This is a genomic window from Streptococcus oralis ATCC 35037, assembly GCF_900637025.1.
GTDB lineage: Bacteria > Bacillota > Bacilli > Lactobacillales > Streptococcaceae > Streptococcus > Streptococcus oralis.
Genome location: NZ_LR134336.1, coordinates 947,401 through 1,178,086 on the forward strand (window position 1 = coordinate 947,401; position 230,686 = coordinate 1,178,086).

At 40.3% G+C, this 230,686-nt stretch carries 216 protein-coding genes, 3 tRNA genes, 3 pseudogenes and 1 other annotated feature (2 of these 223 running past the window's edge); of the genes and pseudogenes, 56 read left to right on the plus strand and 166 right to left on the minus strand.

Annotated features, from left to right (window positions below):
• Window positions 1–790 carry the 3' portion of a hypothetical protein gene (locus tag EL140_RS04830; RefSeq protein WP_000174746.1) on the plus strand. Its footprint begins 389 nt before the window's first position, so the window shows 790 of its 1,179 coding nt (coding positions 390–1,179); its start codon lies off the left edge, out of view; the stop codon is at window positions 788–790.
• Between the two features lie 33 nt (window positions 791–823).
• On the opposite strand, the gene EL140_RS04835 is transcribed toward EL140_RS04830, so the two are convergent.
• Entirely contained in the window at window positions 824–1,180 is a 357-nt protein-coding gene (locus tag EL140_RS04835) for a type II toxin-antitoxin system PemK/MazF family toxin (protein ID WP_000560800.1), read from the minus strand.
• Entirely contained in the window at window positions 1,164–1,379 is a 216-nt protein-coding gene (gene mazE, locus EL140_RS04840) for a type II toxin-antitoxin system PemI/MazE family antitoxin (protein WP_001098942.1), read from the minus strand. Before mazE ends, EL140_RS04835 begins: the two co-directional genes overlap by 17 nt.
• A gap of 216 nt (window positions 1,380–1,595) precedes the next feature.
• On the opposite strand from mazE, the gene ylqF reads away from it, so the two are divergent.
• The 16 genes from ylqF to xerS all read left to right on the plus strand — a co-directional run bounded on the left by ylqF (window position 1,596) and on the right by xerS (window position 12,102).
• Entirely contained in the window at window positions 1,596–2,447 is an 852-nt protein-coding gene (gene ylqF, locus EL140_RS04845) for a ribosome biogenesis GTPase YlqF (RefSeq protein ID WP_000201310.1), read from the plus strand.
• Window positions 2,434–3,213 (plus strand): ribonuclease HII, encoded by a 780-nt coding sequence (locus EL140_RS04850; protein ID WP_000207522.1) that lies wholly within the window; start codon window positions 2,434–2,436, stop codon window positions 3,211–3,213. The genes ylqF and EL140_RS04850 overlap by 14 nt, the downstream gene beginning before the upstream one ends.
• Window positions 3,214–3,225: 12 nt before the next feature.
• A complete protein-coding gene (locus tag EL140_RS04855; RefSeq protein ID WP_000392580.1) occupies window positions 3,226–4,776 on the plus strand; it encodes a ClC family H(+)/Cl(-) exchange transporter in 1,551 nt (516 codons plus the stop codon).
• 51 nt (window positions 4,777–4,827) lie between these two features.
• Complete coding sequence (locus tag EL140_RS04860; RefSeq protein WP_000827854.1) at window positions 4,828–5,574, plus strand: CPBP family intramembrane glutamic endopeptidase; 747 nt, start codon at window positions 4,828–4,830, stop codon at window positions 5,572–5,574.
• Between the two features lie 150 nt (window positions 5,575–5,724).
• Window positions 5,725–6,147, plus strand: a complete 423-nt coding sequence (locus EL140_RS04865; protein ID WP_001065610.1) for a hypothetical protein — start codon at window positions 5,725–5,727, stop codon at window positions 6,145–6,147.
• Window positions 6,148–6,241: 94 nt separating this feature from the next.
• Window positions 6,242–6,685: a hypothetical protein gene (locus EL140_RS04870; protein ID WP_000606019.1), complete on the plus strand. Its 444-nt coding sequence runs from the start codon at window positions 6,242–6,244 to the stop codon at window positions 6,683–6,685.
• Window positions 6,685–7,050: a hypothetical protein gene (locus EL140_RS04875; RefSeq protein WP_000231744.1), complete on the plus strand. Its 366-nt coding sequence runs from the start codon at window positions 6,685–6,687 to the stop codon at window positions 7,048–7,050. Before EL140_RS04870 ends, EL140_RS04875 begins: the two co-directional genes overlap by 1 nt.
• A 41-nt stretch (window positions 7,051–7,091) precedes the next feature.
• On the plus strand, window positions 7,092–7,526 hold the full coding sequence (locus tag EL140_RS04880; protein ID WP_001065611.1) for a hypothetical protein: 435 nt from the start codon (window positions 7,092–7,094) through the stop codon (window positions 7,524–7,526).
• Entirely contained in the window at window positions 7,526–7,750 is a 225-nt protein-coding gene (locus tag EL140_RS04885; protein ID WP_001046261.1) for a hypothetical protein, read from the plus strand. Before EL140_RS04880 ends, EL140_RS04885 begins: the two co-directional genes overlap by 1 nt.
• Window positions 7,751–8,194 carry a hypothetical protein gene (locus tag EL140_RS04890; RefSeq protein ID WP_001065543.1) on the plus strand — a complete coding sequence of 148 codons (444 nt, stop codon included), beginning with the start codon at window positions 7,751–7,753 and terminating at the stop codon, window positions 8,192–8,194.
• Between the two features lie 126 nt (window positions 8,195–8,320).
• Window positions 8,321–8,530, plus strand: a complete 210-nt coding sequence (locus EL140_RS09740) for a hypothetical protein (protein WP_232007600.1) — start codon at window positions 8,321–8,323, stop codon at window positions 8,528–8,530.
• A 41-nt stretch (window positions 8,531–8,571) separates the two neighbouring features.
• Window positions 8,572–8,994, plus strand: a complete 423-nt coding sequence (locus EL140_RS04900) for a hypothetical protein (protein WP_001065607.1) — start codon at window positions 8,572–8,574, stop codon at window positions 8,992–8,994.
• The gene (locus EL140_RS04905; RefSeq protein WP_000144639.1) at window positions 8,994–10,247 is read left to right on the plus strand and encodes a type II toxin-antitoxin system RelE family toxin; all 1,254 of its coding nucleotides are present in this window, start codon (window positions 8,994–8,996) and stop codon (window positions 10,245–10,247) included. The genes EL140_RS04900 and EL140_RS04905 overlap by 1 nt, the downstream gene beginning before the upstream one ends.
• Window positions 10,229–10,621 (plus strand): coiled-coil domain-containing protein, encoded by a 393-nt coding sequence (locus tag EL140_RS04910; RefSeq protein WP_000439964.1) that lies wholly within the window; start codon window positions 10,229–10,231, stop codon window positions 10,619–10,621. Before EL140_RS04905 ends, EL140_RS04910 begins: the two co-directional genes overlap by 19 nt.
• Complete coding sequence (locus EL140_RS04915) at window positions 10,602–10,892, plus strand: hypothetical protein (protein WP_001148764.1); 291 nt, start codon at window positions 10,602–10,604, stop codon at window positions 10,890–10,892. Before EL140_RS04910 ends, EL140_RS04915 begins: the two co-directional genes overlap by 20 nt.
• A 139-nt stretch (window positions 10,893–11,031) precedes the next feature.
• Complete coding sequence (xerS, locus tag EL140_RS04920) at window positions 11,032–12,102, plus strand: tyrosine recombinase XerS (RefSeq protein ID WP_000817856.1); 1,071 nt, start codon at window positions 11,032–11,034, stop codon at window positions 12,100–12,102.
• A gap of 78 nt (window positions 12,103–12,180) precedes the next feature.
• Here xerS and EL140_RS04925 read toward each other — a convergent pair whose 3' ends face one another.
• The 20 genes from EL140_RS04925 to eno all read right to left on the minus strand — a co-directional run bounded on the left by EL140_RS04925 (window position 12,181) and on the right by eno (window position 32,944).
• Entirely contained in the window at window positions 12,181–12,822 is a 642-nt protein-coding gene (locus EL140_RS04925) for a hypothetical protein (RefSeq protein WP_000890071.1), read from the minus strand.
• Between the two features lie 104 nt (window positions 12,823–12,926).
• Window positions 12,927–13,916 (minus strand): lipoate--protein ligase, encoded by a 990-nt coding sequence (locus EL140_RS04930; RefSeq protein WP_000874011.1) that lies wholly within the window; start codon window positions 13,914–13,916, stop codon window positions 12,927–12,929.
• Window positions 13,917–14,108: 192 nt separating this feature from the next.
• Window positions 14,109–15,815 carry a dihydrolipoyl dehydrogenase gene (gene lpdA / locus EL140_RS04935; protein WP_001162885.1) on the minus strand — a complete coding sequence of 569 codons (1,707 nt, stop codon included), beginning with the start codon at window positions 15,813–15,815 and terminating at the stop codon, window positions 14,109–14,111.
• A 44-nt stretch (window positions 15,816–15,859) separates the two neighbouring features.
• Window positions 15,860–16,903 (minus strand): dihydrolipoamide acetyltransferase, encoded by a 1,044-nt coding sequence (locus tag EL140_RS04940; RefSeq protein ID WP_000752719.1) that lies wholly within the window; start codon window positions 16,901–16,903, stop codon window positions 15,860–15,862.
• 448 nt (window positions 16,904–17,351) lie between these two features.
• On the minus strand, window positions 17,352–18,344 hold the full coding sequence (locus EL140_RS04945) for an alpha-ketoacid dehydrogenase subunit beta (RefSeq protein ID WP_000448714.1): 993 nt from the start codon (window positions 18,342–18,344) through the stop codon (window positions 17,352–17,354).
• A gap of 16 nt (window positions 18,345–18,360) precedes the next feature.
• Entirely contained in the window at window positions 18,361–19,329 is a 969-nt protein-coding gene (locus EL140_RS04950; protein ID WP_000105349.1) for a thiamine pyrophosphate-dependent dehydrogenase E1 component subunit alpha, read from the minus strand.
• A gap of 179 nt (window positions 19,330–19,508) precedes the next feature.
• Window positions 19,509–20,849 carry an MATE family efflux transporter gene (locus EL140_RS04955; RefSeq protein ID WP_000283624.1) on the minus strand — a complete coding sequence of 447 codons (1,341 nt, stop codon included), beginning with the start codon at window positions 20,847–20,849 and terminating at the stop codon, window positions 19,509–19,511.
• 41 nt (window positions 20,850–20,890) lie between these two features.
• A complete protein-coding gene (locus tag EL140_RS04960; protein WP_000924511.1) occupies window positions 20,891–22,159 on the minus strand; it encodes a dihydroorotase in 1,269 nt (422 codons plus the stop codon).
• A 12-nt stretch (window positions 22,160–22,171) separates the two neighbouring features.
• The gene (locus EL140_RS04965) at window positions 22,172–22,636 is read right to left on the minus strand and encodes an NUDIX hydrolase (protein WP_001135768.1); all 465 of its coding nucleotides are present in this window, start codon (window positions 22,634–22,636) and stop codon (window positions 22,172–22,174) included.
• 9 nt (window positions 22,637–22,645) lie between these two features.
• Complete coding sequence (locus EL140_RS04970; protein WP_001164853.1) at window positions 22,646–23,299, minus strand: uracil-DNA glycosylase; 654 nt, start codon at window positions 23,297–23,299, stop codon at window positions 22,646–22,648.
• Window positions 23,300–23,360: 61 nt separating this feature from the next.
• Window positions 23,361–24,053, minus strand: a complete 693-nt coding sequence (gene pynA / locus EL140_RS04975) for a pyrimidine 5'-nucleotidase PynA (protein WP_001146400.1) — start codon at window positions 24,051–24,053, stop codon at window positions 23,361–23,363.
• Between the two features lie 131 nt (window positions 24,054–24,184).
• Complete coding sequence (locus EL140_RS04980) at window positions 24,185–25,279, minus strand: AI-2E family transporter (RefSeq protein ID WP_001055022.1); 1,095 nt, start codon at window positions 25,277–25,279, stop codon at window positions 24,185–24,187.
• Between the two features lie 9 nt (window positions 25,280–25,288).
• Window positions 25,289–26,578, minus strand: coding sequence for a hypothetical protein (locus tag EL140_RS04985; RefSeq protein ID WP_000411457.1), 1,290 nt, complete (start codon window positions 26,576–26,578; stop codon window positions 25,289–25,291).
• Window positions 26,579–26,918: 340 nt separating this feature from the next.
• Window positions 26,919–27,335, minus strand: a complete 417-nt coding sequence (locus tag EL140_RS04990; protein WP_000110627.1) for an Imm70 family immunity protein — start codon at window positions 27,333–27,335, stop codon at window positions 26,919–26,921.
• 86 nt (window positions 27,336–27,421) lie between these two features.
• Window positions 27,422–27,925 (minus strand): hypothetical protein, encoded by a 504-nt coding sequence (locus tag EL140_RS04995; protein ID WP_002874596.1) that lies wholly within the window; start codon window positions 27,923–27,925, stop codon window positions 27,422–27,424.
• Between the two features lie 284 nt (window positions 27,926–28,209).
• Complete coding sequence (locus tag EL140_RS05000; RefSeq protein WP_001137898.1) at window positions 28,210–28,752, minus strand: ClbS/DfsB family four-helix bundle protein; 543 nt, start codon at window positions 28,750–28,752, stop codon at window positions 28,210–28,212.
• 126 nt (window positions 28,753–28,878) lie between these two features.
• Entirely contained in the window at window positions 28,879–29,793 is a 915-nt protein-coding gene (locus tag EL140_RS05005; RefSeq protein ID WP_001178522.1) for a hypothetical protein, read from the minus strand.
• Between the two features lie 184 nt (window positions 29,794–29,977).
• Window positions 29,978–30,814, minus strand: coding sequence for an AraC family transcriptional regulator (locus tag EL140_RS05010; RefSeq protein ID WP_002874597.1), 837 nt, complete (start codon window positions 30,812–30,814; stop codon window positions 29,978–29,980).
• A gap of 202 nt (window positions 30,815–31,016) precedes the next feature.
• Window positions 31,017–31,511: a YkgJ family cysteine cluster protein gene (locus tag EL140_RS05015; RefSeq protein ID WP_000031468.1), complete on the minus strand. Its 495-nt coding sequence runs from the start codon at window positions 31,509–31,511 to the stop codon at window positions 31,017–31,019.
• 128 nt (window positions 31,512–31,639) lie between these two features.
• Complete coding sequence (gene eno / locus EL140_RS05020) at window positions 31,640–32,944, minus strand: surface-displayed alpha-enolase (RefSeq protein ID WP_000022821.1); 1,305 nt, start codon at window positions 32,942–32,944, stop codon at window positions 31,640–31,642.
• A gap of 162 nt (window positions 32,945–33,106) precedes the next feature.
• Here eno and EL140_RS05025 point away from each other — a divergent pair, with 162 nt between their 5' ends.
• A complete protein-coding gene (locus EL140_RS05025) occupies window positions 33,107–33,553 on the plus strand; it encodes a DUF1694 domain-containing protein (RefSeq protein WP_000131097.1) in 447 nt (148 codons plus the stop codon).
• Here EL140_RS05025 and EL140_RS05030 read toward each other — a convergent pair.
• The 13 genes and pseudogenes from EL140_RS05030 to EL140_RS05090 all read right to left on the minus strand — a co-directional run bounded on the left by EL140_RS05030 (window position 33,550) and on the right by EL140_RS05090 (window position 52,771).
• Complete coding sequence (locus EL140_RS05030; protein WP_000706404.1) at window positions 33,550–34,665, minus strand: glycerate kinase; 1,116 nt, start codon at window positions 34,663–34,665, stop codon at window positions 33,550–33,552. The genes EL140_RS05025 and EL140_RS05030 overlap by 4 nt on opposite strands.
• Window positions 34,666–34,674: 9 nt before the next feature.
• Window positions 34,675–35,319, minus strand: a complete 645-nt coding sequence (gene serB, locus EL140_RS05035; RefSeq protein WP_000084493.1) for a phosphoserine phosphatase SerB — start codon at window positions 35,317–35,319, stop codon at window positions 34,675–34,677.
• A 58-nt stretch (window positions 35,320–35,377) separates the two neighbouring features.
• The gene (gene glgA, locus EL140_RS05040; RefSeq protein ID WP_000697277.1) at window positions 35,378–36,811 is read right to left on the minus strand and encodes a glycogen synthase GlgA; all 1,434 of its coding nucleotides are present in this window, start codon (window positions 36,809–36,811) and stop codon (window positions 35,378–35,380) included.
• Window positions 36,808–37,947, minus strand: a complete 1,140-nt coding sequence (gene glgD / locus EL140_RS05045) for a glucose-1-phosphate adenylyltransferase subunit GlgD (RefSeq protein WP_000687050.1) — start codon at window positions 37,945–37,947, stop codon at window positions 36,808–36,810. Before glgD ends, glgA begins: the two co-directional genes overlap by 4 nt.
• On the minus strand, window positions 37,937–39,079 hold the full coding sequence (locus tag EL140_RS05050) for a glucose-1-phosphate adenylyltransferase (RefSeq protein WP_000787250.1): 1,143 nt from the start codon (window positions 39,077–39,079) through the stop codon (window positions 37,937–37,939). Before EL140_RS05050 ends, glgD begins: the two co-directional genes overlap by 11 nt.
• A 157-nt stretch (window positions 39,080–39,236) precedes the next feature.
• Entirely contained in the window at window positions 39,237–41,132 is a 1,896-nt protein-coding gene (gene glgB, locus EL140_RS05055; RefSeq protein ID WP_001064528.1) for a 1,4-alpha-glucan branching protein GlgB, read from the minus strand.
• 272 nt (window positions 41,133–41,404) lie between these two features.
• A complete protein-coding gene (locus tag EL140_RS05060; RefSeq protein WP_002875523.1) occupies window positions 41,405–42,829 on the minus strand; it encodes an NADP-dependent glyceraldehyde-3-phosphate dehydrogenase in 1,425 nt (474 codons plus the stop codon).
• A 196-nt stretch (window positions 42,830–43,025) separates the two neighbouring features.
• A complete protein-coding gene (gene pulA, locus EL140_RS05065; RefSeq protein WP_000286535.1) occupies window positions 43,026–45,311 on the minus strand; it encodes a type I pullulanase in 2,286 nt (761 codons plus the stop codon).
• Between the two features lie 151 nt (window positions 45,312–45,462).
• Window positions 45,463–47,421, minus strand: coding sequence for an NAD-dependent DNA ligase LigA (gene ligA, locus EL140_RS05070; RefSeq protein ID WP_001005747.1), 1,959 nt, complete (start codon window positions 47,419–47,421; stop codon window positions 45,463–45,465).
• An 89-nt stretch (window positions 47,422–47,510) separates the two neighbouring features.
• Window positions 47,511–48,689, minus strand: coding sequence for an MFS transporter (locus EL140_RS05075; RefSeq protein WP_001079427.1), 1,179 nt, complete (start codon window positions 48,687–48,689; stop codon window positions 47,511–47,513).
• A gap of 80 nt (window positions 48,690–48,769) precedes the next feature.
• Window positions 48,770–49,633 (minus strand): annotated as a pseudogene (locus EL140_RS05080) (Rgg family transcriptional regulator).
• 3 nt (window positions 49,634–49,636) lie between these two features.
• Window positions 49,637–51,538 (minus strand): ABC-F family ATP-binding cassette domain-containing protein, encoded by a 1,902-nt coding sequence (locus EL140_RS05085; protein ID WP_000584906.1) that lies wholly within the window; start codon window positions 51,536–51,538, stop codon window positions 49,637–49,639.
• Window positions 51,539–51,616: 78 nt separating this feature from the next.
• Complete coding sequence (locus EL140_RS05090) at window positions 51,617–52,771, minus strand: DUF5105 domain-containing protein (RefSeq protein ID WP_000722096.1); 1,155 nt, start codon at window positions 52,769–52,771, stop codon at window positions 51,617–51,619.
• A gap of 408 nt (window positions 52,772–53,179) precedes the next feature.
• Here EL140_RS05090 and EL140_RS05095 point away from each other — a divergent pair, with 408 nt between their 5' ends.
• Together EL140_RS05095 and EL140_RS05100 are read left to right on the plus strand one after the other, a co-directional pair.
• Complete coding sequence (locus tag EL140_RS05095; RefSeq protein WP_000222139.1) at window positions 53,180–54,898, plus strand: phospho-sugar mutase; 1,719 nt, start codon at window positions 53,180–53,182, stop codon at window positions 54,896–54,898.
• A gap of 111 nt (window positions 54,899–55,009) precedes the next feature.
• On the plus strand, window positions 55,010–55,357 hold the full coding sequence (locus tag EL140_RS05100; protein WP_000434660.1) for a thioredoxin: 348 nt from the start codon (window positions 55,010–55,012) through the stop codon (window positions 55,355–55,357).
• A 34-nt stretch (window positions 55,358–55,391) separates the two neighbouring features.
• On the opposite strand, the gene EL140_RS05105 is transcribed toward EL140_RS05100, so the two are convergent.
• The 10 genes from EL140_RS05105 to yjbM all read right to left on the minus strand — a co-directional run bounded on the left by EL140_RS05105 (window position 55,392) and on the right by yjbM (window position 68,184).
• Complete coding sequence (locus EL140_RS05105) at window positions 55,392–58,646, minus strand: DEAD/DEAH box helicase family protein (protein ID WP_025169038.1); 3,255 nt, start codon at window positions 58,644–58,646, stop codon at window positions 55,392–55,394.
• Window positions 58,643–60,514, minus strand: a complete 1,872-nt coding sequence (locus tag EL140_RS05110) for an Eco57I restriction-modification methylase domain-containing protein (protein ID WP_000150976.1) — start codon at window positions 60,512–60,514, stop codon at window positions 58,643–58,645. The genes EL140_RS05105 and EL140_RS05110 overlap by 4 nt, the downstream gene beginning before the upstream one ends.
• Window positions 60,515–60,621: 107 nt before the next feature.
• On the minus strand, window positions 60,622–61,431 hold the full coding sequence (locus EL140_RS05115) for an MBL fold metallo-hydrolase (protein ID WP_001290610.1): 810 nt from the start codon (window positions 61,429–61,431) through the stop codon (window positions 60,622–60,624).
• Window position 61,432: 1 nt separating this feature from the next.
• Entirely contained in the window at window positions 61,433–62,782 is a 1,350-nt protein-coding gene (vicK, locus tag EL140_RS05120; RefSeq protein WP_000568721.1) for a cell wall metabolism sensor histidine kinase VicK, read from the minus strand.
• Complete coding sequence (yycF, locus tag EL140_RS05125) at window positions 62,775–63,482, minus strand: response regulator YycF (protein WP_000722058.1); 708 nt, start codon at window positions 63,480–63,482, stop codon at window positions 62,775–62,777. The genes vicK and yycF overlap by 8 nt, the downstream gene beginning before the upstream one ends.
• Before the next feature lie 56 nt (window positions 63,483–63,538).
• Window positions 63,539–64,717 (minus strand): A/G-specific adenine glycosylase, encoded by a 1,179-nt coding sequence (gene mutY, locus EL140_RS05130; protein WP_000886126.1) that lies wholly within the window; start codon window positions 64,715–64,717, stop codon window positions 63,539–63,541.
• Window positions 64,718–64,799: 82 nt separating this feature from the next.
• The gene (gene pta, locus EL140_RS05135) at window positions 64,800–65,774 is read right to left on the minus strand and encodes a phosphate acetyltransferase (RefSeq protein ID WP_000451577.1); all 975 of its coding nucleotides are present in this window, start codon (window positions 65,772–65,774) and stop codon (window positions 64,800–64,802) included.
• A 43-nt stretch (window positions 65,775–65,817) separates the two neighbouring features.
• The gene (locus EL140_RS05140; protein ID WP_001210025.1) at window positions 65,818–66,714 is read right to left on the minus strand and encodes an RluA family pseudouridine synthase; all 897 of its coding nucleotides are present in this window, start codon (window positions 66,712–66,714) and stop codon (window positions 65,818–65,820) included.
• Window positions 66,711–67,529 carry an NAD kinase gene (locus EL140_RS05145; RefSeq protein WP_000799063.1) on the minus strand — a complete coding sequence of 273 codons (819 nt, stop codon included), beginning with the start codon at window positions 67,527–67,529 and terminating at the stop codon, window positions 66,711–66,713. The genes EL140_RS05140 and EL140_RS05145 overlap by 4 nt, the downstream gene beginning before the upstream one ends.
• Window positions 67,513–68,184 carry a GTP diphosphokinase gene (yjbM, locus tag EL140_RS05150; protein ID WP_000151561.1) on the minus strand — a complete coding sequence of 224 codons (672 nt, stop codon included), beginning with the start codon at window positions 68,182–68,184 and terminating at the stop codon, window positions 67,513–67,515. Before yjbM ends, EL140_RS05145 begins: the two co-directional genes overlap by 17 nt.
• Window positions 68,185–68,312: 128 nt before the next feature.
• On the opposite strand from yjbM, the gene EL140_RS05155 reads away from it, so the two are divergent.
• From EL140_RS05155 to EL140_RS05185, 7 genes are all read left to right on the plus strand, one after another.
• Window positions 68,313–68,882, plus strand: coding sequence for a CYTH domain-containing protein (locus EL140_RS05155; RefSeq protein ID WP_000681305.1), 570 nt, complete (start codon window positions 68,313–68,315; stop codon window positions 68,880–68,882).
• A gap of 111 nt (window positions 68,883–68,993) precedes the next feature.
• On the plus strand, window positions 68,994–69,953 hold the full coding sequence (locus EL140_RS05160; RefSeq protein WP_001283843.1) for a ribose-phosphate diphosphokinase: 960 nt from the start codon (window positions 68,994–68,996) through the stop codon (window positions 69,951–69,953).
• A gap of 9 nt (window positions 69,954–69,962) precedes the next feature.
• A complete protein-coding gene (locus EL140_RS05165; protein ID WP_000639676.1) occupies window positions 69,963–71,078 on the plus strand; it encodes a cysteine desulfurase family protein in 1,116 nt (371 codons plus the stop codon).
• 4 nt (window positions 71,079–71,082) lie between these two features.
• Window positions 71,083–71,430, plus strand: coding sequence for a DUF1831 domain-containing protein (locus tag EL140_RS05170; protein ID WP_000863526.1), 348 nt, complete (start codon window positions 71,083–71,085; stop codon window positions 71,428–71,430).
• 6 nt (window positions 71,431–71,436) lie between these two features.
• Window positions 71,437–71,652: a DUF4649 family protein gene (locus EL140_RS05175; protein ID WP_000286093.1), complete on the plus strand. Its 216-nt coding sequence runs from the start codon at window positions 71,437–71,439 to the stop codon at window positions 71,650–71,652.
• A gap of 82 nt (window positions 71,653–71,734) precedes the next feature.
• A complete protein-coding gene (locus tag EL140_RS05180; RefSeq protein WP_000653409.1) occupies window positions 71,735–72,376 on the plus strand; it encodes a redox-sensing transcriptional repressor Rex in 642 nt (213 codons plus the stop codon).
• Between the two features lie 15 nt (window positions 72,377–72,391).
• Window positions 72,392–73,081, plus strand: a complete 690-nt coding sequence (locus EL140_RS05185) for a gamma-glutamyl-gamma-aminobutyrate hydrolase family protein (RefSeq protein ID WP_000743311.1) — start codon at window positions 72,392–72,394, stop codon at window positions 73,079–73,081.
• Here EL140_RS05185 and radC read toward each other — a convergent pair.
• The 3 genes from radC to EL140_RS05200 form a co-directional block, all read right to left on the minus strand.
• Window positions 73,078–73,758 (minus strand): RadC family protein, encoded by a 681-nt coding sequence (gene radC / locus EL140_RS05190; protein WP_000286942.1) that lies wholly within the window; start codon window positions 73,756–73,758, stop codon window positions 73,078–73,080. The genes EL140_RS05185 and radC overlap by 4 nt on opposite strands.
• Window positions 73,759–73,800: 42 nt before the next feature.
• The gene (gene pcrA, locus EL140_RS05195) at window positions 73,801–76,092 is read right to left on the minus strand and encodes a DNA helicase PcrA (protein WP_000992893.1); all 2,292 of its coding nucleotides are present in this window, start codon (window positions 76,090–76,092) and stop codon (window positions 73,801–73,803) included.
• A 183-nt stretch (window positions 76,093–76,275) separates the two neighbouring features.
• Window positions 76,276–77,946: a formate--tetrahydrofolate ligase gene (locus EL140_RS05200; RefSeq protein WP_000845249.1), complete on the minus strand. Its 1,671-nt coding sequence runs from the start codon at window positions 77,944–77,946 to the stop codon at window positions 76,276–76,278.
• Between the two features lie 228 nt (window positions 77,947–78,174).
• Here EL140_RS05200 and coaB point away from each other — a divergent pair, with 228 nt between their 5' ends.
• Genes coaB through EL140_RS05215 form a run of 3 tightly spaced genes read left to right on the plus strand, consistent with a single transcriptional unit; the run spans window position 78,175 to window position 79,974 of the window.
• Entirely contained in the window at window positions 78,175–78,864 is a 690-nt protein-coding gene (gene coaB, locus EL140_RS05205; protein WP_000699508.1) for a phosphopantothenate--cysteine ligase, read from the plus strand.
• Between the two features lie 11 nt (window positions 78,865–78,875).
• The gene (coaC, locus tag EL140_RS05210) at window positions 78,876–79,427 is read left to right on the plus strand and encodes a phosphopantothenoylcysteine decarboxylase (RefSeq protein ID WP_001274065.1); all 552 of its coding nucleotides are present in this window, start codon (window positions 78,876–78,878) and stop codon (window positions 79,425–79,427) included.
• Complete coding sequence (locus tag EL140_RS05215) at window positions 79,411–79,974, plus strand: ECF transporter S component (RefSeq protein ID WP_001042722.1); 564 nt, start codon at window positions 79,411–79,413, stop codon at window positions 79,972–79,974. The genes coaC and EL140_RS05215 overlap by 17 nt, the downstream gene beginning before the upstream one ends.
• A gap of 38 nt (window positions 79,975–80,012) precedes the next feature.
• Here the strand turns inward: EL140_RS05215 and EL140_RS05220 are convergent, their stop codons facing one another.
• Window positions 80,013–80,372, minus strand: a complete 360-nt coding sequence (locus EL140_RS05220) for a hypothetical protein (protein ID WP_000600204.1) — start codon at window positions 80,370–80,372, stop codon at window positions 80,013–80,015.
• A gap of 135 nt (window positions 80,373–80,507) precedes the next feature.
• Here EL140_RS05220 and EL140_RS05225 point away from each other — a divergent pair, with 135 nt between their 5' ends.
• Together EL140_RS05225 and EL140_RS05230 are read left to right on the plus strand one after the other, a co-directional pair.
• Window positions 80,508–81,035 (plus strand): ECF transporter S component, encoded by a 528-nt coding sequence (locus tag EL140_RS05225; protein ID WP_000354643.1) that lies wholly within the window; start codon window positions 80,508–80,510, stop codon window positions 81,033–81,035.
• 11 nt (window positions 81,036–81,046) lie between these two features.
• Window positions 81,047–81,562, plus strand: coding sequence for a transcription repressor NadR (locus tag EL140_RS05230; RefSeq protein ID WP_000159158.1), 516 nt, complete (start codon window positions 81,047–81,049; stop codon window positions 81,560–81,562).
• On the opposite strand, the gene EL140_RS05235 is transcribed toward EL140_RS05230, so the two are convergent.
• From EL140_RS05235 to uvrB, 6 genes are all read right to left on the minus strand, one after another.
• Entirely contained in the window at window positions 81,559–82,026 is a 468-nt protein-coding gene (locus EL140_RS05235) for an 8-oxo-dGTP diphosphatase (protein ID WP_000085295.1), read from the minus strand. The genes EL140_RS05230 and EL140_RS05235 overlap by 4 nt on opposite strands.
• A 23-nt stretch (window positions 82,027–82,049) precedes the next feature.
• On the minus strand, window positions 82,050–82,493 hold the full coding sequence (locus EL140_RS05240; protein ID WP_000159687.1) for a hypothetical protein: 444 nt from the start codon (window positions 82,491–82,493) through the stop codon (window positions 82,050–82,052).
• A gap of 147 nt (window positions 82,494–82,640) precedes the next feature.
• Window positions 82,641–83,027: a hypothetical protein gene (locus tag EL140_RS05245; RefSeq protein ID WP_002875537.1), complete on the minus strand. Its 387-nt coding sequence runs from the start codon at window positions 83,025–83,027 to the stop codon at window positions 82,641–82,643.
• 495 nt (window positions 83,028–83,522) lie between these two features.
• Window positions 83,523–84,026 (minus strand): hypothetical protein, encoded by a 504-nt coding sequence (locus EL140_RS05255; RefSeq protein WP_000768099.1) that lies wholly within the window; start codon window positions 84,024–84,026, stop codon window positions 83,523–83,525.
• 89 nt (window positions 84,027–84,115) lie between these two features.
• A complete protein-coding gene (locus EL140_RS05260; RefSeq protein WP_001054583.1) occupies window positions 84,116–84,619 on the minus strand; it encodes a GNAT family N-acetyltransferase in 504 nt (167 codons plus the stop codon).
• A gap of 16 nt (window positions 84,620–84,635) precedes the next feature.
• Window positions 84,636–86,624: an excinuclease ABC subunit UvrB gene (gene uvrB, locus EL140_RS05265; RefSeq protein ID WP_000610406.1), complete on the minus strand. Its 1,989-nt coding sequence runs from the start codon at window positions 86,622–86,624 to the stop codon at window positions 84,636–84,638.
• Window positions 86,625–86,804: 180 nt separating this feature from the next.
• Here uvrB and EL140_RS05270 point away from each other — a divergent pair, with 180 nt between their 5' ends.
• The 3 genes from EL140_RS05270 (at window position 86,805) to zwf (ending at window position 91,347) form a co-directional block, all read left to right on the plus strand.
• Window positions 86,805–88,970, plus strand: coding sequence for an ABC transporter substrate-binding protein/permease (locus EL140_RS05270; RefSeq protein ID WP_000726963.1), 2,166 nt, complete (start codon window positions 86,805–86,807; stop codon window positions 88,968–88,970).
• On the plus strand, window positions 88,970–89,710 hold the full coding sequence (locus EL140_RS05275; protein WP_001096337.1) for an amino acid ABC transporter ATP-binding protein: 741 nt from the start codon (window positions 88,970–88,972) through the stop codon (window positions 89,708–89,710). The genes EL140_RS05270 and EL140_RS05275 overlap by 1 nt, the downstream gene beginning before the upstream one ends.
• A gap of 149 nt (window positions 89,711–89,859) precedes the next feature.
• A complete protein-coding gene (gene zwf, locus EL140_RS05280; RefSeq protein WP_000096118.1) occupies window positions 89,860–91,347 on the plus strand; it encodes a glucose-6-phosphate dehydrogenase in 1,488 nt (495 codons plus the stop codon).
• 44 nt (window positions 91,348–91,391) lie between these two features.
• On the opposite strand, the gene ftsY is transcribed toward zwf, so the two are convergent.
• From ftsY to EL140_RS05295, 3 genes are read right to left on the minus strand one after another with little or no spacing between them, the layout of a single operon-like run.
• Entirely contained in the window at window positions 91,392–92,693 is a 1,302-nt protein-coding gene (gene ftsY, locus EL140_RS05285; protein ID WP_000522279.1) for a signal recognition particle-docking protein FtsY, read from the minus strand.
• Between the two features lie 3 nt (window positions 92,694–92,696).
• Complete coding sequence (locus EL140_RS05290) at window positions 92,697–93,515, minus strand: Cof-type HAD-IIB family hydrolase (protein ID WP_000763414.1); 819 nt, start codon at window positions 93,513–93,515, stop codon at window positions 92,697–92,699.
• A complete protein-coding gene (locus tag EL140_RS05295; protein ID WP_002875539.1) occupies window positions 93,515–94,306 on the minus strand; it encodes a Cof-type HAD-IIB family hydrolase in 792 nt (263 codons plus the stop codon). Before EL140_RS05295 ends, EL140_RS05290 begins: the two co-directional genes overlap by 1 nt.
• A 205-nt stretch (window positions 94,307–94,511) precedes the next feature.
• Between EL140_RS05295 and EL140_RS05300 the strand changes: the two genes are divergently transcribed.
• Window positions 94,512–95,207 (plus strand): VIT1/CCC1 transporter family protein, encoded by a 696-nt coding sequence (locus EL140_RS05300; protein WP_000136035.1) that lies wholly within the window; start codon window positions 94,512–94,514, stop codon window positions 95,205–95,207.
• Window positions 95,208–95,246: 39 nt separating this feature from the next.
• Here EL140_RS05300 and EL140_RS05305 read toward each other — a convergent pair whose 3' ends face one another.
• The 8 genes from EL140_RS05305 to EL140_RS05340 all read right to left on the minus strand — a co-directional run bounded on the left by EL140_RS05305 (window position 95,247) and on the right by EL140_RS05340 (window position 104,930).
• Entirely contained in the window at window positions 95,247–97,235 is a 1,989-nt protein-coding gene (locus tag EL140_RS05305) for an FtsX-like permease family protein (protein WP_000489342.1), read from the minus strand.
• A gap of 1 nt (window position 97,236) precedes the next feature.
• Window positions 97,237–97,995, minus strand: a complete 759-nt coding sequence (locus EL140_RS05310; RefSeq protein WP_000173369.1) for an ABC transporter ATP-binding protein — start codon at window positions 97,993–97,995, stop codon at window positions 97,237–97,239.
• Between the two features lie 414 nt (window positions 97,996–98,409).
• Window positions 98,410–99,501, minus strand: coding sequence for an AAA family ATPase (locus tag EL140_RS05315; protein ID WP_000218781.1), 1,092 nt, complete (start codon window positions 99,499–99,501; stop codon window positions 98,410–98,412).
• Window positions 99,502–99,504: 3 nt separating this feature from the next.
• Window positions 99,505–100,227, minus strand: coding sequence for a coiled-coil domain-containing protein (locus tag EL140_RS05320; RefSeq protein WP_000434517.1), 723 nt, complete (start codon window positions 100,225–100,227; stop codon window positions 99,505–99,507).
• A 10-nt stretch (window positions 100,228–100,237) separates the two neighbouring features.
• Window positions 100,238–101,929: an AI-2E family transporter gene (locus tag EL140_RS05325; RefSeq protein ID WP_001262749.1), complete on the minus strand. Its 1,692-nt coding sequence runs from the start codon at window positions 101,927–101,929 to the stop codon at window positions 100,238–100,240.
• Window positions 101,930–102,038: 109 nt separating this feature from the next.
• Window positions 102,039–102,311: a PspC domain-containing protein gene (locus EL140_RS05330; RefSeq protein ID WP_001092797.1), complete on the minus strand. Its 273-nt coding sequence runs from the start codon at window positions 102,309–102,311 to the stop codon at window positions 102,039–102,041.
• 59 nt (window positions 102,312–102,370) lie between these two features.
• On the minus strand, window positions 102,371–102,814 hold the full coding sequence (locus EL140_RS05335; protein WP_000778611.1) for a SprT family protein: 444 nt from the start codon (window positions 102,812–102,814) through the stop codon (window positions 102,371–102,373).
• Window positions 102,801–104,930 (minus strand): Tex family protein, encoded by a 2,130-nt coding sequence (locus tag EL140_RS05340; RefSeq protein WP_000359163.1) that lies wholly within the window; start codon window positions 104,928–104,930, stop codon window positions 102,801–102,803. Before EL140_RS05340 ends, EL140_RS05335 begins: the two co-directional genes overlap by 14 nt.
• Window positions 104,931–105,060: 130 nt before the next feature.
• On the opposite strand from EL140_RS05340, the gene EL140_RS09770 reads away from it, so the two are divergent.
• The 3 genes from EL140_RS09770 to EL140_RS05355 are packed head-to-tail and all read left to right on the plus strand — an operon-like array spanning window position 105,061 to window position 106,910.
• Window positions 105,061–105,192 carry an SPJ_0845 family protein gene (locus tag EL140_RS09770; RefSeq protein ID WP_000290781.1) on the plus strand — a complete coding sequence of 44 codons (132 nt, stop codon included), beginning with the start codon at window positions 105,061–105,063 and terminating at the stop codon, window positions 105,190–105,192.
• Window positions 105,193–106,098 carry a permease gene (locus EL140_RS05350; protein WP_000151878.1) on the plus strand — a complete coding sequence of 302 codons (906 nt, stop codon included), beginning with the start codon at window positions 105,193–105,195 and terminating at the stop codon, window positions 106,096–106,098. It abuts the gene before it with no gap.
• Window positions 106,095–106,910, plus strand: coding sequence for a TIGR03943 family putative permease subunit (locus EL140_RS05355; RefSeq protein ID WP_000984355.1), 816 nt, complete (start codon window positions 106,095–106,097; stop codon window positions 106,908–106,910). The genes EL140_RS05350 and EL140_RS05355 overlap by 4 nt, the downstream gene beginning before the upstream one ends.
• A 151-nt stretch (window positions 106,911–107,061) precedes the next feature.
• On the opposite strand, the gene EL140_RS05360 is transcribed toward EL140_RS05355, so the two are convergent.
• From EL140_RS05360 to gyrA, 36 genes are all read right to left on the minus strand, one after another.
• Window positions 107,062–108,114, minus strand: coding sequence for a hypothetical protein (locus EL140_RS05360; protein ID WP_000521315.1), 1,053 nt, complete (start codon window positions 108,112–108,114; stop codon window positions 107,062–107,064).
• A gap of 8 nt (window positions 108,115–108,122) precedes the next feature.
• Entirely contained in the window at window positions 108,123–108,896 is a 774-nt protein-coding gene (locus EL140_RS05365) for a nucleotidyltransferase domain-containing protein (protein ID WP_001194456.1), read from the minus strand.
• Between the two features lie 135 nt (window positions 108,897–109,031).
• Complete coding sequence (locus EL140_RS05370; RefSeq protein WP_000633641.1) at window positions 109,032–109,982, minus strand: bifunctional riboflavin kinase/FAD synthetase; 951 nt, start codon at window positions 109,980–109,982, stop codon at window positions 109,032–109,034.
• 143 nt (window positions 109,983–110,125) lie between these two features.
• A complete protein-coding gene (gene smc, locus EL140_RS05375) occupies window positions 110,126–113,665 on the minus strand; it encodes a chromosome segregation protein SMC (protein WP_000280902.1) in 3,540 nt (1,179 codons plus the stop codon).
• Complete coding sequence (rnc, locus tag EL140_RS05380; protein WP_000661472.1) at window positions 113,656–114,354, minus strand: ribonuclease III; 699 nt, start codon at window positions 114,352–114,354, stop codon at window positions 113,656–113,658. Before rnc ends, smc begins: the two co-directional genes overlap by 10 nt.
• A gap of 183 nt (window positions 114,355–114,537) precedes the next feature.
• Window positions 114,538–114,609: transfer RNA gene (locus EL140_RS05385), tRNA-Arg, on the minus strand.
• 67 nt (window positions 114,610–114,676) lie between these two features.
• Window positions 114,677–115,663, minus strand: coding sequence for a GMP reductase (locus EL140_RS05390; RefSeq protein ID WP_000931144.1), 987 nt, complete (start codon window positions 115,661–115,663; stop codon window positions 114,677–114,679).
• 173 nt (window positions 115,664–115,836) lie between these two features.
• Window positions 115,837–117,141, minus strand: coding sequence for an McrC family protein (locus tag EL140_RS05395; protein ID WP_001223082.1), 1,305 nt, complete (start codon window positions 117,139–117,141; stop codon window positions 115,837–115,839).
• Window positions 117,128–118,843 (minus strand): McrB family protein, encoded by a 1,716-nt coding sequence (locus EL140_RS05400; protein ID WP_001083683.1) that lies wholly within the window; start codon window positions 118,841–118,843, stop codon window positions 117,128–117,130. Before EL140_RS05400 ends, EL140_RS05395 begins: the two co-directional genes overlap by 14 nt.
• 155 nt (window positions 118,844–118,998) lie before the next feature.
• On the minus strand, window positions 118,999–119,778 hold the full coding sequence (locus EL140_RS05405) for an L-threonylcarbamoyladenylate synthase (protein ID WP_000160519.1): 780 nt from the start codon (window positions 119,776–119,778) through the stop codon (window positions 118,999–119,001).
• Between the two features lie 24 nt (window positions 119,779–119,802).
• Complete coding sequence (gene leuD / locus EL140_RS05410) at window positions 119,803–120,396, minus strand: 3-isopropylmalate dehydratase small subunit (protein WP_000410645.1); 594 nt, start codon at window positions 120,394–120,396, stop codon at window positions 119,803–119,805.
• Between the two features lie 9 nt (window positions 120,397–120,405).
• The gene (gene leuC, locus EL140_RS05415) at window positions 120,406–121,788 is read right to left on the minus strand and encodes a 3-isopropylmalate dehydratase large subunit (protein ID WP_000907570.1); all 1,383 of its coding nucleotides are present in this window, start codon (window positions 121,786–121,788) and stop codon (window positions 120,406–120,408) included.
• A gap of 3 nt (window positions 121,789–121,791) precedes the next feature.
• A complete protein-coding gene (locus EL140_RS05420) occupies window positions 121,792–122,061 on the minus strand; it encodes a DUF1294 domain-containing protein (RefSeq protein ID WP_002874634.1) in 270 nt (89 codons plus the stop codon).
• Window positions 122,058–123,095, minus strand: a complete 1,038-nt coding sequence (gene leuB / locus EL140_RS05425) for a 3-isopropylmalate dehydrogenase (protein WP_000162510.1) — start codon at window positions 123,093–123,095, stop codon at window positions 122,058–122,060. The genes EL140_RS05420 and leuB overlap by 4 nt, the downstream gene beginning before the upstream one ends.
• Window positions 123,096–123,106: 11 nt before the next feature.
• Entirely contained in the window at window positions 123,107–124,669 is a 1,563-nt protein-coding gene (locus tag EL140_RS05430) for a 2-isopropylmalate synthase (protein ID WP_001233216.1), read from the minus strand.
• A 314-nt stretch (window positions 124,670–124,983) separates the two neighbouring features.
• On the minus strand, window positions 124,984–125,640 hold the full coding sequence (locus EL140_RS05435; RefSeq protein WP_000461558.1) for an MmcQ/YjbR family DNA-binding protein: 657 nt from the start codon (window positions 125,638–125,640) through the stop codon (window positions 124,984–124,986).
• Window positions 125,641–125,683: 43 nt separating this feature from the next.
• Window positions 125,684–126,316: a copper homeostasis protein CutC gene (locus tag EL140_RS05440; protein WP_000638807.1), complete on the minus strand. Its 633-nt coding sequence runs from the start codon at window positions 126,314–126,316 to the stop codon at window positions 125,684–125,686.
• Window positions 126,317–126,409: 93 nt separating this feature from the next.
• Window positions 126,410–126,769 (minus strand): YbaN family protein, encoded by a 360-nt coding sequence (locus EL140_RS05445; RefSeq protein WP_001220358.1) that lies wholly within the window; start codon window positions 126,767–126,769, stop codon window positions 126,410–126,412.
• Window positions 126,770–126,875: 106 nt separating this feature from the next.
• Window positions 126,876–128,963 carry a type I DNA topoisomerase gene (gene topA, locus EL140_RS05450; protein WP_000179670.1) on the minus strand — a complete coding sequence of 696 codons (2,088 nt, stop codon included), beginning with the start codon at window positions 128,961–128,963 and terminating at the stop codon, window positions 126,876–126,878.
• 117 nt (window positions 128,964–129,080) lie between these two features.
• Window positions 129,081–129,929, minus strand: a complete 849-nt coding sequence (gene dprA / locus EL140_RS05455; RefSeq protein WP_000705328.1) for a DNA-processing protein DprA — start codon at window positions 129,927–129,929, stop codon at window positions 129,081–129,083.
• An 80-nt stretch (window positions 129,930–130,009) separates the two neighbouring features.
• Window positions 130,010–130,633: a hypothetical protein gene (locus tag EL140_RS05460; RefSeq protein WP_000734769.1), complete on the minus strand. Its 624-nt coding sequence runs from the start codon at window positions 130,631–130,633 to the stop codon at window positions 130,010–130,012.
• Between the two features lie 140 nt (window positions 130,634–130,773).
• Window positions 130,774–132,597: a translation elongation factor 4 gene (gene lepA, locus EL140_RS05465; protein ID WP_001047193.1), complete on the minus strand. Its 1,824-nt coding sequence runs from the start codon at window positions 132,595–132,597 to the stop codon at window positions 130,774–130,776.
• Between the two features lie 78 nt (window positions 132,598–132,675).
• Window positions 132,676–133,404: a metallophosphoesterase family protein gene (locus EL140_RS05470; protein ID WP_000133347.1), complete on the minus strand. Its 729-nt coding sequence runs from the start codon at window positions 133,402–133,404 to the stop codon at window positions 132,676–132,678.
• Complete coding sequence (gene recN / locus EL140_RS05475) at window positions 133,405–135,072, minus strand: DNA repair protein RecN (protein ID WP_000923549.1); 1,668 nt, start codon at window positions 135,070–135,072, stop codon at window positions 133,405–133,407. It lies immediately after the preceding gene.
• 6 nt (window positions 135,073–135,078) lie between these two features.
• The gene (locus EL140_RS05480) at window positions 135,079–135,510 is read right to left on the minus strand and encodes an arginine repressor (protein ID WP_001034390.1); all 432 of its coding nucleotides are present in this window, start codon (window positions 135,508–135,510) and stop codon (window positions 135,079–135,081) included.
• Window positions 135,503–136,318 (minus strand): TlyA family RNA methyltransferase, encoded by an 816-nt coding sequence (locus EL140_RS05485; protein WP_001041090.1) that lies wholly within the window; start codon window positions 136,316–136,318, stop codon window positions 135,503–135,505. The genes EL140_RS05480 and EL140_RS05485 overlap by 8 nt, the downstream gene beginning before the upstream one ends.
• Window positions 136,311–137,186 carry a polyprenyl synthetase family protein gene (locus tag EL140_RS05490; protein WP_000743828.1) on the minus strand — a complete coding sequence of 292 codons (876 nt, stop codon included), beginning with the start codon at window positions 137,184–137,186 and terminating at the stop codon, window positions 136,311–136,313. The genes EL140_RS05485 and EL140_RS05490 overlap by 8 nt, the downstream gene beginning before the upstream one ends.
• Window positions 137,183–137,395, minus strand: coding sequence for an exodeoxyribonuclease VII small subunit (locus EL140_RS05495; protein ID WP_000043222.1), 213 nt, complete (start codon window positions 137,393–137,395; stop codon window positions 137,183–137,185). The genes EL140_RS05490 and EL140_RS05495 overlap by 4 nt, the downstream gene beginning before the upstream one ends.
• Window positions 137,373–138,713 carry an exodeoxyribonuclease VII large subunit gene (gene xseA, locus EL140_RS05500; protein ID WP_000417475.1) on the minus strand — a complete coding sequence of 447 codons (1,341 nt, stop codon included), beginning with the start codon at window positions 138,711–138,713 and terminating at the stop codon, window positions 137,373–137,375. The genes EL140_RS05495 and xseA overlap by 23 nt, the downstream gene beginning before the upstream one ends.
• A gap of 128 nt (window positions 138,714–138,841) precedes the next feature.
• The gene (gene udk / locus EL140_RS05505; protein ID WP_001181370.1) at window positions 138,842–139,480 is read right to left on the minus strand and encodes a uridine kinase; all 639 of its coding nucleotides are present in this window, start codon (window positions 139,478–139,480) and stop codon (window positions 138,842–138,844) included.
• A gap of 112 nt (window positions 139,481–139,592) precedes the next feature.
• On the minus strand, window positions 139,593–140,471 hold the full coding sequence (gene truB / locus EL140_RS05510; RefSeq protein ID WP_001013272.1) for a tRNA pseudouridine(55) synthase TruB: 879 nt from the start codon (window positions 140,469–140,471) through the stop codon (window positions 139,593–139,595).
• An 11-nt stretch (window positions 140,472–140,482) separates the two neighbouring features.
• Entirely contained in the window at window positions 140,483–141,757 is a 1,275-nt protein-coding gene (locus EL140_RS05515) for a DUF2130 domain-containing protein (RefSeq protein ID WP_001002651.1), read from the minus strand.
• A gap of 94 nt (window positions 141,758–141,851) precedes the next feature.
• The gene (locus EL140_RS05520; RefSeq protein ID WP_000196321.1) at window positions 141,852–143,132 is read right to left on the minus strand and encodes an O-acetylhomoserine aminocarboxypropyltransferase/cysteine synthase family protein; all 1,281 of its coding nucleotides are present in this window, start codon (window positions 143,130–143,132) and stop codon (window positions 141,852–141,854) included.
• A gap of 150 nt (window positions 143,133–143,282) precedes the next feature.
• Complete coding sequence (locus EL140_RS05525; RefSeq protein ID WP_000254787.1) at window positions 143,283–144,080, minus strand: formate/nitrite transporter family protein; 798 nt, start codon at window positions 144,078–144,080, stop codon at window positions 143,283–143,285.
• Between the two features lie 199 nt (window positions 144,081–144,279).
• Complete coding sequence (locus EL140_RS05530) at window positions 144,280–145,035, minus strand: class A sortase (protein WP_000018508.1); 756 nt, start codon at window positions 145,033–145,035, stop codon at window positions 144,280–144,282.
• On the minus strand, window positions 145,035–147,503 hold the full coding sequence (gene gyrA / locus EL140_RS05535) for a DNA gyrase subunit A (RefSeq protein ID WP_001154052.1): 2,469 nt from the start codon (window positions 147,501–147,503) through the stop codon (window positions 145,035–145,037). The genes EL140_RS05530 and gyrA overlap by 1 nt, the downstream gene beginning before the upstream one ends.
• Window positions 147,504–147,696: 193 nt before the next feature.
• Here gyrA and EL140_RS05540 point away from each other — a divergent pair, with 193 nt between their 5' ends.
• Window positions 147,697–148,683 (plus strand): L-lactate dehydrogenase, encoded by a 987-nt coding sequence (locus EL140_RS05540; protein ID WP_000204719.1) that lies wholly within the window; start codon window positions 147,697–147,699, stop codon window positions 148,681–148,683.
• A gap of 129 nt (window positions 148,684–148,812) precedes the next feature.
• On the opposite strand, the gene EL140_RS05545 is transcribed toward EL140_RS05540, so the two are convergent.
• Together EL140_RS05545 and EL140_RS05550 are read right to left on the minus strand one after the other, a co-directional pair.
• Window positions 148,813–149,088, minus strand: a complete 276-nt coding sequence (locus EL140_RS05545; RefSeq protein WP_001284636.1) for an HU family DNA-binding protein — start codon at window positions 149,086–149,088, stop codon at window positions 148,813–148,815.
• A gap of 107 nt (window positions 149,089–149,195) precedes the next feature.
• Window positions 149,196–150,032: a DegV family protein gene (locus tag EL140_RS05550; protein WP_000195456.1), complete on the minus strand. Its 837-nt coding sequence runs from the start codon at window positions 150,030–150,032 to the stop codon at window positions 149,196–149,198.
• Window positions 150,033–150,173: 141 nt separating this feature from the next.
• Here EL140_RS05550 and EL140_RS05555 point away from each other — a divergent pair, with 141 nt between their 5' ends.
• Window positions 150,174–151,022 carry a YitT family protein gene (locus EL140_RS05555; RefSeq protein WP_000619786.1) on the plus strand — a complete coding sequence of 283 codons (849 nt, stop codon included), beginning with the start codon at window positions 150,174–150,176 and terminating at the stop codon, window positions 151,020–151,022.
• Between the two features lie 22 nt (window positions 151,023–151,044).
• On the opposite strand, the pseudogene EL140_RS05560 reads toward EL140_RS05555, so the two are convergent.
• The 19 genes and pseudogenes from EL140_RS05560 to parE form a co-directional block, all read right to left on the minus strand.
• Window positions 151,045–152,442: pseudogene (locus tag EL140_RS05560) on the minus strand (APC family permease).
• A gap of 210 nt (window positions 152,443–152,652) precedes the next feature.
• Window positions 152,653–153,192: a hypothetical protein gene (locus tag EL140_RS05565; RefSeq protein WP_232007603.1), complete on the minus strand. Its 540-nt coding sequence runs from the start codon at window positions 153,190–153,192 to the stop codon at window positions 152,653–152,655.
• A 49-nt stretch (window positions 153,193–153,241) separates the two neighbouring features.
• On the minus strand, window positions 153,242–154,654 hold the full coding sequence (gene sufB / locus EL140_RS05570) for a Fe-S cluster assembly protein SufB (RefSeq protein ID WP_000797056.1): 1,413 nt from the start codon (window positions 154,652–154,654) through the stop codon (window positions 153,242–153,244).
• Window positions 154,655–154,711: 57 nt separating this feature from the next.
• Window positions 154,712–155,152 (minus strand): Fe-S cluster assembly sulfur transfer protein SufU, encoded by a 441-nt coding sequence (gene sufU / locus EL140_RS05575; RefSeq protein ID WP_001218478.1) that lies wholly within the window; start codon window positions 155,150–155,152, stop codon window positions 154,712–154,714.
• Entirely contained in the window at window positions 155,139–156,365 is a 1,227-nt protein-coding gene (locus EL140_RS05580; protein WP_000887702.1) for a cysteine desulfurase, read from the minus strand. Before EL140_RS05580 ends, sufU begins: the two co-directional genes overlap by 14 nt.
• Before the next feature lie 10 nt (window positions 156,366–156,375).
• On the minus strand, window positions 156,376–157,638 hold the full coding sequence (sufD, locus tag EL140_RS05585; protein ID WP_000159652.1) for a Fe-S cluster assembly protein SufD: 1,263 nt from the start codon (window positions 157,636–157,638) through the stop codon (window positions 156,376–156,378).
• A gap of 27 nt (window positions 157,639–157,665) precedes the next feature.
• Window positions 157,666–158,436, minus strand: a complete 771-nt coding sequence (gene sufC / locus EL140_RS05590; RefSeq protein WP_000114486.1) for a Fe-S cluster assembly ATPase SufC — start codon at window positions 158,434–158,436, stop codon at window positions 157,666–157,668.
• Window positions 158,437–158,587: 151 nt separating this feature from the next.
• Window positions 158,588–158,782 carry a DUF3272 family protein gene (locus EL140_RS05595; protein WP_000198269.1) on the minus strand — a complete coding sequence of 65 codons (195 nt, stop codon included), beginning with the start codon at window positions 158,780–158,782 and terminating at the stop codon, window positions 158,588–158,590.
• Window positions 158,783–158,809: 27 nt separating this feature from the next.
• Entirely contained in the window at window positions 158,810–160,468 is a 1,659-nt protein-coding gene (gene dnaX / locus EL140_RS05600) for a DNA polymerase III subunit gamma/tau (protein WP_000283843.1), read from the minus strand.
• Complete coding sequence (locus EL140_RS05605; RefSeq protein WP_000887144.1) at window positions 160,468–160,965, minus strand: GAF domain-containing protein; 498 nt, start codon at window positions 160,963–160,965, stop codon at window positions 160,468–160,470. The genes dnaX and EL140_RS05605 overlap by 1 nt, the downstream gene beginning before the upstream one ends.
• A gap of 82 nt (window positions 160,966–161,047) precedes the next feature.
• Window positions 161,048–162,250, minus strand: a complete 1,203-nt coding sequence (gene rpsA / locus EL140_RS05610; protein ID WP_001001617.1) for a 30S ribosomal protein S1 — start codon at window positions 162,248–162,250, stop codon at window positions 161,048–161,050.
• Between the two features lie 165 nt (window positions 162,251–162,415).
• A tRNA-Gln gene (locus EL140_RS05615) sits at window positions 162,416–162,487 on the minus strand.
• Window positions 162,488–162,495: 8 nt separating this feature from the next.
• Window positions 162,496–162,576: transfer RNA gene (locus tag EL140_RS05620), tRNA-Tyr, on the minus strand.
• Window positions 162,577–162,625: 49 nt separating this feature from the next.
• On the minus strand, window positions 162,626–162,856 hold the full coding sequence (locus EL140_RS05625; RefSeq protein WP_000037107.1) for a DUF2969 domain-containing protein: 231 nt from the start codon (window positions 162,854–162,856) through the stop codon (window positions 162,626–162,628).
• A gap of 112 nt (window positions 162,857–162,968) precedes the next feature.
• Complete coding sequence (locus tag EL140_RS05630; protein ID WP_282644647.1) at window positions 162,969–164,006, minus strand: branched-chain amino acid aminotransferase; 1,038 nt, start codon at window positions 164,004–164,006, stop codon at window positions 162,969–162,971.
• Between the two features lie 115 nt (window positions 164,007–164,121).
• Window positions 164,122–166,602 (minus strand): DNA topoisomerase IV subunit A, encoded by a 2,481-nt coding sequence (gene parC, locus EL140_RS05635; RefSeq protein ID WP_002874660.1) that lies wholly within the window; start codon window positions 166,600–166,602, stop codon window positions 164,122–164,124.
• Between the two features lie 214 nt (window positions 166,603–166,816).
• Window positions 166,817–167,701: an aminoglycoside 6-adenylyltransferase gene (locus tag EL140_RS05640; RefSeq protein WP_000794838.1), complete on the minus strand. Its 885-nt coding sequence runs from the start codon at window positions 167,699–167,701 to the stop codon at window positions 166,817–166,819.
• Window positions 167,691–168,203 carry a hypothetical protein gene (locus EL140_RS05645; protein ID WP_000936536.1) on the minus strand — a complete coding sequence of 171 codons (513 nt, stop codon included), beginning with the start codon at window positions 168,201–168,203 and terminating at the stop codon, window positions 167,691–167,693. Before EL140_RS05645 ends, EL140_RS05640 begins: the two co-directional genes overlap by 11 nt.
• An 862-nt stretch (window positions 168,204–169,065) precedes the next feature.
• Window positions 169,066–171,009, minus strand: coding sequence for a DNA topoisomerase IV subunit B (parE, locus tag EL140_RS05660; protein WP_000037293.1), 1,944 nt, complete (start codon window positions 171,007–171,009; stop codon window positions 169,066–169,068).
• A 135-nt stretch (window positions 171,010–171,144) separates the two neighbouring features.
• On the opposite strand from parE, the gene plsY reads away from it, so the two are divergent.
• Window positions 171,145–171,786 (plus strand): glycerol-3-phosphate 1-O-acyltransferase PlsY, encoded by a 642-nt coding sequence (gene plsY, locus EL140_RS05665; RefSeq protein ID WP_000988206.1) that lies wholly within the window; start codon window positions 171,145–171,147, stop codon window positions 171,784–171,786.
• 34 nt (window positions 171,787–171,820) lie between these two features.
• On the opposite strand, the gene EL140_RS05670 is transcribed toward plsY, so the two are convergent.
• The 9 genes from EL140_RS05670 to EL140_RS05710 form a co-directional block, all read right to left on the minus strand.
• Window positions 171,821–172,777: an ABC transporter permease gene (locus EL140_RS05670; protein WP_000029130.1), complete on the minus strand. Its 957-nt coding sequence runs from the start codon at window positions 172,775–172,777 to the stop codon at window positions 171,821–171,823.
• A gap of 2 nt (window positions 172,778–172,779) precedes the next feature.
• Window positions 172,780–173,838: an ABC transporter permease gene (locus EL140_RS05675; RefSeq protein WP_000038688.1), complete on the minus strand. Its 1,059-nt coding sequence runs from the start codon at window positions 173,836–173,838 to the stop codon at window positions 172,780–172,782.
• Window positions 173,831–175,366: an ABC transporter ATP-binding protein gene (locus EL140_RS05680; protein WP_000929833.1), complete on the minus strand. Its 1,536-nt coding sequence runs from the start codon at window positions 175,364–175,366 to the stop codon at window positions 173,831–173,833. Before EL140_RS05680 ends, EL140_RS05675 begins: the two co-directional genes overlap by 8 nt.
• A gap of 136 nt (window positions 175,367–175,502) precedes the next feature.
• Complete coding sequence (locus EL140_RS05685) at window positions 175,503–176,558, minus strand: BMP family lipoprotein (protein WP_001036150.1); 1,056 nt, start codon at window positions 176,556–176,558, stop codon at window positions 175,503–175,505.
• Window positions 176,559–176,648: 90 nt separating this feature from the next.
• Complete coding sequence (locus tag EL140_RS05690; RefSeq protein WP_000246111.1) at window positions 176,649–177,038, minus strand: cytidine deaminase; 390 nt, start codon at window positions 177,036–177,038, stop codon at window positions 176,649–176,651.
• A complete protein-coding gene (gene deoC / locus EL140_RS05695) occupies window positions 177,025–177,687 on the minus strand; it encodes a deoxyribose-phosphate aldolase (protein WP_000773706.1) in 663 nt (220 codons plus the stop codon). Before deoC ends, EL140_RS05690 begins: the two co-directional genes overlap by 14 nt.
• Before the next feature lie 19 nt (window positions 177,688–177,706).
• On the minus strand, window positions 177,707–178,984 hold the full coding sequence (locus tag EL140_RS05700; protein ID WP_001202930.1) for a pyrimidine-nucleoside phosphorylase: 1,278 nt from the start codon (window positions 178,982–178,984) through the stop codon (window positions 177,707–177,709).
• Window positions 178,981–179,571: a class I SAM-dependent methyltransferase gene (locus tag EL140_RS05705; RefSeq protein WP_002874668.1), complete on the minus strand. Its 591-nt coding sequence runs from the start codon at window positions 179,569–179,571 to the stop codon at window positions 178,981–178,983. Before EL140_RS05705 ends, EL140_RS05700 begins: the two co-directional genes overlap by 4 nt.
• A gap of 203 nt (window positions 179,572–179,774) precedes the next feature.
• Entirely contained in the window at window positions 179,775–180,179 is a 405-nt protein-coding gene (locus tag EL140_RS05710) for a hypothetical protein (protein ID WP_000698103.1), read from the minus strand.
• Window positions 180,180–180,380: 201 nt separating this feature from the next.
• Between EL140_RS05710 and coaA the strand changes: the two genes are divergently transcribed.
• From coaA to tnpA, 5 genes and pseudogenes are all read left to right on the plus strand, one after another.
• Window positions 180,381–181,301 (plus strand): type I pantothenate kinase, encoded by a 921-nt coding sequence (gene coaA / locus EL140_RS05715; protein ID WP_000180523.1) that lies wholly within the window; start codon window positions 180,381–180,383, stop codon window positions 181,299–181,301.
• A 67-nt stretch (window positions 181,302–181,368) separates the two neighbouring features.
• Window positions 181,369–181,605, plus strand: a complete 237-nt coding sequence (gene rpsT / locus EL140_RS05720; protein WP_001274000.1) for a 30S ribosomal protein S20 — start codon at window positions 181,369–181,371, stop codon at window positions 181,603–181,605.
• A gap of 52 nt (window positions 181,606–181,657) precedes the next feature.
• Window positions 181,658–182,191: a DNA topology modulation protein gene (locus tag EL140_RS05725; RefSeq protein ID WP_000684210.1), complete on the plus strand. Its 534-nt coding sequence runs from the start codon at window positions 181,658–181,660 to the stop codon at window positions 182,189–182,191.
• A 75-nt stretch (window positions 182,192–182,266) separates the two neighbouring features.
• A pseudogene (locus EL140_RS05730) lies at window positions 182,267–183,402 on the plus strand (IS3 family transposase).
• Between the two features lie 284 nt (window positions 183,403–183,686).
• Window positions 183,687–184,151 carry an IS200/IS605 family transposase gene (tnpA, locus tag EL140_RS05735; RefSeq protein ID WP_000057437.1) on the plus strand — a complete coding sequence of 155 codons (465 nt, stop codon included), beginning with the start codon at window positions 183,687–183,689 and terminating at the stop codon, window positions 184,149–184,151.
• Between the two features lie 469 nt (window positions 184,152–184,620).
• Here tnpA and EL140_RS05745 read toward each other — a convergent pair whose 3' ends face one another.
• The 6 genes from EL140_RS05745 to EL140_RS05770 all read right to left on the minus strand — a co-directional run bounded on the left by EL140_RS05745 (window position 184,621) and on the right by EL140_RS05770 (window position 191,741).
• Window positions 184,621–185,334: a GTP pyrophosphokinase gene (locus EL140_RS05745; RefSeq protein ID WP_002874674.1), complete on the minus strand. Its 714-nt coding sequence runs from the start codon at window positions 185,332–185,334 to the stop codon at window positions 184,621–184,623.
• On the minus strand, window positions 185,331–186,443 hold the full coding sequence (locus EL140_RS05750) for a ParA family protein (RefSeq protein ID WP_000692021.1): 1,113 nt from the start codon (window positions 186,441–186,443) through the stop codon (window positions 185,331–185,333). Before EL140_RS05750 ends, EL140_RS05745 begins: the two co-directional genes overlap by 4 nt.
• 37 nt (window positions 186,444–186,480) lie before the next feature.
• Window positions 186,481–188,478: a methionine--tRNA ligase gene (gene metG / locus EL140_RS05755; RefSeq protein WP_001291350.1), complete on the minus strand. Its 1,998-nt coding sequence runs from the start codon at window positions 188,476–188,478 to the stop codon at window positions 186,481–186,483.
• 135 nt (window positions 188,479–188,613) lie between these two features.
• Window positions 188,614–189,873, minus strand: a complete 1,260-nt coding sequence (locus tag EL140_RS05760; protein ID WP_001180398.1) for an ABC transporter permease — start codon at window positions 189,871–189,873, stop codon at window positions 188,614–188,616.
• Between the two features lies 1 nt (window position 189,874).
• On the minus strand, window positions 189,875–190,573 hold the full coding sequence (locus EL140_RS05765) for an ABC transporter ATP-binding protein (protein ID WP_000733785.1): 699 nt from the start codon (window positions 190,571–190,573) through the stop codon (window positions 189,875–189,877).
• Entirely contained in the window at window positions 190,557–191,741 is a 1,185-nt protein-coding gene (locus tag EL140_RS05770; RefSeq protein ID WP_000827878.1) for an efflux RND transporter periplasmic adaptor subunit, read from the minus strand. Before EL140_RS05770 ends, EL140_RS05765 begins: the two co-directional genes overlap by 17 nt.
• Before the next feature lie 266 nt (window positions 191,742–192,007).
• Between EL140_RS05770 and gor the strand changes: the two genes are divergently transcribed.
• Complete coding sequence (gor, locus tag EL140_RS05775; RefSeq protein WP_001209552.1) at window positions 192,008–193,354, plus strand: glutathione-disulfide reductase; 1,347 nt, start codon at window positions 192,008–192,010, stop codon at window positions 193,352–193,354.
• A 143-nt stretch (window positions 193,355–193,497) separates the two neighbouring features.
• Window positions 193,498–194,034: a biotin transporter BioY gene (locus EL140_RS05780; RefSeq protein WP_000709019.1), complete on the plus strand. Its 537-nt coding sequence runs from the start codon at window positions 193,498–193,500 to the stop codon at window positions 194,032–194,034.
• 86 nt (window positions 194,035–194,120) lie between these two features.
• Here EL140_RS05780 and EL140_RS05785 read toward each other — a convergent pair whose 3' ends face one another.
• A complete protein-coding gene (locus tag EL140_RS05785; RefSeq protein ID WP_001237375.1) occupies window positions 194,121–198,530 on the minus strand; it encodes a Cna B-type domain-containing protein in 4,410 nt (1,469 codons plus the stop codon).
• Window positions 198,531–199,107: 577 nt separating this feature from the next.
• Here EL140_RS05785 and EL140_RS05790 point away from each other — a divergent pair.
• Entirely contained in the window at window positions 199,108–199,665 is a 558-nt protein-coding gene (locus EL140_RS05790) for a TetR/AcrR family transcriptional regulator (protein ID WP_001125699.1), read from the plus strand.
• Between the two features lie 33 nt (window positions 199,666–199,698).
• Here EL140_RS05790 and EL140_RS05795 read toward each other — a convergent pair whose 3' ends face one another.
• Window positions 199,699–199,917: a YdbC family protein gene (locus EL140_RS05795; protein ID WP_000807417.1), complete on the minus strand. Its 219-nt coding sequence runs from the start codon at window positions 199,915–199,917 to the stop codon at window positions 199,699–199,701.
• A gap of 103 nt (window positions 199,918–200,020) precedes the next feature.
• Here EL140_RS05795 and EL140_RS05800 point away from each other — a divergent pair, with 103 nt between their 5' ends.
• Complete coding sequence (locus EL140_RS05800; protein ID WP_001250031.1) at window positions 200,021–200,341, plus strand: eukaryotic translation initiation factor 4 gamma; 321 nt, start codon at window positions 200,021–200,023, stop codon at window positions 200,339–200,341.
• Between the two features lie 27 nt (window positions 200,342–200,368).
• Here EL140_RS05800 and EL140_RS05805 read toward each other — a convergent pair whose 3' ends face one another.
• The 7 genes from EL140_RS05805 to rpsP form a co-directional block, all read right to left on the minus strand.
• Window positions 200,369–200,707, minus strand: coding sequence for an ATP cone domain-containing protein (locus tag EL140_RS05805; RefSeq protein WP_001196045.1), 339 nt, complete (start codon window positions 200,705–200,707; stop codon window positions 200,369–200,371).
• Between the two features lie 11 nt (window positions 200,708–200,718).
• Window positions 200,719–201,438: a tRNA (guanosine(37)-N1)-methyltransferase TrmD gene (gene trmD / locus EL140_RS05810; RefSeq protein WP_000686934.1), complete on the minus strand. Its 720-nt coding sequence runs from the start codon at window positions 201,436–201,438 to the stop codon at window positions 200,719–200,721.
• Window positions 201,428–201,946, minus strand: coding sequence for a ribosome maturation factor RimM (rimM, locus tag EL140_RS05815; RefSeq protein WP_001105896.1), 519 nt, complete (start codon window positions 201,944–201,946; stop codon window positions 201,428–201,430). Before rimM ends, trmD begins: the two co-directional genes overlap by 11 nt.
• 73 nt (window positions 201,947–202,019) lie before the next feature.
• Window positions 202,020–202,571, minus strand: a complete 552-nt coding sequence (locus EL140_RS05820) for a hypothetical protein (protein WP_001090812.1) — start codon at window positions 202,569–202,571, stop codon at window positions 202,020–202,022.
• A complete protein-coding gene (locus EL140_RS05825) occupies window positions 202,561–202,905 on the minus strand; it encodes a MazG nucleotide pyrophosphohydrolase domain-containing protein (protein ID WP_000654124.1) in 345 nt (114 codons plus the stop codon). Before EL140_RS05825 ends, EL140_RS05820 begins: the two co-directional genes overlap by 11 nt.
• Before the next feature lie 42 nt (window positions 202,906–202,947).
• Window positions 202,948–203,187 carry an RNA-binding protein KphA gene (gene kphA / locus EL140_RS05830; protein ID WP_000379625.1) on the minus strand — a complete coding sequence of 80 codons (240 nt, stop codon included), beginning with the start codon at window positions 203,185–203,187 and terminating at the stop codon, window positions 202,948–202,950.
• Window positions 203,188–203,206: 19 nt separating this feature from the next.
• Window positions 203,207–203,479: a 30S ribosomal protein S16 gene (rpsP, locus tag EL140_RS05835; protein ID WP_000268760.1), complete on the minus strand. Its 273-nt coding sequence runs from the start codon at window positions 203,477–203,479 to the stop codon at window positions 203,207–203,209.
• A gap of 217 nt (window positions 203,480–203,696) precedes the next feature.
• Between rpsP and EL140_RS05840 the strand changes: the two genes are divergently transcribed.
• Together EL140_RS05840 and EL140_RS05845 are read left to right on the plus strand one after the other, a co-directional pair.
• Entirely contained in the window at window positions 203,697–204,503 is an 807-nt protein-coding gene (locus EL140_RS05840) for a peptidylprolyl isomerase (protein WP_000731937.1), read from the plus strand.
• A 27-nt stretch (window positions 204,504–204,530) separates the two neighbouring features.
• Entirely contained in the window at window positions 204,531–204,770 is a 240-nt protein-coding gene (locus EL140_RS05845; RefSeq protein WP_000600214.1) for a zinc-ribbon domain-containing protein, read from the plus strand.
• Between the two features lie 42 nt (window positions 204,771–204,812).
• On the opposite strand, the gene EL140_RS05850 is transcribed toward EL140_RS05845, so the two are convergent.
• The 7 genes from EL140_RS05850 to EL140_RS05880 form a co-directional block, all read right to left on the minus strand.
• The gene (locus EL140_RS05850; RefSeq protein WP_000025359.1) at window positions 204,813–206,354 is read right to left on the minus strand and encodes an ABC-F family ATP-binding cassette domain-containing protein; all 1,542 of its coding nucleotides are present in this window, start codon (window positions 206,352–206,354) and stop codon (window positions 204,813–204,815) included.
• Between the two features lies 1 nt (window position 206,355).
• Window positions 206,356–206,835, minus strand: a complete 480-nt coding sequence (locus EL140_RS05855) for a VanZ family protein (RefSeq protein ID WP_002874685.1) — start codon at window positions 206,833–206,835, stop codon at window positions 206,356–206,358.
• A 1-nt stretch (window position 206,836) separates the two neighbouring features.
• Complete coding sequence (rlmN, locus tag EL140_RS05860) at window positions 206,837–207,922, minus strand: dual-specificity RNA methyltransferase RlmN (protein WP_000804762.1); 1,086 nt, start codon at window positions 207,920–207,922, stop codon at window positions 206,837–206,839.
• A gap of 20 nt (window positions 207,923–207,942) precedes the next feature.
• A complete protein-coding gene (locus EL140_RS05865) occupies window positions 207,943–208,473 on the minus strand; it encodes a YutD family protein (protein WP_001224366.1) in 531 nt (176 codons plus the stop codon).
• Window positions 208,474–208,628: 155 nt separating this feature from the next.
• The gene (sodA, locus tag EL140_RS05870; RefSeq protein WP_000974724.1) at window positions 208,629–209,234 is read right to left on the minus strand and encodes a superoxide dismutase SodA; all 606 of its coding nucleotides are present in this window, start codon (window positions 209,232–209,234) and stop codon (window positions 208,629–208,631) included.
• Between the two features lie 69 nt (window positions 209,235–209,303).
• The gene (gene holA, locus EL140_RS05875; protein ID WP_000879619.1) at window positions 209,304–210,341 is read right to left on the minus strand and encodes a DNA polymerase III subunit delta; all 1,038 of its coding nucleotides are present in this window, start codon (window positions 210,339–210,341) and stop codon (window positions 209,304–209,306) included.
• A gap of 32 nt (window positions 210,342–210,373) precedes the next feature.
• A complete protein-coding gene (locus tag EL140_RS05880) occupies window positions 210,374–211,309 on the minus strand; it encodes a dihydroorotate oxidase (RefSeq protein WP_000255179.1) in 936 nt (311 codons plus the stop codon).
• Window positions 211,310–211,514: 205 nt separating this feature from the next.
• Between EL140_RS05880 and gdhA the strand changes: the two genes are divergently transcribed.
• Window positions 211,515–212,861 carry an NADP-specific glutamate dehydrogenase gene (gene gdhA, locus EL140_RS05885; RefSeq protein WP_000199519.1) on the plus strand — a complete coding sequence of 449 codons (1,347 nt, stop codon included), beginning with the start codon at window positions 211,515–211,517 and terminating at the stop codon, window positions 212,859–212,861.
• A gap of 31 nt (window positions 212,862–212,892) precedes the next feature.
• A complete protein-coding gene (locus tag EL140_RS05890; RefSeq protein ID WP_001053566.1) occupies window positions 212,893–213,378 on the plus strand; it encodes a GNAT family N-acetyltransferase in 486 nt (161 codons plus the stop codon).
• Between the two features lie 160 nt (window positions 213,379–213,538).
• On the opposite strand, the gene EL140_RS05895 is transcribed toward EL140_RS05890, so the two are convergent.
• The 12 genes from EL140_RS05895 to mecA all read right to left on the minus strand — a co-directional run bounded on the left by EL140_RS05895 (window position 213,539) and on the right by mecA (window position 229,283).
• A complete protein-coding gene (locus tag EL140_RS05895) occupies window positions 213,539–213,907 on the minus strand; it encodes an EXLDI protein (protein WP_000559018.1) in 369 nt (122 codons plus the stop codon).
• Between the two features lie 62 nt (window positions 213,908–213,969).
• The gene (locus EL140_RS05900; RefSeq protein WP_001166701.1) at window positions 213,970–214,872 is read right to left on the minus strand and encodes a DUF2268 domain-containing putative Zn-dependent protease; all 903 of its coding nucleotides are present in this window, start codon (window positions 214,870–214,872) and stop codon (window positions 213,970–213,972) included.
• A gap of 253 nt (window positions 214,873–215,125) precedes the next feature.
• Window positions 215,126–218,707: a P-loop NTPase family protein gene (locus tag EL140_RS05905; RefSeq protein WP_025169040.1), complete on the minus strand. Its 3,582-nt coding sequence runs from the start codon at window positions 218,705–218,707 to the stop codon at window positions 215,126–215,128.
• Window positions 218,708–218,969: 262 nt separating this feature from the next.
• Window positions 218,970–219,338, minus strand: a complete 369-nt coding sequence (gene rplL / locus EL140_RS05910) for a 50S ribosomal protein L7/L12 (RefSeq protein WP_001196964.1) — start codon at window positions 219,336–219,338, stop codon at window positions 218,970–218,972.
• A 74-nt stretch (window positions 219,339–219,412) separates the two neighbouring features.
• Window positions 219,413–219,913 (minus strand): 50S ribosomal protein L10, encoded by a 501-nt coding sequence (gene rplJ, locus EL140_RS05915; protein WP_001287274.1) that lies wholly within the window; start codon window positions 219,911–219,913, stop codon window positions 219,413–219,415.
• A gap of 38 nt (window positions 219,914–219,951) precedes the next feature.
• Window positions 219,952–220,087 (minus strand) — a sequence feature (ribosomal protein L10 leader region).
• Between the two features lie 61 nt (window positions 220,088–220,148).
• Complete coding sequence (locus tag EL140_RS05925) at window positions 220,149–221,408, minus strand: TRZ/ATZ family protein (RefSeq protein ID WP_000870419.1); 1,260 nt, start codon at window positions 221,406–221,408, stop codon at window positions 220,149–220,151.
• A gap of 99 nt (window positions 221,409–221,507) precedes the next feature.
• Window positions 221,508–223,256 carry an ABC transporter ATP-binding protein gene (locus EL140_RS05930; protein WP_000828808.1) on the minus strand — a complete coding sequence of 583 codons (1,749 nt, stop codon included), beginning with the start codon at window positions 223,254–223,256 and terminating at the stop codon, window positions 221,508–221,510.
• A 1-nt stretch (window position 223,257) separates the two neighbouring features.
• Entirely contained in the window at window positions 223,258–224,982 is a 1,725-nt protein-coding gene (locus EL140_RS05935; RefSeq protein WP_000681721.1) for an ABC transporter ATP-binding protein, read from the minus strand.
• A 59-nt stretch (window positions 224,983–225,041) separates the two neighbouring features.
• Window positions 225,042–225,980 (minus strand): peptide-methionine (R)-S-oxide reductase MsrB, encoded by a 939-nt coding sequence (msrB, locus tag EL140_RS05940; protein ID WP_000818175.1) that lies wholly within the window; start codon window positions 225,978–225,980, stop codon window positions 225,042–225,044.
• Window positions 225,981–226,238: 258 nt separating this feature from the next.
• Entirely contained in the window at window positions 226,239–227,108 is an 870-nt protein-coding gene (gene thrB / locus EL140_RS05950; protein ID WP_000692412.1) for a homoserine kinase, read from the minus strand.
• 1 nt (window position 227,109) lies between these two features.
• Window positions 227,110–228,396, minus strand: a complete 1,287-nt coding sequence (locus EL140_RS05955) for a homoserine dehydrogenase (RefSeq protein ID WP_000216360.1) — start codon at window positions 228,394–228,396, stop codon at window positions 227,110–227,112.
• A gap of 146 nt (window positions 228,397–228,542) precedes the next feature.
• A complete protein-coding gene (gene mecA / locus EL140_RS05960; RefSeq protein WP_000782697.1) occupies window positions 228,543–229,283 on the minus strand; it encodes an adaptor protein MecA in 741 nt (246 codons plus the stop codon).
• 122 nt (window positions 229,284–229,405) lie between these two features.
• Here mecA and EL140_RS05965 point away from each other — a divergent pair, with 122 nt between their 5' ends.
• On the plus strand, window positions 229,406–230,686 hold the 5' portion of the coding sequence (locus EL140_RS05965; protein ID WP_000789703.1) for an oligosaccharide flippase family protein. It continues 198 nt past the right edge of the window; only the first 1,281 of its 1,479 coding nucleotides appear in the window; the start codon lies at window positions 229,406–229,408; its stop codon lies beyond the right edge, outside the window.

Below are 230,686 nucleotides of genomic sequence, written 5' to 3' on the forward strand. Positions count from 1 at the left end.
AGCCAATCGTGGCAATCATTTTGCGCCTGAGAGAGACTATCAGCTCTTCCTAGAGGTCTTTCAAGGCGGAAGTTGGACCAAGGCAGAGCCAAAGAAGAAGGCTCGTATGGAAGAAGTGCTGGAAAAGTGTATCAAACCTTTTCTACTTGGTAAGACCGATGAACAACTCTACCTTGTCAAACTAGGCAAGGAGAAAATCGACTACGAGCAGCATCTACGGATTCAAGCAGAGAAAGAACGCAAGAAAAGAGATAAAATCGCCAAGCAATACGCTGACAACCTCATTCTTGCCATGGGACCTGCAGAACGAGCCTATCAAGATTACTTTGGCTTTACAGAAACCTTGACCCAAGAAGAACGAAAATGGGAAAAAATCCTCTTTGGAAAAAATAGAGACGAACGGGCTATCAAGGCTAAGCAAAACCAAAAGGAGCTGGAAAAGGATCAGCGGATTGCAGGTCAGGATCCGATTGAACGAAAGCAGAAGCAGACTTGGCTTCTTAATTCTTATTTTCGGGATTTGCCTGATGAAAAAGCTAGATTTTCTCGGCTTCTATTAGAATATCGAAAAAGTGGAGAAGTACTCTTTTCAGATGAATACTTATCTGAGCATCTCATCGATTTTTTCTACAAGATGAAAGCCTTTGAGTTTGAAATTGCACCAGAACAAGTCCGCGATTTTCTAAAAGAATGCCTTCAAGCAGAGCATCTATCATCAGCACAAGAAAGCTGGATTAGAGGGATTCTCCTCAATTGTCTTCATCCGTTCTTAAATAGGTTACTCATATAGAAAAAATCCTACCTTGTCTATGCATGGTAGGATTTAAGTATCTCCAAATATGTACTGGTAAAGTTGGACGACTTTCTGAAAACACTGCGTGTCCATTCTTGTTATTTTTTGAGCATTACGCATCCGAAAATCAAAGGTATACAGTTGAAATGGATTGACAGCGCCATCTACCTTGTCCGAAGAGACAGGAACGAGCAAGCCTTTTTCTGCCAAACGACGTTGGCCGTGAGTGATAGGACAGACAGCCACAAAACCAGTTTGCAAGGCATATTCTCTCCTAGAAACGACCAAGGCAGGTCGCCGTTTCTGGATTTCTCGACCGACTGATGGATCAAAGTCCAGCCAAATGATATCCTGCTTTTCAGGAATATAGTCAGATTTCGCTATCAAGTGACCTTACCCCTTCAAAATCATTTGTCATTCTCAAATCAGTAATCCCATCAAAAGGATCTTTCAGTTTTGGAGCTAAGACAATGACTCCGTCAATCCCTTTGTAGACAACCATTTCTTGACCTTCTGTCATCCCCAAATTTTTAGGAATAGTCACAGTGAGAGAATTCCCTACCTTCCGAGTCTTTACTGTATTCATCGCTCTACCTCCACGAATTAGTATACACTAAGTATATACCTGTTAGCAAAAAAAGTCAAGTAAATCGTGACTGGCATCAAGGATGTTTCGTACCTATACTATTTGTCATTTATTGTGGTCAAAGCCTGTGCAAAAGTTCCTCATTTATGATAGAATAGGTAGTAAGAAAGAAAACGTTTTTACTACGTTTTTTTTAGTCGGAAGGGGAAAAATATTATGGCTACTATTCAATGGTTTCCGGGTCACATGTCTAAGGCTCGGCGGCAAGTTCAGGAGAATCTTAAGTTTGTTGATTTTGTGACGATTTTGGTGGATGCTCGGCTACCTTTATCTAGTCAAAATCCTATGTTAACCAAGATTGTGGGTGATAAACCTAAACTCTTGATCTTGAACAAGGCTGACCTAGCAGACCCAGCAATGACCAAAGAATGGCGTCAGTATTTTGAATCACAGGGAATCCAAACTCTGGCTATCAACTCCAAAGAGCAAGTAACTGTAAAAGTTGTGACAGATGCTGCTAAAAAGCTCATGGCTGATAAGATTGCACGCCAGAAAGAACGAGGTATCAAGATCGAAACCTTGCGGACCATGATTATCGGAATTCCAAATGCCGGTAAGTCAACTCTCATGAACCGTTTGGCTGGGAAAAAGATTGCAGTTGTCGGCAATAAACCAGGTGTTACCAAGGGGCAACAGTGGCTCAAAACCAACAAAGACCTTGAAATTTTAGACACACCAGGGATTCTCTGGCCTAAATTTGAAGACGAAACCGTTGCTTTGAAACTAGCCTTGACTGGAGCAATTAAAGATCAACTACTCCCAATGGATGAAGTGACCATTTTTGGTCTCAATTATTTCAAAAAACATTATCCAGAAAAGCTAGCTGAACGCTTCAAACAAATGAAGATAGAAGAAGAAGCACCTGTTATCATCATGGATATGACCCGTGCTCTCGGTTTCCGAGATGATTACGACCGCTTTTACAGCCTCTTCGTCAAGGAAGTCCGTGATGGAAAGCTCGGTAACTACACCTTAGATACATTGGACGACATCGATGACGACGATTAAAGAAATCAAAGAACTTCTTGCCACTGTCAAAGAATTAGACAATCCCCTTTTTCTTGAACTGGAAAAGGATCCTCGTTCTGGGGTTCAAAAGGAAATCAGCAAACGTAAAAAAGCCATTCAGGCTGAACTGGATGAAGACCTTCGCCTGGAAACTATGCTTTCTTATGAAAAAGAACTTTATAAGCAAGGATTGACTCTAATTGCAGGTGTTGACGAGGTTGGCCGTGGTCCTCTTGCTGGACCTGTAGTCGCTGCAGCCGTTATCTTGCCGAAAAATTGTAAGATTAGAGGCCTCAACGATAGCAAGAAGATCCCCAAAAAGAAACATTTGGAAATTTATCATGCTGTTCAAGATCAAGCCTTGGCAATCGGTATTGGTATCATGGATAATCAGGTCATCGACCAAGTCAATATCTATGAAGCAACCAAGCTGGCCATGAAGGAAGCAATTTCCCAGGTCAGTCCGAAACCTGAGCACCTCTTGATAGACGCCATGAAACTGGAGTTGTCGATTCCCCAAACAGCAATCATCAAAGGAGATGCCAACTCTCTCTCAATCGCAGCTGCATCTATAGTAGCCAAGGTGACACGGGATGAATTGATGAAGGAATATGATCAGCAATATCCTGGATATGATTTTACAGCTAATGCAGGTTATGGAACAGCTAAACACCTAGAAGGACTGGAAAAACTAGGTGTCACCCCAATTCACCGAACCAGTTTTGAACCAGTCAAAACACTGGTTTCAATTAAGAAAGACAAGTAAGAGGAAATGATTATGGAGGAACAGTCAGAAACACTCAGTTCCAAGAAAGAATTTGCCTTTGCCTCAAGTACCATATTATCCCAAGTTGGACGAGGAATCATTGTTGGTCTCGTCGTCGGTCTAATCGTCGGATCCTTTCGTTTCTTAATCGAAAAGGGCTTCCACCTGCTACAAGGACTCTATCAAGATCAAGCGCACCTAGTGCGCAATCTTTTTATCATTGGCCTATTTTATGTATTCGTTTGCTGGCTTAGTGCGAAACTAACTCGGTCAGAAAAAGATATCAAGGGTTCAGGAATTCCTCAAGTCGAAGCCGAACTAAAGGGACTGATGACTCTTAACTGGTGGAGTGTCCTCTGGAAGAAATATGTATTAGGTATTCTTGCTATTGCCAGTGGCCTTATGCTAGGTCGAGAAGGGCCAAGTATTCAACTTGGAGCGGTCGGTGGTAAAGGCATTGCCAATTGGCTCAAATCCAGCCCAGTAGAGGAACGTTCCCTGATCGCCAGTGGAGCTGCTGCAGGTTTAGCCGCTGCCTTTAATGCACCGATTGCAGGTCTCCTCTTTGTTGTGGAGGAAGTCTATCACCATTTTTCACGATTTTTCTGGGTCTCAACTCTAGCAGCCAGTCTCGTAGCAAACTTTGTTTCTCTGCTCATATTTGGCTTAACACCCGTACTGGATATGCCAGACAACATTCCTCTCATGAACCTAGACCAGTATTGGATTTACCTCCTTATGGGAGTTTTTCTCGGACTTTCTGGTTTTTTCTATGAGAAAGCTGTACTCAATGTTGGTCGAGTTTATGAGTGGATTGGTCAAAAAATCCATTTGGATAAAGCTTATTATCCAATCCTAGCCTTTATCCTTATCATACCAGTCGGGATTTTCTTGCCACAAATCCTTGGTGGTGGAAATCAGCTTGTTCTTTCCCTAACTGAGCAAAATTTTAGTTTTCAAGTTCTATTAGCTTACTTTTTGATTCGCTTTGTTTGGAGCATGATTAGCTATGGAAGTGGCCTCCCAGGAGGAATCTTCCTACCAATTTTGGCGCTTGGTTCCTTACTTGGTGCCCTAGTTGGTGTCATTTGTGTCAATCTTGGACTTGTCAGTCAGGAGCAATTCCCTATATTTGTCATTCTGGGAATGAGTGGCTACTTTGGAGCAATATCTAAAGCTCCCTTAACCGCTATGATTCTGGTAACCGAAATGGTAGGTGACATTCGCAATCTCATGCCACTTGGATTGGTAACCCTAGTTGCCTATATCATCATGGATTTACTTAAAGGTGCGCCAGTCTATGAGGCCATGCTAGAAAAAATGCTACCAGAAGAAGCAACAGACGAGGGAGAAGTCACCCTCATAGAAATCCCTGTGTCTGACAAAATCGCTGGAAAACAGGTTCACGAGCTCAACTTGCCACATAACGTACTCATTACCACCCAAGTCCATAATGGCAAGAGCCAAACAGTTAACGGCTCAACTAGAATGTATCTGGGTGATATGATTCACCTGGTGATTCCAAAAAGTGAAATTGGAAAAGTCAAAGATTTGTTGTTATAAGTTCTGTTTACATAATTTATTTTACGTAAAATATCATTGAAAGGATTCTCTATGAAAAGAAATAAGGCAATTGCAGTATATTTGCTGGGCACTTTTAGCCAAATAATATCAGCTTGTCTCCTTTTCTTTCTCTTGAATCATTTTTCTGTTCATTCCAATCTATTAACTATTTTAGGAATCATTGTTGGTGGGATTTCCTCAGCTCTTTGGGGAATAATTGTTGCAAATCACTATTTTCATATTCCTTATAAGAAGATCGTTAACGATTTTTTTAACATTCATACCAGTTACAAACATTATTTATTATCTTTTTTCCTTATTGTCCTTGATTTTTCTTTTCTAATGTTTGGTGGGCAAATAGTAGAATTTAGCTGGTATCTCCCATTTTTGATGTTCTTCAAATTTATTGTCTTTGGCGGTATAGAAGAGATTGGATGGCGATATGTTTTTCAACCAATCTTACAAGAGAAGCTACCATATTTTTACTCAACAATCCTAACCTTTTTCAGCTGGGCAATTTGGCATCTGTTGTTCTTTTACATAGATGGTTCCCTAGCAACTCTGCAAATTCTACCGTTTTTATTTGGATTGCTGACGAATTCTTTCATACTCTCAGCTCTTTATATCAAAACAAAGAATCTCTGGATTTGCGTTATGACACATTCGATCATTAATGTCTTGTCTCAGCTAACCATAGATACTAATCGATACGAAACCTACCTAATCAAAATTTTCGTCATATTGGTATCCTGCTATATGGTAATACATAAAAAAGATGAGTATAATCGGTATAAATAAAATTAATATAAATCTTCAAAACCAAATCAAAAAAGATTTGGTTTTTTAAGAATTAGAAATCTATTTTTCAGTATATAGTATGATTTTTACCCCCTACTTTGTAAAGAATGATTAGAATATTGTATAATAAGAAAAAGGAGAAAAGCATAAATGAATAATTCTGGAATTAAAAAAAGTCATACAAGAATACTAATCATTTTGTTACTCGCAACCACCACAGCAGGAGCTATTTTTATGTTTAGGTTGTTTGGGAAATCTCAAGAAGAACGTCGAAATAGAGAATATGAAGTCAGTTTGGTAAACGCCTTAAAGAATTCCTATGAAGGGATAGAAGAAATCAAAATTTCCAATCCAACATATACGAACCCTCCTGGTGACTGGTCTTGTAAGGTTGATATTTTGTTTGAAGATGGGGAAAAAATATTCTATGGAATTCCACATAACCTAGATGAGATAGAAAATTACAATGGTCGTATGACTTATGGACAGCGAGATTTTCTTAACCGAAGAAAAGGAATAACAACTAATACAGTTACGGTTACATACTCTAACAAAGAAAGAGGGGAACAGTAATGGTATTTAATTATACAGAAAAACAACTTAATGAATTAAATCAAGGGAAAAATGTATACAGTGTCAATGATGAATATGCTGAGATAAAGAGGAAATGATAATGAGTAAAGACAGATTAAGAAAAAGCTATAAACCATTATTCATAGTTTTTCTACTCGCAACTGTCACAACAGGTGGTGTTTTTATGTTTAGTATGTTAGGAAAATCTCAAGAAGAGCGTCGAAATAGAGAGTATGAAGTTAGTTTGGTAAATGCCTTAAAGAATTCATATGAAGGGATTGAGGAGGTACATATAACAGACCCTTCATATGCATCAATTCCGTCTGATGCTTGGGGCGCAAAAGTTAAAATATTTTTCTCTGACAGCAAACAACTAAGTTATATAATCGCATTTAATAAACAAAATAACGAAATAAGAAGTAGAGATTTTCAAAATAGTTCTCGAAAAGATGATAATCAATATTTAACAAGCCATCATGGAATTACAGAAAACAATGTAAAAGTGATTTATTCAAATGGTGAAACAGGAGAACAGTAATGGTATTTAATTATACTGATAAACAACTTAATGAATTAAACCAAGGGAAGAATGTATACAGTGTCAATGCCGAATACGCTGAGAAAAATAAAAAGCCTTTGGTTACAGAAGCTCCTAATCCGAATCCTTCTTCATCTGATTTCGAAGAGACTAACACCATAACCACCTCCGATGGTCAAGAGTTTCGTGTTATTGCGACTAAGTCACGCCGAGGAACAGGTTTTGATGGTTTGGCAGTAGTTCCTATAGTCAACGGTGAACCCGATTATAAAAGTATAGCTGTGATCGCTGCTGGGACAGATCCTGATAGTCCTACTAAGATTGACAGATGTAAAACAACTTTTTCTTATTATAGTGTAATATAGACTAATCTTATAGTGTAATAAGAAAAAGGAGAACAACTTAAATGAATAATTCTGGCATCAAAAGGAGTTATAAAAGGTTACTAATTGTTTTGTCACTCGCAATTATTACAGCAGGAGGTATTTTTATGTTTAGCATGTTAGGGAAATCTCAAGAAGAACGTCGGAATAGAGAGTATGAAGTTAGTCTTGTCAATGCCTTAAAGAATTCCTATGAAGGGATTGAAGAGATAACAATTACGAATCCCTCGTACAGCTCAATTCCTTCAGATGCTTGGGGAGCTGATGTTAAACTAAAATTTTTTGATGGAACATCTAAGGAACATGTTTTAGCTTTTGATATAAAATCGAATAAAATTAGAATTGGTGTATATAATAACGATGATGAAGAATTTCAGCATTTTTTAAATTCTAGACGAGGTTCTACTAAGTCAAAAGTTAAAGTTAATTATTCGAATGGTTCAGAAGGGGAGCTATGATGAATAAATACATGTATACAGATAAACAACTTAATGAATTGAATCAAGGTCCGAATGTTTACAGTGTTAATACTGAGTTCGCACAGCGTAAAGAAAATCGAACAAATATTGTTACTGCTAAATCAGATAACGAGTTAAAAAAAGGTGAAACCAACACAATAACCACCTCCGATGGTCAAGAATTCCGTTCTTATAGTATAATAAGAAAAAGGAGAACAACTTAAATGAATAATTCTGACATTAATAAAAGTTATAAAAGACTACTAATCGTTTTGTCACTTGCAATCATCTCAGCAGGAGGTGTTTTTATGTTTACTATGTTAGGGAAATCTCAAGAAGAACGTCGAAATAGAGAGTATGAAGTTAGTCTTGTCAATGCCTTAAAGAATTCCTATGAAGGGATTGAAGAGATTAAGATTACGGAACCTTATTATAGTGAGAAGCCAGGATCATGGTCTTGTGATATTGAAATAAAGTTCAGTGATAATCAAATGATAACTTATGGAATTAATCACAGATTAACTTATAAAGAAAACCACGATGGCCTTATGAAAGGAAATACTGATGAAGAAATTAATCAACAGTGGTTGAAACTAAAAAAACACATTGGTAAAACAGAATCTACTGTATTAGTGCAATATTCAAATGGTGAAACAGGAGAACAGTAATGGTATTTAATTATACTGATAAACAATTGAATAATCTAAATCAAGATTTTGCTGTTTATAGTGTTAATAAAGAGTTTTCAGATAGAAATAAAAAGAAATTTGTGACAGATATTCCAAAAAATGAAAATGAAACCAACACTAGATGGTCAAGAATTCCGTGTTGTCGCGACTAAGTCACGCCGAGGAACAGGTTTTGATGGTTTGGCAGTAGTTCCTATAGTCAACGGTGAACCCGATTATAAAAGTATAGCTGTGATTGCTGCTGGCACGGACCCTGGGAATCCTACTAAGACTGACAGATGTAAAGCAACTTTTTCTTATTATAGTGTAATATAGACTAATCTTATAGTATAATAAGAAAAAGGAGGAAATCTTAAATGAATAATTCTGGCATCAAAAAGAGTCATAAAAGATTACTAATCGTTTTGTCACTCGCAATTATCACAGCAGGAGGTATGTTTATGTTTAGCATGTTAGGGAAATCCCAAGAAGAACGTCGAAATAGAGAGTATGAAGTTAGTCTGGTCAATGCCTTAAAAAATTCTTACCAAGGGATAGAAGAGATTAAAATTACAAATCCTGATTATACAAACCCACCGGGATCATGGTCTTGTGATGTCGAAATCAAATTTAATGATGAAAGAAAAACTAAGTATAGGATAGGCCATGGACTACATGATAAAAAGAATTATCAAGGATCATTGACCAATGAAAAAAGGCAATTCCTTAACAATTACAAAGGAGTGACCAACTTTAAAGTAATTGTTACATATTCAGATAATAGCACAGGAGAACAATGATGACATTTTCCTATACAGATGAGCAGTTAAACAATTTGAATAGAGATTATGCTGTATATAGTGTAAATCTTGAATTCGCTAAACGTAAAGGTAGAACTTATGTTAATTCAAATCTAATTGAAAATATATCTCCTGGCGATTTAGAAAAAACCAACACAATAACCACCTCAGATGGTCAAGAATTCCGTGTTGTTGCGACTAAGTCTGACCCAGGAACAGGTTTTGATGGACTAGCCGTTGCACCAATTGTCAATGGTGAACCCGATTATAAAAACGTAGCTGTGATTGCTGCAGGAACGGATCCTGATAGTCCTACTAAGATTGATGTCGCAACTGCGGTTGCAGAAAGAGAAACATCCTTATCTCCCCAATATTTTCTAGCAGACCGATTTGTAAAAGAAATTATGGAAGACCCTAGATATGAAGTCAGTCAACTATCTGGATATTCACAAGGGGCTTATATGCTAAAGGTAGGAGCTAAATACCGCATACCTACGACAACTTTCAACGCCTGGTTTTTTTATCCTTCACTTTCTAACGAGGAAAAAGCATTTATTGATAAAAATCCAGCTATGTTTATTGATTACCGTAAAAAACATGATGACGTAGTCCGTTGGAATGATTTCAATCACCCTGAATTATTTAATAAATCCTTTTTAAAAATGCCTGATACAATATACTGGCTTGATGGATCTAGCCATAAAATTGAGGACTGGGAGTTTGATCCTGTAACTGGTCAAGTTGTTGATGGTAAAGGTGGAAAACCCTTAATTAGTGGCGTTTATAGAGCTTATGCCAACAGTCTCCGAGGAATGGCTCACTACAAGGACTTGAAATCAAAATGGTCAAAGAATGGAATTAGTAGTTCTGAGGAAATATACTTAGATGCAGCTCAAGGTTCGATCTTATCATCATCAATGGCTACAGCAGCCAGAACTGGAGCTGATGAAGTGAGCGCCTTAGCAAAAAAAGCCAATCAAGAATTACAAGAAATTTGGTCCAAGATCGACTTTACAAGCTACACAGCTTTGGCTCCCTATGAGGTTGAGGCCATTTTTGCTAGCCAAGGTATCACTCAAGCACAGTTTATCGATACTTTTCAGGCAGAGACAACACAAACAGTCACTAAGATGAATGCTTCCGCTCAAGCATTTGAACAGTTAGACAAACAATTACAGGATGTCATTGAAAAAACAGTAGCAACAGACACACAATTTGCCAAGGAGTTCAGACAATGGAAAGAAAAGATGTGAAATGGGAGGAAATTAGAGAGAAAGAGAGAGAACTGTTTAATCTAGAAGAACAATATTATCAACAAAAGAAAGAACTCGATGATAAAGCCCTTGATCTAGACGAACGAAATGCAAATTTAGAAAAACTGATGTCTGATGAAGTTGATAAAATGTATCAAGTCTTGAGAAAATTTTCATCAACTGCTGATGATGTTAGAGACTACTTTACAGAAATAGAAAATCTGAGACACTTTTCGGAACAAGTATACCGAGAACATAGAATTAAACTCGAAAATGAGAGAGAAAAAAACGATAACGAGTTTCGCAAAAAAAGAAATGAATTAGAGGAAGAATTTCACAAACTAAGGAGAGATTATGCAAGCACCAATGAATGAATACTACACAGATGAAGAATATCAATATGCACTGAAACAAATGTATCGAATGATGGAAAGAAACCGAATCATTGCGGAAGCAAAGATAGCAATAACAGCAAAAAATAAATTAAAAGAAAACTTTAGTAAGACAGCTAAGAAAATTGCTACAGAAACCAAATCAACTATCACAAGCATAAACAGCCAAATGGACACTGCAATACGAGGAAAAGTTCGCAAGAGTCTTGAAGAAAAGATTCCTAATATGTTACTCAAGTATGATGAAATTTAATAAAATGGTTCAGAGTGAATGGGATAAAGTTAGATATTTTAAAAGTTTCTTATATCATCTTTCCGAAAAACTATAATTTTCTTGAAAAATATATGAGTCTATGCTATACTACTAGTAGACTTAATTATGGAGAAAATACATGAAACGTGAGATTTTACTGGAACGAATCGACAAACTAAAACAAATCATGCCCTGGTATGTTCTGGAATACTACCAATCCAAGCTTGCTGTGCCCTACAGTTTTACAACCTTGTACGAATATCTCAAGGAATACGATCGATTTTTCAGCTGGGTTTTAGAGTCTGGAATTTCAAATGCTGATAAAATGTCTGATATTCCTTTATCTGTCTTGGAAAATATGTCTAAGAAAGATATGGAAGCTTTTATCCTATATCTACGTGAACGTCCATTGCTGAATGCTAATACAACCAAGCAAGGTGTATCTCAGACGACCATCAATCGGACCTTATCAGCACTTTCTAGTCTTTACAAGTATCTAACAGAGGAGGTTGAAAACGACCTGGGAGAACCCTATTTCTATCGTAATGTAATGAAGAAAGTTTCAACCAAGAAAAAGAAAGAAACACTTGCTGCTAGAGCTGAAAACATCAAGCAAAAACTCTTTCTAGGTGATGAAACAGAAGGTTTTCTAACTTATATCGATCAGGAGTACCCACAACAGCTCTCAAATCGCGCTCTCTCATCATTTAATAAGAACAAAGAACGTGATTTAGCCATTATTGCCCTTCTCTTGGCGTCTGGTGTCCGCTTATCTGAAGCTGTTAATTTGGATCTAAGGGACCTTAATCTCAAAATGATGGTGATCGATGTCACTCGAAAAGGGGGGAAACGTGATTCTGTCAATGTCGCTGCTTTTGCTAAGCCTTACCTAGAGAATTATCTAGCCATTCGAAATCAACGCTATAAGACGGAAAAGACAGATACAGCTCTCTTTTTGACCTTATATCGAGGCGTTCCCAATCGTATTGATGCTTCTAGTGTTGAAAAGATGGTTGCTAAGTACTCTGAGGACTTCAAAGTCCGTGTAACTCCACACAAACTACGCCATACCCTGGCGACTAGGCTCTATGATGCTACTAAATCGCAAGTTTTGGTCAGCCATCAGCTAGGACATGCCAGTACACAAGTCACTGACCTCTATACCCATATCGTCAATGATGAACAAAAGAATGCTTTAGATAGTTTATGATTGTTACATATTATAAATTATGTAAAGCAACTATTGCTAAAAAACGAAAGACCAATTCCTTTATCTTTCGTTTTTTATTTATTTAAACTCAATCCAGTAGTTACGGTGAGGCTCTATAATTACTGGTTTACCCCAAAAGGCTTGCAGATAGGCTAGATTTGCTGGGCTTACTGGTTTTTTTGAATCATTGTACTGTTCAGCACTCTCTTTAGTTAGAAAACATTTTACTGCTTCATAAGAAGTACCATCAGCTGATTCTCTTTCGATTCCCATATACGAAATTTCGTCACCATTTTTAAGATCGTCAGTTAACAGTTTACCAATAAAGAATACTGTCTTATCTTTCATAAATTCATAAGCCTTACTATGTTCTAGTCGGTTATTCGCTGCAGCATACATAATACAAAAACTATCAACAATATCTTTCAAAGGCATTAAGTCTTCTTTGTTTACTTTGATTTCATCGGGCAGAAGACCGCCAATTATGAGATTTTGGAAATATGCTTGCTGGATTACATTATCTAAAGCCATTCCTAAAGGTATTTGAACAGCCTGGTATCCTAAAGGCTGAAGCTCTTTGTATTTCTTATCATAATGTTCTTGTGTGATGCTTATATTTAAACTTTCAGTTTGAGAAATTTCCTCATTTCTATAAAAAGCAGCAACATTGCGGTCTAACTGTTCAAATAGATTAAGACTTTCTACTGGAATTTCTAACATAATGAATAACTCCTTTTCATTTTTCATCACTATTATAATCTAATCAGCATGATTATTAAGTTTAACCCTAATAAAAGAATCCATCATAAATGGATTCTTTTTCCTTACCCCACTACTGCTTCAGCTATTTCTTCACGGCTTATACCAGCAAAGTAGCGTGTGATGTCAATAGTTTCTAGTGCTTTGAGGACATCTTCGCGTTCGTATTTCACACCACGAAGGACATCTTCTACAGCTGCAACGTCTTCGATACCAAAGAAGTCACCGTAAATCTTGATATCTTGGATTTTTGATTCAATGACGTTGGCAAAAACTTCAACCTTACCACTAGTGAATTTTGTTCCACGACGGACGTTAAATTCAGGTGATTTACCGTAGTTCCAGTCCCAAGTACCGAACTTGTTATCCTTGATACGATTGATTTCGGCCAATTCTTGCTCAGAAAAAACGTATTCAGTCATCTCTGGATACTCTTTTTTCATGTATTCCAATAGCAAATCGCGGAATTCTTCAACTGTGATTTTTTCTGGTAATTCATTGACAATATTTGTGACACGAGCACGGACGGATTTCACACCTTTTGATTCAAATTTATCTTTTGAAACCTTGAGGGCATTAGCAAGGACTGACAAATCAACGTCAAAGAGCAAGCAACCATGGTGCATGATACGCCCATTGATATAGGCTTGGGCATTGCCACAGAATTTTTTGCCATCAATCTCAAGGTCATTACGGCCTGTGAACTCAGCTTTAACGCCTAGTTGAGCCAAGGTATTGATAACTGGAGTTGAGAAGCTCTTGAAGTCAAAGGCCTTGTTTTCATCTTCTTTTGAAATGATGGTGTAGTTGAGATTGTTCAGATCGTGATAAACAGCTCCACCACCACTGATACGGCGGACTACCTCAATGCCATTTTCTCGAACATAATCACGGTTGATTTCTTCGATGGTGTTCTGATGACGACCAACAATGATAGAAGGTTTGTTAATCCAAAGAAGGAAGATTTGATCCTCACCTAGTAAGTGTTTAAACGCATATTCTTCCAAGGCGATATTAAATGCAGTGTCGTTTGAATGATTGATAATATATTTCATAGTATTTCCAAAAATTTAGTTTTTAAATTCTGTTCATAGCAATCCAATTTTCTAAAGTGGTAAAAAGAAATGTAACGTGTTATCGTTACATTTCTCGGAAAAATTGAGACAAGAGGCTCAACTTTTAGGCATGGAACTCTAATAGAGGTCGCTGCCGTCCCGTACTACTTTAAGAAAATTTAGTTGAAAATCTTATTTATTTTTCTTTGGTGAATGGATAGCCATTCCTAGAACATCCGCAAATGCTTCGTACATAACTTCAGAGTAGGTTGGGTGTCCGTGGATGGTCTTCAGCATTTCCTCAACAGTGATTTCCATTTCGATAATGCTTGATGCCTCGTTAATCAATTCTGCGGCTGCAGGACCAATGATGTGCACACCAAGGATTTCCCCGTATTTCTTATCAGCGATAACTTTTACGAAACCTTGAGCAGCATCAGATGCAATGGCACGACCGTTGGCTGCAAAGTTGAATTTACCGATGGCTACATCGTATTTCTCACGCGCTTGTTCTTCAGTCAAACCTACTGCTGCTACTTCAGGAAGAGTATAGATGGCTGCAGGAGTCAAGTTCAATTTGGCAACAGCATGATTTCCTTTGAGGGCATTTTCAGCAGCAACTTCACCCATGCGGAAGGCTGCGTGCGCCAACATCTTAGTACCGTTGATGTCACCTGGTGCGTAAATACCTGGAACAGAAGTTTCCATGTATTCGTTGACCTTGATACGTCCACGATCCAACTCAAACTCAACATCGCCAATTCCTTCGAGGTCTGGCACACGACCGATTGAAAGAAGAGCTTTGCTAGCGATGATGTCGTCTTTTCCTTCAATCTTGATACGAAGTTGACCATTTTCTTCGATGATTTCTTGCAATTTTGTACCTGTTAAGATAGTCATACCTTTGCGTTCCAAAATCAAGCGAAGATTCTTAGACACTTCCGCATCCATAGCTGGCACGATACGGTCCATCATTTCGATAACAGTTACTTTTGAACCAAATGTCATGAATGCTTGGCCGAGTTCGATACCGACAACCCCACCACCGATGATTACGAGGCTTTCTGGAACTTCGTTCATTTCAAGAATATCATCGCTGGTCATCACAAGTGGAGATTCCATACCAGGGACGTTAATCTTGCTGACTTTTGAACCACCAGCAAGGATAATTTTCTTGGTTTCAAGCAATTCAGAACCATCTACCAAGACATTCTTGTCTTTAGTGATTGTACCAACACCCTTATGAACAGTAACTCCGTAGCTACGAAGAAGACCCGCAACACCACCTACCAAGGTATTGACAACTTTAGATTTAGTTTCTAAAAGTTTATCCATATCTACAGTGAAGTTTGGATTTTCAATGACAATACCACGGTTTGCTGCATGACCGATGTTTTCGATGATTTCAGCGTTGTGAAGGTAGGTCTTAGTTGGGATACATCCACGGTTCAAGCAGGTTCCACCGAGTTCAGATTTCTCAACAAGGGCAACCTTACCACCGAGTTGAGCAGCTTTAATGGCTGCTACATATCCAGCAGGACCTCCACCAATCACAACGATATCAAAGGCATCATCGCTCTTGCCGTCGTCGTTTGAAGCACTAGCTGCAGGTACAGGTTTTGATTCTGGCGCAGCAGCTCCAGCTGTTGGGATATTTTCCCCTTCTTCACCAAGGTAACCGATAACTTCAGTCACTGGGACAGTTTCACCATCTCCTTTGAGGATGGCAATCAAGTACCCATCTTCTTCTGCTTCCAATTCCATGCTGACTTTGTCAGTCATGATTTCCAAAAGGATTTCTCCTTCTTTTACAAATTCACCGACTTTCTTATTCCATTGGACGATTTGTCCTTCTGTCATATCCACGCCGGCTTTTGGCATAATTACTTCTAAGGCCATGTCTTACTTCCTTTATCTAAAACTCTAAAATAACAATAGCTAACTTAAACCAACATTGAGATTGGGTTCTCAATTAAGGCTTTCAAGTCTTTCATAAACTTAGCACCAGCCATACCATCTACAACACGGTGGTCAATAGTTAAACCAAGGCTCATGATAGGACGAATAACAATTTCACCATTGACAACTACAGGTTTTTCAACTGTTGAGCTAACTCCGAGGATAGCTGAGTTTGGTTGGTTAATAATCGGACCAAAGGACTGAACGCCAAACATTCCCAAGTTACTAATTGTGAAGGTTGAATTTTGCAGTTCGCTTGGAGCCAATTTACCATCCAAGGTACGACCAATTACATCCTTAAAGGCAACAACCAACTCTGACAAGCTCATTTTTTCAGCATTATAGACAACAGGCGTCATCAATCCGTTATCCATCCCAACCGCCATCGCAAGGTTGACATAGTTATGAGTGATAATGGTCTTGCCGTCTTCTGTCAATGAAGCGTTGATGTATGGGTGTTTCATCAATGTTTTCACAACAGCGAGTGAAAGAAGGTCTGTTACAGTAGTCTTCTTACTAGTCGCTTCCATAATTGGCTCAAGAACCTTCTTACGAAGAGCCAACATTTCTGACATATCGACATCATAGTTGAGTGTGAAAGTTGGCGCAGTTAGGTAAGATTCAACCATACGTTGTGCGATAACCTTACGCATTGGTGTCATTGGAATACGCTCAATCTCACCATAAGGAGTGATAGTGTCTGGAACTTCTTCCACTTTTTCGATTTGAGCAGGAGACTTGATGGTGTCGTTTTCGATATTTTCAGGAAGTAAGGCCAAAACGTCCTTCTTCATGATTTTACCACGATGACCTGTTCCTTGGATTTCCTGCCAAGCAATGTTATGTTCGAGGGCAATTCGTTTTGCAAGTGGCGAAATGCGAACCACATTTGTGTCTTTATAAGTTTCCACGTCTTCTTTGTGGACACGACCGTTTGCACCTGAGCCAGAAACGTCGTAGAGGTTGATCCCTAGATCATCCGCTAACTTTCTAGCCGCAGGAGTCGCTCTTAGCTTGTCATCAGCCATGACCTCTCCAATTCTATACTAAGATATTAAGGACGAAGAGGGCAATGAAAAAATAGGAGATTGACGATGTGTTCGATGAACACAAGGAAATCTATATTTTTTTCACAGACCTCCGTCCGAATTCAATTACATGATGCAAAGGGCGTTTAAAAGCGACCGAAAAATAGGAAATCGACGCTGGCTTCGATGAAGCCAAGGAGATTTATCTTTTTTCCGAGCTTTTAGCCCGTGTTCAACTCTACAAGTAACTTGGACACGAAACGCGTCTCAAGTTACTACGGTTGCCGCTATTAGGCGGTCAACCTAGTAGACTTACTAAGTTTTTTGTCGAATATGATTGATTCGTCAAAAAACTGTCGCAACTTTATATACAACTTGGATACAAAACATAACTCAAGTTACTAAAGTTAAAAAAATTAAAATTTTACATAATTTAATTTATGTGATATCATTCTTTGTTATAAGTCTTACGGATTGCATCTTTGATGCTTTCAACTGTTGGAATCATTGCATTTTCAAGGTTTTGCGCGTAAGGCATTGGCACATCTTCTCCTGCACAACGGCGGATTGGTGCATCTAGATAGTCAAATGCTTCTGATTCTGAAATAATAGCTGAAATCTCTCCGATATAGCCACTTGTTTTGTGGGCGTCGTTGACCAGAACGACCTTACCAGTCTTCTTCACTGAGTTAATGATGATATCCTTATCAAGTGGAACGAGGGTACGTGGGTCCACAATTTCAACTGAAATTCCCTCTTCTGCTAATTCTTCAGCAGCTTGAACCACACGGCGAAGCATTTTACCATAAGTAACGACTGTTACATCTGTACCTTCACGTTTGATTTCACCAACTCCAAGTGGGATTGTGTAGTCTGGATCAACTGGCACTTCCCCTTTTTGGTTAAATTCTGACTTGTATTCAAGGATGATAACTGGGTTGTTATCACGGATAGAAGACTTGAGCAGTCCTTTCATGTCCGCAGGCGTACCTGGAGCTACAACCTTGAGACCAGGGATGTGTGTAAACCAAGACTCTAGAGATTGCGAGTGCTGGGCCGCAGAACCAACTCCGTTACCAGCTGCACAACGGACAGTCATTGGAACCTGACCTTTACCACCAAACATATAACGTGTTTTAGCAGCTTGGTTGACGATATTATCCATGGCAATAACCGAGAAGTCCATGAAGGTCATATCGACAATTGGACGAAGTCCTGTCATGGCTGCTCCTGCTGCTGCTCCCGAGATGGCAGCTTCAGAAATCGGACAGTCACGGACACGTTCTGGACCAAATTCTTCGAGCATTCCAACAGAAGTTCCGAAGTCTCCTCCGAAGACACCGACGTCTTCTCCCATCAAGAATACATTTTCATCGCGACGCATTTCCTCAGACATAGCAAGGATAATGGTGTCACGGAACGACATTGTTTTTGTTTCCATTTTTATCTCTTTCTCCTTAGTCTGCGTAAATATCTTCAAATGCTGATTCTAGTGGTGGGAATGGGCTTTCTTCTGCAAATTTAACAGAAGCTTCTACTGCTTCCTTGACTTGTGCTTGAATTTCTTCCAATTCTTCTGCACTTGCAATATTGTTTTCAATGAGGTATTTGCGAAGGTTTTCGATTGGGTCTTTTTGTTTCCACAATTCCACTTCTTCACGGGTACGATATTTACCAGGGTCAGATGATGAGTGACCAAGCCAGCGATAGGTTACACTTTCGATCAAGACTGGGCCATTGCCACCACGAACATGATCTACTGCTTTCTTAAATCCTTCATAGACATCGATGACATTGTTTCCATCTTCGATAAACATTCCAGGAATTCCGTAAGCAGCACTACGTTGATGGATGTGCTCTACATTGGTCATTTTCTTGATATCCGCAGAAATTCCATAACCGTTGTTAATGCAGTAGAAAATAACAGGAAGTTTCCAAATAGAAGCCATGTTCACTGCTTCGTGGAAAACACCTTCGTTGGTCGCGCCATCTCCAAAGAAGCAGACAACGATTTTACCAGTATGTTGCATTTGCTGACTGAGGGCTGCACCGACAGCGATTCCCATACCACCACCTACGATACCATTTGCACCGAGGTTCCCAGCATCTAGGTCGGCGATGTGCATAGAACCACCTTTTCCTTTACAGGTTCCAGTGTATTTTCCAAGGATTTCAGCCATCATTCCGTTAAGGTCAATCCCCTTAGCAATAGCTTGCCCGTGTCCACGGTGATTTGAGGTAATCAGATCATCTGGATTAAGAGCCAGCATTGCTCCGACGTTAGCAGCTTCCTCTCCGACAGAAAAGTGAGTCATACCGGGAACTTTCCCCTTTTTCACTAACTGAGCAATTTTTAAGTCCATGCGACGGATTTCTTCCATCTTACGGAACATCTCTAGCAAAAGATTCTTATCTAAAGTTGACATAATCTTGCCTTTCTAACTTTGTTCTTACCTTACTATTTTACCTTTTTTAGTATACACTGTCAAAGTATATGGCTAATAAAATTTCACAATATAAAAAAATAAATCCCTGTTAAAACAGGGATTCTCTCTAGTTAGAGCATTTTTTCACAAAGTTGTTTTTTCAGGATAATTTCTTAAAATTAGCTCAATCTTTTCATTACGGTTTTCAAACGCCATTGATACAAACAACCAGAAACAATCAAGCTGGCAATTAACCCAATCCAGTAAGCAAATGCCCCTAAGTCAATTACCTGATCTAGTAGGTATCCTAGAGGTATCGCTACTCCCCAATACCCGATTAGACCAAGATAGAAAGGAACGATAGTGTCCTTATACCCTCTTAAAATTCCTTGGAGCGGAGCCGCAAAGGTATCAGCTAGCTGGAAAAAGAGACTGTAGGTTAGAAATACAGCAGTTGTTTCAATGAACTGAGGGTCATTTCCATATAAACTTGCTACACGATCTCTAAAAATGTAGAGAAAAGACAGGGTAAGACCTGCAAAAATAAGGGCGGTTACTCTCCCTATACGAGCATAGATTTTTGCATCCTCAAAACGTTTAGCCCCCACCTCGTAAGACACAACAATCGCCATAGCAGAGGAAATACTCATGGGGAAAGCGTACATGAGGCTCGAAAAGTTCATAGCTGACTGGTGGCTAGCGATGATGAGTGATGAAAACTTAGCCATGATTAGTCCCACCACGGAGAAAATAGCCACTTCCGCAAATACGGTTCCTCCGATTGGTAGACCTAACCGAACACCTTCCTTGATTTTATCTATATTGAATGGAATCCGTTTTTCAAGATGTAACGTTTTTAATCTTTCCTGTTTGAACAAAACAAGCAGGGAAATACCCAATAAAACCCAATAGGCTAGTGAAGTTCCTAGCCCTGCTCCTGCGCCACCAAGCTCAGGGAAACCGAAAGCTCCATATATCAAAAGATAGTTAAAACCACTATTGAGCGGAAGTAATAGGAGCATGAGGTACATAGATAGCTTGGTCAATCCAAGAGAATCCAACAAAGAGCGAATGACACTGAACAGCAACAAGGGAATAATTCCAATAGACAGGTACCAAAGATAGGAAACTGCAACTGCCGCCACTTGAACTTCTAGTCCGATGTTGTTTAAGACAGGGGGGGCTAAAAATACTACCATTCCAAGCAAGACCAAAGACAGTCCGAAAGCTAAATAGATGAATTGGTAAAAGTCAGATGCCACTTCCTCCTTTTTGCCCCGTCCCAGATGATGGCCTATAATGGGAACCATGGCCGAAACAATCCCTGTTAAAAAAGTAAAGAAAGGGTTCCATAGACTCGTTGCAGTTGATACTCCTGCCAAGTCCATGGTATTGTACTGCCCAGTCATGGTTGTATCAACAAAAGAGGCAGAATAATTGGCAAATTGATAGATCAGAATAGGGAAAAATATCTTAAGAAATAAGACAAACTTGTCTTTAAATTGATGGGTTGGATACATATACGCTCTCTATTCTTATAGTTTCTAGAGCAGAATCCCATCTAGTTTTGGTAGACAATTTGTCCCTTGCAGATGGTATATTTAACCTGCCCTTTTAAAGTTTCACCGATAAATGGGGAATTAGCTGCTTTTGACGCAAAATGGGAGTCCACAAGGCGGTCAGCCTTAGCGTCAAAGATAGTGATATCCGCTGGACCATTCTCAGCCAAGTAACCTGCTTCAAAGTTGTAAAGCTTGGCTGGATTGACAGTCATTTTTTCTAGCAATTCCATCAAGCTCAACTCACCAGCTTCCACCAAATAAGTCAAACCAAGAGAAAGAGAGGTTTCCAAACCTGTCATACCAGATGGTGCTTTGGTGATATCTTCAACATTTTTCTCATCTGCATGGTGAGGCGCGTGGTCCGTTGCGATAACTGTGATAACACCTGACTTGAGACCTTCGATAACGGCACGACGGTCTGACTCCAAACGAAGTGGAGGATTCATTTTGGCATTGCTTCCTTGAGTTAAAAGAAGAGCTTCTGTCTTAGAGAAATGCTGTGGCGCTACTTCTGCTGTGACCTGCGCACCTAGTCCTTGAGCAAACTCCACCACCTTGACACTTTCTTCCTTAGACAAATGCTGAATGTGAACATGGGCCTTGGTTGCATAGGCAATCATAACATCGCGCGCAATCATAGCGTACTCAGCCACTCCTGTCGCTCCACAGATATGGAAATGTTCTTTAGCGATGTTTTCGTTAAAGCCAAGAATTCCATTCAAACCTGGATCTTCCTCATGAAGGCAGATAAAGGTATTGAGTTTTTTGGCTTCTACCATTGCTTCCTTAACCACTTTACTACTTTCAAGCGGAATTCCATCATCTGAAAAACCAACGGCTCCAGCTTCTAAAAGAGCCTTAAAGTCTGTCAAGTCTTGGCCATTAAAGTTCTTGGTAATAGTCGCAACTGTCTTGACGTTAATCTTTTCCTTGGCAGCAGACTGGAGAACTTCTTTCAAAGTCTCTACGTCCGAAATGGTTGGACTAGTATTAGCCATCATGACAACGGTTGTAAAGCCACCTGCAGCGGCTGCTAGGGCCCCAGTATGAATGTCTTCTTTATGAGTTTGACCAGGTTCACGGAAATGAACATGGATATCGACTAGTCCAGGCGCAACAACAAGGCCCGTAGCATCAATTAGCTCTGCTCCTTCTTCCTTGATTTCGGCAGCTATTTTGACAATTTTCCCATCTTGCACTAAAACATCACACACTTGATCCAAACCAGACTTGGGATCCATTACACGACCATTTTTGATTAGTAGCATCTGCTTTCTCCTTTATTCATAGAAATCAACTTGGGTATCCAACAATTTATCCCCATCATAAACAAACTTTGCTGAAAAGAAAGGTTTATCTTCTAAAAGCCACTCAACAAAGGTGTGATCACCCTCCCAAGTTGGCTTGCTTAAGACTTCATCATAGGGAACCCATTCTAAGGTCCCCTCATTGCAGTCAATCAAGTCACCCTCGAACTCTGTCACCTTAAAAACATAGGTGTACCAGTCTAAATCTGGCGTAAATTCAGGAAAAGTGATAACACCTTTAAGTACTGGCTTGGCTTTGAGCCCTGTTTCTTCGAGGATTTCACGCGCTGCACATTCCTGTGGAGTCTCACCTCGCTCTAGCTTTCCACCCACACCAATCCATTTGCCTTCATGGACATCGTTGGGCTTCTTATTGCGATGGAGCATGAGCAGTTCTTTTCCGTTATCAATGTAGCAAATCGTCGCTAACTGAGGCATATTCTCTCCTTATCTAAACCAATCGATTGGCACTTGTCCTGTCTCTTTTAAGAATGCATTGGCCTTGGAAAAAGGCTTGGAACCCCAAAATCCTCTATAAACCGATAAAGGACTAGGATGGGCTGATTCGATAACCAAGTGGTGAGGATTGGTAACCAAGGCCTTCTTCTTGCGTGCATAAGCACCCCAGAGTACAAAGACTACAGGTCTGTCTAGATTATTGACAACCCGAATCACAGCATCTGTAAATGGCTCCCATATCTGCCCAGCATGACCATTGGCCTGCCCAGCAGGAACCGTCAAGCAAGCATTGAGAAGCAAGACTCCCTGCTCAGCCCAAGACGTCAAATCATGAGATTTCTTAACGCCGATATCATCTGACAATTCTTTTAAAATGTTTTGCAAGGACGGCGGAGCTGGGATTGAGTCAGGTACAGAAAAACTCAAACCCTGCGCTTGACCTGGCCCGTGATAGGGGTCTTGCCCTAGAATCACCACCTTCACTTCTTCAAGCGGTGTAGTCAAGAGAGCCTGAAAAACTTTTTCCTTAGGTGGATAAACAGTTCCCTGAGCATAGACCTGTTCCATAAATTGATTGATTTTCCCAAAATAACCTTCAGGTAATTGCTCCTTAATCAAAGCATGCCATGATGAGTGTTGCATCGCCAACTCCTTCATTTTTACTGCCTCTATTATAGCAAAAAGTGGCTATCTAAACCACTTTTTACAGTTTATCTAAACAATCCAGCAAGTCTTGGTAAGAATGGACTTCATAAGTTGGCTGGACTTGTGTGTGATTTTCAAGGCGATGAGGGTTGTACCAGATAGTATCAATTCCAGCATTATTGCCACCTTGAATGTCGGCGGTTAGAGAATCTCCAATCATCAGGGCCTTTTCTTTATAAAATCCAGTAATCTGTTGACCAATTTTTTCATAGAATAGTGCATCAGGTTTTTGCGTTTGCAACTGCTCAGAGATAAAGACTTGGTTGAAATAGGGAGCCAGACCTGATTGAGCCAGACGACCCGTCTGGATGGCAGTAATCCCATTTGTCGCAGCATACAAATCATAATCACGTTCGATGAGGCTGTCCAAGAGTTCATGAGCACCCGAAAGAGTTTGTCCCTGTTGGGCTAAGTAAAATTGGTAACGCTGAGCAAGTAACCTACCGTCTTTTTCCTGTCCAAAATGCGCAAATAGACGAGAAAAGCGCGTGTTAACCAGCTCTTGTTTACTGATTTTCTTTTGCTCCAACTCCTTCCAGAGAGCCTTGTTCATAGGAACATAATAGTCTTTATAGGCTTGAATGTCCGCAACTCCTTCTTCCTTTAGAAGTTGCGTCAAAGCCACATCCTCAGCAGCATCAAAATCAAGCAAGGTGTGGTCAAGGTCGAAGAGTAGAAATTTGTAGGGCAATTTGAAGTTTTCCTTTCTAAGGAGATAAAATAGTCTCATGAACCTTCAAAACAGGAAAAGAGACAAAGTCCAAGTAATTATTTTATTTTCTTCTTTCACACAGATAATTTATTTAACAAGTCTCATTAAATTTATTTTTTATCTAGCTGATTTTCCTTTGCAACGACAAATTCCTTAACCAATCGATAGATAACAGCAAATATCGGTGTAAAGAATATCATCCCAAGTAAGCCAAAGAGATTGCCTCCGATACTAGCTGCTGCAAGTGTGAAAAGAGCTGGCAAACCAATAGACTGACCTACAACTCTAGGATAAATAAGGTTTCCTTCAATCAGCTGTATAACTTGATATAGAAGAATGGAAAGTAAGGCTTGAGTAGGACTCACTGTGAAGATAAAAATCGCTCCCACAACACAAGCAATCATAGGCCCTACATAAGGAATGAACGATAGCACTCCTGCAAAGATACCTGTCATTACCCCATAAGGTAGGCCAAATAGGCTATAGCCAACCGCTACCATAACTCCTATTATAACCGCTTCAATCAGCTGACTCATCAAAAATTGGTCATAAGTCTCTAGTGCTACTTGTCCAACGTAAGTCAACTTTATCACCACCTTCTCTGGAAGTAAAACTTTTAGAAGTCGACTCGTCATCTCAGCCAAATGTTCCTTACTAGATAAAAATGAAAATGTGAAGACTATAATCAGGAAAGCATTCATCAAACTTGAAAAAATATTGCCGATATTACTAGTCAGACCTGATAAAAAACCTATCAAAGCTTGGCTAATAGAACTAGATTCTCCCTGTATGCCTGATACGATAGTTGACAACATGTCTTTGGTTACAAATTCCGAGCTGTCTAGCAATTTCCCAAGTTTAGTGAGGACAGTTGAAAGGACTGTTCCCAGCTGACTAATAGTCTGAGATAGGGTTGGCAGTATCAAAACCAAAAGACCAATCACGATCAAGATAAGAGCTAGGAAAACAAGAACCATGGCAATAGGACGACACAACTCTGCCTTTACCTTCATTTTAACTAGGAACTGTTCAATTTTTTTCATAGGAACATTAAGCACAAAAGCAATAACAGCACCATAAATCAAGGTTGATGTTACATCAAAGAGAGAGATTGCTCCTGATATAAAGCTCGATGCATTCAGAATTACAAGAGCAACCAGCCCTATAAAAAGGATTAACGGGGTATATTTTTTAACTAAGTTCATAAATTCTCCTTAATAAACATGTTTAGATACGACTATACTATTTGGTTTTTCAAACTCTCGATCAAGGTAGGCTTGGTAAGTTCCTGGAGCGATAAATCCTTTGGGTGAGAGGATATCGGTGCCAGCCTGACCGACTATGGTATCAGCCAAGAGCACACAGTTTGTAGATAAGACAAAGTAGGATTTAAACTTAGATTTGATAAATTTATAAAGTTCCCCATCTGTCTCATGTCTGATTTTATAAGCGTAGGTGTAGTCTTCCTTACCATCACCTGTCATGATTTTATCTGCACTTGGCTCCCATGGAATCGTCAGTTGTTTCAATTCAGCCAACTTTTTCTGAACTGCTTTTTCCATTTCAGGCGTCAAATCTATCCCATAACCAAAAAGCGTTTTTTGACTCTCACGTTTACATAGGTCAATGTACTTGTCACGATCACAGAAATATAAGACACCATCTCCTACCATGCCAAATAAGATCTCAGAAGACGGATCATAGTTGCCATAAGAAATAACACGGCCTTGATAGCATATATCCACATGACCAATTGCCGAAAACAGAGAGGTCTCAGCTGTATGAACAAAAATTTCAAGCTCCGCTGTCTTACCAGACTTCACCATTCCAAGATGGATATCCTCTCTCTCATCAGCATTTTCCTGCATGAATTTATTGATTTTTGCTAAAGTACTTGCAGGGATGAGAGCGGCTAGGACAATAGGTAAGCTCATTCTTACACGACGTTTGAGATGGTTTTTCCCAATTTCCTCCTCAAACAAGAAACCGTCACGGATATTGGACACACCATAAAGGAAAAAATAAGCCCCTAATACAAAGAGTTGAAAGACAGAATTTCCTGTAGAGGACAAAAGACTAGTCCCACCAAGAAAAACTAGTACGAGTCCATCTAGTAAGAGACGAAAACGAGGTCGAATTTTGTTTTTGCGGTAGAGAACATAGGTGACAAGGTTGATAGTAGCATGAAAAATCTGATAAACTCCAATCACAAGAGCCAAAATATAAATCGGCACATCCGTCGCAAGATTCGAGCCTAGCAAATATCCCAGCACTAACAATTTAACCAGTGCAACTCCCAAGGTGTCCGTTGACTGACTTTTTTTGAAAATACGTAATACTAAATCTAAGACCGTTGCTATCCAAGCTAAAAACAGAACCAGTCGAATAACCGTTACTGGCAACCAAGTCCCCGTAACCATCAAGATAAGACCTAGCAGAACAAATAAGAAACCCTGAGCAAGTAATTTCCTACCTGTCAGACCTAAAGATAGAATTTTTTCCATAAAAGACCTTTCAAAAATAATAATTAAGCCATTTGAGAAAACTAACGATTATGTCAATCGTGGTAAAAACCAATCAATGCCATCAACTCATCATGACTAGCAAATCTGGTGAAGATCCTGACTTTCATCACAAAAATCAAATCAGTATTTTTAATGGTTGACTAGAGGTGAGTAATAACATAGAAAAGTAATTTTTCATTCATTTTTGCACATTCTCTATAACTATTTGATTTATTCCATTAAGTAATTTCGAAGAGTAGAAATTTATTGAACATTGAGCTTCCTTTCTGAGTTTCATTAAGAATATTATAGCATAAATGAATCTTTGATTTATTGAGTTTCAAATACTTTTTACACTCACATTTTGACCGTGCTCAAGTGAAAAGCTAAAACTAGTCAGCAAAACTTCTATTAAATCTTTTCCGGAACTCGTTATGAAATAATGCGATAAATTTGTTATATGCTCTGCGATATTATTTCCCCAAGGAGGAGTGAGTGACAAATCTTCAAAATCCCATATAACATCCTGAGGGAGAAATTTTTTCAACTCCTCTTGGATAGATAACAACTCCTCTATTCCTCTTTCAACAGATTCAAAAGGAACATCTCCCCAGTAAAGCTTATTCATTATTACTGGGTATCTACTTCCCCACTCATTATTTTCTAAGCGAACATAAATAGTCGAAAAGAATGAATTAAAAAGACTCCCTTCTCCTATAGTCCACCAATTATAACCAACCATTAACCCTACAGACATAGATATTCTCCTACTCATTTTTAATATTATTTAACGTCAACTAAAGTTTTATATTGATAGTATCTAAAACATACATTCATTCTCCCTTACCCCAACTCCTTGGCTATTCTACTCTTTTCAAGTTTTCCCTTAGTAATTCGTTTCCATAAAACAAGCGGGTTCAAACTATAAGATAGGCGTACAATGTAGTAATTAAGCCATTCGATAAGGGCAAAAAACTCTATCAACGTGGCTAAGACAGCCACTTGGACACTTTGCGTGTTCCAGACAATAAAAGTAAAGCCTGAAATAAGTAAAACAAGGTCTAGTATTCTGAAACCACTATATAGTTTGGGGACACTAGCGCTTCCGAACTGAGGTTTCGAGAGTCTTCTAATCAAAATCGCCCAATAGATTGAACCTTGAAGCAAAATAAATGTCAGTAAAGACAGAGGATAGAGAATGGTTACTAGACTATTCACATCACCAAGCCTATTTTTCAAAAGAAAAAAACAAAACCAAATAGATAGGACGGCTGTGAACTCTCCCAAACAGAGGGACACCAACTCTTTTTTAACTTTCTCTTTTTGTATGCTCATCATTTCCCCCATCTATCTATCATCCTATATCAGAAAAAAGCTATTCGAATCATTTTCTAGTTAACATTTCTCAGAATCAAGCTATTCTAAGCATCGAACAGTTCAATCCCTTTAATATCAATGTAATTCTAAGTTTAGAATTACATTAAAATAAATGTTTTAGACCTATTCTAAGTCTATGATAACCCTAAATTTTAATTTTAGAAGGATTCTAAAGCTAGAATAGCTCTAAAATTACGAGCACCAAGCTATTCGAAACTTAGAAAAACCTTTTCTAAACTTCATGAGCACTTCAATTAACGTTTCTTACAATTTTTCTGATGAGCTTTGAGTTTTTTCAGAGCCCAGTCATAGTGACTGGAGGTACTACTGACAAAGTAGGAACCTAGACTTGTCCCTCCCGTCCACTTATAGAAACCTTTGGTAAAGAGTTGGTCATTGCTGAAGCCTTCCATCAACTCTAAAACCTCTTCATGCGATTGCTCTAGTAGTTTAGTCGCTTCTTCTAAAGATGTTTTCTGGTGCTTCTTCCAAATAGCGACATTCATTTCTCCATAAGTTTTCCAATTATAAGGCTCAGGAAGAAAAGATCGTTCATGTCCCTTTTGATTAGAATAAACCCAGCTCAAAAGTAACTGATGCCATTCATAGAGATGGATCAGAACGTCCCGTAAATTTTTATCTCTTTTCCAGTGAGCTTCTTTTTTCTTTTGGTCTTTTGAAAAATCAAAAGGAGTCTGTAGCTCTTCTTCACTTAACTGAGAAATTAGGAGATTAAGTTTTTCATAGTTTTCCTTAGAGGCTAACACTAGCTCCTCTTTTGTTTTTGGTCTAGGCATAGGTTTTCTCCCTTCGTTTTCTAGTAGGTTAAGGTATTTTCTTACTTCATTATACCATAATCAAAAAGCAGTTCTTCGTTTTACGAAAAACCGCTTTTACGAACTATTTTTTTATGCTTATAGTCACTACTTTACATATAAATCTTTAAAGAGACCATCTACTTCTGCTATCTGATAGAGCAAGTTGGATAGTTCTTGGTAATCTTCTTTTAAACATGAAAGGTGGGCTTGGCCAAATAGAGTAGCCAATTCTTCTTTGAATCTTGCCCCTTTCGGATCATGATCTTTTAAGAACTTACTGAGATAGAGATTTCGAACAGCAGCAAGTTTGAAACTGAAATACTGATGCAATTGTTTTTGCTCGGTATTTAAGCCGTTTTCAGCAACTGCTTTTGCATAGCATTTCAAAACACCGTTTTGACCATTCAGATATCGGGACTTTATAATCTTTGCTGTTTCCTGATAGATTTCAGTCTGACTAGGACTCTTGATCTTCTTAAAATTTCCCCACATGGAGTAGACTCCGCGCTTATAGTCAATACCCTCTGCCTTCCAGGCTTCTAAGATGTCATTAAAAGCAACCTTCATGCAGGCAAAACCAGCTGGATCATGCAAATAGAGGTGCTGATGATCAATGCCATACACGGTTACGAAGTGATCCACACCATAAAGAATTGTGTGATTGGGATTGTAGATCAGATGGCCCATATCAAGAGGTCCCAGTACAACAGGACCATTGGACAGAAAGGTTTCTAACTTTCCTTTAACCTCTTCTAAATCTACTTTCACTCCATCTTTTAGATAGAAGTCCTCATAGTCAAACCCAAGTATTTTTAAAGAATGAGAGATTGAAAGATCTGGCATTCCATTGTCAAAGAATATTAGAGGGTGTCGTTCATCTTCCTTTACAATACTAGCGCCATTGCCCATCACCATAATTGCCTCTAAAAACTCTGCTTTAAAGTCATAACCATAGGCATCCAGTGCCATAGCCAATGAATAGCTATAGCAAAGCGACACATCTCCAAAATACATCTGCATATTCCTCTGCCTCCTTATCTTCTATGGGACTATTATACCGAGAAAACTATTCTCATACCCCATAAAATCCAAACAAAAATTATGGTATGTTTGTTTACAGACATGAATGTCAACAATTAAAAACTCTGTAGAGATTCTTTCTACAGAGTTCGGTTCGCATCTTTATAAAAAATCAGAAAATGATCTAGTCCCTGATGACTGGTATCCAGAGTTCCATTTGGTAGTCTGGGGACGACATATCTCCTTTGAAATAAACTTCAAAGTCTGGGGCTCCTGAATGGCGATAACCAGTTTCCGGGAAAAAGACTTCTAAGACGTATTTCCAAGCATGGTGGATGCTAGCTGGTATAGCCCCCTTGACTGGTACGATGGCATATTCAGCTTCTGGAATTTCTTTGATGGACAGACCTAGTTCTTCTGCTTTAGTTTTATCCGTCACATCATAAGCAGCCATATAGTTAATGATTTCGCCTTCTTTGACATCCGAGCAGACGCCAAAGGATTGGCCACTGCCTAAACTTTCTAGGCTTTCCAAGCTGTGATGGGCATAGAGATGCTCCCAAGCAGACGGGCATTTGCTATTGTCAATAGCTTCCAATAGGACGCCTGCCACGGTAAATGCAGGTTTCTTTTGAATCTTGATATCCATGTTCTTTCCTCCTGTAATTTTTAAGGATAATTGAAGTCTAGGAAAGACCCGATAAGGTTTTCCATTTCGAACTTCTGAGGGGGTTGCACCATGGAATTTCTTGAAGGCTGTGCTGAAGGCGTCAGCAGACTCATAGCCGTATTTCATTGCTATGTCAATGACTTTCTCAGAGCCTTCCCGCAAGTCTGTCACAGCTTCTGATAGCCTGCGATTGCGCAAATATTCTGCCAAGGTCATATCAGCCATGATGGAAAAGATTCTGCTAAAAAGAGGATAAGAATAGCCCGATAACTGCTGAAATCTTTTCATATCCACTTCTCCAGTCAGTTGCTGCTCCAAATAATCCATGGTTTGATTGAATTGATGCATCATATTCTTCTTTTCTTACCTCCACAAGATACAAAGGTCGTTAAAAGCAAAGTGAAAATTGGAAAATTAACGCTGGTTCTTCTGATTCTAGGTAATTTTTTCTTTTTCGCATAGCTTTTAGGCCGTGTTCAATTCTATCTATATTCTAACAAATACAAGATACTTCCACCCTAGAATCTTTGTACAAGATTTAAAGGTGTAAATTCTATAACTTATCTTTTAATTTCTCAACAAAGAGATAGGCTGCAGGGCAGGTCAAGGTATTCTTAATCGTCAAATGGTTGATTTGGTGGATCTTTTTACGGTCTGTATGGGGGAATTCACGACAGGCCTTGGGACGAACGTCATAGATGGAGCAGAGATTATCTCCTCCTAGAAAGGGGCAAGGCATGGATTTGAAAACCTTGTCCCCATCTTCATCCACCTGTAAAAACTCTGCTTCAAAGGCTGGTAATTTCATCTTAAAGTACTTAGCGATACGGGTGATGTCTGCCTCTTTAAAGTCTGGTCCCAAAGTCTTGCAACAGTTGGCACAGGCAGTACAATCAATCTCTGCAAAGACTTCTTGGTGAATCTGCTGCGCAATCTTATCTAATTTTTTAGGAGGTTTTTTCTTTAGATTAGCTAACACTTTGCGGTGCTCCTTCTGCTTTTGCAGTGCTAGTTGGTGGTAATACTCAATATCAATCTCTTTAGACATAATTTCTTCCTAATACAAGTGTTTTTGTCTATTATACCATAAACACTGCCCCCTTTTTGCCCCCTGAACAGAAAAAAAGCCCTTCGGAAAAAATCCGAGAGGCTTCAAACCTTGTTCACTGAACTAGATTATTTTTTAAGGTTGTAGAATGATTTCAATCCACGGTATTCAGCTACTTCACCAAGTTGGTCTTCGATACGAAGCAATTGGTTGTATTTAGCGATACGGTCTGTACGTGAAAGTGAACCAGTCTTGATTTGTCCTGCGTTAGTTGCAACTGCGATGTCAGCGATTGTTGAATCTTCAGTTTCACCTGAACGGTGTGATACAACGGCAGTGTAACCAGCTTCTTTCGCCATTTCGATAGCATCAAATGTTTCAGTAAGAGTACCGATTTGGTTAACTTTGATAAGGATTGAGTTAGCAGCACCTTCTGCAATACCTTTTTCAAGGTAAGAAGTGTTTGTTACGAAGAAGTCGTCACCAACCAATTGAACTTTACCACCAAGACGTTCAGTAAGAGCTTTCCAACCGTCCCAGTCGTTTTCGTCCATACCATCTTCGATAGTGATGATTGGGTATTTGTTTACCAATTCTTCAAGGTAGTCGATTTGTTCTGCAGCAGTACGTACAGCAGCTCCTTCACCTTCGAATTTAGTGTAGTCGTAAACTTTACGTTCTTTATCGTAGAATTCTGATGAAGCACAGTCAAATCCGATAAATACGTCTTTACCAGGAACATAACCAGCAGCTTCGATCGCAGCAAGGATAGTTTCAACACCGTCTTCAGTTCCTTCGAAACGAGGAGCGAATCCACCTTCGTCACCTACGGCTGTTTCAAGACCACGAGATTTAAGAATTTTCTTAAGAGCGTGGAAGATTTCAGCACCCCAACGAAGAGCTTCTTTGAATGATGGTGCACCAGCAGGTACGATCATGAATTCTTGGAAAGCGATTGGAGCGTCAGAGTGAGAACCACCGTTGATGATGTTCATCATTGGAGTTGGAAGAACTTTAGTGTTGAATCCACCAAGGTAGCTGTAAAGTGGGATTTCAAGGTAGTCAGCAGCAGCACGAGCTACAGCGATAGACACACCAAGAATTGCGTTTGCACCCAATTTACCTTTGTTAGGAGTACCGTCAAGTGCGATCATAGCACGGTCGATAGCTTGTTGGTCACGTACATCGTAGCCGATGATTGCTTCAGCGATGATGTTGTTTACGTTGTCAACAGCTTTTTGTGTACCAAGACCACCGTAACGAGATTTGTCACCGTCGCGAAGTTCAACTGCTTCGTGTTCACCAGTAGAAGCTCCTGAAGGAACCATACCACGTCCGAAAGCACCTGATTCAGTATAAACTTCTACTTCAAGTGTTGGGTTACCGCGTGAGTCTAGGACTTCGCGAGCGTAAACATCAGTAATAATTGACATTTTTTACTCTCCTTTGAGTTAAATTTTTTACACCTCTATGATACCTTAAAAATAAACGTTTTTCAAGAAAAAACGTTATCTTTGTGCAAATTTTCCTTAACTTTATAAAGTAATCGCTTTCTTTTGTCTGTTTTCTTGCGATTTTTGTGATATACTGTTTTTATGACAGATTTATCAAAACAACTACTAGAAAAAGCTCATGGTGGGCCCAAATTAAACCCTGACGAACAACGCCGCTATCTCGGCACTTTCGAGGAAAGAGTTCTTGGCTACGCGGATATCAGTACTGCCAATAGTCCTGAATTAGAACATGGATTTTTCTCTATTTTAGAGGGTTTTCAAGAAAAGGTAGAGGAACTTTTTGTGAAAATCTCACCAAATATCGAGTTTGACAAACAGGTCTTTTACTTAAAACAAGCAAAGGAAAGCAACTGTCAGGCGACTATTGTTTCAGACGATCACATCACCTCTCCTTTCGGTCTTGTCATTCATACAAATGAACCTGTTCAAGTAGACGAAAAGGACCTTAGACTTGCATTCTCAAGCCTCTGGGAAGAGAAAAAGGCAGAGCCACCTAAAAAATCCATCTGGAAAAAATGGTTTGGTTAATCCTTCCTCAAATTTAATAAACGACCAATATTAGTAGATGTGTGCTCCAAATAGAGTCTTGCATTTTTCAGACTGTCTTCCAAAGGTTCACTTTTTTCTAAAATAGAAAAGGCTGCTTGGATATTTTCGAATGGTAGGGAAGGTAAACCCTCGGAAAGACTACCACAAATAGCGATAACTGGAACTCCTTCAGGAGTTCTTTTTGCTACACCGATAGGAGCTTTTCCAACAAAGCTTTGACTGTCCAGTCTACCTTCTCCAACGATAACCAAGTAGGCCCCTGCAACCTTCTTGTCAAAGTCAATCAAATCTAAGCAAGTGTCAATCCCAGATACGATAGTGGCCTCAGCAAAGGCACAGAGCCCAGCCGCAATCCCACCGCCGGCTCCTGCTCCTTTAAGAGAGAGGGTTGATGGTGAAAATTTTTCATAGAACCGCTGTATAGCCAAATCTACTGTCTCAAACAAAGCAGGATCCAAGCCCTTTTGTTTTCCAAATGTATAGGTCGCTCCTTGAAGACCACATAGAGGGCTCACGACATCTGCTAAAATGCGGATTTTCACATCTTCAGGTATCCTATACAACTCGCTGTCTGAAACTAACTCGAATTCAAGCAAAGTCTGACCGCAAGCTGGCAATTCTTTTCCATTCTTATCATAAAAACGATAACCTAAACCAGCAGCAATGCCTATCCCACCGTCATTACTAGCCGTACCACCAACGCCGACATAGATATCTTTCATCCCTTGATCAACGAGATGACGAATCAACTCTCCGATACCTTTGGTTTGGATGTGAAGGGGATTTCGTTTCTCCCGCGGAATCTTCCCAAGACCAACCAAGTCAGCAACTTCGAAGAGCGCTATTTGATCTTTGTGAAAGTAGCGCATGGATTCTTTTAGCCCAAAAGGCCCTGTCACCTCTTGCCATTTTTCTTCGAGTTCAAGAGAATGTCGGATAGCGTCTACAGTTCCTTCCCCACCATCACCTACAGGGCAAAGCAGACATTCTACATCTGCTATCGATTTTTGGAATCCTCTTTTTATAGCTTGAGCAACCTCTTCTGCCGTCAAACTTTCTTTAAAAGAATCGGGTGCAATTACAATTTTCATAGTTCCCTCTCATTCTAAGAAATCAATCAAAGGTAGAACTTCTAAAAGCTCCCTCGTATCTACATGACAAGCTATCTCGGATTTTACGACTTCTTTGGCACAAAATGCAATACTACATCCTGCTGACTTTAACATCAAGAGGTCATTGGCACCATCACCGATGGCAATCGTTCTTTCTTTGGGAAGTTTCAGTTCTTTTTTCCATTTCTCAAGAGTAACTTGTTTTACTTGACCTGTCACAATTTCACCAACTAATTTTCCTGTTAAAAAACCGTCTTTGACTTCCAACTGGTTGGCGGAGAAATAGGAAATACCAAGGGATTTTGCTAATCTTTCAACTATTGGTGTAAAGCCACCAGACACTAGACCGACTAGAATGCCCTTCTTTTGAAGTATGGAGATAAATTCTTGAGCATTCTTGGACAGATGAATGGATTTGAAGACAGTATCAAAGACCGAAACCGGAAGGCCTTTTAACAAAGCTACCCTCGCTCGTAAACTTGTTTCAAAGTCCAGTTCACCTCGCATTGCCTGGCTTGTAATCTGCGATATTTCTTCTTCGCAACCTGCTTCTTTTCCTAAAAGATCAATCACTTCTTCTGCTATCAGGGTGCCGTCAACGTCCATGACACACAAGCCTTTTACTTGAGACATAAACTTTCCTTTCTAAACAGCCCAAAAATCGTATGAAAGAATCATACGATTTTATCTATTAGTTGACTAAACTATGGTACAAGTCAAGATAAGACTTACAAGCTGTATCCCATGAGAAATCGCATTCCATAGCTTGTTTTTGTAGATTTCTCCAAACTTCCGGCTGGTACTTATAAACATCCAAGGCTGTTTGGAAACTCCAGTTAAGCCAGTATGGTGTTAAATTATCAAAGCTAAATCCAGTTCCAGTTCCTTCGATTGGATTGAAGGATTGAACCGTATCACGCAAGCCACCCACTTCATGAACCAATGGTAGAGTTCCATAGCGCATCGCCATCATTTGAGACAAGCCACATGGTTCAAAACGACTTGGCATGAGGAAGAGATCACAAGCTGCGTAGATTTCTTGAGCGAGCTTGACGTCAAAAGTGATATTTGCTGATAGTTTGTCTGGATAGACTTGCGCAAACCAGGAGAAGGAATGTTCAAAAGCTGGGTCACCTGTTCCTAAAAGGACTATTTGAACGTCCTCCTGTAAGAAACGATGCAAGCTTTCTACAACAACATCAAAACCTTTTTGGCGCGTCAATCGAGAGACAATCCCAACTAGCGGAACATCTGCTCGCACAGGCAACCCAACTCTCTCTTGTAATTTTGCTTTGTTTTGAGCTTTTCCAGACAAATCTTCTTTATTAAAATGATAATCTAAAAGTGGGTCTGTTTGAGGATTATAAAGATCTGCGTCAATACCATTAACTATACCTGAAACCTTACCTGACTCCATCCGAAGAATCTGGTCCAAACCGCAACCAAACTGACTGGTCATAATCTCGTGCGCATAGCTAGGGGAAACGGTTGAGACACGATCCGCGTAGAGAATGCCTGCTTTCATCCAGTTGAGACAATCATTCCAGCGAAGGGTGCCATCAGCATAACGTTCAAAGCCAACACCGAACAAATCCCATAACATTCCTTCAGAAAATTGACCTTGAAATTCCAAATTGTGAATGGTTAAAACTGTTCTGATTCCTTGATATGCCTGAATCCAATGGTACTTTTCTTTTAACAAGAAGGGAATCATGGCTGTGTGGTAATCATGAACATGGAGAAGGTCAGGGATAAAGCCGATGCGTTCCATGGCTTCAAGAGCAGCCAGTTGGAAGAAGGCAAAGCGTTCACCATCGTCAAAATCACCGTACACATGACCACGGAAGAAATAATACTGATTATCAATGAAGTAGAAGGTTACCCCATTCAAGACCGTTTTCTTAATACCACAGTACTGTCTACGCCATCCTACACTAACTTCAAAGTGGAGAACATCCTCAATCTGGTCTCCAAACTTTGCTTCTACCATATCATAATAAGGTAAGAAAACTGCAACTTCGTGCCCCGCTTTTACAAGTGATTTGGGAAGTGCACCAATGACATCGCCCAAACCACCTGTTTTTGAAAAGGGTGCTCCTTCTGCCGCTACAAATAAAATTTTCATGAATAAATGTCCTCTGTTACTGTTTCACCCTTCTTCACTACAACTGGATGTTCTGCTGTGCCTCGAATGACAACACCGTCCGCAACCTCAACGCCCTTATCCAAGATAGCATATTCAACTTGGGCACCTTGTCCAATCACAACACGAGGGAACAGAACGCTGTTCTTCACAACACTATCTTTGTGAACATAAATATTACGAGATAGGACTGACTGAACTACTTCACCCTCAATGATACTACCAGAAGCAAACTGAGAAGTACTTACTTTTGAAGTATTCGCATAATAGGTTGGCTCTTCGTTCTTAACCTTGGTATAAATCTTTTGATTTGGTGAGAAGAGAGAATAGAACTTTTTAGATTCAAGCATATCAATATTTGCTTGATAATAGGACTGAACAGAGTGAATATTAGCTAAGTAGCCTGTGTATTCGTAAGCAAAAGCTCCTTCTTTTGCAGCTAAATCGCGGAGGACATAGCGCAACTTTTCAGGATATTCTTTCTGAGCCTCTTCTTCAAGTCGTTCAATCAACCAAGGAGTATCCACAACAAAGATATCTGTAGACATATTGAAGAGTTCATCTGTAGATTTATTATCAAAGAGTTTGTGCGAACGAACATGGTCAGTTTCATCGATTTCCAAAATAGCATTCACATCTGAAATGTCTTTCTTTGGAAGTTTCTTATATACAACTGTAATCGGACCTTTTGTTGTATTGTGTAGGTGGAAGACTTGATTCAAGTCAATATTCACCAGCACATCGCAGTTAATCGAAACGGTTTGGTTTGAACCTGAACGTCTCAAGTAGGTAAGAAGCTGTTGGTAATACTCTTTTCCAACTGTACTGCTTTCAACACGAGTATTGTAAATTCCTAGATAGTAGTGACTTAGAAGAGTTGACAAGCCCCACTCACGACCTGAACGGATATGGTCGAATACTGAGCTGATATTGTCTTGTTGGAAAATACCAAAGATACTACGAACACCTGCATTTGCAAGGCTGGAAAGAGGGAAGTCAATCAAACGGTATTTCCCACCGAAAGGCAAGCTAGCTACCGGACGGTGTTCTGTTAATGTTGACATGTCATGAAAACCAACTGTGTTTCCTAAAATGGCTGAATATTTATCAATCTTCATCTGTTGCTACCCCCACTACTTCATTGTATCCTACTACTTGTACTTCGTCCGTTCCGTCAATCTCTACGCCGTCTGCAATAATGGCACCCTCACCAATAATAGCACGAGTAATCTTTGCGCCATGGCCAATAATAGCTCCACTCATGATGACAGAATCAACGACCTCAGCACCTTCACGTACTTGTGCTTCTGTTGAAAGAATCGAACGTTTAACAGTTCCATCTACAAAACAGCCATCCACGACCAATGAATCTTCAACGTGTGCATGCGCACCAAAGTAGTTTGGTGGTGAAATCAAGTTTCTAGAGTAAATTTTCCACTGACGATTGCGACTATCCAAGGCGTTTTCTGGTGAAATGTACTCCATATTAGCTTCCCAAAGTGACTCAATCGTACCAACGTCTTTCCAGTAGCCATTAAATTCATAAGCATAGACACTTTCACCAGACTCGAGATAGTTAGGGATAACGTTCTTACCAAAGTCTGACATATCCACATTGCTCTTTTCAGCAGCAACAAGCATATTGCGAAGCCGTTTCCAGTCAAAAATATAAATTCCCATAGAAGCCTTTGTAGACTTAGGTTGAGCAGGTTTTTCCTCAAATTCAACGATACGGTTATTGGCATCTGTATTCATGATACCGAAACGGCTAGCTTCTTTGAGAGGTACGTCTAGGACAGCTACTGTCAAACTGGCATTGTTATCCTTATGGGACTGAAGCATATCATCGTAGTCCATCTTGTAGATGTGGTCACCAGAAAGAATCAAAACATACTCAGGATTAACACTGTCGATATAGTCAATGTTTTGGTAGATAGCGTGACTAGTCCCTTCAAACCAACGGTTTCCTTCGCTGGCTGAATAAGGTTGTAAAATAGAGACACCTGAATTGATACCATCCAATCCCCAGCTCGAACCATTTCCAATATGGTTGTTCAAAGCAAGAGGTTGGTACTGCGTAATCACACCAACATTATGGATTCCAGAGTTTGCACAGTTGGAAAGAGCAAAGTCAATGATACGGTAGCGCCCACCGAATTGCACTGCCGGTTTGGCAATGCTTTGAGTGAGTTTTCCGAGACGTGTTCCTTGCCCACCCGCAAGGATCAAAGCTAGCATTTCATTCTTCATTTTCTACTCCTTTATAAAGACATGTGAACGTTAAAATCGAAAGAAGGTCGGAAGTCAAACTTTTTATAAAAATAATAGGAAATCCATTTCTCTTGTGTTTCAAGTCCAATACAAGTACATCCGTTTTTAAAAACTAAAAAATATCATCAACAGCCCATTATTCTTTTTTCTTAGCTTGTTTCAAACGACGCTTGATCTTCCAGATGCTTGCTCCCATGGCAGGCAAGGTAAAGGTCAAAGTCTGCTCATAATCTTTCCATAAGCCTTCTTGAGTCTGAACTGTTTGATTGTGCTCTTTCCACACACCTCCCCATTCTTCTAATTCTGTATTCCAAACTTCTTCGTAAATACCTGCAACAGGTAAACCAATCGTAAAGTCCTTACGTTCAACTGGTGCCATGTTAAAGACACAGACTAACATTTCGTCCTTCTTGCCCTTACGAATAAAGGAAAGGACACTCTGATCTCTATTATCAGCATCGATAATCTCGATACCATCATAACTAGTATCAATTTCCCACAGACAACGATGCTCTTTATAGAATTGATTCAGTTGTGAAGTAAAATGCTTCATCTTGGCATTCATCGGATCTTCTAGATTAGACCACTCCAACTGCTCCTCGGACTTCCACTCGAGGAATTGTCCGTACTCACTACCCATGAACAAGAGTTTCTTACCTGGATGACAAATTTGATAGGTGTAGAGGTTGCGCAGACCAGCGAACTGATTGTAGCGATCTCCCCACATCTTATGCATCATACTCTTCTTACCATGAACTACTTCATCATGTGAGAAAGGCAGGAGATAGTTTTCATTGAAAACATACATAAAGCTGAAAGTCACAAGATTAAAGTCATACTTGCGATAAATCGGATCTTCCTCGTAGAAACGGAGAATGTCGTTCATCCAGCCCATATTCCATTTATAGTCAAACCCAAGGCCGCCCATTTCTTTCATGCCAGTAATCTTTGTTGCTGATGAACTTTCTTCTGCAATCATCATGATATCTGGATGAGCTAACTTAATCACTGTGTTCAACCGTTGAAGGAAATAATAACCCTCGTAGTTAAGATTTCCGCCGTCCTTATTTGGAGTCCAAGGAGCATTATCATAATCTAGATACAGCATATTGCTCACTGCATCGACCCGAATACCATCTAAGTGGTAAAAATCAATCCAAAATTTAATACTTGAAATCAGGAAAGATTGGACCTCATTTTTCCCGAGGTCAAAATTCAGAGCACCCCAACCATAGTTATGAGCCTTGTTGTGATCTTGGTATTCAAAAGTTGGTGTACCGTCATAATATGCCAAGGCATCATCATTAATAGTGAAATGACCTGGAACCCAGTCGACGATAACACCGATATTATTTATATGACACTCTTCAACGAAATCTTGAAACTCGTCAGGTGTACCATAGGAATGTTCAAAAGCAAAGTAACCCATAAGTTGATAGCCCCAGCTCAATCCAAGTGGGTGAGCCATTAAAGGCATGAACTCAATATGTGTATAGTTCATCTCAACTAAGTATGGAATCAACTCGTCTTTCAGTTGCGAAAAAGTATAGGGACTACCATCTGGATTTCTCTTCCAAGATCCTGCATGGGCTTCATATATATTAACTGGTCTCTCGAAAAATCCCAGACGTTTGCGACGTGCTAACCAAAGGCCATCTTTCCATTTCTTTTCACGGATATTGGTCAAAACAGCTCCTGTACCCGGTCTAGCTTCAAAATAAACTGCCAATGGATCGATCTTCATAATCTGGTGACCATTTGCACGCGTGATATGATATTTATAAATCTGACCATCCTGAGCTTGACTCGTAAAGACTTCCCAAACACCTGCTTCATTACGAACCATGGGAATCTGATTCTCAACCCAATCGGTAAAATCACCAACTAAATGAACTGCTTGTGCATTTGGGGCCCAAACCCTAAAGGTATAGCCTATTTCTCCGTTTTTCTCCTCTCTATGCGCTCCTAAATAATGCTGGAGGTGAAAGTTCTCACCTGTAGTAAAGGTTCTTAATGCTTCTTGATTATTCATTCAATCCCCTTTCTTTTGTAAGCGTTTTCTATAATTCTATTATACACTCTTTTAAGGTAACTTTCAAGTAATTTACGAAGGAAATCATATTTTTTTATGAAAGCCTTCAAAAAATTACCTAGCATTTTAAAAAAGATATCCAGAAAATAGAACACGAAACAATTTCCATATATTTTTTTATTATAATACCAGAATATTCGTTTTTTATCAATTTTAAACTGCATTTTTTTGAAAAAAATAAAATCAGGAAGTCGTTTTCCTGATTTTATAAATTATTTCACATCAAAAACAATGGATTTAACATTTGTCATCGCTTCGATACTATATTTAATTCCTTGTACTCCTGCACCAGAACCTTTTACACCAAGGAATGGGAAATTATCTGGTCCACGTTGTGTTTTATTATTAATATGAACGGTACCAACTTCAAGTTTTTCAGCAATTTCAAACGCCTTCTTAAAGTCATTTGTAAAGACTGAAGATTGAAGACCGAATTCTGATTCATTAGCAATTTCAAGTGCTTCATTGGCATCTGCAACTCGAATAATTGGGAGAACAGGTCCAAATGGTTCTTCCCAGGCTAATTTCATATCTCTTGTGACATAATCAAAAAGTCCTGGCCAAATGAGATTATTCTCACGTTTGATTGGGCTGAGCGCTTTGGCTCCTTTTTCCTGAGCATCTTCAATCAATCCCCAGATGAAATCAGCTGAAGCATTATCAATAACTGGCGTGATATCTGTATTGTCAAATGGATCACCGACTGTTAGCTTAGCAACTTCAGCTTGGAGCAATTCTGCCAATCTGTCTGCTACGCTTTCCACAACCAAAACACGTTTGATAGCGGTACAACGCTGACCAGAGTAGCTAAAGGCACCACCTACGATTTGCTTAGCTGCATTTTCTAAATCTGCATCTTCTAAGACAATTGCTGCATCTTTCCCACCAAGTTCAAGCATAATCGGGCGCATACCAGCTAAACGACCAATACGCTCACCAATCGGTGTTGAACCTGTAAAGTTAATGAAGTTCACTTCCTTGTGTTCGATGATGTAGTCTCCGATTTCAGAACCACGTCCAGTGATGGTGTTAAAGACACCTGCTGGGATTCCTGCTTCGTCAAATGCTTTAGCTAGCAAGAGGCCAGAAATAGATCCTTGTGTTGGGGGTTTGAACATAACGACATTTCCTGCAATCAAAGCCGGAGCAATCTTAGATCCAGAAAGGTTGACTGGATAGTTAAATGGTGCAATAGCTAAAACGACACCAACTGGTTCACGACGGACAACGGCTAGTTTATTTTTACTTGCAGCTTCAAAACCGCCACCTTCCATTGCTTGTCCAGTGATACGGAGACCTTCCTCGGCAGCAAAACGAATCAATTCTGCTGTACGTACTACTTCTCCAATGGCTGCTTTAATCCCTTTTGCAACCTCTTTAGCAAGAATGGTACCAATTTTTTCTTTGTCACGTTCCAAAATGTCTGCTGTCTTATGCAAATAGGCTGCACGCTCAACGGGTGCTAAATCACGCCATGCTGGGAGAGCTGCACGCGCAGCTTTCATCGCCTCATCTACTTCAGCCTGACTCATAGCAGGTACTGTACCCAACTTTTCTTGATTGATGGGAGAATAGATGGCAATTTCATTCTCTGATGATTTCCATTTTCCATTCACTAAATTCTGATAATGTGTCAAATTCTCTTCCTCCTGAAAATGATTAAAACTTATTTTATCAAATTTTCAGAAAATTACAACCCCTTTTTGGAAAATATTGATATTTTTTTCACAAACTTGATTCTTCAAATTATTTGAAATTTATTCCTATTAGATATTGGTTTTTCAATAAAAATAAAAAAGGTCTAGAGTTAACTAAACCTTTTTGTAGTATTTACTATGAAAGTACCTTCAAGACTGCAACGCTGATATCATCAATCACATTAGACTCTTGAGAACGACTGTTGGACACAAGCATTTCAAGATTTCCTGCATTTTCAAAGTAGAAGGAGGTTCCCTTGGCATTAAATACCACCAATAAATGCTCTGCAGCACCGTGAATTTCGTAAACAATCCACCCACTATTTTCAGCAGCTGTATGGACGAAGACATGACGATAAACTTCTTCATATGTAGGATAAGAGAAAGCACGCGTTTGTGTTTTTAGACGAATAATCTGACGGATAAATTCAATGCTCTCTTGTCTCTCATTGATTAAATCCCAGTTGACCTGGTTGACACTATCTGGAGCATTATAACTATTCATGGCGCGTTCTCTATCTGCCGGAGTCAGCTCACCATTTTCTCCAGTAGCAAGGAGTTTGGTGCGGCCAAATTCTTGACCCAACTCTATAAAGGACATCCCTTGCATAAGAACGCTCATCGCTGTTGCTGTCTCAACCTGACGCATAATCTTATCTGAACTGTAATCTGGATGAAGGGTTACTAACAAATCATGCAAGTTGTAATTATCATGGGCTTCCACATAGTTAAGAACTTGGTTTGGACTAAGATATGAGCCCAACTCTCGGCTACCAAGAATAGCTTTGGCTACAATCGGTTCTGTAGCTGCACCACTAACAAATCCTGCCTTGATTGAACCATAAACTTCTCCTCCTTTGATGGCATCACGCTGATCATCATTGAAGAATCCAATATTTGGCATCTGGTAGGCATTGTCCTTCTTGGCCTTATCATAAGGCGCAAGACCGATCCCCATATCCCAACCTTCTCCATAGGTGATAATACGTGGATCAACTTCATCAAGTGCCCAACGAATTGCCTGCATGGTTTTGACATCGTGAATTCCCATCAAGTCAAAACGGAAACCGTCAATATTGTATTCTTTCACCCAATAAAGGAGTGAGTCAATCATGTACTTACGGTACATTTCGTGTTCGCTTGCGGTTTCATTTCCAACACCTGTTCCGTTTTGAAAGGTTCCATCTGGATTCATACGATAGTAATAATCAGGAACAGTTGTTTGGAAAGGTGCATCGACCGTTGAGAAGGTATGGTTATAAACGACATCCATAATGACACCGATTCCTGCATCGTGATATGCCTGAATCATGGTCTTGAGGTCTCGAATAACCTGTCCAGGATCATCTGGGTTACTAGAGAAACTTGGTTCTGGGGCATTGTAGTTTTGAGGATCATAACCCCAGTTATAGGTTACATTTCCGTCCTCGTCGTATTCCTTATGGCGATCAAAGATTGGTTGGAGCTGAACATAATTACAGCCGAGTTCTTTGATATAGTCAAAGGCGGTTGCTTGGTCGAATTGGTTGGTCGTTCCTGTCTGGGCAGCACCAAGGAAGGTCCCTCGAAGATTTTCTGGAACTCCAGATGTTGGCGATTTTGTAAAATCACGAATGTGCATCTCACAGATAACCGCTTTACATGGGTTTTCCAAACGCCAAGGAGCGTCTGTCCCATGCTTGACTTTAAATCCTTCTACCTGTCTATCTTGCTGAGAGAGAATGACGGAACGTTTCCCGTCAGGGCTTGTAGCAATAGTGTAAGGATCTCGTGTCAAAGTCTGATGGTGTGGAAACTCAATCTGATACTGATAAGCTTTACCTGCAAGATTTTCGTCTAAATCTACACTCCAAACACCAATGGTATTGTACTTATGACTGTATGAATAGCTATTCCCACGCTCAAGATTAAAGGTTTTCCAAATCGGCGCGTCGTTACTTGTATTTTCATAAACGACCACTTGGACTGCTGTAGCGGTTGGAGCCCAGAGTTTAAAGCTTGTCTGGTAGTCAGAGATACTATACCCCAACTCTCCTTGGTATCCCCAATGGTGATCAAAACTTTCACTGTGAAAGGCTTTATCAAAAGCAAACGGGTTTCGATCTTTATAGCAAGAACTTGCAATGGCTGGATTTTCAGAATAATAAACCGTCTCATCACCATCCAAAATCCAAACCTCAGTCAACAGTGGATAATAGTTAAACCGTAGGAGATAATCTTTTGTCTTTCCATCTATTTCGACAGAAAAGGTCAGAGTATCGAGCCTTTCTGCACTTGTAACTGTAAAGGAGAATTTTGCTCCAAAATAGTCATTTTCATAATACAAATTTTCTTTAACATCTGCCTGTTTTCTACTGAATGAACAAGCATCATAATCCCCATTTTTTCGGTGAAAATGGATGACTACTGGGTATCTATACATTTCTTTTCCTAATTCCTAATTTCAATTTTTTTATGTAGTGCTGAAGAATTTAGCGGGAATTTCAGCACAATAGAGAATAGCATTAATAGATATAAAAACACATCAGGAGAGATAGTTTCAGACTATCTAACATCTAGTTTTCAACTATTCTTTACAAACTTTCTAGCCAAGCTTCATCTCGAACTTCGATACCAAGTTCTTGTGCTTTTTGGAGCTTGCTTCCTGCATCTGCTCCTGCTACGACAAGATTCGTTTTCTTAGATACACTGCCTGTAACTTTAGCACCAAGGATTTCGAGTTTATTTTTGGCTTCAGAACGTGTGAGACGTTCCAATTTTCCTGTTAATACAACTGTCAAACCTGACAAGGCTGCATCTGCTACTACTGTCTGCCCTTTGTAGTCCAGATTAACTCCAGCTTCTTTCAACTCGTCTAAAAGAATCTTCGATCCTTCTGTAGCAAAATAAGTCTGAAGGCTTTGGGCAATCACACTACCCAAGCTCTCGATACTTGCTACTTCCTCAGGATCTGCTTGGGCTAGATTTTCAATAGAGTGGAAATGTTGGAGCAAGAGTTGGCTAGCCTTACTTCCGACATGGCGAATTCCCAGACCAAACAAGAGTTTTTCAGCAGAGTTTTCCTTGGATGCTTGAATGGCCTGATATAGTTTAGAAGCAGACTTTTCCTTGACGCCTTCTAAAAGAAGGAAATCGTTTTCTTTCAAACGGTAAATATCTGCCACATCCTTAACCAGATTAGCAGCAAAAAGCTTTTCGACGATAGATGGACCAAGACCCGTAATATTCATAGCATCTCGAGAGGCAAAGTGAATCAAACCTTCCATGATTTGGGCAGGACAGCGTGGATTGATACAACGAAGAGCCACTTCATCTTCAAAATGAAGCAACTGACTGTCACAGCTCGGACAGTTAGTCGGAATATCTAGTTTTTCTTCAGAAACACGTTTAGACTCTACCACACGCAGAACAGCAGGGATGATATCTCCAGCCTTATAAACGATAACCGTATCATCTTTGCGGATATCCTTTTCAGCAATATAATCTACGTTGTGAAGAGTTGCACGGCTAACAGTTGTGCCAGCAAGCTGAACAGGTGTTAGATTGGCAGTCGGGGTCACAACACCCGTACGACCTACTGTCCAGTCAACTGAAAGGAGTTGAGCTTCTTTTTCCTCAGCAGGAAATTTATAAGCTACTGCCCACTTAGGTGCTTTAACGGTAAAACCGAGTTCTTCTTGACCTGCTAGGTCGTTAACCTTGATGACCACCCCATCGATATCGTAAGGCAGTTTCTCCCGTTCTTGTCCTACTTCTTGGATAAAATCCCATACCTCATCTATACTTTGAGCCAATATTCGTTTAGGATTAACTACAAAACCAAGCTGTTCAAGATGCTCCAAGACCTTTTCTTGACTATCACGAGTTGAAGGGCTGGCTTCTTGATAGAGGAAAGTAGCAAGATTACGCTTGGCCACTACTGCTGTATCCAACTGACGCAAGGTGCCTGCAGCTGCGTTACGAGGATTAGCAAATTCAGGCTCCCCATTTTCTTGGCGGGCTTGGTTGACCTGATCAAAGGAAGCGCGTGGCATGTAACACTCTCCACGAACGGTGATATCTAGTTCTTCTGGCAAGGTCAAAGGAATATCCTTGACGCGTTTGAGGTTTTCAGTGATATTCTCACCAATAGAACCATCACCACGAGTCGCCCCAGCGACCAAAATCCCATTTTCATAAGTAAGGGAAATAGATAAACCATCGATTTTCAATTCACAGATATAGGTGGGATGGGGAATCTCCTTGCGAACACGTGCGTCAAAAGCTTCTAACTCTTCACGTGAAAAAGCATCCTGCAAACTATAAAGAGGATACTGATGACTGAATTTTTCAAAACCATCTAAAACCTTACCACCAACACGATGGGTCGGACTGTCCGCTAAAACTTGATCTGGATAGGCAGCTTCCAATTCGACCAATTCTCGGTAGAGGCAATCATACTCACTATCTGAAACCGAGGGATTGTCACTCGTATAGTACTCGGTCGCATAGCGGTTAAGTAAGGCAACTAACTCATTCATTCTTTCATTCATAATCCCATTTTACCACAAAGCAAGCCCTCCTCACAATAGAGAAGGGCTGAAAAATGGTTTGTAGTGTAATATTTTCTTAAAAAGAGAAATTATAACTCTTTATCAAAATGACCTCGCACATAAACGAGGGAGAAACAAGACAGGACAATAACCCCGCTTCCAATTATCAGAAAAGAAGAGAGATGGACACTTAGTAGCACCGTCATAAAGCCTTTTGCAATCGGCATAAATAGGATGGCTAAGGTAAAAATGGTGCTTAGTACTCTTCCCAAGTATTCCCCCTCAACCTTGGTTTGCACCTGAGTAAAAAAGTGAATATTAAATATCGTCATAAACAGTTCACAAACTAAATTTCCAGAAAAGGAAAGAAAAGTTGGCAATGGTAACCCCATCATAAAAACTCCAACTCCAGTCAAGGCCAATAGAATCAAAAGATTATAAACACCTGCCTTTATTTTGTTAGCTAGAAGAGCTCCGATAATCGAACCAATAGCGCCCATAGTCAAAATAGTTGCATAAGCTCCTTCTACCCCGTAAAGTCTATTTGAAAAAGGGAGGAGAAATTCAAAAGCTGCAAAAAAGAAATTAACACTCGAAGCTACTACCAAAAGGAAAAAGATCTCTTTCTGGCGCCAAATATAGCGAATTCCTTCTTTCATATCAGCAAAAATATTTTTCCAGCTGAAAGTCTTTTTCTCTTGTTCCTGAGTCTCTTTTTGGGGGAGAAAAGCTACTAAAGTAAATGCAATGAAAAAGCTAATGGCATCTAAAACAAGCGTCATATGGAGACTGGCAAATTGTAAAACGAGGAAAGAAAGTATAGGGGAGCTAACACCTACAACCTGCAAAACTAACTCCAAGCGAGAGTTATAGGTCACTATCTCGTTTTTCTCTACAACCTCAGTTATAATGGCTTTGTTAGCTGTACGAGAAAATGCAAAGGCAATCGCCTGAACAATATTGGCAAAAATCAAGGCAGCAATCATCAAGCTATCATTTCTGATGAAAGAAATAGCTAAGCAAAGAAGGCCACAAATCAAGTCTGTCGTCATCAAAATTTTGCGACGCGAAAAGCGGTCTGAAATCACTCCGCCAAAGGGATTGACCAGAATCGATGTGACGAGTTCAGAAATTTGATAAATCCCAAGAACAGTCTGCCCTATCGTTCCCATTGATGCCAACCAAACACTGTTTCCATAATCATAGAGCATATTTCCTATTTTATTAATAGCACCACGACTAATCAACTGGATTACATGTCGATTCATATAAAAAGCTCCTCTCAAATTTTTAAACTATTGTATCAAAGCTGAAAGGAGTCTCTTTATTTTTCCCTTATTTGGGAAATTTAAGCATTTACAAATTTTTCATAATGTTCCTGATAGTAAGCCACTTGCTCTGGAAGTCCAAGCACATCAAAAATATGCATAGCCTCCTGCATCTGACTACAACCCTCTTCTTTCAAGTCTCTCTGGTAGAGGGCGAAACCTTTGAGATAATGGAAGATATTGCGCTCATAAAGCTTGATACCATTTCCAATCAACTTCTCTACATAGCCCTCAAAATAGTCCGCATCCGCAAAGGATCGATTTTCCAAACAATGCTGGTAACAGTTAAGAGCTAAGATCAAAACAAGTTTTCGATGACGACCAATTTCTTTGTAGTAGTCTTCCCTCTCCATCACTTCTCTGCCAATCCGAGCCACATAGTCCACATTGTAGAAAGTATAGAGATTACCGAAAAGAATCAACTCATACATGGTCCATTCTTCTGTTTGGAAAAGATAATCCGCCACCTTATCCAAATCACTCTGACTCATCGTGTAACGAGCATCTCTTTGACAAATCAGTCCTTGTAGCAGAATCCAATTCAGCTCAAAATAGAGGGGATTGGTCGAACTCTTTGCTTTCTCAAGCTATTCCATTTGAAGCTTTTGAAAACCAGCAATATCATTTGAGTAGTAAAGCGGAATAATCTGTGCCATCAAGGCAACATGTTCATGATTTTGAAAATCCCTAGCCTTGTCCATGAAATTTTCAATAGTCACATGAATATTATCCAGAATCTCAAAGAAACGGGAAACTGCTAAATCAGACTCACCAAGCTCAAAGCGAGATAACTGAGAGGTCGAGCAAGAATCGCCCGCTGCTTCCTTTAAAGAGTAGTTCCCACTGGTTCGAAATTCACGAAATACCTTTCCAAGATGTTCCATTTTTTACACCTGCTCCGATAATTCTTCCCACTCAAACATAGCTTCTTCCTGACGATGGCTGATTTTTTCCAGTTCAGCCTGCATCTCCATGAGTTTTTCAGCGTCATTGGTTTCCAACATTTGTTCAGAGATGGCTTGGCTTTTACTTTCTAGTTCTTCGATTTCAGATTCTAAACTTTCGATTTGTCGCATGAGTTTGCGGGCTTCTTTCTGACTTTCTTTCTGAGCCTGATAATCATTAACTGGACTTTCTTCTTTTTCTTGATTGCTAGTTGAAGCTTCCGCTGTCTGAATCGCTTCTACTTCTGCTTTCTTTTCAACATAGTAGTCGTAATCCCCAAGGTAGAGGGTTGAACCATTTTCGGACAATTCCAAAATATGAGTGGCTACACGATTGATAAAGTAACGGTCGTGACTGACGAAAAGAAGGGTCCCATCAAAGTCAATCAAGGCATTTTCTAGCACTTCCTTGCTATCAATATCCAAGTGGTTGGTCGGCTCGTCAAGAATTAAAAAGTTGTTGTTTTCCATAGAAAGTTTGGCAAGTAACAAACGAGCTTTCTCGCCACCTGACAGCATGCCAACTGATTTTTTAACATCATCTCCTGAGAAAAGGAAGGCACCTAGGCGGTTGCGGATTTCAACTTCTGGTGTCAGTTTAAAATCATTCCAAAGTTCATCCAGAACAGTATTACTTGGTGTCAACTTGCTTTGAGTCTGGTCATAGTAGCCAACCTCAACATTGGCACCAAAACGCTTCTCTCCCTTGATAAAAGGGATCTGGTCCACAATAGACTTGATAAAGGTTGACTTCCCAATGCCATTTGGTCCGACAATCGCAACAGCATTCATCTTACGAAGGTCTAGGTTGATAGGTTCTGACAATATTTCCCCATCATAGCCAATGGCCGCATTTTCAACGGTTAAAACGATATTACCTGATGTTTTTTCAGACTGGAAGGTCATATTGGCTGCTTTCTTACCAGCTTCCGGCTTGTCCAAACGCTCCATTTTTTCCAGTTGTTTACGGCGAGATTGGGCACGTTTGGTCGTTGAAGCACGGACTAGATTGCGATTGACAAAGTCTTCTAGAGCCGCGATTTCCTTCTGTTGCTTTTCATAGTTTTTTGCCTCAGTAGCTAACTTTTGCTCCTTTAACTCAACAAAACGAGAGTAATTGCCTACATAACGATCCAAGGAATGCTTAGTTAAATCGAGTGTAACCGTCGCAACCTTGTCCAAAAAGTAACGGTCGTGACTGACAATAATGAGGGCGCCGCTATAATTTACTAGGTAATTTTCCAACCAGGCAATGGTTTCGATATCCAAGTGGTTGGTTGGCTCGTCCAAGACCAAGAGATTTGGTTTTTCAAGGAGCATTTTGGCCAGAGCCAGACGAGTATTTTGACCACCTGAAAGCTCAGCAATTTTCATCTGCCACATAGACTCGTCAAACTTGAAACCATTCAAGATAGCGCGGATATCAGCTTCGTAGGTAAAGCCACCAGCCTGACGGAAATTCTCTGATAAACGATCATAATCCGCCATCAGTTTATCTAGATCTTCACCATACTTTTCACCCATCTCCAACTCCATCTGACGCAGTTGTGTCTCTGTCCGACGCAAGTCATCAAAGACATAGAGCATTTCATCATAAATGGTATTTTCAGACTCAAAACGGCTATCTTGGGCTAGGTAAGACAGAGAAATATCTTTTTTCTTATTGATTTCTCCACTAGTTGGCTCCTCTTCTCCAACCAAAATCTTTAAAAGAGTAGACTTACCTGCACCATTTTTCCCAATAAGAGCAATTCGGTCTCGTTCATCTACTTGCAGGTTGATATGTTCAAAGAGAACCTCACCAGCAAAAGATCGTTCAATTTTATTAGCTTGTAAAATAATCATATCTCTATTTTACTATCTTTTTCTCTTTTGCACAATTGCAAGGAAAAAAGTTCGAGTCATAAACCCGAACCTTTTATATTAGTATCCAATGCCTCCACGGAATGTGCGAGCCATATCTTTTAAGTCATAGTTTTTAGAAGAGGTATCGATGGTCCATTTTCCATCTTTCTTGGTCATTTTAATTTCATAACCCTCTTTCTTCATATTATCACTAGTGTCTAGTGGAGTTGAATCAAATTGACTTGGTGCATTTTCTAAAATGTACTTCTCACCAGCTTTCATAGCTTCTGAGTAGTTGCTATATTTACCTTTGTTTTCTTCGTAGAATTTACGACTCAATTCATGAACATTCAAGTTATCCAAGTCGATTGTTTCTGGTCTAACATAAACAACAGCATAATCAGGTAAGTATGTCTTCACCTTGTAATCAACTTTTGCTCTCTTAGCATTTGCTTTGATGTAGGCATCTGCGAATGTTCTAAGTTCTGAATCAGATGGTTTGTAGTTATAGAAGCCTTTTCCGAACGATTCTGTAAATTTCTTGATAAACTCTTCTTTATCAGCTTTCGCATCGTTTGTGAATTCAGCACTATTATCAGAAGATTTTTTATCATCAGCAAGCGCAACAACTTGCGACTTATTATCAGTAGCACTTAGGTTCGTTCCACCACCAGAACTTTCCCCATTGAGGTAAACAGCATCGACATATTTTTTCATTACATCTTTCGCTTCATCAATATGATCTTCGTACTGACTTGGATCCACCTTGATTGCTACATCGTTATTCTTTTTAGAATTTTCTTTGATGTCATCGTAAAAGCTAGGTGCGAAGTGGAGTTCATACTTAGCGTTCTTGTCGACTTCATATACTACATAACCAGCAACGCTCTTTCCTTTAGAAAGACTATCACCATATGACATAAATTTAGTTTTACTGTCGCTTTCGTAGATTTGAATTGGTTGTAATTTTTCATCTTTTTCATTATAAAGCGTAATATCTTGGCTAGTAAAACTAAACTGTTTATCACGATTGTTCTTGATTTCGACTTGAAGCGCAAGGTAGCTTGAAGATGAATCTTCATCTTTAGGCAATACAAACATACCGTCTTTTACTGAAACTTCAAAGTTTGAGTTCGAGGCAGTACCATTGTCGCTTGCTTTTTTTTGAGCTCCACAAGCAACAAGTGCTAAAGCTGATAAAAGCAAAGCAGAATGCTTAAGAATTTTTTTCATAATGGATTCTCCTTTAATGATTTACTATATTTTACCATACGCCCTATAAAATTCAAAACAGAAACCAGATATTTTCAAAATATCTTAAATTTATAGAGTTTTAACTTAAATTTTTCTATCTGTTCATTTGATACATTAAAGGATTCTTTATAAAAAGAATAGAATACAATATTGACGATTTACTTTATTTAATCATTCCACAAAAATACTATAAACTTTTAATATTTTAAAAAATTAGATAATTGATTTTCATCGCTAACTTAGTATAAGTAAGCACAGTACTCACCATTTAACCACAAAAAAGAAAAAGTAAATTTCCTACATTTTAAGTTATGCTAACGTTTTACTAAAATGTCAAATCGTGATATAATGAAAGCGATTAAAGCAAATAAACAAAGGAGACACTCTATGACTTACCAAGAAAATTATCAAAAATGGGTCGATTTTGCTAACCTTCCAGACTACCTTCGTCAAGATTTAGAAAATATGGACGAAAAAACTAAGGAAGATGCCTTTTATACCAATCTTGAATTTGGTACTGCTGGTATGCGTGGTTTGATCGGTGCTGGTACAAACCGCATCAACATCTACGTTGTTCGTCAAGCCACCGAAGGTTTGGCTCGTTTGATTGAGTCAAAAGGCGGAAATGAAAAAGAACGTGGTGTAGCAATTGCCTACGATAGCCGTCACTTCTCACCTGAGTTTGCCTTTGAATCTGCTGCAGTTCTTGCAAAACATGGTATCAAATCTTACGTATTTGAAAGCCTCCGTCCAACTCCAGAACTGTCATTTGCAGTTCGTTACCTCAACTGTTTCGCAGGTATCATGATTACTGCCAGTCACAACCCTGCTCCATTTAACGGTTACAAGGTTTATGGTGAAGACGGTGGACAAATGCCTCCACATGATGCAGATGCTTTGACAACTTACATTCGTGCAATCGAAAATCCATTCGCTGTGGAAGTTGCTGATGTCGAAGCTGAAAAAGCTTCTGGCTTGATTGAAGTTATCGGCGAAGCTGTTGATGTAGAATACCTTAAAGAAGTTAAAGACGTAAACATCAATCCAACCTTGATTGAAGAATTCGGTAAAGACATGAAGATTGTCTACACACCACTTCATGGTACGGGTGAAATGTTGGCTCGTCGTGCTCTTGCTCAAGCAGGATTTGACTCTGTTCAAGTTGTTGAAGCACAAGCAACTGCTGATCCTGACTTCTCAACTGTAAAATCTCCAAACCCAGAAAGCCAAGCAGCCTTCGCACTTGCTGAAGAACTTGGTCGTCAAGTTGGTGCAGATGTGCTTGTTGCAACTGACCCTGACGCTGACCGTGTTGGTGTTGAAGTTCTTCAAAAAGATGGAAGCTACCTCAACCTTTCAGGTAACCAAATCGGCGCTATCATGGCTAAATACATCTTGGAAGCCCACAAAAATGCTGGAACTCTTCCTGAAAATGCAGCCCTATGTAAATCTATCGTATCAACTGACTTGGTAACGAAGATTACTGAAAGCTACGGCGCAACTATGTTCAACGTTTTGACAGGTTTCAAATTTATCGCTGAAAAAATCCAAGAATTCGAAGAAAAACACAATCACACTTACATGATGGGATTTGAAGAAAGCTTCGGTTACTTGATCAAACCATTCGTACGTGATAAAGACGCCATCCAAGCCGTTCTTGTCGTTGCTGAGCTTGCTGCCTACTACCGTTCACGTGGTTTGACACTTGCTGACGGTATCGAAGAAATCTACAAAGAATACGGCTACTACGCTGAAAAGACCATCTCTGTTACCCTTTCTGGTGTTGATGGTGCTGAACAAATCAAATCGATTATGGCTAAGTTCCGTAACAATGCTCCAAAAGAATGGAACGCAACAGCTATCACTGTCGTAGAAGACTTCAAGGCTCAAACTGCTACTGCTGCTGACGGTACTGTTACAAACTTGACAACTCCTCCAAGTGATGTTTTGAAATACACTCTTGCGGATGGTTCTTGGATTGCAGTTCGCCCTTCAGGTACAGAACCAAAAATCAAGTTCTACATTGCCGTTGTGGGTGAAAGCAACGAAGATTCACAAGCTAAGATTGCCAACATCGAAGCAGAAATCAATGCGTTTGTTAAATAAGAAATTATAAAAGATGAGACCAACCAATCTCATCTTTTTTTCGTATCAAATCTAAGCATTTTTAGAAACTTTATGGCATACTAGACTTATCAATGAAAGCGAGGTAATCTCATGGAACAATTTTTAGAAAACATTAAAGACCTTGAAGTCACTACAGTTGCGCGTGCACAAGAAGCACTCGATAATAAAGAAACAGCAACCTTCTTTATTGGCCGTAAAACTTGCCCTTACTGCCGTAAATTTGCTGGCACATTGGCAGGTGTCGTAGCTGAAACTAAAGCCCACATCTACTTCATCAACAGTGAAGAACCAAGCCAACTCAATGAATTGCAAGAATTCCGCTCACGTTATGGAATCCCAACCGTACCAGGATTTGTTCACATTGCAGATGGCCAAATCAATGTCCGTTGCGACTCTTCCATGTCCGCACAAGAAATCAAGGACTTTGCTGGATTGTAAAAATATATAAAAAAGAAGGCACTCGCCTTCTTTTTTACTTATATTCAAAATATTTATCTACCAATTCTTGGATTTTCCCTTCTTTAGCTGCAGGGATTGTATCTTCTAGAACAAAGTTCTTTCTACTGATCCCTTGGGAGAGATTTCCAAAGATAAAGTTAGTGGAAATATTATAGATTATTTCTGAAGGTGCAAATCCATAAACTTGATTTTCTAGGATATGTTTTAAGCGTTCTTCAGGACTTGGAAATGCTTCTCGTAAACCATTGCTGTTATATAGCCGCTTAACAAGCTCTGCAATATAAAGGCCTGACTTCATGTACAAATCAATGAATGTCTTAGATGGATCATCAAAGATTCCTGGATTTTCTTTTTCAAGGTCATTCACCATTCTCTTCACCACACGTTTAGGAGTAAAAATCTGATTGGTTTTCTGTGGTGGAATATAGTCGAAAATATCTTCTTTCTGATCTCTAAAATAATCTGCCAACTCCTCTTTCTTGCGAAGAAATTCCTGGATGGCTTCATCAAATGTTGCTCGATCAAAGAGATGTCCTGCAAAATCCTGCCCACCATCTCTCAAATAACGAAATTGGTCAATCGTAATACCAGTCACTTCAAAGAAGACATGCTCAGGAACAAAGGTGTCAAAATTATCAAGTGTTAGAGATTGATCGCCGTAGGCCATGATGAAACTTGGAATTGTTCGTGCAAATCCTCGAAGATGGTCCCGAATCTCATCTTGAGCAGATTGTTTCAACTGTTCAACACGTTTGACCTCAACCTGCTCGATAAACTTCTCAGGCATTTTTTCCACTTCTTTTTTGAGTGTTTGTTCTAGTTTTTCTTTATGAATGAGATTATTTTCTTCTAAACGTTTTTCAAGAACTTCTTGAATCTTATCTTTTTGCTCTTTATCATTTTCTTCCTTGAGCTGTTGTTGCAACTCTTCCTTGATATGAGCTTCAGAAATTTTACGTTCTATCTCATTTTTTCGAACTTCGTTCTCAAATGTTGCTACAATTTGTTTCTTGATCTGGTCTGTTTCCCGAGTTTTCAGATCATATCCAGCCTTCAATTCTTCTACAATTACTGAAGAAACGGTCTTACTCAAGTCATTGACCAGCTGTTTTTGAGTTCTTTCTTCATCTTTTGTGACTAACTCAGCAACAGACTCACCAAGCCCATAAACTTTTTCACCAAAAAGTCGTGCTTGTTGATTGACCACGATTTCATGGTCAACCACTGCATTGCCCTCATCATCCACTTTAACACCTGAAAAGTCTAGTAAATCAGAAGGTGTTTGTAACTTGCCTTCCTTTTCAACTGGTAGTTCATTTAAGATGTCTAGAACGGTTTGACTGGCTTGGAAAATACCGCTGATATTATCAAATAGGAGGTTAGACATAAAGCCACGTTTGAGGACTTCCCTAGCTTTTATTTGACGCGGTATAGTCAGAACTGCCTTAGCATCAATTTCAACCATCTTACCTGCACGGTCTTCTGCTATGACAGGGAAGAAATTTAAGAGTTCTCTGATGTTCTCTTCACGAGTTGCGGAAGTTCCACCACCTCCTGCAGTCGCAAGTGATAAGTTGTTTGCAAACTCATCAAAGAGAATCAGGGTTCTTTCTGGCGCAAAGTCAAATACATAGGCTCTTTCTTTGCGGAAGTGATTTCCTTTGTTATCGGTCCATGAGTAAGGGTTTTGTGCACGGAAGGCAGCTTGCATATAAATGGCAGGTGATTTCAAGTTTGATAACATCAATACGCCTGTCCATTCAGGGATCGTCACACCTGTCGTCAATTGACCGACGGATAGGGTAATGGTTTTGTCATTCTCTGCTATCGCTTTTCTAACCAAGTCTAGGGATTTGAGTTTAACCTTATCATCTTCCTCAGACATACGCCCGTCACCAGCAGCTAACACAATCTCATAGTTTTCATAGATGGGATGTTCCTCTAGCAGTGCTTTTAAGGCTTTTGCTGAGGCTACACGTTCTAAGAGCCAAAAAGTATGCTTGAGTTCGTTCCGAAGTTCTTTGGTTGAAAATGGATATTTCTCATTGCTTGATAGAGTATCTAACCAATTTCTGACATCTTGCTCATAGATAAATTTCCCTTTATCATCTGTAGCGAAAAATTCACTCAAGTCAAAAGCATAGTCGATATTTTCGCCGTCTAGTTGAGCACCTTTTTCTAACTCCTCACCAATCATCTGAGACATTTGATAGGTAAAGAGATTTAACTGAGGCAAGCTCCCATATGGATTCTCCTCTTCTTGCTCAGGCGACCAAGTAGTTTTAGCTGCCTGCTCATCCGCATAAGACCAGTTGTAGATCTGCTCCTCGGTAAATTCTCCCTTGGCTAATGCCTTAAATGGAGTTCCTGATAGATGCAAGGTAAAGTTTCGACGAATCTTATTAAAGGCTTGGTCTGTCTTGAAGGTAGCAACTCCTTCGTGCGCTTCATCGATAACCAACAAATCCCAATGTAGATCAGTGACCCATTTGAGTTTATTGTGCTCTCCACCAAGATAAGCAGAGCCTTTCAAGTCTTGGAGACTGATAAAAGCTAGCTGTCTTACATCGTCATCTAAAATACCAACAAATTCTTTTCGTGACAAGGTTGGCCGATTTTTAAGACTGTCTGTTTCTGAAACAAACTTGTAAGTCGTTTGGCCTGCTATGAACTTTTCAAAATCATCGTACCATGAGTTGGCAATGGCAGGTCTGTTTGTTACAATCAGGACATTGACAGCATCCATCCGACGAGCTAAGTCATAGGTAGATAAGGTTTTACCAAAACGTGGCTTGGCATTCCAAAGGAACTTACCTCCTGGATGATTTTTGAAATAATCTAAGGTCTTAGCAACTGCTTCTTCTTGCTCTTGTCGCAAAGTATAGTCCTGTCCTTGGCCAGGCTGATAACCAGACAAATCATGTTGAACAAACTTATCGAAGAGATTTTTAGATTTCTCAGGTGTCCCATTAAAGTAAAACCATTCCGTCTTAGGACGACGCTCCACATCATGGAAAGAAAGGAAATGGTGGAAATCATGGTCCTTAAATGTCTTTCCCTTATCAGGTTCTTCCGTATAGGCTGCATCCCCAGTCCATAAGACATCTGTATCTATATGAGCAGTATGCGTTTGTTCTTTAATCCGTTGTGTAACATCACGCTCTGTATAACCAATCTTAATCCAGCCCTCATTGCTTGTTACCGTAGGGGTGGTGTAAGCATAGATTTTAGGATGAATCTCTTTAGAAGTTTTAATTTCTACCATCAATCCATCTCCCTTACATGCGTCTCAATAAAGGCAATTTCCTCAGGAGAAAGGTCATATTTTTGATAGAGCTGACGGTCAACATCAGCCACTGATTGTGTCCAATCAATGTCCGAATTGACCGTAAAATCTTGGAGTGGGACGTAATACCAAGTTTTTCGTGAGTTATGCTGAGTAACTTTCAAAACACCTAATAATACTCTAGCAAATTTAGTTTTAATAAATTTAATACAAGCATCGGCTTCAAATTTTGTTTTAAAATTACCAATAGATAAAAAAGTATCCGTATGCCCGATTAGGGGTTCCCCGATTAGGGGTGTTGATAAGACCTCACCTAAGGCACCGCTTCCATTAGCTTCTGGTACAAAAACATTGTAATTTTCAAATGTTTCCGGTAAATCTAAATATTTTTTATTAATATATCGATAGACACGTTCAGACCCGATTCTTCCAAGTAAAGCCACATGGTCTTTTTCTTCTACGTTTTTAAAAACGAAATCTAACTGAGTCAATGATTTCGAAACAATTTTATTTTTTGTCCCTTTTCCTTGCAACTTTTCAGCATTTGGATAATCAGAAAAAAGTTCATCTGAAAATCTATAAATACCTTGAGGATAAACTAGATCAGAAAATGTTTCAAAGTCTGGATGTTTTTCAATTTTTTTTACAATACTATTCAAGGCTTCAAAAATAGTAAATACTCCGATTGGTCCCAAAACTTTATCAGCATCACGATAAGTTATTGCTACTCCACCCTTGATATCCGTTCCTGTAAACACTTTACCGCTTTTAAGTTCATAGAATTGAACTTTTAAATGCTTGTCTTCAAGCATCTTTTCCATCCAATTTTTAGGAGTTTGACCAGCTTTAAATAAAAACCTTGCTGGGGTGATTAATATAGATTTATCTGCGATTTTAATAGCTTCATCAATAAAAAAGTGATAAATTGGTTCATCTCTAGCTTCTCCTGTTTCCTGATACGGCGGATTGCCTATCACGACATCAAATTTCATTTCACTTTCCTCACTAGATAGGCGCTCAAAACCTATCATCTTATTCTTTTTCCAATCTTTGATTTGAGTTTTAGATTCTTCTGCTTCTTGAACTTCTAGCTCATCTGAAAACAAGCTTAGCTGTTGAGATGGACTTTGTTTAGCTGAGTAAGGACTAGTTTTTTTCAGTCCATCCATCTGAAAGACATTGTAGGATATAATAGTCGCAATTTCTTTCTTTTGCTCTAAGGTCGGTTGATTGCCAGTCTTTGCAAGATAGTAGTCCTCAAATGTTGCTAAAAGATTTTCACGCGCCAAAAGCAGCGAATCTCCTTGATACTCATATCCATAAGAAGATCGATAAGCTTTTTTTACAAGCTTATAGAAGGTGGCTTCATCTGAGACCTCACGACTAATGCGTTGCAATTTTCTATCAAGAAAACCAACTCGCTCAGATAATGGAATTTCCTCACCAGTCACTGCATCATAGCGAGCAACCATATAAGGTGCTTCACCACAGGTTATTTCTAGCCAGCGCACTTGGATATAATCTTCAAGATCCAGAGATTCAAGTTCAGCTTCAACGTAGCCATTTTGTTTTTCAACTAAACAAGTTGGCGTAAAGACTTCGGCTCTAATCTTGGTTCGGTCTTTTTGCTCATACTTGGACTTTTCTGATCGGGGTTGAATCAAGTTTGCATAGGTTCCCGTCACCTTACTTGGAGTAATGCGGTCACTTGGAGCAAATCCCTTTCCCAACAATTCATAAGAATGCGTCGCCCAAACAATATTTTTCTTGGTCGTTCGATCTTTTAAAAGAATTTTTAATAAGTCAGCAGACTCCATAGCCAACTTTTCTTCACTAATATCTATCGTCATAAGGCAACCTTTCTCGTACTATAAACCTTATTATATCATATTTTAGATGGTGTTTGGAGTAGAAAATAATAGCTAAGCATAAGAAAAGAAGGCACTCGCCTTCTTTTTTATATATCTGTTAATGGTGTTGCAGTATCTGGTGAGGTATCATAAACTTTAAAGTCTACTCCGACTCCCAGATCCGCTTGGGCTAGCTGGTTGACCATAGTCATATGAGCCAGCTCCTTGATATTGTTCTCTTTGGATAAATGCCCAAGATAGATTTTCTTAGTCCGATTTCCCATTGTACGAATCATGGCCTCAGCACCGTCTTCGTTAGAAAGATGACCGAGATCCGATAGAATTCGCTGTTTGAGACGCCAAGCGTAAGATCCTGCTCGCAAAATCTCTACATCGTGGTTGGACTCGATGAGGTAACCGTCAGCATTTTCGACTATTCCAGCCATACGGTCACTTACATAACCTGTATCGGTCAACATGACAAAACTCTTGTCATCCTTCATAAAGCGGTAAAACTGTGGTGCTGCCGCATCATGGCTAACCCCAAAACTCTCAATGTCGATATCGCCAAAGGTTTTGGTTTTGCCCATTTCAAAGATATGCTTCTGCGAAGAGTCCACCTTACCGAGGTACTTGCTATTTTCCATAGCCTGCCAAGTCTTTTCATTGGCGTAAAGGTCCATGCCATATTTGCGAGCCAAGACACCGACTCCATGAATATGGTCTGAATGCTCATGCGTAATCAAAATCGCATCCAAATCTTCAGGTTTACGATTGATTTCACTCAAAAGACTTGTAATTTTCTTACCAGACAGGCCTGCATCTACTAGGATTTTCTTTTTTGGGGTTTCCAGATAAAAGGAATTTCCACTGGAACCTGATGCTAAAATACTGTATTTAAAGCCTTTTTCACTCATTCTAGTCTTCTATTTCGTCCTCCCATATTTCTTCTTTTACGGCATCCTTATCATAAGGGAGCACTATGGTAAAGGTTGAGCCCTTACCGTATTCACTTTTGGCCCATATAAAGCCATTGTGTTGTTTGATGATTTCTTTTGCGATCGCCAGACCTAGACCAGTTCCACCTTGAGCCCGGCTTCTTGCACGATCCACACGGTAGAAGCGGTCAAAAATCTTAGGCAAATCTTGCTTTGGAATACCTAGACCTTGGTCTTTGATGGATAAAATCATCTGGTCATCAGTAGTTTTCATGCTGACAGTGATTTTCCCACCATCTGGTGAGTACTTAATGGCATTGTTAAGAATATTATCAATCACCTGAGTCATCTTATCGGTATCAATCTCGATCCAAACTGAATTAATAGGGTAATCTCTGACAAGCTCATATTTTTTCTCGTCATCCTGACTTCTCATCTTATCAAAGCGGTTGAGAATAAAGGTGATGAATGCTGTAAAATTAATCAATTCCACATCTAGCTGACTTGTCGTATTATCAATACGAGAGAGATGCAAGAGATCTGTCACCATCCGCATCATACGGTTGGTTTCATCGAGTGAAACCTTGATAAAATCAGGAGCAACAGGATCATACAGGGCTCCCTCGTCCAAGGCTTCAAGATAAGATTTAACACTGGTCAAAGGAGTTCGCAACTCGTGACTCACGTTAGAAACAAAGAGTCTTCGCTCACGCTCTTCCTTCTCCTGTTCGGTCGTATCATGTAAAACGGCAACCAAACCAGAGATAAAACCTGACTCACGGCGAACCAGAGCAAAACGTACACGAAGGCTTAGATATTCACCATTCACATCCTGGGAGTCAATCGTCAACTCAGGAATCTGTGTAATCAGGTCACGCAACTCATACTCATCTTCTATCTTAAGCAATTCGAGGATGCTTTTATTCAGAACATCTTCTTTCTGCACACCGAGCTGTTTCTTGGCCATATCGTTGATCATAGTAATCTGGCCACGGCGATTGGTCGCAAGAACGCCATCTGTCATGTAAGAAAGAATACTGTTCAATCGTTTACTCTCTTGTTCCAGATTTTCTTGGGTCAAACGAATAACTTCTGACAAATCGTTCAGATTATTGGTGATATTGGTGATTTCTGTACTTCCTTGCAAGTCCAAAACTTGAGAATAATCACCTGCAATCAAGTCCTTAACCTTTTGATTTATCTCCTTTAGACGGATATTATCCCGACGATTTTCCAGTAACAGCAAGGTCACCACCAGGATAAAGCCAAGTAAAATCAAGATAAAGATAAAATCACTGGTCAGAATAGTTTGTCTAATATCTTCAATCATTATTTCTCATATAGTATCCAACACCACGACGTGTGAGAATGTACTCTGGACGACTTGGAGTGTCTTCTATTTTCTCACGCAAGCGTCTAATGGTCACGTCCACAGTACGAACATCACCAAAATAGTCATAACCCCATACAGTCTCAAGCAAATGTTCACGCGTAATCACTTGACCAATATGAGACGCCAAGTGATACAAGAGTTCAAACTCACGGTGGGTCAAATCTAATTCCTCACCATATTTCTTCGCCACGTAAGCATCTGGAACAATTTCCAAATCACCAATTTGTAAAGGTTGCGTCTTCTTCTCATCAGACTCTTGGCTATCCACAGAAACCAGGTCTGTACGACGAAGCAGGGCCTTGACACGAGCCTGCAATTCACGGTTTGAGAAAGGTTTTGTAACATAATCGTCTGCACCTAACTCTAAACCAATAACCTTGTCAAACTCGCTATCCTTAGCTGATAGCATGATAATCGGCACGCTACTAGTCTTACGAATAGCTTTAGCAACTTCTAAACCATCAATTTCAGGTAGCATCAAGTCGAGGATAATAATATCTGGTTGCTCTGCTTCAAATAGCTCGATTGCCTCACGACCATTGAAGGCTGTAACGACTTCATAACCTTCCTTGGCCATATTAAACTTAATAATATCTGAGATTGGTTTCTCATCATCTACAATTAATATTTTTTTCATTTTATCACCTTTTCTCTATCTATTATAACAAAAAAATGCAAAGAAGGCACAAATGGCTACTGTAGGCCTTTATCTCCAAAAGTTGTTTTATAAGCCTTCCAAATTTTTTGTTGAGGTTTCGCAAGTGGATAGTCAGAAAACTCCTGAGGAGAAACCCAACGAATTTCTCTGTCTGAAAACTGTTTTGTTTCTGTCACCTGACCAGCTAGGATTTGAATGTGCCATTTCCGATGACTAAATACATGCTTGACCTGGTCAAATACTTGCTGGGACCAATTCACTTCTAAATCATAATCCTGCTCAAAGTTTTCTTGAGGACTTGGTCCAAATGCTCTGCTTTCCTCTTTGACTTGAGAAAAGAGATCTATCTGATCGTCATCACTTGAGAAATCATCAACTTCAATCAATGGAAAATGCCAAAAACCGGCTAGTAGTTTCTCGCTTTCATTTTTCTCAAGTAGATATTGACCACGGTCATTGCGTACAACCAAAGCCTTGAGATAAATTGGGAGAGGCTTTTTCTTGGGTTCTTTAATCGGATATACATCCATGGTCCCATTCTGATAGGCTGCGCTAAATTCCTTAACAGGGCTTTCTTCTGGTCGAGGGTTAACTGGTGCCTCTATGTCAGAACCTAAATCCATCAGAGCTTGGTTAAAATCACCTGGTCGTTTCGGGTCAATCAAGATTTCCATCATAGCTTGGAAAATCTTTCGATTGCTGGGAACTCCGATATCATGATTAACCTCAAACAAACGTGCCAAAACTCGCATGACATTGCCATCGACCGCTGGCTCAGGCAAATTAAAAGCGATACTGGAAATAGCTCCCGCAGTATAAGGGCCAATCCCTTTTAAACTAGAAATTCCTTCATAGGTGTTTGGAAATTGACCACCAAAGTCAGCCATAATCTGCTGAGCTGCAGCCTGCATATTGCGTACTCGAGAATAATAGCCCAATCCCTCCCAAGCCTTCAACAAACGATCTTCAGGGGCATTGGCCAGACTTTCTACTGTTGGAAACCAGTCCAAGAATCGTTCGTAGTAGGGAATAACTGTATCCACCCTGGTCTGCTGGAGCATGATTTCAGATACCCAGATGCGATAAGGATTTTTACTTCTCCGCCAAGGCAAATCTCGCTTGTTTTCATCATACCAGTTGAGGAGTTTTTCACGAAAAGAAATGATCTTCTCCTCTGGCCACATGACGATATCGTATTCTTTCAAATCTAACATATATCTAGTATAACATAGAAGCTTCTAACTGTCCTTTTCTCAGTACTAAAAAGCCTCTTCCCATGGGAAAGAGGACTAAATCTTATTGATGAACTGCTTGAGCTGCTGTGATAAGGGTCAACTTGTACACATCATCTGCATTACATCCACGAGAAAGGTCGTTAACAGGTTTGTTCAAACCTTGTAAAACAGGTCCGACAGCCGCAAAACCACCAAGGCGCTCAGCCATCTTGTAACCGATATTTCCGGCTTCGATACCTGGGAAGATAAAGACATTTGCTTGACCAGCTACGTTACTTCCTGGAGCTTTAAGAGCTGCAGTTTCAGGAACAAAGGCAGCGTCAAATTGCAATTCACCATCAATCTCAAGGTCAGGGCGCAAGTCGTGAGCAATTTTTGTAGCTTCCACTACCTTATCAACACTTTCACCAAATCCTGAACCTTTAGTAGAATAGCTTAGCATAGCAATTTTAGGTTCAATACCAAACATCTTAGCTGTAATTGCTGAGTTGATCGCAATTTCAGCCAGGGCTTCTGCATCTGGATTGATGTTAATGGCACAGTCTCCAAATAGGTAACGTTCCGTACCACGTACCATGAGGAAGGCACCTGAAGTACGCGTTACATTTGGGCGAGTTTTGATAATTTGAAGGGCTGGGCGAACTGTTGAGGCAGTTGAGTGAATCGCACCAGATACCATACCGTCAACCAAGCCCAAGTAGACTAGCATCACACCAAAGTAGTTGACATCTTCAACCAAAACTTTGTGCGCTTCTTCTTCAGTCATTTTGCCCTTACGACGATCTACCAAGGCAGCAACCATTTCTTCAAATTGAGGATAATGTTGAGGGTCAATGACTTCATAACCATCCATGATCCCTTCGATTTCGAGATAAATTTTAATTTTTTCAGGGTTTCCAAGCAAAACAGGAATCACTTCTGTTTCTTTTACCAAGCGTTTTGTTGCTTGAAGAATACGAGGCTCTTCCCCTTCAGGGAGAACGATACGAGCATTTTTGCCAACCAGGTTGGCTTTGAGACTTTCAAAAACTTCCATGAGTTTTCTCCTTTAAGAAAATAAATTATACTCCAAATAGTTTTTAAAGAGTATTAGTTGATAACTGAGTAATAAGATTGCTGAAATCATCCGGTAAGGGGCTTTCTAGTTGCAAATCTTGCTCTAGAAAAGGATGATAAAAAGATAAATAATGGCAATGCAGAGCCTGACGTTGGATACCGTCATCCAGACTACCACCATACAAATCGTCTCCCAACAAAGGAAAGCCAATATGAGAAAAATGCACTCGAATCTGATGAGTTCGCCCAGTATGAAGACGAATATCGACTAGGTGAATATTTCCATAAGACGCGACAACTTTGTAAGATGTATGGGCGTATTTCCCACCTTTGGCAACCCGTCTTGTGATAATGGAGTCCACATCACGCGCAATCGGGGCGATAATCTCCCCTTCAGGCTCCAAGACACCAGCTCCTTTAACTAAAGCAAAGTAACGTTTTTCGATAGACTTTCGTTGCAGTTGCTTGTCTAAACGTGCATGAGCGTAGCCGTGCTTGGCAAAAAGCATCAAACCAGATGTATCTCTATCAAGCCTAGTCACGATGTGAACTTGCTGGTTTTCATATTCTTGTTTGACATAGTAGCCCTTAATAAAATTAGCAATGGTATTGGAATGATTAACACTGGGGATGGAAGCTACTCCATAAGGCTTATTCAAAACCAGAAAATGGTCATCCTCATATAAAATATCGAGTGGTCGATTAATAGCTTCAAGGCTCTCAAACCCTTCCTCTGCAGGAATGTCAATAGTTACTCTATCTCCAATATCTAAGAGATAAGTCGCATTTTGAGCTTGGCCATTAACCAGAATAGCCCCGCCTCGAAACTTAATCTTAGCCAAAAGTCCCTTGGAAACCTCATGTTTCTTGAGGAAAGTTTTGACTTTGACGTGCTCATCTGCGGTAAATTCGAACCTCATTCATCCACCTCGCCGATGAAGGCATCTTTGACACGATTCCAGAAACTAGTGTGGCTTGGAGTCGCTACGAAGTGAATCTTGTGATGGTCGATTTGATACTCTATCCGTTCGATATTACGGAATGAATAGACGCTGTTATCGACTGATATCGTATGGTAATCATTGCGTGTCGGCAAAAGTTCAATCTTATCTTTTTTGGGAATAATGATCGATGATCCCAAAGTACGATAAACTCGGTTGTTAAGACTCGCTATCTCCGTCAACTGCAAGGCTTCAATGGTAGGATGCAAGACAGCTCCACCCAAGGACTTGTTGTAGGCAGTACTTCCCGTCGGCGTTGAAACAGTCACTCCATCTCCACGAAATCTTTCGAACGGAACATGGTTAATGATGATATCCGCAACCATGGTGCGATCTGATCGACGGATGCTGGCTTCATTTAAGGCTCGGAAGATTTTCACTTCTCCATTTTCAAGCGTTACCTTGACATTCAAGACTGGATAGGAAACTTTGGCACCAGTATCTAGTAAAAGATTGGTCACCAACTGATCCAGCTCAAAATCACGATAATCTGTGTAAAATCCCAAATGCCCTGTATGAACACCTACAAATCGAACCTTGTCTAACTGATTCTCATACTTGTGAAAGGCAGACAAAAGCATTCCATCGCCACCAATGGAAATGACGATGTCGGGATTGGTATCGTTCAGTATAAAATGCTGTTTCTTTAGTTTTTCCCTCAGTTCATGCAAGACCTTCTGACTTTGTGGCTTTCTATTTGCTATGAGGTCAACTCGTTTACCTGTATTCTTCATCTGTATCGTCACTATTTCCTACACCATCGTTTAGTTTTCTGCTCAATGGATCAAAGAGAGCCTGCGCTTCCTGGATATCATCACGAATCTTACCCATTTCTTCATCCAGTTGATAGGCTATTTTCGCTGTGATTTCCAATCTTTTCCTGATTTCTTCTGGAAAATCGCCCTGATATTTATAATTGAGTGAGTGTTCAATCGTAGCCCAGAAATTCATTGCTAAAGTCCGTATTTGAATCTCGGCGAGAATGGTCTTAGCCCCATTTATCGTATCTACAGTATATTCGACAACAACGTGATAAGAACGATAGCCCGAAGCCTTACGATGAGTGATATAGTCTCGTTCCTGAACGACTCTCATATCTTGGCGTTTACGTAGAATCTCAACTACCTCTTTAACGTCATCAACAAACTGAACCATGACACGTAAACCAGCAATGTCTTGCAAGTCATTTTCTAAAGTTGCATAAGTAATTCCTCGACGAGCCATCTTTTCTTTGATACTTTCAATCGGTTTTACCCGACCCGTTACAAACTCAATCGGAGAATGCTTGTTTTGCTTACGATACTGTTTGCGAATTCCCCGAAGTTTAATCTTCAATTCACCAACAGCCTGAATGTAAGGATCTAAAAATTCTTCCCATTCTATGGTCATACTTTCTCCCTTGTAATGTTTGATTGCTCTGTCGAAAATCTTTGATTTTTTCAGTACATTCGTATACAATAAATACATTGTCCATTATACCATAAATCGCTTTCAAAGATATAGAAAAGGTTGAAAAAATGAAACATTTAGAAATAGAATTGAAAACACTTCTGAAAAAAGAGGAATATGATCATCTAAAAAAACAGTTTTCCCATATCCAACCCGTTCTTCAGAAGAACTACTACATTGACACACCAGATTTCCAATTGCGTGAAAAGAAGGTTGCCATGCGCATTCGCACTTTTGCAGATTGGGCGGAATTGACCTTAAAAGTGCCTCAAACTGTAGGAAATATGGAATACAACCAGAAACTAACTCTTCCAGAAGCTGAATCGTACCTAGAAAAACCAAAACTACCTCAGGGTCTCGTTCTAGAGAAGCTCTCTAAGATTGGCATCGAAAGCCATGACTGGCTTGTTCTAGGTTGCCTTTCCACCCTTCGTTATGAAATGAAAACTGAGATTGGCTTAATGGCCTTAGATGAAAGTCACTACTTTGACCAGACGGACTATGAACTCGAACTTGAAGTCACCGACCATGAAAAAGGGAAAGAAGATTTTCAGAGATTTTTAGATGAAAATCAGATAACCTATCAGAAAGCTCCTTCAAAATTAATTCGTTTTATTAAAAGCATGAAAAAAAGCTGAAATAATCTCCTTTTTTTGGTAAAATAGAAAAGATAAAAATAAAAGAATCTGGCTTTGAAAAACAAAACTTTCTCAAAGAAGATTCACAAAGTTTACAGAGGACGGTCTATAATGTCAGATAGAAACAACATGAAACTTTTCACCCTAAACTCTAACCATGAAATCGCTCAAAAGATTGCGGATACAGTTGGTGTACCTCTCGGGAAATTATCCTCTCGACAATTTTCTGACGGCGAAATCCAGGTCAACATTGAAGAAAGTGTCCGTGGTTACGACGTCTACATCATCCAGTCAACCAGCTACCCTGTTAGCAACCACTTGATGGAGTTGTTAATCATGGTTGATGCTTGTGTACGTGCAAGTGCTCATAGTATCAACGTTGTCCTTCCTTACTTTGGTTATGCGCGTCAGGATCGTATCGCTTCTTCTCGCGAACCCCTCACTGCGAAACTGGTTGCCAATATGCTTGTCAAAGCTGGTGTAAGCCGTGTTCTAACGCTTGACCTCCACGCTGTTCAGGTCCAAGGTTTCTTTGACATTCCTGTAGACAATCTTTATACTGTTCCTCTATTTGCTAAGCACTACTGTGATAAAGGGCTTCTTGGTTCTGATGTTGTTGTTGTCAGTCCAAAGAACTCTGGTGTTAAACGTGCACGTAGTTTGGCTGAATATCTTGATGCTCCTATCGCTATCATTGACTACGCCCAAGACGATTCTGATCGTAACGAAGGCTATATCATTGGGGATGTTGAAGGCAAAAAGGCTATCTTGATTGACGATATCCTAAATACTGGTCGTACTTTCTCTGAAGCAGCCAAAATCGTTGAACGTGAAGGCGCAACTGAGATTTATGCAGTATCTAGTCACGGTTTATTTGTTGAAGGGGCAGCAGACCTTCTTGACGCTACAAACATCAAAGAAATCCTTGTGACAGACTCAGTAGCGACCAAAGAAAGGACTCCAGAAAATGTATGTTACATTACTGCTAGCGAATTAATCGGAGATGCTATCGTCCGCATCCATGAAAGAAAACCAGTCAGCCCACTCTTTGCTTACAACAAAAAGAAATAAGGTGATTCTTTGATTTATTTGGACAATGCTGCTACAACTCCTATGTCAGCAGTAGCTATTTCTGAAATGACCAAGGTCATGCAAGAAACTCATGGTAATCCTTCTAGTATTCATAGTCATGGTCGGCAGGCTGGCAAACTCTTGCGAGAAGCTCGTCAAGACTTAGCCCACTTACTAGGAACCAAACCTCAACATATCTTTTTTACATCTGGCGGTACAGAAAGTAACAATACAGCCATTATCGGCTATTGTCTCCGTCATCAAGAACGTGGAAAACATATCATTACTACAGCTATTGAACACCATTCTGTGCTTGAGACTATCGATTATCTGGTTCAACATTTTGGTTTTGAAGCAACTATCATCCAACCAGTAAATCAAGAAATAACTGCCCAGCAAATTCAAGAAGCCTTACGTGACGATACCATCCTCGTTTCCACCATGTATGCTAATAATGAAACAGGTAGCCTCTTACCTATCGCTGAGATTGGACTTATTTTAAAAGATCATCCTGCTGCTTATCATGTAGATGCTGTTCAAGCTATCGGAAAAATTCCTATCCATCCCGAGGAATTAGGAATTGATTTCCTCAGCGCTTCTGCCCACAAATTCCATGGACCAAAAGGAGTGGGCTTTCTTTACGCATCTACTGGAGACTTTGATTCCTATCTTCACGGTGGGGACCAAGAACAAAAAAAACGGGCTGGAACAGAAAATCTCGCTGCCATTGTAGGCATGGTCGCTGCTCTCAAAGAGGATTTAAATGACCAAGTTGAGCATTACCAAAAACTAAGCGCACTTAAATCTACTTTTTTAGAAGAAATTGCAGGTCTCGACTACTATCTCAATGAAAGCAATCACCAACTACCTTATGTTGTCAACATTGGCTTTCCTGGTCAAAAAAATGATTTGCTCTTGCTACGGTTAGACCTTGAAGGAATTTCAATTTCTACCGGTTCAGCTTGTACTGCTGGTATTGTGCAAACCAGTCATGTGCTTGAAGCATTTTATGGACCAAATTCACATCGTTTGAAAGAATCTGTCCGTATCAGTCTCTCTCCTCTTAACACTGAGGTTGAACTGAAACAACTCGCACAAACCTTAAAAAATATTATTGGAGATTAATCTAATGGCATTCGAAAAAACCATTAAACTACAAAACTGCCGCTACGACTACACACTTAGCCCAACTGTCAAAAAATTTACATTAAAAGACAATACTTTCTTTGAAACAAAGGTAGGAAACTACGAACTAACTCGTCTACTTGAAAAAGTACCTAACAGTGGTGAAGGTTTCAAACTAAAAATCATCATCAATAAAGACCTTACAGGTGCTAAACTCAACATCACTGACAAGTCTGGCCTTCGTTTGGTCAATATCTTTAAATCAGAAGACCACCACATTCATCAGGAAAAATTCTACTTCCTCATGGACAGCCTTGTAGAACGCGGTATCTTCACTAAAGAAGAAAGATAATTGACTATGTATCGACTTACCTATCAAGATAACTATCACGTAGAACGTACACTTGAATATAAGGATTACGAAGAGCTCATGTTATCTCTATCTGGCTGTGTGACCCTACCTGATACTCTCCTAATCAGCTCCTTAACGCTGAATGATAAGGTGATTTATCAAGGATTGGTTGGCGATCTCTACCGTTTTCTATCGCAAGCTCATTTTTCAGATAAAAACTAAGAAATTTCTTAGTTTTTTCTTGTTTTTGTTGATTTTTTCACAATGTTTCTATAAAATAGAAGAATAGAAAGGTTGTGATTTTGTGAAAGATAAACAGTCTGCTATTCCAAAAGCAACAGCAAAAAGACTCTCTCTCTACTATCGAATTTTTAAGAGATTTCATGCAGAAAAAATCGAACGTGCCAACTCCAAGCAAATTGCAGAGGCTATCGGTATCGATTCTGCGACCGTTCGTCGGGATTTTTCCTATTTTGGTGAACTAGGTCGTCGTGGTTTTGGTTACGATGTCAAAAAATTGATGAATTTTTTTGCTGATCTCCTAAATGATAACTCCATTACTAATGTTATGTTGGTTGGGATTGGAAATATGGGCCATGCCCTTCTCCACTACCGCTTCCACGAGCGTAACAAGATGAAAATTATCATGGCCTTTGACCTAGATGACCATCCAGAAGTTGGAAGCCAAACACCTGATGGAATTCCAATCTATGGTATCTCACAGATTAAAGAAAAAATCAAAGAAGCAGATGTCAAAACTGCTATCCTAACAGTTCCAAGTGTTAAATCACAAGAAGTTGCCAATCTTTTGGTTGATGCAGGTATAAAAGGTATTCTCAGTTTTTCCCCTGTTCACCTTCACCTTCCAAAAGATGTGGTTGTTCAGTATGTTGATTTGACAAGCGAACTCCAAACCCTCCTCTATTTTATGCGTAAAGAGGATTAGAAAGCGAAAGCATGTATGAAAAAACCAGTTATTGGGATTACAGGAAATGAAAAAGCTCATCCAGATGATGACATCATGATGAGCTATGCAGCAAAAGGCTTTGTTGAAGGAGTCAAGGACGCTGGCGGAATTCCAATCATCCTACCGATTGGTGATCAAGAAATGGCTGCCTATTACATCAGTATCATTGATAAGCTCATCCTAACGGGGGGGCAAAATGTTGATCCAAAATACTATGGTGAACCAAAAGCTATTGATAGTGATGACTACCATCTTCAAAGAGATATTTTTGAACTAGCACTTATCAAAGAAGCGATTAAGCAAAAGAAACCAATTTTCTCTGTTTGTAGGGGTACTCAACTTTTCAATGTCGCTATGGGAGGCACGCTACACCAAGATATCGAGGATCATTGGCAGGACTGTTCAGCCGAATACACGACCCAACGCCTCGTAACGGAACCTGATACCATTCTACGAGAAATCTATGGAGAAATCTCTCACATCAACTCCTTCCATCACCAGAGTATTAAAGATCTAGCTTCAAATCTTAAGGTTGTAGCACATGATCCTAAAGATGGAATCATTGAGGCTGTGACAACTACGGACGGCTTTCCTTATCTTGGTGTTCAATGGCATCCTGAATTTCTCTTTGAAAACCGCCCCAAAGATAAAACGCTATTTGACTATGTTGTTAATGAACTCTAAATCAGGTCCGTCTTTTCACGGTAACTAAAGTAATCCGAGTGCGAGACAATCAGATGGTCCAAGAAAACAATTCCCATCAGTTCGCAGGCTTCCTTGACTAGTTTAGTGACATGGTCGTCGTTTCGACTTGGAGATACAGCACCGGATGGATGATTGTGAACGAGAATCACTGAGGTAGCCATATGCTTCAATGCATAGTGAAGAATTTCCCGTGGTTCAGCGATGCTGCGTGTCGCAGATCCGATAAAAATAGTTTGCTGATGAATGATTTGATTTTGAGTATTGAGATAGAGCGCCACTAGGTGCTCTTGTTTTTTGTCGCCAAGTTCCTGTTGCATTTTCTTGGCTAGCTTTTGACTGCTGAGAATACTTTCCATCTCAAGGGTTTCATGTTTGTGAATACGATGTCCCAGTTCAATCACCGCTTGTAATTCAATGGCCTTAATCCGTCCAATACCAGACAAACTCTGCAATTCCTGCAGGGTCATTTTTTTCAGATCAGTTAGACTGGTCAAACTATTCAAGACTTTCTGAGCGATTTCAAAAACATTGGCCTGACGCGTTCCCGTTCTGAGCAGAATAGCTAGTAATTCTTGATTGCTCAGCGCCTCTACTCCTTCTTTAACTAGTCTTTCTCTAGGCAAGAGTGAATCTTCTTGGAATGAAATGCTGTACATAAAAATCCTCCTCACTTTATTATTCGTGAGAAGGATGGAAAATTAGATTTTTTTCTCAATTGGAGCTACACTGGCTAAGAGTTTTTTCAGCCCCACTTCTGGGAAATTGATTTTCAACTCCTGAGTATCACCGCTACCAGAGACTTCCAGAACAGTTCCCTCTCCCCACTTCTTGTGGAGAGCAATATCCCCAATAGACCAGTTGGTATCGCTTGAATCTTTTTTATTTCCGGCTGCTAACTGTCCAAACGGAAGACCACTTGACTGGATAGAGCTTGGTGCAGCATTCCGTTTCCGTTCTTGAAGGGCCTGAGCTAGGCTCATACCTTGACCAAAGGCCACTCCACCACTGCTATAAGATGCCTTAAAGCTAGTATTCGCCGGACGAGCCAAGCCTTGATATTCAATCAAGTCCGAACTAATTTCATTGATAAAACGAGTTGGACGATTGTAGTTGGTACGCCCAAAAAGCAAGCGAGAGTTAGCATTGGTCAGATAAAGGATCTTTTCTGCGCGTGTAATACCGACATAGGCCAAACGGCGTTCTTCTTCCAGTTCATCAGGATCCTCAGCTGCACGGCTAAGTGGAAAGACATTTTCCTCCATCCCAATGATAAAGACAACTGGGAACTCAAGTCCCTTAGCTGCGTGCAAGGTCATCAAGGTCACTTCCGATGTTTCCTGACTACCAGAGTCCGTATCCGCAATCAGGGCAAGGTCATTCAAGAAACGACTGAGTTTGTCCAAACCTGTTTCCTCTTCTTGACTATCAGGATTGTCGTCAAAATTCTTGGTAACAGATAGAAATTCCTCGATATTTTCAACCCGAGCCTTGCTTTCTAAGGTCGCTTGGGCATTGAGAATATCGATATAACCTGTTTTTTCTAGAACAGCCTCAACCAGCTCGGTGATAGTTAATTGATCCAGTTTTTCTCGCAAATCCAAAATCATATTGGCAAAGTCCCAAATTGACTGTGCTGCCTTCCCCTTGATTCCTGATAACATGATATTGGCTGAAGCATCCAGCATAGACATGTCTTGCATATTAGCAAAGCCGCGAATTTTCTCAACGGTTCCTGGGCCAATTCCGCGTTTAGGCTCGTTGATAATGCGCTCAAAACTGATATTATCACTCAAATTGGCAATGAGGTTAAGATAAGCGATAATATCACGGATTTCCTTACGGCTGTAGAACTTGGTTCCTCCAACCATAGTATAAGGAATATTGGACTTGAGCAAGGCTTCCTCAATGGTACGGGATTGTGCATTAGTCCGATAAAGAACTGCAAAATCCTTATGAAGGAAGTTTTGACTGCGACCAAGTTCATCAATGGTTTTGGCTACAAAAACAGCCTCATCTTGTTCGTCATTTGCACGATAGTAAATAATCTGTTCCCCATCAGGATTCTGGGTCCAGAGATTCTTAGGACGACGATTTTTATTGTTTTTGATGACGTCATTGGCGGCTTGGAGAATGGTTTTGGTTGAACGGTAATTTTCTTCTAACAAAACAACCTTGGCGTTAGGATAATCTTTCTCAAAATCCAAGATATTCTGCATATCAGCCCCACGCCAACCGTAGATAGACTGGTCCGCATCACCGACCACGCAGATGTTTTTAAAGCGTGAAGCCAAGAGTTTGACCAATTGGTACTGGGCATGGTTGGTATCTTGGTACTCATCAACGTGAATGTACTGGAACTTCTGCTGATAGTAGGTCAAGACGTCAGGATTTTGATCAAAGAGACGCAGGGTCAGCATAATCAAATCATCAAAGTCAACGGACTCAGACTGACGAAGCTCCTTTTGATAGGCCGTATAACACTGAGCAACGATTTGCGTATACATATCACCAGCCTGGGTAGCATAAGCCACATCATCAATCAAGTCATTCTTAGCATTGGAAATAGTCCCTAAAATGCTCCGTTCATTCCATTTTTTAGGATCCAAGTTCAACTGCTTGAGAATGCGTTTCATGAGAGTTCGTTGCTCACCTGGATCTACAATAGTGAAATTTCGATTATAGCCAATATGATCCGCATCACGACGTAGAATACGAACACACATGGAGTGAAAGGTCGCAATCAGACAGTCCTGAGTAGCTGGATTGAGGCCATAGGCACGCTCCTTCATCTCACGCGCCGCCTTATTGGTAAAGGTAATGGCCAAGATATTCCAAGGATTGACCATCTTTTCATCAATCAAATAAGCAATACGGTGGGTCAAAACTCGGGTCTTCCCAGAACCAGCACCAGCCATGATCAATAATGGACCTTCTGTTGTTTGCACCGCCTCGGCTTGACGGTCATTCATTCCATTCAATAATGCGTTCATTTTCTCTTCCTTACTCTTGAAGTCAATATTTCTATTATATCAGAAATCAGGGAAAATATCTTTACCTAGACTGATTGCTTGTAGAAGACACCTCTCTCATCAGCTAAAGACAACTCCCATATCTAGACAAGAAAATGAGCTTGGAAAGCTTTTCCAAACTCATTTTAATTCAATTACAATATACTAGAACAAACCTAGAACAGTTCCGTCGCTTTCAACATCCATGTTGAGAGCTGCTGGTCGTTTTGGAAGACCTGGCATGGTCATGACATCACCTGTTAAGGCAACGATGAAGCCCGCACCTAATTTTGGTACCAATTCACGAATGGTAATTTCAAAGTTTTCTGGAGCTCCAAGTGCACTTGGGTTGTCAGAGAAACTGTACTGAGTTTTCGCCATACAGATTGGCAATTTGTCCCAACCATTCTGAACGATTTGAGCAATTTGCGTTTGAGCTTTCTTCTCAAAGTTCACTTTGCTACCACGATAGATCTCTGTAACAATCTTTTCAATCTTTTCTTGGACAGAAAGGTCATTGTCATAAAGACGTGTGTAGTTGGCTGGATTTTCAGAGATTGTCTTGACAAGCGTTTCAGCAAGTGCTACACCACCTTCTGCCCCATCAGCCCAGACACTTGCTAGTTCAACTGGCACATCAATAGAAGCACAAAGTTCTTTCAAGGCTGCAATTTCAGCTTCTGTATCAGTGACAAATTCATTAATCGCAACAACTGCTGGAATACCAAACTTACGAATATTTTCAACGTGGCGTTTCAAGTTAGCAAAGCCTGCACGAACTGCTTCTACATTTTCCTCTGTCAAAGCATCTTTAGCTACACCACCATTCATCTTAAGGGCACGAAGGGTTGCAACGATGACAACAGCATCTGGAGATGTTGGCAAGTTTGGTGTCTTGATATCAAGGAATTTCTCAGCACCAAGGTCTGCACCAAAACCAGCTTCAGTAACAGTATAATCCGCCAAGCGAAGGGCTGTGCTTGTTGCCAAAACAGAGTTACATCCGTGAGCGATATTGGCAAATGGACCACCATGTACAAAGGCAGGTGTACCGTAAATTGTCTGAACCAAGTTCGGTTTGATAGCATCTTTCAAAATCAATGCTAAAGCTCCCTCAACCTGTAAATCACCAACAGTAACTGGTGTACGGTCATAGCGATAGCCAATAACGATGCTAGCCAAGCGCTTTTTCAAATCTTCAATATCCGTAGCCAAGCAAAGAATGGCCATGATTTCTGAAGCAACTGTAATATCAAAGCCATCCTCACGAGGAATACCATTTAGAGGCCCACCAAGCCCAACAGTCACATGACGAAGGGCACGGTCATTCAAGTCCACAACACGTTTCCAAAGAATACGACGTTGGTCGATTCCCAGCTCATTTCCTTGGTGTAAGTGGTTGTCAATCAAGGCAGAAAGAGCGTTGTTAGCAGTTGTAATGGCATGCATATCCCCGGTAAAGTGAAGGTTGATGTCCTCCATTGGCAACACTTGGGCATAACCACCACCGGCTGCACCACCCTTAATCCCCATTACTGGGCCAAGAGACGGTTCGCGAATAGCAATCATGGTTTTCTTGCCAATCTTGTTCAAGGCGTCTGCCAGACCAATGGTAATAGTTGATTTTCCTTCACCTGCAGGTGTTGGATTGATGGCAGTAACCAAGATCAATTTACCAACTGGATTGCTCTCAACTGCACGAATTTTGTCAAAGCTGAGCTTAGCCTTGTACTTTCCATACAATTCCAAATCATCGTAAGAAATGCCCAATTTCTCAACAACATCAACGATTGGCTTCAACTCAATACTCTGTGCGATTTCAATATCTGTTTTCATTCAAAACTCCTCTAACCTCTAATGTGATAATTCATTATAACACAAAACAAGATTTTTAACATCCATAAACTCTCTAAACGTTCGTAAATATCCTGAATTTCAAGATTTTTAGGGCTCTTTTAAAAATTTTATATGGCTTTATAGTTATAAACTATAGTGTAGCTTTGTTTTAGCAAAATTTTATCGCTTTCATTTTACTTACTGTTTATTTTTGTGTACAATAGTGCTATGAAAATTTTAGTCACATCGGGCGGTACCAGTGAAGCTATTGATAGTGTCCGCTCTATTACTAACCATTCTACAGGTCGTTTAGGGAAAATCATCACAGAAACCTTGCTTGCTGCGGGGCATGAAGTTTGTTTGATAACGACAAAACGAGCTCTGAAGCCAGAAGCTCATCCCAACCTAAGCATTCGAGAAATTGATAATACCAACGACCTTCTAGTTGGGATGCAAGAACTTGTTAAGGAATATCAGGTCTTAATCCACTCAATGGCTGTGTCCGACTATACTCCTGTTTATATGACGGGGCTTGAGGAGGTACAGGCTAGCCCTAATTTAGAAGAATTTTTAAGCAAGCAGAATCATCAAGCTAAGATTTCTTCAACTGATGAAGTTCAGGTTTTGTTCCTTAAAAAGACTCCAAAAATCATCTCTCTGGTCAAAGAATGGAATCCTGCCATTCATCTGATTGGCTTTAAACTGCTGGTTGATGTCTCTGAGGATTATCTCATTGAGATCGCACGAAAGAGTCTTATCAAGAACCAAGCGGACTTAATCATCGCTAATGACCTGACTCAAATCTCAGCAAATCAGCATCGCGCAATCTTTGTTGAGAATGATCATCTTCAAACCGTTCAAACCAAAGAGGAAATAGCAAACCTCCTTCTTGAAAAAATTCAAGCTTACGACTCATAGAAAGGAAAGCCATGGCAAATATTCTCATCGCAGTGACAGGTTCCATAGCCTCCTATAAAACAGCTGATTTAGTCAGTTCTTTGAAAAAACAAGGCCATGATGTCACTGTCATAATGACTGAGGCAGCGAGAGAGTTTATCCAACCGTTGACACTACAGGTCCTCTCTCAAAATCCTGTCCACCTTGATGTCATGAAGGAACCTTATCCTGATCAAGTCAATCATATCGAACTAGGCAAAAGGACCGACCTTTTTATTGTAGCCCCAGCTACTGCTAATACCATCGCAAAGTTAGCCCATGGATTTGCTGATAACATGGTGACAAGTACAGCACTTGCCCTACCAATTCACATCCCTAAACTCTTAGCTCCAGCAATGAACACAAAAATGTATGACCATCCGGCAACTCAGGCTAATCTAAAAACATTAGAGACCTATGGTTATCAGATTATCTCTCCAAAAGAATCTCTACTAGCCTGTGGCGATCACGGCAAAGGCGCCCTAGCTGACCTGAATACTATTTTAGAAAGAATAAAGGAAACCCTCAATGAACAAACGCTCTAACATTGCTCCAATTGCTATCTTTTTTGCAGTTATGCTCGTTATCCACTTTTTGAGTTCTCTCCTCTTTAATCTCTTCCCATTTCCAATCAAACCAACTATCGTTCATATTCCAGTCATTATTGCTAGTATCATCTATGGACCTCGGGTTGGGGTTACACTTGGTTTTCTTATGGGACTATTGAGCTTAACGGTAAACACGATTACCATCCTTCCAACCAGCTACCTCTTCTCACCATTCGTACCGAACGGAAATATCTATTCTGCTATTATCGCTATTGTCCCTCGCGTTTTGATTGGGCTGACACCTTACTTGGTTTATAAATTATTAAAAAACAGAACGGGTCTCATCTTTGCTGGTGCTCTCGGTTCCCTTACCAACACCGTCTTTGTCCTTGGAGGAATCTTCTTCCTTTTTGGAAATGTCTTCGATGGCAATATCCAAAAACTCCTTGCAACTGTTATTTCAACCAACTCAATTGCTGAGCTTGTCATCTCTGCAGTTCTCGCAGTAGCAATTGTCCCACGTTTACAAACCTTGAAAAAATAAAACAACTCCACTTTCATCCTGAAGGTGGAGTTTAGCATTTAAAACATGAGAAACATTAATAGAATGTGAAAGCCAAAGCGCAGGAGATGATACGAAAGAGGGGTAGGTTGCTGACTTTTCTGGCTATCCAAGTATAGGGTTAGAGATAGTAAAACCAAACCAAATGCAATCACCAATCTGACGAAATAAGCAATTTCGAGTATTGCTGCCATCAAAAGAAAACCTAATAAAGGAAGGCTAAAAAGTGAAACAGCCAGGCCACTTGCTAATAGAGAGAGTAGCGACAGGACCAATAAACTGTAAACTAGGAAACGAGTCCAACCTGAGACTATTTTCCCTTCACTTTTCTGTTTTGACATCATCACGATTACCACGATTAGGTAAACAAAAAGTATCATCACATTTTCTCCTCAGTTCCTATTATTCTTTACCACATTTTAACCAAATTTTCCTGAAAAATCAATAATGCTTCTTGACTTGATTGGTGATTTATTGTACTATACTTGTGTATATACAGATAAATGGAGGTTCTTATGGATATACGGAAAAAAACGCAGTTTATGACTATGACTGCCCTACTCACTGCAATAGCGATTTTGATTCCAATCATTATGCCTTTTAAAATCGTTATCCCACCGGCTTCTTACACCTTGGGAAGTCATATCCCCATCTTTATCGCCATGTTTCTTTCGCCTTTGATGGCTGCTTTTGTGATTATTGCTTCTAGTCTTGGTTTCCTGATGGCAGGTTATCCGCCTGTTATTGTACTTCGTGCCTTCTCTCACATTGTTTTTGCTACTTTGGGGGCTTTGTACTTAAAGAAATTTCCTGAAACCTTGGATAAACCAAAGACATCTTGGATTTTTAACTTTGTTTTGGGTGTTGTTCATGCTATCGCTGAAGTAATAGCTTGTATCATCTTTTATGCTACTTCAGGGACAAATGTTGAAAATATGTTTTATGTTCTCTTTGTCCTAGTTGGTTTTGGCACAATCGTCCATAGTATGGTAGACTATACATTAGCACTAGCTGTCTATAAAGTGCTTCGAAAACGTCGCTAAAAGGAAAAACTATGACAAAGGATCGCAAACAAGCTCTTCTCAAACTATTAAAAGAAGCGCCAAAAGCTCTCAATGGTCAAACCTTGGCTGAACACTTTCATGTTACGCGTCAGGTCATTGTACAGGACATCGCTATTCTCCGAGCAGATGGAGCTCCTATCCTATCCACCAATCGTGGCTATATCTACAAGGAAAATGATGCCAGCCCCTACGTCCACAAACTCTTTAAAGTGAAACATGAACTGGAAGAAATCGGGCAGGAACTTCTAGCTATTGTAGATAATGGCGGACGCGTTCAAAATATCTTAATCGATCATCCCGTTTATGGCGAAATTGAAACCCTACTTAAACTCACTTGCCGCCGAGATGTCCAGCACTTTCTGGAACAAGTCGAGAATTCAGACTTTAGACCCCTTTCTGAATTGACAGACGGCATTCATTACCACCTTGTTGAAGCCGAGACACAACAAGACCTCCACTATATCGAGGAGGCCTTGGATCAGTTGGGTTATTTGGTAAAAGACTAGAAAATTTCTTTCTCCCAGCCGTCCTCTGTACGGTGGCGATAGAAGAACTCTGACTTGTCAGGTGCTTCCATCATTTCCATCAAAGGCAACATATCATAGGCCAGTTCCAAGTTTGGAATCTGGTCTTTTTGCACCCAACATACTTCTCCTTCTTCTGAAGATTGGAGATTTCCAGTAAACTCTGTCGCTTTATAGCAAACGACGATGTAGCGCCCACCTGTATCTAAGGGCCAGTTTTTAATGCCGACCAGTTGGGGATTTTGAATGGTCAAGCCAGTTTCTTCGTATATTTCACGAATGACAGACTCGGCAAAGGCCTCGCCATTCTCAACATGTCCTCCTGGAAAGGCATAGCCAGACCAGCGATTGTTTTCGGGTGAACGATACTGCATCACCACGCGCTGGGTTTCGAGGTCTTCAATCAGACAGATGTTGGTTAAAATAGTTGCTTGGGCACGGGACATAGATTTACTCGCTTTCTAAGTTATTAAAATGTATCTTCGTTGTATTTTACTTCTGCCTTCATGATAAAGGGATTGATCAATTCATGATGTTCATAAGTAGTACGGGCCAAAAAACCTCTAGCAATGATGATTTCCTTATCTTGTATGTGATAGTCTATATTGATGGGAATGGCTGGATCCGACATAATGGACAAAGCAAAAAATGCTGCAAACCAAAGATAAAGTGCCACTAATCCACTAAATAATTGAAAAATAAGGTGATACCATTGAAAATCTCTTGTTCTATAAAAGATTCTCCAAGGATGGATTAGGAAGGTCAAACAAAGAATAAAAAACCAACTATTCCACAAAATCGGAGTAAAAGATAGGCCAAAAACCAACAAGATTAAATGAAGGATCACAAAAGCTAGCAAAGCCAAATAGAGTGTTTTAAATGAAAATAACTTAGTTAGATTTTCTTTTGTCATGATTATTCCTCTTTTTGTCCTTATATTTCAAAATGACCATTAATATCGCTGGAATGATGAAAAAGATTAGATAGGTAGTAATTGGAAGCCAGATGTAGCGATAATCGATAGATAATAGGGAAGGAATTTTTTTAACATTTCTCCCTTTCACCCCAACAAGTAGTGGAGGAGAAAAATAGGTCCGTTTATGAATAGAAAAGTTTTTAAAAATCCTTGTACTGAAGCCTTATTGCTAAAACCATCTCTAAAAATACCTTGATAGAGTGTGTGCACCAAAAAGACAAAATTCATAATAATTGGCAAGAGATAGGACATTTCTTGATATGGTTTCGGGATAAGTGACGTCCCGAACAATACATACATGATACCAAAAATAGATAATAATATTATACCACCATCCATAAAAGAAGCAATCTTTGAATGTCTTTCCTGCCACAATTGGACGTGAGCTACCAAAGAATACTTTTTCTGGATTTTTCTCATTTGTCTGTTCTGTTGTTTGATCTTCTTTTGTCTCTTAGTCTTTCGTTCCATTTACGCCTCCTTCTTCTCTTTTCTATCTGTATAATCAAAAGCAGAATTCCCAGCCCCAAGAAAAAGAAAAAGAGATAACTTACAATAGGAACCCAGACATAGGCTGGATCCATAGAAATTATGGGAGGGAAATTCGTTGACTTACGACGTCCTAGCCAATTCAGACCTACCAAGAGATGAAAGGGAAAAAGAAGACCATTGAACCCAATAAATCCCCATGAAAAGTAACGCCATTTCTGAAGTTTATCACTACTAAAACGAAAGACAAGGAAATAGGTTGATAAGATCAGAAGGATAAGATTGAAGCTTAAGGGGGAAAGATAGTTTATGTTCGGTAATAGATAACTAATGTAAGAGGCGGCAAGAAATGATACAAACATAGATCCAAATAATACACTCGTATCCAAAAGTTGACCAATCCTTCTGTGCCTTTCCATCCAAAGAAAAATCCTCTTAGTCCAAGAAGGCTTTTCTTTTGTCTTGTACTTCATTTGCCTACTCATCTTCATTTTCATCTACTCCTTTTTTTGAGCCTTTAGAGAGAAAGAAGATTGCCAAAGTTAACATCAAGACTAGAAGGTAGATGACAATAGGAAACCAGATATAGGATGACTCCAGTGAAAACAAAGGTGACAGAACGACTCTTCCTCTTTTTCTCACACCAATCAGTTGAAAAATGAAGCTAAGGATATTGATATAAATAAAGGGTTCACAAAATCTTTTAAGGGTCCTTTCTTTTTTAGTTTTCACTGACAAAAAGAGAGCATAGAACCTATTACCCAAGATAAAAAGATTCAATTGCAAGGGAAATAAAAGCTCTCTGTACCGAAAATCAGCTGGAAGGCTTTTGTTCTGTGATGTTGTAAATTCTATAACTAGGAACAAGATGATATAAAAGATAATATCAAGCATAAATTTGACAAATCGATGCCCTTGTAACCAAAAACGAACAGAATCTAAGCTCGATGACTTCTTATAATTCTTCTCTTTCAATTTCATAATAACTTCCCTCTATTTAAAATATAATCTAAAACATGATTGTTGATTCATTGCGTAATCTGAAAACAAAATCGCAATTCTATCAGTATTTAACTCTCAGATTTTGAGGATTTCTTACGTACCATTCTAATTTCAGTGATAGGTTTTCCAAGGTCAAGTATTTTTTCTTGCCCATCAAAAGTAAAACCCATTTTTTGATAGAAAGCAATGGCTCGCTTATTCTCATTTAATACCCATAAAAATATTTCAGAGAACTGTTCAAGAGTAGACAGAGCTTCCTTCATTAACTTCTGAGCAATACCTTTTCCATAATAGTCTTTTAAAACATATAAGGCAATAATTTCACCAGCTTGAAGAGTCTCATCACGATAGTTTCCATAACTGATAAAACCAACTACCTTCATGCCATCCATCGCAATCAATGTATTTTCTGGATATATTTGACTAAAGAATCGACATCTTTCTAATGTCATCGTCTCCTGAAATTTCGCAGGTAAAAGGTCATCATAAGCCTCTCTCCACGTTTGCCAATGAACGAAGGATTTACCTTCTATCTCTTCAGGAGTTTCCATTTGTTTGATAGTTAGGTTCATTTATTTTTCTCCTTCACTACCCCAACGCCTTCACTTCCAGCATCATATCACGAATCTGAGCTGCAAGTTCAAAGTCAAGTACTTCGACGGCTTCTTGCATTTGTTTTTCGAGTTTTTTGACGAGTTCTTTGCGCTCTTGTTTGTTGAGGCTATTGATATCGACTTCCTTGTCCTCTTCCTTAGCAACTGCCTTGGTTACGGCGATTAGATCACGGATTTCTTTCTTAATGGTTTGAGGTACGATACCATGCTCTTCATTATAAGCCATCTGTATTTTCCGACGGCGGGCCGTTTCATCGATGGCACGTTGCATAGATTGAGTCATCGTGTCCGCATACATGATGACATGGCCTTCGCTATTACGGGCAGCACGGCCAATAGTCTGGATGAGGCCACGTTCGTTACGAAGGAAACCTTCCTTGTCAGCATCTAGAATAGCAACCAAGCTTACTTCAGGTACGTCAATCCCTTCACGGAGCAAATTGATTCCGACCAAGACATCAAAGACACCCAAACGTAGGTCACGGATAATCTCCGTTCGTTCCAAGGTCTTAATATCTGAGTGCATGTACTTGACCTTGATGCCCATTTCTTTGAAGTAGTCGGTCAAGTCTTCTGCCATCTTCTTGGTCAAGGTTGTGATAAAAGTTCGTTCGTTCTTTTCAACACGGGCATTGATTTCACCTAGGAGGTCATCAATCTGTCCCATAGTTGGACGCACTTCTACCTCAGGGTCCAAGAGACCTGTCGGTCGAATGATTTGCTCAATCACTGTCTCCGTCTGTTCATTTTCATAGTCGCCTGGTGTCGCTGAAACGTAAACAATCTGATGCACATGACTCTCAAACTCCTCCCGACGGAGAGGACGATTATCTAAGGCAGACGGCAAACGGAAACCATAATTGACCAACATTTCCTTACGAGAACGGTCTCCATTGTACATGCCCTTTATTTGCCCCATAGTCATGTGACTTTCATCAATCATAATCAAGAAATCATCTGGGAAGAAGTCAAGAAGCGTATAAGGAGGCTCTCCTTCGCTACGACCATCCATGTGGCGTGAGTAGTTTTCAACACCATTGGTATAGCCCATCTCACGTAACATCTCAATATCATACTCTGTTCGCTGTTTCAAACGCTGGGCTTCTAGCAGTTTGCCTTCCTTCTCAAAGACAGCTAACTGCTCTTCTAATTCTGCTTGAATTTTCGCAATCGCAACTTCCATGTGGTCATCATTGGTCACAAAGTGAGTGGCAGGGAAAATCGCCAAATGATCCACTTCTCCCAATACCTGACCTGTCAAAGCCTCAACTTCACGGATACGATCAATTTCATCACCGAAAAACTCTACTCGAAAAGCGTGCTCATCTCGGGAAGCTGGGAAAATCTCCACCACATCCCCACGAACACGAAATCTTCCCCGTTGGAAATCAATATCATTGCGTTCAAACTGAATATCGACCAAGTCATTCAAAAGTTTATCACGAGAAATCTCAAGACCTGGACGCAGACTAACCACGCTATCAGCGTATTCCTTGGGCGAACCCAAACCATAGATACAAGAGACTGAAGCCACAACGATGACATCATTGCGCTCCAGAAGGGCTGAAGTCGCTGAGTGACGGAGCTTATCAATCTCGTCATTGACCGAGCTATCCTTCTCTATATAGGTATCGCTTGAAGGGACATAGGCCTCGGGTTGGTAATAATCATAGTAAGATACGAAGTACTCAACAGCATTATCAGGGAAAAATTCCTTAAACTCCCCATAGAGCTGACCAGCAAGCGTCTTGTTATGAGCAATGACCAAAGTTGGTTTATTGACTTTGGAAATGACCTGACTCATGGTATAGGTCTTCCCTGTACCCGTCGCCCCCATCAAAATTTGGGCCTTCTCTCCACCCTCGATATTGTCAACCAACTGCTCAATCGCTTGTGGTTGATCTCCTGAAGGTTGGTATTTTGATACTAGTTTAAATTTATTATCTGTAATTCGATTTATCATGATTGCCTCATCTGCTTTTTTCTATCCTTCTATTTTACCATAAATTTACTTTTCAGACTCTGCTCTAGGTTGATAAGAGTGAGTATTTCATGTTACATTTCCTTACATAAAATCCATAAAATTTGCCTTTTCATTCATTTTCTGATATAATGGGAAAATATTCGGAAAAGGAGACTAAAAATGAAGAAAAAAATACTAGCATGTTTGCTCATTTTATTTCCCATTTTCTCACTAGGTATGGCAAAAGCTGATACTGTTAAGATTGTATCTGATACAGCTTACGCACCTTTTGAGTTTAAAGATTCAGATCAAACCTATAAAGGGATTGATGTTGATATTATCAATAAAGTCGCAGAGATCAAAGGATGGAACATCCAAATGTCTTATCCTGGCTTTGATGCAGCTGTAAATGCGGTGCAGTCAGGTCAAGCAGATGCTATTATGGCAGGTATGACAAAAACAAAAGAACGCGAAAATGTCTTTACCATGTCTGATACCTATTATGATACAAAAGTTGTCATTGCTACCACAAAGGCAAATAAAATCACCAAATATGAGGAACTTAGCGGCAAAACAGTTGGAGTTAAGAACGGAACTGCCGCTCAACGTTTCCTCGAAAGTATCAAAGATAAATACGGTTTCTCTATTAAAACCTTTGATACAGGTGATTTGATGAATAACAGTCTAAGTGCTGGTGCTGTAAATGCCATCATGGATGACAAACCTGTTATTGAGTATGCGATTAACCAAGGACAAGATCTCAGCATCAATATGGATGGCGAGGCTGTTGGAAGCTTTGCTTTTGGTGTCAAAAAAGGGAGCAAGTATGAACACTTGGTTACCGAGTTTAACGAAGCCCTAGCCCAAATGAAGAAGGATGGTAGCTTGGAGCAAATCATCCAAAAATGGACAGCTTCTACAACTACGGCAAGCCCAACGACAACTACTGCTGCTGGACAAAAAGCTACTCCAGTGAAAAGCAAGTACATTATTGCCAGTGACTCTTCTTTTGCCCCATTCGTCTTTCAAAATTCAAGCAATCAATACACCGGTATTGATATGGACCTCATCAAGGCCATTGCCAAAGACCAAGGTTTTGAAATTGAAATTACCAACCCAGGATTTGACGCAGCCATCAGTGCTGTTCAAGCAGGACAAGCAGATGGTATCATTGCTGGTATGTCTGTAACAGATGCTCGTAAGGAAACCTTCGACTTCTCAGAATCATACTACACAGCAAATACGATTCTCGGTGTGAAAGAATCAAGCACCATTGCTTCTTATGAAGACCTCAAGGATAAAACTGTTGGTGTTAAAAACGGGACTGCTTCTCAAACATTCCTTACTGAAAACCAAAGCAAATACGGCTATAAGATTAAAACCTTTGCAGATGGCGCATCAATGTATGACAGTCTGAACACTGGCTCTATTGATGCCGTGATGGATGATGAGCCTGTTCTCAAATATTCTATCAGTCAAGGGCAAAAATTGAAAACACCAATCGCTGGAACTCCAATCGGTGAAACTGCCTTTGCGGTTAAAAAAGGAACAAACCCTGAATTGATCCAGATGTTCAATAACGGACTTGCCAACCTCAAAGCTAACGGAGAGTTTCAAAAGATTCTTGACAAGTATCTCGCTAGCGAATCTTCATCTGACTCTACAAGTACCGTTGACGAAACTACTATCTGGGGCTTGCTTCAAAACAACTACAAACAACTCCTTAGCGGTCTTGGTATCACTCTTGCTCTAGCTCTTATCTCATTTGCTATTGCTATTGTTATCGGGATTATCTTCGGTATGTTTAGCGTTAGCCCATACAAATCTCTTCGTCTGATTTCTGAGATTTTTGTTGACGTTATCCGTGGTATCCCATTGATGATTCTTGCAGCCTTCATTTTCTGGGGTATTCCAAACTTCATCGAGTCCATTACTGGCCAACAAAGTCCAATCAATGACTTTGTAGCTGGTACTATTGCCCTCTCACTCAATGCGGCAGCTTATATCGCTGAAATCGTTCGTGGTGGGATTCAAGCTGTTCCAGTTGGGCAAATGGAAGCCAGCCGCAGTCTTGGTATCTCTTATGGAAAAACCATGCGTAAGATTATCTTGCCACAAGCGACTAAATTAATGTTGCCAAACTTCGTCAACCAATTCGTTATCGCTCTTAAAGATACAACCATCGTATCTGCTATCGGTCTGGTTGAACTTTTCCAAACTGGTAAGATTATCATCGCCCGTAACTATCAAAGTTTCAAGATGTATGCAATCCTTGCTATCTTCTATCTTGTAATTATCACGCTTTTGACTAGACTAGCGAAACGCTTAGAAAAGAGGATTCGTTAATGGCAAAACTAAAAATTGATGTAAATGATTTGCATAAGTATTATGGAAAAAACGAAGTTTTAAAAGGAATTACAACTAAATTCTACGAAGGAGATGTTGTCTGTATCATCGGACCTTCTGGTTCTGGTAAATCGACCTTCCTCCGTAGTCTTAACCTTCTCGAGGAGGTAACGAGTGGCCACATCACAGTGAATGGTTATGACTTGACTGAAAAATCGACCAATGTCGACCATGTTCGCGAAAACGTCGGAATGGTTTTCCAGCACTTCAACCTCTTCCCTCACATGTCCGTCCTAGAAAATATCACTTTTGCACCTATTGAACACAAACGGATGACAAAAGAAGAAGCTGAAAAATTGGGGATGGAGTTGCTGGAGAAAGTCGGTCTTGCAGACAAAGCTAATGCTAATCCAGATAGCCTTTCAGGTGGTCAGAAACAGCGTGTAGCTATCGCTCGTGGACTTGCCATGAATCCTGATATCATGCTCTTTGATGAGCCAACTTCCGCTCTTGACCCTGAAATGGTTGGAGATGTACTGAATGTTATGAAGGAATTGGCAGAACAAGGCATGACCATGATTATCGTAACCCATGAGATGGGATTTGCTCGTCAGGTGGCTAACCGTGTTATCTTTACGGCTGATGGTGAATTCCTGGAAGATGGAACTCCAGATCAAATCTTCGATAACCCGCAACACCCTCGTCTAAAAGAATTCTTGGACAAGGTCTTAAATGTATAAAACAAAACTGTAAGGTTCTCCTTACAGTTTTTTAATTGCGTATTGGATTTTTTGTTTTTTTTGAAAATTATGATAAAATAAAAACTATGATAATGAGGAAATCTCATCCCTAGTTCAACTAGGAAAAAATATAGAAATTAGGTAGCTAGATGTCATCAAAGGTTATTGTTACAATTTTCGGTGCGAGTGGAGATTTAGCTAAACGCAAACTCTACCCTTCCCTTTTCAGACTCTATAAATCAGGCAATCTCTCTGAGCATTTTGCTGTTATCGGAACAGCTCGTAGACCTTGGAGTAAGGAATATTTTGAATCTGTAGTTGTTGAGTCCATCCTTGATTTGGCAGATAGTACCGAGCAAGCCCAGGAATTTGCTAGCCACTTCTACTATCAAAGCCATGATGTGAATGATACGGAACATTACATTGCTTTGCGTCAATTACAAACTGAGCTGAATGAAAAATACCAAGCTGAACACAATAAGCTCTTCTTCTTGTCTATGGCACCTCAGTTCTTTGGAACCATTGCCAAGCACCTCAAATCTGAAAACATTGTCGATGGTAAAGGTTTTGAGCGCTTGATCGTTGAGAAACCATTTGGTACAGACTACGAAACAGCTAGCAAACTCAATGAAGATCTCCTTGCGGCCTTTGATGAAGAGCAAATCTACCGTATCGACCATTACCTAGGTAAAGAGATGATTCAGAGTATCTTTGCTGTTCGTTTTGCCAACATGATCTTTGAGAATGTTTGGAATCGCGAACACATCGATAATGTTCAGATTACCTTTGCGGAACGTTTGGGTGTTGAAGAACGCGGTGGCTACTACGATCAATCTGGTGCCCTTCGTGATATGGTGCAAAACCATACTCTTCAACTCCTCTCTCTTCTAGCCATGGACAAACCAGCTAGCTTTACAAAGGATGAGATTCGTGCTGAAAAGATAAAGGTCTTTAAAAACCTCTATCATCCAACTGAGGAAGAACTGAAAGAACAGTTTATCCGTGGTCAATATCGCTCTGGTAAAATCGATGGCATGAAATACATTTCCTATCGAAGCGAGCCAAATGTCGATCCTGAATCTACAACAGAAACCTTTGCGTCTGGTGCCTTCTTTGTAGACAGCGATCGCTTCCGTGGCGTTCCTTTCTTCTTCCGTACTGGTAAACGCCTGACAGAAAAAGGGACTCATGTCAACATCGTCTTTAAGCAAATGGACTCTATCTTTGGAGAACCATTAGCACCGAATATCTGGACCATCTATATCCAACCAACTGAAGGATTCTCTCTCAGCCTAAATGGGAAGCAAGTCGGTGAAGAATTTAACCTAGCACCAAGCTCTTTAGATTATCGTACAGATGCTACCGCTACTGGGGCTTCACCAGATCCATACGAAAAGCTAATCTACGATGTCTTGAACAACAATTCTACCAACTTTAGCCACTGGGATGAGGTGAGCGCTTCTTGGAAATTGATTGACCGTATCGAAGAGCTCTGGGCTCAAAATGGAGTTCCGCTCCACGACTACAAGTCTGGAAGCATGGGACCACAAGCAAGCTTTGACTTACTTGAAAAGTATGGAGCCAAATGGACCTGGCAACCTGATATCGCCTATCGAGAAGATGGCCGTTTAGAATAGCAAAAATATCCTGCAAGTCAATCTTGCAGGATATTTATTTTGTATTAAATCAAGCCTTCTAAGAGACCCTTCATAAAGTTTTCTGAGTTGAATTCCCCAATATCATCAATTTTTTCACCGAAACCAATCAATTTTACAGGGATATTGAGTTCTTCGCGGATAGCCAGAACAACACCACCTCGGGCAGTTCCGTCAATTTTTGTCAAAACAATACCTGTCAATGGTGTTATCTTCGAAAATTCCTTAGCTTGTACCAAGGCGTTCTGTCCAGTTGAAGCATCGAGTGCCAGGAAAGTTTCATGAGGTGCTTCAGGAACGACACGTTTGATAATGCGACCAATCTTTTCCAACTCAGCCATAAGGTTGTCCTTGTTTTGCAGACGACCTGCTGTATCAATCATGAGAATATCAATCCCTTCGGCTACGGCGCGTTCCATCCCATCAAAGACCACACTTGCTGGATCAGCCTTTTCAGGCCCCGTCACAACAGGAACATCCACACGTCGACCCCATTCAGCTAGCTGGGCCACAGCACCCGCACGGAAGGTATCTGCCGCAACCAGCATGACTTTCTTGCCAGCTTGTTTATAGCGATGAGCCAATTTCCCAATAGAAGTTGTTTTCCCAACACCATTAACACCAACAAAGAGCATGACTGTCAAACCATCTTGGAAATGGATTTGTTCATCGTAGTTGCCATCCTTCTCATAGAGTTCAACCAATTTCTCGATAATGACACGACGAAGTGCGTCAGGCTTCTTAGCGTTTTCGAGTTTAGCTTCATAGCGTAGTTCTTCTGTTAGGTTTGAAGCGACCTGCACACCGACGTCACTCATGATGAGCAGTTCTTCCAATTCCTCGAAGAATTCTTCATCGACAGAACGGAAGTTGGCAAAGAAGGCATTCAAACGAGCACCGAATCCTGTACGGGTTTTCTTGAGACTGCGGTCATATTTTTCCTGTACGGTTTCTTCAACCTGAGGAAGTTCTTCTTCTACTACTTCAGAAGCTAGTTCTTCTTCAGTTTCTTGGTTCTCTTCTTCTAGAAATTTTTCCGACTCTTGGAATTGTTCCAATTCATCAGATTCTAGCCCAAGCTCTTCCTGAGCAGTTTCCTCGACTGCTTCTGGTTCAATCACTTCTTCTGTTGAGACTTGAGGAAGTTCTTCTTGAGCAGGTGTTTTTTCCACTTTGTCTCTTGCTGTCTCTTCCTGAGCAGTTTCTTCGACTGCCGTTTGGTTTTCTTCAACCTCTTCTGACAAATCAAGATTTTCCAAAGCTTCTTTAACAATATCTTCGATTTTCGGCTCTTCTTTTTTCCCGAATAAACGGTCAAACAATCCCATATTCTAATTCTCCTTTAGCACGTATTCTTCGATAACCCAGGCAACGGCTTCCTCATCGTTGGTCATTGGGGTAATCACATTGGCGACTTCCTTAACTGCTGGAACTGCATTTTGCATGGCAACTCCCAGACCTGCCCACTCAATCATGGAAAGGTCATTGGCCTCGTCCCCACAAGCCATAACTTGACTTTGATCAATTCCTAAATGTTTAATTAATTTCGCTAAACCTGTCGTCTTGTGGACATTTTTCGGCGACCATTCCAATAAGAGTTCACGCGATTTAAAGATTTCATATTGGTCAAATAATTCTGGAGAAATCTGTTGAATCGCTGCATCCAAAGGTTCTTGGGCAAAGGCAGTCACACATTTATTATACGTCATCTGACTAGATAGATCCTCAAAAGCGACAGGTACGAAAGTCAAGGCTGGGTTGAACTTGGCATAGAGACTTTCTTGGTCAGACTGGATTTGATAGACGGTTCCTTCTGAAATGGCATCTAACGGCAACCCTAGTTTTTCAGTTTCCTCGTACAAGCGTGCCACATCGTCGATTGAAAAGACGGTTTTATCGAGAATCTCCCCTGTATTTTTCTGTACTAGACCACCATTAAAGGTGATGGTGTACTCATCCTCCTGACCATCAGTCCCTAGCTCATGGAGAAAGAAATCCATAGCCTTCAGAGGACGTCCCGTTGTCAGAACGACCTTGATGTCACGGTCACGCGCAGCTTTGAGGACCGCCTTGGTACGATCTGTCAGCTTTTTATCCGTTGTCAGCAAAGTACCGTCCAAATCCAGTGCAATCAATTTAATATCTGCCATTACAAACCCTCCATATAAGCCATCACTGATTGGTCCTTATGGTGGCCAATCACTGCTTCTGCTAATTCTAAAATTTCTGGTCGCGCATTTTCAGGAGCGATGGGGTGCCCCACTACCTGCATCATGTGAAGGTCATTGAGATTATCGCCAAAAGCCATAACCTGATCCATGGTCAGACCCAGTTTTTTTGCCAGCTCAACAATAGCTACACCCTTATCAACATAGTCCAAGACAATATCAATGGATTCAAAACCAGTTGTCATGGCTTTCACACCAGGAACATTTTCGTTGACCCAGGCCTCACCAACTTCTATCGTTTCTTCTGTGAAGTTGGTGGTGAATTTAAAAATCTCATCCGTGATATCTTCTAAACTCGCTACTTTTTGAATGTTTTCATTGTAGTGACGACTAAACATCAGATAGATCTCATCCACTGTATCCAATACATAACAAGCTTTTTTCCCAGTCAAGAGCATTTTTCTTTCATCAAAATAGGGCGATTTCTTTAAAGCTTCAAAAGTGCTCAAGTAAAAATCCCGAGACATAGTAGCCTCATACATATCCTCGCCATGAAACTCAACATAGCTCCCATTTTCAGCTATAAAAATCACTTCATCACGCACATCCGCAAACAACTTTTTCAGGGACAAGATACCGCGACCTGAAGCCACAGCAAAATAAATCCCCTTTTCCTTGTAGGAAACAAGTACGTTTTTGAGGCGTTTCATATCAAACCGACCCTCTCCATCTAGAAAGGTTCCATCCATATCGGTTGCTACAAGTTTAATCATAAAATCCTTCATTCTCCAATTGATAAATCTATCTTCTATTATACCATAGATAAGTTTAAAAAGGTCCAGTACAGTAGGATAGCACTACTTTTTCGGAGAAACTTCAAAGGGCCTAAAAATTAGAATCGTAGAACTTTTTTCAGATAGTTTAAAAAGTTTGTATTCCCCTACTCTTTTCTCTATAATGGAGAGAAAGGAGATGACTATGACTGAAATAAAACATGAAATTGATGCAAACTTTGCAGGCCGACTCAATATCCTACGCGCGGGTGTTCTTGGTGCCAATGATGGGATTATTTCCATCGCTGGAGTCGTTATCGGTGTTGCCAGTGCGACAAGCAATATCTGGATTATCTTTTTATCAGGTTTGGCTGCTATCCTCGCTGGTGCTTTTTCTATGGCAGGTGGCGAATATGTCTCTGTATCCACTCAGAAAGACACGGAAGAAGCCGCTGTCGCTAGAGAACAATTGCTCTTGGACAAAGACATCGAATCTGCTAAACAATCCCTCTATGCTGCTTACCTTCAAAACGGTGAGTGTGAAACGTCTGCCCAACTCTTGACCAACAAGGCCTTTTTAAAAAATCCACTTAAAGCCTTGGTCGAAGAAAAGTATGGAATCGAGTACGAAGAGTTTACCAATCCTTGGCATGCTGCTATCTCTAGCTTTATCGCCTTTGTATTAGGAAGTCTTCCTCCCATGCTGTCGATCATCGTCTTTCCAAGTGACTTTCGGATTCCAGCTACTGTTATTATCGTAGCCCTCTCCCTTCTTATTACGGGCTATACTAGTGCTAAATTAGGCAAGGCTCCTACGAAAACAGCTATGATCCGCAACCTCTGTATCGGACTTCTGACCATGGGCGTAACCTTCCTCTTGGGACAACTCTTTAGCATTTAAGATAAAAGAAATACCTCGATAAACATCGAGGTATCTTTTTTACATTTGCACAATCTTACGATAGCTTCTTGAGGTAATCATAAAGATTAAGACATAGACAATGAGGAATATAGCACAGATGGACAGAGTGACTGTCAACATCATGGTCGCATCTAGCACACCAATGACTTTTAGGATGAGGCTAAGCATATGATAGGCAAATGCAAGGTGTAGGAAGGCAAATAGCAAAGGAAGGAAGAATACAGTTAGCACCTGTTTGTTGATAGTTTGCTTGATTTGCTTTTGATCGAGACCGACTTTTTGCAAAATGATAAAGCGTTCACGATCTTCATAGCCTTCAGAGATTTGTTTGTAGTAGATAACAAGAACTGTTCCCACCATAAAGATGATAGAGAGAAAGATACCGATGAAGAAAACTCCACCAAAGAGAGCACTCATCTGCGCACTACTATCAGCCAGATTGCTTCCGTAAACATAGCTTCCTTCTTTGTTTATTTCTCTATTAAAGTTGTTAACGAATTTTGAATAGTTATCTGCAATTTTAAGTTGCTCGTCCTCATTAGCTGTTACATTCATTCCCCCATAGTATTGATTAAAGATGGAAGAGTTAGGATGCTGTTCAAGAAAGGCTTGTAAGTCAGGAACAACCAAATAGTTATAGTCCGAAGTTAGAATATTGTACTGATTTGGGACATGTTCAAGAATAAAATCTTTTTTGATTTCTTCTTTGATCGTGTAGGTCTGGTTATTCAGAGTCAGTTCTTTCTGCCCTTGAAGTTCCTTGTTTTGAGCAAACAATCCAACTTCCTTACCTGAAAGTCCAAGTTTCTGTCCTGTCATATTCTCATAGTCTTTTTGGTCAAAGACCATAAAAATAGTTTTCGGTTGAACACGATTTTGACCTTTCTCAAAGATTGTCAATTTCGTACCTTCTTGATTTGCCACACCAAAGTTACTGTATGTAAGAACTTCTTTCTTTGTGACAGTCAATCCTTTATCACTAGCATACTTGTTCAAGAGTTTTTCGATGTCTTCTTTTTCAACATTCTGTCCTGTAATCCCAAAATCATGTGGATTCATGACCTTCTTGAAGTTTTCTGAAGCCTTAAAAATGCTTGTTGCAGCAGACATAGTCACCAAGACCATGGTTGAAAGAATGGCAATCGTAGCCAAACCAACCGCATTTTTCTTCATACGGAAAATGAGATTAGATACGGAAATCATGTTGTTGGGTTGGTAATAGTAAGTCTTGTTTTTCTTTAAGATTTGTAAGAAAACTGTAATCCCTGCATTGAAGAGAAGATAAGTTCCCAAAATTACCAACAAGACTGCTACGAAGAAAATCAGAACAGCAGAAAGTGGGTTTTCGACTGTTACTGCTAGATAATAACCCGCTCCCAAACTAATCAGACCTAGAATGGTTTGAAGGCCTAAGAAACGTCCTTTTTTCTCACCACTGGCTTTTTCACGAGAGAGTTGAAGGGCATTCATGCGTGCGATGCGAAAGGCATTGATAAAAATTAGACCTAGGAAGATAGCTCCAAAGACGATAAGAACTAGGATAAAGACAATTGGTTGGAAAGTCGAAACGAGCTCCACCTTCATCTTCATCAGCTTCAGAAGAAGGGCAAAGATTAGCTTATCAAAGAGAGCTCCTAGGCCGAGACCAGCTGTCAAGGTTAAGGAACCAAAAATAAGAAGCTCCTTAAAAACCATACTGATCAAATGGCGCTTTTCAAGCCCCAGCATACCATATACACCCAGCTCCTTGGAGCGGTTCTTCATGACAAAACTATTGGCATAAAGGACAATAATTCCAGAAGCGATGGTAACAACTACCATACCGAGGGCAAGCGTCATAGAGATAGTTTCTCCTCCTCGAATCTTGCCAATGTTAGGATTAAGTGACAATGAGTAAAAAAGATAGGTGATGGTCACTGCTAAGAGAACAGCAAGGGCAAAGGGATAGTAGAGTTTGCGGTTTTTAATCAAGTTAGATACCGCTAACTTATTGGTTAATCGGAACATACTAATTCACCTCGCTTGCCATAACAGTCAAAGTATCAGAGATTTCTTGGAACATCTGACGCTCTGTCTTGTCTCCGCGGTAGATTTGGTTGTAAAGAATGCCATCCTTGATAAAGAGTACACGCTTGGCCCTACTGGCTGCAGCTGTTGAGTGGGTTACCATGAGAATGGTTTGGCCTCGCTCATTGATTTCATCAAAAACATCTAGAAGAGCTGCAGATGACTTGGAGTCAAGGGCTCCTGTTGGCTCATCAGCAAGGAGAATTTCAGGTTCTGTGATGATGGCGCGTGCTACTGCTACCCGCTGTTTTTGACCCCCTGAGATCTCGTAAGGATACTTCTCTTGCAATTGGTTGATGCCCAAATTTTCAGCTGTCACTACCAATTTCTTCATCATCTCCGTAATGGGTTTTCGAGATAAAACTAGAGGAAGTAAGATATTGTCCTTAACAGACAGGGTATCTAGCAGATTAAAGTCTTGGAAAACAAATCCCAACTTCTCACGACGGAAACTCGAAGCCTGTGAATTTTTAATAGTGGCTGTGTCGGTTCCGTTTAAGTAAACCTGCCCGCGAGTTGGTTTATCCAGCATAGCTAGAATGTTGAGCAGGGTTGACTTTCCTGAACCAGATTCACCCATGATGGCAACGTAGTCACCCTTTTCCACGGTAAAGTGAATATCTTTGAGTGCCTCTACCTGATTGCCTTGGAAACGTGTTTTGTAGATTTTTTGAACGTGTTTTACATCTAAAAGTGTCATAATTTTCTCCTTCTTAATATCCCATCATTTGAAACTGTGCTTGCATCATAGCGCATCCCAGTTGAACACGCTCTATGTCTTTTTGACTTGGTTTTCTTCTTTTCTTTTGTAAGATTCTTTTCATGTTTTTGCTCCTTTGTTCTTTATGAGTCTAGTTTATCGCAAAAAAAGACGGCTTGCCATAACCTAACCTTACAAAAGAGACTTTAATCTTACATTTTTGTAAGATAGAAGAATATCAAGTAATTTCGCTATCAATATTTTACCACAAATGAAATACAAGAAGAAAACCCTTGCGGATGCAAGGGTTAAAATCAACTATTCAGTCTGCATCAATCAGTAAGAAATGTAGCTACAATTTGATAAGACATTCTTTCAATTAATTATACTTCTATGTTACCAGAACTGTTTTATTCAAAAAGAAAAATCGTCTTTTATCAACAAAGTTAAATCTTTTGAGGTCAAATTTTCACTTTGATCAATTCGAACTGCTTGATTCATTATTAAGTCTTCATAAAGATTTCGAACGAAACGACCGTTAGAAAAATTGGTGAGATTACTTTCTAACTTATCATTAAAATAATTTAATAATATTTCTTTTAGCTTGTCTTCAATCTGGTAGTCGTCTTTTCTTGCTAAAGTTTCTAGAATATCTAACAATTCTGTAGAAGAGTAATTTTCAAAATTAATAAAATAATTAAAGCGAGACTTTAGACCAGGATTCGATTCAAAAAAATGATTCATTGGATCAGTATATCCTGCAACAATAACAATTAGATCATCTCTTGAATCCTCTAGAGCCTTTGTTAATTCTGTTAAACATTCTCGTCCATATGAATCAGTATTGTCATTTTCTGTAATACTATAAGCTTCATCTATGAATAAAACGCCACCTTTTGCTTTTTCGATAACATTTTTTACTTTCAAAGCGGTTTGACCTTGGTAACCAGCAATTAAATCCGTTCTAGAGACTTCAGTAAAATGCCCCTTTGAAAGAAGGCCTAACTGATAATACATTCGACCTACAATTCTAGCTACTGTCGTCTTTCCAGTACCAGGATTCCCCATAAACGCCATATGTAAAGTTCTCTTTGGTACTTTTAGCCCAGACTCTTTTCTTTTGGACTGAACCTTTTGATATATAACTAACCTTGAAACTTCCTCTTTAACTTTTTGTAAACCAACTAATTGATTTAATTCCTTCATCAATTCATCCAAAGAAGAGTTGTTACGTTTTCCTAACTCCTTCCCTAGTATTTCAAAAAGATAAGAGTAACCTAAATAACAAGCTAAATTATCAGACAATTCTTTTAGCGTTTGACTTATCTTGCTTATTTTATTCTCTTTTTGAAATAAATACATAGATTTATATAAATCTGCTACTTTATTTGTGTCTGAATAATCAATTATAATCTCATTCACTTTTGTGAGAAAAGTCGACTCATTACCCAGTTGTCGATCCAATTTTTTGGCGCTCTCAATTAGCTTGTCACGAGATACAGTCATAATTTACCTCAAAAACATAAAAAGTAAAGTTATTAACAACATTCCAATAGATACTCCTGATACAATAAAGAGTGTAAGAAGACGATTTGAAATAAATTGAATTTGTTGTTTACTTTCTTTCAACTCTTTTCTGAGTTCTTCAATCTCAGCAGTGTGAGAGACTGTTTCCAAAGGAAGCTGACTAACAGTGCCCTCTAAGTTGACAATTCTATCATCTAGTGCAGAAAGTCGTTCCTCATTTTCGACGATAGAATTTTTACTTTTTTCTTCGTTAAATTTCTCTTTAAACTGCTTAAGAGCTTCTAAAGTTAATTTTTGTTTCTCTATGGTTTTATCAATACGAGCTTGTTCTTTCAGAATTTTTTTGTTGGTATGTTCAATGGCAGCTACAGAAGAAAGAATAGCTTGAATATAATCTTTATCCAGCGCTTCTAAAGCTTTATAAACTTGACCAAATTCTTCAATAAATGTTTGTTGATTATCATAAAATTTTGAAATGTAATTTTGAATTTGTTCAACTAACGTATTAAACTCGTTTCCTGTCACTCCATGTTCAGCAAACTCAAAACCGAAGAAATCATCGTGAGTTCTAACTTTATCAAAATACAGTTCATCTTGACTTTGTTCAGCAAACTCTTTCAGATGCTCTTTTGCTTCATCGAAATCATGTTTGCTAATGTTTATTTCAATTGTTTCTTGTTCTTGCTCAACTACTTCTTGTTCCATATTTATCTCCCTAATCTAATAATTCTTGTAATAAACTATCAATCTCATCAAAGTCACTTTTATCGTCTCTTGTAGATTCTTCAAAAATATCTGATAGCTTTTCTTTCATCATGGACGCAGCCATATCATGTCTTTCCTTAATAGTATTGATAACAGAATCTTTTTCTACTTGAAGCTTTATACTCTTTACATCTAGTAATTGATCTTTGATTACTAACATTTCATTATTTTGATCAATTTTCTTAGAACTTAATTCAGTAATCTGTTTATTGACAATTTGCTGATCAATCATTCTTAATACAAAAGCGCCAATTATTCCAGATAAAGTTGCTCCCATAAAAGTTCCAATCAGGCCACCGATAGTTCCCAAAAGTGGTATTGAAATAGCTAGGACTGGAAAACTAGCTGTGAGAGAAGCTCCTAAAGTTTCTCCTAGTACAATTGCTCCAGTAGCCGATAAACCCGCAACAACAATTTTTCCAACTTCTAAAATCATAATCTGAACACTTTTTTCTTTATTGTCCGGATTATTTAGATAATCAATAGCTTCTTTTAACGATTTCCAACCTTGGTGTATAAATGTCCAAGCTTTAAGAAAAGTGTTAATTACAGGTCCAACTATCGCAGAAGCAATCATCGTAATTACAGATTTACCAATGTTTAATAAGTGATTGGATAAGTTGTTTACAAATGAAATGATAGCCTCTTTTATCTTTTCAATAAAAGTCGATAAGTTTCTCTCTGTATCTTTAAGCCAAGAAATAAATTTTTTAATTAACTCTCGCAAAAATTCTGAAAGCAACTGTAAAAGTGCTGCTTTTAAAGCTTTTCCGGAAACTTTTAACGCCTCATCACGTCGTGATTTTTTACCAGATTGAATAGCTCGCTTTTCAGCTTCATCTTTTTTCTTGTCCAAATCATCCTTAGCCAGTTTATATTTTTCCCTCATTTGCTTTTCTTCTAATTCAGTCAAGTTTTGATTATCTTTTGGATACTGACCTTTAGAATTTGGATAATCGAGGTATTCCGGCACTGATTTAGACCCTTTTGCTCGATTTACACTGGCTCTCATCTCATTTAAATTTATATCGCTATTAGCAAAAGCATATTGTTGATCTTCTTCCATAAAAGCATTAACTTTACTGTCACGAATGATTTCACCAGCAGAAATAGTATGATCCATATCAGTCCCTTTTTCTTTTGAACCTTTTGGCCTATTTTTATCTAAAAACTCTCTGGCATCTTTTTTTATTGTATTTACTGTTTTCCCTGATCGAGTTGTATGAGTTCGAATATTTCCAAATTCATCTCTTTCAAATTTTTCTTGCCAATCTTTATATCTGTCCTCATATATACTTCTATCTGCGTTATGAGTAATAAATTTCCCTTTTTCAAAATTTTCAGCAGTTTGGATGTGTGCTTCTTTTCGTAAATCTAGAGTTTGGTCATGGTTGTCTATAATAAACTCTTCACCAATTTGAGCAGCTACTTGAAGCTGTACTTGTTCCCAAACTATATTCTCAATAGATTCTTGAAGATATTCGTTATTTTGTAATTTTTCTCTATCTATATCAAGTTGATCAATATGCTCAATAACATCCTTAAGATTACTCTCTAAAGAACTTTCTAATTGAAGTAATTCTTCATAATCAAAATCAAGGTCATTTACTTGCAATTCTAACAAATCGTTTTCGTTGGCCATTATAAAATCCTAACTATTCATTTTTAATATATTATAACATTTTATCTATTGATTTTACAATCACAAAAAAAGCTAATTCGCTATAGAATTAGCTTTTTATATACTCATGTTACCAAAACCAGCCATCATTGTCTTCAATGGCTTGGGCTTCCTTACGTTTGCGTGGTCCTGTTCCGTACATTTCGGCTTCGATTTCTTCCTTAGTTGGCAGGATAGAGGCAAGGATGATGTAGATTATCACACCAATTCCAAAATTTGCTACGGTAAAAATGGCGAAGAGAAAGCGGACTAGGGTTACATCAAAATTCCACTTGTCTGATAGCCCAGCTAAAACTCCTGACACCATACGATTTCGTCTCATTTTATAAAATTTTGTATTCATGATTGTTTCCTCTTTCGGTATTCTTACAAGTAGTATAGCATGAAACAGGTTCACAAACATCAGTCCTTAGGCCGATTTAAGATGACGAGTTTGCCACGGCAGACGCCACAGCGATAGCGTTTTGTATCAACCTTCCTCTTGCGTTGATAGCGTTGCTGGCAGTATTGGCACTGATAGACCAGGAAATTACTTTGGTCTTTCAAATGGGGAACAAAGCGCAGTCCATCCACTTCTTTCAAAAGTTCTTTAAAATCTCGGTCCTTATGTCGATAACCCTTTTTCTGAAAATAAAGGTGATAGTGACAGAGTTCATGGCGCACGATTTTGCGAAAGACTTCCAAACCTAGTTCATTATAAACCTTGGGATTAAAGTCCAAATGCCCATCCTTGGGGAAAAATCGTCCACCTGTCGTTCGCAGACGAGAATTCCACTGGGCTTGGTGGGTAAAAGGTCTACCAAAGTCTTCGAGGGAAACAGACTGAACGTACTCAGTCAGTTTCATCTGGAGCTAAGAGCGACAGATTGACTTTTTCACGTTCGGTATCGATTTTCTTGACCCAAACCGTTACCAAATCTCCGACTGATACCACTTGGCTGGGATGTTTGATAAATTTACGACTCATATGGGAAATATGAATCAAGCCGTCCTCGTGAATCCCGATATCAACGAAGGCACCGAAGTCAACGACATTCCGCACCACACCTTCCAGTTTCTGGCCGACTTTTAAGTCCTTGATATCCAGTACATCTTGACGGAGAACAGGTGCATCAAAAGAATCACGGAAATCTCGACCTGGTTTGAGAAGGTCAGCAATGATATCTTTAAGGGTTTCTGGACCAAGTTCTAGTTCTTGCGCCATTTCTTTGACTGAAAGGGACTTGAGTTTACTTTGAGCTTCTTCATTCAAGTCCTTGATATCCAAGCGTTTGAAGAGCTCCTTAACCGCAGCATAGTTTTCTGGGTGAACTCCTGTATTATCAAGGATATTGCTACTTTCCGGGATACGGAGGAAACCAGCGGCTTGCTCAAAGGCTTTGGCACCCAGACGAGGAACCTTCTTAATCTGATCGCGTGAAGTGATTTTTCCTTCTTCCTCACGGTATTTGACGATATTTTCAGAAATGGTTTTATTGAGTCCAGCTACATGGGAGAGAAGTGCTGGGCTGGCTGTATTGACATTGACACCGACCTGGTTAACCACCGTATCAACGACAAAGTCCAGACTTTCAGACAGTTTCTTCTGACTGACATCGTGCTGGTATTGCCCGACACCGATTGACTTGGGATCGATTTTTACCAATTCAGCAAGGGGATCTTGCAAACGACGGGCGATAGAGATAGCAGAGCGTTTTTCAACAGTTAATTCTGGAAACTCCTGACGAGCAAGTTCACTAGCAGAGTAGACAGAAGCGCCACTTTCATTGACAATAACATAGCTGACTTCTGGAAAATCTTTCAGAACTTCCGCCACAAAGGCTTCACTTTCACGACTGGCAGTTCCATTTCCGATAGCAATAATTTCTACACTGTATTGACCAATCAAGTCCGACAAATCTTTCTTGGCTTCTTCAATTTGACGAGCTGATGCTGGTTTTACTGGATAAATGACTTGAGTCGTCAGCATTTTCCCTGTTGCATCAACAACAGCCAGCTTGGCACCTGTACGAAAGGCAGGGTCAAATCCTAGAACCACGCGCCCTTTCAGCGGAGCAACCAATAGGAGATTACGCAGGTTGTCAGAAAAGAGTTGGATAGCCCCTTCTTCCGCCTTCTCAGTCAACTCTGTTCGAATGCGTCGTTCGATAGCAGGCAAGACCTTTTTCTTAACTGACTGTTGAACAACTTCATCTATATAGGCATTTTTCACCTTGAAACGGGCAGCAAAGAAAGATAAGATACGGTCCGTCGCATGTTCAAAGCCGACCTTCAAAATCCCTAGTTTCTCCCCACGATTGAGTGCCAAGGTACGATAACCTTGCATGTTGCCAACTGTCTCTGAAAAATCATAATAAATCTGAAAAACTTGTTTTTCATCAAGACTTTCATCTTTAACTTGCGAAGTGATTTTAGAGTGTCTCAGCACTTCCTGATAGGTCAGTGAACGCAAGGTCACATCTTCAGATAAGGCTTCGACCAAAATATCAACCGCACCAGCCAAGGCTTCTTGACCAGTCGCAAATCCTTCACAGACAAACTTCTCAGCTTCTTTCTCTAAACCATTTACATTCTGCAAGATCAAGCGAGCAAGAGGAAAGAGTCCAGCTTCACGAGCAATGGTTGCCTTGGTCCGACGTTTTTCCTTATAAGGAAGATAGAGTTCTTCTACGTCTGCTAATTTTTCAGCTGCCAAAATAGCTTCTTCCAATTCCTTTGTTAGCTTGCCTTGTTCTTGAATCTTAGCTAAGACAGCTTGCTTGCGGTCATTGAGATTAGTCAGACTTTTATCCAGGTCAATAATAGCCTTAATCGCCACCTCATCCAGACTACCAGTCATGTCCTTCCGATAACGCGCGATGAAGGGAATTGTCGCTCCTTCAGTGGTCAAACTTAGAACGGTATCGATTTGCTTTAAGGTTACACCCAAATCTTGGGAGATTTTTTCATATTTTTTATCCATATACCTATTATACCATAAGGAACAGCCCTTGTTTCGCCCTACCCTTTTTTACCTCTTTGATTATCAAAATAATCCCTTTTCAAGAAAATAATAGTATAATAGAGGTAGAATGTAGAAAAGAGGTAGGCCCATGGCTGTTAGATTTACAAAAACGGATGACTTGGACAAGATGTTTGAAGAATTCGCAAAACTTCCTGACTTAACACAAGTCACTTTTCCAGATGACAAAGATAAAAAAGAAAAAGTTGAGAAGAAAAAATAGATGACGATTTTCCAATCTCTTCCTCCTAGTGTATTACAAGCAGGGGCTATTTTTCTCTCCATCATGATTGAAGCCCTTCCTTTTGTCTTGATTGGGAGTCTCATTTCGGGATTGATTGAGGTCTATATCACACCTGATAAAGTTTATGAGTTTCTCCCTCGCAATCGTTGGGGGAGGATCTTTTTTGGTACCTTCATTGGCTTTCTCTTTCCTTCTTGCGAATGTGGTATCGTTCCGATTATCAATCGTTTTCTAGAAAAAAAGGTGCCCAGCTACACAGCGGTTCCTTTTCTGGTGACTGCTCCCATCATCAATCCTATCGTTCTTTTCGCTACATATTCTGCCTTTGGCAATTCAATAAAACTTGCCTTCTTGCGAGCTCTGGGAGCTATTGTGATTGCTTTGATTCTGGGGATTTTCCTAGGATTTTTCTGGAAGGAACCCATTCAAAAAGAGAATCCTATCACTTGTCATGAACATGACTTTTCACACTTGAGTCCCTCTAGAAAAGTGTTTCAGATCTTTATACAAGCTATTGATGAGTTTTTCGATATGGGGCGTTACTTGGTCTTTGGCTGTCTCTTTGCGGCTATCGTGCAGGTCTATGTCCCGACTCGGATCTTGACCTCTATCAGTGCAAGTCCAGTCCTTGCGATTCTCTTGCTCATGTTTCTAGCCTTTCTCCTCTCTCTTTGTAGCGAGGCGGACGCCTTTATCGGAGCTTCTCTCCTCTCGAGCTTCGGCCTAGCGCCAGTCCTTGCCTTTCTGATCATAGGCCCCATGCTTGATATCAAAAATCTCCTCATGATGAAACACTATCTCAAAGTGCGCTTCATCTGGCAATTTATGGGTATTGTGACAGTGCTTGTCTTGCTTTATTCTTACATGTTTGGAGTGTTGCTATGATGCGATTTTTCATTTTACTGGGTTATTTTGCCCTAACTCTGTATCTGCAGCTTTCTGGCAAGCTCAGTCACTACATTAACCTCCACTATTCCTATCTAGTCTATATCTCTATGGTCCTTTCTCTTCTGTTGGCTCTGGTCCAATTCTATATCTGGATCAAGAAAATCAACTCTCACAGCCATTTAGAAAGTCGTCGAGCTAGACGAATCAGCCTCCTTTTACTGTCACTACCTCTCTTGATTGGAGTTGCCTTTCCGACAGTAAGTTTGGACTCGAGAACTGTATCTGCCAAAGGTTATCATTTCCCACTTGCTGAGGGAATCGATACTGCTATTCAGGCAAGCGAAGGAACATCCAGTCAATACCTCAAACCCGATACCAGTACCTATTTTTCCAAATCTGCTTATGAAAAGGAAATGAGGTCTACAGCTGACAAATACCTCACCCAACCAACCATTCAAATCACTGATGAAAACTATATGGAGGTCATGGAAGTTCTCTATGACTACCCTCAAGAGTTTGAAGGAAAGCAAATCGAGTTTACAGGCTTTGTCTATAACGATCCTAGCCATCCAGATAGCCAGTTCCTCTTTCGCTTTGGAATCATCCACTGTATCGCCGATTCTGGTGTATATGGACTCTTGACAAAGGGGAACTCACGCCAGTATCCTGACAATACTTGGATCACCGCTAGCGGAACCCTGACTCTCCACTACCATAAAGAACTCAAACAAAAACTCCCAACACTAGAGGTTGAGAGTTTCACAAAAGTAGACAAACCAGAAAATCCTTATGTCTATCGCGTGTTTTAGAAAGAGATTGTTACTTTTTGAAAACATACCAATGTTATTATTTGATATAAAAAAACGAACAAGTTCTCTTCTGCATCACAGAAAAAGAGGCTGTTCGTTTTTTATTACATAGTATATAGTAAGACGTAGGGTTTAATGTTTTAAAAACTTCTTACGTTGTATAGAAATCTATCGACAAATCGCTATCAGACTCATATTTTTTCCAAGCTAAACTGAAGCCATAATAATCTTCAAATTCAGGGTGCCAGTCATAATAAAGAGGGACACGACTATACTTTCTTGCTACAACTTCGTCTTCAAATTCTGGAGACTCCCCTGCAGTAATACCAAATTGAAGACCATTTAGTTCCCAAGTATTTCCCCAAACGTTTTCATCAGAGAGAACATCGATCCATCTAGAAGCATCAATATCAAAATCTGCACATAATTCCAGTTCATAGAATTTTCTACAGTTAATCTCTGAAGGTTTTATATAAAGGGCGCTATCAACTTGGTATTTTTTATCTTTGACTTGAATCTGTGTGATTTTCATTGGAATCGGAACTCCATTTAATTCTAACCAGAAATATCCTAAAGGAGTTTTGATACTATAATATGTTTGCTGAGAGTTGGGGTTAGCATTTTTAGAGCAAACATCTAGAATTCTTCCTAACTTTTTTAAATTTCTAAAAACGTTTTTCGAAGTGATTGGGTCGAAATGTGAATACCTACGAATGACACGTTTTAACTTTTCAACAGGAAAAGTGATATCCTTTGGTAGGGCATGATACTTCTGTACAACTAAAGCAGTTTTTTCAGTATTTTCCTTCCCCACTGGGACAACAACAGCGTGTCCTATATGGATATTTGGGTCATCACAGATATAAGTATAACCATTCCCTCCCTCCTGAAATTCAACCACAACAAGATTTAACTCTTGATCTGGATCAAAGAGAGGCTCTACCTTTTCTACTTCTTGGCGCTCATAAAAAGTAAAGTGATCTCCATCCCCGTCTTCGCCAAAAACCATGAAACTGCCACACTCAGGGCACTTCCACATATAAAATGACGCTTCAGAAATATCATCGTAAGAAATTTTATTATGGTCGTCAGCTTTATTTATGATTTCTTCAAACAACTCATCCGAATAAACTGAATAAGCATTTGGATCGGGCGCTCGGTGGTCATTCATTGCTTGCCCACATTTACATGTCCATTTACCCATAAAAAACCTCAGTCGTGGCCTAATTCTTCAAGGAAAAATTGATTTAGAGCTCTCCAGTCTTTCTTTTCCTCACTAACACTTTGAACGTATGCATCTAGCTCTTGGATGTTAGCTAAAATATAATCTTGAATTGGCATTATCGGATCAATTTCCATACCTTCAGGTCCCTTTACCTTGATATCAAGCAATCTTGATACATGCTCTTTCATCTCATCAGGAAGCAATTCTTTGACCAAATCGTCAAATAAAATTGGAGGAACAGAATGGTATTTTTCAATCCAACGACAGGCCAAAATGGGACGCAGCGCATAGAAATACTTTTTAGGCTTGACCTTGCCTCCTGAAAGATACTTATTCATTTGAGTTCTAGCAGTATTCAAGTAATGATACAGCATTTTTTTCTCAGAAAAATACTGGTTAGCAAGAGGACGCATGCGCTCGATAAAATCCGTTTGTTGATAAACAATTGGTGACTGTAACCATTCAAACAGTGTAGGATTTGACTTATAAAGGAGTTTTAAAGTCTTGTCTAAATCCCAGCCACTCACATCCCAAGTATCATCAATTGGTAGCTCGATAACATCGCGCTGTTCATTCAAACGGAGATAAAAATCCTGCTTGTGTTTATAGATAAATCGCACATCAAAGTCACTATCAGGAGACTCAAATCCCCAAGCACGACTACCAGACTCAATAGCCCACAAAACTTTTACATCGAAATCACGCTCGATTTCTGCTAATTTTTCCGGTACCAAAACATTCATTTCTTCTTGCGTTTGCATAATAAAGCCTCGTCTATATTCTGAGCATAAGTAGATGCTAAAATAGGGAATTATAGGAACTAAAAAGAATTATATCACTCTTTCAAAACTACAATCAAATAAACTAAACCTTCTATAAGCTTATTCAGACGTTTTCTATACCTCAGCCCCTTGAATGACAGAATCTCCATCCTTCCAGTTTCGAGCTATCTCTTCGTCTTTCTGGAGTTGGTCTACCAGTTCCTCTACGGAGTCAAATTTGACCATATCTCGGACACGGTCCAGCCAGTAGACCATAACTGTCTCACCGTAAATATCGTCTGAAAAGTCGAAAATATTAACTTCAAAACGTGGTTCTTCTCCATCAAAGGTAACATTTTTTCCAACACTTGCCATTCCACGATATCTCTGACGTTGCACTTCGATATCGACTACGTAAACACCGTCTGCCGGCATATAGGTTCGATCTCTTAGGACCAGATTGGCTGTTGGATAACCAATAGTACGCCCACGAGCATTTCCATGAACGACCATTCCACGAGATGGGAGCGGAGTGCCGAGCAGATGATTGACTTCCTTGACATCTCCATCAAGAATTGCCTGACGAATCCGTGTAGAACTAATCTTTCCCTTTTCGTCTTCGACCGGAGGAACAATGATGATCTCTCCATCAAAATAATCCTTCAGGTCATCCGCAGTTTTCTTATCAGAGCCAAAAGTATAGTCAAATCCTGCTACAATAATAGCTGGTTTTAAAGCTCGAACATAGGTATCAAAGAATTCTTGACCCGTTAAACTAGCAAATTTGCTACTAAAGTCAAGTAAGAAAAGAGCCTCTACCCCATGCCATTTCATCTTGTGCTCTCGTTCCTCGTGATTGACGATATGGAGCATAAGCTCAGGTTGGTAAGGTTGCAAGGCAAGTTTTGGCGACTCTGTAAAGGTCATTACGACAACCGGCAGATAATCCTTCATAGAAGCCTTACTGGCCACTTCAAAAAGTTTCTGATGTCCCTTGTGGATGCCATCAAAATAACCTAGTACAAGGACTGTTTTCCCTGGTACTGCAATATCTTTTTCGTTCTTAATAGGTACTGTTGTAATCATGAAACTATTATATCATAGAGAAAGTCTTTTCGCTAAGAGGAAATCCCAAATGTCGTTTTTTGCGCCTGAACTGACCGTAAGAGAAAATTTAGGGCTTTAGTTTTAAAAAATAGCACCTCCTAAGAGATGCTATCGTTTGGTAACTAGTTTACTGTTTCTTCCAAGTCTTTTAACTTAACCGAAACAATCTTGGACACACCTGATTCTTGCATGGTAACTCCATAGATAGAGTCTGCTGCCGCCATCGTTCCCTTACGGTGGGTCACGACGATAAACTGACTATCCTTATCAAAGCGGTTGAGATAATCCCCAAAACGTTTGACATTGGCTTCGTCTAGTGCCGCCTCTACCTCATCCAAGATAACAAAAGGAATGGTCTTAACTCGGATAATGGAGAAGAGCAGAGCCAGAGCAGATAGGGCTTTTTCACCACCACTCATGAGGTTGAGAGACTGGATTTTCTTACCTGGTGGTTGAACAGAAATCTCCACACCAGCTGTTAAAAGATCGCCCTCAGTTAATATCAAGTCTGCCTGACCTCCACCAAACATCTGTCTAAAGGTCACTTTAAAGGACTCACGAATCGCCTCAAAAGTTGATTTAAAGCGTTCCTTAACCTCATCATTCATCTCTGTGATGGTCTCAAGGAGCAGGTTTTTCGCAGACAAAATATCATCTCGTTGGCTATTTAGGAAATCCAAACGATTGTGGACTTCTTCGTACTGTTCAATAGCATCCAAATTGACTGGACCGAGTGAGCGAATAGCCTTCTCAAGATCTTTAACCTCTTGCTCCGCCAGAGTGAGATTTTCCAGTTCATGAGCCTTTTCTAGAGCCTCTGTGTAGCTGATCTGGTACTGGTCAGTTAATTGAGCTTGTAGATAGCGCAAGCGTTCGCTGACCTTTTCCTTCTTAGCTTCAGCACGCGTTTGCTTGCGAATCCACTCTTCGTTCTGCTGGCGAGCCTGATCCAAATGGCTGGCAATATCATCCAGCTGGCCTTCGATATCATCCAACTCAAACTGCTTGCGTATCAAACCTTGTTGGAGGTTTGTTTTCTGAGTTTTGGCCTCTTCCACCTGCTGACTGAGCAAATCCGTATCCACTTTCTCAAGATTATCAACCTTTTCTTGGAGAAGGCGCTGGATTTCCTCTTGTTCGAGATTGAGGTTATCCAATTCCTTACCTAGGCGTTCAATATCAGTCACTTCATACCGCTTTTGTCCTTGCAGTTCTGACTTAAGCAAGCGTGCTTGCGCTACTTGTTCCTGCAAGTTTTGATAACGTTCTTGAATAGCGTTTTTATTAGACTTAATCTCTTCAATCTCAGCTTCCAGATTTTGCTTTTCACTGGCGATAGTAGCGAGGCGCTCTTGGCATTTTTCCTTGTCCGCTTGCCAATCTCCTTCAGATAGGCGATTTAATTCCTCTTCTTGAAGTTTCAAAAGTGTTTCTAACTCTTCGACCTGCTGATTGGTTTGTTGATAAGCTAGGTACAAGCCTTGCTCCTGAATACGAGCTTGCTCACCCTGAGATTTGATAGCTTCTAATCTTTCTGTTAATACCGCCATCTCATCTTGCAAGGTCTTCAAACTGGCTTCTTCTGACCGCAAGTCAGCTTCTTCTTCAGCAATTTCTTTTTGTAATTGCTCTAGTTCTGGCTTGATGAAGATACTGTTATTTTGACGATTAGCACCACCCGCGTAGGAACCACCTGTACGCAACTCTGTCCCATCTAGTGTCACCATGCGAACCTGATAACGAACTTGGCGAGCTGCCGTACGCGCGTGTTCTACTGTGTCAAAGATAGCCGTCGTAGCTAACAAATTCTTAAAAATGGCTTCTAGTCTCTTGTCAAACGACACCAACTCATCTGCCATTCCCAGAAATCCTGGACTTGCTGCGATAGCATCTTGATTCTGACTAGAAATCGTACGAGCCTTGATCGTCGTCAATGGAAGAAAGGTTGCACGACCAGCTCTGTTACGTTTTAGGAAATCAATCGCCTTTGTTGCCGCGTTTTCATCTTCTACAATGATATGCTGACTGCTAGCTCCAAGTGCAATCTCCAAAGCAGTTTGATAATGCACATCAAAGGTCAAATGTTCACTGACTGCACCAATGATCCCACCAAGACGGGCTTTTTCTTGAAGAACACTCTTAACACCCGCATAAAAATTACTATGATTTCTTAGGATGTTTTCCAAACTCTGGGCTCGAGCCTGCTTGTTTTTGAGACTATCCAGACGGTCAAAGAGTTGACTCTGCTGGGCTTGGTAAGAAACTTTCTGCTTCTCTTGTTCCTTGGCACTAGCTTGGTAGTCTGCCAATAATTTTTGAACTTTCTCCTTGGCGGTTTCAAGCTCAGCCTGCTGTTGACTAGCCTTCTCTTTAGCTGTAGCCAGTTGTTCTTTCAATTTCTCAAGTTGATCTGCTTGTTTTTGAGATAATTGACGGCTGTTTTCCAACTCATTCTCGATACGGGTCAACTGGTTTGAGACATCCGCTTCTTCTTGTAAAAGCGCCACAAAACGTTCACGCAAGAGCTCGATCATTTGGTCAGGATCATCTGAAAAAGCTAGCAATTCTGCTTCTAGGCGATTGAGTTCCTTGTTATTTTCAGCTAGATTTTCCTCTAACTGTGCCAAGTTCTCTTCTTTTTCAGATTTCTCTTTACTTAGAGTCTTTCTCTTGTCTTCCAAAGCAGTCAAACGGGCTTGTGCTTCTTGTTGATTAAGGGCTACTTGCTCAGATTCCAGTTTTGATAAGGCTAATTTTCGCTCTAAATCACTGATCAGATTCGTCAGATCCATCAAGCTTCCTTGGTCTTTAGCCATTTCAGCTTGGAGATCTTGGCGTTTCTTTTTAAGAGTTTGATTTTCTTCCTCTAACTCTTCACGTTTTTGGTAATAACTGGTCAAGAGTTCCTGAACCTGCGTTAGTTCTTCTTCTGTCAGCTCTAGTTCAGCCTTGTTTTCCTTGATTTGGGCAACCAGTACATCCAAATAAATCGTCTTGCGTTGACCATCCAAGTCGAGAAACTTACGAGCATTCTCGGCTTGTTTTGCAAGGGGCTTGATTTGATTGTTCAACTCATAGATAATGTCCTCTAAGCGGTCGAGATTGTCTTGAGTTTGTTGCAGTTTGCTTTCTGTTTCTTTTCGACGAGTCTTGTATTTTAAAACTCCCGCAGCTTCTTCAAAAATAGCACGGCGTTCCTCTGGCTTGGAATTAAAAATCTCCTCAACCTTCCCTTGGGAAATGATGGAGAAGGAATCCCTTCCCAAACCTGTATCCAAGAAAAGGTCGTGCACATCACGCAAGCGAACTTTCTTGCCATCAATTCGATACTCGCTATCACCACTACGATAGATATGACGTTCTACCTTAATGATTTGCCCCGCATCCTTGATAAAACCATCTTCATTGTCCAAGGTCACGACAACAGAGGCATAATTGAGCGGTTTGCGACTTTCAGTCCCAGCAAAAATGACATCAGGCATCTTACCCCCACGCAGACTCTTGACACTGGACTCTCCCAAGGCCCATCGCAGACTTTCCGTGATATTTGACTTCCCAGAACCATTGGGCCCAACGACAGCTGTCACACCTTGGTCAAAGACGACCTTGGTCTTGTCAGCAAAGGACTTGAATCCCTGAATCTCAATCTCCTTTAAATACATGAATCCAGCCCTTTCTCAACTGCATTTTTGGCGGCCTCTTGTTCTGCCAATTTTTTAGAACGACCTTGACCTTTTCCGATACTCTTGCCCTCAACCAGAACTTCTACATCAAAAACCTTGTCATGGGCAGGTCCCGTTTCAGAGGTCACCTGGTAACGAATATCTACATCTCCATTGACCTGGAGCAACTCTTGCAGGTGTGTCTTGTAATCCTTAATCATTTCAAAGTCACCTGCTTCAACCTTGGGGATCATGACCTGATAGATAAACTCTTTTACTCTAGCAACATCCTTGTCTAAAAGCAAAGCACCCAGAAAGGCTTCAAAGGCATCACCAAGAATGGTGTCACGATTGCGACCACCAGACTTTTCTTCTCCTTTTCCTAGCTTGATAAACTGATCAAACTGGCAATCACGCGCAAAACCAGCCAAACTTTCCTCACGGACAATCATGGCACGGAGCTTGGACAAATCTCCCTCTGGTTTCTTAGGATATTTTTTATACAGATATTCTGAAATCAATAATTGCAGAACAGCGTCTCCTAAAAATTCCAAGCGTTCATTGTGTGAAATTTTTAAGAGGCGGTGCTCATTGGCATAACTCGTATGAGTAAAGGCCGTTTCCAGTAAGTTTTTGTCTGCAAATTCGATTGCAAAACGCTTCTTTAGTACAGTTTGTAATTCTTTCATACCAACCTCTTTCTAACTGATAACAGTCTCTTTTATTATATCAAAAAAAGCCCCCTTAGTCACTTTAAAACGGGAGTGAAGGGGATTTGAACATTTTTTAGAACAAACTTTTCATTTTTAGGGGAAAACTTGGGGCGAGATAAAGAAAAAAGCCTTATTTAAGGCTTTCATAGGCTTTTCACATCCACCCTGAGGGAATCGAACCCCCATCTCAAGAACCGGAATCTTACGTGATATCCATTACACTAAGGGTGGAAACTTGTCTTATTATAACAGAAATTTGCTCTAATAACAAGTTTTTTATGGCTAGACTAAGCGTCCATTAGTGGGAAGCATCCCCGTTCCAGATAGAGTTTTTCACGATAACATAATCAACGTGTTTGAGGTCAGCAACCTTGCGTCCACCTGCATAGGAAATAGCACTTTGCAAGTCCTGCTCCATCTCAGTAAGGGTGTCTTGCAAGTGTCCTTTGGCAGGAAGTAAGATGCGCTTACCTTCCACATTTTTATAGGCTCCTTTTTGATATTGAGAAGCTGAACCATAGTATTCTTTGAGCTGTTCGCCATCAACTTCAATCGTTTTCCCTGGGCTTTCGATATGTCCTGCAAAAAGGGAACCAATCATAACCATGCTGGCACCGAAACGGATAGACTTAGCAATATCGCCATGAGTACGAATCCCACCATCAGCGATGATCGGTTTACGCGCAGCTTTTGCACACCAGCGTAGGGCAGCCAACTGCCAGCCACCTGTACCAAAACCTGTCTTGACCTTGGTGATACAAACCTTACCAGGACCGATTCCAACCTTAGTAGCATCCGCACCGGCATTTTCCAATTCACGAACAGCTTCTGGTGTTCCTACGTTGCCAGCAATGACAAAAGTATTTGGTAATTCTTTCTTGATGTGTTGAATCATAGAAATCACGCTATCCGCATGACCATGAGCAATGTCAATCGTGATATACTCAGGAGCATCAGCCTTGAGTTGGCTAACAAAATCATACTCGTAATCCTTAACACCAACAGAAATGGAAGCAATGAGCCCTTGATCGTGCATACGTTTGATAAAAGGAATGCGCCCCGCTTCATCAAAGCGGTGCATAATGTAAAAGTAACCGCCTTTAGCCAGTTGCTCTGCTACGTTCTCATCCAAAATCGTCTGCATATTTGCAGGTACAACAGGTAGTTTAAAAGAGTGATTTCCAAGTGTGACACTCGTGTCTGCTTCTGCACGGCTTTTAATGACACATTTATTTGGGATCAACTGAATATCTTCGTAATCAAAAATTGGAAATTCATTTAACATATCGATGTCTCGTTTCTTTTGTAATGACCTACCTATGCTTGCGCATCTCTACGCCTTTTTCCGACGTTTCCTTGATTAATTATAAACCAAAGTACAGTTTTTGTCAAATATTTTTAATAATCAAATTATATTGTTCGGGAATTGCTTATATAAATATCAAAAAAGTGAAGGGATTATTTTCTCCCCACTTCTTCATCAATAATCGCTTTAAAAATTTCTGCGGAGTTTTCCATCATTTTACAAAATGCACTATAGGATGAGGCATTCTGAGGGATTTGGATAGACCACTTCTTCAATTGAGATCCATAGCCAGCTAGTTTCCCTATTTCACTATTTACTGACTGCTCCATACTAGGAAAAATCAGTCCAGCTTTCTCAGATTTTAAGATATAAGAATAGGAAATCAATTGGAACAAGTCCTCACGGTTAATCCCTTTTTCAGTGAACTCCAGTTTCTTATATTTTGCATCTAGAACAATCTTTCGTTCTCTGTCATAAAAATCTGGATATACCTTTCGTTTCCCAACAGAAAATACTGAAATTCCGTCCGTCTTATCTTTATTTCGTGGATGGATGAAACCTTTTGGCAACAAGCTGTGAACATACTCTTCCCAAAGCCAGGCAACATCAAAGAGAATACCATGTACCCTTTGAGATTGAGGGCCAAGACCATGCTTTTCTCTACTCAGAATCATCAAGCAGAGTTCCTGTAATTTTCTATACTCTCTGAAATAGGCGTGTCGAATGGGTTTTATTTTATTCATTCTGATAATCTTAGGACGATCAGCTAGTTTATAAGATGAGGTTACACGAGTAATTTCTGTCATATTTTCACGATTACTATCGAGCAGAACTCCGAAACCTTTCTGATTCTTTATGTACTCAATCGTATGCCGAATCAACTGCATGAGTGGATTATCATAGGTAAACTCCCTAGTAGTATAGGCAATATTTCCCATAAAAGGGAGATTTTTTTTCAGATGATTTCCAACATCTAGTACACCCTTTACATGACTATCGTTATGGAAAAATCGCTGGTATTCCTTATACAGACCTTTTCTGAGAGCAGCTTGCAGATACTTTGGAAAGAGGTAAACCAAGAGTTGATAAAGCTTATCTTCAGGAGATAGACCGACATCTAAACTAGTCAGATTGATATTGAGAACCTTTTGTAAAAGATAATGCAAAAAATGGTCATTACTTTCATCAGAAAAACGAGAGGAAATCGTTAATCTTTCCTGACCACAGCCCAGAAAACCAATCACATTTCCTGTCTTGATTTTCGGATTAACTGTTTCCAAAATCTTTTGGTCCTTGTCTAAATCAGGAGAATTCATCAAATCATTTGGGAAAATAAAAATATTGTCCTCTCGAGATAGGTTATCTAGTGTTCTATCAAGGAGCGCTTGACTTAGGTTGGGATATTGTGCGACAAAGTCCTCTTTAGCAATTCTATGCTGATTATCAGTGATCCGCATTATCATCACCAGTATTTTGCCGATCTGTTCGCTCGTTATTTGTCAGATCAAATGCTTTTTTCAATGTATCCAGAGTTTCAGCCTCCTCATAAGAGCCTCTTAAGTAATCTTCTAAAAGTGGTTTGAGGTAATCAGACCAGAGTAATTCAAAATCATAATCCAATTCTTTTAAATTATGGAAATAACTTGGTCCGATATGATAATGACTGTTTAACTCCTGAACGTTTTCGATAGCAGCGTTCAAGTTTCTTAAACGTTTTTTCGCTTCTTCCTCATGTCCATCTAGTTTCTTATCTAGAATGTATAACTGGCTTTCAGCAGTAACTTCAACAAAACGGAAACGACGACGCATAGCAAAATCAAAGGTATCTACTGAACGGTCAATATCATTCATAGTTCCGATGATATAGACATTTTCAGGGATATAAAATTTCTCATCAGTCTCATGTAAATTAGCATATTGGGTAGAAACACTTCCCTTTTCACCACGATAACCAGGGTCAATAGAGAAAAAGAGTTCACCAAAAATCTTTGAAATCTCTCCACGATTGATTTCATCGATGATGAAAACGAATTTCTTGTCTGTGTCAATTTCTGTTGGAGAAATATAATCTTTCAGACCAAATCTTTTCTTTAAAGTTTCTAGGACTTTTTTTCCTTGATTACGATAATAAGGCTGTTTCAGATATTTTTCATCTTTATAGAGTTCATAAACATAAGATTTTGTTAAGCAAGTTCCTTGGGCTTTAGTTTCATAATTGATATTAAAATTATTTCTACTATTTACTGTGAGATAGGAAAATTCTGTCAAATATTCTTTTTCATCTCTGCTATTTACATATTCAAGATAAAGATCCCACGCTTCCTCAAAATTATCTTGGCCTCCAGTTTTCTGAGCTTCTTTAGCCTTCTGGCAAAACTTCTTAAAAATACCATCTTCTAGCTTAAACTCGATAGCTCCATCACCATTTGATACAGGTCTCAACCCCTCTACAAAATCAGTATAATCATAGGATGGATGAAATTGTACAAATCCGATTTGGTCTTCGTTGCCACCCGTTAATTCTTTAGCAATTTCTTTAGCAAGATAAGTTTTTCCTGTGCCAGGTGCACCACGGAGGATGAGGTTTTTGGATTTTTTTAATATACCACTATAATTAAATAAAAAATCATTCCTTAACATAGTTTCACTTTCTAATTTTTTATACTTTTTCCAATTAGGATGATTCAAAAAATAGTCATAGTCTTGAATTATGATTTCATCACTTGCTGCAAATTTTATTAACTGGTTAGTCTCTTTAGTTCGATACTTAATATCTGATGGAAACCATATTGTTTCTTGCCCCGTAAAGAAAAACCACTCCCTCTCTATATACTCTTTTTTCCAAGCAACAATAATGGTATGCCCATCATCTAAAACCTCTTTAACAGTCGCCATTCCACGAATTTTCATCACAGAAACCTTTAAATCATCTTTCTTTACAAAAGGTAAATTCTTCTTTTTGACATATGTAGATTTAGCAAATAAAACGTCACCTGGTTTAATTTTATTAAACAACTTTAACATTCTTTGATACTGTTTATTTTCCTCGTTATTATGCCATCCTAATTCCCACTTTCCTTCTTTCATAAAATATTCAAGATAATCATCATCACCAAATTTTGTACCAACAAAAAAATAGTTATTTTGCTCACTGTTCATTTGAATACTCCTTTAATTTACTTTCACAAGTAAGTTCTATTAATATATAGTTCATCTATAGCATATCATATCCTATAGAAAAAGAAAAGAACTTCTAAAAAAAGCCCAGCGTTAGGAGCTTCAATGACTCTTAACACTAGACTTCTTTTTTTATCTTAGTAATACTCTCCCTGACGGTAGTCCCATGAGTTAAAGGTGTCTGACAGGTGCATCATGATTTTATCAATGTCAAGCCCTTTGCGGATAACGACTGGTGCTGGTGAGGTTGAACGTGCTCCACCTTGTTCTGGGATGAGTTTTCCGTCCTTATCGACCATAGACACCATCACACCTTGCTCGTAGCGAGTTTCGATTGTTTTGTCCGGTTGGATGGATGCCACATAGTCGTCTGCCTCGATGACAAGGTCCACTGCTCCTTCTATACGTTCTCCGATACCTTCCACCTTACCGCGGTTTCCTTTTCCAGATGGGTTAGCTGATGAGGCGTAGACCATTTTACCTTCTTCCCAAAGTTTGGCAGCCAGTTGTTCACCAGCTTTACCAAACTTGATGACAAAACAGCTAGTACCACGCACGTCAGTCATAAGTTCTTCACGGCCATCACCGTATGCTTTGAGTTTCTCAAAGGCTTCTGGTTTCCAAGGAAGGATACAACCTAGAAGAATGTCTTCGTCCCAATGTTTTTGGTAGAAGGCTTCAATTTCTGAGTTGAGTTGTGCTAAAGCGCGTAGCTCGTCCATGCTACCACAAAGTACAACACCTGGTTTGTTACGGTTACGCTCTTTAGCTTCAAATTTGCGTTCAAGACCTGCCTTATCGCTCGTCATGATAATGTAACCAACTTTTGTGGGGCAAACGATACATCCGCCCTCACCTTTTAAGATTTCATAGCCTTCTTGTGAAAGTGTTCCGTTCCATTGAATGTGTTTTGTCATAATTCTATTTCCTTTTCTATTTTTCTAATCCTGCCAGTAGGCTGGTCGTTGTTTTTCATAGGCAGCAATCAAGTCTTCATACTGCAAAGTAATGCCGATATCATCCAAACCATTTAAAAGCTTGTGTTTCCATTCACTATCAATTTCGAAAGTGAATTCTCCAACTGGTGAGATGATTTTTTGTTGTTCCAAGTCTACAGTTACCTGGTCGGTCGGTTTGAGTTGGGCTAGCTTTTCTCTAACCTCCCTAGGCTGAACAATAGGCAACATGCCATTATTGAGTTCATTATTGTAATGAATGTCCCCAAAAGATCCTGCAATCACGACTTTGAAACCATAGTCAGCTAGAGCCCAAGCTGCGTGTTCCCTCGAAGACCCTGCCCCAAAGTTATCCCCTGAGATGAGGATAGTGGATTTGCGGTATTCTGGTCGGTTAAAAACAAAGTCTGGATCCTCAGTGTAGTTATCGTCCAGATAACGCCAAGCATACATGAGGTACTTGCCAAAGCCTTTCTTATCAATCAACTTGAGAAACTGCTTGGGTAGGATTTGGTCGGTGTCGATGTTATCATTCATGAGAGGAACGGTCGTTCCCGTATAAACTGTAAATTTCTCCATATCCTCTCCTTACTGGGCTTCTGGCATCTGTCGAACATCTACGAAACGCCCTGCGATAGCTGCTGCTGCTGCCATGGCTGGACTGCAGAGATGAGTCTTAGCGCCAAATCCCTGTCTATCTTCAAAGTTGCGGTTACTGGTTGAGGCACAGTGGACCCCATCAGGGACCTTGTCAGGATTCATCCCTAGGCACATTGAGCAACCAGGGTCTCGCCACTCAAAGCCAGCGTCTAAGAATACTTTATCCAAGCCCAATTTCTCCGCAGCTCGTTTGACAGGACGAGAGCCTGGAACCACGATAGCAGTTAAGTTAGGAGCTATTTTCTTCCCTTTGACAAATCGCGCGGCCAGTTGTAAATCGCTGAGACGAGCATTGGTACAAGACCCGATAAAGATATAACCTAGTTCAATATCCGCTGGCTTTTGACCAGGCTCCAAGTCCATGTAATGATAAGCTCGCTCATCATTCATATCCTTAATTTCTGGAAAACTACTGTCAAAGTCGACGCCCATAGCAGGATTGGTTCCCCAAGTCACCATAGGAGCCAAGTCTGAGACATCCATCCGGATAACCTTATCATAAACAGCATCATCATCGCTGACAAGCGTCTTCCAGTCAGCAACCGCCTCCTCAAAAGCTTCAGGAACGCATTCCCGTCCCTTGAGATAGTCATAGGTAGTCTGATCTGGATTCATAATTCCCATCTTAGAACCAAACTCGATGGACATATTGCAGATGGTCATTCTCTCTTCCATGGTCAGTGCATCAATTGCTTGTCCACGATATTCCACCACATAGCCAACACCACAGGCAACGCCGTACTTGGCAATTAAGGCGAGAATGTAATCCTTAGAATAAACTCCTTTTTGAGGAACACCAGTGAATTCTACCAGCATTTTCTTGGGTTTGACCTGCCAGAGGGTCTGGGTAGCAAAGACATGCTCGACCTCACTGGTTCCAATCCCAAAAGCGATAGCTCCGAAAGCTCCGTGAGTAGCTGTGTGGCTATCTCCACAGACGATGAATTTTCCTGGTTGCGTCCGTCCTGTTTCTGGACCTACCATGTGAACGATTCCCTGCTTTTCAGAACCGTGGGCAGCATGTTCAATTCCAAACTCCTCAACATTTTCAGCAAGCTTATCAATTTGTGCTTTAGAAATGACATCTCGAATATCGTAGATATTGACAGTTGGTACATTGTGGTCAAAGGTTCCAAATGTCAAGTCTGGCCGTCTCAATCTGCGCCCCGCATCTCGTAATCCTTGAAAAGCTTGGGGACTGGTCACTTCATGAATATAGTGCTGATCCACATACATGAGTTGGGGTTGTCCTTCTTCTCCTGTGATGACATGGCGGTCCCATAATTTATCAAAAATCGATTTTCCTGCCATCCATTACCTCCAAATAAAATATAAGGCTACTAGTGTGGTCACCATCCCGAGAAACCAAACCGTTTTAAAATACCATTTTCTAGTCTTGTGGTGAAAGGTGATTCCTGCCAACCAGGCACCAAAACCACCACAAGTAAGGGCTAAAATGAGTAAGATTTTCTCTGGGACGCGCCAAGCACCTCTTCTTGCCTTGGATTTGTCAATGCCATAAATCAAGAAAATCAGCAAATTCCAAATCAAGAGGGCAAGCATGATTCCTTCATTTATCTTCATAATCTTTCAATGATGGCTTCTGTCATTTCCCTGGTCGAAGCCTGTCCTCCAATATCTCTTGTTAAAATGCCAGCCGCTAAACTAGCTTCAACAGCACGCTCGATACGCTCCGCATCCTCATAACGTCCAAAGCTGTCTCTCAGCATCATGGCAACTGACAAAATCATAGAGATAGGATTGGCAATTCCTTGACCTGCAATATCAGGTGCCGAACCATGAATAGGTTCATAAAGACTTGGACCTTTTTCAGAATGACTAGCTGATGGCATGACACCAAGTGTGCCTGATAGAACGCTTGATTCATCAGATAAGATATCTCCGAAAAGATTTTCCGTCACGATGACATCAAACTTGGCAGGATTGGTAATCATAATCATGGCAGCTGAGTCCACCAACTGGTGTTCCAAGGTCACATCTGGGAAATCCTGCGCGACTTCCTCAGCTACTCTGCGCCAGAGTTTTGATGTTGCTAGAACATTTTGCTTATCGATACTAGTAACGATTTTTCTGCGACTTCTTGCAATTTCAAATGCCTTGCGAATGATCCGCTCTACTTCCTCATAGCTGTAGTCGTTGATATCACGCGCTTTGCGCTCTTCAAGGATATGATCCCCAAAGTAAATCCCACCTGTCAACTCACGTACCACGACAAAGTCTACACCAGTAATTCGTTCTGGTTTAAGTGGTGACAAATGCTTAAGACTATCAAAGATTTTTACAGGGCGAATATTGGCATAAAGATTGAGTTCCTTACGAAGAGCCAGCAAGCCTTGTTCAGGTCGAATCGCTGCCCCATCATACTGAGGACTACCGATAGCCGCAAGGAGAATAGCATCTGCTTCTCTACATGCCTTGAGGGTTTCATCAGGTAAGGGATGCCCCACAGCATCAATACCCGCACCTCCAAAGGGGCGTCTGTCTATCTCATAGTCAAATCCTGTTTTTGAAGCTAGAGCTTCCAGAACCGCTAAACCAGCTTCCATGATTTCTGGACCGATTCCATCCCCTGCTAGAGCTACTATTTTCTTTGTCATAGCCTTCTCCTTTACACACTAGGCATGTCTCGGTAGGAAACGCTATGCCCCATCTCACCTGCATTCTCTTTTTGAACAAAAGTATTGGCATTGATATAGGCAATAGCGGAAGCCTTCAATACATCGAAATCAAGACCTGCTGCGTTAAAGATGGTTTCGGTATCTCTGTTTTCAACAGTGACCAAAACCCGAGCTTGGGCATCGATTCCATCTGTTACAGCATCAATGGTATAGGACACCAAGCGGACAGATTGGTTAAAGAACTTATCGATAGCGTTAAAGATTGCTTCAACGGAACCTTGCCCTGTCGCATTGAATTCGACTTTCTCACCATCCATATTGGCTAGGCTAACGAGCGCTTCAATCTCATTATCTGCATGGGTTTGAAGTTGCAAATCATCAAAGTGGAATCCTTCTGGATTTTCAACCATGGTTCCAGCTACCAGAGCTCGAATATCTGCATCTGTGATTTCTTGTTTCTTGTCCGCCAGTGACTTGAACTTAGCGAAGAGTGGTTTGATATCCTCTTCTGTAAAATCTAGGGCTAATTCTCTTAGTTTTTCAACAAAGGCATGGCGACCAGACAATTTTCCAAGCGGAAGACTATTACTCTTAACACCGACCAATTCAGGTGTGATGATCTCATAAGTGAGAGGATTTTTAAGGACTCCATCTTGGTGAATACCCGATTCATGAGAGAAGGCATTGCCACCAACGACAGCCTTATTTTTAGGAACTGGAATACCCGAGAAGCGAGAAACCATTTCTGACGTATTCATTGTTTCATCCAAAACAATATCACTAGTTGCTTGGAAGAAATCCTCACGAATCTTCAAAGCAACAGCTACTTCTTCAAGAGCAACATTACCTGCGCGTTCACCGATACCATTAATAGTTCCCTGGACGCGTCCAGCACCGTGTTTAATTGCTGTCAAAGTATTTGCAGTTGCCATACCGAGATCATCGTGACAGTGGACACCAAAGACAACTTTATGATCTGATTTAATATTTTCAATCAAGTGATCAAAGATACGTGCAAACTCTTCTGGAGTCGTAAAGCCAACTGTGTCAGGGATATTGATATAAGATGCACCTGCATCGACCGCTGTTTGAACGACTTGTAAGAGGAAATCCAACTCTGTTCTAGTCGCATCTTCAGGAGAGAATTCGACGATTTCAAACTTAGAACGAGCATAAGAAACATGTTCCTTGATAGCTTCTAAAATCTCTTCCTTGCTTTTATTGAGCTTATACTTGCGGTGAATCGGACTGGTAGCAATAAAGACATGAATTTGAGGATACTTGGCATCCTTAAGAGCCTCATAACAAGCATCGATATCAGATTTTACAGAACGAGCTAATCCTGTCACTGCTGTTTTTTTCATGGCTTTAGCAATTTTTTGAACGGCTATAAATGAATCCGGACTAGCAGCCGGAAAACCAGCTTCAATTACAGAAATTCCCCATTTCTCCAGCTGTCTTGCAATGGAAACTTTTTCCTTTATTGAGAAGTTAACACCAGGTGTTTGTTCCCCATCACGAAGGCTTGTATCAAAAAATTCAACTTTACGCATAAGATTTCCCCTTTTCCAAATGTGGTTTTAAAAAAACATCTCGCTCAGAAACCCAAGCGAGATGTTGATTTACTCCCGCTTGGTAAGCCAAACAGGACTAATGCTTTTGCACTAGCCCGAGTACCTCAACAACAAAGCAAATTGATTAAACTTAGCTGTTTTCATGTTTGACTTTCTCCTTCGTTTGATATCTTGTTTAGTATTTTAGCATAGCGAAAAACACTTGTCAAGAAAAAATCCATTATTTTCTGAAAATTTCTTCAGTAAAGAATATTTTGCTAATTGAAAGTATTTGAAAACTCAACTAACTTTCCTTATTTTTTCACAGTCAAATTCCAACTTCTTTCGATGAGTTCTATCACTTCTTCATCTTGCAAACTATCATCAAGCGCCAGACTAAGCCAGTAGCGTTTGTTCATATGAAAGGCTGGATAAATGCCTTTTTTTGAAAGCAAATTAGATACTTGGTCGTGTTTGAGGTTGACTGCTTCGACTAGTCCTTCTCTGCCCTTTTCCAGCTTATCCCATGGGATTCTCATCACAACAGCATACCACTTTTGATTGTCTTCATGGCGCAATACAGCTGTATCAGGAGACTTTTCCCACAGATACTCCAACTGATTACCATATTTCTCCTGAACTTGAGCCATGATACGCTTAGTCTGAGGACAGATAAAATCCTGCACATCAAAGCAAGCCTTCCGAATCTGGTAGAGAATCTCCAAACAAGCCTCACGGACACTTGCAACAAAGCTTCCTGTCATACTTTCCATATGTACTTGAGGATAGAGGTCACCCGTTTCCTGATCAAAAACCTGAAAACTCACATTATCAGGAGTGATAGAGACTGTCATGGAAAAGTCACCTTGCAAAATCTGGCAACTATAGGTCCAAACTTCCCCCATTTCTACAAAACCATAGGCATGAGCTTTTTCTTTATTAAACTGGTAGGATTTAAAAATTTCAAACATAAGTGAAAACTGCTACCAAAAGCTAGCAGTTCCTTTCTATTTTTTAAAAGACAACCTTAGTTCCATGCAATTGAGTCACACCAAGTTGGTCGATAAAGGTTTGACGGTTGTCCAAGTCAATTCCTCCACCTGGTAAGATTTCAATTTTACCTTTTGCATGTTCCAAAATTCTGTGATAGTGAGCAAAACGTTTGTCTAGCGAGTCCTCAGAAACTCCAGCACGAGTTAAGATACGAGTGACTCCGGCTTGGCTGAGCCAGTCAATGGCTTCCAACTGGTCTTCATCACTTAATTCATCAAAGGCCATGTGAAAGACAATTTCCATTCCTTTAGATGCGGTAATCAGCTTCTCAAGATTAGGCTTATCCAACTTCTTATCAGCAGTTAATGCCCCAAATACAACCCCTTGACTTCCAGCCTGAGTAGTCAAACGAATGTCTTCTAGCATGATCGCTATTTCAAGATCAGTATAGACAAAGTCGCCACCACGGGGACGAATCATAGTCATGATGGTGGTGTCGTAGTTAGCTGCCAGTTCAACCGCTGCCTTGGTCACTCCATAGCTAGGTGTTGTTCCTCCCACTGCTAGATTGTCACAAAGTTCGATTCGACGAGCTCCAGCCTGCATGGCTTTTTCTAGCAAGGTCACATTTTCAGCACAAAATTCGTAAATCATTTGATTCTCCTTGATGTTTTCTTTAAATTTATTATATCATATTATTTTAAATATGCTTTCATTTTTATCAAGGCAAATAACTACTATTTTTATCTATTCTTTGTCAGGAATGACTTTAAAGAGATAATAGGTGATAAAGATAGTCAAGGCTCCCAGACCGATTTTGACTGGCAAAAGAGGAGCAAAATAAATAGAAATTCCCATCAAGATATAGATAGATACGATGATTTTTTTCTTTCGTTCTCGCGCTATTGACTTGGTTTCCCGAAAGTCCGCTACATAAGTCTGATAAAGCTTTGTATGATAAAGCCAGTCTTCAAAACGCTTAGAAGATTTAGAAAAACAAGCAATAGCTAACAAAAGAAAGGGGGTTGTTGGTAAAAGTGGTAAGACAACTCCAACAAGAGCCAAGGCTAAAGAAATAAAACCAATACTGAGGTAAATGATACGCATGATTTCTCCTAGATAAATTACTCTTCCTCTAGTTTCGCACACAAGGGGGAAATTTGTCAAGTTTCAAGTAAAAAGAGCCTGAAATTCATTTTCAGGACTCTGCATTTTATTTAATTTTCTCTTCTTCGTAGTCGCCATTACTACATACAACCTGCTTACCACCACCACGGACTTTTTTCTCCACAAGGAAGTGTCCGCATTTTGGACAATCACGGCCAATTGGTTTGTCCCAGGAAGTAAATTCACATTCTGGGTAACGATTGCAACCATAGAAGATACGATTACGCTTGGTTTTGCGTTCAATGATTTGTCCTTGATGACAGCTTGGACACTCGACTCCAATCTCTTTGACAATTGCCTGAGTATGACGGCAGTCTGGGAAATTACTACAAGCATAGAATTTACCAAAACGACCGAGCTTAATCACCATCGGACTGCCACAAACTTCACAGTCAAATCCAGCTGGCTCATCCTTGATCTGGATTTTTTCCATTTCGGATTCAGCCTTGGCTACCTCTTTAGAGAATGGTTTATAAAATTCATCAATGACACGTTGCCACTGCTCTTTACCAACTTCGACATCATCCAGTTTTCCTTCCATCTCAGCTGTGAAGGTCACGTTTACGATATCTGGGAAGTATTCAACGATGAGTTTATTGACAATTTCTCCCAGTTCTGTCGGTTCAAAACGTTTTGCTGCCAGACGAACGTAGTAGCGTTTTTGGATGGTTTCAATTGTCGGAGCGTAGGTTGACGGACGTCCAACCCCATTTTCCTCCAAGGTCTTGATAAGAGTCGCTTCCGAATAGCGAGCTGGCGGTTGAGTGAAATGTTGTTCTGGCTTGCTATTGACCTGCTTGACCACATCTCCAACAGCCATATCTGGCAACATCTTGTTCTTGTCAGAGTCATTGTAGATAGCAAGATAACCATCAAACTTAACTTGACTACCATTTGCCGCAAACTGAACCCCATTTTGAGAGAGCTTAACAGCCATGGTATCAAAAATAGCTCCCGTCATCTGGCTAGCTACAAAACGGTTCCAGATAAGGGTATAGAGCTTGAGCTGGTCTTTGTCCAAGTACTTAGCGATGCTTTCTGGTGTATTAAAGACACTAGATGGACGAATGGCTTCGTGGGCATCCTGAGCACCTGAGGCATTCTTGACCTTGCTACCATGCTTGGAATACTTGCTACCAAAACGGTTGTTAATGTAGCTTGCCGCTTCGTTCTGAGCCACAGGGCTGATACGAGTCGAGTCTGTACGCATATAGGTAATCAAACCTTGCACGCCTGATCCGATATTGATTCCTTCATAAAGCTGCTGGGCCACCATCATGGTCTTTCGAGTACGGAAATTGATTTTGTTAGCCGCATCCATCTGCATGGTTGAAGTCGTATAGGGTAGGGGCGCATTGCGTTTGCGCTCTTTCTTATCTACCTGGTCTACTGTGAAATCTTTGCTAGTCAAATGGGACAAGACTTCTTTGACTTCTTCGTTGGTGGTCAATTTCATCTTTTTGCCATTCATACCATAGAAAGAAGCTTGAAATTGTTTGGTTCCCTTCTTAAAGACACCATCAATTGTCCAGTATTCTTCTGGTTGGAAGGCATTGATTTCATTTTCACGGTCAATGATGAGCTTAAGGGCAACAGACTGCACCCGCCCTGCTGATAAGCCCTTCTTGACCTTTTTCCACAAAATAGGCGAAATCGAATACCCTACCAAGCGGTCCAAGACACGACGAGCTTGTTGGGCGTCGACCAAGTCCATATCAATCTTGCGAGGTTCTTTAAAGGCATTTTTTACTGCGTCTTTGGTGATTTCATTAAAGACCACACGGTTGGCATCATTCTCATCCAAGTTGAGAATGTGGGCCAAATGCCAGGAAATTGCTTCTCCTTCGCGGTCCGGGTCACTCGCAAGAAAGACTTTATTGGCCTTTTTAGCTTCCTTTTTCAAATCATTGATGAGGGGACCCTTGCCTCGGATATTGATATACTGCGGTTCATAGTTATTTTCAATGTCGACTGACATACTGGATTTCTTCAAATCACGGATATGCCCGACACTGGCTAAAACCTTGTAATTTCTGCCTAGATATTTCTCAATCGTTTTCGCCTTAGCAGGCGACTCCACGATGACTAGATTTTTTTTAACTGTTGATTTTTTCTTCTTTGTTGCCGTAGCCACACTATCACACCTTTTCAAAGTAATAAACTTTATAAAGTGTAAACCATTTTTCTATAGCTGTCAAGACCTAAGTCCTATATATAGAAGAAAAGTTTATCTGAGTGAAGAAATTTCTCCTTAAAATTCAAACTCAGCCAACACATCTTGGCCACTGCTAATCAGCTTTGCTCCCTCTTGGATCAGGTGGTGACAGCCATCTGAATGGCCATCTAAAATGTTTCCTGGAATGGCAAAAACATCACGCCCTTCCTCCATAGCTCGCTCACAGGTGATAAGACTACCAGAACGCATCCTTGCCTCTGCTACAATAACGCCACGGCAAAGGCCAGCAATGATGCGATTACGAGCTGGAAAGTGAAATTTCAAGGGTTCTTCACCAGGTCCGTACTCGCTAAGTACCAAATGGTGATTGCCAATGTGTTCCTGCAAACGTTTATTGGCTCGGGGATAAAAAACATCCAATCCTGTTCCAATGACGGCAATCGTTCTTCCTCCATTCTGGAGTGCAGCCATATGGGCAGCTGTATCAATCCCTTTGGCTAAACCACTGACAACGATTAACTCGTTTTCCAAACCTTGAATGACTTTCTGAACCGATTTTGCTCCCTGACTAGAACATGAACGACTCCCTACAACAGCAACCTTTGGAAATTTCAACAGGTCTAGATTTCCTTTATAAAACAAGAGCACTGGAGCATCATAAATCTCACTCAGATCCCAAGGATAACAGTCATCAAGAATAGAAAAGGATGGAAATTTCTGAAACTCCTTCTCCAACTGTGCATCATCTATCTGGAAATAGCGTTCCATAAAGACAGCAGGATTACGACACCCAGATATTTCTGCAATATCACCTAGCAAGAGCTCCTGATCTACAGTCTCATCGTATTCAAGAACTGTTAAAATTTGTTGATTGCTCAGCCCAGCTTTTCTCAATTTGTAAATTTCATAGTTTGTGATCTTCATATACAACTCCATTTCTTTTTCTACTCATCTATCTATTCGTAAAAAAAATAAAAAGAAGACCAAGGATCTTCTTTTTTCATTTATTCAGATTTAGTAGTTGACCAGCTACTTTCAATCATCGGTAAGATTGTTTTTAAAGTTTCCCCATCCCCTTCAAGTGAAACATAGCGGATTTTACCATCATTTGATCGGAAAACCCAGGTAACGAGGTATTTCCCTGACTTAGCAATTGCATTGACAACATAGGCTTCATAGCCTCCAATGGTCGATTTGGAGCCCCAAACCTTACTGAAATCAGAGCTTTGTTCTTTGGAAGTTAAAATACTAGATGAGACAGTCACAACATCCAGTTTAGCATATTCTTCTTCGCTGATATTGAACTGCTCAGCCTTAAAGGTATTCAGCGTAACAATGTTGATATCTGTTCCATCACAATACTGTATATCATTTCCACCTTCTACTTCATGGAATCGAACCCATGATTTGGGTACCTTGACAAATCCATATTCATTCGAACCGATGATTTGCGTCTCTTCCTTTTTCGCTTCAGAAACAGCAGAACTAGTGCTATTCGTTTCCTGACTTCTTGAAGAACTAACAACCGCAGTCGAACTTTCTTCGGTTGCTGTTTGCGATTTATTGGAGCATGAAGCTAAAAAAGCACTAACAGTAACTACAGTACCTAAAATTAATAATTTTTTCATCCTACCACCTTTCCATCTGCATTATAAGAAAAATAAGGACTTCTGTCAAATTCTAACCTAATCGATTCTGTTAGCTTCCGATTTTATCACTCTCATTTAAAGCAAAAACTCTTGAAAAATCTTCAAGAGTTTTTTTATTTCTATTCTTCATCCATGCTCAAGACGCTAAGGAAGGCTTCTTGTGGGACTTCTACTGATCCGATAGCTTTCATGCGTTTCTTACCAGCTTTTTGTTTTTCAAGGAGTTTGCGTTTACGAGAAACGTCACCACCGTAACACTTGGCAAGTACGTTCTTACGAAGGGCCTTGATATCAGTACGAGCCACGATTTTGTGCCCAATAGCTGCTTGAATCGGCACCTCAAATTGTTGACGAGGGATGATTTTCTTGAGCTTATCCACGATGAGTTTCCCACGTTCGTAGGCAAAATCCTTGTGAACGATAAAGCTGAGGGCATCCACCTTGTCTCCATTGAGAAGAATATCCATTTTGACCAGTTTAGATGGGCGATACTCTGACAATTCGTAGTCAAAGCTTGCATAACCACGTGTCGAAGACTTGAGCTTATCAAAAAAGTCAAAGACGATTTCAGCAAGTGGAATTTGATAGATAACATTGACACGATTATCATCAATATAGTCCATGGTCACAAAATCCCCACGCTTGCGCTGAGCCAGTTCCATAACTGCTCCGACAAACTCCTGCGGTACCATGATTTGCGCCTTGACATACGGTTCTTCAATAGTCGCAATCTTGGTTGGATCTGGAAATTCAGAGGGGTTAGACACATCCATAGATTCACCGTCAGTTTGGTTAACCTTGTAAATAACAGACGGAGCTGTCATGATGAGGTCAATATTGAACTCACGTTCTAAACGCTCTTGAATAACATCCATATGGAGAAGTCCAAGGAATCCACAACGGAAACCAAATCCAAGCGCCTGAGATGTTTCTGGTTCAAACTGCAAGCTAGCATCGTTGAGCTGCAATTTTTCAAGGGCTTCACGAAGGTCATTGTACTTGTTTGATTCGATTGGATAAAGACCCGCAAAGACCATAGGATTCATCTGCTTGTATCCATCTAGCGGTTCTGCTGCTGGATTGCTTGCTAGAGTAACTGTATCACCCACACGGGTATCTTGAACCGTTTTGATAGAAGCCGCAATATAACCAACGTCACCAGTCGCAAGAAAATCGCGTCCTACTGCTTTCGGCGTGAAAATACCAACTTCCGTCACATCAAAGGTCTTGCCATTGCTCATGAGCTGAATCTTATCGCCAGGTTTAACCACTCCGTCCATAACACGCACTTGGAGGATAACCCCACGATAGGCATCATAAACTGAGTCGAAAATCAAGGCTTTTAATGGAGCTGCAACATCACCCGTTGGTGCTGGCACTTTTTCAACGATCTGCTCAAGAATTTCTTCAATACCAATACCAGCTTTGGCTGAAGCTAAGACTGCTTCGCTGGCATCCAGTCCGATGACATCCTCAATCTCTGTACGAACACGCTCTGGATCAGCTGCTGGAAGGTCAATCTTGTTAATGACTGGCAGAATTTCCAAATCATTGTCCAAGGCTAGATAAACGTTAGCAAGAGTTTGAGCTTCAATCCCTTGAGCCGCATCAACCACCAAAATCGCTCCTTCACAGGCAGCTAGCGAACGCGACACTTCATAGGTAAAGTCCACGTGTCCTGGTGTATCAATCAAGTGGAAAATATAGGTTTCGCCATCTTTTGCAGTGTAATTGAGCTCAATGGCATTGAGTTTAATGGTAATCCCACGTTCACGCTCAAGATCCATACTATCTAGAAGTTGGGCTTGCATTTCACGACTAGAAACGGTCTCCGTCTTTTCCAAAATGCGGTCTGCTAGGGTTGATTTCCCATGGTCAATATGGGCGATAATAGAGAAGTTCCGAATCTTCTCCTGTCGTTTCTTCAATTCTTCTAAGTTCATGATGCTCTTCCTTTCAGGGTATCTATTTATTATAAATTGTTTTTAACATTTTGACAAGACCATACCCTGCTAGGAGTACTAATCTTCGGCAATAAAACCATCATTTTCGATAAAGTGGTGTTCGGTCATTCCTTGGTCAGTAAAGACGATCCCATGAAGGACACCACCATAAACAGCTCCTCCATCCATGCCAATCTTGCCATCTTCTGTCATCCAAAGCTCAGCAGTACCTCGGTCTTGCTTTAGCAAACCATAAACTGGTGTATGCCCAAAGACAATGATTTTCCCAGTATGATTTTCGGCTTCGTGGAATGGCTTTCTGAGCCAGACTTTCTTGTAATCAGTCGTTTCATGCCAATCATCCAAGGTCAAATCAATACCTGCGTGAACAAAGATATATTTGTCTGTCTCTACCACAAATGGCATTTGACGAATAAATTCGACCAAGTCTGCCGCTTCAGTCGCAACACGCTTGGCATCTTCTACGCCATCAACTGGTGCATCCAAGGGACGACCTAAAATTGAATTAATGGTTGTATCACCACCATTGCGACGATAATGGTCATAGCTTTCTTCTGGGTCATCAAGCCAAGTCAGAAACATATACTCATGGTTACCTGATAAACAAATAGCTCCTTGATTGTCGACCAAGTCTTTGACCATCTCTAGAACACGGCGACTGTCTTCACCTCGGTCAATCAAATCCCCTAGAAAGAGCAACTGAGTTTGACCATCCCAGGTCTTGAGCAGATCTTCTAGCATACCTGCCTTTCCGTGAACATCTCCAATTACATAATAGTCTGTCATTTATTTCATCCTCGTTTGCAATAATTCTCTGGCTTGGGTAAGGGCAGCTTCGGTTACATTTTCCCCAGCCAACATCTTAGCTACTTCCTCTACTCGCTCTTCTAAAGTCAAAAGGCGAACCGTCGACACCGTTGAGTGCTCATCGCTAATCTTCTCAATAAAGAATTGATAATCCGCGATGGCAATCACTTGAGGTAAGTGAGAGATTGCTAAGACTTGGCCATGCTGGCCAATCTTATGAATCTTTTGAGCAATGGCTTGGGCCACACGACCTGAAACTCCCGTATCCACCTCATCAAAGACAATACTAGTCTTACCTTCTTTGCGAGAAAAGGCGGATTTAATAGCTAGCATGAGGCGGGATAATTCCCCACCAGATGCAACTTTGACCAAAGGCTTAAAGTCCTCACCTGGGTTGGTGGAAATGTAAAATTCGACTGCTTCATTTCCTTCACGGCTGAACTTACTCTTACTAAAGCGAACCTGAAATTGAGCCTTCTCCATATAGAGATCTTGCAGTTCTTGTTTAATCTCTGCCTCAAGCTGCTGGGCCAAATCATGGCGAGCAGATGCAAGCTGACCTGCCAAATCAACAAGATTAACTTCCAATTTCTTGAGTTCTGCTTCCATATCTTCGGAAGAAAGATTATTTCCAGTCAAGAGATTGTACTCTTCCGTAATCTTGGCAAAATAAAGCAAAACATCGTCCACAGTTCCACCGTACTTGCGTGTAATAGTATTTATAAGGTCTAAGCGATTTTCAACCTGCATGAGACGATTGCCATCAAAATCCAAGTCCTCAATAATATCTTCCAAACGCTTTGTAATATCTTCTAAAACATAGTAGGTCTCAGACAGAGAACTTGAAATTTCACGGTATTCAGGGTCGTATTCTTCGACACTTTCCATGTCATTCATTGCTGAACGGACATTAGCAAGACTGGAGAATTCCTCATTGTCCAACATAGTGTAGGCATTAGTTAGCGTATCCGCAATATTTTTATGATTGAGGAGTTTATCTCGTTCTTGGTTGAGAGCCAAGTCTTCACCAGCCTGCAAGTTTGCAGCCTCAATCTCTGCCATTTGAAATTCCAACATCTCAATACGAGCCTTGTGTTCCTGCTGGTTTTTCTTGACTTCCAAAACCTGCTTACGCATTTTGCGATAGGCATCAAAGCTCGTCTGATAGGTCTCCTTCAAGTCCAAGAAAGCAGCATCACCAAACTCATCCAACATCTGAATGTGCAGTTGAGGACGCATTAACTCTTCTTGGTCATGCTGACCATGGATATCCACAAGGTGTTGCCCAATAGCACGCAAGACAGAAAGATTGACCATCTGGCCATTCACGCGACTAACACTACGACCATTTTGCAGAATTTCACGCCGGATGATAATTTCATCACCCATTTCCAAACCTTGCTCATCAAAAAGTTCCTGTAAAAGGCGACTATTTTCAACTGAGAAAAGCCCCTCAATCTCTGCTTTTGGCGCACCGTGACGAATAACATCTGTCGTTGCACGAGCCCCCAACATGAGATTCATAGCGTCGATAATGATAGACTTTCCAGCACCCGTTTCCCCGGTCAAAACAGTCATACCCTTTTCAAAATTGAGGGAAATCGCCTCAATAATGGCAAAGTTTTTTATCGAAATTTCAAGTAACATACTGACCTACCATTTTTTGACTTGTTCAACAATTTCCTCAGCTGCCTCTGCTGTTCTAGCTACAATTAAGATAGAATCATCATCAGCTAGACAGCTAAAAATCTGTTCAGAGAATGCCTCAACCAACTGACTCTTCACAAAAATAGTATTTCCAGGAATGACAGCAAGGTTGATCATATTTCCCATTAACTCAGAACTCACAATATTGTCCTCAGCTAACTGCAAACTTTTGACGATTGATTTTGGCAACTCATAGATATAGGTGTTGTTCTTCAAAGGAATTTTAACAATCCCAAGCTCCTTGATGTCCCTTGAGACAGTGGCTTGCGTAGCAGAAATACCTGCTTCCTTCAAATGCTCAACAATTTCTTCCTGAGTCCCGATTTGATAATCCGTAACAAATCTTCTAATTTTTTCAAGTCTCTCTTTTTTATTCATCTTTAAATTCTCTATGCGCTCTCTCTACAACTTTTTCTATTTCAGGGGCAACTTGGTTACTTGCTCCCTCTTCCTTTTTCAAATATGCTAAAAATTCGATGTTTCCATGTCCACCTTGGATGGGAGAAAAGTCCAAACCAAGCACTGAAAAACCTTGTTCAACTGCCATAGCAGTGACAGATTCAAGGACAGTTTGATGAACCTTAGCATCTCGAATGATTCCATTTTTCCCAATCTGCTCACGACCTGCTTCAAACTGGGGTTTGACAAGTGCCACCACCTGACCTTGATCAGCCAAGACACGGTGCAAGGCAGGCAAAATCAGACTGAGGGAAATGAAACTCACATCAATACTGGCAAAGCTTGGTTCCTGCTCAAAATCAGTCTTTTCAGCATAACGAAAATTAAACTGCTCCATGCTGATAACCCGCGAGTCTTGGCGTAATTTCCAAGCCAACTGATTGGTGCCAACATCAACTGCAAAGACCAACTCAGCACCATTTTGCAACATGACGTCAGTAAATCCTCCAGTGGAAGCACCGATATCAATCGTGGTCGCTCCATCAACTGACAACCCAAAGACCTGCAAGGCTTTTTCTAATTTCAAACCACCACGGCTAACATACTTGAGTTTCTCACCTTTAAGTTTTAGCTCAGTGTCATCTGGGATTTTCTCTCCTGGCTTGTCAAAACGCTCCCCATTGAGGACTGCTACAACTAGACCAGCCATGACACCGCGTTTAGCCTGTTCTCGCGTTTCAAACAACCCCTGTTTATAAGCTAGTACGTCCACTCTTTCCTTAGCCATTGATTCTCAAACTTTCTACTACTTTCACAATCGGCTCTGTTTCAAAGCTGACTTGCTGGGCAATTTCTTCTAATTTAGCCTCGGCTTGATCCAAAGTTTGGTTACAAAAGGCAATGGCCTCCTCCAAGCCCAACAAGGCTGGATAGGTCGACTTTTCTGCCTGTAAATCCTTTTGCGGAGTCTTGCCGATTTCCTCAAAACTAGCTGTTACATCCAGCACATCATCTCTGACTTGAAAGGCCAGCCCAATCAATTCACCCACAGTTTTCAATTTTGCTTGGATTTCTGGTTCCAATTCCGCAATGATAGCAGCTGCTTGGAAAGGATAAGCTAGTAATTTTCCAGTCTTATTGGCATGAATGGTCTGAAGTTCTTCCAAGGATAAATGCTGGTGTTCGCCTTCCATATCTAAAACCTGCCCTGCCACCATACCTAGACTCCCTGAAGCAAGGGATAAGTTGGCAATCAAATCCACCTTGATCTGACTTGATAAATCTGCCTGCGCTATCAAGGCATAGGGATCTAGGAACAAGGCGTCTCCTGCCAATATTGCCATCGCTTCGCCAAATTCCTTATGATTGGTTAAACGCCCTCGACGGTAATCGTCATCATCCATAGCAGGAAGGTCATCGTGAATCAAGCTCCCTGTATGAATCATTTCCAAGGCCGCGGCTACCTGCGCATGAGCTGGTTGGATAACCACTTTCAGGGATTCCAAAACTTCTAGCAAAAGAAAAGGGCGAATACGCTTGCCACCAGCATGAATGGAATAGAGAACGGACTCTCGTAGACTAGAAGCAAACTGCTGGTCTCCATAAAAATCTTCCAAAGCCGACTCAACAAGAGCTAATTTTTCTTGCTTCTTCATTCAAAATCACTTTCTGTCCCGTCTTCTTGCATGACCTTAACCAAGGTCTTTTCAGCCTTGTCCAGCGTCGCTTGGAGCTCTTTTGACAAGACCATTCCCTTTTGAAAGGCAGCAATCGCATCTTCTAAAGCAATTTCACCATTTTCTAAACTTTGGACAATGATCTCCAGTTCTGCTAGATTTTCCTCAAATTTCTTTTGTTTTGACATCTTTAACCTCTAATTCTACTTGACCATCTCGCATCAAAAGCGTCACTTGATCTTTTTTCTTCAACATCTCAACAGAATCGACTACGGACTCTTCTTTTTTGACAATTGCATAACCACGAGCCACGATTCGACTGGTATCCAACATCAGCAGAGCTTCTGAAAGTCGCTTGACTTCAGCAACCTTGGCATCATAAACCAGCGCCATTTGGCTGCGTAGGAGCTTGTCCAACTGACCTAGGCGGTCTTGATAGCGTTGAATTTTGGTAACAGGTGATAACTGGACTAGTCGATGCGTCCTTGCTTGGACTAGCTGTTTATTATCAGAAATCCGTGTTCGCAAACTTTGTTTTAATCGCAGTTGCAGTTGATCTAACCGTTGTAAATAACCATCATACAAACGCTCTGGCTGTCTAAAGATGACTGACTGACTGCATTTTTTCAGAGCTTCTTTTTTTCTTGACAGGACATTCTGAACTGCTGTTGCCATCCGCTTTTCTTGATTTTGCAAATGAGCTAATACATCCAACTTGGTCACAGGCGTTGCCAGTTCAGCAGCAGCTGTTGGCGTCGCAGCCCGTCTATCTGCCACAAAATCCACCAAGGTCACATCCGTCTCATGACCAACACTAGAGATGATGGGCAAACGAGATTCGAAAATAGCCCGTACCACGATCTCTTCGTTAAAAGCCCAGAGATCCTCGATGGAACCCCCACCACGACCAATGATGAGAACATCTAGGTCCTCACGTTGATTGGCACGCGCAATATTTCGAGCAATTTCCTCCGCTGCTCCATCACCTTGTACCTTGGTCGGATAGAGAAGGATATCAACACCAGGAAAACGTCTGCTGACGGTCGTGATGATATCTCGAATAACAGCTCCACTGCGACTGGTTACCACACCGATTCGCTTAGCAAACTGGGGAAGAGGTTGCTTGAATCTCTCTTGAAATAGACCTTCTTCCGTTAGTTTTTTCTTGAGTTGTTCAAACTGAATCGCAAGCGCCCCAACCCCATCAGGCTCAGCTTTTTCAATGATGATAGAGTAGCTACCGCTTGGTTCATAGACCTGCACACGCCCAATTACATTGATCTTCATTCCTTCTTCCAGGTCGAAACCTAATTTCTGATAGATCCCTGACCAGATGGTCGCTTGAATAACTGCATGGTCATCCTTTAGGGAGAAATATTGGTGAGTAGGTCGTTTACGAAAGTTGGAAACTTGACCAGTTAAATAGACCCGTTCCAAGTAAGGGTCTTTATCGAATTTCATTTTCAGATACTTGGTCAAAGTTGTTACCGATAAATACTTTTCCATCTCCACCTACTATTCATTTTCTTGCTTTTCCATGGGTATTATTATACCAAAAACATGCTTAAAAATCACCTTTTTCCTACTGAAACTAAAGGAAAAATAGAAAAAGGAGGCATGGCCTCCTCATCTGATTATTTACTGTTTCGCGCTTCTTCCAAAATCTTAGAAATTTTGGTGGTCAAAAGGTCAATAGCAACGGTATTGCTGACTCCTTCAGGAATGACGATATCAGCATATCGTTTGGTCGGCTCAATAAACTGGTGGTACATAGGTTTTACCACACCTAGGTATTGGTCAATCACGCTATCCAGACTACGGCCACGCTCCTCCATATCTCGCTTGATTCGACGAATAATACGCACATCATCATCTGTATCCACAAAAATCTTGATATCCATCAAATCGCGCAGACGCTTGTCCTCCAAGACCAGAATCCCCTCAACGATAAAGACATCCTGAGGCTCCTGACGATAGGTCTTGCTACTCCGTGTATGCGCTGTATAGTCATAAGTTGGAATGTCCACTGGGCGCCCTGCCAACAATTCCTTAATCTGCTCGATCATCAAGTCTGTATCAAAGGCAAATGGATGGTCGTAGTTGGTTTTGACACGCTCTTCAAAGGTCAAATGAGACTGATCCTTGTAGTATGAATCATGCTCAATCATGGAAATCTTTTCATCAGGAAAATGCGATAAAATGGCTCTTGAAACACTGGTTTTACCACCACCAGAACCACCTGTCACTCCGATAATGATTGGTCTATTTTGCATGCTATCCTCCGTTTTTTTATCCGTCGTCTATTCTATCACATTTTTTGTAAAATTTATAGTCTGATTTGGATAGTCTAGGGGGAAACGATTCCATCCCCACACTCTAGTTAAACTAGCTAAAAACCTTCCTTGGCTTGTAGAGATTGCCCCTTTTTTCTAGAATGGCTAGCAATGTATCTCCTTCAAAGGCAGCCAATTCTTTGTCCGTTTGGTCTAGCTCGATAAAACGACCAAAGCGCACTTCTGTAGCTTCTTCTGGAGTTAGGAAAACTTTGACAAGATCTCCTGTACCAATCTCAAGAGGATGGAGAAAGTCCAGCTGACCAGCCTCCACTTTTGCAGCAATTTCATTCAAAGTCAAGGCATCTTCTAACTGTAAACCTGCTGCACTCGTCCGAGTCAAATGGGACATATGGGCCGCATAACCCAGCTTCTCTCCCAAATCAACTGACAAAGTACGGATATAAGTCCCCTTACTACATTTCACACGAAATGTAAAACGTGCAAGGTGATCCTCATAAGAAATCGGACTTGTTCGTTCAAATTGATAAATGGTCACCTGACGTTCTGGACGTTCCACTTCCTGACCAGCACGCGCATACTCATAGAGCTTACGACCATTGACCTTGACAGCCGAATACATAGGAGGAATCTGGGTAATAGGCCCAGTCAAACTAGCGATTGCTTCATCGACAAGCTTTTCATCCAAGGGCGATAAAACAGGGGTCTCTGCGACCACTTCTCCACTGGCATCCTCAGTCGTCGTGGAATAGCCGAGAGTGATTTCCCCCTCATAGACCTTGCCCTCGTCCTGCATAAACTCGACCATGCGGGTCGCCTTGCCAACCGCAATCGGCAAAACACCCACCACATCCGGATCTAAGGTTCCACCATGACCAATTTTCTTGGTTCCCAAAATCTTACGCAGCTTAAAAACAGCGTCATGCGAGGTCATCCCCGCTTCTTTTTTTAAATTGATAATACCGTTCATGTGTTTTTTTCTCACTCCCCCTTCAGCGCTTCAAATTTCGCTTTCATAGTTGGATTTTTTCGGGTCAATTTTTTTACTGAAACATCTTCCAACTTGTTATTAGCGAGGCGGAGTTGGTTTTCGGATGTGGTCAGGAACTTTTTGACTTCCTCCATCCGTTTGATGGCCTTGTCAATTTCATCGATTGCTTTACCAAAGTTAGTTGAAGCTGAATTGTAGTTCTTGGCAAAGGCTAGTTTAAAGGCATCCAAATCTTCCTCAAAATGTGTAATATCGATATTTTGCTCTCGAACCAGGGCCAATTCTTGTTTGTATTTTAGGGAATTAAGCGCCGCATTTCGCAAGAGACCAATCAACTGGATAAAGAACTGGGGACGAACCACATACATCTTTTCATACTCGTGGCTGACATCAACAATCCCTGTGTTAAAGTAGTCGTTATCTGCTTCTAACATGGTCACCAAAACTGCATACTCACAGTTCTTCTCCCGACGATCCTTGTCCAATTCCTTGTAAAAATCCGAGTTCCTGTGCTTCTTCTCCGTCCCATCCGCTTCGTTTTTCATCTCAAACATGATGGAAATGAATTCTAGACCATTTTCATCAAAATCACGGAAGATAAAGTCCCCCTTAGATCCACGCGCAGAGAGCTGGTTATCCTTCTCAAAGTAGGCATTTGGAAAGGCAAAACTACGAACCTTGTTAAACTCACTCTCTGCATACTGTTCCAGGCTTTCACCGATAGCTTTTGTGGATTGTTGAGCTTTAAAATTCTTGTAAAACTCGACCTGTTCACTGGCTGCCTTGAGCTGAGCTTCGTAATTTTGCTTAACAGAAGCCAAAGATAACTCATTTTCCTTTTCCTGCAAGAGGAGCTGGTTTTTAACCTGATCACGCTCTCTTTCTAAATCAGAGAGAGTCTTTTGCAGTTGATTTTCATGCTCCAAACGCAAGGTAGCCAATTGGTTTTCCAAGGCCTGTACTTCCTTGTCCTTTGCTAATAAGGCCTGGTGACTTGTCTGCTCAACTTCTTTCTTAGCTAACTCTTTCTCTGTATCAAAGTTTTGGATTTGACTCTGCAATTGCGCAATTTCTTGGTCCTTCTGAGCCAGTTTAGACTGTTGCTCATTCATGGCCTTTTGCTCAGCCAAGGCCAGCTCCTGCTTCATGCGATCGTGCAATTCCTTATCAAACTCAACAGTTCTCACTTGGGATAAAAGTTCGGCATACTGGCTCTCATTTACTGTAAAGACTTCCCCACAGTTGGGACATTTGATTTCGTTCATAACTTTCCTCTTTCTAGACTTCTGTAACCATTATATCATGCCTTAGGGAAAATCAAAAACAGCGAGTCGAAACCCACTGTTTATATCTGTTACTTTAAATTTTTTCCAAGGCCAAGCGCAAATCTTCAATCAAATCCTCTACATTTTCAAGACCGATAGACAAGCGGATTTGGTTTGGTGTTACACCTGCTGCTTCTAGATCTTTTTCTGACAACTGACCGTGAGTGGTTGTCGCAGGATGGACAACAAGAGATTTGGCATCTGCCACGTTTGCAAGATCAGAGAAGATTTCCAAATTATCAATTACCTTGCGAGCTTCTGCCTCTCCGCCTTTAACATGGAAGGTAAAGATTGAACCAACACCTTTTGGCAAATATTTCTCAGCTAAGGCATGATAAGGACTGTCAGCTAGTTTTGGATAGTTGACTTTTTCTACCTTAGGATGGTTGACAAGGAAATCAACAATTTTCTCTGCATTTTGCACATGGCGTTCGACACGAAGAGAGAGAGTTTCAAGCCCTTGAAGCAAGAGAAAGGCATTAAATGGTGACAAGGCAGCACCAGTATCACGGAGCAATTGAACACGAACAGCGATAATAAAGGCTGCTGCGCCCACATCCCGAGTATAGCTCAAGTTATGGTAGCTCGGATCTTCCTCAACAAATTGAGGGAATTTCCCTGAAGCTGCCCAGTCAAAAAGACCGCTATCCACAATCACTCCTCCAATAGTCGTACCGTGCCCACCGATAAACTTGGTTGCTGAGTGAATGGAAATATCTACACCGTGAGAGAAGACGTTAATCAAATATGGTGTGGCAAAAGTATTGTCAGAAACGAGAGGAATCTGGTGTTTATGAGCAATCTCGGCCAATTTCTCCAAGTCAGGAATGTTAATTAAGGGATTCCCCAAGGTTTCAATCAAGACAAGCTTGGTATTGTCATTGATAGCTGCTTCCACTTCCTCCAAATTATCCACATCCACAAAGGTAGTTGTGATCCCATAACGAGGAAGGGTTTCCTTCAAGAGGTTGAAGGTCCCACCATAAATAGTTGACGCCGCTACCACATGGTCACCTGCGTGAGCAAGCGCCAAAATAGTGTAGGTTACAGCAGCCATACCTGATGCTGTCGCTAGTGCTCCAACACCACCTTCAAGAGCAGCGATTCTTTCTTCAAATGCCGCTGTTGTAGGGTTGGTAATACGAGTATAAATGTTCCCTGGTTTTCTCAAGGCAAACAAATCAGCACCTTCCTGCGTGTCATCAAAAACAAAGGATGTTGTTTGATAAATCGGTACTGCACGAGATTTAGTAGCTGGATCAACTACTTGTCCAGCATGTAATTGTAGGGTTTCAAATTTAAAATCACGAGTCATAAGACGACCTCCAAATAGCTTCATTAGGGATATTGTATCATCTTGGGCTAGTCTTTTCCAATACCGTTTTTCTATATTTTGATATAAGGAACAACTATGACTAGTCTTACATATCAAACAAAAAAGCACGATTAACTCGTGCTCATTTCTTTAATCGACATAAGTATCTTCATTTTTATTGAGAAAGGCGTATGGCAAGCCCATCAAGAGACCACCTCCGATAAAGTTCCCGACAAAGGTTACACCCCAGTGACGAAGAATATTAGGTATGTCAAAGTTAGCAATTGAATCAGCAGCAACACTGAACTTAACAATCGCAAAAGAAGCAAAGTTCGCAGCAATGTGTTCGTTTGTTAAGAATACAAACATGTAAATTGCTGATAAGACAAGCCAAAGTTTGGCGCCTCCGTCTTTCACCAAAACAAATGAAAGAATGGCAATGTTTACAAAGATATTGGCTAAAATACCTTCAAGTAAGACTAACTCATTTGAACGACCTAACTTCATCTCTACAACCCCTGAAATGAAGCTATCATGTGTTAGATTTGCATAGGCTGCTGAGTGGGCAAAGCCCCAACCTGCTATCAAAGCTCCGATAAGGTTGAACAAGGTACAGTAAAGCAAAATCTCAGCTGTTTTTCTCCATGAGATTTTTTTCAAGAAACTACCAGCTGTCAAAAACATCATATTCGAAGTTACCAGCTCAGCATTCAAGAAAACAATGTAGGCCAATCCCCAAGCAAAAACAAATGGGAAGAGAAAACGTCCACTACCTGGAGCGATCTTATTAATCAAGTCAGCCCCAACTGCACCTGCAGCCGTACTAAATGTTAAAAAAGCACCTGCAAACATGGAACGAATCGCATACTTAAACTTACTTTGACTATAAAGACTTTCTTTCTTCTTACAAGCAAATTCAATCTTTGAAATAAATTCTGAAGAGACCATAAAAAACTCCTAAACTTTTATTTGTGATAATTATAACATAATTCTTGCTTTCTAGAAAGCGTTTTCCGTAAATTTCTAAAATATTTATCTTAAAAATCTTTATCCTAAGCCTTCTTGTCCTTTTTCATACGAACTATTTCGATTCTATTTTGTTGACATAAAAAACCAGTGAAATAGCACTTCACTGGTTCATTCATTCTTAATATCGTTGTCTATACGGTTGATTAAAGGCCTTCAAAATATCCTCAGAAGTCTCAGAATAAGCTTTTGATTCTTTAAAGATTCCTTTGACGATTATACGCTCAGTCGCATTATAATCAACACAGGTAACCAAAGTAATCTCTTTTACGCCATCACGATCTTCGATTTCATCTACACGGTCTGGTGTAACACGTTTAACTTCTGTAATCTCATAAGTATAAACTTTATCCTTATCCGTCAGGTAAATTTTCATACCTGCTTTGGCATTGACCAAAGGTGAGAAGAGCATTTGACTGGCATTTTCAGCAGTAAAGATATGGTGACTGGCTAGAGAATAGTTTCCTTCCCCCATTTTTTGGTCTGGTTTCATGGTCCCTGCTCCGTAGAACAGGTTTACATTATCCAACCCTTTGAAAATAGGGAGGTTAATCTCCACCTCAGGAATAGCGATACCTCCAATAACAGGAAGTTTCTGAGCATCCCATTGTGAAGCCAATACAGCTTCAGATGAAATAGACTTAACAGAGTCAAAATCAAAATTTCCCTCGGATTTTAGGTTTTCATCTATATTTTCCTTAGTGACTTGATTGACTTGGTATTTATTGGTATTCCATACCAAAAAGATATCGCGAATCTTTGAATTAAAAATCAAGGCTAAGGAAAGAAGAATTAAGAAACCCGCTAAAATATTGATAAATAGATTTCTGCGCTTATTTTTCTTACTCTTTTTATTTTTCGTTTTTTTATGAGACATTATGCTTCACCTTCTGTTTCAATTTCAGTCCCAACTTCTTCTTTTTCTGCCGCAGCAACCGTAGTAAAGGTCACAATCTTAGCATCCTGATCTAGACGCATCACCTTAACTCCCATAGTTGAGCGTCCAGTTTGTGAAATATTGGCAACATTTGTACGGATCATGACACCTGTATCTGTGATAATCATCAGGTCTTCATCGCCTTTAACAGTAAGGAGACCAGCCAGAGGACCATTCTTCTCAGCAACATTGGCTGTCTTCATCCCTTTACCACCACGGCCTTTAGTAGGATATTCAGTAGCAAGTGTACGTTTACCATATCCTTTTTCAGTGATGATAAGAACTTCGTCTTGGTTTGTAATCACGCTAGCGCCAACTACTGTGTCACCCTCACGAAGATTGACTCCTCGAACACCAGTCGCGATACGGCTCATGCCACGAACAGCTGATTGATTAAAGCGAACAGCATAACCAAACTTGGTACCAATGATGATATCGGTATCTTCTTCTGTCAGCAAGACATTGATCAACTCATCCTCATCCTTGAGATTCAGGGCCTTAAGTCCATTTTGACGAATATTTGCAAATTCTTTGACACTGGTTCTCTTCACGACACCGTAACGAGTTGTGAAGAAGAGATAAGCATCATCACTACGTTCAGACTCAACGTTGATGATGGTCTGAATACTCTCACCTTCGTCCAACTTCAAAAGATTGACAACTGGCAAGCCCTTAGCAGTACGACCGTATTCAGGGATTTCATAACCTTTTAGTCGGTATACGCGTCCTTTATTGGTAAAGAAGAGCAAATGATCGTGGGTGCTGGTTGAAACCAACTCACGCACAAAGTCATCATCCTTAACTCCCGTACCTTGAACTCCACGGCCACCACGTTTTTGTGCGGTGAACTCACCTTGGTCCAAACGTTTGATATAACCCTTGTTAGATAGGGTAATCAAGACATCCGTTTCTTCAATCAAATCTTCATCTTCAAGAGTTAAGACTTCTCCGATCATCAACTCCGTACGACGCTTGTCTCCAAACTTGCGTTTGACTTCGTCCAATTCCTCTTTGATAATTTGCGCCACGCGCTCAGGTTTAGCAAGAATATCAGCCAAATCTGCAATCAAGGCAATCAATTCATCATATTCAGACTGAATCTTATCACGTTCCAATCCTGTCAAACGACGAAGACGCATATCAAGGATAGCTTGACTTTGACGTTCAGAAAGCTTGAACTTGCTCATCAACTCAGCTTGCGCTTCCGCATCTGTTTCACTGGCACGAATGATACGAATCACTTCGTCGATATGGTCAAGTGCAATTAAAAGACCTTCTAAGATGTGCGCACGCGCTTCTGCTTTTTCCTTGTCAAAACGAGTACGGCGAACAACCACTTCTTTTTGGTGCTCGATATAAGCATCCAAAATTTGACGAAGGGACAAGATTTTTGGCACGCCATTTTGAATCGCCAACATGTTGAAACCAAAGTTGGTTTGCATCTGGGTCATCTTGAAGAGGTTGTTAAGGATAACGTTGGCAGACGCGTCGCGTTTAACCTCGATTACAAAGCGAACGCCTTCACGATTGGACTCATCACGTACGGCTGTAATGCCCTCAATTCGTTTTTCCTGAACCAAGCGAACAATATGCTCATGCACCTTGGTTTTATTAACCATATAAGGGAATTCCGTTACAACGATACGCTCACGACCCGTCTTAGTGGTTTCAATCTCTGTACGAGAACGAAGGACAATGGAACCTTTACCAGTCTCATAAGCCTTATGAATACCTGATTTCCCCATAACAAGAGCACCAGTCGGAAAATCTGGACCAGGCAAGACTTCCATCAAGTCCTTAGTCGTCACTTCAGGATTATCCATAACCAACTTCACTGCATCAATGGTTTCACCCAAGTTGTGAGGTGGAATATTGGTTGCCATCCCAACAGCGATACCCGTTGCTCCATTGACCAAAAGGTTTGGAAAACGAGCAGGCAAAACCAAGGGTTCACGTTCGTTAGCATCGTAGTTATCTACGAAATCAACTGTGTTTTTATTGATATCACGAAGCATTTCAAGAGCAATCTTGCTCATACGTGCCTCAGTGTACCGCTGCGCGGCAGCACCGTCTCCATCCATAGAACCAAAGTTTCCATGCCCATCAACAAGCATGTAACGGTAGCTCCACCATTGAGCCATACGAACCATGGCTTCGTAAATAGAGGAATCACCATGTGGGTGGTATTTACCCATAACATCCCCTGTAATACGGGCTGATTTTTTATGAGGTTTGTCTGGTGTAACACCTAGTTCATTCATTCCGTAAAGAATACGACGGTGAACAGGTTTTAAGCCATCTCGAACATCAGGAAGGGCCCGCGCGACGATAACGCTCATGGCGTAGTCGATAAAGCTGGTCTTCATCTCCTTTGTCAGATTGACATTCACTAAATTTCTATCCTGCATTCATAAATGCCTCATTTCACTATTAGTAATTAGATATATTATACCATAATTTGTCCTTCATTTCAGTCTTTGAAAACCACTAAAACGTTTACATCGATAACCGAATAGAATATTCGTGACAAAGCTTTTCAAAAGTGATAGAATGAAATTGTCTGGGGATTCCCCTAAAAAAAATGAAGGAGATGTTTAGATAATGACTTCAACTAAACAACACAAAAAAGTGATCCTTGTTGGTGACGGTGCCGTAGGTTCATCTTACGCTTTCGCACTTGTTAACCAAGGAATTGCACAAGAGCTTGGAATTATCGAAATTCCTCAATTACACGAAAAAGCTGTAGGTGATGCGCTTGATCTTAGCCACGCCCTTGCCTTCACTTCACCTAAAAAAATCTACGCTGCTCAATACGCTGACTGTGCAGACGCTGACCTTGTTGTTATCACTGCAGGTGCTCCTCAAAAACCAGGTGAAACTCGTCTTGACCTTGTAGGTAAAAACTTGGCTATCAACAAATCAATCGTAACACAAGTTGTTGAATCAGGTTTTGATGGTATCTTCCTTGTTGCAGCTAACCCAGTTGACGTTTTGACTTACTCAACTTGGAAATTCTCTGGATTCCCTAAAGAACGTGTTATCGGTTCAGGTACTTCACTTGACTCAGCACGTTTCCGTCAAGCACTTGCTGAAAAATTGGATGTTGATGCTCGTTCAGTTCACGCCTACATCATGGGTGAACACGGAGATTCTGAATTTGCGGTTTGGTCACACGCTAACATCGCTGGTGTAAACCTTGAAGAATTCCTTAAAGATACTCAAAACGTTCAAGAATCTGAATTGATTGAATTGTTCGAAGGAGTTCGTGACGCTGCCTACACAATCATCAACAAAAAAGGAGCTACCTACTACGGTATCGCTGTAGCACTTGCTCGTATCACAAAAGCAATCCTTGATGACGAAAATGCAGTACTTCCACTTTCAGTCTTCCAAGAAGGTCAATACGGTGTTAAAAACGTCTTTATCGGTCAACCAGCTGTTGTTGGTGCGCACGGTATCGTTCGTCCAGTAAACATCCCATTGAATGATGCCGAAACTCAAAAAATGCAAGCATCAGCTAAAGAATTGCAAGCTATCATTGATGAAGCATGGAAAAACCCTGAATTCCAAGCAGCTTCTAAAAACTAATGAAAAGAAGGTTCTCATACGTGAGAACCTTTTTCTTTTTTCTTTTTGCCCCAAAAATACCCCAAAGCAACAAAAAAAGCCTATCGACCAAGCAATGAAGCTTGATATGACAGGCTTTTTGAAAATTCATTATTTAACAGCGTCTTTAAGAGCTTTACCAGCTTTGAATGCTGGAACTTTAGAAGCTGCGATTTTGATTTCTTTACCAGTTTGTGGGTTGCGACCTTTACGTGCTGCACGCTCACGAACTTCAAAGTTACCGAAACCGATCAATTGAACTTTTTCACCAGCTGCAAGGTATTCAGTTACTGCTGCAAATACAGCGTCAACTGCTGCTGCTGAATCTTTCTTAGTCAATTCTGTAGCTTCTGCTACTTTAGCGATCAAATCTTGTTTGTTTGCCATGTTAACAAATCCTCCAAATAATTTCTAATTAACAAATATAATCATATCCTAAAATCGGCTATAGGTCAAGTCAAAAACACTATTTTGACCATTTTTTCTCTATTTTTTTAGGAATTGTAGCGAATTAGAATCGCCCAAGCATTCTCTCCAGTATGAGTTTGAATAATAGAGCCAGTTTCCAATACAGAGATTGGCTTCTCAACATAAGGTTGCAATAATGCCTTCATCTCATTCGCCCATTCGTTCGTTCCAGCATAGGAAATTCCAATTTCTGCAACTGATTTTTGGGAAAGAGTATTGGTTAATTCCTCAAGCCACTTTTTGAAAGTTTTCGCTCCACGTCCTTTGGCGATTGGTTGGAGTTCGTGGTTTTTCATCTGCATTACTACACGAATATTCAAGAGTGAGCTTAGTAATCCTGTCACACGTCCAATACGACCACCCTTAACTAAGTTTTCTAGCGTCGAAACACCGATATAGAGTTCTGTATGATTTTTGACGTCCTCTACATGAGCTAAGATCGTTTCTAAATCTTTACCTTCTTTAGCAAGTTTTGCGGCTTCAACAACTTGGAACTTCATCGCTTGATCTGTAAAGGAACTATCAATAACTGTTACATCAGCAGTTGAGAGACTTGCCCCTTGGCGAGCAGCTTCCACAGTTCCAGACAAGGCATGGGACATGTGAATGGCGATAATTTGACTGCCATCTTTACCTAGTTCTTCAAAGACCTCAGCAAACACTCCTACAGGTGGCTGGCTTGTTTTAGGCAGATTCTTACTTTGTTGCATAAGATGAAGGAATTCTCCCTCTTTCAAATCTGCATCCGAATAAAGCACACTATCAATCATAACTGATAGAGGGACAACAGTGATATTTAATTCTTTAACTACTTCTGGTTCGATAGTAACAGAAGAGTCCGTTACAATTTTTACTTGTGTCATAATTCAATCTTTCTATTCTTCTCGATAGGATTGGGATTTTCTCCTTTATTATATCAAAAAAATGATAAAAAATCATAAGTGATCCGATGAAAAGAACTGAATTTTTGGTATAATCTATCTATAGAAAAGTGAGGAACAGCCATGATTCGAAAACTTCAACCGATTATCACCATTATTCTTGGAGCCGCTATCTATGCCTTCGGCCTTACCTACTTTGTTGTTCCTTATCATTTATTTGAGGGAGGGGCGACAGGTATTACCTTGATTACCTACTATCTCTTTAAGATTCCTGTCTCATTGATGAACCTCTTGATTAATATCCCTTTATTTATCCTGGCTTGGAAGATATTTGGACCTAAGACCCTCTACTCCAGCCTTCTAGGATCTATTTCACTTTCCGTCTGGCTAGCAATTTTTGAGCGCATTCCTTTGCACATCGACTTGCAAGGGGATCTCATCATTGTCGCTTTAGTCTCAGGAGTCTTACTGGGGGTTGGTTTAGGAATTATCTTTAATGCTGGTGGAACCACTGGTGGCTCTGATATCGTTGCCCGTATCCTCAACAAATACACCAATATTTCGATTGGTAAATTGCTCTTTGGGATTGACTTTTTCATCCTAATGTTGATTTTGATTATCTTCCAGGATCTTCGTCTAGTTACCTATACCCTCTTATTTGACTTTATCATCGCTCGTGTTATCGACTTGATCGGCGAAGGAGGTTATGCTGGTAAAGGATTTATGATTATTACCCAATATCCTGATCAATTGGCCAAAGAGATTAACGATGAACTCGGACGTGGCGTTACCTTTATATCTGGTCAAGGCTACTACAGCAAAAAGGATTTAAAAATTATCTACTGTATCGTCGGTCGAAACGAAATCGTTAAAATAAAAGATATGATTCACAAAATCGATCCTCAAGCCTTTATCACCATCACTGAGGCTCATGAAATTCTGGGTGAAGGATTCACTTATGTGAAAGATTAAAAAAGCTGGGAATTCCCAGCTTTTATTCTTCTTCTGCGAGGGTTGAATGGCGGAACCCGTAAGTAAAGTAAATGACTAGACCAACTACAAGAGCGATGCTAAAGGCAATCCAGGTATCTAGACTATATTGAAGCATAAAGGAAACACAGATAAGAATGGAAAGAATTGGCAAAAGTGGCACCAAGGGTGTTTTAAACTCTCCCTCTTTTGGCATACCCTTATCCTTTCTGAGTTTTATTATTCCGTAGGCTAGCAAAATGAGATAAGCTAGCGTACAGATATTTAAGAAGGCTGCAATACTAGCTAGAGGAAAGACTCCTGCAGCAATGGCTGAAGCAACTCCTGTTAAAAGGGTCGCATTTTTAGGAACGCAACTAGTCTTGCTTAATTGTTTGAAACTTTGAGGTAAAAGTCCATCACGAGCTAAGCTATAAATCATCCGAGACAAAGCATAAGTCATAGAGATACATACGGTTATCAGGGTTAGAATGGCTACAAGCGAAACATAATTTGCCGCCCAGCCGATACCAATACTCCGTAATGAAAATGCTACTGCATCGTCCACATTGAGCTTACTGTAGTGAACAATCCCTGTCAATACTAAGGTTACCAAAGCATAGAGAATGGTGACGATTGTCAGAGAAAGGACAATTCCGCGAGGAATATTTTTTTGCGGGCTTTGAATTTCATCAACTGCCATGGAAATAGACTCAAATCCGAGAAATCCAAAGAACATCAAAGATGCACCCGCCATAATCCCAGTACTTCCACCATATAGTTGACCAAAACCAAAGGGAGCAAAATTCGTCCAATTTTCTGGCCTGATGTACCAAATACCAACTAGGATAAATAAGGCGAGAGCTGAGAATTTCAAGACCACTAAAAGCGAATTAAATCTCAAAGCTGCCTTAGAATTTAATAAAACCAATCCCGTTACCAATGTCAGTACTAAAATAGGCAGAAGATCGATATAGGTACCTTGTTCAGGGTTAAAGGTTCCATTCAAAGCTATGGGCATGGAGATACCATAATTACTGAGCAATCCCTTAAAGTAAGCTGCCCAGCCAGACGCCACACCTGAAACAGCCGTCATGAATTCCATAATGGTCAACCAGCCAGCAATTCAGGCTGGCAATTCTCCTAAAATCGCATAGAGGTAACTATAAGCGCCACCAGTTGCAGGAACACGAGAGGCAAATTCTGCAAAAAAGAGGGCTGATAGAGAAACACACAGGGCAGAAATCACAATGGAAACCACTAGTGATGGACCAGCTAGGGTAGCCGCTGCTGTTCCTGTAATGGTGAAAATTCCTGTCCCCACCATGGCACCAATCCCTAGAAGAATCAAATCCCACAATTTCAAATGGCGACGCATTTCCGTTCGTCCTAGACTAACATCCTTGGTTCTAAAAATATTCATACTTCATCTCCACTAAATGTAATTGTTTTATTTTACCACATAAAAGCATTTTTGTGAATATTTATTAGGTCCTTTTTTGAAAAAAATTCTGAACAGGAAGACTTCCTGTTCAGAATTTGCATTTTTACCCAGTGATTCTTTCAATTTGTTACTGATCAAGCGAGTAGGCTCAGTATACTCCATTGAAAGTTTTTGGGGATTTGGGATTTTTTAAACTTCAAAGTAAGGGAACGGACGGTCACTATCTAAAGGAAGATTTGGAACTTCTTGTTCCAAAATAGCGCGCCAACCAGATACCAATTCTTCAAAAGTCAGTTGTGCTTCTGGAGAAGCTGTTGTCAGCTTCCGACCAAACCAAGCCATGGTTGCAGTTTCAAACTGAAGCATAGCGTACTGGATTACTGGTACATTTGCCTCTTCATAATTTTCATTTACTGCACGCGCTACTTCTGCCGCTTGCGGAAGGAGTTGATTGCTGATTTTATCAATAACAGTCTCATCCATCTCTCTCCATGAAAGAAGTTGACCATTTACCTGATAAAAGAGCTCAAAGGTTTCTTGATTTTCCTTGAAATTAGCAAGAACAAAAGCGCGTTCTACCGACTCAGGACCACCAGCAGCTTTTACAGCATTTATCAAGAGGTTTTGTTCCATTTGTCGCCAATAATCATCTGCTTCTTCTACTAAATCATTTGTAAACCATGGAACAATTTCCTCGGCAGAAATTTCGCCTTTATTCGCTTTCTCGATATTACCAAATAATTTTTTTTAGAATCCCATTTGCTTCTCCTTTTTGCCCTTATCCGACTGACCCTTCCATTTCATAGCTAATCAAGCGGTTCAGCTCAACTGCATATTCCATTGGAAGTTCTTTTGTGAAGGGTTCCACAAATCCCATGACAATCATCTCGGTAGCTTCAGATTCTGACAAACCACGGCTCATGAGGTAGTAGAGTTGTTCTTCTGAAATCTTAGATACCTTGGCTTCGTGCTCTAATGCAACTTGCGAGTTGTGGATTTCATTAAATGGAATGGTATCTGAAGCTGATAAGTCATCCATGATAATGGTATCACACTCGATGTGAGAAACAGATTTCTTAGAGTTCTTGTTAAAGGTTACTTGTCCACGGTAGTCAACCTTCCCTCCGCCTTTAGCGATGGATTTAGAAACGATAGACGAGCTTGTATGCGGTGCGTTGTGGATCATCTTGGCACCAGTATCTTGGTGTTGACCAGCATTAGCAAAGGCGATAGAGAGCATAGTACCACGGGCCCCTTCTCCATCTAGGTAAACAGATGGGTATTTCATGGTTGTTTTGGCACCCAAGTTTCCATCAATCCACTCAACAGTCGCATCTTTCAAGGCTTTGGCACGTTTCGTTACCAAGTTATAAACGTTATCTGACCAGTTTTGGATAGTAGTATAACGCATATAAGCTCCGTCCAAAGCGAAAATTTCTACAATAGCAGCGTGCAGGCTATTACTTGAATATGTTGGTGCTGTACATCCTTCTACATAGTGGACACTTGCTCCCTCATCAACGATAATCAAGGTACGTTCGAACTGACCTGTATTTTCGTTATTGATACGGAAATAGGTTTGAAGTGGAATATCTACCTTGACACCTTTTGGCACGTAGATAAAGGTTCCACCCGACCATACTGCTGAGTTGAGGGCCGCCAACTTGTTATCAGTCGGTGGTACCAACTTCGCAAAGTATTGTTTAAACAAGTCTGGGTATTCCTTGAGGGCAGAATCCGTATCTGTAAAGATAATCCCCAATTTCTGGAACTCTTCCTTCATGTTGTGGTAAACCACTTCTGACTCGTACTGGGCAGAAGCACCTGCTAGATAAGCACGTTCAGCTTCTGGAATACCGATACGTTCAAAGGTTTCTTTAATCTTTTCAGGTACATCATCCCAAGAACGGGCTGGTTTATCAGATGGTTTTTGGTAATAGATCAAGTCATCAAAGTCAATCTCTGACAAGTCTGCTCCCCAGGTTTGCATAGGCATTTTTTTGAAGGTTTCATAAGACTTCAAACGGAATTCTAACATCCACTCAGGTTCTCCCTTAGCAGCTGATAATTCGCGAATGACTTCTTCGTTCAATCCTTTTCCTGTCGATAGGACAGGCTCTACATCGTCATGGAAACCAAATTTATATTCACCAAGGTCAATTGGTTTTGGTTCTACTCTTTCTTCAGCCATAATATCCTTTCTTTCATTCTTCATTTCTACTGATTCGTAAGACAAAAGAAACTTGTCTTACTGTTTTTCTTGATCTTCAATTGTTTTCTTAAGGGCATTCCAAGCCAGGGTTGCACATTTGATCCGTTGCGGAAATTTAGCAACACCTGATAAGAAAGCTGCATCGCCAAGTTGGTCTTGACGCTCATCTTTTTGCCCTTGAACCATTTCAGAAAAAATGGTTGCAAGCTCTAAAATTTCTTGTTTGGTCTTGCCTAAAACTGCATCTGTCATCATACTAGCAGAGGCAGTTGAAATCGTGCATCCTGAATTTAGAAAAGCAATATCTTCCAAACGGTCCTCTGCGTCAAACTTGACAGAGAGGTTGATAACATCCCCACAGGTTGGATTATTGAGGCTAATTTGCTCAGCATCTTCCAGCTTCCCTTGGTGATGTGGATTTTTCGAATGGTCTGCCACCACTGCCATATAAAGGCTATCTAGTTTAGAAAGTGCCATTGAAAAACTCCTTTGTCTTTTGTAGGGCATCGACTAGCTTGTCACAATCTGCCTTGGTATTGTAGATATAAAAACTTGCGCGAGCTGTTGCTGGGACTTCTAAATACTGGAGCAAGGGTTGGGCACAATGATGACCCGCACGAACGGCTACTCCTTCATAATCCAAAGCAGTCGCTAGGTCGTGAGGATGGAGATCACCTAGGTTAAAGGCAATGACACCTGACCGTTGAGCCAGGTCTTGCGAACCATAAATGGTCAAACCTTCAATGGCCTGCAATTTTGGATAGACGTATGCAATCAATTCCTGTTCATGAGCTTCAATGGCATCCATACCAATCTTTTCTAGATAATCCACTGCTGCAGCAAGTCCAATAGCACCTGCCATATTTGGCGTTCCAGCCTCAAATTTCCAAGGCAATTCCTTCCAACTAGCAGATTGTTCGTAGACAAAATCGATCATCTCACCACCAAATTCAATTGGTGACATTTGTTCCAGATACTTTTCTTTGCCATAAAGAACACCGATACCAGTCGGACCAGCCATCTTGTGACCGGAAAAAGCAAAGAAGTCCACATCCAAGTCCTGGACATCAATATTCATATGAGGCGTAGATTGAGCACCATCCACTACCATGATAGCTCCAACTTGGTGGGCCAATTTCGTGATTTCCTTGATAGGATTGACCACACCAAGGACATTAGAGGCATGAGCTAGCGAAACAAACTTGACCTTGTCCGTCAATTTAGCGCGCAAGTCATCCATATCCAGAGCTCCATCCTTGAGATAGACATAGACAAGCTCTGCCCCAGTCTTGCGACAAGCTTCCTGCCAAGGAATGATATTGGAATGGTGTTCCATGACAGAAATCAAGACCTGGTCTCCCTCAGTCAAAATCTCCTCAGCAAAGCGTGCCACCCAGTTAAGACTGGTTGTCGTTCCTCTGGTAAAGAGAACTTCCTTTGTAGAGCCTGCATTGATAAACTTACGAATGGTTTCACGAGCAGCTTCATAAGAAGCTGTTGCTCGCTCCGCCAAGGTATGAACACCACGGTGAACATTGGCATTGTCCTGCTCATAGTAGCGGTTGATTGTTTCCAGAACTGCTAGTGGTTTTTGTGTCGTCGCAGCATTGTCCAGATAGACCAGAGGTTCATCGTTGACAATCTGGTCTAAAATTGGAAAATCCTTGCGAATCGCTTCTACATCTAACATCGGCTTCCCCTTAGCGTTTTGACAATTTTTCTTCGATCGTTGCAATCATTTCGTCACGAACTTCTTTGACTGGAATCTCAACGATAACAGATCCAAGGAAACCTCGAACAACCAAGCGTTCTGCAGTTGCCTTATCCAAGCCACGGCTCATGAGGTAGTACATATCTTCTGGATCCACCTGACCGATAGAAGCCGCGTGACCTGCAGTTACGTCATTTTCATCAATCAAGAGAATTGGGTTGGCATCTGAACGCGCTTGGTCAGAAAGCATGAGAACACGGCTCTCTTGTTGGGCATCTGCTCCCTTAGCTCCTTTGATAATGTGGCCGATACCATTGAAGGTCAATGTTGCTTTTTCAAGGATAACCCCATGTTGGAGGATATTTCCGATTGAGTTGCAACCATAGTTAGTCACTCGAGTATCAATCCCTTGAACCTGACGGCCACTTGAAAGTGCTACGACCTTGAGATCTGCATGGCTACCATTACCAATCAAGTCACTATCAAAGTCCGCAACGACGTTTCCTTCGTTCATAACACCGATTGCCCAGTCAATGCTTGCATCGTTTCCTAGTTTACCACGACGGCTAATGTAGGCAGTGACATTTTCACCTAAACGGTCAATGGCCGCAAATTTCACTTGCGCACCAGAACGAGCAATCACTTCGACTGTGATATTAGCAGTTGCTTTGGCACTACCTTCCCCTCGTGACTCTAGACGTTCAAGATAACTAATCTTAGAATTTTTACCAGCGATAATCATAATATGCTTGTTAAATGGCACATCGCTATCACTGTCTTGGTAGAAAATTCCTTCGATTGGCTCTGTAATCTCAACATTATCAGGGATGTAGAGTAGAGCCCCACTATTGAAATAAGCTGTATGGTAGGCTGCCAACTTGTCGTCATCATACTTAACAGATGACATGAAGAATTCCTCGATAAGTTCTGGAATTTCTTCTAAAGCTGAGTGAAAGTCTGTAAAGACTACTCCTTGTTCAGCCAATTCAACTGGAGTTTGTTCAAAAACAGTCTGCGTTCCTACTTGCACCAACTTCAAGTGATTATCTAGAGCCGTGAAGTCAGGAACATTTGCTGAAAGTTCACTTTCTGTGATGGTTCCATCTCCCAGATTCCAACGGTGAAATTTGACACGCTCAATGACTGGTAATTCCAAACTCTCAATCTTATCAAAAGCTTTTTGACGGAGGTCAGCCAACCAGCTTGGTTCAGCGTGCATTTCTGAAAAAAGTTTAATATTCTCTTTAGTCATTTACTTCTCCTAAAAGATACGAGGGAATTACAATTCTTCCTTGTAGTCGTAGCCAAGTTCTTCAGCTAGTTTTGCGTATCCTTCACGTTCCAAACGGGCAGCCAATTCTGGACCACCAGAAAGGACCACACGACCTTCCATCATCACGTGGACCACGTCTGGTGTGATGTAGTTCAAAAGACGTTGGTAGTGTGTGATGATCATAGCACCAAAGCCTTCACCACGCATAGCATTGACACCTTTCGATACAACTTTAAGAGCGTCAATATCAAGACCTGAGTCAATCTCATCCAAAAGGGCAAAAGTTGGTTCCAACATCAAGAGTTGAAGAATTTCATTACGTTTTTTCTCACCACCAGAGAAACCTTCGTTGAGGTAACGCTCTGCCATTTCTTCTTTCATGTTGAGCAATTCCATTTTCTCGTCTAGTTTAGTGATGAACTCACGAACCGAAATCTTTTCATCATCTTCTTTACCAGCATTCATGGCTGCACGAAGAAACTCTGCATTGGTAATTCCAGGAATTTCAGATGGATATTGCATAGCCAGGAAAAGTTCCATACGCGCTCGCTCGTCTACTTCCAACTCAAGGATGTTTACACCATCAAATAAAACCTCACCTTTGGTAACTTCATAGTTAGGGTTCCCCATGATAGCTGCAGAAAGAGTCGATTTACCAGTACCATTTGGTCCCATGATAGCTGCGATTTCTCCTGTTTTCAGAGTCAGATTGACCCCTTTCAAAATTTCTTTTCCTTCAATCTCAACGTGAAGATCTTTGATCTCTAATACTGACATGATAGTTCCTTTCTTTTTCTGGCCTACTTCCTTTATCCTTAGCGAAATCACTTACATTTCTCTAAAAATACAAGAAAAGGTCCATAAATATACTCTACTAGTATAACAAAAAAAAGCCTAAAAGGCTTTGATTTTGTTTAGAAGCTAGTGACTAATCCTTGCGGTTTAGGTGCTGATCAATGGCGTCTACTATTTTACCCATTACATAACTTAACCTAAAATTTCGAAAAAGTAGAATAGCCCAAAATGCTGCCATGAAATAGCGACCAGTCATCCAAGCTTCATTGAAAAAATAAGTCTCAGCAGCAGTAAATAGTGCTATCACGATAAATTGTTGTCTAGTCATAGAATTATTGTACCATGAAATCCACTTTTAGTCTTCTTCGATCATGACTTTATCAGCCAGAAATTCAAATCCTTCTGGAATTAGGCTTTCTTCTTCCGCCTCTTGATCAGCTTGAGAAGACTTGTTTCTAGCTGAAAATGCTGCACGAACCTCTTTCCATTCCTCTAGGGAAATTGCCAGGATTTCAGGTGAAAATCCAGCCGCCTGGCTAAGAATATTGCCAAACATGGTATTGAGGTTATCCCGTTTCATGGTTTGTCCAGCATTGAAATTAGATTCAAAAGCTAAAATAGCATGGTGTTCGTTGGCTGCAACTGGTTGAGAACCAACAAGCAGAGCCTTATCAGGACCAGCTAAGCTTTCGATCACTTCCCCCCATGCATTCTGAAGGCGAATCAAGTTTTGCCGTGCCAAATCAGGATTTTCAACAGCTTCTTGTAGGATAGCCTGAACCTTATTACGGTCTACTCGATAGACTGTCTTGGAAGTGGCTGGACGGCTAGGGACTGGCGCCACTTGTTTAGGAGCTGTTCCAACATTGGCAAGTTCTTGTTTAAGACGAGCGACTTCCTGTCTCAGTGCAGAAATCTCACTTTCGACAGCTTCTGAAAGCAATGGTTCGGGCTTAATCTCAGCTAAACGAATGGTCATCATCTCAGCATAAATCTTAGGTTGCAGGCTAGCTTTCATATCCGCCAAACTCACAGTCGCTATTCGAATCATTTCAAAGAGACTTTCCTGAGAAAGAGCTAGATTGTCCATAAAAACTGGACTATGATGAGTATTTTCGCTACCTGTCTGAACAACTAGTAAATCACGCAAGTACTGTAAAAGATCCGTCACAAAACGAGTCATGCTCTTGCCATTTTCAAACAAAAGATTCAAAGAATCAAGCGCTTTTGAAACATCCTGCTGAGACAAGGCGGCTACATAGTCATCAAGTGCTGATAGACTAATGGTGCCTGTAATCTCCTCAGAGATAGCTGTGGTTAAAGCATTCCCTTGCGTCAAACTCAAAGCTTGGTCCAGAATAGACAAGGCATCCCGCATCCCACCTTCAGCTCGTCTTGCAATGATTTCCACGGCATCTGGTTCAGAACTGATATGCTCTTTTTCTAAAATATGATGAATATGTGCTGTGATATCTTGCGTTCTAATCGATTTAAACTCAAAACGTTGGACACGCGATAAAATAGTTGCTGGAATCTTGTGCAATTCGGTGGTCGCCAAGATAAAGACGACATTTTGAGTTGGTTCTTCCAAAGTCTTCAAAAGCGCATTAAAAGCTCCTGTAGACAGCATATGAACCTCGTCTATGATATAGACCTTATAACGTGCCAAACTAGGTGCATAGGTAGATTTATCACGAATTTCTCGGATTTCATCAACTCCGTTATTCGAAGCTGCATCCATTTCGATAACATCTTCTAAGCTACCTTCTGTCACAGCCTGACAGATATAGCAGTTATTACACGGTTCTCCGTCCACTTGGTTTGGACAGTTCATAGCCTTGGCAAAAATCTTGGCTACACTGGTCTTCCCAGTCCCACGAGGTCCTGAAAAAAGATAGGCATGACTAATCTTTTCCTGCTCGACCGCTTGTTTTAGGGTTTTAGCCACAACTTCTTGTCCGACCAATTGTGAAAAAGTTTGGCTTCTATATTTTCGATAAAGTGCTTGATACATTAGGCTTTCTCCTCAAACATCGTAAAGTCCCATTCTGTCTTCTCAAGCAAAATAGCGACAAATTGTTCCAAGTAATCACGGTCAATGGCATTGTAATCATCAATAAGTGAAGAATCCAAGTCTAAGACACCCAGCAATCGACCATTCTTGAGCAGGGGAACCACGATTTCACTATTGGCCATACTATCACAAGAAATGTAGTTTGGATAGGTGCTCACATCGCCAACTAAAACAGTCTCTTGAAACTCAGCAGCTTCTCCACAAACGCCTTTCCCAAGCGGAATGCGAATACAAGAAACACCACCCTGAAAAGGCCCTAAAACCAACTCGCTACCATCAAACAGATAAAACCCTGCAAATACAGTATTCGGAAAGCGAGATTTTAGGAGGGCACTAGCATTCGAAAGATTGGCAAGAACATTGCTCTCACCTTCAAGTAAATAAGAGAGTTCCTCATTTAACAATTGATATTGTGATTGTTTTTCTGAATCTAACATAGAACTATTATATCAAAAATGAGAAAGAGACAAAAGAAAAATCCCTTGTTTTAAACAAAGGATTTTGTGATTATCAATTTGATTAAAGTTCGATATCACCGAACAAGTCAGCCATTGAGAATCCTGTTTGTGTTTCTGGAAGTTCGAAATCACGTTTTTCTTGACGTTTTGGACGACGTGGACGAGCAGCACGTTTTTCTTCTTTTTGTCCTTCTTCTTGAGCTGGACGTTCTTCAAGAGCTTTGATAGAAAGTGATACACGTTCTGCGTCAGCGTTAACATCAAGTACTTTAACAGTAACTTCTTGACCAACAGTAAGAGCTTCTTTTGGATTTTCGATACGTTTGTGTGAAATTTGTGATACGTGAACAAGTCCATCGATACCTGGCAATACTTCAACAAATGCACCAAAGTCAGTCAAACGTTTAACTGTTCCTTCTACTACATCACCTTTAGCCAATTTTTGCTCAACGCCATCCCATGGTCCAGGTGTTGTTGCTTTAAGTGAAAGTGATACGCGTCCTTCTTCTTCGTTAAGATCAAGGATCTTCACTTCGATTTCTTCACCAACAGTTACAACTGATTTAGGTGATACGTTACGTTCGTGTGACAATTCAGTCAAGTGAACCAATCCATCAACACCACCAAGGTCGATGAAAGCACCGAAACTTGTGATACGAGCAACTTTACCAGTTACGACATCACCAACAGCCAATTTACCGAATACTTCAGCACGAGCTGCTGCAGTAGCTGCTTCAACAACTTCACGACGTGAAAGGATGAAGCGGTTTTCTTTAGGATCAACTTCTTTGATTTTAGCATCAAATTCTTGACCTACGAAACGCTCAGTGTTACGTACGAAACGAGTATCCAACATTGAAGCTGGGATGAATCCACGAACACCTTCAAATTCTACTGAAAGTCCACCTTTAACAGCACGAGTGCCTTTAACAGTAACAACTTCTTCTTCGCGTCCTACAAGTTTGTCCCATGCTTTGCGAGCTTCAAGGCGTTTTTTAGATACAAGGTATGTAACTGTATCAGTATCTTTACCAACTACTTGACGAAGTACAAGAACATCCAATACTTCTCCTACTTTCACAAAGTCATTGATATCTGCATCGCGATCGTTTGTCAATTCGCGAAGAGTCAAGACACCTTCAACACCAGTCCCAGAGATTGCAACGTTAGCTTGAGTCGCATCAACTGTCAATACTTCAGCACTAACAACATCACCAGGCTCAACTTGGCTAACGCTATTTAGCAAATCTTCAAATTCGTTCATCTAAAAAATCCTCCAACAATCAAGTTTTTTTCAAAAACTTGACATACTTATAATTTTTTTCCTAAGCACCCGCAAAGACATGTTCATATCGTTCACGTCTTTCAATTATAAAAATAAAATACCCTAAGATATTTTTCTTTTTATCTTGAATTTATTACCTAAGAACTGGGGTAGCTGGATTCGAACCAACGCATGAGGGAGTCAAAGTCCCTTGCCTTACCGCTTGGCTATACCCCATTGATGAATGGAGAGAGAGGGATTCGAACCCCCGAACCCGAAGGAGCGGATTTACAGTCCGCCGCGTTTAGCCTCTTCGCTATCTCTCCAATGTTTAACGAGAACTATTATATCATGAAATTTTCAATAAAACAAGTATTATTTTGTCAAATTATAGTTTTCAATCAAAATTTCCACAGCTTTTTCAAGTTTTTTATAAAAACTATCGACATTTCCATTCTTTATGATGGCAAATTGGCTATCTAATTCGGCAATTTCTCCAATAACCTTTTTCCCGATCGTCAAAACATATCCTTCATAGCTGTCTTTTCCAACAGTCACTTTTGCATCGGTTAATTGGATTTCAATTTTCTTATCTTTTTTACTCATACTGTACCTCTTTTCACTTTTTCTATTGTACAAGAAAATGCTCAAACTAGCAAGAAAAAACTCCATTTCAGTCCTTACAACTGCTATGGAGTTCTTCTTTACTTCATGTCTTTTAGTCCACTTTGACAATCCATCCTTCAGGTGCATCTACATCACCAAATTGGATACCAGTCAATTCATCATAGAGTTTACGTGTCACAGGACCTACTTCTGTTTCACTATAGAAAACATGGAAATCATCGCCATGTTGGATGCCTCCAATTGGCGAAATAACCGCTGCTGTTCCACAAGCACCTGCCTCTACAAAACGATCCAAATTATCAATTGGAACATCACCTTCAATCGGTGTCAAGCCCAAGCGGTGTTCTGCCAAGTAAAGCAAAGAATACTTGGTAATAGATGGCAAGATAGATGGACTCAATGGTGTTACAAATTCATTGTCAGCTGTAATTCCAAAGAAGTTAGCTGAACCGACTTCTTCAATCTTTGTATGTGTAGATGGGTCTAGGTAGATAACATCTGAAAATTGGCGTGACTTGGCCATTTTACCTGGGAGGAGACTTGCAGCATAGTTTCCACCTACCTTGGCCGCACCTGTACCATTCGGAGCTGCACGGTCGTATTCATCCTGAATCAAGAAATTTGTTGGGACTAAACCACCTTTAAAATAGTTACCAACTGGCATAGCAAAGATGGTGAAAATATACTCTTCTGCAGGTTTAACCCCAATAATATCCCCAACACCAATCAAAAGTGGACGAAGATAAAGGGTTCCACCTGTTCCATATGGTGGGACGTATTCTTCATTTGCACTCACAACTGCTTTACAAGCTTCTACAAACATTTCTGTCGGAACTTGTGGCATCAAAAGACGGTCGCAAGTACGTTGCAAACGCTTGGCATTTTCGTCAGGACGGAACAGTTGAACACTGCCGTCTTTGGTACGATAGGCTTTCAATCCCTCAAATGCTTGCTGTCCATAGTGGAGACTTGGAGAAGACTCTGAAATATGCAAGGTTGCATCCTCTGTCAATTCTCCTTGATCCCATTGACCATTTTTGTAGTGAGCGATATAACGGTAAGGTAATTTCATATAAGCAAATCCAAGGTTTTCCCAATCAATTGCAACTGTCATGTGTTTCTCCTTTATACTATTCAAACTATGTGTTCTATTCTACACTTTTCTAGTAAAATTTCAAGTATTATTTGTAATTTTCTGAAAATTTTTTCAACATAAAGAAATCAGCCCTCTGGACTGATTCTTTTTACGAATTTGTTTTGTCCTCTTTAAAGACTTCTTTGAGGTAAGCATCGAAAACTTCTTCATCTGAAATCGTGTCTGAAATAAAGCTTCCATTGCTAGTGCGTTCAGACAAATTCAAATCTTGCAATCGGCTTTCATAGATTGTTCCCTTGTTAGATTGGACAAGCAGCGTTTGGTCGTTTTCTTCTACTTCTGTACTAAAGAGATCACCAAAGAAACCTTGCTCTGCGACTGCTCCTGCTAAAAAGACACGGTGCGGTTTGTTTTTCAACTCACGCAAGACTTGTAGGCCTCGTTTAGCACGGCTGGTCGCTGGAATTTCCTCAATGGAAACGCGTTTCAAGCTTCCACGTTGGGTCAAGAGGTAGAAGGATGAGGTGTTACAGATAAAGGCTGCCTGAAGCGCATCATCTGCTTTCAGGTTCATAGCCTTGACACCTGTAGCCTTGGCACCAACAACTGGAACCTCTTCGATATTGAAACGAAGGGCATAACCATTTTGACTAATCAAGAGAACATCATCCAGTTTGATTGGTGCTACTGCTACAATCTGGTCTGTCTCGTCTTTGAGCTTAGCATACTTAACAGACTTCGACTTGTAGGTCCGCCATGGAGAGAATTCTTTGCGTTCTACGCGCTTAATTTGACCAAGGCGAGTCGCTACAAAATAAGTTGTCGCATCATCAAACTGATCCACTACTTCTGCATAAAGGATTTCTTCGTTAGTTTCAAAGTTTGTAATCGTTTGGCTCAAGTGCTCTCCGATGTCCTTCCAGCGAATGTCTGCCAATTCATGGATTGGTCGATAGATGACATTCCCAAGAGTTGTAAACATCAAGAGGTGCTGGGTTGTCTTGGCAGATTGAACAAAGATCAAACGATCATCATCACGCTTGCCAATTTCTTCCAGAGTGGAAGCGGCAAAGGAACGTGGGCTAGTGCGTTTGATATAGCCTGCCTTAGTCACGCTGACATAGGTATCTTCCTCGGCAATCAAACTAGCTGTATCAATCTCGATTGCTTTCGCAGTGTCTTCTAAAGTACTCAAACGTGGAGTCGCAAATTTCTTTTTGACCTCACGGAGTTCTTTCTTCATCAGATTGTACATAGTTCGTTCATCACCGATAATCGCCGCCAGCATGGCAATCTTCTCACGAAGTTCTGCTTCTTCTTCCTGCAAGACAACCACGTCTGTATTGGTCAAACGGTAAAGTTGTAAGGTCACGATAGCTTCAGCCTGCTCTTCTGTAAACTCATAGCTGACCTTGAGGTTTTCCTTGGCGTCAGCCTTATTCTCAGAAGCACGGATAAGGGCAATGACTTCGTCCAAAATCGAAATCACGCGAATCAAACCTTCAACGATATGCAGACGTTTCTCAGCCTTTTCCTTATCAAAGCGGGAACGTGCCAAAATCACTTCACGACGGTGGGCGATATAGCTAGACAAAATTGGGACAATCCCAACCTGACGAGGTGTGAAATTGTCAATCGCCACCATGTTGAAGTTGTAGTTGATTTGAAGGTCAGTGTATTTGAAGAGATAGTTGAGTACGAGCTCGGTATTAGCATCTTTCTTGAGCTCAATAGCGATACGAAGACCGTCACGGTCAGACTCATCACGAACCTCAGCAATACCTGCCACCTTGTTATTGACACGAACATCATCAATTTTCTTAACTAGATTAGCCTTATTGATTTCATAAGGAATCTCAGTGATAACGATTTGCTCCTTACCGCCTTTTAGCTTTTCAATCTCCGTCTTAGAACGAACAACCACGCGCCCTTTCCCAGTTTCATAAGCCTTCTTTATTTCGTCACGCCCTTGAATAATCCCTCCTGTCGGGAAGTCTGGCCCAGGTAAGAATTCCATGAGTTTGTCCACCTTGGCTGTTGGGTGGTCAATCATGTAAACCGTCGCATCAATAACCTCAGCTAAATTATGGGGAGGAATGTCTGTAGCATAACCAGCCGAAATCCCAGTCGAACCATTGACCAAGAGGTTTGGAAATGCTGCTGGCAAAACCGTCGGTTCTTTCTCGGTATCGTCAAAGTTCCAAGCAAAGGGAACTGTCTTCTTTTCGATATCTTGAAGAAGATAACCAGCAATCTCAGACAAACGAGCCTCGGTATAACGCATAGCCGCAGGCGGATCTCCGTCCATAGAACCGTTATTACCGTGCATTTCAACCAGAATCTCACGGTTTTTCCAGTCCTGTGACATACGAACCATGGCATCATAGATAGAAGAATCACCGTGTGGGTGGAAATTCCCCATGATGTTCCCGACTGACTTGGCAGACTTACGGTAGCTCTTGTCAAAAGTATTGCCATCTTTATTCATAGAATAAAGAATACGACGTTGAACCGGCTTCAAGCCATCACGAATATCTGGCAAAGCCCGGTCTTGAATGATGTATTTGGAGTAGCGACCAAAGCGCTCTCCCATGATGTCCTCCAGGGACATGTTTTGAATGTTACTCATATAGGATACAAAGCCCGTAAAATGCAAAGTGAAAATAGGAAATTCTAGCAGTGAGCGATGCTCACAAGAGAATTTATCTTTTTCTTACAGCATTTAGGGCATGTTCAACTCCTTTCAAAGAATGTAGAGTAGATTTTTATAGAATAAGGGATAATTTACAGAAATTAGTCCCGTGTTCAGTTACTATATATAACTAAACTATCTTTTCTGTAGTTTAATCTTTTAAATTATATACTTTATTTAGTTGGTGATCTGAAAGTCTCTCCTCAGCATACTGAATCATCTTCTCAGCTACTTCTTTATCGTAGTTAAATCCCATTTTTTGAGCAAGGGACTGAGCCTCTTGGTGGAAAAGGTTCATCGTAGCAAACAAAGATTGAGTGATTTTGTCACTACTTGAAAAATCAAGTAGATTTGAGAATTCCTTCTCTTTCTCAGCAGGTAAATAGTTAAAGAGATATTTATAGTTCTTGCCAATATCAATCGTCCCCCTATCTGCTGCAACTCGCCAAGCCAAGACCTTCAAGAGTTCTTGTTGACAAATTCCGTAGAGATGATTCGTGGCATAGATGGCTTGCTTGCGACAAATCCCTTTAACCACGTAGGCTGACACCCACCAAAATTCATTGCAGGCTTTTTCGAAATCTGTCTGACTAGCTGGATTTGTCCAGTAACGTTGAGGACTTGTAGTATAGGACTCAAACAAGCCTTTCTCATCTTTCAAAACTGTATAATCAGCTTCACTATCCACCCACTCTTGAATGTGGTCTTTGGGGCAGAGGGTCAAATCAATCCGATTTCCATCTTCAAATAGCATCAGATAAAGTCGACGGTTGCCTAGGACATTATGCTGCTCAATAATACGTTTGCCAAACTGGTCTAACCAAGAAAGGTCACTCGTCAGATTATCTAAGTCGTCCACGACATAAACAACATCATAGTCTTGAAACTCGTCTTTTGGTGCTTTTGGATTTGTCCGTGAACCAGACATGGCGACAGCTTCTACTTGTATATTTTCGGCTACCTGTAAAATCAATCTCAGCATTTGCACTTCACTTCTATATTGTCTGCACATATCTTTTATAGAATTATTTTTCATTGCCGTCTAGCTCCTCTTGTTTTTGGATGTCTCGTATTCTTTTCATCTCAAGTTCGCCTACTATCAATTGGATAGTTGAACAAATCCCCGAAACGATTAAAATAAAATAAAACAAATTCATATCGTTTTTATGATATATTTGAAAGCTTCTCCATAATACAAAAGTATTTACTAATGAAAGAAGGAAAAGTAAAATAGCATTGAATCGAAGTATTATAGCAAACTTACTCTTAAAATACCTATAATGTTTTCCAATCCGATAGAGAGTATATAGTGAAAAAACAATCATCAAAGGGGTGAAGGCAAGTGCATAAAATAAGATAAACCCTATTCCTGAGTATGGTTTACTTTCCATTGGTAGATCTAATAGACAGATACCAATAGTGAGGATGTTCAATATAAACAAAGATACTGTGCGAGCACACTCTTTTCTCCCTTTACTGGTCGTTAAATCATATATAATTCCAAAAATGGCTAGGAGAACAAGGAAAAAAGGCAACATTAATAACGTAATCAATACCGCACCTCCAATAGTTTTAGCGATTGTTTACCTACAAAAGATAATCATCACCTTTACTTGAATTTTACAACTCCCCTGTCTGGTATAGGTTATACCCTTAAAGAAACGGGTCTGAGTAAGGTCATCCGTCAGATTATTGAGGAGGAGATACTTGAGTTCCTACCAGCGTCAACTTTTAAAGTTTTAACTGTCCCTAAAATCAGTCCAAGTATTTCCTGATCAGTTCTCATATTTCAATTCTTCATCACTTAGAGCTGTTTGAAATTGTTTTTCATTATAAATCGTAAACCATTTGCCATCTCTGACATAATCTAAGTAATTAATCACTATACCCAACCAAAAAGTATTCTATGTCTTACTGATTTCGTTTGGTGTAATGGAGATAGAGAGGAGGAAGATAGGAAACTAGAATCATCAAAATCATTACCAAGAATGTCAACAGATGGATCTGAACTAAATTTACCACATACCATCCCAGAATACCTACAGATAGGGGACCTAAAATATAGGATAGGAAAATCAAAAAAGCCTTCCACCGTTTCTCCGGATAGACATAACACAATCGAATAAGTGTGTAGATTAAGGCTCCTGCTATCAAAGGAAAACCAAATAAAATCATGACAAAGGATGCCACTAAAGAACCGGATTCTGACGAATCCATATTGAATAAAAGCATCAAGATCATAAACAAGGTAAATACAATCGGTGCATATAAACCTTGGAAACTTTTTTTTCGACTGTTAATGTAGAATGCAAGAATAGCCGAGGGTAAAGAAACTAAGAAAACCAAACCCAAGTAACTACCAAAAATCGAATATCCTGAATCAACCATTATTCATGCCCCTTAAAACACAGTCGCTTCCTCAAGCGTAAACTTGACATTATCCTCAATCCACTTACGGCGTGGTTCGACCTTATCTCCCATAAGGACATTGACGCGACGTTCAGCGCGTGCTAGGTCTTCGATAGTGACACGGATGAGGGTACGCGTTTCTGGGTTCATGGTTGTTTCCCAGAGTTGGTCTGCATTCATCTCACCAAGACCTTTATAGCGTTGGAGCGTAGCGCCTTTACCGAACTGCTTGCGAAGTTCTTCTAACTCACCATCCGTCCAAGCATAGGCCACTTCTTCTTTCTTACCTTTCCCTTTGGACATCTTGTAAAGTGGAGGAAGGGCGATATAGACATGGCCTGCCTCAACTAGCGGACGCATATAACGGTAGAAGAATGTTAAAAGAAGAGTTTGGATATGGGCACCGTCGGTGTCGGCATCGGTCATGATAATAATCTTGTCATAGTTGGCATCTTCAAGTGAGAAATCTGCTCCAACACCAGCACCGATGGTATAAATCATGGTATTGATTTCTTCATTTTTGAGGATATCCGCCATCTTAGCCTTGGCTGTATTGATAACCTTGCCACGAAGAGGCAAGATAGCTTGGAATTTACGGTCACGACCTTGCTTGGCAGAACCACCGGCAGAATCTCCTTCGACTAGGTAGAGTTCATTCTTTGCAGGGTTTTTAGACTGGGCTGGAGTCAATTTACCAGAAAGCAAGCCCTTGTCTTTTTTATTTTTCTTACCATTTCGGCTCTCATCACGCGCTTTGCGAGCTGCCTCACGAGCATCACGCGCCTTGATAGCCTTGCGAATGAGATTGGAAGCCAATTCTCCATTTTCCATAAGGAAGAAGGTCAACTTATCAGCCACAATTCCATCCACAACCGGACGAGCTAGTGGACTCCCCAGTTTATCCTTGGTCTGACCCTCAAACTGGAGGTGTTCTTCAGGAACGAGAATAGAAAGAACGGCTGCTAGTCCCTCGCGGTAGTCTGACCCTTCAAGGTTTTTATCTTTTTCCTTGAGAAGTCCTGTCTTGCGCGCATAGTCATTCATAACCTTGGTAATGGCAGACTTGAGTCCTGTCTCATGTGTTCCACCATCTTTAGTACGAACGTTATTGACAAAGGATAGAATGTTATCTGAAAATCCATCATTGTACTGGAGGGCAATCTCCACTTGGAAACCATTGTCTTCGCCTTCAAAGTATAGGACTGGCGTCAAGGTTTCCTTGTCTTCATTGAGGTAAGAAACAAAGTCTTGTACCCCGTTCTCATAATGGAATTCGATTGCTTCATCTGTTCGCTTATCTGTTAAAGACAAGGTCACATTTTTTAAGAGAAAGGCTGACTCATTGAGTCGTTCTGAAATGGTATTGTATTTGAAGTCAGTCGTAGAGAAAATCGTCGCGTCAGGCATGAAAGTGACTTTGGTACCGGTCTTAGACTTGGGTGCTGTACCAATTTTCTTCAAGGTTGTGACGGGTTTCCCGCCATTTTCAAAACGTTGCTTGTAGACTGTACCGTCACGGGTAATTTCAACTTCCAACCAACTTGAGAGGGCATTAACAACCGAAGAACCGACTCCGTGAAGACCTCCAGATGTCTTATAGCCACCTTGACCGAATTTCCCTCCAGCGTGGAGAATGGTAAAGATAACTTCAACAGTTGGAATTCCCATGGCGTGCATTCCCGTTGGCATCCCACGTCCGTGGTCTTGAACCGTTAAACTCCCGTCCTTATTAATCGTCACATCGATGCGATCACCAAATCCAGACAAGGCTTCGTCAACCGCATTATCCACGATTTCCCAGACTAGATGATGGAGACCAGCACCGTCGGTCGATCCAATATACATCCCTGGACGTTTACGGACCGCATCCAACCCTTCTAGCACCTGAATGGCGTCATCATTGTAGTTATTAATATTGATTTCCTTTTTTGACACAAGGAACCTCCTATTTGTTCATCTTTTCTATTTTACAGGTTTTCTAGCGATTTTGCAAAGTTTTTCCCTTTCAGCCGTCACAATTTCACAGGATATTCTCTGACTTTCTATAGCATTTCATGGTATAATAGTTTTATGATGACATTTGTATTATTAATTTTAGCTTATCTGCTAGGTTCGATTCCGTCTGGTCTATGGATTGGACAAATCTTCTTTCAAACAAATCTGCGTGAACATGGTTCTGGAAACACCGGAACAACCAATACTTTCCGAATTTTAGGTAAGAAAGCGGGTATGGCAACCTTTGTGATTGACTTCTTTAAAGGAACCTTGGCAACTCTCCTTCCAATCCTTTTCCACCTTCAAGGTGTATCACCTCTCGTCTTTGGTCTTTTGGCCGTAATTGGACATACCTTTCCTATCTTTGCAGGATTTAAAGGTGGTAAGGCTGTCGCAACCAGTGCTGGAGTGATTTTCGGATTTGCGCCTGTTTTCTGTCTCTATCTAGCAATCGTATTCTTTGGAAGCCTCTATCTAGGTAGTATGATTTCACTATCTAGCGTTACTGCTTCTATTGCAGCCGTTATTGGAGTTCTCCTATTTCCACTATTTGGATTTATCCTGAACAGCTATGACCCTCTCTTCATTTTGATTATCCTAGCACTTGCTAGCTTGATTATCATTCGTCACAAGGATAATATCACACGTATCAAAAATAAAACTGAAAATCTTGTCCCTTGGGGATTGAACCTAACCCATCAAAATCCTAACAAATAAAACGCCAGTTTGAAACTGACGTTTTTTTGTATGCTTATTTTGACTTGATGTAGTTGATCCCATCTGCCTTAGGCGCAACTGCTTTTCCAAAGAAGGCTGCCAAGACAAGGATGGTCAAGACATAAGGCGCGATTTGAAGGTAAACCGCTGGCACTCCTTGTAGGAAAGGTAATTGAGAACCGATAACTGCCAAACTTTGTGAAAGTCCAAAGAAAAGACTAGAAAGCATAGCACCGATTGGGTTCCATTTACCAAAGATCATTGCCGCAAGGGCGATAAATCCAGGACCGATAATAGTTGTCACTGAGAAGTTAACTGAAATGGATTGAGCATAAATTGCTCCCCCAATTCCACCTAGGAATCCTGAAATAATAACCCCAAGATATCGCATCTTGTAGACATTGATCCCCAAGGTATCCGCTGCCTGAGGGTGTTCACCAACAGAGCGAAGGCGAAGACCAAAACGTGTCTTAAAGAGAATAAACCATGCAAGGAATGAGAAGGCAATCGCGATATAACCTAGCAAACTTGTTGACTTGAAGAAGATATCTCCAATCACAGGGATATCAGCCAAAACTGGGAAATCAAAACGTCCGAAAGTCTGGCTTAAGTTATCCGTTTGCCCTTTGTTATAAAGAACTTTAACCAAGAAAACTGCTAGGGCAGGAGCCATCAAGTTCAATACTGTACCACTGACAACATGGTCTGCACGGAAATGAACTGTAGCGACGGCATGGATGAGGGAGAAAATAGCTCCCACGATACCAGCAACTAACAAGGAAATCCAAGGAGTCGCCGCTCCAAGTTGTTCTGCAAACTCAAGGTTAAAGACAACCCCAGAAAAGGCTCCCATAACCATAATTCCTTCAAGACCGACGTTAACGACACCACCACGTTCAGAGAAAACTCCTCCGATACTCGTAAAAATAAGTGGTGCTGAGTAAATCAGCATAGAAGAGACCAAGAGGGTGAGTAATGTTGTAATAGACATCCTTACTTACCTCCTTTAACTTGTTTTTTAGGTTTGACAAAGCGTTCGATAATGTAGTGAACGCTGACAAAGAAGATAATAGACGCTGTTACAATGCTGACAAGCTCAGACGGAACTTGCGCTGCGTTCATACCCGGTGCACCAACTTGTAGAACACCAAATAAGAAGGCTGCAAAGAGAATTCCAATTGGTGAATTTCCAGCAAGCAAACTAACTGCCATCCCGTTAAATCCGATAGCTAATGATGATCCCTGAACGTAAACGTTTTGGAAGGTTCCAAGACCTTCTACCGCCCCACCAAGACCAGCCAAGGCACCAGAGATAATCATTGATAGAATGATTGTACGTTTTGCTGAAATACCAGCGTACTCTGAAGCATGGGGATTAAGACCAACTGCACGAATTTCAAAACCGAGAGTCGTTTTCTTGAGCAAGAACCAAATCACAGCTACAGCAATGATTGCAAAGAAGATTCCAATATTCATACGGGAATTTCCAGTCAACTCTGATAACCATGGTGTCTGGTAAGTAGCATTGGCACTAACACGAATCGTTGAGTCTGTACTTTGCATAATATCTTTCGGAAAGGCATGAATAAAGGCATTTCCCACATACAATACAATGTAGTTCATCATGATGGTCACGATAACCTCTGACGTACCGAGATAGGCTCTGAGGATACCTGGAATCGCACCAACAATTCCACCTGCGATCAAAGCAATGATCACTGTCAATGGAATCAAAACGAGACGAGGCATATCTGGATTTGACAAGGCAAACCAACCACTGAGAATCCAGCCTGCAAGTGCTTGACCAGGAAGTCCAACGTTAAAGAAACCTGCTCGACTGGCAACTGCGAAACCAAGACCTATCAAGACAAGAGGACCCATGGCACGGAAAATTTCACCAACTCCACGAAGACTACCGAAAGCTGTATAGAACAACTCCTCATAACCCCAGATAGCATCATATCCGAAGATCCACATGACAATGGCTCCGAGCAAGATTCCTAAGAATACGGAAATCAAGGGAACCGAAATTTGTTGTAATTTTTTAGACATCACTCTTCTCCTTTCCCAAGTTTCCACCTGCCATCAAGACACCAAGTTCTTGTTTGTTAGTTGTTTCTGGCGATACAATACCTTGAATTTTACCATCGTGAATAACAGCAATTCGGTCTGAGACATTTAAAATCTCATCCAATTCAAAGCTGACAACAAGGACAGCCTTCCCGTTATCACGCTCTTCAATCAAACGTTTGTGGATATATTCAATGGCACCGACATCCAAACCACGAGTTGGCTGGCTGACGATAAGGAGATCAGGATCACGATTAATCTCACGTGCGATAATCGCTTTTTGTTGATTTCCTCCTGAAAGAGCTGCTGCTGGAACAAATTCGCTTGCCGCACGGACGTCAAATTCTTCCATCAATTTCTTAGCATGTGAAGTGATATTTGCATAGTTTAAGATACCATTCTTGCTGAGTGGTTCTTTGTAGTAGGTTTGAAGAGCGATATTTTCTGAAATCATCATCTCCAAAATCAAGCCATCACGGTGACGGTCCTCAGGAACGTGCCCCACGCTTAGTTCTGTAATTTGTCGAGGATGCATCCCTACGATTGATTTGCCTTTTAATTCAACGCTACCTGACTCAATCTTACGAAGACCTGTAATGGCTTGAATGAGTTCAGATTGACCATTGCCATCAATACCTGCAATACCGACAATCTCCCCAGCACGAACATCCAAAGAAAGATTCTTCACAGCTGGTACACCGCGGTTTTCATTGACAACCAAGTCTTTGATAGACAAGACCACTTCTTTGGGTTGTGGTGCTTGTTTTTCCGTTTTAAAGGAGACTGAGCGTCCAACCATCATTTCTGCCAAGTCCGCATTTGTTGCCCCTGCGATTTCAACTGTCTGGATTGATTTCCCACGACGGATAACCGTCACTCGATTGGATACCGCACGAATCTCATCCAGTTTATGGGTAATCAAAATGATAGACTTCCCTTCTTTGACAAGGTTTTTCATGATTGCCATCAACTCATCAATCTCTGAAGGAGTCAATACGGCTGTAGGTTCGTCAAAGATAAGGATATCAGCACCACGATAGAGTGTTTTCAAGATCTCTACACGTTGTTGGGCACCAACGGAAATATCCGCCACCTTAGCAGCTGGATCCACTGCCAAACCATAACGTTCAGAAAGAGCCTTGATTTCTTTAGTAGCACCAGCTATATCTAGAACACCATTTTTAGTGATTTCACTCCCTAAAATGATATTCTCAGCTACTGTAAAAGCTTCAACCAACATGAAATGTTGGTGAACCATCCCAATTCCAAGACCAGCGGCTTTAGATGGTGAGTCTAGTTTTACAACCTGACCATTCACCACAATTTCACCACTCGTTGGTTCAAGAAGTCCTGCCAGCATATTCATCAGAGTGGATTTACCCGCTCCATTTTCTCCTAAAAGTGCATGGATTTCACCTTTTCGCAGTTGCAAGTTGATTTTGTCGTTTGCTACAAATTCACCAAACACCTTGGTAATATCCCGCATCTCAATGACATTTTCGTGTGCCATATGCTCTTCCTTTCAGAGGTTTATTTTATTTCAATAAAACCTGCTAATCACATTAACAAGCTCTATTGAGACAAAAATTGCCTCAATTCTTAAAGAAGCGACCGATGGCCGCTTCCTAAGAAATGACTTTTATCCATTATTTTTCTGGAACTTTTACGCTTCCGTCAAGGATCTTAGCTTTTGCATCTTCAACAGCTTTTTTACCTTCTTCTGAAAGGTTTGTTACTGCTAGCTCAACCCCTTTATCTTTCAATGAGTAAACAATCACTTGTCCACCAGGGAATTCACCTTTTTCTGTTTTGTTGGCAATATCTTTTACAGTTGTACCAACTTGTTTCAATGTAGATACAAGAACGAAGTTAGATTCTTTACCATCTTTAGAAGTGTATTTACCTTCTGCTGCTTGGTCACGGTCTACACCGATAACCCAAACTTTTTCGTTTTCATTTTTGTTTTCGTTCAATGATTTTGCTTCAGCAAAGACACCAGCACCTGTACCACCAGCTGCTTGGTAGACAACGTCTGCACCGGCAGCATATTGAGCTGCTGCAATTGTTTTACCTTTGGCAGCATCACCAAATGAACCAGCGTAGTCAACTTGGACTTTGATAGATGGGTCTACTGACTCAACACCAGCTTTGAATCCAGCTGCAAAACGTGAAATAACTTCAGATTCGATACCACCTACAAAACCAACTTGTTTTGTTTTCGTAGTTTTCGCTGCTGCAACACCAGCAAGGTAAGCTGCTTCGTTATCCGCAAATCTTACGCTCGCAACATTCTTTTGACCTTCAATCACATCATCAATCAAGACATAGTTTAGGTCAGAGTGGTCTTTTGCTGCTTCCTCAACTGCATTGTGAAGGGCAAAACCAACACCGAAGATCAGGTTGTAACTTCCAGCCGCTTGTTGCAAGTTGTTAGCATAGTCTGCTTCGCTTGTTGATTGGAAGTAAGTATAACCTTTATCTTTAGAAAGATTGTGTTCTTTACCCCAGTCTTGCAAACCTTCCCAAGCTGATTGGTTAAATGATTTATCATCAACACCACCAGTATCTGTTACGATTGCTGCTTTGGTCTTCATTTCTGATGAAGATGAAGCTGCGTTACGAGAAGAGCGGTTACCACATGCAGCAAGTCCAACTGCTGCTACTGCAACTAGACCAAGGCCTAGCCATTGTTTCTTGTTCATTACTGAACCTCCTAAATAAGATGTGCAACGATGTTGCAAGTATGGATTGTTTGGTCACACAGACCACAGCCACTACAAGAGTGGCCCAGACTAATTTAAGTCTGTAAATGAGTATGGAAGTAACTCCCCGACCGTCATCTCGACCGTCGATTTATCTTTAGCGACTAAAGTCACTTTTAGATCTTGTTCAAAAAATTCAACCATGACCTGGCGGCAAGCACCACATGGCGAGATGGGTTTTTCAGTTTGTCCGTAGACAATCAATTCTGAAAACTCCCGTTGCCCCTCCGAAACTGCTTTAAAAATAGCAGTACGTTCTCCACAATTAGTCAAGGGATAGCTAGCATTCTCGATGTTCACACCCGTATAAATACTACCATCCTTGGCAACTAAAACAGCTCCGATAGGAAAGTGAGAATAGGGGACATAGGCTTGTTTGCTGGTTTCAATTGCTAGTTCAATCAACTCAGTAGTCGCCATCTGCTAATTCTCCTTTTAAGATTGTTACACCAGCAGATGTTCCGATACGGGTAGCGCCTGCTTCCACAAAAGCGACAGCATCTGCATATGAACGAGCTCCACCAGCCGCCTTAACTCCCATATCTGGCCCGACTGTTTCACGCATCAACTGAACATCCTCAATAGTGGCACCACCTGTTGAAAATCCAGTTGATGTTTTGACAAAGTCAGCGCCTGCTTTCTGGGATAATTGGCAGGCCACAACCTTTTCATCGTCTGTCAACAAGCAAGCTTCAATAATGACCTTAACCAACTTGTCACCACTTGCTTCTACGACAGCACGGATGTCCGATTCAACCAAATTCAGATTTCCTGATTTGAGGGCACCGACATTGATAACCATATCAATCTCATCTGCACCGTTTTGGACAGCTTCTTTTGTTTCAAAAGATTTCACAGATGAAGTTGTTGCTCCCAAAGGAAAACCTACTACTGTACAAACCTTTACATCTGAGCCTTCAAGCCCTGTTTTCGCATGTTTAACCCATGTAGGATTAACACAAACGCTGGCAAAGTCATACTCACGCGCTTCAGATAGCAAACGATTAATTTGTTCTTGACTTGCATCTTGCTTTAAAAGCGTATGATCGATATATTTATTTAACTTCATATTCGGATTCTCCCTGGTTTTATGAGATAATTTCTATAATTTCTCGTAAACTTTGCACTCCATCATTTATTTTAACATATTTTTGAAATTCTGTAACTAGTTCAGAAGAAATTTTTCCATTTGTATAAACTTTTGCAACAATTTCACCCTTTTGAACGGAGTCTCCAACTTTCTTTTCAAAAACAATCCCTGTTTCATAGTCCAAGTCATCAGACTTGACTGCACGACCAGCTCCTAGTCTCATGGCATAGAGTCCAAATTCCATTGCAGGAAGAGCTGAAATAACACCTGCATCTTGAGCTGGAATTTCCACCACATGGGCAACTTTGACGGGGCGATAGAGATTTTCTAAATCACCGCCTTGTGCTGCTACCATTTCTTCAAACTTAGCCAGTGCTTGGCCATTTTCCAGGTGTTGACGGATTTCCTCGATCGTTTTCTCAACATCAGCCAAGCCAAGCATAATCTGAGCCAATTCGCAGATAAAGTGACTAATATCTTCTCGGCCTTTTCCTTGAAGAATCTCGATCGCCTCAAGGATTTCGAGACGATTCCCAATGGCTCTTCCCAAGGGCTGACTCATATCGGTAATGACTGCTACCGTCTTTCGACCAACTGCCTTACCAAGATCCACCATGGTTTGAGCCAATTCGCGCGCATCATCAACCGTCTTCATGAAGGCACCTTCACCGACCGTTACGTCTAGCAAAATGGCATCCGCTCCTGCAGCAATTTTCTTGCTCATCACCGAACTAGCAATCAAAGGAATCGTGTCGACAGTTGCTGTCACATCACGGAGGGCATAGAGAAGTTTGTCTGCTTTAACCAGCTGATCGGACTGCCCAATGACAGATACACCAATATCCTGTACCTGACGAATAAAATCTTCTTGACTTCGCTCGACTTGATAGCCCTTAATGGACTCCAATTTATCAATTGTCCCACCAGTATGGCCGAGACCACGACCACTCATTTTAGCAACGGGCACACCGAAACTCGCAACAAGTGGAGCCAAGATTAAGGTCACCTTATCACCTACACCACCAGTCGAATGCTTATCAACTTTAACCCCCTCAATAGCTGACAAATCAAACTCCTGACCTGTCTTGACCATATTCATCGTCAGATCAGAAATCTCACGTGTGGTCATTCCTTTAAAATAAACAGCCATAGCAAAAGCAGACATTTGATAATCTGGAACTGTTCCAGCCACATAGCCTTCTACCAGCCACTTGATTTCAGCTGCAGTCAGTTCTTGACCATCTCGTTTCTTTTGGATTAAATCAACTGCTCTCATTCTTTCACACTTCTAAGGATATAATATCCCTTATCTTTCTTTACGATTTCACAATTTCCAAAAACGTCTTCCATCTTATTTCTAGCACTTGGAGCTCCTTGTTTTTTCTGAATGACGATGGTTAAATCTCCTCCGTCTTTCAAAAATTCTCTGCTCTTTTCGATAATCTCATGAACAACTTGTTTTCCCGCTCGAATCGGCGGATTGGAAATAACATGGTCAAACTTCCCTTCAATTTGTTCATAGATATTGGATTGGAAAATCGTTGCTTCTACTTTATTACGTTCAGCATTTTGTCGCGCTAGGTCCAAGGCACGATTATTGATATCGACCATGGTCGCCTGAACTCCATAAGCCTTGGCCAATGACAAGCCCAATGGCCCATAACCACAACCCACATCAAGGACCGTCTCTCCTTCATTTACCTCTAGACACTTGAGCAAGAGCTGACTCCCAAAGTCAACCATTTTCTTGCTAAAAACACCCGCATCCGTCAAAAAGGTCATGTTTTCTCCCAACAACTCCACTCTCAACTCATGAATGTCGTGAGTAGCATCAGGATTTTCTGCATAATACATTTTACTCATAAAACTATTTTACCATAATTTGGCTTGAATTGTAAATCATTTACAAAGTGATGATCAAATGAAAAAGACTGAAGAATCCTAGTCAAAAAGACCTTTTCTTCAATCTCTTTCAACTATTAGAAATACATTACAATCTATCGGGAACTACAAATTATCATAGTCAGGAAAAAACAGTTCGTCTGCAATCGGGCGCATTTTTATTACTATTTCTTAACCTTAAAATACTTTATTATCAACAAGATTCCCAATATGATGTTTAGATAAAAACCCAACTGATAAGTTTGTGTCAAGATTTCCAAACTTGTCCAAAGTCGTATCAAATCTTCTAGTGACATACGGAATAGATATCCTTCTGTAGCAATCCACAAAATCAAAAATAGATAACTACCGGCAGCAAGCCATTTCGTCCACTGCTTTTTTACTAGCCAGGCAATCAAGAGTGAACAGATAAAGATAACTGTTACAAGGAGATGATCCATTAAGAAGGTAAAACCGTAATAGGTTTCTACAAAGCGTCTACCATTATCCGCATTCGCTCCCCTTATAAAAGGTAGTGCAAAACTTAAAATAAAACAGAGTTCCAATATATAACGTTTTAAGATTTTCATGACACACCTCCAATAAGTTGTGAACCAAAAAGCCCACTTTCAATAACTGATAAGTCTTCAGAAACCATTCCCTATCTCATCATTAAATTATTCAACCTCCATCTACCTCTATTATACGATATTGACTTACTACCATCAAGAAACCGCTTTATTTTTTTAGCTTTTTATGGTATGATAGACAAAATATCTAGGGGAAAACAAATGACCAACGAATTTTTACATTTTGAAAAAATCAGTCGCCAGACTTGGCAATCATTGCATCGCAAAACAACCCCTCCCTTGACAGAGGAAGAGTTAGAATCCATCAAGAGTTTCAATGACCAGATTAGTCTACAGGACGTAACAGATGTCTATCTTCCCCTAGTTCATCTTATCCATATTTACAAGCGCACCAAGGATGATTTGGCATTTTCAAAAGGAATTTTTCTTCAACGCGAAAGCAAATCCCAACCATTTATCATTGGGGTTTCTGGTAGTGTTGCTGTGGGGAAATCGACTACTAGTCGCTTACTTCAGATTCTTTTGTCACGTACTCTCCCGGATGCTACTGTAGAATTGGTGACAACTGACGGTTTTCTCTATCCCAATCAAACCTTGATGGACCAAGATATCTTAAATCGCAAAGGTTTTCCTGAAAGTTATGATATGGAAACTTTGCTGAATTTTCTTGATCGTCTAAAGAATGGGCAAGATGTCGATATTCCTGTCTATTCTCATGAAGTGTATGACATCGTCCCTGGAGAGAAACAACGTGTCAAAGCTGCTGATTTTGTCATTGTCGAGGGCATCAATGTCTTTCAAAATCCTCAAAATGAGCGCCTTTACATCACTGATTTCTTTGATTTCTCCATCTATGTGGATGCTGCTGTCGAGGACATTGAAAGTTGGTATCTGGATCGTTTCTTAAAACTCCTCAGCTTTGCCCAAAATGATCCCAACAGCTACTACCACCGTTTTACACAAATGCCAATTGGAGAAGTTGAAGCATTTGCTCACCAGGTTTGGACCAGTATTAATCTCACAAATCTACAAAACTATATCGAACCGACAAGGAATCGCGCCGAGGTCATTCTCCACAAGACTAAAAACCATGAAATCGATGAAATTTACCTAAAAAAATAATTTCCCCTTGTCAAAACCTAAGTTTTCATATATAATGGTATAGTTAGTAAATATGGAGGTAAGAACATTGGCAAACATTAAATCAGCTATCAAACGCGCTGAATTGAACGTTAAACAAAACGAAAAAAACTCAGCTCAAAAATCAGCTATGCGTACTGCTATCAAAGCTTTCGAAGCAAACCCTTCTGAAGAACTTTTCCGTGCTGCTAGCTCAGCTATCGACAAAGCAGAAACTAAAGGTTTGATTCATAAAAACAAAGCAAGCCGCGACAAAGCTCGTCTTTCAGCTAAACTTGCTAAATAAGAAACAGTCCACAGAGGCTGTTTTTTTGTCCTCTAATCAGAAAAGGTAGAAAATGAAAATCGCAATCATAGGATATTCTGGAGCTGGCAAGTCAACTCTAGCTGAAAAGTTGTCAAACTACTACTCCATCCCCAAACTGCATATGGATACACTTCAATTTCAACCTGGTTGGCAAGACAGTGACCGCGAATGGATGTTGACCGAGATGAAAAACTTTCTCACAAAGCACGAAGCTTGGGTCATCGACGGCAACTACTCTTGGTGTTGCTATGAAGAAAGAATGCTGGAAGCTGACCAAATCATCTTTCTCAACTTTTCCCCATGGACTTGTCTCTTTCGAGCCTTTAAACGGTATCTCACATACCGAGGTAAAGTCAGAGAAAGTATGGCAGCAGGCTGTCCTGAACGCTTTGACTGGGATTTTATCCGATGGATTCTCTGGGATGGGCGGACAAAACATGCTAAAGAACGCTATCAACGGGTTCAAGAAACCTACCCTGAGAAAGTAATTGTCCTCCGGTCGCAAAAGGAGATGGATTACTTCTTAGAAAATCTCGCACATAACAAGAAAAACCAGCGTGCCTAAGGCACTGCAACCATAAAATGAGACACAAGAAAACACTCCTGTTGAATTCTAGTAAACTAGAAACAGGAGTGTTTTATTATGGTCAAAAAAGCATATTCAGTAGAAACTAAGCTAGCCTGTATCGAAATGAAGAAGGCGGGTAAATCAAATAAGGTTATCATGGATCCCCTCGGTATCAAAAATGTTAGTCGGGCCAAGACTTGGTGGCAATGGTATCAGAATGATGAATTGTACCGTTTCCACCAATCTGTGGGGAAACAATATACTTATGGTAAAGGGATGAACCAGTTATCTGAAGTGAAACAGTTACATTTGCAGGTAGAATTACTAAAAAAGTATCATAGCTTGGTAAGAGAATCGACAAAGTAAGTCTTATCAAGCTAGTGAAAGAGTATAAGAAAACGTGCCCTGTATCGATTATTTTAGAGTGTTTCGGAGTCAAACACTCAACATTTTATCACTGGAAACAGGAGTGTAAAAATTCTCATAAAAAAGACGAAATAGCAGATAAAATCGAGGCACTCTGTATGGAAAATCACTTTATTTACGGCTATCGAACCATCACTCACTTGCTCAGGAAAGTTTATAACCACGTCGTTAATCGCAAGAAGGTTTATCGTATCATGAAGGAAAAGGGCTACCTCTGCCGTGTCCGTCCCAAGAAGGGACCTAAATTAGGGAAGCCTTACTTATGTAACAGACAATATGCTGGATCGTGATTTTCAGGCAGACAAGCCTATGGAGAAGCTTGTCACAGACATCACCTACCTCTACTTTGGAAACTGTAGACTTTATCTATCTTCGATCATGGATCTCTATAATCGTGAAATTGTAGCTTATACTATCTCTGAATGCCAAGATACGGACTTTGTGCTCAACACACTTAATCAACTTGAGCTACCTCAAGGAGTACTTTTACATAGCGACCAAGGATCTGTCTACACCTCAAAAGTCTACTATCAAGCTTGTACAGAAAAAGGCATCACCCGCTCCATGTCCCGAAAAGGAACACCAGCAGATAATGCCTGTATTGAATGGTTTCATTCTGTCCTCAAGTCTGAAACCTTCTATCTCCATAAATGGAAAAACTTAACTAAAGATAGTATAACAGAAATTGTCAATCTTACATCATATTTTATAATGAAACTAGAATTCAACAGAAACTAAATGACCAGTCTCCCATAGATTACAGAAAACTGATCGCATCATAGGGTTTTTCTCATGTCCCATTATTGGGGGTCAGTGCCGAGTTCAATCCTGTTTTTTTCATATTATTTGTTTGTTTTAAACAAAAATGTGATTTAAAAATCCGAGAACAGTAACTATTTTTGTTCTCGGATTTCTAATTATGTGACTATTAGTCCGTCTCGCTCCGCAAGGTGCGAGACAAATAAACCACCCGCTATGCGGGTGCGCATCGAAGGTTATACCAAAAAACTCCAAACGCGATACAATAAAGGTGTTCAAGCCAATTGTAAAGCGAAAGGAGAAAAATATGGCACAAAAGGCACATAGTTTATCACACACAAAGTGGATGTGTAAATATCACATTGTGTTCACCCCTAAGTATAGACGAAAAGTAATTTATAATCAATATCGAAGCAGTTTGGGAGAAATATTCCATCGATTATGTAGTTATAAAGGTGTTGAGATTATCGAAGGTCACTTAATGCCAGACCATGTACATATGTTAGTCAGTATTCCACCGAAGATAAGTGTTTCAAGTTTTATGGGGTATTTAAAAGGTAAAAGTGCACTCATGATGTTTGACAAACACGCCAACCTCAAGTACAAGTTTGGGAATCGGCATTTCTGGGCAGAAGGTTATTATGTAAGTACAGTAGGGCTTAATGAAGCCACAATTAAGAAATATATTCAAGAACAGGAAAAGCATGATATAGCACTAGATAAATTAAGTGTAAAAGAATATGAGGATCCCTTTAGGGATAGTGGTAAGTAATACTAAAGCCTCTTTAAGAGGCAGTGACGAGTCAAGAGCAATGAGGCTTGAACAACGTGAAAGCCAGCGCCTTTAGGCGCTGGCTGATGATCTGGGCTTATAGCCCTGGTGCAAACCACCCGTTAGACGGGTGATTATGATTTTTCCTACTGTTTATAATAGTATTGTTCAGCAGAAACATTTCCGATATTCTGCCCAAAAACTAATCTCGGTCTACTACTATCAGATTGAACACCATACGGATTTCTAAAGCCAATTTTAAATAAAGCAATCATAGCACCGAATTCCCTGACCGAATGTTGAGTGTTGAAAACTTAGAATTGGAAATCGAATTTGGTGAGATACTCTCATTTCTGTTCGTTTCTCCATCTACAGTTATAATTTCCCCTATACCTTCTCCGTTTCTTCAGACTCCTGCTAAAGTCACATAATCATCTTTCGTAATGACTTCAATATTCAAATCTTATTTTTATTCTCCTATTTGAGTATGGGTGTTTTGATGCTCTTCATAGCTCCTAAATATTGAATCACATAATCTAGTTCCTGAACTAACTAGTTTCGCCATGACTTTAAGTTGTTCTTGACAAGCAACACTTTCCGTTTTGTAAGGATAATTAATAGTATGGTCCATTTCTCCCCAAACTTCTTCAAATAATGTTCTAATTTGTATTTCGCAACAAACATCATTATAGTCATTATCAGGTTTTATAACATAATGAACGCTAGTGTAGTGACTATCCTTCATCTCATGATTGATATTCATAGACTCATAAATTTTCTCCATTTCAGGATCCCATGTATAGGCTTTAGGCTCTTCTACTAATTTCCATCCATTATTTTTAATCCATTCTAAAATCCCTTCATGTATAATTTTAAACTGATTTTGAAATAAAAATAACACTCGAACACCTACAAGGTCAGTAATTTCTGTTAAATAGTTGTCTACTGTAATCTCTCGATTCGATGAGGATTTTCTTTTCAATTTATCTCGTAAATGCTCTGGATCTTTTATTCTAGAACGGATAGAATGAATAACACTATGCCCGTTTACATTGAATGCAGGATTCTTTTCAAACGACTTCTGCACATTTTCTATAATCATTTCTTGCTTAAATTTTAAAGTCTTGTCGTTAGAATAGTGTTCTACAATTTCATTGATTCTAGCATCTAAATCGTTCATCATAAAACCTCAATTCGCTCCATTAAATCTTTTGCAAAAGTCTGATAAGCAGATAAAGTTGCTTTATATTTGCTATTATTTCCTGTATTAAAAGTCTCTATATTTTGATCTTTAAGATACTCCGTATCCTTTAATGATTGAAATGTGTCTGGAACCTCCCACATTGCACATTTTAACGCCTGCGCAACAGATGGAAATGTATTATGCGAGTGTACAACAGCATTATTTGCAATAGGATTATTTATTTCTTTATAATTGATTTTATTATCAGAATTTATATACCTTTCAATTACACTGGGGATCCTTTTAGCATAACTAAAGTGTGCATCAGCTAACCCATATTCATTTTTACCATCATATTTTTTTGCATTATACAGAGTATAACCCAAGAATTGCACTGATTTATCAGGGAATTTAATACGCTTATCTTTTGAAATTAGGCTGTAAATTATACCAAATTCTCGTCCCCAAGACTCTAAAGAAGTTCCTATATTTCTTATACCATATAAACTAAACATATCAGGTTGAGCAGGAATAATGAAACCATCAACTGTAGATATGATAGTTTTATTTAAAATTCCTAAACTGGGTGACGTATCAACAATCACGTAGTCTATATCATATTTTTCAGCATATCTCTGACAGATATTCCTGATACTTGTTACTGTTCTAATACTTAAATTATCATTTTGATACAACCCACTCCATCTTTCTGATACCCTATTTTCAAATTTATGCAATGATAATCTACCTGGAACTAGATAAACATTCTCAGACAAATTAATCGCTGGTGATAATTCCTCAACATCATTCAAGCCGTCTTCAACAGGTTTTAATAAAAAATGAATAGATCTTGGATTAGACATAAGTTCTGTAATTTTTTTATCATCACGGTTAAGAGCCCCCTCATAATCATCGATAAAATCATCTTCTTCACTCCAAATTTTCTCTAATTCTGACTCCCTAATAGCATTTATTGTTAAGTTACATTGGGGATCTAAATCAACGAAAAGCACTTTCTTACTTAAAGTTCCTAATGCTTTTCCCAGATGATAGGATAAGGTAGACTTGCCAACTCCACCTTTGTTATTAAACACTGAAATAATTTTCATAAGCGACTCCTTTTTTTATAGAATATTTTCTAGATTTTTACCCAATCACACTTCCGTTTGGTACAGCTGGATCAACTGTTAGAAGGGTTAATTTGCCATCATGTTCAGCTGAGAGGATCATTCCTTGACTGACATATTTTTTCATCATCTTGCGTGGTTTGAGGTTGGCAACGATTTGGACTTTCTTGCCGACCAATTCTTGTTCGTTTGGGTAGTATTTTGCAATTCCTGAGAGGATTTGACGGTCTTGACCATCACCAGCATCTAGTCGGAATTGAAGCAACTTGTCAGAACCTTCAACTTTAGACACTTCTTTGACTTCTGCGACACGGATCTCGACCTTATCAAAGTCTTCAAACTTGATTTCATCCTTGTTGAGTTTGAGTTCAACTTCATCTGGATTCCATTCTTTTTCGACGGCTGGTTTGTTGCTTTCCATTTGTTCTTTGATATAGGCAATCTCTTCTTCCATGTCGAGACGTGGGAAGATTGGTGTTCCTTTGGCAACAACAGTCACATCTGCTGGGAAGTCAGCCAAACTCAAGTTCTCAAGGCTAGAAACTTCTGCTAGACCAAGTTGTGCCAATACAGCGCGACTAGTTCCCATCATAAATGGCTCAATCATGTGAGCTACGACACGAAGGCTGGCTGCCAAGTGGCTCATGACACTTGCCAATTGGTCACGGTGCTCTTCATCCTTAGCCAAGACCCATGGGGCTGTCTCATCGATGTATTTGTTGGTACGTGAGATAAGAGTCCATACTGCTTCAAGGGCACGTGGGTAGTCAACTGCTTCCATGTGTGTATGGTAATCAGCAATTGATTCAGAAGCTACTTGAGCAAGAGAATGATCAAACTCTGTCACACCTTCTACATAGGCAGGGATTTGCCCATCAAAATACTTGTTAATCATAGAAACCGTACGGTTAAGGAGGTTTCCAAGGTCATTGGCCAATTCATAGTTGATACGGCCGACATAGTCTTCTGGAGTGAAGGTTCCATCTGAACCGACTGGAAGGCTACGCATGAGGTAGTAACGAAGCGGATCCAGTCCATAACGTTCTACTAGCATTTCAGGGTAAACGACATTCCCTTTAGACTTAGACATCTTGCCGTCTTTCATGACGAACCAACCGTGGGCAATCAAGCGGTCAGGCAATTTCATATCCAACATCATGAGAAGGATTGGCCAGTAGATGGAGTGGAAACGAAGAATGTCTTTTCCGACCATGTGGAAGACTGTTCCATTCCAGAATTTATCATAGTTAGCATGGTCCTCTTGACCGTATCCAAGAGCTGTCGCATAGTTAAGAAGGGCATCAATCCAAACGTAGACAACATGTTTTGGATTGGATGGGACTGGCACACCCCAGGTAAAGGTTGTACGAGAAACCGCTAAGTCTTCCAAACCTGGCTCAATAAAGTTACGAAGCATTTCATTAAGACGACCATCTGGAGTGATGAAGTCAGGGTGCGATTTGAAAAATTCTACCAAACGGTCTTGGTATTTGCTGAGGCGCAGGAAGTAAGATTCTTCAGAAACCCATTCCACTTCGTGACCTGATGGAGCGATACCGCCTGTCACATTTCCAGCTTCATCACGGAAAACTTCCGCAAGCTGACTTTCTGTAAAGAATTCCTCATCTGAAACTGAATACCAGCCAGAGTATTCACCCAAGTAGATATCATCTTGAGCAAGCAAGCGTTCAAAGACTTGAGCCACTACTTTTTCATGGTAGTCATCCGTTGTACGAATAAATTTATCGTATGAGATATCGAGTAATTCCCAGAGTTCTTTGACTCCAACCGCCATCCCATCAACATAGGCTTGAGGTGTGATGCCAGCTTCTTCCGCTTTTTGCTGGATTTTCTGGCCATGCTCGTCAAGACCTGTCAGATAAAAGACATCGTAGCCCATAAGGCGTTTGTAACGTGCTAGGACATCACAAGCAATGGTTGTGTAGGCAGAACCGATATGAAGTTTACCAGATGGATAGTAAATCGGTGTTGTAATATAAAAATTCTTTTCAGACATAATTTTTCCTTTCCAGGCTAATGAAACCTGTTTTTCTAACACTTCATTATATCATATTTTCGGTGATTTTCGATAAAGAAATCCATACAAAAACAAGATAGACAAATGTCCATCTTGTTTTTCCTGTTCTATATCTTATTCATAACGAAGGGCTTCAATTGGATCAAGCTTAGAGGCTTTATTGGCCGGCAAGACTCCGAAAATCATCCCAACACTTGCTGACACAGCCAAGCTAAAGAGAGCGATTGGGAGGGAAACCCCAACTTCGATACCTGCAATCATGTTTTGAAGCAATACTCCAGCTAACATGGTCATTCCAGCAGCAATCCCAAGACCGATGACACCACCTAGCAAGGTCAAGATCATGGATTCAATCAAAAACTGTACCAAGATATTAGCCCGAGTAGCTCCGAGCGCTTTCCGCAAACCAATCTCACGCGTGCGTTCTGTCACCGAAACCAGCATGATATTCATAACACCAGTTCCCCCGACAAAGAGAGAGATTCCTGCGATGGCACTGATAATGGTTGTCATAAAACCAAATAGTTGTTGTACCTCTTGGAAGGCGGCGGTTGCATCCGCAACTTGGTACTCCCCTTGCTGAAGACCAGCAATCTCAGTCAGTTTTCGAGCCAACTCCGGACCCAAGGTCTGCGTTAGACTAGTATCATTGACACGAAAGACGATGTTCGAGATTTCATCAGTATTAAAATTGGCTGCGAGAGAGATGTTAGTCGTAATTGGAAGACCACCAATCCCAAAGGCTTTAGCAGTTTTAGCTTCATTGCTAGTATAAACGCCAATCACACGGTAACTAAATTCATTGACAGAGATGATTTGATTAACCGCAGCTTCGGGACTATCAAACAAACTCTTGGCTAGTTCTTCGTCCAGCAAAATCACACTGGCAAATTCCTTGTAGTCTTGCGGTCTTAGACTTCTACCCGCAACGATTTCATTTTCAACTGCGTTCATGTAGGTGCTATTTCCGCCTGTCAGATTCGCTCGTTCAACCTTCTTATCCTTATAAGATAAGGTAACGTTGGTCGAGTTGGTGACATAGTAGCTGTCTACTCCTTTAAGTTTAGCAGCCTCCTTGACCCAGGATTCTAGTGGTTTTGGTGGTTCAACATGAACATCCTCTTCTTTCCCACTGACTGTCAAAGCTGACTGACGCTGAGTAAAGGAGCCATCCTTGCTCTTGATAGGAGAGAAAAATACATGGATATCCTTCTGTGATTTGGTCATGTTTTTATTGACCTGACGAGACATGGAGTCTCCCAGAGCCATGATGACGACGACAGACGAAACTCCGATGATAATCCCAATCATGGTGAGGAAGGAACGCATCTTGTGGGCCATGATGGATGAAAAGGCAAATTTCAGATTCTGCATCTTAGTTTTCCTCCTTTTCTAGGGCACTGTCTGATGAGATGACCCCATCACGAATGACAATTTGGCGTTTGGCATAGGCAGCAATCTCAGGCTCATGCGTGACCATGATAATAGTCTTCCCTTCCTTGTTTAACTCCACCAACAGCTGCATGATTTGATTTCCTGTCTTGGTATCCAAGGCTCCTGTAGGTTCGTCCGCTAGGATGATAGAGGGATTATTTACCAAGGCACGCGCAATCGCTACACGTTGCTTTTGACCACCTGATAACTCAGACGGCAAATGATGACTGCGCTCCGTCAGCTCAACCTTTTCCAGAAATTCCTCAGCCAATTTCCGACGTTTTGAAGCCGAAACTCCAGCGTAAATCAAGGGCAATTCGACGTTTTGAAGTGCATTGAGCTTGGACAAGAGAAAGAACTGCTGAAAGACAAAGCCGATTTGCTGATTGCGGACCTTGGCCAGTTGTTTCTCTCCAAGACCTGCAACTTCTTGCCCTTCAAGGTAGTACTCTCCACTGGTTGGTGTATCCAACATTCCGATGGTATTCATCAACGTAGACTTACCAGAACCAGATGGTCCCATAATAGCAACAAAGTCACCTTCATGAACTTCTAGATTGATATTTTTAAGGACCTGCAGTTCTTGGTCACCATTTCGATAACTCCTGCAGATATTTTTGAGACTAATTAGTTTCTTCATCAGCCTTCACCTCTTTTCCTTCTTCCAAGGAAGATGTTGGATTACTGATGACCTTGGCACCGTCTGTCAAACCTGAAGTAATTTCTTGGTTGTCTGCGTCCGCATTCCCCAAAGTAACTTCTACCTTCTTCGCTTTTTTCTGGTCGTCAACGATCCAGACATAGTTTTTGTCATTTTCGGTAACAACACTTGTCAAAGGAACAAGGATGGCCTTACTCTTGTTTTTGACTTCCACACTGACTGAGAAGCCTTGTTTCAACTCACCGATATCGCTGGTCACATCAACAGTATAAGGGTACTTAGATCCAGTATTCCCTCCAAGGGCTGCATTTGCTGCTTCTCCGTTGTTTTTAGGATAATCAGAGATATAGCTAATCTTACCAGTCCAACTCTTATCTTGATACACCTTCGAAGTAAAGGTAACTTCTTGCCCAACAGAAAGGTTAGCAAGGTTGTATTCAGACAACTCCCCTTTGACCTGCAAGTTTTCATTACTTACGACATGTACTACCACTTGGCTATTACCTGTTGGCGATTTGGAAACATTACGATTAACTTCAACTACAGTCCCTTCTAGTGTACTGAGGACAGTTGCAGCATCTAGCTGTGTTTGGGCCTTGTTGAGCTGAGCCACAGCATCTGCACGGTTATCCTTGGCATCACTGATTTGAGAATCAATAGAGGATACGGAAGAAGTTGCTACTTGCGCTTGTTCTGGGAGTCCAGCTTCTGTTGGAACCTGTGGAGAAGCTGGTGTAGCTGATGCATTTTCACGAGCCTTGTTTAACTCCTCGATATGACGGTCTGCCTTTGCAACTGCACGATCAGCCGCATCATAGGCAGCTTGAGCATCTGCACTGCTGTATTTGACCAAAGCTTGCCCTTCTTCGACCTTGTCCCCGACTGAAACGAGAATTTCATCTAAATCTCCCTTACTAGCATCAAAATAAACGTATTGTTCATTTTTTGCTGTAACCGTACCTGACAAGAGAACCGATGAAGCAACAGAACCTTCCTTAGCAGTAACGATATGAGAGGTTTCCTCCTTGACTGCTGACTGGGAAGGTTGTCTAAAAATCAAAATCCCCGCAGCACCGATAACAATAGCACTGGCAACACCAATCGCTGTGTATAATTGCCATTTTTTTGCCTTCTTATTTCTTTTCATTTTTAAGCTCCTTTATTCTTTTGCCTTACAAAAACCATTATATCAGAAATACCGAGACCAAACAATGACAGTTCAGATGGAAACAATGACAATTCAGGATCATTATTTCGTTCGGTATTCGTTTATTGGATTATTGTGCTAGATATATAATACAATATCTTTTTGAATTTGGCAAGCGTTTTTATAATTTTTTTATCGTAGCAGATTTTTGCATTCAAAAAATAAAAACGATAGAATATGACTATCAAAGCTATAAGGAGTTTTCTATGAGAGAATATGATATCATCGCCATCGGTGGAGGAAGCGGCGGCATTGCCACTATGAACCGAGCTGGTGAACACGGTGCTAAAGCTGCTGTTATCGAAGAGAAAAAATTAGGTGGAACCTGCGTCAATGTCGGCTGTGTTCCTAAAAAAATCATGTGGTATGGAGCGCAAATCGCTGAAAGCTTCCACCACTACGGCCCTGACTATGGTTTTACAAGTTCAGATGTTCAATTTGATTTCGCAAAACTTCGTCAAAATCGTGAAGCCTACATCGACCGTGCTCGCTCATCTTATGATGGAAGTTTCAAGCGCAACGGTGTTGATTTGATTGAAGGTCGTGCTCATTTCGTTGATGCTCATACGATCAGCGTTAATGGTGAATTGATTCGTGCCAAGCATATCGTGATTGCGACTGGGGCTCGCCCAAGCATCCCAACTATTCCTGGATCTGAACTCGGTGGCAGCTCAGACGATGTCTTTGCCTGGGAGCAACTTCCTGACTCCGTTGCGATTCTTGGAGCTGGTTATATCGCCGTTGAATTAGCAGGTGTTCTCCACGCGCTAGGAGTAAAAACGGATTTGTTTGTCCGTCGTGATCGTCCCTTGCGTGGTTTTGACAGCTACATCGTTGAAGGACTTGTCAATGAAATGAAAAAAACAGGTCTACCTTTGCACACACACAAGGTACCCGTCAAGCTCGAAGAAACCGAGCAAGGTATTACCATTCATTTCGAAGACGGTTCTAGTCATACTGCCAGCCAAGTTATCTGGGCTACCGGTCGCCGTCCAAATGTAGACGGTCTGGAGTTAGAAAAGGCTGGCGTCACACTCAACCAACGTGGATTTATCCAAGTAGATGAGTATCAAAATACAGTTGTAGATGGCATCTATGCTCTTGGAGATGTTACTGGTGAGAAGGAACTGACCCCAGTAGCCATCAAGGCAGGACGCACCTTATCTGAACGCCTCTTCAACGGGAAAACAAACGCCAAGATGGACTACACGACTATCCCTACTGTAGTCTTCTCCCACCCAGCAATTGGAACGGTTGGTTTAACCGAGGATCAAGCTATCAAAGAATACGGCCAAGATAACATCAAAGTCTACAAATCAAGCTTTGCATCCATGTACTCAGCCGTTACAAACCATCGTCAAGAATCTCGCTTCAAACTTATCACCGCCGGTGCTGACGAAAAAGTTGTTGGACTTCACGGACTTGGTTACGGAGTGGATGAGATGATTCAAGGATTCGCTGTTGCTATTAAGATGGGAGCAACCAAGGCGGACTTTGATGCTACAGTAGCTATCCACCCAACCGCTTCAGAAGAATTTGTGACCATGCGCTAATTGCCGAAAGAGACCACATGTGGTCTCTTTTTACTTGCAAAATCGGCCGTTACAAAATTGTTACCTTGTTTTTAAAAATAGGTTGACTTTTCTTTCTGAATTAGTATAATAGTTACTATAATTTTGAAAAGAGGTTAACAGTTTTGAAAAAAGCTCATATCTATGCTATCCCTGCTATCGGTGCTGCTCTCATCGCCGTATTGGCACAAATCAGTCTCCCTATCGGTCCTGTACCTTTCACCCTGCAAAACTTTGCGATCGGTCTGATTGCTACTGTTTTTAGACCCAGAGAAGCTGTTCTATCTGTAGCTCTCTATCTCTTGCTGGGTGCCATTGGTTTACCTGTTTTTGCAGGGGGAGGAGCTGGATTTCACGTTTTAGTCGGCCCAAGTGCAGGTTATCTTTGGTTCGACCTTGTCTATGCTGGACTTACATCTTATCTCATCCATCAAAATAGTGGCTACATTCGCATTTTCCTAGCCAACCTCTTGGGTGACTCCCTCGTCTTTGTCGGAGGCATTCTCAGCCTCCACTTCCTAGCTGGTATGCCATTTGATCAGGCACTAGCTGTCGGTGTCCTTCCCTTTATCCTCCCTGATCTTGGTAAGATTATTGCCATTAGTTTCATTAGTCGTCCCCTACTCAAACGATTGAAAAGCCTTCCATATTTTTCAAGATAAAAGAATAGTCCAGAACAATTGTTCTGGACTATTTCCTTTCCAATTACTTCCTAAGAACTAACTGAAAATTAACTCTCTTTTAGAGATTATTTATTTTTACGGCTTACAAAGTACAATCCACCAGTCACTGCCATCAAAGCAAGTCCTGCAACTACTGCTGCGCTAGATGCTTTTTCACCAGTGTTAGGAAGTTGAGATTTTGGACTTGGTTTTCCTGGTTCATTTGGTTTGCCAGGTGTTGGTTTTTCTGGAGTGTGTGTATTTGTGATATTGAAGCCTTCTACTTTAGATGAATAACCTTCAACCGGCACTTCTTCTACAGAGTACTTGAATTCTGTACCTTTAGTATCTTTATAACGCTCAAGTCCTGTAAACTCATAAGTCCAACCAGTTGCTTCTGAAGCTACCGCAGTCTTACCAGTGTCTTGACCATCGGCAAGAAGTTTCACTGTGATAGATGCTGGACGGATACCGTCTTTGTTCTCTTCATCTTTCCAGATCTTCTTACCTTTTACAGATGTTTTCTCTGGTGTGTATTCATTGGTAACTGTGTACTTACCATCTTTGTCCGTAGTAACTGTTGAGGTATATTCTTTTACAGCCACTTCTTTGACAGTGTACTTGATTTCTGTACCATTTCCATACTTAGGAAGTGCTTTTGATTCGAACTTCCAACCAGTTGCTTCTGATACTTCAATTTCTTGAACAACTTTGTCGCCGTTAAGAATTTGAACTTTCACTTTATCTGCACGTTTGCCACTTTGGTTGTTGTTATCATCCCAAACCTTAGTTCCTGAAAGAACGACTGTTTCTGGATTGTGAGTGTTAGTCACTACTTGACCAGTTACAGAAGCTTCATAACCAGCTGGTACATCTACTTCATCGATAGAGTAAGTGATTTCTTTACCAGCTTCGTATTGTGGAAGATTTGTGAAGGATGCTACCCAAGTGTTATCATCAGTCTTCTCCTTAGCTGTCAAGGTCAATTTCTTACCTTCAACGGCTACTGGATCAGCATCTCCTACTTTTTTGTAAAGTTGAACCGTTACGGACTCAGGACGTTTGCCGTCTTGGTTGTTCGCATCGTTCCATACTTTTGTTACCTTGTAGTCGATTGCTTTAGGAGCATATTTGTTTGTGATGGTAAAGTCTGTAATAGTTGATTCGTATTCGGCTACGGCTTCTTCTGTTACAGTGTATTTGATTTCTTTACCAGCTTTATATTTTGCTAATTTCGTGAATTCGACAGTCCAAGTTCCATCTGCGGCTGCTTGAACTTCTTTCGAATCAACTTTCTGACCGTCTGCTAAAAGATTGATTGTAATCTTGGTTGGACGTTTGCCATCTTGGTTGTTAGCGTCATCCCAGTTCTTAGTTGCTTTTACATCAACTGTTTCTGGAGAATAGCTATTTGTGATAGTGAATCCTGATGCAGAGTCACCAGTAACATCAGAAGTGTAACCAGCAACAGTTACTTCTACTACCGTGTACTGGATAGGTGTGCCACCTTTATCAGCATCAAGGTTTGTGAAGCTTCCAGCCCAGTTGTTTGCGACGTTAAGCTCAAGTGTCTTACCAGTATCTTGACCGTCCGCAAGCAATTTAACTGTGACAGAAGTTGGACGTTTACCGTCTTGGTTGTTCGCGTCCTTCCATACTTTCTTCACAGGAACTTCAGTTTTCGCTGGAGTGTAAGTGTTTGTAAATACAAGATCGTTCGCTTCTTTTGAAGCTGTTGCTTTCAATTCAGTTGCACTTACTTTCTCAACAGTTACTTCAACTTCTTTAACTGTCTTATCGTAAGTGATTCCTGTTTCAGTTCCAGCAACTTCAGAGATGGTGTACTTGTGAGTTCCCACTTGGCTCTCATCATATGAGATTGGTGAGAAGGTCACTGTTCCATCAGCGGCGTTTGTCACTGTTTCAACAACAGTTCCGTCTGCTTTCTTCAGCTCAAAGCTGTATTTACCAGCTTCAAGATCTTTACCTTCAAGAACTTTCTTAGCTCCAAGAGTTACACTTGTAGCTCCTGCTGGAGTGTAAGTGTTCTCGAATGCTTTTTCATCATCGTAAGTAACAGTTGCTTCGAGGGCACCTTTACCATTGTCCGTTACAGTAACTGTAGCAGTGATTGTTTTCGTGTCGTACGTGATGCCTGTAGCAGTACCAGCTTTTTCAGTAATCTTGTAAGTGAAAGTTCCAACTTCATCGAATGACAAGGCTGAGAACTTAACGTTTCCATCTTTGTCATTCTTGACTGTCTCTTTCACATTACCATCTTTGTCTGTCAAAGTAAACTCAAACTCATCAGCTTTCAACTCACGACCAGTAAGTGTTTTCTTAACTGCAAGAGGAGCTGGAGTTTTTGAAGCTCCGTAGCTGTTGTTAAACTCTTTGTCCGCTGGGTAAGTTACGTTAGCAGTAAGTTTTCCTTCACCATCGTCTGTAACTTCTACTGTGACTTTCACTTCGAGACTATCGTATGTTACACCGTCAATAGTTTGTCCAGCGTTAGTTTCAACGATAGTGTATTTGTAAGTCCCAGCTGCAGTGTAGTCGATTGGAGAGAATTTAACCTTACCGTCGGCAGTGTTCTTCACTTTTTGAACTTCTGAGCCATCTGCGTCGTTCTTCAAGACAAACTCAAACTCATCAGCTTTCAAGGTACGACCGGTAAGAGCTTTTGTCACTTCAATAGGAGCTGAAGTTTTCTCAGCAGCGTATGTATTTTCAAAAGTCTTATCATCATTTTCGTAAGCGACAGCTGCAGACAATTTGCCCTCAGCATCTGCTGTTACAGTAACTGTAACGCCAACAGGGTTGGCATCGTAAGTAACACCTTTTTCAGTTGTGTTCGCTTTTTTCTCAACGATGTGGTAGTTGTATGTACCAGCTTTGTCAAATGTCAATTCAGCAAAGTTGATATTACCATCCGCATCATTTGTTACTGTTTCAACAACTTTGTTTGTCTTATCATTGAACAAGTCGAATTCAAACTCTCCAGCTTTCATAGCTCGACCAGTCAATTTTTTAATTGCTTGAATTTGAGCTTTTGTACTGTTGCGTTTGTTTGAGATTGTTTTGATAACACCTTCTTGGCCAACAGTTACTTTGATTGGAGTTGAATCCAATTGGTAACCTTTAGGAGCTTCAATCTCAGTAATGGTGAATTCACCCTTCTTAACGTCCTCATCAGTATAGATTGCAGACTGGGCAATACCACTAGCGTCTGTTGTTACTGTTTCTTCTTGCGCTGTAGTTACACCTTCTGGAGGAGTAATCTTGAATTTAGCTCCTGCAAGACGGTCAAGTGATTTTTCATCTACTTTATACAACGTGATACGGTAACCAGTTTTCAGCTGGATAGTACCACCTGATGTAACTGTTGAATTACCGATAACTTTTGTAACAGTTTCAGTACGATCGTCGCTCACTGGAAGAACTTGGTCATCAGCTGTAATTTCAGCATTGTTTTGAACTTTGGTTCCATCAGCTGGCGCTGTTGTGTTATAGACGATACGGAATGCTGCTGCTTTACCATTTGTAGCACGGATTGCTTTAGCATTGTTAAAGGTAATAGTAAACTCAGTGTAAGAATCATTCCACTTGATTTCGTAGTCTTTACCTGCTTCAAGAGTTACGTCATCAACTAAAGCATAGACTTTGTTGTAGTAACCAGCAGTAACCACGATTGATTCAGGGATGATTTGCATTGGTGAGTAGTCCTTGTCAACCCAGTCGCGAACTACAATCTTGTTGTACTCAGCTTGTTTAGGGTTTACACGAAGATTCCACTTGTGGATGTAATCTCCTGATTTTTCAAGGAGGGCTGATTCCCATTTTTCTTTATTGATAGTACCATTAACTTTACTAATGTTTGTTTTACCAATACCTTCAGAATAGTCTCGTTCTCCACCTTTTTTGAACTTCATCTTGAAGTTGACATCATCTTTTGTTTCAGTCTTATCAAGTTGAATTGATTCTTCTTCTGTTTCTTTCTTAGAGCTGAAAGCTACATAGAAGGTACCTGAAACACCACGAACTTCTGTACCACCTTTTTTCTTAAGGTACTCAGCAAGGTTTTTCAAAGTAATGGTAACTTTACCACCTTGGTTGTCACCATTAGAAACAACTGTTGCATCACCTACAGCAGTATCAGTCTCTTTATCTTTGAGTTCAAAGGTTTCAGCACGAACAGACAATGGAGCTGGAATAGTGAATGTAAAGGTATCACCATCATTCAACATACCATCGTAAGCGCTCAAATCAAAATCAGTAGCAAACTTGTAGTTTTCGTAAGATTGATTTTGAGGTGCAAGATTGTAAACTCCTTTTGCATCTGGAGTTACAAACTTCCCATTATCAGTCTCCCAAATACCAACTTTGGTGATGACATTTTTAAGTTCTTGCGCTTGAACAGTATTTGTCAAAGCTGCAGAACCAAATAGAACTAAGAGTGGCGTTAAAATATAGAGCCACAATTTTTTTAATCTCATGACTTTCCTTTCTATATGACTGAAATTAATTGAAATTGATTGAACAACGTGTCATCTCTCTCCAATAGGCAACACCCCTTTCAATCGCATAATTTGCTACATGATAAAATACCTGTAACATGTGCTTGGGGAAATGGCCACGTGGTTTGTATTATTCAAAAACAATTACTAAATTCAATCTTTAGCAGGCGCATCACTACTCTTAGGTCAGAGAGGAAATATAGCAAAATATATCCTAACCTATTATACTATATATCATTAAGTATTTTTATGAAAATCCTTTAATTTATCAAGTTATTTGTTTACACGGTGTCAATTTTTTAGATATATTATTTTTACCCCTCAAATAATACGGCATTATCATAAGAATTGTCTAAAAATACTGATGTGATAGGAATTTTCAGAAAACGCATTTTCACTGATTGAGCTATATTTTATAAATTATTTGTGATACAATAGAGTTACCTAAAAGATTCAGAAAATTTAATGTTCATTGATTGTTTATATTAACTTGAACATTCTGATTTTTCTTCATTCAAAAACAACTGTAAATAATTATAAATAGAAAGGTGAAATCATGCCAAAGAATACTCGTGACTTAATTATTAATTCACTCATCACACTTGCTAAGAAGAACCCTCTGCGCTCTTCTTTTACCATGACTGAAATCGCAGCTGAAGCTGGTATTTCACGACAAGCGATTTATCAAAAGCATTTTAACAACTTTGAAGATATTATCGAATACATTCACGAAGAGACCAATCAGCACATTTTTAACGTCTTTAATAAGTACTGCCCTAGCAATGATGGAGATCCTATCAGCTTTTTAGCAGACCATATACTTCCTCTCATATACGAAAAAAGGGAAATTGTTAACACCTTGTATACCACACAAGTCGACCCATGTTGGAAGGAATTTCTGCGTGGAACATACTCAGAGTGGGTACTAAAGAATGTCAATTACCAACTGAAATATAATTTTAATAAAGAGGACATCGCTTATATCATTACGACCATGGCAATCTCTTTCATTGAAGTCTGGATTCGTAAGGATGATCCAACACCACCTGAAGAGTATAGAGAGACTTTTATTCAATTGTCTAAAACTTCTCTGTGTGACTATATTGTGTCCTAAAAAAAGAATCTTGAGTTGCACTCAAGATTCTTTTTATTGTTGCCCTTTAAAGGCATCGACCATTACCTGAAATTCTTCATTGGAAAGCGTGATTCCTTTGCCCATTTTGGTATGGTCTGGGCTCCAAGCGCGAATGTCAAACTTTGCAGGGGCACCATTAAAGCTAACGCGATTTAGTTCTTTTGTCCATCCTTTGTCATTTTCAGACAAGGTGAGCAAGTGTTCTTCGATTTCAAATGTAAATTCTGCCATTTTAACTCCTTTATGTGATATGCTTTCTATAGTCTATTCGTAAAAATCTTGTGGTTTTTAGGAAAATTTTATATAATGTGGATATATAAGAAGGGAGGATTCTATGAGACAGACATTCAAACTAGTTCTAGATAAACTACATGGTTTTCTCAATGGGAATGATGATCATCCTCAAATCGAGGATAACTCCCTCACTGCTATGATTGAACAAGCCATCCAAAGAAAGACGGCTGTTCATGTCATACTTGCTGAGACAAGTTTTACGGGTGATATTGTTAAACACGATGCTAATCGCCAACAAATTATCGTCAAAAATTTTTCAAAAAACGTGACCCGAATCATTCGTATCAGTGATATTAAACGACTTCGTTTTGTTCCCTCAACCGTACAAAAAGCTCAGAAAAATCTATTTAAGAAAGAGTGAGATGTTCTTTGCATCCCACTCTTTTTCTTAACGAATTTGTTCAAAATGAAGATGAACAGCGATATGGTCGCCATAACCACTTCTCTCCAAATCGCGTTGCAAGCGATAAGAGATATAATGTTCTGCGATTGTAATGTAGCCAGCTCCAAGCAAGCGGTGCTCAACCATTGACTGGATCATGCTGATAGTGGCACGTTCTACTTTTGCTTCTTCCAAGTCCAAAACGACTTTTTTAGTAACTTGAGCTAAGTTTTGACGTAGGTCATCAGTCAAAACATAAACTGTTTGGGCTGCTTTTAGAACAGCTTGGTAAATTTTATCTGGATCAAATTCAGCAATTTCTCCATTACGTTTGATTACTTGCATAAGGTTCTCCTTTATTCTTTGTTTTCTTTGATTTCAGCCAGCATCTTTTCTTCTTCGGCTGTCAGTTTATAGTTTTCTAGCAGGTCAGGTCTGCGTTCGTAGGTTTTCTTTAGACTCTCATACAGCCGCCACTGGCGAATCTTTTCATGGTGCCCACTCATGAGCACATCTGGCACGACCATGCCTCTATAGTCATAAGGGCGAGTGTACTGAGGATATTCAAGAAGTCCCGAAGAGAAGCTATCATCTTGGTGGCTAGACTCCTTGCCAATCACTTCTGGTATCAAGCGCACGGTCGCATCAATCATGGTCATGGCCGCCAATTCTCCTCCAGTCAAAACATAGTCTCCTAGGGAAATTTCATCGGTTACCAAGGTCTTGATACGCTCGTCATACCCTTCATAGTGACCACAGATAAAGATTAGTTCCTCTTCCTGAGCCAAATCCTCAGCGTAAGCTTGATCGAACTGTTTTCCAGCAGGATCAAGAAGAATGACACGGGGATTTTTCTTTTCAATAGCATCAAAGGCATCGAAAATGGGTTGGGCCCGGAGTAACATCCCCTGACCGCCTCCGTAGGGCTCATCGTCAACATGACGGGCTTTTTCAGCGTATTCTCTGAAATTATGGTACTGGATATCCAAGAGCCCTTTTTCTCGAGCCTTTCCAACAATCGAGTGCTCCAGCGGAGAAAACATCTCAGGAAAGAGGGTTAAAATATCAATCTTCATCATCTAACCCTTCTAAGATTTCCACTTCGACCCGCTTGTTTGGAATATCAACATTGAGAACTACTGGCGGAATGTAAGGTAAAAGCAAATCACGCTTACCTTTTCGTTTGACCACCCAGACATCGTTGGCACCTGGTTGTAGGATTTCCTTGATAGTTCCTATCAAGTTATCTCCCTCGTAAACATCCAAACCGATAATCTCGTGATAGTAGAATTCACCATCATCTAAGTCATTTAGGTCTTCCTCAGAGACCTTGAGACTGTATCCCTTGTACTTTTCAATCGCATTGATATGGTACATATCTTTGAACTTGATAATGTCAAAGTTCTTCTGCTTACGATGACTTGCAATGGTCACTGTTTGGACAAACTGATCTTTTTCATCAAATAAAGCCAGCTCTGCCCCTTTTTTAAACCGTTCCTCAGCAAAATCAGTCACAGACAAGACTCGCATCTCACCTTGTAGACCCTGCGTATTAACGATTTTCCCAACATTAAAGTAGTTCATCTTGTCTCCTGTATCTATTTCTATCCTTTATTTTATCACGTTCCAGGGATTTTCACAAGTTGGAGAAAATCAGCTATAATCCCAAAATTGCTAGTAGTTTCCTCTTTAATGTTAATTTATATTTAAAAGAAGAAATATTTATATTCCCGTTATACATATTACTATAAAATGTATACTCCCCAATTTGACCTTGACTTGTCTTCCATTTCATTCTTAAACTAGGTATAGTCTCAGGTAAATTTGTATAAATCAATAAGCATGTATAATTTTTTAAATTTTTGACTGTATGTATTTTATCTTGAACGACTAAACAATTACTTTTTGAATCATAGATTAAAGAATAAAATTCTACAATTTCAATGTCAACTTCTTTTGGATAAAAAATCAAATGGTTATAATGTTTATCATTTTTATTATGTTTAAACTCATAAACATGATGAAATCTCGTATGTAAGGAATCAAATTCGATTGGTTTAATTGCCTGAATTTCGATATTATTAATATAGGCCTTATTCTGGAAACTTATTTTTAAAATTACACCTATAAAAGTCGAAATCTGTATAATTCGTAATAACCAATCAATATACACCGCCCAGTCTATTTTTAAAAAATAATCAGTGTTCAATATTTCTCAAATCTCCCTTCAAAAAACTCTCCAAATCTCTTTCATGTTGGTACTTAATGGCTGCTTTTTTATCTTTCTCAAAGATGGCTTTGGTTAGGTCTATGTCATTAATAGCTGCAATTGCGACGGTGTAATGAATGATATCAACCAGTTCTTTGGCAAGTTCCTCGTTTGAGTCCTGGACACCCTCTTTTCGACCAGAGCGCCCATTCAAGACCTCAGCTACTTCTCCGACTTCCTCCACTAGTTTGATAAAGAGGCCTTCCTCAGTTCGAGATTGCTGGTAATGTTCGAGTAAGTAAGCTTGTAATTGTCTAAACGTTAAATCCTTCATCTTCTCCTCCTCACAAAAAAGCGAGACATCTGTCCCGCTTTTTTATTTTTCATCGATAACGATTCTTACTTTTTTGTCTTCAGTTGGGACAGAGTAGACAATCGTTCTTATCGCTGAGATAGTGCGACCCTTACGACCGATAACACGACCGACATCGCTTTGGTCAAGATCCAAGTGATACTCCAAAAACTCTGGTGTGTCTTTAATCTTGATAGTTAAGGCATCAGGTTGTGAAATCAAAGGTTTCACAATCGCAATAATGAGATTTTCAATCGTATCCATCTGTCAACCTACTTTAAACTTATTTTGAGAATTTAGAATCGTGGAATTTTTTCAATACACCTTCTTTTGAAAGGATGTTGCGAACTGTATCTGAAGGTTGAGCTCCATCAGCCAACCATGCAAGAACGCGGTCTTCTTTCAAAGTTACTTGGTTTTCAGCAACAAGTGGGTTGTAAGTCCCAACTGTTTCGATGAAACGTCCGTCACGTGGTGAACGTGAGTCTGCTACGTTGATACGGTAGAAAGGTTTTTTCTTAGAACCCATACGAGTCAAACGGATTTTAACTGCCATTTTTTAATGTCTCTTTTCTTATTTTTTTATTTCGGTGAAATAGCTGAGCTATTTAGCACATGTTCTATTATAGCAGATTTCTGACAGGTGTCAAGAAAAAAACTTGACAGAGTTTTATTTTTTTTTACTACTAGAAATTTTTAGTAAAATCTTTTACATTTGAAATCAAGCTCCTTTTAAGGTACAATGGTAGAAATGAATTTTTGAGAGGTTAACAATGAAAAAACTAGCAACCCTTCTTTTGCTATCAACTGTAGCCCTTGCTGGATGTACTAGTATCCAACGTGGTCTCCGTGGTGATGAATATGTCGACTCTAGTATCTCTGCTGAAGAAAGCTCAAAAGCAGCTGCTCAGGCTGCCAAAGATTTAAATGACGCATTGACCAATGAAAATGCCAACTTCCCTCAACTTTCTAAGGAAGTTGCCGAAGATGAAGCCGAGGTCATTTTACATACAAATCAAGGCGATATCCGCATCAAACTCTTTCCAAAACTAGCACCACTAGCAGTTGAAAACTTCCTTACTCACGCTAAAGAAGGCTACTATAACGGCATCACCTTCCACCGTGTCATCGATGGCTTTATGGTCCAAACTGGAGATCCTAAGGGAGATGGTACAGGGGGCCAATCTATATGGCATGATAAGGATAAAACAAAGGACAAGGGAACTGGTTTTAAAAATGAAATCTCTCCTTACCTATACAATATCCGAGGAGCCCTTGCTATGGCTAACACTGGTCAACCAAACACCAACGGTAGCCAGTTCTTCATCAACCAAAACTCAACAGATATTTCAGCTAAACTTCCTACTAGCAAGTATCCAAAGAAAATCATCGAAGCCTATAAAGAAGGTGGAAATCCAAGTCTAGACGGCAAACACCCTGTCTTTGGTCAAGTCATCGATGGCATGGATGTTGTTGACAAGATTGCCAAAGCTGAAAAAGATGAGAAAGACAAACCAACATCTGCTATCACCATTGATAGTATTGAAGTGGTGAAAGACTACGACTTCAGTAAAAAATAAGCCATCAACAGATAAGGAGACGATGACATGATTTTATTTTGGGGTTCTAAAGGTTATCAGAAAGATTTGGGACATACGCAAACTGCGATCGAATGTGGTCACTGTAACAATGTCGACACTTGGGAGATCGTAGAAACTGGACGCAAATTTACCCTCTACTGGATTCCACTTTTTCCTTATGGTAAAAGTTACTTCGTTTCTTGTCCGATTTGCCACTATGGTAAAGAAATTGAGAAATCTGAAGTTGAAAACTATTTAAATTACTAGTCAAAAAAGCCAAGTCATTTCGATTTGGCTTTTTTTCTGCTTTTAAGTTAGCTTGTTAAAGTCCCAGATTTGGTCCATCCAGCCTTCATAAAAGTCTGGTTCGTGGCAAACCATAAGGATAGATCCCTTGTATTCTTTGAGAGCGCGTTTGAGTTCATCCTTGGCATCTACATCCAAGTGGTTGGTCGGCTCGTCCAGCACTAAGACGTTATTTTCACGGTTCATCAAGAGACAGAAACGCACCTTAGCTTGTTCCCCACCTGACAAGACCTGAATTTGACTTTCAATGTGCTTGGTCGTCAAACCACAACGAGCAAGGGCTGCACGGACTTCTGCTTGATTAAGGGCAGGAAAGGCATTCCAGACAGCCTCTAGTGGTGTTTGACGATTGCCACCTTCTACTTCCTGTTCAAAGTAACCAAGTTCTAGGTAATCCCCTCGTTCAACTTCTCCAGCGATGGGAGGAATAATTCCCAAGAGAGACTTCAAGAGGGTTGTTTTCCCGATACCATTGGCTCCAATAATGGCAACCTTTTGATTGCGTTCAAAGGTGAGGTTTAAAGGCTTGGTAAGGGGACGGTCATAACCAATCTGCAAGTCCTTGGCTTGGAAGATAAAGCGCCCAGGTGTACGAGCTGGCTTGAAATCAAAGGACGGTTTTGGCTTCTCACTTTGCAGTTCGATAATGTCCATCTTGTCCAGTTTCTTTTGACGGGACATGGCCATATTACGCGTTGCGACACGCGCTTTGTTTCGAGCCACGAAATCCTTGAGGTCTGCAATCTCTTTCTGTTGACGTTCATAGGCCGCTTCTAGCTGAGATTTCTTCATAGCATAGACTTCTTGGAACTGGTAGTAGTCACCAGAATAGCGAGTCAATTGTTGATTTTCCACATGGTAGACGATATTGATCACGTCGTTGAGGAAAGGAATATCATGCGAAATAAGGACAAAAGCATTCTCATAGTTTTGGAGATAGCGTTTGAGCCAGTCAATGTGTTCAGCATCCAAGTAGTTGGTTGGTTCGTCCAGTAACAAGATATCAGGCTTTTCAAGGAGGAGTTTAGCCAAGAGGACCTTGGTTCTTTGTCCACCTGACAAGGCTGTTACGTCTGTATCCATACCATAGTCCATGACACCGAGAGCACGCGCTACTTCATCAATCTTAGCATCCAAGGTATAGAAATCTCGACTCTCCAAACGGTCTTGGAGTTCGCCAACTTCTTCCATTAGCGCGTCAATATCTGCTCCGTCTTCTGCCATTTCCATATAGAGGTCATTGATACGAGCTTCTGCTTTAAATAGCTCATCAAAGGCTGTACGCAAGACATCACGCACGGTTTGACCTTCCTTTAGCACAGCGTGCTGATCCAGATAGCCAGCAGTCACATATTTGGACCACTCCACCTTCCCTTCATCTGGCAACATCTTACCTGTCACGATGCTCATAAAGGTTGATTTTCCTTCACCATTGGCACCGACTAAGCCGATATGCTCACCCTTGAGGAGACGGAAAGACACATCTTCAAAAATTGCACGGTCACCAAAACCGTGACTTAAATTTTTAACTTCTAAAATACTCATTCTAATTCCTTATCTTATTTTTATGCAGTCCTTTATAGAGGAGCCAAGCCAGATAGCCTCCCAAGGTATTGGTCCACAAATCATCAATCTCAAAGACGCGATTAAAGTCGAAGAAAAAATCTAAAACTAGTTGTGTACACTCGATTCCTAGACTCAGAAGAAAACTGAGAAGGATGATTTTTTTCGTTTGCCGCAAGTTTGGACAGAGATAGATCAGTTGAAAAACCAAAGGAAATAGCAAGAAGACATTTAAAATGTTCTGCAAAAAGATCCAAATAACTTGTCCCAAACTAGTCACTTCACCTAGATTCCAAAGGGAGTTTAAGGGAGTTAAAAGAAAAACCAGGCGTCCAAAAGTTTGAATACCTGGAGTTTCCACTCCTGTAGGAAGTTGAGGCTGGGGAGTAAAACAAAAACAGACAATGCATAGACTGTAAACAGCCACTCCCAATCTTAAGATTAATTCTCTTTTTTTAGTCATTTTATGGATTTACCGCTGCGACTGCCTTCTGGCGATCACGTTTCATTGTATTAGAGCGTAATTGTCCACAAGCTGCATCAATATCTGTACCATGCTCTTGACGGACAACACAGTTGACCCCTTTTTTCTTGAGGGTATCGTAGAAGGCCATCACGCGCTCTTTAGGACTACGGCTATATTGGTCATGCTCACTAACAGGGTTATAAGGAATCAAGTTTACATAAGACAATTTCTTGATGTTCTTGAGCAACTCCGCCAACTCCAAGGCTTGTTCTACACCATCGTTGACTTCATTGAGCATGATGTATTCAAAGGTCACACGGCGATTGGTTGTTTCAATATAGTACTCAATAGCAGCAAAGAGTTTTTCAATCGGAAAGGCACGGTTAATCTTCATGATGCTTGAACGCAATTCATTATTGGGTGCGTGAAGGGAAACAGCCAGATTAACCTGTACGCCTTCATTAGCAAAGTCACGAATTTTATGGGCCAAACCTGAAGTTGAAACTGTGATGTGACGAGCACCGATTGCCATCCCCTTGTCATCATTGATGGTACGGACAAAATTCAAAACATTGTTGTAGTTATCAAATGGTTCACCAATTCCCATGACAACGATATGACTGACACGCTCGTCCTGACCACGTTCATCAAAGTATTTCTGAACTAGCATGATCTGCGCTACGATTTCCCCGTTATTGAGGTCACGTTGCTTCTTGATCAAGCCTGATGCACAGAAGGTACAACCAATATTACAGCCAACCTGAGTGGTCACACAGACTGACAAACCGTAGTGTTGACGCATGAGTACTGTCTCAATCAACATGCCATCTGGCAACTCGAAAAGATACTTAACAGTACCGTCAGCTGACTCTTGTACAATCCGTTGTTTCAAAGGATTTACCACAAACTGGTCATTGAGCTTAGCAATCAAATCCTTGGAAAGGTTGGTCATTTCTTCAAATGACTGGACACGTTTACGGTAAAGCCATTCCCAGATTTGATCTGCTCGGAATTTCTTTTCTCCTTGTTCTAATACCCATTCTTGCATGGTTTGACGTGTTAAACTATAAATAGACGGTTTCATCTCTTCTCCTTATTCTCTATCTATTTCTGACGAATGACAAAATGGCGCTGTCCCTTGTCCTCTTTCTGAGACTTTTGGTCCTTATGACGACGTCTATTTCGCTTATCGGCATTTGGTTTTCTCTTATTTTGCGAAGGTTTCTTGCCTCTTCTAGGAAGGTTTTCCTCCTCTTTTTTACGCATTTTTTTGTCAAATGAAGCCCGTTTCGGTGCTTGATTTTCTAGAACAAAATAGGCACAACCATAACTACAGTACTCTAAAAGATAGTCCTGTAAGCGACTGATCTTTTCAATTTTTTCCTCTGTTCGATCGTCTTTGTAAAAACCACGTAGGCGGAGCTGTTCATTACTCCAGTCCCCCACGACATAATCAAATTTGGTCAACACTTCTGAGAAGCGTTGATTAAAGACTGTCACATCGAAAGCATCCTTGATATTTTCAACCAAGGTAAAAGCAATTCCTTCAGTCTCAACCTTATCCCCATTTACATGAAATTCTGGGCCAGGAAACTTGTTATAGTTGTATAATTCAGGTGCAATTTCTTTACGCATAGTCTTCCTTTTCCACGATTACTTAACACTCTATTTTACCATATTTTCTACAAGTTGGCACGAATATCCTGAAAATGAAAAAAGTCTGACGATTCTGTCAGACTTCTGCTTTATAACCTTAAAAAGAGAAGAACAATTCTTCCCTCCATATTTTATTATTTAGCTGCTGCGTAAAGTTCGTCTACCTTGTTCCAGTTAATCACTGAGAAGAAAGCTTTGATGTAGTCAGGACGCACGTTGCGGTATTTCACGTAGTAAGCATGTTCCCAAACGTCCAAGCCCAAGATTGGTTTTTTACCTTCTGAGATTGGTGTATCTTGGTTTGCTGTTGAAGTCACTTCAAGCTTCCCTTCTTTGTTAACAACCAACCAAGCCCAGCCAGAACCAAAGCGAGTTGTAGCTGCTGCTGTAAAGGCTGCTTGGAACTCTTCAAATGAACCAAATGTTGCATCGATTGCTGCTGCAAGTTCTGCTGAAGGAGCTGTTTTTTCTGGAGTCATCAATTCCCAGAAAAGAGCGTGGTTCAAGTGTCCACCACCATTGTTGATAAGCGCTTGGCGGATATCAGCTGGGATAGAATCTACATCAGCAAGCAAAGCTTCAAGGTCTTCACCAATTTCAGGGTGTTTTTCAAGAGCAGCATTCGCATTGTTAACGTAGGCTTGATGATGCTTGTCATGGTGCAAGTGCATTGTTTCTGCATCGATGTATGGTTCCAAAGCGTCGTATGCGTATGGAAGGTCTGGTAAGATAATAGCCATCTGTAATACCTCTTTTTCTTTCTATATGAAAATGATAACGCAATCATCCTCTTTTTTCAAGTTTTTTGCTCAATTTGCCTCTGTCGCAATCTGCAAGAGCGCCTTTTCAAACAAGTAACTTTTTTCATAGACACCTGTTTTAATCTGGTAGTCTGTTTCAATCAAATAAGAAATCGCTCGCTTGAGAAAGGCCAAGGAAATCCCTCTCGAATCTCTCAATGCGAACTTGATTTGATAAGGATTAGGATTGCGTCCCAAATAAGTCCCCAGACTGCTTACAATCTGCGATTCCGACTGACCAGTCTCTGATAAAATCTTCACTTGGGTAAAGGTTCGAAACTGTCCTAACATGACAGCTATGAGCTTGATCTCATCCTCCCCTTGCAAGGTCAAATCTCTAACCAAGTCACGGGCCTGGTCGATCTTTTTGCCCAAGATAAGCTGAGTCAAATCAAAAATATTGTCCTGCAAAGTCTTTGGAATAGCCTCGACAATATCCTTCTCCTCTATCATGCCATCTGACTTATAAGACTGTAAAAAGAGGAGATTTTTCTGGATTTCGCTAAACTGAAAACCAGACTTGATGAGTAGATTTTCAAAAGACTTTTCCGCAAACTGCAAACCTTGTTTTTGGCTCCATTTTTGGAAATATTGGCGGAGTTCTTGTTCCTTGGGTTCAATAGCATCAAAAACAGTCGCATCTCGTTTGAGCAATTTGACCAACCGTCTTTTACTATCCAACTTTCCTTCCGCAAAAATCAACAACTTGGTTGTTGGCGAAGGGTTATCAAGGTATGCCTCAAATGACTTGAGCTCATCATCTGTTAAAAAACGTTTCTTGGCTGTTGTGATATCGACAAAATGGTCTAATATCACGATTTTCTCATCCGCAAAGAAAGGGAGACTGACCAACTCCAACTCTAAGTCTTTATAAGCCACTTCTTTCATATCAAAGTAAGCAAAATTGAGATCAGCTGGATCATAACCAATCTGCTTCAACACTTGACTCTTCATAACTTCAAACTGACCCTGGTCTGTCCCTGTAAATAGATTCAAGCTAGATAGATTTGATAACGTCAACTTCTGACTGTCTTCAATGGCTAGCATCTTCTCTCCTTTCTTCTGATTTTTCGATTTAATTAGTCAATATAGCGCAATTTCCCACGGAAATCTTCTAGTCTCTCGTACCCTTTTTCCTCCATAATAGCTTTCAGTTCATTGGTAATGCGTTCAAAAGCACCTACGCCTTCTTTGTGAAGAGTAGTTCCTACTTGCACCATACTCGCACCGCAGAGGATGTGTTCAAAGGCATCACGACCTGTCAAGACGCCACCCGTTCCGATGATTTGGATTTGCGGATTGAGACGTTGGTAAAAGGCGTGCACATTAGCAAGAGCGGTCGGTTTGATATACTCTCCACCAATGCCACCAAAACCATTTTTAGGACGAATCACGACCGACTCGTCTTCTATATAAAGGCCGTTTCCGATAGAGTTAACACAGTTAACAAACTTGAGCGGGTATTTGTTGAAAATAGCTGCCGCTTGATCAAAGTGAACAATATCAAAATATGGTGGCAATTTGATTCCAAGAGGTTTGGTAAAGTAGGCAAATACTTCTGCCAAGATACAATCTGTTGTCTCAAAATCATAAGCAATCTGAGGTTTTCCTGGAACATTTGGACAAGAGAGATTAAGCTCTGTCAGTCCTTTGAATTCACTCTCTTGCACTTTTTTCAAGATGGTATGTGTTTCTTCTGGAGACATGCCAACTAGAGATAGGAAGAAAGTTCGGTTTGGCTCTTTTTCCTGCAAGTCCAAAAGATAGTTCAAATAGTAGTCTAAGCCATTATTTGGTAAGCCCATGGAGTTGATAGAACCAAGTGGAACATCCTGGTATCGTGGCTCAGGATTGCCCTGACGAAAGTCCAAGGTCGCAGTCTTCGTAACAAAAGTACCCGCCGCTGAGTTTTTGACTCCTTCAAGCTCTTCTATCGTCATACAAGCCACACCCGCAGCATTCATCAAGCAATTGTCAAACTCAAAGCCAGCTATTTGTGTTTTCGTTGATACCATGATTCTGATCCTCCAGATTCCTTTTATTTCTAATATTATACCATACTTTAAGATTTTCTCTTTGAGAAACTAATTTCTATATAAAACGTTCGGTTTTGTAAATTGAAAGAATTTTTAGAAAATTTCTGTTTTTTTCTTTACACTCAAAAAAAATTCTGCTATAATGGCTCATGTAATAAAATATAACAACAAAAAGGAGAACGATATGACATCTGCTAAAGACTATATCCAAAGCGTGTTTGCAACTGTGAAAGCTCGTAACGGGCATGAGGCTGAATTTCTCCAGGCGGTTGAAGAATTCTTCAGCACTTTGGAACCTGTATTTGAAAAACATCCTGAGTATATCGAAGAAAACATCTTGGCACGTATCACTGAGCCTGAGCGCGTAATTTCTTTCCGTGTTCCTTGGGTTGACCGTGAAGGCAAAGTCCAAGTCAACCGTGGTTACCGTGTTCAATTCAACTCAGCTGTTGGACCATATAAAGGCGGACTTCGTTTCCACCCAACTGTAAACCAAGGGATCTTGAAATTCCTCGGCTTCGAACAAATCTTTAAAAACGTCTTAACTGGACTTCCAATCGGTGGAGGTAAAGGGGGATCAGACTTCGATCCTAAAGGGAAGACTGATGCTGAAGTGATGCGCTTCTGCCAAAGCTTTATGACAGAATTGCAAAAATACATCGGACCATCTCTTGACGTCCCAGCTGGCGATATCGGTGTTGGAGGACGTGAAATTGGTTACCTTTACGGACAATACAAACGTCTTAACCAATTTGATGCGGGTGTCTTGACTGGTAAACCTCTTGGATTTGGTGGTAGCTTGATTCGTCCAGAAGCAACTGGTTATGGATTGGTTTACTACACTGAAGAAATGCTCAAAGCTAATGGTAACAGTTTTGCTGGTAAGAAAGTGGTTATTTCAGGTTCTGGTAACGTAGCTCAATACGCTCTTCAAAAAGCGACTGAACTTGGTGCAACTGTTATCTCTGTATCTGACTCAAACGGTTATGTCATTGACGAAAATGGTATTGACTTTGATCTTTTGGTTGATGTTAAAGAAAAACGCCGTGCTCGTTTGACTGAGTATGCAGCTGAGAAAGCAACTGCTACTTACCATGAAGGTTCTGTATGGACTTACGCTGGAAACTACGACATCGCTCTTCCATGTGCGACTCAAAACGAAATCAACGGCGACGCAGCTAAACGTTTGGTTGCTCAAGGCGTTATCTGTGTATCTGAAGGTGCTAACATGCCTAGTGACCTTGATGCGATTAAAGTCTACAAAGAAAACGGAATCCTTTACGGACCTGCCAAAGCTGCTAACGCTGGTGGTGTAGCTGTATCAGCGCTTGAAATGAGCCAAAACAGCCTTCGCCTTTCATGGACCCGTGAAGAAGTTGATGGACGCCTCAAAGACATCATGACAAACATCTTCAATACAGCTAAAACAACTGCTGAAACATACGGACTTGGTACCGACTACCTCGCAGGAGCTAACATTGCTGCCTTTGAAAATGTAGCAAACGCTATGATTGCACAAGGTATTGTTTAATTAGTCGATACATCCTATCGGAGGACAATTGATGAACTTACGGCCAATGGAAGTGAGAGATAATCCAGCTGTAGCGCAGCTCATTCGAACCAGCCTAGAAGAATTCGGGCTTGACAAACCAGGAACTGTCTACTTTGATTCTCATCTAGATCATTTGACCGACTATTATCAACAGCAAGAGAGGTCAGCTTACTTTGTTCTGGAAGATGAAGGGCAACTGGTTGGTTGTGGGGGCTTTGCACCAGTGTCCGATAAGATTGCTGAATTACAAAAACTGTATGTCACTAAAAACAGTCGTGGCAAAGGTTATTCCAGTAGGTTGATAAAGCGCATATTCCAGGAAGCCCGTCTAGCTGGTTATGAACAGCTTTATCTAGAAACCTCTACTGAGCTGGTTACGGCTGTGGCCATCTATCAACACTATGGTTTTACAGCATTGCAACAACCACTTTCTAACGCTGCCGGCCACCCAGCTATGAATATCTGGATGATAAAATCCCTCTTATCAGATGAATAGATGTTAGTATACTATGGTCGACTCGAGGACATCAGTATCAAGCTCCTCAAGACAGCTAAAACAACTTTTAAAAATGTAGCCAAGGCTATGATAGTAAAGGTATTGTTTCAGCACTATCACACTAGAAGAAATCCGACTGCTTATAAAAGCAGCCGGATTTTTATATATCTAATTTTTCAAAAAATTTGCCTGTTGACTGCTTTTCTTTTAGCTTCTCCAGCAGCTCGTTCTCCAGAAAAGGACTTAGTTCGTCAAAATCTTGGCAAACCTTAAAAATCGTCTCTCTATCCATCTGACCATAAGCTAATTCGTAATAGTCCTTATGATGATGCCAGTTCTGGTCATAGTTGACATCTGTACGTTGATAGTAAACGATGTTCTGCTTCGGTGTCAGGTAAAGCTTCTGTGTTAGAATGCTTTTCCGATCTTTGGATAACTTGCTACGACTGAAAATCTTAACACCTTGAAAAATCTTGTGCTCATGGATACCTTGATTTGTGACTTTTAATTCAACTCTTTTATAGTGCATACTGATACCTCCAGAAATCACCTACATTATATCAAGTTTTGACAGATTTTCAAGTAAAAGTGTCATTTCCAAAAGTTTTTAGTCGCCTCTAAAATTTCTTCTGTCGGTGTTACTGTGGCCTCAATAATGCTCTTGCCAGTCTTTTTCAGATAGGCTTGTATCAGATGATAGCCATAAGCATAGCCTGCAGCATAAGGCATACCAACCGGTATTTGACCTTGAATCTCAGCAATTTCATCACCGTAAAGATAAGGAGCCATTTCCGCCATACCTGTTAGCTGAAGCTGACTTGAGATGATGGGCTTAATCTCTTCTAACTGCTCTGGACTGGTTGAAGTAACCCAAGGCCCAATGAGATCCTTACCATAGAGCTCAGCCGCAAAAGACTCTGCCAATCCTTCACTGACTACCCAGTCTGCTAATGTCGTCTGCTGATTCCATTTGACAAATTGGAAACGGACATTGTGATTACACTCATGGGCCAACGCAGCCTGCACACGTGGTAAAGTATAGTCATTTGGTAGCAGACTAAGCATGAGGTAGCCTGGAATTCCGCCATCTCCGCTATAACCCTTATTGAGCTGTAGCATAGGCTTTTCTGGATTGCCTAACAAAATAGTAAAATAGTAATCCTCAACCTCTAAATCATAGCCAGCTTGCTCAAAAAGACCGATACTCCTCTTGATGGTATCTTGACAATTTTGCCAGAGTTGATCAGAGCTCAGAGCATCAATAGCCGGTCTATCCTTTTCTGACAGAGTGCTGGGTAGCTGATTCATAAAGCCAAGTAGGAAAAGAGCATCAAATCCTCTAGGATACTTGGCTTTCAGAGGAATGTGTTGCGTTTGGTATTTGGTTGCAAAAGGTGCTAATATTTTAGCTCGAAAGCAACCTTCTCTCTTTTCTAAAGGAAGCTCGAGCATCTCTTGGTAAACTTTATCTGAACGAATCATATTGATTTGCATGGTAATCTCCTTTCTTATCTATTATTAGTATAATCCCTTACCTAAGATCAGAGTCAAGAAGAAAATTGAAATTATATCAAGATTCTAGTAACTGTTAAGAAAAATGATGTACTAGGTCTTGCGTATCAGACTATAATTTCAAGTAGGTTTACCCATTTTAAATCAAACCAAATGTTTCACTAAAATACTATAAAACAGTAGAATTTACTGATTTTATCTAGCACCTTAAGAAGTAATAAATATAAATTATAATTTAAAACTCCTTTTCCAATTCTCTTTCAATCGCATTGCGCTTGCCATCTATTAGTTTATCCAAGTACCGTAACAACTTAATGTAGTCTATATCAGTTTCAAATATCTCTTTAATTCTTTCTAGGAGTTCTTTTTCTAATTCCAACACCGGAACATGACTACCAGTAAAAAAATGTGAATAGGGACTAAAATGTATTTCTTGGAATGACTTCTTGGCAAATCCTTTAGCTCTGAGAAGATTAAATAGTATTTGTTTTTGATTGCTGTTTTCTAAAAATTCTACACCTAGATTGACCAATCTAATTGCAAATTGCTCATTGTTTGTTTCCTCAAGCATTTCTAATATGATCTGACTGTCATTTTTTATAATATCTTCAAGCATATTGTTATAGTAGTAATATGGCCTATTTATTGCAAAGCGGATAAACTTTTTATAAATTTCTTTCTTATCTCTAAATCCATTTATAGTATGTAATACCATGTATCCTAAATTAGAGCTTCCCATTTTTAGCTCATCAATTTTCTTCAATACTTCTACCGCAAAATTAATATCATTTTCTCCTAATTTTTGAAAAAGCTTATAGGTGTGATCCTTACTGCTCCCTAAATTGATTAAATACTGAGACTTTAAATCGTTTTCTCCAATTAGATTTATTAATTTTGGCACCTCTTCTTCTCTTATAAAATCAGAAATAACAAAATTTGTATTCCCAGCTTTTTGTATTAACAACTCTTTTAATCTAGGATCTTTCAAAATCAATCTCTCAAAATTTAAAATTGTAAAATAATATGGTAAAGAATTAGCTTCTAGAATACTCTTTAATGTTTGTAAATCTTCATTTTTAACATTTTCAATTTGTGTTAAATAAGCAAGTTGCCATTCATATTTTTCTGATTCTTGAGAGGAAGCAATAACAGACTGCATTGAACTTTTCTCAATATTTTCTAAAAAACTAATTGGATTCCTATTTACAAAATGATAGTTTGATTTAAACATTAAATTTAAAAATTCAATTTTTTTATCATTTTCTAATAGCAAAAACATATTGAATAGTACTAGCTCAATGTTATTGTCATTCATAAATAAGCTATGCTTGAATTGATTTGCAAAATTGAAAATATTTTGCCAATTGTTTGAATATCTATATGCAATTTCTTGTAATCTTATTTTAACATCATCTTTATGAATCCAGATATGATTATGATTGGTCAAATTATTATATATATCTTGTCTCTCAGAAATCATATAATCGTCAAACACACTCGATAAGTTTTTTTTCACTTCAGCTTTATGTAAAGTATAAACTATTTGTTCTTCAATCATAGATAATTTTTTTATGTCGTAAAAAAATAATTCTCTAATGCTTTTCAAATCTCTATTAATAGTCATACGATGACTTTCTGAATAAGTCAAAATTTTTCTTCTGTAATCATACAGTATTCTCTCAATATAAAGTCTAATATCAACACTCCCAACATTATATATCTTTGCTAAAAATTTCAGTATACTTCTATGATACTCTTTCAGTTTTTCACTATCAGGAATGGTACATTTCCTAAATGTAAATGATTCCTCATAAGCTTCTGTCCTGTCGATAGTAATTTTAAGATACTGCTTCAAAATTGCCGCGCTTAATTCTTGATTATAACTTTTCATCAAATCAAGATTAGCAAGTTCAGAAATAGTATTTTCAGCTAAGGTATAATCAATATATTCTCTTTCGGTAACCAATCCGTAGTTTGCTTCAAGAATACTATAAACCTCAGAAATCTTATTAGGATTTTTATCAAAGTACTTTAACAATAATTGGAGAATTTGACTACAATATTTTGTCCGTGTAGTTACAAATACAATATTTAAAACTGAATCCTTAATAGATTCCTTTTTATCCTTCTGATTAATAAAATTAGTCTTTGTATAAGCCTGAGACTCTATATTATCAATTTTATTTTTAACGTGTGAAATTGCTTCTAGAGGAAGTAATACTCCAAATTGTATTAAAAACTTTTCTTTAAGTTCATCGCTTTCAAAATTACTTTCTTTGTAATAATATGATTTAACTGCATCAGAAACGTCTTTTAAATCACCCTCTTTCCTAATAAAATTGGAACATTGATTTAGTATTTGAACAACTCTTTGATCGTTTACTGGATATAACTCATGTAAAATTTCTAAAATTGATATTTTCTTATTAATTAAAAACTTGATAACTATATAATCATCTAATGATTGATCTGCTATCTTTACAATTTTGTCGTTATAAATATTACACAACTCTCTCTCATGAATCTTCTCCACTGCACTCTTAAAGTCAGTATTTGTTATATCAGTTATTTTTAGTAATTTTTTGAATTCCTGGTTCTCTTCTAAACTTTCCAGTCTAATCTTTTTTAAGTAAGATAAAATAAATAAAGTCTTTTGTTCTGCATAAATAATGTTATTTTTATTTAAAATTTCTTCATAGTAATCTTTTAAAATATCAATCTCGTCATTAAAATTAGTCAAATCCCGAGAGCTAGATAACTTCGCTGCAATGACTGCAATACGCGGATTGCTTTTAGATATCGTTTTTATATGTTCAATTTCTTTATTGGTAAAATCGTTTCGAGAGAATTGATTGAGTAATTCCTTAAAATTATCATCTTTTATAAGTTCTGGCTCAATATTATTGTACCCATAAACTTTAACATTATTTATTACATCTTTTTTAGCATAATCACGTACCGTAAGAATAAACCGAATATTACTAGTCGTGTTCAGTAGCCCAAGTGTAGAAATATAATTTTGTGTAGTATTAACATCATCAATAAAAACAATATTTTCTTTGTGTAAATTTAGATTGCGTTTTACATCTTGGTAAATATCCTGATTATTGCTCTTGACACAAATAATGTTATATTTATTTCGATCGAGCAAAGAGCAAATTTCAATTGCTAATCTAGTTTTCCCTGTTCCAGGCTTAGCAGATATTAAGAAGATTCTTTTTTCACTTGATTTAATGGTATTTATAATTTCACTTACATCTCCAATATAGTCATTTGATATAGGTGCATTTGTTTTACTCTCATCATGAATTCTTATGAAGTCATTGATAGACCAAACTTGCTCTGTAGATTCACTGATTGATAGATACTCTTTTGCTAAACATTGAAAATCTATCTTTGTAAGATCATTAGCAATTTCATTAATTCCAATCAATTCTAGCTGATAAGGTTCAGCCATTTTTTCTAGATCTTCTTTTTGTTTAATTGTTATATTTGAAGAAGTATGACAACAAATAAGCCTCCCAACTTTATCTTCAGAAATATTTTCATCTAAAATTTTTTTCTTAACTGAATGAATATCTTCTTTTAATTTAGATATTATAGATTTATGTGTACCATACATGATATAAACATATTTACCTTTTTCCTCAGCATAAGAATCAGGAATTCCTTTAGTAGTCTTATCCGTTCCTTCTTGTGAACCTAATGAAACAATTTTAAAATTGTATTTTCTTCTCAGGTACGCATCACCTAGTTTTTGAAATCCTCCTCCCTCTAACTCTTTAATACCTTGTTCAATTTTATTTATTAAACTCATCATAATAACCTTTCCAAAAATGTAGTTCGATATTATTATATCATACTAAACCAAACAATGAGTTATAGATCAAGGAAAAAACCAGAGACTGTACTTCACGAATGTTTAATGGAAAGCCTATTATTCAAAACTTGTTTGTCTCCTAGATAAACTATATAATTAGTTTGCCCCTTTTTTGCCCCTTTTAGAACAAAAAGAAAAACCGCTAGTCCTAAGAATAGCGGTTTTATATGTTTTTTAAGCTACTAATGTAGTTGCTCTATTATTTAAGAGTAACTGAAGCTCCAGCTTCTTCCAATTTAGCTTTGATTTCTTCAGCTTCTGCAGTTGGAACGCCTTCTTTGATGACACCTGGTGCACCATCAACAAGTTCTTTAGCTTCTTTAAGTCCAAGACCAGTGATTTCACGTACAACTTTGATAACGCCAACTTTTTTGTCACCAGCAGCTGTCAACTCAACGTCAAATGAGTCTTTAGCAGCACCAGCGTCAGCAGCACCAGCTGCAGCAACAGCTACAGGAGCAGCTGCAGTTACACCAAATTCTTCTTCGATAGCTTTTACAAGGTCGTTCAATTCAAGGATTGAAGCTTCTTTAATTTCAGCAATAATGTTTTCAATGTTCAATGCCATTGTTATTTCCTCCAAATAAGTTTTTAATTTTATAATCGTTTTTCCGTAGCTAGGCTACGCTGCGTAGCTTAAGATTAAGCTGCGTCTTCTTTGTTGTCTGCAACCGCTTTGACTGCAAGAGCAACGTTGCGCACTGGCGCTTGAAGTACAGAAAGGAGCATAGAAAGAAGTCCTTCGCGGTTTGGAAGAGTTGCAAGAGCAACGATTTCTTCTTTAGATGCGACAGCGCCTTCGATTGCACCACCTTTGATTTCAAGTGCTTCAGCGTTTTTAGCAAAGTCGTTCAAGATTTTCGCTGGTGCGATAACATCTTCGTTAGAAAATGCTACTGCAGATGGTCCAACAAAAACAGATGCAAGATCTTCAAGACCAGCTTTTTCAGCTGCACGACGTAAGATTGAGTTTTTAATGACTTTATACTCAACTTCGCTTCCACGAAGCTCACGACGAAGAACTGTATCTTGTTCAACTGTCAAACCACGAGCGTCTACAACGACGATTGATGCAGCAGCTTTCATTTTTTCAGCTACTACGTCAACTAGTTCCGCTTTTTTAGCAATAATTGCTTCACTCATTAGTGTGTTCACCTCCGTAATTATTTTGCTTGGGGAATTTTTCCAAAAGAAAAACGCGCCCAAACCTAGACACGAAAGTACAATACGCTTCTTTTTACATGATACGTTTTGTCCTCGGTAGGATCTTTATGAGTCGAGCTCCCCTACTGTCTTAGGCAGTTTTTTCAAACCGTATATAAGTATAGCATAGACAAAAAAAGAATGCAAGATTTTTGCAAACTTTTTTTAAATTTTTTTAAATCTCTACTGTCAAAACTTTGCCTTGCTTAACCACCTGTTCTCCAGCGATATAAACATCTTCAACATCACTGGATTTGACAGCATAAACCAGATGAGAGAGCATATTTTTCTGAGGTTGAAGATGGATTTTTCCTTGTGGTTGAATGACCAGAAAATCCGCTTGCTTGCCAACTTCTAGGCTTCCTATCTGCTTTTCCATTCCTAGAACCTTAGCTCCTTCGATCGTCAATGCCTTAAGGGCTGTCTCGATAGGAAATTGGCTGGCATCTCCACTTTTCATCTTTTGAAGAAGGGCTGCAGTCCGTCCTTCCTCAAACATATCTAGATTGTTATTGGAAGCAACCGAGTCTGTCGCAATTCCGACTGCTACTCCTGCTTTTTGGAGTTGGATGATTGGAGCAATCCCTGAGGGCAGTTTGAGGTTACTGATAGGATTATGGGCGATGGCCACATGAGAAGTTGCCAAGCGTTCAATTTCTCGCTCGTTTAGCTCGACCCCATGAGCAAAGACAGACGGATGATCTAAATAACCCAGTTCTTCTAGAAAGGCGAGGGGACGTTTGCCATAGCGTTTGAGGATAATTCCTGACTCCTCCTTGGTCTCCGCTACATGGATATGTATGGCAATGTCCAGCTCTTTTGCCATATCTAAGCTCGCTTCCAGCAAGTCTCTACTACAACTGTAGGGAGAATGTGGAGCTACCATAACCTTGAAATTTGGATTTTCATATCCTAAGATTTCTTCTATAATGGATCTTGTTCTGCTTATAGTCTCAGCAGTTGTTTCTGCCTCTGAAGAAAAGAGGGTCGGTGAGAAATAACAACGCATCTTAGAGGCCTTAACTGCCTGATAAATTTGCTCAATATCCACACCATTGGGATTATACATATCGTTGAAGGTTGTTGTCCCTGACTGGAGCATCTCCGTCAGAGCCTCTTTGACCGCCTTGGTAGTCATATCGGGAGTAAATCCTGCTTCTGCTGGCCAAATATAATCATTGAGCCATTCATGGAGATTGCTATCATCCCGGATCCCTCGCAAACCTGTCATAGCAGAATGGGTGTGGCAATTAACCAAACCAGGCATGATCCAGGCTCCCTGATAGTCTATAATCTGCTCAGCTTGCTCTAAAATCTCTGGCTCCTCTTGGCCGACATAAACGATTTGAGAGTCCTTAACGGCTAAGACACCATCCAAATAAACATGGAAATCTTTGTCACAAGTCACGATATTTACATGCTGATAGACTTTCATTGTTTTCTCCTTCTAAGACCCTGATTTTTCTAGCTATTGTAACAAAAAAGTCACCCGAAGGCAACTTTTTTCGTTCATAAGATTTTAAAATAGAAAGGATTATTCAGAGCTAAAAGCCGCAGCTTTTTGCATTTGGTAATACTTGCCCTTTCTAGCCATGAGATCATGATGGTTACCATGCTCCACAATGTCACCATCTACCAAGACAAGAATCAAATCCGCATCCTGAATGGTTGACAAACGGTGAGCAATAATAAAGCTTGTGCGCCCTTTCATGAGTTTGGCAAAGGCATCCTGTACTAGCACCTCTGTCCGTGTATCGATGGAGGAAGTCGCCTCGTCTAAGATAAGAATCTTTGGAATAGCTAGAAAGACTCGGGCGATGGTCAAGAGCTGGGCTTGACCGACAGAGAGAGATTCTCCTGCATTTTCCAACTTGGTATCGTATCCCTGTGGCAACTGTTGGATGAAAAAGTCTGCATTGGCTGCCTTTGCAGCAGCAATCACCTGCTCCCGGCTGGCATCAGGATTTCCAAAGGCAATATTGTCATGAATGGTCCCTTGCTTGAGCCAGGTTTCTTGGAGCACCATGCCAAACTGCTGTCTCAATGACGCTCGGGTATAGTCGTAAATGGAACGACCGTCTAGCAAGATATCTCCCGAGTTAATAGGATAAAAACGCATGAGGAGATTGATAAGAGTTGACTTACCAGCACCTGTCGGACCAACGATGGCTACCTTGCTACCAGCTGGGATATCGATGGATAAGTCCTTAATCAAGATCCTTTCAGGATTATATCCAAAAGAAACATGCTTAAAGGAAATAGCTCCCTTGACTTGGTCACTGGTCAAGACTTCCTTACCTGTTTCAGCCACCTCTGGACTTTCTAAGACAGCATAGACGCGCTCTGCGCAAGCGAGAGCACTTTGCAACTCAGCTAGCACTGAAGAAATATCGTTAAAGGGCTTGGTATACTGTTGGACGTAATTCAAAAAAGTTACTAAACGCCCAATGGTCAAGGTTGAACCCATCATGATACGATAAGCTCCTACTCCAGCTAGAAGAGCATAAATGAGTGCGTTGACAAAGCGAGTTGAAGGATTAACCGTTGATGAATAAAAGATGGCTGACTGAGAATAGCCTGCATAGTTGGCATTAGCCACATGCAGTCTTTGGGTAAACTCTGTTTGAGCATTGAAGGACTGGATAATAGTTTGCTGGCTAAGAGACTCTTCAATCAACTGAGTCTGAATTCCTCTCGTCTCCGTTTGCTTCTGGAAGAGGTGATAAGATTTCTTGGCAATAAAGCGTGAAATTACCATGGACAGGGGCGTCAACAGCAAGACCAAGAGGGTCATGAGGAGATGAATTTGGAGCATGGCTAGAATACTAACCAAAATCATCAAAACACCAATGAAAAATTGATTGAAAATCATGGTTAAGCCGGCTGCCAGCTGTTCTATGTCTGTGGTCACACGACTAACCATCTCTCCACTGCCCTGCCGATCCACAAAAGCAATCGGTAACCGATGGAGCTTATGAATGATTCGCTCCCGCAAGTCTCTGGTATAAGAGAAGATTAGACGATTATAAAGAAGAGGTTTGGCCCATTGTACCAGTGTATTTCCTATGACCACCAAGATCATCTGGATGAAAATCTGCCAAAAAACTGGTGAAGAACCAGTTACGAGGACCTGGTCAATGACCTGCCCAATCAAGATAGGTAGGTAGATCGATAAAGCAACTTGGGCAATAGTTCCTAGAAAGGCAAGGAAAAGGAGGAAAGGATGGTTTGCTAAATCTATGGCCAAACGTTTGAGCGTCTGGTTTGCGGTTTGTCGTTTCATGCTAGTCCTCCTTTCCATGTTGGGATGCATTGATTTCGCGATAGACTTGGCTAGTCTTCATTAATTCCTCGTGCTTGCCAACAGCTAGTAACTCACCTTTTTCCAAGAGGAGAATCTGGTCAGCCATCTGAAGTGTAGACGTTCGTTGAGAAATCAAGATTAAGCTCGTGTTAGGTAAATTCTCTCGGATAGCTTTCAAGAGCTTGGACTCAGTGATGGTGTCCAGGGCCGAGGTCGCATCATCTAGGATGAGAAATGGAGCTTGTCGCAAGACTGCTCGGGCAATAGATAGCCTTTGTTTTTGTCCGCCTGAGAAATTTCGCCCTCCTCCCTCAACTAGGGCATCCAAAAGTCCTTCCTTTTCACTGACAAAATCCTTAGCTTGCGCAATCTCCAAGGCCTGCCATAGTTCCTGGTCAGATACTTCTCGATTGAAACCCAATGTCAAGTTGGAACGAATGGTTCCTTTAAAGAGTTCAACTTTTTGAGGTACATAGGCAATCCAAGACCGCCACTGCTCAAGATTAAGAGGACTACGACCATTTCGATAAAGGTCAATGCTCCCCTTATCTACTGGATAAAGTCCAAGTAAGACTTGCACCAAGCTTGATTTACCTGAACCAGTTCCCCCGATGATACCAAGGAGCTGCCCTTGAGTCATATTAAAGGAAATGTCTCTCAGAGAAGCTTGAGCCGCATCGGGATAGGTAAAGGTCAATTCTTGGACTTTCAAAACCCGATCACCGGTAGCTTGCTTTTGTTCTAATTCTGAATGAATATCCTCTGGAGCTTCGGCAAAGACTTCCTCGATTCGCTTAGCTGAGATATAGGACTGATTGAGAGAATTGATCAGCATGGCTAATTTGACCAATTCCACCAAAATCTGCAAGAGGTAGTTGATAAGAGCAATCAGGGCACCTTGACTGAGTAAACCTCCTTGAATTGAAATATAGCCCTGCCAGATAATAACAAGGAGAGTTCCATTAACAATCAGATAGGTCAGAGGTGTTAACAAACTAGACCAGAAGCCTGTTTTTTCTTGCAATCTGGCATAAACTTGGTTAAGAGTTTGAAAAATCTTTAACTCTCGTTTTTCCTGACCAAAAGCACGAATAACTCGCATCCCTTGCAATTGCTGGCGCGTTTCCTGAACCAGCTGGTCCGTTTTCTTTCTAAGACTACTGTAGAGAGGATTGACCAATCGAGAGAGCCCGACAATGACAATCGTCAAAATGACAACCATGACTAAGAACCAGAAAGTCAGCTCAGCAGAAATGCGATAGGCCATAAAGATAGCCCCAAAAACAATAATGGGCGCTCGCAAAAAGAGGCGCAGGAATTGATTGATCCCAGTCTGAATCTGGTAGGTATCCGAAGTCAAGCGAGTCACCAAGCTCGAAGTTGTCAGACGGTCTCTGCTGTCCTTAGGTAAAGAAAGAATATGACGATAGAGGTCGTCTGTCAGTTCTTTGGCAAAACCAACCGCTGCCTTGGCTGAGTAAAACTGGGCTACCAAGGCCACTAAAACACCAATTACTGCAAAGATAAGGAGCAGGCCAATCTGCATCCAAAGATGTCCTTGATCTCTCTGGGGCAAGGACTGGTCAACAATCCCTGCAATCACCATGGGAACCAGGAGCTCAAAAACAGCTTCTAGTAACTTGAACAAGGGTGCCAAAATCGATTCCTTGATGTAGGGTTTGAAGTAAGATAGTAAGTGTTTCATAAGTCCCTTCTATTCTTATTCTGGAAATGAAGAAAGTGGGAAGCCCCACCCTCTCAGTTTTATTTGTTTAAGTAAGGTAATAGATAGCCATATCCTGCTTTCTCCATCTCATCCTTGGCTACAAAGCGTAAGGAAGCAGAATTAATACAGTAACGGAGGCCACCTAACTCCTGAGGTCCATCTGTGAAAACATGACCCAAGTGAGCATTGCCTGAGCGAGAACGAACCTCGATTCGCTCCATCCCATGGCTCAAGTCCTTGTAATAATGAATCAATTCCTTGGAAATTGGACGGCTAAAACTTGGCCAACCACAACCTGAAGCAAACTTATCCTTGGCAAAAAAGAGTGGCTCGCCAGTCGTGATATCTACATAAATCCCTTCTTCGAAGGTCTGGTCATAAGCATTACTAAATGGAGCCTCTGTAGCAGCTTCTTGGGTGACACGATAGGACTCTTCAGTTAAGTTTTCCTTTAACACCTCTTGACTAGGCTTTTCATAGTTGGTTGCGTCAATCAATGGCTTCTCAGCATCGGTCACATCGATATGACAATAACCGGAAGGATTTTTCTTGAGATAGTCTTGATGGTAGTCTTCTGCTAAAATGTAGTGGCGAAGTTTCTCCACCTCTACTGCAATCTTTCGACCAAGCATGCGTTCCTGCTCCTGCACCACTGTGTAGATAGCTGGCAAGTCTGTTTCATCCTGATAATAGATTCCCGTTCGATATTGGCGACCACGGTCATTCCCTTGTTGGTTAATAGACAAGGGATCAATGACACGGAAATAATAAAGCAAAATCTCTCTAAGTGACACCGCTTTCTCATCATAAATCACTTGAACAGTCTCTGCATGGTCTGTTTCCTTGAGCAACTGGTAATTGGTCGTTTCGACTTGGCCATTAGCGTAGCCGACACTGGTTGCTAGCACTCCAGCAATTCGGGAAAAATACTCCTCTAGGCCCCAAAAACAACCACCTGCTAGATAAATTTCTGCCATCTTTATTTCTCCTTTATCAAGTTTTTAACTAATACTCTTCGAAAATCTCTTCAAACCACGTCAGCTTACATCTGCAACCTCAAAACAGTATTTTGAGCTAACTTCGTCAGTTTCATCTACAACCTCAAAACCATGTTTTGAGCAACCTGCGGCTAGCTTCCTAGTTTGCTCTTTGATTTTCATTGAGTATAAACTTCTTTTCAAAAAAAGGATAGGAAGTCCTCTGGTCGAGAATTTCCCCATCCTATCTTCTATTCTTTATTTTGCTTCGACACGGACACCTTGGGTATCAACTTTCAAATCATGCAGTTTGCCTTTGAAAGACTGCTTTTGCAATTCAGCTTTAATCTTGGGCATCTTGTCATGAGAAGCCAGAACCATAACTGTTGGCCCAGCACCAGAAAGATAGGTCGCATAGGCTCCATTCTCTTTAGCCACTTGCTTAATCTTTGCAAATTCACGGACCAGACTTTGACGATAACGCTCGTGGAAGAGGTCTCCCTCAATTGCTTGGCCAGCAGTCACCATGTCTCCTGCCAACAAGGCTGCAACAGCCACATTGGCGATAGAACTAGCCGCAACAGCTTCCTTGTAAGACAATTTCTTAGGAAGGACACCTCGACTGTCTCGAGTGCGCAATTCATAGTTGGGAATATAAGCTAGAAAATCACACTCTGGGAAGTCAGCCACAATTGCTGAAACGTGACCTTCAACGGAACTGGCAATAACGAGATTACCGTAAATTGCTGGAGCTACATTGTCAGGATGTCCTTCAATCTTAGTCGCCAACTGCAATTTGTCGTGGTTAGATAAGTTGAGCTTGCCCAGTTGATTAGCTAGTTCAATCCCAGCAACGATAACAGAGCTAGAAGAACCCAAACCACGCGCCAAGGGAACATCACTGGTCATTTTCAAGCGTCTCGGTTGCAAGTCTGGCGCAATTTGCAAGGCAATCTTGAGCAAGAGATTACGCTCGTCATGGGGAATCCATTTGCCAATCTGGTGTTCAATCAACCACTCATCCCGTTCTTCACAAACCTCAATTTGAAGATACTTGGTTACAGCTACACCGACCGAATCAAAACCTGGCCCGATATTGGCACTGGTTGCAGGTACAATAATCTTCATCCTATTCTCCTAACACCTTAAAGGTATTCAAGAGGTCAAATTCTGAAGCTTTGGCCAACTCAGCTGAAACATTCTCAAGCTGCGCTTTATTAATCTTATGAGTGATAATCACTACACGCGCCTTGTCACCCTCTTTGCCATCTTGGAGGATTTGCTTGAAGGAAATATCTTGAGCGTTGAAAATCTCAGCCAATTTCAAGACCTGACCTTTTGAGTCTGGAGCCAAGATTGAGAAGTAGTAATTAGCTTTGATATCTTCTGGATTTGCCAAGACCAATTCACGGCTATATTCGTTGAAGTCTTTACCAATGGTACCATCATTCAGGCGACGAACGATACGGACAATATCTGCTACCACACTTGTCGCAGTTGGTTTTTGACCCGCACCTGGTCCGTAGTACATCGATTCACCGATACCGATAGATTCTACAAAGACAGCATTCATCACGCCATTCACACTAGCAAGCGGGTGCGCTTTAGGTAGGAAGGTTGGAGTCACTTCTGCAGCAATACCTGAAGGAGTTTCCTCGATAGAACCAACCAATTTCACTACATAGCCAAGGTCTTGGGCTACAGCTACGTCTTCTGGTGTGATGTTGCGGATTCCCTTGTGGGCTACATCGTCAAAGGCAACCTTCATACCAAAAGCAAACTGGCTCAAAATCACCATCTTGTAGGCTGCGTCAATCCCATCCACGTCATTTGTAGGGTCACTTTCTGCAAATCCAAGTCTTTGAGCTTCGGCCAGAGCATCATCATAAGACCAGCCTTCTTCCACCATCTTGGTCATCATGAAGTTGGAAGTTCCATTAACGACACCAAGAACGCGTGTGATTTTGTCAGAAGCCAACGAATTTGCCAAAGTACGAAGAATTGGAATCCCACCAGCTACTGCCGCTTCGTAGTAAAGTGCTACATTATGCTCTTTAGCGATTTCTAACAATTCTGTACCATGGACAGCCAAAAGGTCCTTGTTAGCAGTAACAACGTGTTTCCCAGCTTCTAAGGCACGAGTGATAAAGGTCTTAGCTGGTTCGATACGCCCCATCAATTCCACTACAATGGTAACATCTTTGTCTGCTAAAATATCATCTACATTGGTCACAAAGTTAAAGTCATTCCCTGCTGCAAGCAAGCGATTCTTTTCATCTTCATCCTTGACCAATACCTTAGCTACTTCAATCTCCGAATGAGCTGACTGAACGATTTTTTCTCCATTTTCCTTTAGGAGGAAAGGCACGCCACTTGCAACGGTACCAAATCCAAGTAAAGCAATTTTAACTGTCATGTTTGTCTCCTAGAAATTTTCTGATATAGCCATTATAACAGAATTTTGTGAAAATTCCTATTATAGTAAATCACTATTTCAGTCTGGTAAAGAAAAAACGAATCCCATGATTCGTCTTTCTTGATAAATGAAAATTGATTTAAAAATTATGAACGAATCTTTTGCAGATTAAGAACTGCATCGTGATTGACCAAGATTTGCCCATACTCTTGCAAAACGGAACGACTGATGTCACTGTCATCTGCAAACTCACGCATACGAGCCAAGAGCCAGGCTGGATATGGACTTGGATGATTTTCCACATCGACTAAGATTGTCAAATAGTAGTGTCCATTCATCTTATAGAGTTCAGAGGTTTCCATCTGGTAGTTAACCGTCTTTGCAAAAGCAACTAAGTCAGCAAGGCTTGCAAAGCGCAGGATATAGTAGATATAAGGTTCTTTCTTACTCTCAGTCTCCTTGTCTGCCTGCTCTTTCTCTTCTTCCTTTGCTTCGACCTGCTCTAGAGATTGGATGGCCTCAATATCGTCCTTGGTTTTATCTGCAATACTCTTTTCCAAGGTTTTGAGAAATTCATCAGGCGACATTTGGGCTAATTCTTCCATGTCTGGTAGATCCGCCAAATCTTCAAAATCCAAATTCTGGTCAATCTTGGACTTGGTCACAAAGACGTCCACCTTATCAGGTTTTGGCGTCACGCGGAAACTCAGCATGCCACTATCCAAGAAATTGTCTGGCATCTCTAACTCATCTAAAATAGCATAGAAAAACTCTTCGGTTTTTTCCTGAGGAACGAGAAAGTCTGCAATCTCCATTCCTCGGTCCATCAAATCATCTAAAGTCATCGTGATTTTTAGTGTTGTATCACTGATTTGTTTCATCTTCATATCTAGTAACCTCATACTTTCAGTCTATCTATTATACTAGATTTTTACGATTTTATCAAAAGAATGAAGCGAGAATGTGATATAATACTAGATATGATTTTAGATTTAAGAAAGAAAGTTCAATGAAAAATATAAAAGTAAATGCCTTGGCCAGCTTGCTGGTCAATATTCTCAATATCGTTTTTCCACTGATAACCAATCCTTATCTGACGCGGATTCTCAGCAAATCCAATTACGGTTATTTCAATACAGCCAATACCTGGGCAAGTTTCGTTATTCCACTAGCTGCCTTTGGAATATACAACTACGGGATTCGAGCTATTAGTAAAGTCAAGGATGACAAGAATAAAATCAACTACGTCTTTTCTAAGTTGTTTTATATCTCGGTTTTCACCTCTCTCCTGACGACAGGTATCTACTTCCTCATTATCTTCTTTGACACCAGCATTGAGAATCTGAAAGTCCTGTACTACATCCTAGGGGCCCAAGCACTCTTCCAATTTCTCAATATCGAATGGATGAACGAGGCTTATGAAAATTATGCCTTCATCCTCTATAAGACATTGATCATCCGGATTGCCATGCTGGTCGCTATCTTCACCTTTGTTAAAACGGCAGATGATATCGTTCCTTATGCTATCGTTATGACAGCAACCACTATCTTCAACTACCTGCTCAGTTTTCTTTGGATTAAGAGAGAAGTTTCCTTTGTTAAGATCGGTCTTGTTGAATTAGTCAAAGCATCTAAACCGCTCTTGACCATGCTACTCTTAGCGAACGCTAACATGCTCTATACCTTGCTTGATAGAATGTTTATCACCAAGGGACCAGATGAAAACTACATTTCTTATTACACTATTGCTTCTAGCATCGTTATGTTGATTGCCAGTGTCTTAAGTGGAGCTATCAACGTCAGCATTCCACGACTCGGCTACTATCTCGGTAAGAAAGACTACGATTCTTATAAAAATCTTCTGAATCAAGGAGCTGCTCTCTTTTACTTCCTCATCATTCCAACTAGTATTGGGATTATAGTATTAGGAAACTACGCAGCAGTTATCTACTCTTCTGAAAAATACCTCGAAGCTGGTATTGTGACTAGTGTCTTCGCCTTCCGTACCATCATCTGGGCCATTGAGTTGATCCTTGGTAAACAAATTATCTTTATCAATGACCACGAAAATCGTTTGACTGCCTTTTACTTCCTTGGTGGTGGCGCCAATATACTATTAAATAGCATCTTGTATTTCAATAATATTTTTGCACCTGAGTACTATATCGCTACAACTATTCTTGCAGAGACTATCGTCGTTCTCCTGGAAATACGCTTTATCCAGAAACACCAACTGATTGATTTGAAAGAAATCTTTGCTACTCTGACACGTTACACTATTGTATCCCTT

Excerpts from the sequence above, each read along its gene's own strand:
- mazE (WP_001098942.1), bottom strand. The coding sequence starts at position 1,379 with ATGAATACAGTAAAGACTCGGAAGGTAGGGAATTCTCTCACTGTGACT.
- ylqF (WP_000201310.1), top strand. The coding sequence starts at position 1,596 with ATGGCTACTATTCAATGGTTTCCGGGTCACATGTCTAAGGCTCGGCGG.
- EL140_RS04850 (WP_000207522.1), top strand. The coding sequence starts at position 2,434 with ATGACGACGATTAAAGAAATCAAAGAACTTCTTGCCACTGTCAAAGAA.
- EL140_RS04855 (WP_000392580.1), top strand. The coding sequence starts at position 3,226 with ATGGAGGAACAGTCAGAAACACTCAGTTCCAAGAAAGAATTTGCCTTT.
- EL140_RS04860 (WP_000827854.1), top strand. The coding sequence starts at position 4,828 with ATGAAAAGAAATAAGGCAATTGCAGTATATTTGCTGGGCACTTTTAGC.
- EL140_RS04865 (WP_001065610.1), top strand. The coding sequence starts at position 5,725 with ATGAATAATTCTGGAATTAAAAAAAGTCATACAAGAATACTAATCATT.
- EL140_RS04870 (WP_000606019.1), top strand. The coding sequence starts at position 6,242 with ATGATAATGAGTAAAGACAGATTAAGAAAAAGCTATAAACCATTATTC.
- EL140_RS04875 (WP_000231744.1), top strand. The coding sequence starts at position 6,685 with ATGGTATTTAATTATACTGATAAACAACTTAATGAATTAAACCAAGGG.
- EL140_RS04880 (WP_001065611.1), top strand. The coding sequence starts at position 7,092 with ATGAATAATTCTGGCATCAAAAGGAGTTATAAAAGGTTACTAATTGTT.
- EL140_RS04885 (WP_001046261.1), top strand. The coding sequence starts at position 7,526 with ATGAATAAATACATGTATACAGATAAACAACTTAATGAATTGAATCAA.
- EL140_RS04890 (WP_001065543.1), top strand. The coding sequence starts at position 7,751 with ATGAATAATTCTGACATTAATAAAAGTTATAAAAGACTACTAATCGTT.
- EL140_RS09740 (WP_232007600.1), top strand. The coding sequence starts at position 8,321 with ATGAAACCAACACTAGATGGTCAAGAATTCCGTGTTGTCGCGACTAAG.
- EL140_RS04900 (WP_001065607.1), top strand. The coding sequence starts at position 8,572 with ATGAATAATTCTGGCATCAAAAAGAGTCATAAAAGATTACTAATCGTT.
- EL140_RS04905 (WP_000144639.1), top strand. The coding sequence starts at position 8,994 with ATGACATTTTCCTATACAGATGAGCAGTTAAACAATTTGAATAGAGAT.
- EL140_RS04910 (WP_000439964.1), top strand. The coding sequence starts at position 10,229 with ATGGAAAGAAAAGATGTGAAATGGGAGGAAATTAGAGAGAAAGAGAGA.
- EL140_RS04915 (WP_001148764.1), top strand. The coding sequence starts at position 10,602 with ATGCAAGCACCAATGAATGAATACTACACAGATGAAGAATATCAATAT.
- xerS (WP_000817856.1), top strand. The coding sequence starts at position 11,032 with ATGAAACGTGAGATTTTACTGGAACGAATCGACAAACTAAAACAAATC.
- EL140_RS04925 (WP_000890071.1), bottom strand. The coding sequence starts at position 12,822 with ATGTTAGAAATTCCAGTAGAAAGTCTTAATCTATTTGAACAGTTAGAC.
- EL140_RS04930 (WP_000874011.1), bottom strand. The coding sequence starts at position 13,916 with ATGAAATATATTATCAATCATTCAAACGACACTGCATTTAATATCGCC.
- lpdA (WP_001162885.1), bottom strand. The coding sequence starts at position 15,815 with ATGGCCTTAGAAGTAATTATGCCAAAAGCCGGCGTGGATATGACAGAA.
- EL140_RS04940 (WP_000752719.1), bottom strand. The coding sequence starts at position 16,903 with ATGGCTGATGACAAGCTAAGAGCGACTCCTGCGGCTAGAAAGTTAGCG.
- EL140_RS04945 (WP_000448714.1), bottom strand. The coding sequence starts at position 18,344 with ATGGAAACAAAAACAATGTCGTTCCGTGACACCATTATCCTTGCTATG.
- EL140_RS04950 (WP_000105349.1), bottom strand. The coding sequence starts at position 19,329 with ATGTCAACTTTAGATAAGAATCTTTTGCTAGAGATGTTCCGTAAGATG.
- EL140_RS04955 (WP_000283624.1), bottom strand. The coding sequence starts at position 20,849 with ATGTATCCAACCCATCAATTTAAAGACAAGTTTGTCTTATTTCTTAAG.
- EL140_RS04960 (WP_000924511.1), bottom strand. The coding sequence starts at position 22,159 with ATGCTACTAATCAAAAATGGTCGTGTAATGGATCCCAAGTCTGGTTTG.
- EL140_RS04965 (WP_001135768.1), bottom strand. The coding sequence starts at position 22,636 with ATGCCTCAGTTAGCGACGATTTGCTACATTGATAACGGAAAAGAACTG.
- EL140_RS04970 (WP_001164853.1), bottom strand. The coding sequence starts at position 23,299 with ATGCAACACTCATCATGGCATGCTTTGATTAAGGAGCAATTACCTGAA.
- EL140_RS04980 (WP_001055022.1), bottom strand. The coding sequence starts at position 25,279 with ATGAACTTAGTTAAAAAATATACCCCGTTAATCCTTTTTATAGGGCTG.
- EL140_RS04985 (WP_000411457.1), bottom strand. The coding sequence starts at position 26,578 with ATGGAAAAAATTCTATCTTTAGGTCTGACAGGTAGGAAATTACTTGCT.
- EL140_RS04990 (WP_000110627.1), bottom strand. The coding sequence starts at position 27,335 with ATGTCTGTAGGGTTAATGGTTGGTTATAATTGGTGGACTATAGGAGAA.
- EL140_RS04995 (WP_002874596.1), bottom strand. The coding sequence starts at position 27,925 with ATGGGGGAAATGATGAGCATACAAAAAGAGAAAGTTAAAAAAGAGTTG.
- EL140_RS05000 (WP_001137898.1), bottom strand. The coding sequence starts at position 28,752 with ATGCCTAGACCAAAAACAAAAGAGGAGCTAGTGTTAGCCTCTAAGGAA.
- EL140_RS05005 (WP_001178522.1), bottom strand. The coding sequence starts at position 29,793 with ATGCAGATGTATTTTGGAGATGTGTCGCTTTGCTATAGCTATTCATTG.
- EL140_RS05010 (WP_002874597.1), bottom strand. The coding sequence starts at position 30,814 with ATGATGCATCAATTCAATCAAACCATGGATTATTTGGAGCAGCAACTG.
- EL140_RS05015 (WP_000031468.1), bottom strand. The coding sequence starts at position 31,511 with ATGTCTAAAGAGATTGATATTGAGTATTACCACCAACTAGCACTGCAA.
- eno (WP_000022821.1), bottom strand. The coding sequence starts at position 32,944 with ATGTCAATTATTACTGATGTTTACGCTCGCGAAGTCCTAGACTCACGC.
- EL140_RS05025 (WP_000131097.1), top strand. The coding sequence starts at position 33,107 with ATGACAGATTTATCAAAACAACTACTAGAAAAAGCTCATGGTGGGCCC.
- EL140_RS05030 (WP_000706404.1), bottom strand. The coding sequence starts at position 34,665 with ATGAAAATTGTAATTGCACCCGATTCTTTTAAAGAAAGTTTGACGGCA.
- serB (WP_000084493.1), bottom strand. The coding sequence starts at position 35,319 with ATGTCTCAAGTAAAAGGCTTGTGTGTCATGGACGTTGACGGCACCCTG.
- glgA (WP_000697277.1), bottom strand. The coding sequence starts at position 36,811 with ATGAAAATTTTATTTGTAGCGGCAGAAGGAGCACCCTTTTCAAAAACA.
- glgD (WP_000687050.1), bottom strand. The coding sequence starts at position 37,947 with ATGAAGATTGATAAATATTCAGCCATTTTAGGAAACACAGTTGGTTTT.
- EL140_RS05050 (WP_000787250.1), bottom strand. The coding sequence starts at position 39,079 with ATGAAGAATGAAATGCTAGCTTTGATCCTTGCGGGTGGGCAAGGAACA.
- glgB (WP_001064528.1), bottom strand. The coding sequence starts at position 41,132 with ATGAATAATCAAGAAGCATTAAGAACCTTTACTACAGGTGAGAACTTT.
- pulA (WP_000286535.1), bottom strand. The coding sequence starts at position 45,311 with ATGTATAGATACCCAGTAGTCATCCATTTTCACCGAAAAAATGGGGAT.
- ligA (WP_001005747.1), bottom strand. The coding sequence starts at position 47,421 with ATGAATGAAAGAATGAATGAGTTAGTTGCCTTACTTAACCGCTATGCG.
- EL140_RS05075 (WP_001079427.1), bottom strand. The coding sequence starts at position 48,689 with ATGAATCGACATGTAATCCAGTTGATTAGTCGTGGTGCTATTAATAAA.
- EL140_RS05085 (WP_000584906.1), bottom strand. The coding sequence starts at position 51,538 with ATGATTATTTTACAAGCTAATAAAATTGAACGATCTTTTGCTGGTGAG.
- EL140_RS05090 (WP_000722096.1), bottom strand. The coding sequence starts at position 52,771 with ATGAAAAAAATTCTTAAGCATTCTGCTTTGCTTTTATCAGCTTTAGCA.
- EL140_RS05095 (WP_000222139.1), top strand. The coding sequence starts at position 53,180 with ATGACTTACCAAGAAAATTATCAAAAATGGGTCGATTTTGCTAACCTT.
- EL140_RS05100 (WP_000434660.1), top strand. The coding sequence starts at position 55,010 with ATGGAACAATTTTTAGAAAACATTAAAGACCTTGAAGTCACTACAGTT.
- EL140_RS05110 (WP_000150976.1), bottom strand. The coding sequence starts at position 60,514 with ATGACGATAGATATTAGTGAAGAAAAGTTGGCTATGGAGTCTGCTGAC.
- EL140_RS05115 (WP_001290610.1), bottom strand. The coding sequence starts at position 61,431 with ATGAGTGAAAAAGGCTTTAAATACAGTATTTTAGCATCAGGTTCCAGT.
- vicK (WP_000568721.1), bottom strand. The coding sequence starts at position 62,782 with ATGATTGAAGATATTAGACAAACTATTCTGACCAGTGATTTTATCTTT.
- yycF (WP_000722058.1), bottom strand. The coding sequence starts at position 63,482 with ATGAAAAAAATATTAATTGTAGATGATGAGAAACCAATCTCAGATATT.
- mutY (WP_000886126.1), bottom strand. The coding sequence starts at position 64,717 with ATGTTAGATTTGAAAGAATACGATATCGTCATGTGGCCAGAGGAGAAG.
- pta (WP_000451577.1), bottom strand. The coding sequence starts at position 65,774 with ATGGAAGTTTTTGAAAGTCTCAAAGCCAACCTGGTTGGCAAAAATGCT.
- EL140_RS05140 (WP_001210025.1), bottom strand. The coding sequence starts at position 66,714 with ATGAGGTTCGAATTTACCGCAGATGAGCACGTCAAAGTCAAAACTTTC.
- EL140_RS05145 (WP_000799063.1), bottom strand. The coding sequence starts at position 67,529 with ATGAAGAATACAGGTAAACGAGTTGACCTCATAGCAAATAGAAAGCCA.
- yjbM (WP_000151561.1), bottom strand. The coding sequence starts at position 68,184 with ATGACCATAGAATGGGAAGAATTTTTAGATCCTTACATTCAGGCTGTT.
- EL140_RS05155 (WP_000681305.1), top strand. The coding sequence starts at position 68,313 with ATGAAACATTTAGAAATAGAATTGAAAACACTTCTGAAAAAAGAGGAA.
- EL140_RS05160 (WP_001283843.1), top strand. The coding sequence starts at position 68,994 with ATGTCAGATAGAAACAACATGAAACTTTTCACCCTAAACTCTAACCAT.
- EL140_RS05170 (WP_000863526.1), top strand. The coding sequence starts at position 71,083 with ATGGCATTCGAAAAAACCATTAAACTACAAAACTGCCGCTACGACTAC.
- EL140_RS05175 (WP_000286093.1), top strand. The coding sequence starts at position 71,437 with ATGTATCGACTTACCTATCAAGATAACTATCACGTAGAACGTACACTT.
- EL140_RS05185 (WP_000743311.1), top strand. The coding sequence starts at position 72,392 with ATGAAAAAACCAGTTATTGGGATTACAGGAAATGAAAAAGCTCATCCA.
- radC (WP_000286942.1), bottom strand. The coding sequence starts at position 73,758 with ATGTACAGCATTTCATTCCAAGAAGATTCACTCTTGCCTAGAGAAAGA.
- pcrA (WP_000992893.1), bottom strand. The coding sequence starts at position 76,092 with ATGAACGCATTATTGAATGGAATGAATGACCGTCAAGCCGAGGCGGTG.
- EL140_RS05200 (WP_000845249.1), bottom strand. The coding sequence starts at position 77,946 with ATGAAAACAGATATTGAAATCGCACAGAGTATTGAGTTGAAGCCAATC.
- coaB (WP_000699508.1), top strand. The coding sequence starts at position 78,175 with ATGAAAATTTTAGTCACATCGGGCGGTACCAGTGAAGCTATTGATAGT.
- coaC (WP_001274065.1), top strand. The coding sequence starts at position 78,876 with ATGGCAAATATTCTCATCGCAGTGACAGGTTCCATAGCCTCCTATAAA.
- EL140_RS05215 (WP_001042722.1), top strand. The coding sequence starts at position 79,411 with ATGAACAAACGCTCTAACATTGCTCCAATTGCTATCTTTTTTGCAGTT.
- EL140_RS05220 (WP_000600204.1), bottom strand. The coding sequence starts at position 80,372 with ATGATACTTTTTGTTTACCTAATCGTGGTAATCGTGATGATGTCAAAA.
- EL140_RS05225 (WP_000354643.1), top strand. The coding sequence starts at position 80,508 with ATGGATATACGGAAAAAAACGCAGTTTATGACTATGACTGCCCTACTC.
- EL140_RS05230 (WP_000159158.1), top strand. The coding sequence starts at position 81,047 with ATGACAAAGGATCGCAAACAAGCTCTTCTCAAACTATTAAAAGAAGCG.
- EL140_RS05235 (WP_000085295.1), bottom strand. The coding sequence starts at position 82,026 with ATGTCCCGTGCCCAAGCAACTATTTTAACCAACATCTGTCTGATTGAA.
- EL140_RS05240 (WP_000159687.1), bottom strand. The coding sequence starts at position 82,493 with ATGACAAAAGAAAATCTAACTAAGTTATTTTCATTTAAAACACTCTAT.
- EL140_RS05245 (WP_002875537.1), bottom strand. The coding sequence starts at position 83,027 with ATGGAACGAAAGACTAAGAGACAAAAGAAGATCAAACAACAGAACAGA.
- EL140_RS05255 (WP_000768099.1), bottom strand. The coding sequence starts at position 84,026 with ATGAAATTGAAAGAGAAGAATTATAAGAAGTCATCGAGCTTAGATTCT.
- EL140_RS05260 (WP_001054583.1), bottom strand. The coding sequence starts at position 84,619 with ATGAACCTAACTATCAAACAAATGGAAACTCCTGAAGAGATAGAAGGT.
- uvrB (WP_000610406.1), bottom strand. The coding sequence starts at position 86,624 with ATGATAAATCGAATTACAGATAATAAATTTAAACTAGTATCAAAATAC.
- EL140_RS05270 (WP_000726963.1), top strand. The coding sequence starts at position 86,805 with ATGAAGAAAAAAATACTAGCATGTTTGCTCATTTTATTTCCCATTTTC.
- EL140_RS05275 (WP_001096337.1), top strand. The coding sequence starts at position 88,970 with ATGGCAAAACTAAAAATTGATGTAAATGATTTGCATAAGTATTATGGA.
- zwf (WP_000096118.1), top strand. The coding sequence starts at position 89,860 with ATGTCATCAAAGGTTATTGTTACAATTTTCGGTGCGAGTGGAGATTTA.
- ftsY (WP_000522279.1), bottom strand. The coding sequence starts at position 92,693 with ATGGGATTGTTTGACCGTTTATTCGGGAAAAAAGAAGAGCCGAAAATC.
- EL140_RS05290 (WP_000763414.1), bottom strand. The coding sequence starts at position 93,515 with ATGGCAGATATTAAATTGATTGCACTGGATTTGGACGGTACTTTGCTG.
- EL140_RS05295 (WP_002875539.1), bottom strand. The coding sequence starts at position 94,306 with ATGATTAAACTTGTAGCAACCGATATGGATGGAACCTTTCTAGATGGA.
- EL140_RS05300 (WP_000136035.1), top strand. The coding sequence starts at position 94,512 with ATGACTGAAATAAAACATGAAATTGATGCAAACTTTGCAGGCCGACTC.
- EL140_RS05305 (WP_000489342.1), bottom strand. The coding sequence starts at position 97,235 with ATGTTCCGATTAACCAATAAGTTAGCGGTATCTAACTTGATTAAAAAC.
- EL140_RS05310 (WP_000173369.1), bottom strand. The coding sequence starts at position 97,995 with ATGACACTTTTAGATGTAAAACACGTTCAAAAAATCTACAAAACACGT.
- EL140_RS05315 (WP_000218781.1), bottom strand. The coding sequence starts at position 99,501 with ATGACTGTATCTCGTGACAAGCTAATTGAGAGCGCCAAAAAATTGGAT.
- EL140_RS05320 (WP_000434517.1), bottom strand. The coding sequence starts at position 100,227 with ATGGAACAAGAAGTAGTTGAGCAAGAACAAGAAACAATTGAAATAAAC.
- EL140_RS05325 (WP_001262749.1), bottom strand. The coding sequence starts at position 101,929 with ATGGCCAACGAAAACGATTTGTTAGAATTGCAAGTAAATGACCTTGAT.
- EL140_RS05330 (WP_001092797.1), bottom strand. The coding sequence starts at position 102,311 with ATGAATACAAAATTTTATAAAATGAGACGAAATCGTATGGTGTCAGGA.
- EL140_RS05335 (WP_000778611.1), bottom strand. The coding sequence starts at position 102,814 with ATGAAACTGACTGAGTACGTTCAGTCTGTTTCCCTCGAAGACTTTGGT.
- EL140_RS05340 (WP_000359163.1), bottom strand. The coding sequence starts at position 104,930 with ATGGATAAAAAATATGAAAAAATCTCCCAAGATTTGGGTGTAACCTTA.
- EL140_RS09770 (WP_000290781.1), top strand. The coding sequence starts at position 105,061 with ATGGCTGTTAGATTTACAAAAACGGATGACTTGGACAAGATGTTTGAA.
- EL140_RS05350 (WP_000151878.1), top strand. The coding sequence starts at position 105,193 with ATGACGATTTTCCAATCTCTTCCTCCTAGTGTATTACAAGCAGGGGCT.
- EL140_RS05355 (WP_000984355.1), top strand. The coding sequence starts at position 106,095 with ATGATGCGATTTTTCATTTTACTGGGTTATTTTGCCCTAACTCTGTAT.
- EL140_RS05360 (WP_000521315.1), bottom strand. The coding sequence starts at position 108,114 with ATGGGTAAATGGACATGTAAATGTGGGCAAGCAATGAATGACCACCGA.
- EL140_RS05365 (WP_001194456.1), bottom strand. The coding sequence starts at position 108,896 with ATGCAAACGCAAGAAGAAATGAATGTTTTGGTACCGGAAAAATTAGCA.
- EL140_RS05370 (WP_000633641.1), bottom strand. The coding sequence starts at position 109,982 with ATGATTACAACAGTACCTATTAAGAACGAAAAAGATATTGCAGTACCA.
- smc (WP_000280902.1), bottom strand. The coding sequence starts at position 113,665 with ATGTATTTAAAGGAGATTGAGATTCAGGGATTCAAGTCCTTTGCTGAC.
- rnc (WP_000661472.1), bottom strand. The coding sequence starts at position 114,354 with ATGAAAGAATTACAAACTGTACTAAAGAAGCGTTTTGCAATCGAATTT.
- EL140_RS05390 (WP_000931144.1), bottom strand. The coding sequence starts at position 115,663 with ATGTTAAATGAATTTCCAATTTTTGATTACGAAGATATTCAGTTGATC.
- EL140_RS05395 (WP_001223082.1), bottom strand. The coding sequence starts at position 117,141 with ATGCGGATCACTGATAATCAGCATAGAATTGCTAAAGAGGACTTTGTC.
- EL140_RS05400 (WP_001083683.1), bottom strand. The coding sequence starts at position 118,843 with ATGAACAGTGAGCAAAATAACTATTTTTTTGTTGGTACAAAATTTGGT.
- EL140_RS05405 (WP_000160519.1), bottom strand. The coding sequence starts at position 119,778 with ATGACAAAACACATTCAATGGAACGGAACACTTTCACAAGAAGGCTAT.
- leuD (WP_000410645.1), bottom strand. The coding sequence starts at position 120,396 with ATGGAGAAATTTACAGTTTATACGGGAACGACCGTTCCTCTCATGAAT.
- leuC (WP_000907570.1), bottom strand. The coding sequence starts at position 121,788 with ATGGCAGGAAAATCGATTTTTGATAAATTATGGGACCGCCATGTCATC.
- EL140_RS05420 (WP_002874634.1), bottom strand. The coding sequence starts at position 122,061 with ATGAAGATAAATGAAGGAATCATGCTTGCCCTCTTGATTTGGAATTTG.
- leuB (WP_000162510.1), bottom strand. The coding sequence starts at position 123,095 with ATGACAAAGAAAATAGTAGCTCTAGCAGGGGATGGAATCGGTCCAGAA.
- EL140_RS05430 (WP_001233216.1), bottom strand. The coding sequence starts at position 124,669 with ATGCGTAAAGTTGAATTTTTTGATACAAGCCTTCGTGATGGGGAACAA.
- EL140_RS05435 (WP_000461558.1), bottom strand. The coding sequence starts at position 125,640 with ATGTTTGAAATTTTTAAATCCTACCAGTTTAATAAAGAAAAAGCTCAT.
- EL140_RS05440 (WP_000638807.1), bottom strand. The coding sequence starts at position 126,316 with ATGATTTACGAATTTTGTGCTGAAAATGTGACCTTGCTAGAAAAAGCC.
- EL140_RS05445 (WP_001220358.1), bottom strand. The coding sequence starts at position 126,769 with ATGCGTATCATTTACCTCAGTATTGGTTTTATTTCTTTAGCCTTGGCT.
- dprA (WP_000705328.1), bottom strand. The coding sequence starts at position 129,929 with ATGAAGATCACAAACTATGAAATTTACAAATTGAGAAAAGCTGGGCTG.
- EL140_RS05460 (WP_000734769.1), bottom strand. The coding sequence starts at position 130,633 with ATGAAAAAATTATTAATTTTAGGTACTGTAGTTACTGTTAGTGCTTTT.
- lepA (WP_001047193.1), bottom strand. The coding sequence starts at position 132,597 with ATGAACTTAGAAGAATTGAAGAAACGACAGGAGAAGATTCGGAACTTC.
- EL140_RS05470 (WP_000133347.1), bottom strand. The coding sequence starts at position 133,404 with ATGACAGACTATTATGTAATTGGAGATGTTCACGGAAAGGCAGGTATG.
- recN (WP_000923549.1), bottom strand. The coding sequence starts at position 135,072 with ATGTTACTTGAAATTTCGATAAAAAACTTTGCCATTATTGAGGCGATT.
- EL140_RS05480 (WP_001034390.1), bottom strand. The coding sequence starts at position 135,510 with ATGAATAAAAAAGAGAGACTTGAAAAAATTAGAAGATTTGTTACGGAT.
- EL140_RS05485 (WP_001041090.1), bottom strand. The coding sequence starts at position 136,318 with ATGGCTAAGGAAAGAGTGGACGTACTAGCTTATAAACAGGGGTTGTTT.
- EL140_RS05490 (WP_000743828.1), bottom strand. The coding sequence starts at position 137,186 with ATGAAGAAGCAAGAAAAATTAGCTCTTGTTGAGTCGGCTTTGGAAGAT.
- EL140_RS05495 (WP_000043222.1), bottom strand. The coding sequence starts at position 137,395 with ATGTCAAAACAAAAGAAATTTGAGGAAAATCTAGCAGAACTGGAGATC.
- xseA (WP_000417475.1), bottom strand. The coding sequence starts at position 138,713 with ATGGAAAAGTATTTATCGGTAACAACTTTGACCAAGTATCTGAAAATG.
- udk (WP_001181370.1), bottom strand. The coding sequence starts at position 139,480 with ATGCAAAATAGACCAATCATTATCGGAGTGACAGGTGGTTCTGGTGGT.
- truB (WP_001013272.1), bottom strand. The coding sequence starts at position 140,471 with ATGAACGGTATTATCAATTTAAAAAAAGAAGCGGGGATGACCTCGCAT.
- EL140_RS05515 (WP_001002651.1), bottom strand. The coding sequence starts at position 141,757 with ATGAACGAAATCAAATGTCCCAACTGTGGGGAAGTCTTTACAGTAAAT.
- EL140_RS05520 (WP_000196321.1), bottom strand. The coding sequence starts at position 143,132 with ATGACTCGTGATTTTAAATTTGAAACCCTACAATTACATGCTGGACAA.
- EL140_RS05525 (WP_000254787.1), bottom strand. The coding sequence starts at position 144,080 with ATGGTCTCTTCAGAATTTATTTCAAAGATTGAATTTGCTTGTAAGAAG.
- EL140_RS05530 (WP_000018508.1), bottom strand. The coding sequence starts at position 145,035 with ATGTCTCATAAAAAAACGAAAAATAAAAAGAGTAAGAAAAATAAGCGC.
- gyrA (WP_001154052.1), bottom strand. The coding sequence starts at position 147,503 with ATGCAGGATAGAAATTTAGTGAATGTCAATCTGACAAAGGAGATGAAG.
- EL140_RS05540 (WP_000204719.1), top strand. The coding sequence starts at position 147,697 with ATGACTTCAACTAAACAACACAAAAAAGTGATCCTTGTTGGTGACGGT.
- EL140_RS05545 (WP_001284636.1), bottom strand. The coding sequence starts at position 149,088 with ATGGCAAACAAACAAGATTTGATCGCTAAAGTAGCAGAAGCTACAGAA.
- EL140_RS05550 (WP_000195456.1), bottom strand. The coding sequence starts at position 150,032 with ATGACACAAGTAAAAATTGTAACGGACTCTTCTGTTACTATCGAACCA.
- EL140_RS05555 (WP_000619786.1), top strand. The coding sequence starts at position 150,174 with ATGATTCGAAAACTTCAACCGATTATCACCATTATTCTTGGAGCCGCT.
- sufB (WP_000797056.1), bottom strand. The coding sequence starts at position 154,654 with ATGGCTGAAGAAAGAGTAGAACCAAAACCAATTGACCTTGGTGAATAT.
- sufU (WP_001218478.1), bottom strand. The coding sequence starts at position 155,152 with ATGGCACTTTCTAAACTAGATAGCCTTTATATGGCAGTGGTGGCAGAC.
- EL140_RS05580 (WP_000887702.1), bottom strand. The coding sequence starts at position 156,365 with ATGTTAGATGTAGAAGCGATTCGCAAGGATTTTCCAATTTTAGACCAG.
- sufD (WP_000159652.1), bottom strand. The coding sequence starts at position 157,638 with ATGACTAAAGAGAATATTAAACTTTTTTCAGAAATGCACGCTGAACCA.
- sufC (WP_000114486.1), bottom strand. The coding sequence starts at position 158,436 with ATGTCAGTATTAGAGATCAAAGATCTTCACGTTGAGATTGAAGGAAAA.
- EL140_RS05595 (WP_000198269.1), bottom strand. The coding sequence starts at position 158,782 with ATGACTAGACAACAATTTATCGTGATAGCACTATTTACTGCTGCTGAG.
- dnaX (WP_000283843.1), bottom strand. The coding sequence starts at position 160,468 with ATGTATCAAGCACTTTATCGAAAATATAGAAGCCAAACTTTTTCACAA.
- EL140_RS05605 (WP_000887144.1), bottom strand. The coding sequence starts at position 160,965 with ATGTTAGATTCAGAAAAACAATCACAATATCAATTGTTAAATGAGGAA.
- rpsA (WP_001001617.1), bottom strand. The coding sequence starts at position 162,250 with ATGAACGAATTTGAAGATTTGCTAAATAGCGTTAGCCAAGTTGAGCCT.
- EL140_RS05625 (WP_000037107.1), bottom strand. The coding sequence starts at position 162,856 with ATGAGTAAAAAAGATAAGAAAATTGAAATCCAATTAACCGATGCAAAA.
- parC (WP_002874660.1), bottom strand. The coding sequence starts at position 166,602 with ATGAGTAACATTCAAAACATGTCCCTGGAGGACATCATGGGAGAGCGC.
- EL140_RS05640 (WP_000794838.1), bottom strand. The coding sequence starts at position 167,701 with ATGAAAAATAATTCTATAAAAGATATGTGCAGACAATATAGAAGTGAA.
- EL140_RS05645 (WP_000936536.1), bottom strand. The coding sequence starts at position 168,203 with ATGTTGCCTTTTTTCCTTGTTCTCCTAGCCATTTTTGGAATTATATAT.
- plsY (WP_000988206.1), top strand. The coding sequence starts at position 171,145 with ATGATGACATTTGTATTATTAATTTTAGCTTATCTGCTAGGTTCGATT.
- EL140_RS05670 (WP_000029130.1), bottom strand. The coding sequence starts at position 172,777 with ATGTCTATTACAACATTACTCACCCTCTTGGTCTCTTCTATGCTGATT.
- EL140_RS05675 (WP_000038688.1), bottom strand. The coding sequence starts at position 173,838 with ATGTCTAAAAAATTACAACAAATTTCGGTTCCCTTGATTTCCGTATTC.
- EL140_RS05680 (WP_000929833.1), bottom strand. The coding sequence starts at position 175,366 with ATGGCACACGAAAATGTCATTGAGATGCGGGATATTACCAAGGTGTTT.
- EL140_RS05685 (WP_001036150.1), bottom strand. The coding sequence starts at position 176,558 with ATGAACAAGAAACAATGGCTAGGCCTTGGTCTAGTTGCAGTAGCAGCA.
- EL140_RS05690 (WP_000246111.1), bottom strand. The coding sequence starts at position 177,038 with ATGGCGACTACTGAGTTGATTGAACTAGCAATTGAAACCAGCAAACAA.
- deoC (WP_000773706.1), bottom strand. The coding sequence starts at position 177,687 with ATGAAGTTAAATAAATATATCGATCATACGCTTTTAAAGCAAGATGCA.
- EL140_RS05700 (WP_001202930.1), bottom strand. The coding sequence starts at position 178,984 with ATGAGAGCAGTTGATTTAATCCAAAAGAAACGAGATGGTCAAGAACTG.
- EL140_RS05705 (WP_002874668.1), bottom strand. The coding sequence starts at position 179,571 with ATGAGTAAAATGTATTATGCAGAAAATCCTGATGCTACTCACGACATT.
- EL140_RS05710 (WP_000698103.1), bottom strand. The coding sequence starts at position 180,179 with ATGAAAATCTTAAAACGTTATATATTGGAACTCTGTTTTATTTTAAGT.
- coaA (WP_000180523.1), top strand. The coding sequence starts at position 180,381 with ATGACCAACGAATTTTTACATTTTGAAAAAATCAGTCGCCAGACTTGG.
- EL140_RS05725 (WP_000684210.1), top strand. The coding sequence starts at position 181,658 with ATGAAAATCGCAATCATAGGATATTCTGGAGCTGGCAAGTCAACTCTA.
- tnpA (WP_000057437.1), top strand. The coding sequence starts at position 183,687 with ATGGCACAAAAGGCACATAGTTTATCACACACAAAGTGGATGTGTAAA.
- EL140_RS05745 (WP_002874674.1), bottom strand. The coding sequence starts at position 185,334 with ATGATGAACGATTTAGATGCTAGAATCAATGAAATTGTAGAACACTAT.
- EL140_RS05750 (WP_000692021.1), bottom strand. The coding sequence starts at position 186,443 with ATGAAAATTATTTCAGTGTTTAATAACAAAGGTGGAGTTGGCAAGTCT.
- metG (WP_001291350.1), bottom strand. The coding sequence starts at position 188,478 with ATGTCTGAAAAGAATTTTTATATTACAACACCGATTTACTATCCATCT.
- EL140_RS05760 (WP_001180398.1), bottom strand. The coding sequence starts at position 189,873 with ATGCAGAATCTGAAATTTGCCTTTTCATCCATCATGGCCCACAAGATG.
- EL140_RS05765 (WP_000733785.1), bottom strand. The coding sequence starts at position 190,573 with ATGAAGAAACTAATTAGTCTCAAAAATATCTGCAGGAGTTATCGAAAT.
- EL140_RS05770 (WP_000827878.1), bottom strand. The coding sequence starts at position 191,741 with ATGAAAAGAAATAAGAAGGCAAAAAAATGGCAATTATACACAGCGATT.
- gor (WP_001209552.1), top strand. The coding sequence starts at position 192,008 with ATGAGAGAATATGATATCATCGCCATCGGTGGAGGAAGCGGCGGCATT.
- EL140_RS05785 (WP_001237375.1), bottom strand. The coding sequence starts at position 198,530 with ATGAGATTAAAAAAATTGTGGCTCTATATTTTAACGCCACTCTTAGTT.
- EL140_RS05790 (WP_001125699.1), top strand. The coding sequence starts at position 199,108 with ATGCCAAAGAATACTCGTGACTTAATTATTAATTCACTCATCACACTT.
- EL140_RS05795 (WP_000807417.1), bottom strand. The coding sequence starts at position 199,917 with ATGGCAGAATTTACATTTGAAATCGAAGAACACTTGCTCACCTTGTCT.
- EL140_RS05800 (WP_001250031.1), top strand. The coding sequence starts at position 200,021 with ATGAGACAGACATTCAAACTAGTTCTAGATAAACTACATGGTTTTCTC.
- EL140_RS05805 (WP_001196045.1), bottom strand. The coding sequence starts at position 200,707 with ATGCAAGTAATCAAACGTAATGGAGAAATTGCTGAATTTGATCCAGAT.
- trmD (WP_000686934.1), bottom strand. The coding sequence starts at position 201,438 with ATGAAGATTGATATTTTAACCCTCTTTCCTGAGATGTTTTCTCCGCTG.
- rimM (WP_001105896.1), bottom strand. The coding sequence starts at position 201,946 with ATGAACTACTTTAATGTTGGGAAAATCGTTAATACGCAGGGTCTACAA.
- EL140_RS05825 (WP_000654124.1), bottom strand. The coding sequence starts at position 202,905 with ATGAAGGATTTAACGTTTAGACAATTACAAGCTTACTTACTCGAACAT.
- kphA (WP_000379625.1), bottom strand. The coding sequence starts at position 203,187 with ATGGATACGATTGAAAATCTCATTATTGCGATTGTGAAACCTTTGATT.
- rpsP (WP_000268760.1), bottom strand. The coding sequence starts at position 203,479 with ATGGCAGTTAAAATCCGTTTGACTCGTATGGGTTCTAAGAAAAAACCT.
- EL140_RS05840 (WP_000731937.1), top strand. The coding sequence starts at position 203,697 with ATGAAAAAACTAGCAACCCTTCTTTTGCTATCAACTGTAGCCCTTGCT.
- EL140_RS05845 (WP_000600214.1), top strand. The coding sequence starts at position 204,531 with ATGATTTTATTTTGGGGTTCTAAAGGTTATCAGAAAGATTTGGGACAT.
- EL140_RS05850 (WP_000025359.1), bottom strand. The coding sequence starts at position 206,354 with ATGAGTATTTTAGAAGTTAAAAATTTAAGTCACGGTTTTGGTGACCGT.
- EL140_RS05855 (WP_002874685.1), bottom strand. The coding sequence starts at position 206,835 with ATGACTAAAAAAAGAGAATTAATCTTAAGATTGGGAGTGGCTGTTTAC.
- rlmN (WP_000804762.1), bottom strand. The coding sequence starts at position 207,922 with ATGAAACCGTCTATTTATAGTTTAACACGTCAAACCATGCAAGAATGG.
- EL140_RS05865 (WP_001224366.1), bottom strand. The coding sequence starts at position 208,473 with ATGCGTAAAGAAATTGCACCTGAATTATACAACTATAACAAGTTTCCT.
- sodA (WP_000974724.1), bottom strand. The coding sequence starts at position 209,234 with ATGGCTATTATCTTACCAGACCTTCCATACGCATACGACGCTTTGGAA.
- holA (WP_000879619.1), bottom strand. The coding sequence starts at position 210,341 with ATGCTAGCCATTGAAGACAGTCAGAAGTTGACGTTATCAAATCTATCT.
- EL140_RS05880 (WP_000255179.1), bottom strand. The coding sequence starts at position 211,309 with ATGGTATCAACGAAAACACAAATAGCTGGCTTTGAGTTTGACAATTGC.
- gdhA (WP_000199519.1), top strand. The coding sequence starts at position 211,515 with ATGACATCTGCTAAAGACTATATCCAAAGCGTGTTTGCAACTGTGAAA.
- EL140_RS05890 (WP_001053566.1), top strand. The coding sequence starts at position 212,893 with ATGAACTTACGGCCAATGGAAGTGAGAGATAATCCAGCTGTAGCGCAG.
- EL140_RS05895 (WP_000559018.1), bottom strand. The coding sequence starts at position 213,907 with ATGCACTATAAAAGAGTTGAATTAAAAGTCACAAATCAAGGTATCCAT.
- EL140_RS05900 (WP_001166701.1), bottom strand. The coding sequence starts at position 214,872 with ATGCAAATCAATATGATTCGTTCAGATAAAGTTTACCAAGAGATGCTC.
- EL140_RS05905 (WP_025169040.1), bottom strand. The coding sequence starts at position 218,707 with ATGAGTTTAATAAATAAAATTGAACAAGGTATTAAAGAGTTAGAGGGA.
- rplL (WP_001196964.1), bottom strand. The coding sequence starts at position 219,338 with ATGGCATTGAACATTGAAAACATTATTGCTGAAATTAAAGAAGCTTCA.
- rplJ (WP_001287274.1), bottom strand. The coding sequence starts at position 219,913 with ATGAGTGAAGCAATTATTGCTAAAAAAGCGGAACTAGTTGACGTAGTA.
- EL140_RS05925 (WP_000870419.1), bottom strand. The coding sequence starts at position 221,408 with ATGAAAGTCTATCAGCATGTAAATATCGTGACTTGTGACAAAGATTTC.
- EL140_RS05930 (WP_000828808.1), bottom strand. The coding sequence starts at position 223,256 with ATGAAACGACAAACCGCAAACCAGACGCTCAAACGTTTGGCCATAGAT.
- EL140_RS05935 (WP_000681721.1), bottom strand. The coding sequence starts at position 224,982 with ATGAAACACTTACTATCTTACTTCAAACCCTACATCAAGGAATCGATT.
- msrB (WP_000818175.1), bottom strand. The coding sequence starts at position 225,980 with ATGGCAGAAATTTATCTAGCAGGTGGTTGTTTTTGGGGCCTAGAGGAG.
- thrB (WP_000692412.1), bottom strand. The coding sequence starts at position 227,108 with ATGAAGATTATTGTACCTGCAACCAGTGCCAATATCGGGCCAGGTTTT.
- EL140_RS05955 (WP_000216360.1), bottom strand. The coding sequence starts at position 228,396 with ATGACAGTTAAAATTGCTTTACTTGGATTTGGTACCGTTGCAAGTGGC.
- mecA (WP_000782697.1), bottom strand. The coding sequence starts at position 229,283 with ATGAAGATGAAACAAATCAGTGATACAACACTAAAAATCACGATGACT.